Below are 230,686 nucleotides of genomic sequence, written 5' to 3' on the forward strand. Positions count from 1 at the left end.
AGGTTGCGCGCCATTGGCGCACCCATGTTGCCGAGACCGATAAAAGCGATTTTCATGTCCGGCTCCTTAACGCAAGTTGATGGTGGTGTTCACACCGTCATTGACGCTGTTGTCATCGAACCAGCGACTGGTGACAGTCTTGGTTTGAGTGTAGAACTGCACCACTTGCTTGCCATACGGGCCGAGGTCGCCGAGTTTGGAACCACGGGAACCGGTGAAGCTGAAGAACGGCACCGGCACCGGAATCGGGATGTTGATGCCGACCTGGCCGACGTCGATTTCGCTCTGGAATTTACGCGCCGCCGCACCGCTCTGGGTGAACAACCCCGTGCCGTTGCCGAACGGGTTGGCGTTGACCAGCGCGATGGCCTCGTCGAGGGTATCGACTTCCAGTACCACCAGTACCGGGCCGAAGATTTCCTGGGTGTAGATCTGCATCTCGGGCGTCACGCCGGAGAACAGGGTCGGGCCGACAAAGTTGCCTTTCTCGAAGCCGGGAACTGTAATCTCACGACCGTCCAGTTCCAGCTTGGCGCCTTCCTTGATGCCGCTCTCGATCAAATCCAGAATCCGCGCCTTGGCCTTTTTGGAAATCACTGGACCAACATCAGTGCCCGGCTCACTGCCCGCATTCACTTTGAGTTTCTGCGCCAGCGCCTTCAGGTCTGGCAGCCATTGCTTGGCCGCGCCCACCAGCACCACGACGGATGTGGCCATGCAGCGTTGCCCGGCCGCACCGAAACCGGCACCGACCAGTGCATTGAGCGCTTGTTCGCGGTTGGCATCCGGCAGCACAACAGCGTGGTTCTTCGCGCCCATCATCGATTGCACGCGCTTGCCGTGTTTGCCGGCCAGGTCGTAGACGTGAGTACCGACGGCAGTCGAACCAACGAAGGACACTGCCTTGATGTCTTTATGGGTGCAGAGCGCATCCACCACGTCTTTACCGCCATGAACGACGTTGAGCACGCCCGCCGGCACGCCGGCTTCGATCGCCAGCTCCACCAGCAGCATGGTCGACATCGGGTCCTGTTCGGACGGCTTGAGAACGAAGGTGTTGCCGCAGGCGATGGCCATCGGGAACATCCACAACGGAATCATCGCCGGGAAGTTGAACGGGGTGATGCCGGCGCACACGCCGATCGGCTGGCGCAGGGTGTAGGTATCGACGCCGCCGGCGACGTTCTCGGCGAATTCGCCCATTTGCAGGCTGCCGATGGAGCAGGCGTGCTCGACCACTTCCAGGCCACGGAAGATATCGCCTTCAGCGTCGGCGATGGTTTTGCCCTGTTCGTTGCTGAGCACCACGGCGATGCGCTTGGAGTGCTCGCGAATCAGGGCCTGGAGCTTGAGCATGATGCGCATCCGCGCGCCGATCGGCGTCAGCTTCCAGGTCTGGAAGGCGCGGTGGGCGGCGCTGATCGCGGCGTCCACTTCCTGCGCGGTGGCGAACGGAACCTTGGCCAGCACTTGCTGGGTGGCCGGGTTGATGATGTCGTGCCATTCGGTGGTCTGGGACTCGACCCACTCGCCGTCGATCAACAGCTTGACCTTTTGAACGGTAGTGTCGTTTGGCGTGAGCGATGCGTTCATGCTGGTCTCCTGGACGTTGTTGTTATCTAGAGAAGTATCGGGGGAGCCAAGGCGAAAAAACCGCCTTGCGATAAGACATGTGTCGCGAATTGGTTGTCGGACTGTTTTTGGAGTATAGATGTGCAAACTTCTAATAAGAACGCACATAAAAGCCGGTCCATCATGCAAAAAAACATCACGTCCTTAGGTTCGCTGAACTGGGATGACCTCAAGTTTTTTCTCGAAGTCGCCCGCACGCGCAAGGCCAGCACTGCGGCCAAGCGCCTGGCGGTGGACTACACCACCGTGTCGCGGCGCATCAGTTCGCTGGAAGCGGCGCTGGGCACACTGCTGTTCGAAAAATCCCGGACCAGCGGCTTCGTCCTGACCGCCGAAGGTCAGCGCCTGCTCGGGTATGCCGAGTCGATCGAAAGCACCCTGCACATGGCCTGCGAGCAGGTCTCCGGGTCTGGCGTAGCGTTATCCGGCCATGTGCGCATGGGCTGCACCGAAGGTTTCGGCAGCTTTTTCATCACCCCGCAGCTTAGCCATTTCGTCGACGCCTACCCGGCGATCTCGGTCGACATCCTGCCGCTGCCGCACTTCATCAGCCTGTCCAAGCGCGAGGCCGACATCGTTATCGCCCTGGAGCGACCGGAGCACGGTCCGTATGTCTGCTGCAAGCTCTGCGACTACCGATTGCAGCTCTATGCGACCCAGGACTATCTGGACAAGCACCCGCCGATCCGCCGCCCGGCAGACCTGGGTAAACATTCGTTCATCAGTTATGTCGACGATCTGGCGTTCAGCTCGGAGCTGTTGTACCTGGCCAACGTGCTGCCGGGCGCCAGCGCCAACCTGCGCAGCACCAGCGTGATCGCGCAATTCGTCGCGGCACAGCAAGGACGGTCGCTGGCGATTCTGCCGTGCTTCCTGGCCGCCCAGGATTCGCGCTTGCTGGCGGTGTTGCCGCAAGAGATCACCATTACCCGACAGTTCTGGATGTACTGCCGCGAGGACCTGCGCAAGCTCAAGCGGATTACCCTGTTGTGGGATTACATCCGCGCGGTGACTGAGCAGAATCAGGGCCTGTTGATGGGAGAGAGCCGGGACATGTTGTTTGCCGATTAGTCGGCGTTCGCACCGTGTCCCCGCTCCCTTTCAATCACCCGCCAAGGGCGGCTCTTCCAGCTCCAGCATCAACCCGCTCAAGCGCTTGACCTTGCGCCGCACCGCTTCTTCGAATACCCCGGCGCGCGGTTCGATCAAGGTGAACCAGTGCTTGGCCCGGGTAATGCCGGTATAGATCAGCTCTTTAGTGAGGACCGGGTTGAGGGCGTCCGGCAGGATCAACGCCGTATGGGCAAACTCAGAACCCTGGGACTTGTGCACGGTCATGGCGTACACGGTTTCGACATCATTGAGCCGGCTCGGCAAAACAAAGCGCACGCCGCCCTGTCCGTCATTGCGCGGGAACGCCACACGCAGCACGTGCTTCCCGGCGTCGGGACCATCACGTTCCGGCAACTTGAGCGCGATGCCGATATCGCCGTTCATCAGGCCCAGGCCATAGTCGTTACGGGTCATGAGCACCGGGCGGCCTTCGTACCATTGGTGGTCACTGTCAATCAGCCGCGCCTTGAGCAGTGCGGCGGTGACCCGTTGATTCAAGCCCTCCACGCCCCAGGGTCCCTTGCGCACGGCGCACAACAACTGGAACGCGTCGAAGGCTTGCAGCACGCCACGCGCCCAGTCGACCCAGGATTGATCATGCAGCGGTCGGTCGAGCGCTGGCCGCTGGCTGCGCAGCAAGGTCAGGTAATGCCGATACCCTTGCGGCCCGTCGCCATGCCCCTCGAGCAGCAGGCGTTCCAGCGCTCGATCCTGCTCCCCCTTGAGCGACAGGCTAAACACGTCGTCGTGACTGCGCATTGCAAGGAGCTTGCGCGCTTGCTCAGGGTGCTGCTGGTTGACCCAACGCGCCAGTTGTCCAATGCCGCTGCCCTCACCGAACCGCCGTGAGTGGCGCAGCATCACCACTTGCTGGGCGAGTGGATGAGTTCCTTCGATGTCTTCGTGCAAACCGCTGGCGTCCAGACGTTCGCCACTGACCGACTCCAGCCACTGCCGGGTCTGCGGGCTGTACCAACCGGCCTCGGCATCGCGGCACAGATCACCGAGCACGGCACCGGCCTCCACCGACGCCAGCTGGTCCTTGTCCCCCAGCAGCACCAGTCGGGCATGGGCCGGCATCGCGTCGAGCAGGTTGGCCATCATTTCCAGGTCGATCATCGAGGCTTCGTCCACCACCAGCACATCCAGCGGCAGGCGATTGCCCGCGTGATGCCGGAAATGGCGGGTACCGGGACGGCTGCCGAGCAGGCGGTGCACGGTGGTGACGTCCGAGGGAATTTTGTCCCGTATCGTTTCGGCGACTTCCAGGGTGCGAACCTGGGCACTGATGGACTCGGTCAGCCGCGCGGCGGCTTTGCCGGTGGGGGCGGCGAGACGGATGCGCAAGGGTTTGCCTGCCTCCACCGCCGGCGCCTGCAGCAGGGCCAGCAAGCGCACGACGGTCGTGGTTTTGCCGGTGCCCGGGCCACCGGTGACAATGCTGAAGGCACTGCGGGTCGCCAGGGCGCAGGCGAGTTTCTGCCAGTCGATCACTTCGCCGGGCCGGGCGGGGCCGAACAGGCCGGTCAGGCGTTGGGACAAGTCTTCCGGGGTGGTTTCGTGTTCCGCCAGGCGTTGTCGCAGCGAGTGATCGATACGCCGTTCGTAAGCCCAGTAGCGACGCAAGTACAGGCGTTTGCCCGATAGCACCAATGGCCGCTGCTGCGCTGCTTCACGACAGTCGACTGCCAACGCGACCAGATTGGAGGCGGCCAGCACCTTGCACCAGTGAGCGCCGTCCAGCGCCTGGAGCAATTGCGACGGCAACACCATCGCGTCACTGTGCAGATCCCCTTCGGGCGGCAACGACAGGGCGAAGTCCGGCTCTTTGAGGGTCTCGAACAGATCCAGGCAGACATGCCCGTGGCCCAGCTGGTGGCTGGTCAGTGCCGCGGCCAGCAGCACCAGGGGATCATCATCGGGCGCGAGTTCATGCAGAAAGGCGACGAAGGCCTTGTCCAGCGCCCGCAACCAGCCGCGCTCGACCCAGCGCGTGAGCAACAGCAACAGGTCATCGGCGCGACTCAAGGGGGCAAGGTCCGCCAGGCTGTCGGCGGCCAATGGCGTGGGCAGCAAATCGGCGAAGGTGCGACTCATAGCAATTCTCCCTGTACCCAGGCCGCTTCTGCCTTGGGCTCTGGCTTGCCCTGGAACATCCGGTCCAGGCGCTCGATCAGTTCTTTTGGCGGACGGGTGAAGTACACGCCCTGGCTGGGTGCGCGCGTTCCCCGCAGGAACAGGTACAGCGCACCGCCGACATGCCGGTCGTAATCGTAATCGGCAAGCCGCGCCTTGAGCTGACGGTGCAGGGCCAGCAGGTACAGCACGTATTGCAGGTCGTAACGGTTGTCGAGGATCGACTGCTCCATGGCCTGCCCGGTGTAGGCCGTGTCATCGACACCCAGCCAGTTGGATTTGTAGTCGGCGACGTAGTAACGGCCGTCGTGCTCGAATGTCAGGTCGATGAAGCCCTTGAACATGCCGTTGAGCATTACCGGTTCGGCCGCCACCCGCGCCGCGCCGTTGTGGGTGTATTGGCGCACGAGTTCATCGAGCTTGAGCACATCGACCTTGTGGCTGGCGAACCAGAATTCCATCTCGACGCGGTATTGGCTCAGTTGGCCGAGAACCACCGGCGACTGTCCGGCACCGACAGGCAGCGGCGATTTGAGCAGATGCTGCAGCCAGTCACTCAGGGCAGTGATCCAGCCTTCCCAGCCGCGCCGGTTACAGCGCCGGGCAATGGCGTCTTCCACCGCTTGCGGCGTGGCGGCAAAACTTTCGTCGCCGGCCCACTCCAGCAAGCCATGCAGAAACGTACCGGGGCCTGGGCCACGGGGGAATCGATGGATGTCCGCGCCGCCGGCCACCACGTCTCGCGGTGCATGCGGATCGAGGCGTTCGTCGTCGAAGAGTTTTTGCGCTTGAGGACTTTCGGGAGCTTCGTCACTGCCCTCGCTCAGTCTCTCGCCAATGCGCAAGGCACTGTAAGAAGCGATCCACCAGTTTTCACTGGCCTTGCGCCGGGGGATCCGCGCAGCGAGCAGTGCCGCTTCGTTGTGTGGCGGATGGTAATGCTCGGCGCTCGCTTCAGGCATGTCACCGAAGCTCAATGCCGGGCAATCCTGCTGCAGGTCTTGCAGCCAACGCTTCAACCCGGCCGACTCAGCCAATGGCGCCCCGCCCCCCAGCAGATAACCCAAGGCCGACAGGTGCAGCACCGAGCTGTGGTTATTGCCGCGCTTGAGGTCGGTCACCCCGAGCCAGCAAGCATGTTGCGCCCGGGTCAGGGCCACATAGAGCAGCCGCAGATCCTCGGCCAGGCGCTCGTCATCGGCCAGGGCAATCAACTCGGCCGTCGGCTTCAAGGTCACTTGGGCCTTGCCGCTGGCGTCGTGGTAATGCAATGGCAGACGGCTGCCATCCACCGGCTTCGCCGAACAAATGAACGGCAGGAACACCAAGGGGTACTCAAGTCCCTTGGACTTGTGAATGGTCACCACCTTGACCAATTGCTCATCGCTCTCCAGGCGCAAAATCTGCTCTTCGCCCGCCTGCCCGGACAACGCCAGGTGCTCGGACAGATGCCGGATCAGCGCCTGCTCGCCATCAAGTTCGGCAGCGGCCTGTTGCAGCAACTCGGACAGGTGCAGCAGGTTGGTCAACACGCGCTCGCCATCGCTGCGCGCGATCAGTGCCTGGGGCAAGCGGAAGTCATGCAGCAAGCGCCGCAGCATGGGCAATACGCCCTGCTTGCGCCACAGCTCGCGATAACCGCGGAACTGCATGACCCGGGCTTCCCAGGCCAGTTCGTCCTGATTCAACCGCTCAAGTTCAGCCAGCGACAGGTTCAGCGTGATGCACGCCAGCGCCGCCCGCAGTGGACGCTCGACATCCGGCTCGGCGCACGCCTTGAGCCAGGTCAATACATCGTGGGCTTCCTGGGCGGCGAACACCGAATCCTTGTCCGACAGGTAAACGCTGCGCACGCCCCGGGCCGAGAGTTCGGCGCGCACGGCCTGGGCTTCCTTGCCGTCGCGCACCAGGATCGCGATATCCGCCGGCAACAGGCCCCGAAAGTCTTTGCCGTCCTGGATGAAGCCGGCGCGCCCTTGTTGCCCGCCGTTGAGCAACGCCGTGATTTCACTGGCGCACGCGGCGGCCAGTTGTTGCCGGTACACCACGCCGGAGAGGGGCTGTTCGGCAGACAGGTGCCAGACATTCAGAGCGGGGACAGCCCGGCCTTCAATGTGCAGCACTTCTTTGCGGCCCTGGGAGGCGACGGGCAGGAACGGCACCGGGTTCTCGCCGTTCTGTTCACGAAACAGGAAAGCGCCCCGCCCGGCCTCGCGCGACTCGGCACGCTCGAACACATGGTTCACCGCACTGACCATGCCATGGCTGGAGCGGAAGTTGGTGCCCAGGGTATGCAGGCGGCCAGCGGTGGCCTGGCGGGCGCGCAAGTAGGTATAGATGTCGGCACCACGGAAGGCATAGATCGCCTGCTTCGGGTCGCCGATCAGGAACAGGCCGCTTTCGGGGTTGTTGTCTTCAATGCGATAGATGCTTTCGAAGATCCGGTATTGCACCGGGTCGGTGTCCTGGAATTCGTCGATCAGCGCCACCGGAAACTGCTCGCGGATCAAGGTGGCCAGGCGCTCGCCGCCCTCGGCTTGCAAGGCGGCATCGAGGCGCAGCAGCATGTCATCGAAGCCCATCTCCGCGCGCCGGCGTTTCTCTTCTTCGAACCGCGCACCCACCCATTGGGCCGCATGTTGCAGGACCGCCGCATCGGGCGTCGGCAATCCATCGAGGCTGAGCTTGAGGCCGGGCATCGCCTCCAGGCCGGGATGACGGGGCGCCTCACCCTTCCAGGCTTCAGCCATGCCATCGGGCGTCAGGCGCATGAAGCCGGTGCCGATATCCAGTTGTTCGAGGGATTCGTCTTCGGCCCAGGCTTTTATTTTTTCGAACCAGGGTTCGAAGTAACGCGCCTGCATCTTGCGCCCGTCGACGCTCTTGCTCGCAACACCTTGGTGACACAGAGCAAGCAGCTCATCCGCCCACTGGCGCCAGGGCATCTTGAGTTCGAGCAAGGCGGCCCGTCGTTCCACCAGGCATTGCGCGATCAGCTCGGCGGGCGCTTTACCCGCGACATTGTCGCGCTCGCTGGCAAACAGCCCACGTACTCGCGGCAACAAGGCCGCCGGGCCGCCCCAGTTGCTGCGAACCCAATTCAGCGCATCGCCTTGCATCGGGTAGCAGAACATTCGCCAGTAATCGCGCAGGACCTCACCGAGCAAATCGCTGTGATCGGTTTCCAGGGTCTGGGTGAACAGGCTGCCACTGTCGAACGCGTGTTCGCGCAACATGCGCTGGCACCAACTGTGGATGGTCGAAACGGCGGCTTCGTCCATCCACTGGGCGGCGATATCCAGGCGGTTTGCGCAGCCGGACCACTGCTCGGGCAGGTACTGATCGCGCAGCTCGGCAATCAGCGCGTCCGGTGCCGGGGTTTCCTCGCGGAAGAACCTCGCAGCCTCGGCCAGACGCGTGCGAATACGTTCGCGCAATTCTTTGGTGGCCGCATCGGTGAAGGTCACGACGAGGATTTGCGGGGGTAACAGCTCTCGTCCGAACCCGCTCGGTTCGCCACCGTGGCCCAGGACCAGGCGCAGGTAGAGGGCGGAAATGGTGAAGGTCTTGCCGGTCCCGGCGCTGGCTTCGATCAGTTGGCTGCCACGCAGCGGGAAGGCCAGGGCCAGCGGTGTTTTCGTGGTCATGAGCGCGCTTCCTCGGCGGTCAGTGAACGCCAGGGCGCTTCAAGCAGTGGCCGATACAAGGCGTCGCACCAATCGGGGAACGTCTCGTCGGCCATCAGCACGTCGTAGTCGGCGAACTGACGAGCCAGCGCCGGGCTTTCACGGCGCTCGCCATCGGTGGTCAGGCCATCGCCTTCATAGGCCTTGCGCGCAGCGGCCTGGGCCTTGACCGGATCGGCCTGGCCCAGCCAGGCGAAGGCTGTTTTCACCGCGATCGGCAGCGGTTGGCGCATACCGGTCTGCCAGGCCAGCAACAGGTTGCCCAGAATCTGCGAGGCGGTACCCTGCTCCATTGGAGCGAGCAGCAGACTGTCGTCACTGGCCACCAACGCCGTGGTCAGCGCCATGCCACTGGCGCAGGCCACCAGGTGATTGACCCATGGCCGCGTCAGGCGATGCCATTTGCGCGACTTGATCGAACCGATGCTGTTGGGGATCGTCGTGACTGACAGCAAACCACCGTCGGCACGCTGATGCAGGCCGCTGAGCCAACCTTCCAGGCGCAGGCCTTGCAATTCCAGACTCACCGGCAGCGCGCTGGTGAGCGGTGTAGGCCATAACGCCAGCAGTTGCCGGTAGCGCTGCAGCAGATCCGGCAAAGGCTCGATCAATTCTCGCTGCAGGCATTCGCCAAAACCGGCCATGGGCAGCAACCCGCTGTGCTGCAGACGCCTGGCCTGCGTCTCCAGCGCCTGATCCGTGTGCTCCGGTTGTCCCAGCGCCGCGTCGAGCAGCCTGTCGCTGAGGCTGTAGCGTTGCAGTGCGTCGAGTACAAAGGGCTCTTCATCGGCCAAGGGTACGTCTGCCGCTTCGAAGAACACCTTCAGGCGCTGACTAAAGAAATGTCGGACAGGACTGCGCAGGAAATCCTGCAATTGACCGAGGCTCAGTGGCTCTTCCTGAAGGTAGGCGTCGAGGACTTCGATCTCGGTCTCGGGCTCGCTCGCTTGATGCAGCACCTGCCATTCGTTGGCGTAGCTGAACAGCTCATCGCCTTCATGGAAATAACGGGCGCTGAAGGGTTGCAACGGGTGCTCCTGAGTCATGGCCTCAAGCAAGTCTTCGTCCGCTGCGTGCAATCGCCAGCCGCTGGCCAGATGGTCGCGCAGCTGGCCAATCAGCACCGATGCCGGCCGCTCGCTGTTGTCCCGAATGCTGCGCCCGACCCAGCTGATATACAGCTGGTCACGCGCCGACAGCAGCGCCTCCAGCAGCAGGTAGCGGTCATCTTCGCGCCGGGAGCGATCGCCGGGGCGGTAATCGCTGCCCATCAGGTCGAAGTCCAGGGGCGGTTGCGCCCGTGGGTAATCGCCGTCGTTCATGCCCAACAGGCAGACCAGCTTGAACGGGATCGCGCGCATGGGCATCAAGGTGCAGAAATTGACCGCACCGGCCAGGAACCGCTGGGACAAGCGCCCTTGATCCAGCCCGGCCAGCCAGGCTTCACGGACGACGGTCAGGGGTAACTCGTCGCGCAAGCCAACTGATTCGCAGGTCTCGAGCCAGGTTTCACGCAGCGCTTCGAGCTGGGACAGCAGGTAGTCGTCATGCTCGTTGCTCGCCAGGAAGAACAACTGCACCAGCGCTTGCAAGCGCGCGCCCCACTGCTTGGGAGGAGCAGGCCGAGAGAGTTCCTGGTGGGCGATCTCCAGCGCATCCAGCAACGCGACCAACGGCCCGATGAGCGCGGCATCCAGACCACCGATTTCATCGTAGGGCTCGATGCCCTCGCAGGCACCGGCGCTGCCCACGGCATAACCGAGCAGCATCCGACGCAGGCCGAAACGCCAACTGTTCTGCTCCAGTTCCGCTGGCAGACCGAGACCCGCACGCTGCTCGGCGTTCATGCCCCAGCGAATGCCCGCGCCTTCGATCCAGCGGTGCAGGGTTGGCAGGTCACGCTCCTCCACCGCGAAGCGTGCGCGCAGTGCCGGAACATCCAGCAGATCGAGGATTTCGCTCACCGGGAAACGGCTGTCAGGCAGTTTGAGCAAGTGTTCTACAGCGATCAGTAGCGGATCACGGCCGCGTTGGCCCTGGTCTGCCAGCGTGAAAGGAATGAAGCGCGGGTCATGGCGATCAAGCTGGCCAAATACCGCACGAATATGCGGGGCGTAGCTGTCGATATCCGGGACCATCACGATCACGTCGCGCGGCCTCAACTGCGGGTTGGCACTGAAGCGCGCGAGCAATTGATCGTGGAGGATTTCCACTTCGCGCTGAGCGCTGTGGGCAATGTGAAAACGGATCGACTCGTCCTTCGCCAGATCGATCGCGGGCCAGCGCTCACGAGTCTCGTTCAGGGGACGTAATTCAAGAATGTCGTCCTGCAGTTGGTTGAGCATGTTCTGCGGTTGGCTGTCGCTGAACAGGTCAATGCGCCCATCGCGGAAGGCCGAACGATAGCTGTTGGGATCATCATAACTGTCGAGCAGATTGATGTAGTCCCGCCCCTGCTTGCCCCATGCCGCCAGTAGCGGGTGGGCATGCTGATGCAGGGTTTGCGGATCGAGCACCACCGGCATGCCGCTCTTGCGTGCCTGCCGCTTGTATTGATGCCGCAACAGGTCTTTATCGGCGACGATGTCTGCCCAATGGTGACGACAAGGGTTATGTACGCACAGCAAGACCTGACTGAAACGAGACAGTCCCGCCAGGGCTTCCAGGGCTTGAGCCGGCAGCGAGGAAATCCCGAAAACGATCACCCGGGAAGGCAATCCGCTGGGGGCCACTTCGAGGTTGTTGATGCGTTCGATGAACCGCTGGTGGACCCCGGCACGGCTTTGCGCCATGCCTTGCTCCCCCACATCCAGCAACAGTGCCCGCCATAATTCTGCCTGCCAGCAGTTGGCCGGGGTCAGGGGTTTGGTTTCGCCTCTGCCATTGCGTAATTGATGGCGGCCTTCGGCCCAGTCTTCGAGCCAGTCGGCCCGGTACACCTGGTATTGGTCGAACAGATCCGCCAGTCGCTCGGCCAGTTGGTAGCGTTTGCGTAGATCGGTGTCATTGGCCAGGAAGCGTTGCAGGGGCTCGAAGTGCGGTTGGTTGATCAACTGCGGAAGCAGGCGCATCAGGCGCCAGGTCAGCGGGGCTTTATCGAGCAGGGATTTGACCGGAATCTCGTCACGGCCAAGGACCATGCGATAAAGCTGCCACATGAAACTGCCCGGTAACTGCACGTCGATGGCGGCGGCGATGCCACAGCCACCCATGTCGTCATCTTCCGGGTCTTCGGCCAGTGCCAGCTTCAGCCATTGGGCAATGCCGTTGCTCTGTACCAGGGCGATTTCATTTTCCAGGGGCGCCAGCGGGTAGCGTCGCATCCAGCTGACTACAAGGCTGCGCAACTCATCCAGGCGGTTGCCGTGAACCACCATGAAACCAGCACTGAGGGATGTCGCATCCGGCATAAAGGCTTCCTTGGGGAAAGCAAAATCGAGGAATGGACTTTAGCATTGAAGGCGACGTGTGTAGGAGCGAGCTTGCTCCTACAGGATTTCGCTTTATTCCAGGCAAAACAAAACCCCTACCTGCATACGCAGATAGGGGTTTCGGAATTTAATCTTGACGATGACCTACTCTCACATGGGGAAACCCCACACTACCATCGGCGATGCATCGTTTCACTGCTGAGTTCGGGATGGGATCAGGTGGTTCCAATGCTCTATGGTCGTCAAGAAATTCGGGTACTGAGTCGTGACCTGATGGCCTCGCTTCAGCAAATTGGGTATGTAATAGATTTGTGTGTTGCTGGCGAACTTTCGGTTCATTGCGTCTTCACACACCGCAATCTGGTGCTCTTACGAGCAAGCAAATTGCTTGGGTGTTATATGGTCAAGCCTCACGGGCAATTAGTATTGGTTAGCTCAACGCCTCACAGCGCTTACACACCCAACCTATCAACGTCGTAGTCTTCGACGGCCCTTCAGGGGACTCAAGGTCCCAGTGAGATCTCATCTTGAGGCTAGTTTCCCGCTTAGATGCTTTCAGCGGTTATCTATTCCGAACATAGCTACCCGGCAATGCCACTGGCGTGACAACCGGAACACCAGAGGTTCGTCCACTCCGGTCCTCTCGTACTAGGAGCAGCCCCTCTCAAATCTCAAACGTCCACGGCAGATAGGGACCGAACTGTCTCACGACGTTCTAAACCCAGCTCGCGTACCACTTTAAATGGCGAACAGCCATACCCTTGGGACCGGCTTCAGCCCCAGGATGTGATGAGCCGACATCGAGGTGCCAAACACCGCCGTCGATATGAACTCTTGGGCGGTATCAGCCTGTTATCCCCGGAGTACCTTTTATCCGTTGAGCGATGGCCCTTCCATACAGAACCACCGGATCACTAAGACCTACTTTCGTACCTGCTCGACGTGTCTGTCTCGCAGTCAAGCGCGCTTTTGCCTTTATACTCTACGACCGATTTCCGACCGGTCTGAGCGCACCTTCGTACTCCTCCGTTACTCTTTAGGAGGAGACCGCCCCAGTCAAACTACCCACCATACACTGTCCTCGATCCGGATAACGGACCTGAGTTAGAACCTCAAAGTTGCCAGGGTGGTATTTCAAGGTTGGCTCCACGCGAACTGGCGTCCACGCTTCAAAGCCTCCCACCTATCCTACACAAGCAAATTCAAAGTCCAGTGCAAAGCTATAGTAAAGGTTCACGGGGTCTTTCCGTCTAGCCGCGGATACACTGCATCTTCACAGCGATTTCAATTTCACTGAGTCTCGGGTGGAGACAGCGCCGCCATCGTTACGCCATTCGTGCAGGTCGGAACTTACCCGACAAGGAATTTCGCTACCTTAGGACCGTTATAGTTACGGCCGCCGTTTACCGGGGCTTCGATCAAGAGCTTCGCGTTAGCTAACCCCATCAATTAACCTTCCGGCACCGGGCAGGCGTCACACCCTATACGTCCACTTTCGTGTTTGCAGAGTGCTGTGTTTTTAATAAACAGTCGCAGCGGCCTGGTATCTTCGACCGGCATGGGCTTACGCAGTAAATGCTTCACCCTCACCGGCGCACCTTCTCCCGAAGTTACGGTGCCATTTTGCCTAGTTCCTTCACCCGAGTTCTCTCAAGCGCCTTGGTATTCTCTACCCAACCACCTGTGTCGGTTTGGGGTACGGTTCCTGGTTACCTGAAGCTTAGAAGCTTTTCTTGGAAGCATGGCATCAACCACTTCGTGTTCTAAAAGAACACTCGTCATCAGCTCTCGGCCTTAGAATCCCGGATTTACCTAAGATTCCAGCCTACCACCTTAAACTTGGACAACCAACGCCAAGCTGGCCTAGCCTTCTCCGTCCCTCCATCGCAATAACCAGAAGTACAGGAATATTAACCTGTTTTCCATCGACTACGCTTTTCAGCCTCGCCTTAGGGACCGACTAACCCTGCGTCGATTAACGTTGCGCAGGAAACCTTGGTCTTTCGGCGTGGGTGTTTTTCACACCCATTGTCGTTACTCATGTCAGCATTCGCACTTCTGATACCTCCAGCAAGCTTCTCAACTCACCTTCACAGGCTTACAGAACGCTCCTCTACCGCATCACCTAAGTGATACCCGTAGCTTCGGTGTATGGTTTGAGCCCCGTTACATCTTCCGCGCAGGCCGACTCGACTAGTGAGCTATTACGCTTTCTTTAAAGGGTGGCTGCTTCTAAGCCAACCTCCTAGCTGTCTAAGCCTTCCCACATCGTTTCCCACTTAACCATAACTTTGGGACCTTAGCTGACGGTCTGGGTTGTTTCCCTTTTCACGACGGACGTTAGCACCCGCCGTGTGTCTCCCATGCTCGGCACTTGTAGGTATTCGGAGTTTGCATCGGTTTGGTAAGTCGGGATGACCCCCTAGCCGAAACAGTGCTCTACCCCCTACAGTGATACATGAGGCGCTACCTAAATAGCTTTCGAGGAGAACCAGCTATCTCCGAGCTTGATTAGCCTTTCACTCCGATCCACAGGTCATCCGCTAACTTTTCAACGGTAGTCGGTTCGGTCCTCCAGTTAGTGTTACCCAACCTTCAACCTGCCCATGGATAGATCGCCCGGTTTCGGGTCTATTCCCAGCGACTAGACGCCCTATTAAGACTCGCTTTCGCTACGCCTCCCCTATTCGGTTAAGCTCGCCACTGAAAATAAGTCGCTGACCCATTATACAAAAGGTACGCAGTCACCTAACAAAGTAGGCTCCCACTGCTTGTACGCATACGGTTTCAGGATCTATTTCACTCCCCTCTCCGGGGTTCTTTTCGCCTTTCCCTCACGGTACTAGTTCACTATCGGTCAGTCAGTAGTATTTAGCCTTGGAGGATGGTCCCCCCATATTCAGACAAAGTTTCTCGTGCTCCGTCCTACTCGATTTCATGACTAAGAGATTTTCGCGTACAGGGCTATCACCCACTATGGCCGCACTTTCCAGAGCGTTCCGCTAATCTCAAAGCCACTTAAGGGCTAGTCCCCGTTCGCTCGCCACTACTAAGGGAATCTCGGTTGATTTCTTTTCCTCAGGGTACTTAGATGTTTCAGTTCCCCTGGTTCGCTTCTTAAGCCTATGTATTCAGCTTAAGATACCTAACTTATGTTAGGTGGGTTCCCCCATTCAGACATCTCCGGATCAAAGTCTGTTTGCCGACTCCCCGAAGCTTTTCGCAGGCTACCACGTCTTTCATCGCCTCTGACTGCCAAGGCATCCACCGTATGCGCTTCTTCACTTGACCATATAACCCCAAGCAATCTGGTTATACTGTGAAGACGACATTCGCCGAAAATTCGCATGCATTGCTCAATTAAGAGCTACTCACAAATTTTACCTTAGCTTGATCCAACACCAGTGAAAGTGTTGTTCAGTCTATCTTTCTATCACATACCCAAATTTTTAAAGAACGATTAATCAAAGACTAGAAATCAACATTTAGCCTTCATACGAAGGAAATGCTCATTTCTAAGCTTTCAACAAACAGAAGCAGTAGTGGTGGAGCCAAACGGGATCGAACCGTTGACCTCCTGCGTGCAAGGCAGGCGCTCTCCAGCTGAGCTATGGCCCCGTATTTATCTACAGGCGTTTCCCACACAAGCAAAATGGTGGGTCTGGGCAGATTCGAACTGCCGACCTCACCCTTATCAGGGGTGCGCTCTAACCAACTGAGCTACAGACCCAATTTCGAGCTGTTCCGGCCGACCTCACCCTGCTCTTTACCACAAAGCATGGGGTGCGCTCTAACCAACCAAGCTACAACCCAATTTCGGGCTGCTTTTATCGTCTTTTCAATGAATCAAGCAATTCGTGTGGGAACTTATGGAGCAGCTGATGTCGTCGATTAAGGAGGTGATCCAGCCGCAGGTTCCCCTACGGCTACCTTGTTACGACTTCACCCCAGTCATGAATCACACCGTGGTAACCGTCCTCCCGAAGGTTAGACTAGCTACTTCTGGTGCAACCCACTCCCATGGTGTGACGGGCGGTGTGTACAAGGCCCGGGAACGTATTCACCGCGACATTCTGATTCGCGATTACTAGCGATTCCGACTTCACGCAGTCGAGTTGCAGACTGCGATCCGGACTACGATCGGTTTTCTGGGATTAGCTCCACCTCGCGGCTTGGCAACCCTCTGTACCGACCATTGTAGCACGTGTGTAGCCCAGGCCGTAAGGGCCATGATGACTTGACGTCATCCCCACCTTCCTCCGGTTTGTCACCGGCAGTCTCCTTAGAGTGCCCACCATTACGTGCTGGTAACTAAGGACAAGGGTTGCGCTCGTTACGGGACTTAACCCAACATCTCACGACACGAGCTGACGACAGCCATGCAGCACCTGTCTCAATGTTCCCGAAGGCACCAATCCATCTCTGGAAAGTTCATTGGATGTCAAGGCCTGGTAAGGTTCTTCGCGTTGCTTCGAATTAAACCACATGCTCCACCGCTTGTGCGGGCCCCCGTCAATTCATTTGAGTTTTAACCTTGCGGCCGTACTCCCCAGGCGGTCAACTTAATGCGTTAGCTGCGCCACTAAGAGCTCAAGGCTCCCAACGGCTAGTTGACATCGTTTACGGCGTGGACTACCAGGGTATCTAATCCTGTTTGCTCCCCACGCTTTCGCACCTCAGTGTCAGTATCAGTCCAGGTGGTCGCCTTCGCCACTGGTGTTCCTTCCTATATCTACGCATTTCACCGCTACACAGGAAATTCCACCACCCTCTACCATACTCTAGCTTGTCAGTTTTGAATGCAGTTCCCAGGTTGAGCCCGGGGATTTCACATCCAACTTAACAAACCACCTACGCGCGCTTTACGCCCAGTAATTCCGATTAACGCTTGCACCCTCTGTATTACCGCGGCTGCTGGCACAGAGTTAGCCGGTGCTTATTCTGTCGGTAACGTCAAAACAGATACGTATTAGGTAACTGCCCTTCCTCCCAACTTAAAGTGCTTTACAATCCGAAGACCTTCTTCACACACGCGGCATGGCTGGATCAGGCTTTCGCCCATTGTCCAATATTCCCCACTGCTGCCTCCCGTAGGAGTCTGGACCGTGTCTCAGTTCCAGTGTGACTGATCATCCTCTCAGACCAGTTACGGATCGTCGCCTTGGTGAGCCATTACCTCACCAACTAGCTAATCCGACCTAGGCTCATCTGATAGCGCAAGGCCCGAAGGTCCCCTGCTTTCTCCCGTAGGACGTATGCGGTATTAGCGTCCGTTTCCGAGCGTTATCCCCCACTACCAGGCAGATTCCTAGGCATTACTCACCCGTCCGCCGCTCGCCACCAGGTACAAGTACCCGTGCTGCCGCTCGACTTGCATGTGTTAGGCCTGCCGCCAGCGTTCAATCTGAGCCATGATCAAACTCTTCAGTTCAAACATCTTTGGGTTTTTAAGAAACCCTAAACTTGGCTCAGCAATCGTTGGTTACATCTTTGATTTCTCGCGGAGTAACTTGTGATGCTGATAATCTTGTTGACTATCAGTCTGACTCCACAAGCACCCACACGAATTGCTTGATTCAGTTGTTAAAGAGCGGTTGGTTAAGATCTTTCGTCTCAACCGAGGCGCGCATTCTACGCTTTCCTCTGCTGCTGTCAAGCGGTTATTTTCAGAAGTTTTCAAAGTTTCCTTTGTAACTTCAACCACTTGGCGCTTCCGATCTCTCGTTAGCGGGAGGCGAATTCTACAGCGTTAGTCGCTGCTGTCAACACCTCTTTTTCTCCGCTTTCGACCGAGAAGATCGAACCGTTAAAAGAGCCAAACAACACCGCTCTTTCAACTCCTTCTGGGCTTCGATGATCTGAAGCAACTCGTTGTCGAAAACTGCGTAACTCTTTGTTTACCAAGGAGTTTTCCGTTTCGACTGCGCCGGAAGTGGGGCGAATTATAGACTTCCAGAATCTGCCGTCAACACCTAATTTAACAATTCTGTCATATAAGGAAAAAAACCCCGGAAACACGAAGGCCGGCCCCCCTTCAATAGAGGGTGCCGGCCTTATTCCCTTCTACTTACAAGCTAGGGAATGCGAATTGCGACGCCTCATGGCTCGCCCGTTGCGGCCAGCGCTGGGTAATGGCCTTGCGACGGGTGTAGAAACGCACGCCATCCGGACCATACGCATGCAAGTCGCCGAACAGCGAGCGCTTCCAGCCACCAAAGCTGTGATACGCCACCGGCACCGGCAAGGGTACGTTGACCCCGACCATACCGACTTCGATCTCATCGCAGAACAGCCGCGCCGCTTCCCCGTCACGGGTAAAGATGCAGGTGCCGTTGCCATACTCGTGATCGTTGATCAGTTGCATGGCCTCTTCCAGGCTGTTGACACGAACCACGCACAGCACCGGACCAAAGATCTCTTCTTTATAGATGCGCATTTCTGGCGTGACATTGTCGAACAGGCAGCCACCCAGGAAGAAGCCTTCCTCGTGACCGGCCACGCTCAGGCCACGACCGTCGACGACCAGCGATGCACCGGCCGAAACGCCGTCTTCTATATAGCCACTGACTTTGTCACGGGCCTGGCCGGAAACCAGAGGGCCCATGTCCAGACCACAGGACGTACCGGCACCGATCTTCAGCGCCTTGATCTGCGGCGTCAGTTTGGCCACCAACGCATCCGCCACCTGGTCACCGACGCACACCGCCACCGAGATCGCCATGCAACGCTCACCGCAGGAACCGTAAGCCGCGCCCATCAGTGCGCTGACGGCGTTATCCAGATCCGCATCCGGCATCAACACCGCGTGGTTCTTCGCCCCGCCCAGCGCCTGCACGCGTTTGCCGCGCTTGGTGCCTTCGGCGTAGATGTATTCGGCAATCGGTGTCGAGCCCACGAAGCTCAGCGCTTTGACTTCCGGCGCTTCGATCAGCGCATCCACCGCCGCCTTGTCGCCGTGCACTACGCTCAGCACGCCTTTAGGCAAACCGGCTTCCAGCAACAGCTGGGCGATCAGCAGCGTCGAGCTTGGATCACGCTCGGACGGTTTGAGAATGAAGCAGTTGCCGCAGACGATTGCCAGCGGATACATCCACAGCGGCACCATGGCCGGGAAGTTGAACGGCGTAATACCGGCCACCACGCCCAACGGCTGGAAGTCCGACCAGGCATCGATGTTCGGGCCGACGTTGCGGCTGTATTCACCCTTGAGGATTTCCGGCGCCGCGCAAGCGAACTCGACGTTCTCGATACCGCGCTTCAGTTCACCGGCAGCATCTTCCAGGGTCTTGCCATGCTCTTCACTGATCAGTTGTGCGATACGCGCTTCGTTCTGTTCCAGCAGTTGCTTGAAACGGAACATCACCTGCGCACGTTTGGCCGGCGGGGTATTACGCCAGGTCGGGAACGCGGCCTTGGCCGAGTCGATGGCTTTCTGAATGGTTTCACGGCTGGCCAACGGCAGCTTGTGAATGGCCTGGCCGGTGGACGGGTTGAACACGTCGGCGGTGCGACCATCTTCGGTGACCAGTTCGCCGTTGATCAAATGCGGAATAAGGCTCATGCGGGGCTCCAGAAAAGTTGTCCACAGGCGCCCATTGAAGGACGCCTATATATAGAGGCTATTTGTAGGAGCGAGCTTGCTCCGGGCGGCGTTCCGACGAAGGACGTCAACGATAATGGGGCTGCCTGGATGAACGCGGTGCCCTCATATCCATCGCGAGCCAGCTCGCTCCTACAAGTTTTTTTCAAATCAGTCGATTTTGTTCAGCACTTCGCCGACCGCGTCGAACAGACGATCAAGGTCTTGCGGCTTGCTGTTGAAGGTTGGGCCGAACTGCAGGGTGTCGCCGCCGAAGCGCACGTAGAACCCGGCTTTCCACAGCGCCATGCCCGCTTCGAAGGGACGCACGATGGCGTCGCCGTCACGCGGTGCGATCTGGATCGCACCAGCCAGGCCATAGTTACGAATGTCGATAATGTTCTTCGAACCCTTGAGGCCGTGCAGCGCATTTTCGAAATGCGGTGCGACTTCGGCCACGCTCTGCACCAGGTTTTCCTTTTGCAGCAGGTCGAGTGCCGCCAGGCCTGCGGCGCAAGCCACCGGGTGCGCGGAATAGGTATAGCCGTGCGGGAATTCCACCGCGTACTCCGGCGTCGCCTGGTTCATGAAGGTCTGGTAGATTTCGGAGCTGGCAATCACCGCGCCCATCGGGATCGCGCCGTTGGTGACTTGCTTGGCGATGCACATCAGGTCCGGGGTCACGCCGAAGCTGTCAGCGCCGAACATCGAACCGGTCCGACCGAAACCGGTGATCACTTCGTCGAACACCAACAGGATGTTGTGTTGATCGCAGATCTCGCGCAGACGCTTGAGGTAGCCCTGCGGGGGAACCAGTACGCCAGCGGAACCGGCCATTGGCTCGACGAACACTGCAGCGATGTTCGAAGCGTCATGCAACTCGATCAACTTGAGCAGTTCATCGGCCAGGGCGATACCGCCCTCTTTCGGCATGCCACGGGAATAGGCATTGCTCGCCAGCAGGGTGTGCGGCAGGTGATCGACGTCCATCATCGCCTGACCGAACATTTTGCGGTTGCCGTTCACGCCGCCGAGGCTGGTGCCGGCGATGTTCACACCGTGGTAACCACGGGCACGACCGATCATTTTGGTCTTGGTCGACTGACCTTTCAGGCGCCAGTAAGCACGGACCATCTTCACCGCGGTGTCAGCGCACTCGGAACCCGAGTCGGTGAAGAACACGTGATTCAGGTTGCCCGGCGTCAGGTCGGTGATTTTCTCGGCCAGCTGAAACGACAGCGGGTGCCCGTACTGGAAGCCTGGCGAGTAGTCGAGGGTGCCCAGCTGCTTGGCGACCGCTTCCTGGATTTCCTTGCGAGTGTGCCCTGCGCCGCAGGTCCACAGACCGGACAGCGAATCGTAGACCCGGCGGCCTTTGTCATCGATCAGCCAACTACCCTCGGCACCGACGATCAGTCGCGGGTCGCGCTGGAAGTTACGGTTGGCGGTGTAAGGCATCCAGTGGGCATCCAGCTTGAGCTGGCTGGCCAGGGAAGACGGGGCGTTTTCGGGCAAGTTCATCAGCAAAACCTCGCAGGGCAATAAGCGGCATAGAGATCAAAAGCGTTCTTGCAGCTAAATTGCCACGGGGATAAAGTCTGTGAAATCCAACTTTTGTAACGTTCAGTCAGCCCTCCACTAAACTTTGAGTCATTAGCGCATGAGCAGTCGTCGTCCCGACCCGCTGGCACAAGTCAGCGACTTTGATATCCGCCTGCTGCGGATTTTTCGCAGCGTGGTGGAATGCGGCGGTTTTTCCGCGGCGGAATCGGTACTGGGGATCGGCCGCTCGGCGATCAGCCAGCAGATGAGCGACCTGGAGCAGCGCCTCGGCCTGCGTCTGTGCCAACGCGGGCGTGCCGGGTTTTCCCTGACCGAAGAAGGTCGCGAGGTTTACCAGTCGGCGTTGCAACTGTTAAGTGCCCTGGAAAGTTTCCGCACCGAAGTCAACGGCCTGCACCAACACTTGCGCGGCGAGCTGACTATCGGCCTGACCGACAATCTGGTCACCCTCCCCCACATGCGCATCACCCACGCCTTGGCGCAACTGAAGGAACGGGGCCCCGATGTGCAGATTCAGATCCGCATGATTGCGCCCAACGAAGTCGAACAAGGCGTACTCGACGGTCGCTTGCATGTCGGCGTCGTGCCTCAGGCCAGCGCGCTGTCGGGTCTGGAATATCAACCGCTCTACAGCGAACGTTCGCTGCTGTATTGCGCGGTCGGTCATCCGTTGTTTTATGTCGACGACAAACAACTGGACGACGAGCGTCTCAATAGTCAGGACGCCATCGCGCCGACCTTCCGTCTGCCGGCCGAGATCCAGGCCCATTACCAGGCGCTCAACTGCACTGCCAGCGCGTCCGACCGCGAAGGCATGGCCTTCCTGATCCTGACCGGACGTTACATCGGATATTTGCCGGACCACTACGCCAGCCTATGGGTACAACAAGGTCGCTTGCGTGCGCTGAAACCGACAGCGCGGTTCTACGACCTGAGCCTGGCGTCGGTCACCCGCAAGGGTCGCCGCCCGCATCTGGTGCTGGAGAGTTTTCTGGAGAGCCTGGCGGCGACGCGTTAAAGCGTCCCGGGCATTTATCGCACCCGGGACTTGTCTGGAGCCTGTGGGTGCGCTATCAACGCATACCCTGCACCCACCCACCTGTTCGGAAGTGCCTATGACCTTTGAAGTCCCAGCCCACGGCGGCAAACCCGCCAGCCGCATTCGCCAGAAGAATGAAGAGACCATCATCAAAGCTGCCGAAGACGAGTTTGCCCGTCACGGGTTCAAAGGCACGAGCATGAATACCATCGCCCTGAATGCCGGGCTGCCCAAAGCGAACCTGCATTACTACTTCACCAACAAACTCGGTCTGTACGTGGCGGTGCTGAGCAACATCATCGAACTGTGGGACAGCACCTTCAACACCCTGACGGCCGAGGACGATCCGGCTGACGCGCTGACGCGGTATATCCGCGCCAAGATGGAGTTCTCCCGTCGGCAACCTCAAGCGTCGCGGATCTTCGCCATGGAAGTCATCAGCGGTGGCGAATGCCTGACCGAATATTTCAACCAGGATTACCGTGCCTGGTTCCAGGGTCGGGCGGGCGTATTCCAGGCGTGGATCGACGCCGGTAAAATGGACCCGGTCGACCCGGTGCACCTGATCTTTCTGTTGTGGGGTAGCACCCAGCATTACGCAGACTTCGCCACCCAGATCTGCCGTGTCACCGGGCGCACCAAACTGACCAAACAAGACATGGACGATGCCGGCAACAACCTGATCCGCATCATCCTCAAAGGCTGCGGCCTCACACCTGCCATTTGAGTCCCCAATGCCTTTCACACTCAGCGGTTTTTGCGAATACCGCGAAGAGATTCGCAAAAGCCGCTTCATCACCCTTGCCGCGCCGATCAGCAGCCCGGCTGACGCCCAGGCATTCATCGAGCAGCACAGCGATTTGAATGCGACGCACAACTGTTGGGCGTGGAAGCTGGGCGATCAATACCGCAGCACCGACGATGGCGAACCTGGCGGCACCGCCGGGCGGCCGATTCTGGCGGCGATCGAAGCCCAGGATTGCGATCAGGTCGCGGTGCTGGTGATCCGTTGGTACGGCGGTATTCAACTGGGTACTGGCGGTCTCGCCCGGGCGTACGGCGGTGGCGCCAACAAGTGCCTGCAGGCGGCGCCTAAAGTGGAGTTGATCAGCCGCGTTGCGCTGAGTTGTGCTTGTGCATTTGCCGAGTTGGCATTGGTAAAGCTTCGGGTAGCCGAAGCAGGCGGTTTGATCGTGGAGGAGCACTTCACGGCCAACGGGGTCGAGTTGCAACTGGCCGTTGGTGAGGCCCGGATCGGCACCCTGCAATCGCAACTGGCTGACCTGAGCCGCGGGCGCATTCTGTTGCAGCACTAATCGCACCAACAACGTTCACTGCCCGCCCGTCACAGCGATGTACTTGCCCACATCTGCTGTGCACCCGCCTGTGGATAACCTGAGCACATCCGGCTGTAACCCTTCTGTCATGCGGCTTTGCGGCCTTTGTGCACTTTTCGTACAATGCGCCATCAAAAAAACAAAATTCTCATAAAAACAATCAGTTAGCCCTGTTTATCACCTTTAGTAAAAAGCCGCCGCATGCTTATGCCCGAGCCTGGAGCTTGCGCACAAATACTGTGGAGCAATCTGTGGATAACCAGTTTATTACTGTCGCCGCACCACATCCGGCATGGGCTGGTTGCGGCTGCTCGTTTTTTGACCAGAGTGCCTGGACAAAGCCGGAGCCTGAGCAAGGGTTTTGCCCTCATGTAGTGCCTGGCCAGGGATCGACATAGTGCAAGGTGCCTCTCACAGCACCTTGCTGTGCACGACGTTTCGGTTTTAACTCGACGCGTTGCGCCAGGAGTTGCAGCAACGCATCGGGCAGCATTGTCCTTTGAATCCGTGATCTTCATTTATCAAGGAACCACTCATGTCTACGGCAAAAACCGCCCTCATCATCGGTGCCTCCCGGGGCTTGGGCCTCGGCCTGGTGAAAACCCTGCTGGCGGATGGCTGGCAAGTCACCGCCACCGTACGCAACCCCCAGAACGCCGAAGCCTTGCAGGCGTTGGGCGCGGTGCGGATCGAAAAACTCGACATGGACGATCAGCAGGCGGTGATCGCCCTGAACCAACGACTCAAGGGCGAAGTGTTCGACCTGTTGTTCGTCAATGCCGGGGTCAAGGGGCCGGAGGTTCAAACACCGGGTGGCGCGACGCTGGCCGAAGTCGGTCAATTGTTCTTCACCAACGCCGTGGCCCCGATCAATCTGGCCCAGCGCTTCGCCGGGCAGATCCGTCCAGAGACCGGCGTGCTGGCATTCATGAGTTCGGTGCTGGGCAGCGTGACCATGCCCGATGCGCCGGAACTGGCGCTGTACAAGGCCAGCAAGGCGGCGCTGAACTCCATGACCAACAGCTTCGTGACGCAGTTGGGCGAGCAGACACTCACGGTGTTGTCGCTGCATCCGGGTTGGGTGAAAACCGATATGGGCGGTGAAGGTGCGGATATCGATGTGGAAACCAGCACGCGCGGTCTGATTGACCAGGTCAACGCGTACACCGGCAAGGGCGGGCATCATTTTGTGAATTACAGGGGTGAAACGATTCCCTGGTAACCACCGCGGTCGACATGTAGGAGCTAGCTTGCTCGCGATGGTGGGTCAACTGCATTGCTGTCAACTGACACACCATCGCAAGCAAGCTAGCTCCTACAGGGGGTTTGCGTCGTCTGGTCGGTGTGGGCTTGCCCGCAGCGCCGTTTTGTTCGAAACTGCGCACCTCGTCCCCGCGGCGACCCTGGATCAGCAGACAGGGCATCACTGAGCTGGCAACCCTGAACCCAATTTTCAGAGGAGCCGGCCACTATGCCTGCGACCCGTACCTGGTTAAAAACCCCCCTCGCGACCTTCACCGCCAATGACCTCGATGCCCGTGGCGGCCTGGTGCTGCAAGACGGTCTGATCGTCGAAGTGCTCGCTGCTGGCCAGCAACCTTCCACCCCCTGTGGACAAGTGTTCGACGCCCGCGAGCATGTGATCCTGCCGGGGCTGATCAACACCCATCATCACTTCTATCAAACCTTGACCCGCGCCTGGGCGCCGGTGGTCAACCAGCCGTTGTTCCCGTGGCTGAAAACCCTGTATCCGGTCTGGGCACGCCTCACCCCTGAAAAACTCGCCCTCGCCACCAAAGTCGCGCTGGCCGAGCTGCTGCTGTCCGGCTGCACCACCGCTGCCGATCACCATTACCTGTTTCCGCAAGGCCTGGAAAATGCGATCGACGTGCAAGTCGAGAGCGTTCGCGAACTGGGCATGCGCGCCATGCTCACTCGCGGCTCCATGAGCCTCGGCGAAAAGGACGGCGGCCTGCCACCGCAGCAGACTGTGCAGGAAGGCGAAGTGATCCTGGCCGACAGCCAACGCCTGATCGCCGAGTACCACGAGCGTGGCAATGGCGCACAGATCCAGATCGCGCTGGCGCCCTGCTCGCCGTTTTCGGTGACGCCGCAAATCATGTCGGCCAGTGCCGAGCTGGCCAATAAACTCGACGTGCGCCTGCACACTCACCTGGCGGAAACCCTCGACGAAGAAGACTTCTGCCTGCAGCGTTTCGGCCTGCGCACCGTGGATTACCTGGACAGCGTCGGCTGGCTCGGCCCGCGCACCTGGCTGGCCCACGGTATCCATTTCAACCCGGATGAAATCGCCCGTCTCGGCGCGGCGGGCACCGGGATTTGCCATTGCCCGAGTTCGAACATGCGCCTGGCCTCCGGCATCTGCCCAACACTGGACCTGACCGCTGCCGGCGCCTTGCTTGGCCTGGGCGTGGACGGCTCGGCCTCCAACGATGCCTCGAACATGATGCTCGAAACCCGTCAGGCGCTGTACATCCAGCGGTTGCGTTACGGCGCGGAAAAGATCACCCCGCAGTTGGTGTTGGGATGGGCCACCAAGGGCTCGGCGCAATTGCTCGGGCGCACGGACATCGGTGAACTGGCGGTGGGCAAGCAGGCGGATCTGGCGCTGTTCAAGCTCGATGAACTGCGCTTCTCCGGCAGTCATGATCCGGTCTCGGCGTTGTTGCTGTGCGGCGCGGATCGGGCGGATCGGGTGATGGTGGGTGGCAAGTGGCGGGTGATTGATGGGCAGGTTGAAGGGTTGGATCTGAAAGGTTTAATCGCCGATCACAGTCAGGCGGCCCGGCAGTTGATTGCGGGCGTCTGACACAACACCAAAAAAACTGTGGGAGCGGCGGTGCGACGATTCGACTTGCCCGCGATGGCGGTCTGTCAGCCAACAGATATATCGAATGTAAGGGCCTCATCGCGGGCAAGTCGAATCGTCGCACCGCCGCTCCCACAAGGTTTTGTGTGTTCTTAGAGACCGAGCAGCGACAACATGATGAAGGTCGCAAACAACACGAAGTGGGTCATCCCTTCGATGGCATTGGTTTCGCCATCGTTGAGGTTGATTGCGCTGACGATCAGCGTGAGGAAGATCATCACGGTCTGCACCGGAGTCATCGCCATCTGGAATGGCTGGCCGGTGTAGAGCGCCATCGCTTCCATTACCGGCACCGTCAGGATCACCGTCGACAGCGACGCGCCCATGGCGATGTTGACCACCGACTGCATGCGGTTGGCCAGCGCGGCGCGCAACGCCGTCAGAATTTCCGGGGCAGCGGAAATCGCCGCCACCAGGATCGCCGTCATCACCGGCGGTGCACCCGAACCTTCCAGACCCAGGTCGAGGGTCTTGGACATCACTTCGGCCAGGGCACCGATCACCACCACGCCGAACACCAAGGTCCCGATGCTCAATGCCAGATTGATCGGCTCCGGTTCTGCGGTCGGTTCCTTCTTGCGACGTTTTTCCGGGTAGCTGTAGCTGAAGAAATAGCTGTGCGGCCCGACCTGCATGCGCAGGAACAGGGTGTAGAGCACGACCATCGCGCCGATAGTGAAGGCCGAATAGAGTTTCCAGTTCGCCTCGGGAATGAACTCCGGCACCACCATGGACACGCCCATGGCGGTGAGGATCATCACGCTGTAGCTGCGGGCCGAATCATCGTTGTAGGACTGTTCGCCATGCTTGATCCCGCCCATCAACGCGGCCAGGCCGAGGATGCCATTGATGTCGAGCATCACCGTTTTGTATACACAGTAATCGGTGTCAAATTCAAAGTATGAGTACAGAAAGATCCCACAGGCAACACCCACATCAGAGGAGCTAAAGTTCACATTTAACCAACTGCGATCCATGTAGCTGAAACTACACCCCTAGCGTCTGACATATAGTTAAAACTTCACCCCTAGCGTCTAACATTCATTCAAAAATTTGACAACACCCAATCAGGACAGTAGATTAACCAGCAACCAAAAATCAAAATCTAAAGCAGCTAACTTTGTTAGCTCGAATCATTTCGAGCCCTCAAAAACTCATGACTACTTACACCTACAATTACAACAGCCAGATAAAATTCACTCATCCGGCACCACGATCAGGCAAAGGGCGTAGAGATTCGAGCGTATTAGTCTCGAAGTACATGAGCGAGTCTAATATTCACTTGCTTTGCAGTTCGATCATAAATATGTGCCATACAGCAGCACTTGACACATTCAGTGGAAATCTAAAACCATTGAAGCAGGTGATGCTGTTTTCTGAAGAAACAAAACAAGACTTGCCGGCCAAGCTCTCAGAGGAGTGGCAAGTATTCATCGTTGATCATTTTGCCTTTTCAGCAAAAAGAATAAACGTTGACATCTCCTTTGAAACTTGGAAAGAAGACTGGAAGAGATCAACAAGATTTTATGAGCAACTGATAATTGATAAAGTGATTTGTCACAACATCATAATACCAATTGCCAGTGGAAAATCGGAAGTCATTAAAGCGGGAGAAGAAAATACGCCGCCTCTTGGTGCAGGTAGTTTAATCTCACCCACCCCAGCTTGCTCGTTATCTGAATGGCCAAAAAAATGCTTCATTAGCACCGAGCTAAATAAAACCGACGAAGAGTTTCTAGGCGACATCTTACGCGAGCTTAATTTAATAAACGACACCGTTTACAACGCCTGCCAGAAGTACTGGAACAATGTTATTAGCGCCCACGATATAGGGCGCGAACTTATCAAGAACATTCCAACTTGCAAAATATCGCTTATCATAAACTCTGCTAACCCAGCACAGGAAGCAAAGGAAATATCAAAACTTCCTTTAAGAGAGCGTACAGCTTGGTTTCTCGCAGTTGTTGATTATTACTTTACAAAAACAAAATTACTCAATGCCATATCATTCGAATCGATGAGTAAAATACCTCTATTGAAAGCAATGACGACCACTGCCAAAAAAAAGGACATAATAAATGGCTTGAACGAAATACTCGGCAACTACTGCTTTCATGAGACCTCATCAAATGAAAAAATATGCCGAGCCTTAGGCATGTTATCAGCTCGAGACTGTGCCGCCGCTGCATGCATAATCATAAAGGACAACCCCTGCTTCCCATCTATGGGACTGCAGTCGGCAAATTTACTTACGGTGGGAAATAAGCCATACCTACACTTAACTTCCGACGAGAAGCAGTTGATATTTGGAGTTGATAAACCTCGGGCCAGATCTAGAAAAATATCAATCCTTAACGGGCAAAGCGCAATAATTTTCAAACAGCTCGTTGAATCTACTAAAAAAGGCCGTGAAAAAATAAAGAACAGCCCAAACTCGAGTGCCTACCGATACTTATTTATAACTGTTACGAGATATGGAGCCATGAGCCCCGGAAATATCGACAAGATAATCACTGGCGACATAGGCTTAAATCTATATGACACGATAAAAAATGATCTTGTAAACGTAAACTTAAACAAAGACACCTTCAACCTTTCAAGCATACGCGTAACTCAAGGAATTATTGAATTTTTAAACACAGGAAGCATCAACGCGGTAGCGAAAGTATTGGGAAATTCGGCACAAACAGTGCTAGGCAGCTACATACCCGATTGGTTGTTTGTACGACACGGAATTAAAAGCGTACGAATATTCCAACAAAAAATTGTTATAGTTTCAAGCGCCAATAAACCATGGCTCTTAGAGATAAGTGATTTTGAGAGCGAAAAAGATCTTCTAAAATTCATTGCAAAAATGTTAACCGAAGCTACTGGCCAAGATGCTATGACTGCAGACATGCACAGAAAACTATCTGGTTGCGTTCCTCATTCAGAAATTATGTTCACACCTCTAATAGAACGTAATCTACGAATCAATCTATGCCCTGAAAGCTTAGGAAATTTATACGCCTATGCAGAACACTCTAGTAAAAATCTTGATAACAACCAACGCAACTTAACTGACGAGGCAACTGGTTTGACACCCCAGTCTCTCATTTGCCTTGCGGAATTGATTTCTGACGCAGCTGAAAATAAGTATGTAGGCGAAGTAGAGAGCGCCATTCAATCATCGATAAAGGGGAAATCTCTTTTGGAGTTTTCCTTAACGCATAAAAAGGCGCTAAAGATTGCGGAGCAACGGGTTAGCAACATTAAAGTTGCAAACATTTACAGTCTACGGGAAATCTGAATGGCCACGAGAAACGCCAAACGTGTTTTGAACACCGAGAAACACGTAGCATTATTAATAGAGAGATCTAGAAAAATCCTTGAGCAAAAAAGCATCGTTTATCGCTCATCGTGGCTACTCGAAGGTGGTATCGGTAGTAACAAGTGGGTGACCGCATCAGGCACAAATGAGAAAACAACGGTTATCGATTTCGAATATATACTGCCTGACGGAACCTTTCTGACGGATGATGAAAATAGAGCGATCCTGGAACCGTTACAAAAATTAGCATTTGAATTGCGGAGCGGCCTACTCCCTGTAAATATCGCACCAAAACTGTGGCAAAAAAAAATAAAATGGATGATTAATCTTGCGCACCTCACCATGCTATACGAAGAAGAATTTAAGCCAAAAACACATGGCTTTAGCTTAATCACCGAGAACAACATAAAAATAGTTTTTAAAGATTTAAGCATCGGCAGTTGGGCCTGCGCACTAAAATTTTCCGACCGAGTTATAGATTTTATTCATATGAAAATATATGGAAGCCCAGCACCTGAATATCTCTATGAGAATATTTATAACCTACCAGAAAACTTCATTAGAGACACATGTGACTGGCTTGAAAAAAGCGGAAACTACACTAAAACAAGAAGCCAAGGAATTGGTAAGTCTATTGTGATTGGTACATTTTCCAGAAAATTTCTTTGCAGCTTCTTAGGGACTCACTGGAGTGCTTTCAAAAGCATCCCGTTTCGTTTATTCCTAAGGCAATTTGAGCCAAGAATATCTAATGATTTTTTGCTGGTGGACGCAGCGCGCCCAAACTCTGAATGCTTTTCACATAAAACACTGACATTGGAAGATGCATCTAGACACAAGGTAGATATAAAGTCTTTCAAAGAACATATATATGCTTTCCAAACCTTTCTTTTAGGCAATACCTTCAATCCACAATCATTTCCAAAAATTGAAATCCAGGCAAAGCCCTTGATACATAAATTTTCCGCAAATCTGGCTCCTAGTGGTCACACGCTGAAAATCCCTTACACGATAGGAATGCTGTATCTGGAAAAAGCAATCGAGTGGATTATGCGTTACGGCGATGCAATCGTCGACGCAGCCATAATGTTTGCTGAAGAGATTGAGCACGCTAAAAAATCTAATGGTGGGCCTATACCTACAAATGCTATCGAAAAAAATATTGAACCCTATTTCGAGATACTGATATCACGATTTTATACCAGATCATTCGATGACACTCCCGCCGAACTTATCACCTCAGCGCTAAACATTACCCGTTTCAATGCTAAAACAAAAAGAAACACTGGAGATGGCCAGAGATGCTTCACCACAGTCATGCAGGCTTTTATAGGCGCATGCGTTGTTGTAATCGCACTTATGAAACCAATGCGCGAACAAGAGGTTAGTAAACTTAAACGAAACGCTTTAACTATCAACACCTATAGCAAAACTTCAGAAAAAGATAGCAATCTACAACTCCGGACGCATTCCTTAGGTTTTAATGAGGTAGAGGCACAGTCTAGATTCAGCGATAGCGGGGCGTTTCTAACTCATATAAATCAAAAATCTGGCAGCCACGGTCATAATTCTCTTGTACGCAGACCAATTCCTTACGTCGCAACCTTAGCTATTCAAAAACTTCAGCGATTAGGTGATCGTTTATCGGCCATCTTCAATGACTCTTCCAGCCATGGAAAGGATCTATTTTACTTCCCAAACATCTCCTCTTTCAGCAAACCCACTGGAAAAACAACTTCTGCAAGAATTGACCGATGCATAAATTATTTTGGCGACATGATAAGTGTGCCATTAGACGAATACGGTCGGCGCTGGTACCCCACGATTCATGAACTTAGAAAATTTTTTGTCATGACTGTATATTATCATGAGCAGTTGAATGTCCGAGACGCCCTCCAATATCATATGGCACACACTTCCAAAGAGCATCTCGATGATTACTTGGCAGGTGAAACTTACGATGACGAAATTAATAAATATCAAGTCCAGTCGATCGATGAGAGGCTACTAGATTACGAACTAGGAAGAATTCCTTCAGACGGTAACTCCGGGATATCCAAACTGTATAACTCTGTACTTAAACACTTCAAAGTCTCTAAGCTTGGAGCAAGCCGTCAAACTGAGTACTTACCGTTCATTGAGTCATTGCTAGCTAACAATGATATTCAGTTAACCAGCTATATGATTCGGCTCGAAAGCTACCCTGGTGAAGTCTTTGAAACTGCTATTGCTATAAGATATGGTGGAAAATCGGATGCGCAATTCAACAATTGAAAACCTTGGCAGAAGATTTGATTGGCTTAATCAATTAATACACTCAAACGCTACCGCATCAAAATCTGCAATTTTAGCACTTAAAAACATGCGAACTTTTTGCGCACTTGCGGTACCTGGCGTATTTGAAGAAATCGCATACAATACATTGAAGGCTTGCGCACAGGACGCAGGAATCCCTAGAGCATTGGCACCAGCCATCACCGATCACTGGCTGTTATTGAAAAAGTTACGAGGAGATGCATATGAACAATTATCCCCAACCCCTATATCAAAAAAAATCGACAATAGCACCACAGTTGAGCAGGAGAATTCAGCCTTACTTCACGCGCACATTTGCGCAATCGCGTACATAGAACTACTTCGTTTTTTGAACGACCTAATAAACAAAGACCCCACACTTTCTGAATCTACCTCACTTAACATTGCGAGAAAAATTGCTGAATCTAGCGAAAAATTCGATGCTATAAGTTCCCCTTTTGTCTCTACCCATAAAAACTTTTCTGTTATCCAAGGCGGTATGCCATGAACATCCCCCTTTATCGCACACTTCAAAACGCTGTATTACCGGCTAATAGTGACATCACCCCCACACATGCTCCGAAAGCAAAAACCAAGGAAAAGAAAAACTTCAAAGTCATGCCTACCTTAACACTTATGGTCTGGCCCAATGGTAAACCTTGCACTCTCATCAACTTGTGGCTGATGGAAAAGGAGGCATATGCTACTGGGGGTTCTTGCGCCACGCTAGCATCTCAACTTACACACCTTCTTAGATTTTGTTATTCGGAAAATCTAACTTTTGATGACTTATCAGATCTCTTGATAAAAAAGTGGATCAACAAACTTGAAAAAGATATCAAGCCAGCTCACCCCTCTGAGCCAACGGATAAATCAACTGAAAACTCCCGAGGCACTAACCAAGTCGGTCATATTGGTAGCAGAGCCATTGAATTCCTAACCTGGTACCAAGAGTCATTTCGGAACCACAAGACAAATTTGATAGGTGAAACTGGTAGTGGCGCACCAATTACGGTTAAAAGAAAATTTAATAAACACACTGGAACATACCACAACTCTCACGCATCGATACCGAAGCTTGGAGCGACTATTGGCGATAAGCATGCGATGCCCGAAAGCTATATTTCTCTTATTGAAGACGAGATTTTCAAAAAGCTTGAAACATCACTTAGCTCAGAAAATTCTCGCTTCAATAAAAACGAAACATGCCCAATTTTAAAAGCAACTCGCCTGTACTTATATAGCCGCCGCGTCTTTTTTAACTGGATGCTTGATAGAACCGGCTGCCGCCCTTCGGAAATAGTTGAAATGTCATTGGCAAAAAACTCTAACACCTCAAAGACGTTAAAATTGCTGATACCCACCAAAAAGAAGAGAAGCAAAATCCCTCCGATTAGAAACTTCCCAATTTCGCTTATAGACTCTATTGATTTCAACCAATATCTTGATGCACGCAAAGATTATGTAACGACTCTTTTAAATGCAAAAATAATAACCTGCGATCCTGGCACAATGATGCTCGGCGAAAAGGGTATCCCGATCAGGACTGCGTCGTTACTTGCTGACTTTCGGAGACTAGCTCATGCTGCTGGACTGTCTGAGGTCAAAATTTGCGCTTCGATGTACAGGCATAGATTCATCACCCGCCAAATCATGTTTGCGATGGAAAAATATCGAGCGAATAAAGTTTCAGTTCGTGATTTATGGTCACCAACTTACCAGATTAAAATTTGCGAAGAAATAATAAAGCTCACAGGCCATGCAAACGTGAATTCTCTAACGCCATACTATGACGAAACATACAAGATTTTTTCAAAAGCATTTGATACTGCGAGCGATGATTATAATTTTGTTGAAGTAGATTCAATTCGATATAGAATTGGTGCACTTGCTTATCAAGCCAGACTAGAGGGAGATAGTCTCTTCCCTGCTGCACTGAAAGAATTTCAAAGTATATGGCAGGACAAGTTTGATCACACAAAAAACAGGCCAATATAATAAGTTCATAAAAACACTACAACTGCGGCCGGCCTTCGCCCTCGAACAGTTGCACGCTAAATCGTGAATTAAATAAACAAGCTCGCTGGGGCCCTATGTCGGTTGATGAGCCACACTAAATAACGCAAAGGAAGTCTAATCATGAACGACAACTACGTTGCTCAGGCCAAAGCCTATCTTACTGCGATTGGGGTACACCAGCTTTCGGAAGGTGTATGGGTATTCACGGATGTTCACACTGCCAGCCAAGCCTACATTCATCACTCACTACAACCAGTCGCCCTTGCTGTTTACGCGGCAGTTAACCCCACGTTCGCTGCTGGCCGATTTCCCAACTGGGCGTTGGTCGATATGGTGGATAAAGTGCCTTGTAAAGACGGTACTGAGCTTACGGCGCTGGCGATGGTTTGCGGAGCTTCCATCCCCATGTTATCCAATGCATCAGAGCGCGGAAATATTTTTGGGCAAGCAGTGTGGGGCATCGTTGAGGCTTACTCGCTTGAGGGTTGTTTTGAGCACGTCGAACGCGCCTACGGTAGTGAAGGCAGCCATTACAACTTGCGGCCTCGCGGCTTCGATTGGGCAGGCGATGAAAGCCTATCCCCGAATGCTTGAAGGCAATGCGTAAAAATTATCGCGCAATGTCGCCGCTGCAACAGATCATGGTTTTAACGATCATGCACTTGTACAACCAGGGTAAAGACAAGACGTATCTGACTGGGGCCTGTCCGACGAAAATTCCTGCCGCCGAGGCAATGGATATCCTTCGCCGAAATGGGTCGGCGCTCTCAACCTGGGGTCACCTGGTTACTCATTACGCGGGCTGGTAAGTAATGGTTGTATGAGAACACACCCACCCCAAGGCCGGCGGCAGTAGGATGGCATGTCATCTGACTCCCAAGAGTTGATCTCGCTTTAATGCCATTCGCCTCCTCCATGAGCTTTCATAGCGAGGCCCGACTGGGTGATGGTTTTGATAAGGCTTCTAGTTGAAAGGCCATGGTTTGGGCGTGCCCCTGGTCGGGGACGGCTGTCGTAGACCAACCCTACGCGCAAGGCGCTAGTCTTGGCCCTTGCGGGCTTCCATCCGCACGCCTCCGCGCTCCGCTTGCCTGCCCCCTCGCCTACTGAGGTCTGAACGTCATAACGTTCCATTCAGAATATTGAAGGATTAACTTAGTCGTCGGTCAGAAGCGGCCATACTGGTCGATGGAGATGGACTGATAAATTCGGTCATCAGAGACCAGTTATCACAGACCATATGGTGGACAATGAAATCAGTCACATCGAGCGCTGAAAAAGCTGTACTAGGGAAAGCATTTATTCGGGCTGGCGAAGGCCTGGGACTTGATGACACTGCACTATCAACTGTGTTGGACAAGCAGGTTTCCACGGTGCTGCTTCTACGGGACGGACATGAGTTGCTTCAACCCAGCACAGATGCGTGGAGCCGGGCCTTGCTTTTGGTTGAGTTGTATCAGTCATTGCTCGCGATCATAGGGAACGAGCAAGATGCGAGAAGTTGGCTAAGCAGCAAGAATCGTGGTCTGTGTGGTCGACCTCGCGATCTCATCACCTGCCGAGTGGGACTCGAGAAAGTTGTCCAGTATCTGGCTGCTACTCGCGCACTCATTTAACATATCCAGCACATCACTGAAAATGCTGCATGGAACACGAAATCGGGAGTGCGGCATGAAGCGGTTAGATCGATTGATTGGACTCGTTTGTCGAGACAACAGATCAGGCCGCGAGCAAGCCGGAGATCGGGCGTTCATAGCTGCCCCTCAACAATCTGAAATCTCTGCGCGTGACACGATGGTGGCATATCTATCGAAGCCGTTGAGATAAGTGAGCAAGCGATAGCCAGCCGTCATGCGCTCAAGCGTTTCGTGCAATGACCATTTGCGATTGATTTGGCGTACTGAGCCGAGCCGTCGGCTCGAAGGAACGATAGCAGGACAGCATTGCATCGTGCTCAACTACTGCCCTGTGAATCACACAAGCACTCCCATCTCTAATCAACCGATAGACGAGCTCCAGACCCGAGAAGACGAGATAACGATAGGTAGCGAAATCATCCTAGCCTTTTACGATACGGTATCCACTCATAGCCTGTTTCGAGTCGACCGGAAACGAATATCGGGGGGTTTATCTCCCGCCCTCCATCAGGAACATCCCTGGCCTGTTCAGCGTGCAACGAACCACGATTTCGACATAGGACACTGGCAATTTTGTGTACGCCGACCGGAATTTGCTGAGCTTCCCTTGGCCGAAGCAACCACCGGAATTTGGTGTACGGCCCGATTTAGATGGCCTGCAGCCGACCGGAAACGAATATCGAGGGTTTTATCTCCCCCCTCCATCAGCAGCATCACTGGCACCGTTCGGTATGCAATCGGCCTCGGGCACCGGAATCCTGTGTACGCCGAGCGGAATTTGCTGAGCGCTTCCTGGCCGAAGCAACCACCGGAATTTCGTGAGCGGCCCGGTTTACGTGGCCCGCAGCCCGTCAGAATCGAATATCAAGGGTTTTATCTCCCACCCTCCACCAGCAGCATCACTGGCACCGTTCGGTGTGCAATCGACCTAGGGCACCGGAATCCTGTGTACGCCCACCGGAATTTGCTGAGCGCTTCCTGGCCGAATTAACCACCGGAATTTCGTGAGCGGCCCGGTTTACGTGGCCCGCAGCCGGCCAGAATCGAATATCGAGGGTTTTATCTCCCACCCTCCATCGGCAGCAGCACTGGCTCCGTTCGGTGTGCAATCAGCCTAGGGCACCGGATTCCTGTGTACGCCGACCGGAATTTGCTGAGCGTTTCCTGGCCGAAGCAACCACCGGAATTTCATGAGCGGCCCGGTTTACGTGTCCCGCAGCCGGCCCAAATCGAATATCGACCCAAACTCATCGGTGATGGCGGATGATGAATGAAACACTATCCTTTTACAGAAATCTCAGATGACCGCTGATCAATGGCTTATTCTGCCCCTGCCCGATTTGATTCCTCCGTCGATACTGTCGAAAGCAGACGTGCTTGTAACGAAAACAGCTTTCCTTGCCGGCCTGCTCGCACCTGAAATTGCAGCATGCTTGAGCAGACAACTGAAGGTCTCCGACGCTGAGTACTCGAGGATCATCGACGGGCACAACACTGAGCTGGAGGTGCTGGAAGACGCAACCAACTTGGCTAGCACACAGTCCACGTTGGGGGAAATCACCGAGCTTCGTCGACGTCTCATTGCGGCGCTAGCCCACCCCTATCACCTTGTACAAACTCAACCGCTATCTGACGGTAATGGGGCCGTGGCGAGGCAGATCGTTCATACGCATTTCGCTCAGATCGGATTACATCCGCAGCTGTGGTCGTTATCTCGCGGTATAGCTCGTAGACAGGAGGAGTATCACGCTGCGCTGGGCATAACTGGTGGCACGCAAGAGAGACAACTTGCTAGTGGATTCCAGCGAACAGACAAAGCCTCTCTCACCTTCATTGAGTTCATGCTTGATGTCTGCCATGAAGAAGTGGACTACATGACTACCGCTCTGAGTCGTCACCAGCTTCGTGAGTCTGTTGCCCATGCGTACAGAACAAACTCGCGATTGACGGAAGCAGGCGTCAGCCTAAAAACGATGGCGGCGCTCCTAGCGCTGCTGATACAAGGCGCACTACCTCGCAGCGAATTCGTAACCTTTACGGGTCTTCCGCCCGAAATAGCGAGCGACCAGCTCAACCGGCTGCTTAACCTCGGTATCGTGGTGAGCCCGCCATCGAACCTCCAAAGGCTGGAGGTAGGCTTACCGGCCTGGTTTGCCCTTCCCGATTGTCATTTAGCATGAACTTGACGGTAAGCCGGGCTGATAGCCCGGAGGAGCGACACCGGTCATAGCCTCAACTAGGATTGCCGGGGTTATCCTAACGTTCAAACAAGCCCCATGAATTTTAGTACCGCCAGGGGCACGCAGCTCGAGCTGCTCACGCTAGTAGTTTCCAGAACATCCAAGGGCTCACCTCCTGCGGCTTCCATCAAACTGTTAGCTAGCCAAACCGCGTCAAGCATGCTGAACGAATAGCACATAAAATCGAATACAAGCTCCACTCCACCTTCATCAACTGTATAGACGCCCACTTGCTCAGTTGCATCATTGGTATCTGTTGGGAGCTCGACAAAATAGACCGTACATTCGGATCCATGACAACTGAATTTCCCGTCAGCGGTGTAACTCCAATCTCCGGATACTCTTTTATGATATTTGCGCTCAAACATACTGTCCCGCGCGGCAGGCGTGGGTACAAATCCGGCCAGATTTCCCACCGTAATCAGGACAGCATCGTAAAGACAGCGCGCGACCTCTTCAGCTACGGGACTAGCAAACCTAATCGATACGATATCTAAATTGATATCAACACTGTTAACTCCCTGGCAGCTTGATACTTGGCATGGATATTTTTCGTTGTATTCACGATCTCGCCAGCATGTGAGATCGCGAGTCGCAAGGAATACTTCTGACTGCCCGTCATGCTTGCCCACAAAACACCGCCATTATCTATGTTCTTAAAATCTAATCGGACGGGTTACGGGCAGACTTTAACGTCGAAGAGAAATAATTTTCCGTAACAACGATTTATGTTAATTACGATTGCAACATTGCGTTTCCCGATGGCCGCGTGGTCGGGCGGCCCAAAAGCCCATGAACTTAAGACCTTTATCTCAGTTAGGAGCTCATCGAGCGTAGGCGGGTTCGAGCAATGAAGATGCATGACGAATTGATGCATCGAGGCCAACGGTTTGCTCACTGCCCTGTAATTTCTGTTCCCGCACCCAATGCATAGGATCCATTGCTCGGTGTAACGTTACCAAACGCCAAGTAAGGTCTCCCATGCCATGAGCATTGAAGCAAAGCTCCTTCATCTCCAAGCCATCCAAAATCTCCTCGCGCCATACCGCTACCTCTATTGCGTAGACCTTGAGGCAACCTGTGACGAGGTTGGTGAGTCGGAATCACCAAGGTCGCTCGCAGTCCTCCCTGATCAGATGGAAACGATTGAGATTGGCCTGGTGGTAATCGATTTGGAAACGCTTGAAGTCGTCGATGTGTTCCAGCGTTTCGTTCGACCGCAGATCAATCCTGTCCTCACCGACTTCTGCAAAAAGCTCACATCCATCCAACAAGCGGACGTGGACAGTGCGGGAACCTATGTGGAAGTTGGCCAGGAGCTAGGAGCGTTTATTGCACGATATCCAAACGCTGGTTGGGCGTCGTGGGGTGACTATGATGCGAGGCAGCTTGAGCGAGACGCAGGGTTTGCTGCGTGCCCTTCCCTACTCGAAGGCTTGCCCCATTTCAACGCCAGGAAATGGCATGCAGGGTTATATGACAATCGACCGAAATCACTTAAGCAAACTGTAGAGTCTTTGGGCTTGGTTTGGAGGGGTACCTATCACCGTGGAATAGACGACGCGAGAAATGTGGCTTCCATCGTGAAAGAAATACTTGCTAATTGATGAGCCGGGCCCATTGGCCCGAAGAATCGACCTCCCCGTTGACGTCATTTCATAACGCAGCTTAGCTATGGGCAAGCGATGACTCGAGCGTAAAATGATTTGAACACAACCTCCCCTCTCACCGCCCACGAGGTCTGCAATGTGCTGACGGACGTCGCGCTCGGCAAACGCATCATGACGCGAAGCTCCACACAGTCCTGGAGCGAGATTTATCACGGTCTCATGCCCGTGGAAATTGATTGCTGGCAGCTCACCCTCTTCAATGACTGTGACACCCTGGACTACTGCGAGTACTGCGAGTACTGCAGGTCACCTGATGGTCGAGTCGGGACACTTGAACTCTGGCAGCGCGACGGAGCTGAAGCTGTCGACCTATCGAGTACCTGGGAGCGTGGAGGGCTCGAACGTTTGCTCGCTGCCCTAGTTGCTAGGACAAATTTTTACATGTCCGGTCGACCTATAAGATCAACTACAGCGTTCGCTTCGATCCAGGGCCTCGAACCGGCGAGGTAATCGATTCCTTCGCAACGCTGCCCTCGCCTTCGAATAGGGTTCGAAGGCTGACAAGTTAACGTTAGCCCTTTGCCCCTTCCTCCAATGCAATCGTGTCTAGAGAAATATCAACTTAGAAGGGTTGGGTTAAGCGAAATCGAGAATATTCAGCCATGCGATGCCGGACAGCTCGCGTCAATTCTCAGCGTTGAACCATAAGTATTTGTCGAATACACGTTCTTTGAACCAGTGCGACGCAGTGACTGACGCAATTTCTTCTGCACTATTTTCGAATGCCATCGAAAATTCATGTACTTTCACCAGCGACAAACATGCTTCATCTATTTGTAAGCGATGGTCAGAAAATGCTGCGAGCCACTGCCTGCGATACCCTTCGTAATCGTTGGCGGGTACTTTGTACCCGTTCCAATCCAGCCATTTTTTTGCTCTGGAATCAAAAATCACCACCGGACTCTTGTAGCGCAACCAAAGAAATTTCGATGCAGCGGAAATCGCATTTTTTCCGTATCGCCTTTTAAATGCAAGAGCAAGTTGATTTACTCTTTCGCACACGTTGCCTTCGGTTAGTTTCCCGCTCCCTAGCTTAACCAAATCAAGCGCCCCTTGCAGCCGGGCTTCAGCTTCATCAATAGGGAAGTTTCGGGTAACTTTGTAATATTTTGCTGCACGATGAAACGCATAAAGACTGTCGTCCTTATTAATAGAAAATATGCGCTCTGAAAGTGGTTTATCCCAGTAATGCCAGTCATTCAGATACATTAATGCAAAATACTTGAAATTATCCACTGCGTTTCTCTCATGACTCTATATTACCCTTCGAGAATGGTGGCTGTGGCCTTAGCCCATCATACGTAGGATTCTGAACAGCATTGCTGTTGTCACAGGTAGATGCGCCCGCAAACATCCCTAGAGTGCTCTTAAAATCCAAGCGGCTCCTGCCTACGCCCTACCTTGACCTCTGGCTTCACCATAACACACCCAAGGATAGCAAATTGCCACCCTGCCGATCATTGTGATCAGCATCTCCAAAGCGTTTTTGAACCAAATACTCGGGCTGGCGAGCCCATCCATATCCTTACTGCTCCAAGGTCAATCTCGAAAAGCTCATAGGCAGCGTTAAGAACTCCAATAAGCGTAGACAAGCGGTCACTTTCTCTAGCGGAAAGCACTCCGCCCACCTTGCCAATGGCGTGGCTGTTACCGACACACTGAACAAGCTCATGACAAGATATATCGGGAATAACTGGACTTTGGACAACCGTTTAGAACAATGACGAAACAAACTCAGCAACCGGTTCCGGTAAAAGGTCTTGAGGGTGATCCCCTCCTAGAGTAGCCAGCCCGCTGCTGCCCTTGATAATCCCAGAACTGATGACGTCACCGGTTTGAACCCGTATGACGTCGACTTTGACTTCTACTTTTTCAGAGATCATCGACCATTCTGTCGCTCGATCCTCCCAGTGCAGGATGGTCGGGAAGATCAATATGTCTTGATCTGCGCGTTGAGCTTGGGCGACGGCGTCCTCAAAGTTTTCAGCCAAACCGCCAATGCGAACCAGGCGGGACTTGGCACTCATGGCGTTGTAAATAAGCTTCGTAGTATTACGACCAGAGCCGCTGTAGACGTTATCACCGTATTCGCCATCAGCAGGCGTCGTGACGAAGACCCGGTCGTTTGCAGTAATACGTGCTGAGCCATTTTGTTGTGGTGACCAGCGGTGTGAGTCTGCGCAACCAGAAAGCACAGCGATCAAGGTGAGGGTCAGGGGAACGCGCATCAACACATCCTTGTAAGGGCCTGCATGCATTTAGAGATCAAGGGAATATAACAAAGCGCCCTGTACCCAGTGAGGAAACTTACGCGCAGCCAGCAAATGCTTGCGAGTCTCCGATTGCTGACGTCCATCAGCTATGCCTCCCCAACGCAAAGATATGAGTCAATTCCCTCTATCAGAGACTGAAGCTTCTGCCTGAGTAGCGGAAGCTCTGACGCAGTTAAGGCATGCGGCCTCTCTGCCATGCCAAGGAACGCCGCCAGGGCAAGGTCAGAATGCTTGACCAACGCCACCAAATGCTCCCCCCTCGGCCCGCTGCTTCCTGCCAACCAGTTCTTTACCGTCCTTTCATTCGCGTTAGTCCAACGCATCAACGTTTTGGTCGCCTGGTGCGTGGCTCCAAGCTCCATATGCAGAGCTTTGGCGATTCCGACCGCGTACTGCTTCTGAGCCAGAAAAGAATTGCCCGTTTTCGTGAACATTTTTCCCTCCCCGGTCTTCTACCTTCTTTAGAGCCACTTTCAAAAAAAACGAAGTAACTGATCACGGCTTCCGGCCTCGCCTTCAGCGGCTGCCCGATCAGGTTGAGGACTTGCCGATGCAAACTCTCATTGGCGCGAGTACCTATAACAATGGTTCAAGCGCGGCCATGGCGGCGGCTTATGTGCGGATGTCCACCGAGCATCAGCAATACTCGACAGAAAACCAGCTCGATACCATCCGCCTTTATGCCGCCACCCACGCCCTAGACATCACTAAGGTTTACACAGACGCAGGTAAAAGTGGCCTGCGCCTGGAAGGTCGAGATGCTCTCAAACAGCTCTTTTCCGATGTCGAGAAAGGGCTCGCCGACTACTCGACAGTCCTGGTCTACGACGTCAGCCGCTGGGGTCGCTTCCAGGATCCAGACGTCAGTGCTAGCTATGAGGTTCGCTGCCGGCAAGCGGGCGTATCCGTTCAATATTGTGCGGAGCAATTCACCAACGACGGCTCACCGGTCTCCAACATCGTCAAAAGCGTGAAGCGCATGATGGCTGGCGAGTACAGCCGCGAATTGTCGGTGAAAGTGTTTGCTGGGCAATCTCGTCTCATCGAACTGGGGTATCGCCAAGGAGGCCCTGCTGGCTACGGTCTGAGACGTCAGTTAGTCGATGGCAATGGCACGCCTAAAAATGAGCTGAGCTTTGGCGAGCACAAAAGTATCCAAACAGACCGGGTAATTTTAGTGCCAGGCCCGAAACATGAGATCGAGATGGTTCGACACATCTATCGGCTTTTCGTTGAGGAGGGTCGAAGCGAGCGCGAAATTGCTGATTGGTTGAATGCTCAAGGAATACTCAATGACCGCTCCGGGACGTGGTCTCGGGGTACCGTGCACCAGGTGCTGATCAACGAAAAATACATTGGCAACAACGTCTGGAACCATACCTCCTTCAAGTTGAAGCAAACGTATACGCAGAACCCTCCTGAAGAATGGATTCGAGCGGATGGAGCCTTCCTTCCCATTGTCAGCGTCATCCTATTCAAAGCTGCTCAGTCAATCATAGAAACGCGTTCCTACCGCATGCCTGATGAGGAAATGCTCCATGTACTGAAGACGATCTATAAGCGCAGAGGATATTTATCGGGACTTGTGATTGACGAGTCTGAGGGCTGCCCTTCAAGTAGCGCTTATCAGCACCGGTTCGGGAGCTTGCTTCGCTGTTACTCGCTGATCGGGTATTCCCCCGCACGGGACTACCAGTACATCGAAGCCAATAAACGTCTTCGGCAAATGCATCCGTTGCTCCTTCAGCAAACGACTCAGAAGATTGAGGAGGTAGGTGGAAAGGTCTCGGTAGACCCGCGCACTGATCTCATGCTGGTAAACCAGGAAGTGACCATCTCTCTTGTACTCAGCCGTTGTCAGGTATCACCCACGGGTAACAAGCGATGGAACATCCGTTTCGATTATGGCTTGAGCCCGGATCTAACCGTTGCGGTTCGCATGAAGGAGCAAGAAGAAGCTGCACTGGACTACTACATCCTGCCCACCATCGAGATTGAAAAACCAACGCTGCGACTGGCGGAAAGCAACCAGGCCAACCTCGAGATTTACCGGTTCGACGACTTGGAGATTCTTTCTGATCTGTCACGCCGCAGTGATTTAAGGAGGGTCGCATGACGGCTATCGAGACTCATCGCAGAGCTCTGATGCACGTTGCGGAAGAGACGACCATTAGGCTCATTCCCATCGAAGATATTCGGGTGCTCAATCCTCGAGCGCGTAACAAGCAGGTCTTTGCCAGGCTGGTGGAGAACATATCGGCGTTAGGTCTCAAACGCCCCATTACCGTCGCTCCTACGACAGGCGGCACCGAGTCCTATGAAATTGTTTGTGGCCAAGGTCGCTTCGAAGCGTTGCAAGCGTTGGGGGAGAAAAAAATTCCCTGCATCGTGGTAAGCGCAAGCGAAGCGGATCGATATCTGATCGGTTTGGTTGAAAACCTAGCACGCCGAAAACATTCGAATCGTGAGCTTTTGATGTCAATCCAAATCCTTTCAGATCGTGGATATACCTGCCAGCAGATCGCCGAAAAAACCTGTCTGGATGCAGGCTATATACACGGAATCCTTGTGCTTTTGCGCCAGGGAGAAGAGCGCCTGATCGCTGCGGTGGAGAAAGGTTGGTTATCGATAAAATTGGCCATGGAAATTGCTCGCTCTAAGGATGTTGATCTCCAGCAGGCCATGATTGAAGCCTACGAAAGCGGCGTACTGAAAGGCGAACAACTGATGAGGGTGCGCCGCCTCGTTGATAAACGAAAAACCTTCGGCAAGCGCTATGGCCAGCAAGCGCCTCGTACGGAGAAGCCGACACCTCAGAAGCTTCTACACGCCTATCAAGTAGAGGTTCGGCGCCAGAAGGTCATGATTAAAAAGTCGGACATCAACGAACAACGGCTGCTGATCATCGTCACCGCCATGCGCAAATTGCTAACCGATGACTATTTCAGGACGCTGCTTCGTAACGAAGAAATTCCGGACATGCCCAAACCACTGGCTGACCGGATATTGGGAGAGACGCCGTGAATACAGAGGTCAAGCAGGCATTCGAGCAGCGTGTCATTGCGATTCCCCTCGAGCGAATCCTACCCTCGCGTAAGGTCGACCAACTGACACCCGGAAGTAAAAAGTACGCCAGCATTTTGAGCTCAATAAAAGAGCTCGGAGTTGTTGAGCCGTTGGTGGTTCACCCCAAACCTGTGGTCGCCGATGGAGTGACTTTGTTCATGCTGTTGGATGGGCATTTTCGCTTAGAGGCACTCAAGGCATTGGGGGCAACTGAGGCGCTATGCCTGATTTCGACCGACGATGAGGGCTTTACTTACAACCGGCAAATCAACCGACTGACACCGATCCAAGAACATAAAATGATCATTTCCGCTCTGAAAAAAGGCATCGCAGCTTCTCGCATTGCGGCGGTGCTTGGGATCAATGTGGAGAGAGTTCATGAGAGAGAAAATTTGCTGAAAGGCATCGCGCCTGAGGTCGCGGAGATGCTGAAGGTTCGCATGGTATCGCAGGACGTGTTCCGTGCCCTTCGACTGATGAAGCCCATCCGCCAGATTGAAACAGTTGAAATGATGATCTCGGCCAACTGCTTTACGAGAAATTATGCACGAATGGTCTTGGCGGCGTCGCGACCGGAGATGCTGGTTGAGAAGAAGAAAAAACTAAGTGACGTCAGTGCCGTTGACATAGCCCGCATGGAGCGGGAGATGGAGAACCTTCAGCATGATTACAAACAGGTTGAGGACACACTGGGTGAGACAATGCTGGTCTTGGTTGTGGCCAAGGGTTATCTCGTGCGTATCCTTCGAAACGATGCTATTGCCGGCTATCTCACTCGCTACTATGCGGAATTGCTTGAGGAGCTGATGTCTATCATGGAAGCCGTAACCTCCGATGCCAGGCAGTTAGAACGAGAGTAACAACCTCCCTGTTCTCCGCCAAGTTGCTTGGCGCAAAATCAACAGGAAAATGCCTGGAGTACCGAGCGCATAGGCAAAATGACTACTGCGAGGACTGCAGTTCGACGCAGGGTTGTGTCGGGTCTCTTGAAAGCCGTCAGCGCTATGGCACTTCCGTGGGCGCGTGAGCAGCAGAGCTTCTTCTCGATAACCTCTGCTCGACATTCCTTGTAACCAAGAAATGCAAAGCCCTAAACACACTGAGGCGCCGTCCCTCCCAAGGGAAAAGCACCATGCGCTGTCATAAATTGTCTCAGCTCAGTCCTGAACAGCGGTTGAAATCATGGAGTCATGCCGGTACTTGTAGGGCACCACTCTTTAGCAGGGAACGCCTCCATGCAGCCACGATTCAAAGTCATCAAGACCACCAAACTGGACGATGGCAGTAAGCAATATAGGGTTGTAGATCTCGTGGAGGGAGGCTCAGCTAGCAAGCATGGCGTATTCGAAGTCAGGGCCGATGCAGAGGCTGTTTGCTCACTATTGAACGCCGAGCATCTACGGGAGAGGAGCGTACGTTACGGCACCGCTTGACCCCGCTGATCTGCTGGGGGCCAGAATGCCTAATGTCGAGTAACCGCCTGGCATTGGTCAACGTCTAGAGGATCGGAATGGATCCTCACTCTGACAGGACGGTTTGTAACCGCTCCAGGTTAACCCGCTGGCACTCACGCTCAGCTTCCTCTCGGGTCTGATAGGTTGGCTTCAGCCGCAGCTTTCCCTCATTGTCATAGAGGTTGAAGCCTATCGGTGCGGTCTGGCAGTAGTAACGCGATCCGTTACGCATCGATCCCGTTTCCGTTGGGATTGCAGGCACAACAACAAATCTTGAAATCATCTTCACGCCCTCTCCAAGCTACCCACAGTATTAGAGGCCATAGGCCATCACGGCAAGCATTCTTCGGCAGTTTCTGATGAGAAGCGAGCGGCATAGGAACGGTTCGCAATTTCGATGTCTCCGGAACGTGAAATGCCAAGGAAACCAGAGAACTAAACCGTACGAGTTTCCGGCATTGCCACTCCCTTTCGCCCCAGTTCCTTTACGCCATACATGGCCTGATCCGCAGCCTTGAGCAATGTATCGAGGCTTTGACCATGGGTAGGACAAAGCGAAACCCCGATACTGCATGAGAGCGTCAGCTCTCCCACCGTCGTTTCGACCGACTGGGAGATAGCTGCCAGCATTCGCTCAGCTCTGATTTCAGCGCATTCTTTCTGGGTGATATTGGTGATCAACACGACAAATTCATCCCCGCCGTAGCGTGCGACGGTGTCACACGAACGAGTGGCCTGAAGCATGCGATTGGCGACCGCCCAGAGAACCTGATCGCCGACCTCATGGCCGTATTTGTCATTGATTTTCTTGAAGTGATCCAGGTCGATCAACATCACGGCAAACGGAATACCATTCTCTTTCCAATCGGATAAGGCCTGATCAAAACGATCGGCAAAGAGGTAGCGATTAGGCAGCTGGGTAAGCACATCATGGCTTGCGAGATAGGCCGAACGTTCGTGTTCGAGCTCTGCTCTTTCTATCGCCTTGAAATGCCGAATCAATACCACCGGCATCAGCACGAGCGTTCCTGCCAGAACCGCAAGGATGATCAACGTTTCCCCAGTCAAAACGTCGCCTAAGCGCAACTGACGCTCAAACGATAAGGTCATCGGTTGTGAAACACTCTTGATCTCAACCCGGTCAGTCAGTAATGGCAAGAATAAGCGATCCAGGAAACCGGCTTGCGCGGCCTGCGTTGAAAACACGTTACTTTCAGTCCCTGCAGCGGTTTTCAGGACAGCGCTGATGTGTACGAGGGGATCCACGTTCGCATTATTCACTGCATCCAATAGCGAGCCCGTCTTGATCAATAGCAAAGACACCATCGTGCTTCCAAAAAAATTGGGGCGGGTGTTCTCTCGTGCCTGTTCAGGCCGAATGACCGACTGCATCAAAATGTAAGCGTTGCCACCCTCATACATTGAGAAAACAGGTGATACGACGGGCTTCTGATTATTTTGGGTTCGAGCCAGCGCATAGGAAAGATAGGCGACGGTTTCCAGCCTGACGCCATAGATTGAACTGGATTCCGGGAGTAACGGGTACATGAATAGCACAGGCCAAGTCTCGGTGAGATAGGCCTGGTGTTGGGCAGGTTGTTGAGTGAGGCTCGGAAAATCCTTGAGTTCAAAGTCAGGCCGCCAGGTGCGGCGCAGAAGATTTTCAAAGGCAGCCTGCTCAGCAATAGGTACCGCCCTCGCCGCCTCGAGCATATAAATATGTGGATAAGCTGATAAAACGGCTGCCGCATAACGGGCTGCAGCATCCGTATCGCTCTGATCGACGGCCTGTAGAAACGCAGAAAAACCCGCCAACACGGCTTCATTGGTATCAAGCCGATTGTGCACAATGCCGGTAATATTCCGCACGTACTCAGAAAAACGCGTTTCTCTGCGTTGAGTCTCGGACTTCAAGAGTAACAAGGCCGAAAACCCAACCAGGCCAACGGCCAAAATAATGAATCCAATCAAGGAGCTGCGCCGCGTAGTCAACATCATCCTGATTTTCCAATGCGCAGATTGCGTAGTCCCTTGGCCAGCCTCTTAAAAAACAGGCGGGAGCTTGGGGCCTGGACGAAGCCTATATGTGCGGTGAGACAATAAATTCACATAGATTGGTCATCATGGTCAGACGATAGACCACACAGCGTGTTTTGACGTCGATTAGTGCTGGACGGCCTGCCGGCAGCGCATTGTCAGCCACGATTGATGCTGGAAGAACATGAGACGCTGTCCCTACGCTCTTGCAACAGTGGTCTCATGGCTCCGGAGTGAGCAGATTGATTCGAGGCTGGCGCCCGATACTGTCGACTCAAGGCACCAGGAGGGCTTGATGAATCTCGATAGAAGGAATCGCGACTTCAATACGCCGGCTATCAAGCCAATCTCTTGTTTTGCTGACATCGAAAATCTGGCCCTCCTCCATCAAGGTCAAGATGAGCTCATCAGAAATTCGGTAGCGTCCGCAATCCGGACAATTTCTCTCTTCCCATGGGCCATGACACTGAATGCGCTCTGCAGCACCGACACAAATAAGACAATTTATCGCGACCACCAATTTGTAGTTGTACCCGATCCGTCTTGGGCCGCTTGCGACGGAGATTCTCATAGGCACTTAACCGCGAGCGCTAATGAGGCTGGGTGTCTGGTCGACTGGGAAAATCGAGCGAAAGTTCGGAGCGATGACGCTTTCGGTGCAAGTAGGTCGTATTTACCGATCCTGCCGAAAACACTGGCAGGAAGCGGCAGCGCTCTTGGCTCTTGGCTCTTGGCTCTTGGCTCATCGCCCTTGTTCTTCATCAGGGCCGACATTGACCCCAGAGGCGGTCAAGAAGAACCTGGCATTTCCTACCAGCTTCTTCGATACACAAAAAATTCACATAGACAGGGCATCATGACCAGGATCGATCACCAACACGGTGCATTTCGACATTGGATGCCTGCTAATAGCGCATTTAACTACCTTTTTCTGATGGTCGAAATGATGCCCTGAACCTATGACTCCTAAACGAGCAGAAATGCCAAGAGCCTGAACTCGCCAAGTTTAGCCATCAGCTCCTTGTCTGTGCCGATCTGCCAGCGGCGTTGGCAATGAGAGGTTGCTGGTCGGCATCGTCTTAAATTTATTGCAGTTGTGAGGCAATTTTTCGAAGCCAATCCAGCCTGCCCATCCGGATCTTGAACGTAATCACCAACGTCTCAGCGAAGCACGAAGCTCGAGCTGCGCCGCGTTGGATATTCTTGATTGTCCTTATTTGGACACGAAAGCTTTCAGCCTATATCAGGAGAAGCGTCGACATGCGGATCTGAAATATGAAAATGCCATCATGCATTCGAGATTACTCATGACGCGATACAACCCCCCGCCTCAGACACTCCAATAACGTACGGGCATCGATTTTGCTTGAGCAGTCATGGACGCCTGATTGAACAGAAGATGGGATTGTTATGTATAAAATTAGTACAGGCTATGCCCGCGTGCTGGTGAACACACTTTCGGAACATGGATTGGATGTCGAACGTCTGTGCCAGGAGGCTGGGCTTGATATAAAGCTCACAGCTATACCTGGATCTTTCTGTGAACGAAGCACTCTCTACCATCTTTGGGATCTGGCAGCTCAAGCTACCGGCGATCCAGACATCGGTTTGAAATCGGCCAAGCACTTCCACCCAGGCCAGTTTCAGGTCGTCGGCTACAGCATGATGTCCAGTTCGAACCTGAAACAGGCATTCGAACGTCTGCTTCATTTCAGCCCATTGATCGGTACAGGTTTCACCCTTTTTGTTGTCCAGGAAGAACAGCATTACCGCCTGGTTACGCTCGATCATCATCAGCGCGACTCCATTAAGCCCCGCCAATACACTGATGCCAGCCTTGGAACACTGCTTGGCGCCTATCGTTGGCTGAGCGGTGGCACATCGGTAAAACCGTTGAGTGTGGAATTCAGCTATCCCCAACCGAAAGACATCCTTGAGCATCAACATCTGTTTGGTTGCGAGCTGCGTTTCGGGGCAGCCTCTGACAGCATCCTATTCGACGGTGAGGAGCTACTGCGCCCGTTGACCACGGCCAACGAAGCGTTGGCCAAGCTACATTACAGCTATGCCAATGCTCAGCTCGACCTGTTGAATGACTCCACCATGGTGTGCATGACTCGTGCACTGATCACCAAACGCCTGAGTCTGGAACAAAGCCAGGTACCGTGTAATATGGAATCGATTGCGGCTGCGCTGAGCATCAGCAAACGAACACTGCAACGGGCACTGGAGAGAGCGGGTACGCAATTCACGGATATCCTGAACTATGTGCGTCAGCAATTAGCTGACTTCTACCTGCGTCATTCCCATTTCAATTTGCAGCATGTGACTCACCTACTCGGCTTTCATGATCACAGCAGTTTCCACAAGGCTTGCCTGCGCTGGTTCGGCATGACGCCCGGTGAGTATCGATTGATTCAATCATCGAATAAAGCCACGGAAACCAAGATTCTCCGAGTCCGCTAGGGTAGGCGTTATACCTTGATTTTTAATGTCGGAATTCGCATTTGGCGGCAATGGATTATCCCTGATGTCCCGTCTGCCCTAGGACTCAGGCATGGCCACCTTCATTCGGAAAAGCTCGGCGCGGCACAGCACGGACGACTACGTCCGTTCCATCATTCGGGCGGCCATCCAGGTAACCTTGTCTTATCGTTGCGGGCAGTGACGTCCAGTTCCGCCAGCATCCGTCTAAAAGCCCTCATCCGCGTCGAGCAAAGCTTCCGCTGAACAGTTAGAGCTTCACGCATTGCAGAAACCTCCAGAGCATAGGCGTGGGCTAGTTCACGCTCCTTTCTGCACTGGTACGCAATCGAGCCCTTGGACGACGTGGAAGATTTGCCATCCGCTGATGGAAGTGAATCGCTGGTGGTCATGATGATTTCAGTATGGGATGGCTGGTATCTATCCAGACATGAATCTTTAGAACGATTCTCAACCCCAATGACAGGCGGTCACGATCATCTCAGAATCAGTCATCTGGGGTGGCATGCTGGGCAACAGCAACGACGCACCCTCTCCTCAACCGTAACCAGCCAACCGTTGACTTGAGACATCAAAACGAATTGTTTTCAGGGTCGGGCATCTCGAAATTGGGCATAGACTCAGAGTCTTACTTTACAAATGTCGGCACGTTGGGCCCGGCTAAGGAATCGATGAGTGAACGTCAACTGGGAAGGGATATTGCCGATTCAAGGAGAGATTATCGTCATCGAAGACGACCCGACGTTGCGTTCGCTGATGGTGGATATCGTGGTGGAGATAGGCGCAAAAGCAGTAGCGTTCGACTCTGCTGATGACGCGTTAACCTATCTGCTGGAAGGGCATGATCAGTGCCGGCTGGTGATAGCAGACCAAAGTGTTCCGGGGCAAATCCAAGGTATCGAATTCATCGAGATGGTAAGGGGTCGATGGCCGTACATCGGTGCAATTCTGACGTCAGGGTATCTGATAGATCCCACAACAGTACCTCCATCAACCATCTATCTACACAAGCCCTGGTCACTGGACGACCTGGTCATCGCTGTGGCGTCCCTCCTGCAGCCTGATCAACCCATCCGGAAAATTTGAATCGACGTAGCCTGCGGGTTCTGATGCTGCAACTCAACCATTCACCGTCGCGCCCATGCACAGAACATTTTGGCGAGCCGCCATTTCAATTCTGAGTTCACTGATCAAATTCGAAATCGCCCGACTGGAGGTGAGCTCCGATGCCAAAACCCCGGGGACAAACAGTTCGACACGGCCCGAGGAAGGCTCAATCATCTTGATCAAAAGCGCCCCTTTTGGGTTCACGGTGCAGGTACAGGAGCGTGGTAATAAACCGCTCTCAATGATATGTCGGAGCTCAAGAGCGGAGATCATGACGTTCCTTCGAATGGGGAATTTGAACTCATTCTTGTCTAGGAAACCCAGTAGTCAAGGAAGGCGCGGAAGCAAATTCACGACCAAATGTTTCGCCTGCTCTGGCGTTGAGGTGACGTAGCCGATCCTTCAATTTTTTACTGCTAAACTTGGCTTTTTCATGGAGGAAAATCGATGCCAAATTCAGACCTACTTCCATCGTTGCTTTTCAAGATCAATCAAAACCAGCTCGCCCTTGAGGCCGCTATCATGGAGTTGGCCAATTGGGTCGACCAGCGTGGATCTTCGGATGTCGCCGATAACGTCCGTGGTGCTCTAGACACAATCAGCAAGAATGAGCAGTTCATCAACCTGAGCCTTGCGGTGCTCATGGCACCTGAGTGATCTGCCAATAGTACGGTTGGGCTTTCAGCAAGCTGACCTCCGAAAAGGCCGCGCCACTCACGTCGACGGGCAGCCATCGGCCGATTCTGTTGAAAAAGTCGATCCTTCCAGACCGCCCACGGACTGACTGCTGAAAACGCCTTTTTTGCGCACAGCTACGCGAAATCTGAGCCCGGAATGCTCTGCTCAAAGTAAGGATTTCAATCTCAAGCGCGTACTTTTCTGCCGTGGAAATTATGGCCGACTTTTTCAACAGAATCGGCCAGAAGCGGTCTCTCGACAACCGCACACACAGCGTCAAGAATGAGCAGGGCTTTCAGCGCCCAACGTCCTTCACAGCGTTAAATTTGCGCATATTTATTGGCTTACGGCCATTAACTATAATAAATATTTCCAATGATTCTAAAGTGTCAGTATAGGCGAGCTAATATTAAGTCAACACGACTTCAAATAATTATTAATCGTCCTAGGCAAAGTCACTATTAGAAGGCTGGTGATAAATTCTAATATTCTGATGAATATATTGGAATCGGGCACTGATGCGGACGCAATTAATGCCTCCGTGTTATTCTCTTCACAAAATAATACTTTGTAACGTTTTTTTATCGAACATGAAGACCAAGAAAGTTCCACTGTTTTCCAAATGCATGGAGGATCTTTCAATCATGTACGAAAGGACTATGACCAAGCTGGGCGCCCTTGCCGTTACCGCATTTTTCCTCGGCGCAGGCAGCTGCGTCGCCGGGGATGATGTAGAAAACAGGCTCAGGGCTGTCGTGGACGCGGCTATCCGGCCGGTGATGCAAAAGTATGCCATTCCTGGCATGGCGGTGGCGGTAACACTCCATGGGAAGCAGTATTACTTTAACTACGGCGTCATTTCCATGGAAGAAGGGAAGCCGAAGGTTACCGAGAAGACGATTTTCGAGATCGGCTCAATTAGTAAAATCTTCACGGCGACCCTCGCATCCTACGCGCAGGAAATCGGAAAGCTCTCCCTGTCTGATCCCGCAAGCCAATACCTGCCTTCGCTGCGTGGCAGCAGTTTCGACAACATTAGCCTGCTCGATCTTGGAACCTACACGCCCGGTGGTCTGCCGCTGCAGTTTCCGGGCGATGTGGACAGTCACGAAAAGATGATCGGTTATTACAAAAACTGGCAACCGAACTATGCCGCCGGAACAATGAGGCTCTACTCGAACCCGAGCATCGGTCTGCTCGGCCTTCTGACCGCCGAGAGCATGGGGGAGCCTTTCGAAGATCTACTGGAAAAGAAGCTGTTTCCCATGCTCGGCCTGAAGCAAAGTTACGTCAGAGTCCCTCAAGCGCAAATGAGTCATTACGCGTACGGCTATAGCCCAGAGGGAGTACCGTCCAGGATGGTGCCGGGTGTTCTATATGCCGAAGGTTATGGCGTGACATCCAGCTCAGCGGACATGATTCGTTTCGTCGAGGCAAACATGCAGGAGGTGGATCTGGATGAGGCTCTGCAACGTGCCATCACTGCAACGCATACAGGCTACTACAAGGTCGCAGAAATGACGCAGGGCTTGGGATGGGAGTTCTACCCATATCCAATAGAGCTCGACCGCTTGCTCGCAGGCAACTCGTACCCGATGATCCTTGAGCCCCATGAAATTACCCGGCTCAACCCTCCGCTGCCACCGCAGGGAAACGTGCTCATCAACAAGCCAGGCAGGACGGACGGTTTCGGCGCTTACGTGGCCTTTGTTCCAGCCAAGAGCATGGGCATCGTGACGCTGGCGAACAAGGACTATCCCCTCCCTGCGAAGGTGGAAGCCGCCCATGAAATATTGACGGCCCTGGACACTCGGACTGGGTCGAGTGCACGTCATTGAGCGCTTGAAACTCTACGCACCTTAGCGAGGTAGCCTGGATAAGTCTGCAATGAAAAAAATAATCCTCAGCGCACGCTTCATCGCATCCAGAACATCGTTGATGCTGATGATTCTCGGCTTGCTGACTGCATGCGCCGGTAACACTACGTCGTCCAATGTCATTGCACCGGGCGAGGAAAAGACAACCACGACCCGCACACTGGATGCGGGCGCCGCCCTACTCCAGTCACGCCCACCCATCGATGCACTCAATGCCTACCTGGATGGATTCCATTTCTACAATGGCCACCCTGAGGTTCAAATGGAAGCTCACCACTATTGCTCCATCCTGAATGAAGAAGTAATCCAATGCGTGATCTACGATGGCAATCGAAAGGACGCGAAGCTCATGGGGGTGGAATACATCATCAGTGAACAGCTGTTTGCCAAACTGCCCGACGCTGAAAAAGCGCTGTGGCACAGTCATGTTCATGAGGTGAAGTCCGGCCAATTGGTTGCCCCCGGCATTCCGGACATTGCAGAACATGCGCTTATGGAAAAGCTCATCCATACCTATGGCAAGACCTGGCATACGTGGCACACCGATCTCAACAAAGATCTACCGCTGGGGGTTCCGCAACTGATGATGGGATTCACCGCTGATGGCCAGATCGAGCAGCGACTGGTGACCGATCGGGACAGAAGACTTGGCGTCGATAGCACCCAGAAAAAGAAAGCTCGGGCCGACATCCCTGCACCAGCTATTGACCCAGGTGCTGACGCCTGGCGCAGTGGAAAGGTCATCCAAATCGAAGATCCGACCGGCCGTCCGCATCAGCATTGAATCATCAGGATGACTGGCTAGCCTTTGGATTTTCGTGGGTCAGCACTACGAGGAAAAGTTCTTTCTTCCTGAATAGTCCCGTCCTCTTTGTGAATCTTCAGCGACGCAGTTTTGCCCTGAAGGAACTCACCCGCCAGCGCGGTGATTTCAGCCTTGGTCGAGGCCGTCTTCGACGCCCTTTGCGCGCCTTCCTTTGTCAGTGCCCAGAGCTTGTCGGTCTTGGTGATGTGATAGTTGTCCATCCGATCTCCCAGCGCGCTGCGCGCATTTGCAATGTGTTGATCGGTTGACCTCAACGCTATCAGCGAGTTTGAAAAGCCACACTCAAATACCTGAAGGGACGCCTATCTGCCTTTCAGTCATCTCGATGGAACAATGAAGACAGCCCATCCTCTATCTCAACACCAGCGAACCCGAGGATGTCACCATGATCGACTCATTGACCGGTATGAAGCCTGGCGAGCGTTACGCCGTCGAAAGCCTGGAACGCACACGAAATTTTCCGGGATTCTTCCTCGACGGAAAATATTATCTGGGCCCCGAATTAATGACTGCCGTCGGGTGGCTGGAAGGTCAGCGATTTTTGTACGACGAACATGATCCTGTAGGCGAACCGGTATTTCCAGATCGAGTCGCCGGTACCATTGAAGACCTGACATTGACCTTGATCGATGGCGCACGTTTGAAGCTGAACAAGATGCGATACAACGCCCAAGTGGATTTACCCTCATCAGAGGTTAGAGACCGTCCTGAGGTGTACCGCAGAGACCCGACAAGCGCCCTCTACAACAAACTGGTGGTCATCACCGGGGCATCAAGCGGCATAGGTCGCGCAGCAGCTCATGCATTCGCCAGTAAGGGCGCCCGCCTGGTACTGGGGGCACGTGACGAAGCCGCGCTCGCTGAAGTCGTCGAAGAATGTGCCGCGCGCGGTGCCACAGCCTTGGCAGTCTGCACAGATGTCACTCACAGCGAACAGATGCGGGATCTGGCGGATCAAGCTGCCGCGTTTGGCGATGGACGCATCGACATCTGGATTAACAATGCGGGCGTCGGAGCGGTTGGCAGGTTCGAGGAAACACCGCTTGAAGCACACGAGCAAGTGCTGCAAACGGATCTGATCGGATACCTGCGCGGCGCCTATGTGGCATGGCCTTACTTCAAGGCGCAAAAACGCGGCACGTTGATCAACACCTGTCGCTAGGGAGCTGGGTCGCACAACCCTATGCCGCTGCTTACTCTGCCAGTAAATACGGTTTGCGCGATTTGAGTGAAGCGTTGCGCGGGGAGCTGATCGGCTACCCCGATATCCATGTGTGCGACATCTATCCGGCTGTCATGGACACACCGGGATTTCGTGATGCAGGTAACTTCACCGGTCATGCGCTCAAGCCACCGCCGCCCCTTTATGATCCGCATCTCGTCGCCCAAGCGATGGTTGCCTGTGCGTTACGTCCAAGACCCAGCACCACGGTGGGAGGTGCGGCCACGATGGCCCGTCTGGCACATTTCCTGGTTCCGGGGTTCAGGCTCGTGTCAGGATGGCTGACTCGCTTGGGTGTAGAACATGGCCCACAGTCTGAATCGTCATCAGGGAATCTGTTTGCGCCGCCAGGAGGTAATCGCCGTATTGAAGGTGGCTGGCGTACAACCGGGCACAGACCATCGATTCTGGTGCCTGCAGGCGTGGCATTGTTGTTTGGCGGATGCGTCTACAAGCTTAAAGGACGGCGAGACCGTTCCCGATAGCAACTTCAATTACTCGATTGGTGGAGTTTGCTGTTGCATTGCTGAACACAAAGGGCCCTCTCGGGCCCTTTGTACTCAAACCAAAATCATTTGGTCAGCCAGGCCGCGAAGGTATCGGAGCCGCGTCCGGCTTACCAGACACTTTGCTACGGCGCCCTCTTCCATGGAGAAATCACGATGTCGAACGCAGACCTACTCCCTTCCCTGCTCTTCAAGATCAATCAAAACCAGCTCGCACTTGAGGCTGCCATTATGGAGCTGACACTCTGGGTCGAGCAGCGTGGATCAGCAGAGGTCGCTGGTAATGTTCGTGGTGCTTTGGACACAATCAGCAAGAACGAAGAGTTCATCAACCTAACGCTCGCCGTGCTTATGGCCCCCGAGTGAGTAGCTCACGAGCTTGGTAGACTAGCCGGGCCCAGTTGGCCCGAAAGAGCGACTAGCCGCCCTCCTCTTATGCAGCCTGGCGACGCATGGTCAGGATGGCTGCTCCGAAGCAGATGAACGTCGACCCCACCACCCGGCTGACCCACCGGGACAGGTCGGGCCGGGTCAGTACGCCCTTGGCTCGAGAGGCAAGCGCCGCATACAGGCTCAGCGACGCCACCGACAACGCCATGAAGATCGAGGTGAGGATCAGAAACTGCGGCAGCAACGTCGCGCTCTGGTCGATGAATTGCGGGAACAGCGCAGTGAAGAACATCGTTGCCTTAGGGTTGGTCACCGCCGTCAGGAAAGCAGACTTGTACAGTTTTAAGCGAGTAGGCCTGCTCTTCTTTGAGCTATCCTGCATACCGGGCTCTTTTTGAACAACTGCCTTACCCCCAAGTAAACCAGATAGCCCGCACCGATGATCTTTACCGCATTAAACAGCCATTCAGAGCTGGCAAGCAACGCCCCCAACCCCAGCATGGCTGCGGCAGATAGGCAGAACAGGCCACAAGCATTACCAAGGGACGACCACACTGCGCTGCGTTGCCCATGGGCCAGGCTGTTGTTGATTGCCATCAAGGTGGCAGGCCCTGGACTAGCAATGGCAATTGCAGCAACCAGTGTAAAGGCAAGAACCGAGTGAAACTCCATTTTCAATGCTCATAGTGGGTGTTGTTGCATGGTACAGGAGGTGATGAGCCTGTAAGCCAACTTCATCCGGCGGACATGGCACTTTTCATCTTTGTATTGCGGATGCAACTACCTGAATTGCAGGCTCAGAAACGTTGTTGTTCACTGTTGGCCGAGGCGGCCATGCCTTCAGATCAAGATCAAGATCCTTGAACAGGCTTGAGTCGAAGATCGGAGTCTTGATGCCTGCTTTGCGTTGCTGATCATAATCGCTCAGCAAGCGCATGCCGACCTTGAACAACAGCGCGAGGGCGATCAGATTCACGAGGGCCAGCAACGTCATGGTGATATCGGCAAAGGCGAAAACCGTGTCCAGATTCTGGACAGCCCCCCAGAGGATCAGCAACAAGACTAAACCACGATAGACAATGACGGCACTGCGCTTGTCACCGAGCAAAAAGCGCAAATTGTTCTCACCCAGATAGTAGTTGTATAGGATCGAAGTGAAGACAAACAGAGCCAACGCCACACTGATGAAAGTACGTCCCCAGTCTCCAACCACTGCTGCCAGTGCATTCTGTGTGAGTACCAAGCCATCACCTTCGAAACCGGGCGTGTAAAATCCCGACAGCAGAATCAGCAGCGCTGTGCAGGTACAGATCACAAAGGTGTCAAGGAAAACACTGAAAGCTTGAACTACCCCTTGAGCAGCCGGGTGGTCGACTTTCGCCACTGCGGCTACGTTCGGAGCACTGCCCAGTCCTGCCTCGTTGGCAAACACGCCACGCTTGACGCCCATGACAATGGCACTGCCGACTAGGCCGGCGAATGCCTGATCCAGACCGAAGGCGCTTTTAAAGATGGTCATCAACATGCCAGGGACATGATCAAATTGAAGCACAATCACATATACGGTAACGCCAATGTAGGCCAAGGTCTTTACTGGCACCAACAAGTCAGAAACGGCAGCGATACGTTTGATTCCGCCGATGAAAACCAAGCCAAGTAATACAGCAATCACCACACCTGAGTAGGTAGTAGAGAAACCGAACGCATTATTCAGCGAGTGAGTCACTGCATGAGATTGCAGCCCATTGAATGCAAAACCGAAGGTTACCAGTAGCAACAAGGCCATGATTTTTCCAAGCCAGGCTTGTTTCAATCCGTACTGGATGTAATACGACGGCCCACCGCGAAACTGCCCCTTGGAATCGCACCGTTTGTACAGTTGCCCCAAACTACATTCAAAGAAGCTGGTGGACATACCCACCAGCGCGGTCACCCACATCCAGAACACCGCACCAGGCCCGCCCAGCGTCACCGCCAATCCGACACCGGCTATATTTCCCGCGCCCACGCGACCCGCCAGGCTGAGCATTAACGCTTGGAATGAGCTGATCTGGCCCGCACTCTTCTGAACGCTATCGCGAAAAACACTGAACATATGTAGGAAATGGCGGAACTGCACAAAGCGCGAACGGATGGTGAAGTAGCCACCTAGGCCCACGATGAGCACGATCAGGAGCTTTCCAGAAAGAAAGCTGTTAATGACTTCAAGCATGATTTGAACCTCTTGTTGTTATAGATTTCAAGCGTGCACGCACCCTTACAAGCCACTGCAAGGGGCACGTGAAATAGCTGAACTTGCTTTTTGAATCGCAACCGCCAAGCCTGTCAGGCTCCCGCGAAGTATCAGGGAGCGCTCAAGACGACCAGACTTATCCGGATTGGCTGCTGATCAGGAAATCAGCGATTTGGCTCCACATCGCGATCGGGTTGGAATACATAGGAAAGTGTCCGCAGGCGGGAATTTGGGCCAGGCGTACCCCCTGAGCCTGGATATGCGGAAGATAGGACAGTGACGCGTTCTGCTCGCCGTACATGAACATTCTCGGGCACTTCAATCCAAGAAATTTACCCATCAGATCGGCGTTGTCGGACAGATCGACCATCGACTCGAAAATCCCTCGTACTGCCCCAGCACGCACCTTGTGTCTCAAGCTCGCTGAATACAATGCGCTGGCGTATGCCGGGGCGTGCCTGGCACGTTCGATGAAGGCCGCGAAAAATGCCTCGGGATCATTACTCGGATAGTCGACGATCTGACGGCTGAGGAAGCAGTCTTCCGGAGCAATATTGCCCTCTATATCGACAAAACTAATTATCCGCTCCGGGAACTGATGGGCCAGCATCAGAGCAGTCAACCCGCCCATGGAGTGACCGACCAGATGGAAGCGCTCGACTTCGAAATGCTCCAGCACCTGTAGTGCTACCTGCATCAAAAATGGGATGGAAACCTTGGAAAGGTCACTGCACTGGCTTTCCCCGCATCCGGGGGCGTCGTAGGCGATGAAAGGATGACCGACGAACTCCGCTTGCAGCGCGATATCGGCATAGTCCTCTTTGGTCGAACCAAAACCATGCAGGAATACAATCGGTGCCAAATCGCCATTCCTGTGAATGGCGGCGACGTTCAGCTGGACACCCTCTACCGTCAGAGGGAGTTGCGTGTGAGTGAACGTTTCTGATGAGGACACGTTAATAGCTCCTTGAACGAAAAGGATTGCCGCCACATGAGAGTCGCTGGCAGTCAGATATGCAATTTCAAGGGATTCGTGCGTTCTGTAAAATCCTGATTGTGGAAGGCTTTGATACGCTAAACCTATCACTAAACTTTCGCGTTCCCAATCTACTCACGCCTTCGCCCGAAAACGCGCAACGACTTCTTCTACTAGCGGATTGGGCCGATCTGCATTCCAGGCAACCGCCGTGGTTACGACATTTAGCTTCTGGCTCAAAGCTCGAAATACGACATTGTTGGGTGCCAGTTTTTTTAGTGAGGCTGGTACCAATGCGATGCCTTGGCCATAGCTTACAAAGGCAATCTGCGAAGCGACTGAACGCACTTCATGCAACACGCGAGGGGAAAAACCGCTCGCTCGGCAGGTGGCGATCAGATTGTCGAAATACACTGGGCTGACCTTTCGGGCAAACATCACCAAAGGTTCGTTGGACAAACTGGATAGGCTGATTCGCGTGCGTGAAGCTAAGGCATGATCGCTCGGTAAGGCCACCACCAGGCGATCTTCCAGAAGCGGCAGTGAATCGACCGACCCGCCGAGATCACCGTCCAGTCGGGCGAATGCCAGGTCGATATCTCCGGCTTCAAGTGCTGGAACAGCCTCGACGCTGTCGATTTCCCGCACGGATACCGTCAAGTGCGGGTAATCGTTTTTCAATTGCTCGATCAGGCCCGGTAAAACGTCGAACATCGCTGTGGATATTGCGCCAATAGTCAACATCCCCGACTGGCCCGCCACTGCTTCTTCCACCGCCAACTCCAATCGTTCGAGTTGCTCAGCGAATTTGCGCACTGCAGGCAAAATTGCCGCACCCACGGGAGTTAGTTTCGCTCCACGTCGAGATCGCTCGAACAGCGTGACCTTCAGCGCTTGCTCCAGCACCTGAATCTGTTCGCTCAAGGGGGGTTGAGACATGCCTAGGCGCTTGGCAGCACGCCCAAAGTTCTGCTCTTCGGCAACGGCAAGGAACAGCCAGAGATGACGGATCAGACGGAAATTGATCATGATTAATCCATAGGTTTAACGTATCTGATACTTCTGTAATTAGTAATATACCTATCAAATTGTCTAACTGACACTGGAAGCCTCCGCCACTAAAGGGGCTCCCCCATGACCAATAATAGTTTGCTGGATCGCTTGGCAACGCTAGATACCAATACGGTATCCGACGCGCTCGACTTCCTCGGCCTGCCGGGTGCCACTGTCGGGCTGCGTCCGCTGTGGAACTGCCCGAAGATCGTCGGTCGCGCCAGTACCGTTCTGCTCGCACCTAAATCTAACAACGCCCCCACTGTGCACCTGATTACCCCCGTGGTTGAACAGATCGACACCGACGATCGTGTTCTGGTGATTGCTGGTGGTATCGAAGGCATCTCCTGTTGGGGCGACATTCTCGCCAACGCGTCGGCATGCAAACAGGTACGCGGCACGGTCATCGACGGTTTCAGTCGTGACATCGAAGGCAGCGAATCGATTGGCTACCCGGTTTTTGGCCGTGGGGTCACCATGATCAGCGCGCGCAACCGAGTGGTTCAGATTGACTCCGCCGTGACGATCAACGTCGCCGGCGTCAAGGTCAGTGAAGACGACTACGTCATCGCCGATCAATGCGGAACCGTGTTCGTGCCCCAAGCTTACATCGAGAAGGTTGTAGATCTTGGCGAGCGTATTGCCCGCCGCCAGGACGGCATGGTTGAAGCTGTTCGCAGCGGACGCTCAGTGGCCGAAGTCATGCATGACACCCAGTTCGAAGCTATTCACGTGGAGCGCTCCCGATGAACATCGATGATCAAGAACTGATTGCCCTGTTCGAGGGGCTCGACACTCCTGGGGTCTCTGATGCTATGGACAAGCTTGGCCTGCTGGGTCAATGCCTCGGTATAGCGCCGCTCGACAACTACCGCAAGGTCATCGTCGGCCCAGCGTTCACCGTGCAGTACGTCTCGGCGAGCGTGCCACCCGGCACCGTAGGAGACTTCATCGAAGACGTAGCCGTGGGCGATGTGGTGGTTATCGACAATGGCGGCCGCACTGACTGCACGGTCTGGGGCGACATCATGACCCAGTACGCCGGTAGCCGAAAAATCGCCGCCACGGTCATCGATGGTGTGTGCCGTGACGTTAACAAAGCTCTGGGCGACGGCTATCCGATTTTTAGCAAGGGCCGTTTCATGCGTACAGGTAAAGACCGAGTACAGGTTCAGTCGGTCAACCAGCCGGTGTCGATTGGCACTGTACGGGTCTGCGCCCGAGACATTGTTGTTGCTGACGCCAATGGCGTGGTGATAGTGCCGCGCGACCGGGCCGCTGAAGTGGCCGCCTGTGCCCGCCAAATCGAAGCTGTTGAAGCCGACATTCGCACGATGATTGGTCAAGGAAAAACCCTTAAAGATGCCCGCGACGCACTGGGCTACCACGGCCTGCAGAGGAAAATCTGATGACTACGCTCACCCTCCCCTTGAATTTCCACGAACGGGCAAAAGTGTTGGGCAGCTCAACACTGTATGAAGCCTCACATCTCCCATGCGCGGTGGACAGTGCAATTCGCCCAGTCTGGGACGGTGCTTTTATCGCCGCACCGGCCTACCCGCTGGAGTGTTCACCAGGTGACAATCTCTCTTTGCACCTGGCGATGGAGCGCGTACCTCGTGGCAGCGTGCTGGTCGTCGGCACCGGTAATTTTATTGCCGGCTACTGGGGCGAAGTGCTCACCGTGGCAGCCGAGGCAGCTGGAGTGGTCGGTTTGATAATTGATGGTGGCGTTCGTGATATTGCGGCCTTGAAAAAGCGACAGTTTCCCGTGTTCGCCCGAGGTATTTCACTCAAAGGCACCGTCAAGGCGAGCGCTCCATCTGTCGGACAAGCTTTCAATTTCGCCGGAGCCGTGGTGGCTCCGGGCGATCTGGTGGTAGCTGACGATGATGGCGTCATCATCATTCCCATTGCGGATGCGCCCCGTACCTTTGCTGAAGGGGAAGCCCGAGCTAGCAAGGAAGCCGAGATGATGCAGGCATTGACCGAAGGCCGATCGACTCTTGAACTGATGAACCTGACTGAGTGGAGAAACCGCGCATGACCGCCGATATCCAGCGGCTCAATCAGCGACTGGCGGATGCACAACCTTCCGCAACATACAGAATCATCGATCGGGTGGCTGAGCGCCGGGCGCAAGGTGCAAAAATCATTTCACTCTGCGCCGGCGAGCCTGACTTTGATACACCTAAACATGTGCGTGAAGCGGCGATTCAAGCTATTGAAAACGGCCATACTCGCTACACTCAAGTCGCCGGCGCGCGTTCACTGCGAGAAGCGGTAGCCGCTAAATTCCGTCGCGAGAACGGCCTGGATGTCACTTGGCAAGACACCCTCGTCTGTAACGGTGGCAAGCAGGTGATCTATAACGCCTTGGCCGCGACCCTCAACGAAGGTGACCAGGTCATCGTGCCGGCACCGTACTGGGTCAGCTACCCGGAAATGGTTCAACTGTGCGGCGGTGAAGCGCGGATCGTGACGTGCGATGCTGGCACTGGCTTTAAATTGACACCCGCAGCACTGGCCGAGGCGATCAACCCGCAGACCCGATGGCTGATCCTCAATTCGCCGTCTAACCCGACAGGCGCGGTGTACTTCCGGGATGAGTTGCACGCCCTGGCCGAGATCTTGTTGGCACATCCCCACGTGCTGATTCTGGCTGATGACATCTACGAACATCTGATCTTCGATGATCAAGTGTTCCTGACCCTGGCTCAAGTTGAACCGAGACTGGCGCCGCGAACCTTGACCATGAACGGTGTTTCCAAGGCGTATGCCATGACCGGCTGGCGCATCGGCTTTGCGACAGGGCCGCGCTGGCTGTTGGAAGCGATGGAAAAACTGCAGGGGCAACAAACCTCTGGCGCCAGCTCAATCTCACAGCAGGCCGCACTTGCCGCGCTGGAAGGGCCAAAGGATTTCATCCTGGAAAGCCGTGCTGTTTTCCAAAAACGTCGCGATTTGATGGTGGCGCTATTGAACGACACGCCGGGCCTTGAATGCGTCAGTCCAGCAGGTGCGTTTTACGCGTTTGCTTCCTGTGCAGGGCTCATCGGACGAACATCACCATCTGGTCGCGTGTTGCAAACCGATGAGGATGTTGCCCACGCGTTGCTCGATGAAGCGAATGTAGCCGTGGTGCAGGGCAGCGCCTTTGGGCTTGGCCCCTACATACGCATTGCCTACGCCCTGGATGACGCTTCATTGCGCCAGGCTTGTGAGGCCATCCGTGCGTTCTGCACTTCCCTTCGCTAATCCGTTAATGAATGAAGGAACGAAACCTTACCGAGGTCGGGTTTCGTTTTGCCTATGGTCAGGTGTCGACGAAAATCCAAATAACTTTTGATTCTGAATCTCTGGCCCAAGCGGCGGGGTATAGTAAAGCAGGCAACTGCAAGTAATTGCAGGCGTGTATTGAGGAATCTACGGAGTGTCCGGCTCATTACAGTGCCATGCTTAGCCGGGCTTCACGGGCTCGAAGGAGCGATAGCAACAATCACCTAAACTGCCTTCCCGGAGTGAAGTGTGCGATGAAGCTAAGTCAGGACTACCCTCTCCAGTCGGTGAATTAGATCAAGGACAGCGCTAGCTCTAACCCTTGTCCCTAAAAAACTTAACGTCGCGTTCCAGATCGGCTGACCACTACAGCCTATTGAATCTCACGCAATAACGCCCTGCCCCAATCCGGCAATCAAATCAAACACGGCCTTCGTTTCCACCCTCGTCCTCATCATATCCAGGGGACGCTTCGACCAAGCCCACGAACGTGCGTGCTCATCAATTCCGTTGCAGCGGCAACGTCGTTTTCAAACAGGAAAAGGGCCTGTTCAAACACAGCTATCAATGCGACGAGGTGGTCGCGTTCTACGGTGTTAAAACGCCCTGCTTTCGCCCTACGCGTCAACGTTGTGGGCGGCACACAAATAGCCTCGAAGATATCCGCTCGCTGCATTTGGAGAACGCTCGCTATCCGCCCGAGGAATTCGAAAGGTAGGCCTTCGCGAACTAGGTCATGAAGCCTGATGCCACGTGAAGGCAGCCCAATGGTCATCCAAATACTCGGTGGGGTCTGGGGCCCTGGTTGGTATTCCTTGATCGATGGCATCACTTTCACCTCCTTCTGAAAAACCTACAACTAAGCCGGGCCAGCTGGCCCGAACCAGCGACTTCAACATTGCCCTCTCCATCGGCAGCCATGGAGTGATGCGTAGCTTACTGCTCTACAGTTTTTCCCCTCCGCACCAATGCTGCATCGCGTGGATGGCTCGGTGTAACCTGAACAGACTCCAAGTAAGGTTTCCCCTGCCATGAGCATTGAAGCAAACTTTCATCATCTCCAATCTATCCAAAACCTCCTCGCTCCATACCGCTACCTCTATTGTGTAGACCTGGAGGCACCTGTGATGAGCTGTAGGATTCGGAACCGCTAAGGTTGCTAGCAGTCACCCCTGATCAGATGGAAACGATCGAAATTGGCTTGGTGGTGATCGATTTGGAAACGCTTGAGATCATCGATGAATTCCAGCGCTTCGTTCGGCCTCAGATCAATCCTACACTTTCCGATTTCTGCACGAAGCTTACGTCCATTCAACAAGCAAACGTGGACGGTGCCCGCACTTATCGAGAGGTTGGCGAAGAGCTACGACCGTTCGCTACGCGTTATCCAAATGCAGCCTGGATGTCATGGGGTGACTATGATGCAAGACAGCTTGAGCGTGATGCTGGCTTAGCTGGGTGCCCTTCCCTCCTCGATGGCTTGCCACATTTCAATGCCAGGAAATGGCATGCAGGCTTGTATGACAATCGACCGAAATCACTTAAGCAAACAGTAGAGTCGATGGATATAGTTTGGCAAGGTACTTATCACCGAGGGATAGACGATGCCAGGAACGTTGCATCCATCATCAAGGAGATGCTCGGTTGATTAGGTGAGCCGGGGCCATTGGCCCGAATTAGCGATCCCTCCATTTACGTCACCCCGCAGCATAGCTATGGGCAAGCGATGACTCGAAACCGAAATGAATTGAACACAACCTCCCCTCTCACCGCCCACGAGGTCTGCCTGGTACTGATGGACGTCGCGCTCGGCAAACGCATCATGATTCGAAGCTCCATCCAATCATGGAATGAGATCTATCACGGCCTCATGCCTGTGGAGATTGATGGCTGGCAGCTCACACTCTTCAACGACTGTGACACCCTGGACTACTACAAATACTCCAGGTCACCTGATGGTATCTGCTCGACGGCCTGCGTATCGAGACGCATCAACCTGGACGCATTGATTGTGGCGGGTCAGCAGATTTGTACGGTACTGGGGCGTCCGACCCGTTCGCGCGTGGCGAAGGCTAGCAGCGCACAGTGAGGCCTGCGGGTGTTACCGCGTTGCCGAAAACGTGGGCAAAAGCGTGTAACACGGAAACAAGTTGTCAGGCTTTGGCCGACTGGAAAACCCTACAATTCATCAATTCATCAATTCATCAATTCATCAATTCATTGATTCATTGATTTTAAAGGATTTTAAAGGATTTTAAAGAATTTTAAAGGATTTTAAAAAGTTGGCACGGAGCCTGCTTTCTCTATTGCATAACAAGAACAAATAAAGCGGCAAACCTAATAAAAACAAGACGTAACGACTCTGACATAACAAAAACAACACGGCAGAGACGCAGCGAACAGATTTTTTTGGAGAAGATGTGCTTTACAGGGTGCTTTTCGGAGTAACCCACAGCCGGGCAGAGAATAATAAAACTACCCTCAGGTAGCTCCCGAACTGGTTGGATCGCTTAGCGAAAAAGCAGATCAGCGCTCAAAAAAATACGTTTGCTCTTGATCCCGGATGGGGATCGACAAAAACAGTGGTAAAGGGAAACGGTTTCCAAAAACAAAAACAGACCGACCCTCAAAAATAAAAAAGAGCACGCGCAACGACAAATTAAAGGGGAGCCTCGGCTCCCCTTTGTGCTGTCTGGCATTTGTGTTTTCCACCGACTAACCCTGTATTCCACCCCCTATCCCTGTGGGAGCGAGCCTGCTCGCGAAAGCGGTAGCACATACCCCTGTCGCACCTTCGTCACATCCCCCAAGCACAATGAAGCCAGTCAAACGGATTCGGCTACGTGCATCAAGAGCCGGGCCACCGGGCCGGGCTTTTTATTTCCGGTTTGCATTCCGGAAGGCGCCATCTACGCTAAATTCAGCTGAAGGATCAGCGCCCAGTGTGAAAAAGCAGCCCGCCCCGTGCGGGCTTTTTTCGTCCTGATTCTGCGCTCCCCCGACTAACTACCCCGAATGTAATGGTCAACTAATTCCGGACAGCTCGAGAGGTATTGTCGACGCCCACTTCGTTCGAAGGCACCAGAAGGCTCCGAAATTTCTCCGCCGCCACTGCTGTTTTGTCAAGCGCCTTCGCCCCATCTCAGGCGTTCACGACTTCACACCTCCGAGAGCGTAGGCATTTGATATGAGCGCAGCGGTATCGAGCTCAGATAGCGCGCCCATTCCTCGAAATTTCGACAATTGGTGGAGGATTGCCGCTAGCGCCTCGCTCTCATTCTCTGCAAAACGTCTGCATAGTATCGTGATCAAGTGGATGGCCTGTTCGCTATCTGTAATCGCGCGTGGATCAAAACGTTCCGCGATGCTACAAGCCAGTAATCCATATCCAGGGTGTTCCTTGCAAAGCGTCACTAAGCTGTCGAACTGACCAGCATGCGCCGCACCGACACGGCCCTCTGCCATTTTCTTATCCGACGTCGCCATATCCATCCGTGCGTCTGCTCTATTGATTAAAGGCTTTGAAGTACCGGTTTGTAGAATAGCGTCTGGAGAAGGTTGGTGCAGCAATCGGGCGGCGTCATGGCGCGACCTTTGATTTGGCGATTCGTGCACGCCTTCAAACCCTCCACACAAGTGCCAACCGGAGGGCGGTGAGCCATGTCGCATTACCTCCCAGCGCTCAGCATCGTTCCCAATAGTTGACTACGATTGTGCGCGGATGCCCGACAGAGGCAGCCAGAAACAAGCCATTCGCCGTTGCAAGTCCCGTACGGATACGCGCCTCTTCACCGATGAAATCCCGGTGGAACTTTCAAGCGCGGCCGACCCCATACAAAAGGCCCTCAAAATGATCGGATGAGCAGCTCTGCGCATTGCGGCACAGCTCCGCAGTGGCAATTGACAGGAGATCCAAATGCTTCTGCTCACGGACATGCAGCGCGCGTACCTCAGGAAAATACGAGCCCTCAGCGAAGACCATCAGGGCAACGAAGTCTTTGCTGGCCTGACGCTCGAGGAATCCATGCGATTTTTTGAGCGAGTCGCTCTTGGGGCAGGAGCATCGGACGCAGGAAGACGTCGATGAGTATCTCTCCCTTGTCCAAAAGCACGAAAATACCCGGGCTCAACTTCTAAGCGCAGAGGTAGAGGCTCAGCAGAACAGATCGGAGCGCCATTAAGTTTGACGGCTCAATATTTGAGATCCAGCACTCAGCGGAAGATCGGCCTCGTCCAAGTCGATCCCGTACGGCGTATTTTTTTCCTACAGCAGCACCGCCTGCCCGATACTCCGTTACACAAATAATTCACATAGGCAGGTCATCATCGTCAGGGCGATCACCACATGGTGCGTTTTTGACATTCGATGTCTCCTTCGCGACCTGCCAGCAGCGCAATTTCAGCTACGATTGCTGGTAGAAGAAAGGGGGCACTGACCCTATGACTTCCAACAGAGCAATACTGCCTAAGGGCCTGAGCTCTATTTCAGTGATCAGCTCGTCGCGAGAGCCGATTTGCCCAACGACATCGCCATAGGAAGGTTTGCTGGCAAGCATTGCCGCGAAATATTCTAGCGGTGTGGTGACGTTTCTGACCCGAGCCGGCCTGCCAACGCGACATAGCAGGTAGAGCCAAAAAAAAATAAAAACAGATTAATCAAAAGGGTTCTGTAATGAACGACACGCGGAAGTCTCATCAACCCATAGCCTGTCTCAACCTAGCTCTTGAGCGTAACAGCCAGCTTTTCAGCGAAGCGCAAAGCTTGAGCTGCGCCGCGCTTGATATTCTTGATCGGCCCTACCTGGATACGAGCGCTTTCAGCCAGTACCAGGAAAAGCGACGGCATGCCGACCTTAAATATGATCACGCCATCGAGCACCTGCGATCGCTCATGACGCAATACCACCCTCCCCGGCGCACCCAACATTTCCGATAACACACGGCTGTCAATCTCGCTTGGGCAATTATGGGCGGTTGATTGAATAGGGAGAGGGCTAGCCATGTATAAATTGAGTACAGGTTATGCCAGCGTGGCACTGAATACGCTTGCGGCGCAGGAACTGGATGTCGATCATCTTTGCCACGAGGCTGGGCTTGATATAGCGCGCGAAGCTTTACCGGGATCATTCGTTGAGCGAAGCACTATTTACCGCCTGTGGGATATGGCGGCTCAGGCTTCCAGCGATCCAAACATTGGCCTGAAGGCCTATGAGACCTTCCATCCGGGCGCTTTTCAGATCATCGGCTATACCATGATGTCCAGCGCGAACTTGCGGAAGGCGCTCGAACGTCTAGTGCATTTTAGCCCGTTGATCGGCACTGGTTTCACCCTCTTCATTGTCCAGGAACAGCAACACTACCGCCTCACTGCGCTCGATCATCATCAGAGCGGTTCGATCAAGCCCCGGCAATACACCGATGCCAGCCTCGCAACGCTGCTGAGTTTTTGTCGCTGGCTGAGCGGTAGCAACTCGCCGCAACCGCTGAGTGTGGAATTTAGCTATCCCCAACCGGAAGACATCCACGAGCATCTACGGTTGTTTGGCTGCGAGCTGCGTTTCGGGGCGTCTCATGACAGCATCCTGTTTGATAGCGAGGAGTTGCTGCGACCATTGCGGATGGCCAACGAGGCGTTGGCCCAGATTCATGAAAGCTACGCCAACGCTCAGCTTGAACTGTTGACTGACTCCACCATGGTCTGCAGGATTCGTGCGCTGATCACCGAACGCTTGAGTCAGCCGCAACGGCGGGGCCGATGTGATATGGAATCGATTGCGGCGGCCTTGCACCTAAGCAAACGAACATTGCAACGGACGTTGGAGAAGGCAGGCACGCAGTTTAAGGATGTTCTGAACTATGTACGTCAGCAATTGGCCGACTTTTATCTGCGTCATTCACATTTCACAATGCAGCAAGTGACTTACCTGTTGGGCTTTCACGACCACAGCAGTTTTCACAAGGCTTGCCTGCGCTGGTTCGGCATGACGCCCGGTCAGTATCGAGCCTGTCAAGCATCGCTCGAGGCCAAGGAAAACAAGATTCTTATAGCCCATTAAGGGAGGTGTTATGCCGTGAGGTGAGCGCCTCGGTGCTCATCTTGGTTTACGCCAGGCGAAGTCAATCCCAGGCCACTCTTTGTATTATTCACATCTGGATTTCGTACACATGCGTGTAGGCGCTGCGTCTGCGCGCATATCCAATCGAGTACATGCCTCAGACCGTGTCTACCAATCTCAGCTTAATCGTGACAACGATCACCAGGAATTTGATGAGGTACTTGCTTCTTTTAAACCAGGATAATCATCGAGCCCCGTCCCAGCGTCAACGTTCGTCTGTTCGGGAACGGGACTATGAAACACCCCGGCTTCAGCATCAGCACGCATCTGTTCTAGTTCTTTGATGAAGGCCTTGTCTTGAACCGTGGGCTTCGAGATGTATCGCTTACGCTCAGGTTCGCGTTGAGCGGCATACGTCGTTAACGCATCAGGATCGTGCTGCAGCTTTTCATTTACTTGAGATTCCAGCATCGCACGAAGCGAATCTTTATCTGGGCGATTTAGCAATTTATTACTCCAGTGCCAATAAATCAGAGGCAATAGGTTATGTCATTTGCCGGTTGATGAAATCAAAATTTTAGTTTGCTTCAGTGAGTGCGCCAGAGATCGGTAGCTCCCACCCACGGGATCGAAGTCTCACACAGAATTTCGCCCGCTCGCAGAATTTATCAGATTGGGCGCCAATCGACCGAGTTGCGTCTCCCGTTCTGAATGGACGATTTGAAGCCTTACCCTGTTGTGCCGCTGGCACTCATATTCGGCCTCTGCCCGGGTCTGATAGGTGGTCTGCAACCGCAGCTTTTTCTCGTTGTCGTAGAGGTTAAAACCTACGGTCGCGTTTTTACAGTAAGAGCGCGATCCGTTGCGCATGGATTCCGTATCCGTGGGTAACGCAGGAACAACACCGAATCTGAAAGCCATCTCACATCCTCTTCGAGTTCACCGTCGAGCCACTCTAACTACTAACTATTAGCGGCTACGGGCCGCTAGAGCAAGGAACGTTTCTGCGAATCCGATGAATAGCTAGAGCTAGCGCAATAGCCCTCGAAGGTACATGAGCGCGCTATCGCATAGGCAGAACAACTTTCTAAATTATCCTTGCTAGTTCCGCTCATCGCATATGCGCGCTTTCCCTGATGTCCCTGCCGTTGCCACCTTTTCTTTCGGAAACCTCGGCGCTGCATGGGCGAGTTTTACGCTCCATCATTCGGGCGGCCATCCAGGTAAGCTTGTCTGATCGTTGCGGGTGGTGACGTCCAATTCCGCAAGCATCAGTCTAAAAGCCCTCATGCGTGTCGAGCAAAGCTTCCGCTGAACAGTTAGATCTTCACGCATTGCAGAAACCTCCAGAGCATAGGCGTGGGCTAATTCACGCTCCTTTCTGCACTGGTACGCAATCGAACCCCTGGACGACGTGGAGGATTGGCCATCCGCTGATGGAAGTGGATCGCTGGTAGTCATGATGATTCCAGTATGGGATGGCTGGTATCTAACCAGACATAAATCCGTAGAACGATTCTCAACTCTAATGACAGGCGGTCACGGTCATCTCAGAATCAGTCATCTGGGGTGGCATGCTGGGCAACAGCAACGACGCACCCTCTCCTCAACCGTAACCAGCCAACCGTTGACTTGAGACATCAAAACGAATTGTTTTCAGGGTCGGGCATCTCGAAATTGGGCATAGACTCAGAGTCTTACTTTACAAATGTCGGCACGTTGGGCCCGGCTAAGGAATCGATGAGTGAACGTCAACTGGGAAGGGATATTGCCGATTCAAGGAGAGATTATCGTCATCGAAGACGACCCGACGTTGCGTTCGCTGATGGTGGATATCGTGGTGGAGATAGGCGCAAAAGCAGTAGCGTTCGACTCTGCTGATGACGCGTTAACCTATCTGCTGGAAGGGCATGATCAGTGCCGGCTGGTGATAGCAGACCAAAGTGTTCCGGGGCAAATCCAAGGTATCGAATTCATCGAGATGGTAAGGGGTCGATGGCCGTACATCGGTGCAATTCTGACGTCAGGGTATCTGATAGATCCCACAACAGTACCTCCATCAACCATCTATCTACACAAGCCCTGGTCACTGGACGACCTGGTCATCGCTGTGGCGTCCCTCCTGCAGCCTGATCATCCCATCCGGAAAATTTGAATCGACGTAGCCTGCGGGTTCTGATGCTGCAACTCAACCATTCACCGTCGCGCTCATGCACAGAGCGTTTTGACGAGCCGCCATTTCAATTCTGAGTTCGCTGATCAAATTAGAGATCACCCGACTGGATGTGAGCTCCGATGCCAAAACCCCGGGGACAAACAGTTCGACACGGCCCGAGGAAGGCTCAATCATCTTGATCACAAGCGCCCCTTTGGGGTTCACGCTGCAGGTGCAGGAGCGAGGTAATAAACCGCTCTCAATGATATGTCGAAGCTCAAGAGCGGAAATCATATGGTTCCATCGAATGGGAAATTTGAACTCAGTCTTGTCTAAGAACCCAGTAGTCAAGGAGCGCGACGGAGTAAATTCACGACCAATAGTTTCTCCTCCACAGACCTTGTGCCTACGCGGCTGACCCATCATTTCTAATACTGCTAGGCTTGCATTTTTCATGGAGAAACCACGATGCCAAATTCAGATTTGCTCCCTTCCCTGCTGTTTAAAATCAATCAAAACCAATTGGCTCTTGAGGCTGCCATTTTGGAATTGACGCTGTGGGTTGAGCAGCGTGGCTCCGCTGAAGTTGCCGGCAATGTACGCGGCGCTCTGGATACGATTAGCAAAAATGAGGAGTTCATCAATTTGAGTCTTGCAGTGCTGATGGCCCCTGAATGACCTCGCCAAAATGCTATTAGCGGCGTCGTTCAGGCTATACAGCGCCAAGGAACTCATGAGTTTTGAGACGAGTTGCCGAGGTTATCTATCGTCATCGTGGCCGAAGAGTTTGGGATCAAGCACCAATTCAGTCGGACGCATTCGCAGGCGTCCCCGGCAGCGCCCAGAGCCGTCGCTTGTACAGCCATCTGGCGTAGTAGAAGGATCCTTTCTTCCACCCCCCTTAATGTGTCCCACAGTCCGGAAATGGAGGAAAGTAAAGCAAGCTGAGCAGCCGCAACGAGCGACTGAGGACAAGCTGTTCAAGATCTGGTGGAACCCACCTGGCCGGCGCATGCCTAATCGTTGAATCTAAAAAGTAGAGAGATAGTCACATGCATATTTCAGAGGCGTACCAGGTCATGGAAGCTCTATCTACCAATGATGCGAACCTTAAAATTCACGAGGGGTGGAAGCTCCTCAGCGTAGTGGTGACTACTCACCCAAATGGGCAGCTTCATCCGTGCTACATACTTGGCAAGTCGAAAGATGTGCATGACGAACCGCCATCAGATTAATTTTCGACAGGCACGGTGAGCAATTTTTTGAAACCCTAAAGCTCGCGCCTCAAGCGAGCTTTTTCGCGGATCAACATCTATGCATCCCTTCGTATCCCTGACGATTCTGTTCAGCGAATGAGACTCACGGCAATGGCACGGATGGGTCGTTGATTGGCGAGCTTATGGCCAACACATTCGAATACCCTAAGACGCGAACGCCAGCCATTGCCATGCAATAGACCGTCTGCCCTTTGTGTTGAACTCAAATGTCATGCGTTTCGTCTAGCGCATAAGGGCAGAAACCTAGGCCCACATTCGGTACGTTGCAAGGAAATCGCCATGACGACTATCACCGCACGCTTGAATTACATGCGTGACACTCTCCTGGGCCCTATCGCGAAAAGCGTTGAATGCAATGTCGTCATTACGCCTATCACGCCGGGGGCATTTCAGGTGCAGGTGCTATCCCCGGTGCCAGATGACTTACACAAGGCACATTCCCTGACCATTTTCATTTCTTCAGCAAAGCACTTAACCGGCACGGTCGCTCACACGCGCCCCTTGGAAAATGGTGATTTGGAATTGCAGATCGACGTATGACAATCCATCTCTATGCTGATGGCTATTTCCGAGCGAAATGCCAACATCACCGCAAGACTTCACCCCGCTTACGCTTTCGTTCAGTATCTACGATGTGAACGCTACGGATCGAGTCCCCACATTCATGGCTGGCCGCAATCGGTAGCAGCCCGTTGTCACAGATAGCAATTGACCCAACGCGGCCCATATCGATTCAGTATTTAAAATCGAGGCGCGCGCATAGAGCCACGAGGCTCTGAGTCAAGCAGCATTGACTGCGCCGGATCGGGTGTATTTGAGGTAATGCTTGGATGGGTGGACTTTGCCTCCTGTCTGGAAGCCATTTTTCTAACCTCGTTGATATCGACAGGACTCAGCGTTGTGTAAGCGCCCCCGACGCGGAAAGTTGCGGGGATGCCCTCCTTATAAAACTCAAGGCGTTTTTCGTTGCCTACTGCGAACCATCCATCAGCGCGCAAGGCCTTTTCTAGTGCCTCGCGCTCTTTCGGTTGAAATTCCAAGCGAATGGATCGGTAGGTAAGTTTCTCCAGTGCCACACCCGCGATCTTGGCGCCTCCCATAGGATCTGCTTCGCTGGAAAAGTTATCTGTGACATCCAGTGTTATTTCCGCGCTACTGGCCGTTGCGCCAAAAATGTCCATTGGCTTGCTGCGCGTGCACGACAAGTAGTTAAAGAAATCAACGCACTCTGTAAATCCCTGTGCTTTCCCCAGCGTTTGGGTGCCGGGGACAAAGAGCCCCGAAATCTGGACGGTGGTCAGGCGTTCAGCAGATTGGGCAGTACCTGCTACCAGTAGGAGAAAGATCGCTGCAAGCTTGTTCATAACACGGCTCCCGCACATTTGTTGAGTTTGAAATGAGTCATGGATCGCCTGCCCCAATCTCTAGTGCTCTACTCGCCTTACCGTGCTGGTAATTTCCTCACGAGGGGATGTTAGCTGTTGAAGTTATCTACCGTGATTACGTGACACATTTGTTCAGAATCCTCACCGCCACTACGCAGTACCGATCCGTCTGTTAGCACCCGCGCTGCGCACGATTACTTTGAGGAACTCGATGGAAGGCCCTGGCCGAAGTACTACCGAAGCATGTATCACTGACTGATCCTCAAGCCCGCTGGACAGCTGCTTCGGGAGGCCCAGCGTTCTTCGTCTATTCCGCGAATTATCTAATCGATAGCGAACACGACGTCATCGTGGATGTGGAACCCCCCCGTTCATCGAACGGCCAAGATAGTGTGCCAAGACCATGATCGACCAGGGAGAGAGCAATTCAACTTCAAGCCGGAGCGCTATATCGGCGATACCGCTTACGGTACCGCTCCGATGCTGGTGGATGGGGGAGGTAAAAGACATCGAACCGCGTGTGCCTGTGTGGGACAAACCGAGCGCAACAACGACAGATTAGCGATCAACGATTTTCGCTGGATACAAAAGGCTGAGGAATTGCTGCCCGACCGGCAACGCATTGCGCAGCGAATGGCGAGCCTCCAAGAAAGAGCATTTGCATGTCACCACGTCAACGCGATCACCTCCTGAGCCACTCTGGCCGCCGCTATGCAGAACCTGAGACGACCAAATTCACACCTGCCGCCGCCGTGGGATAGGTTCTCCAGACAGAAAACGGACAGTAGCCAACCTTTACAAATCTTGAGCTACAATTTGAAGCCATGATGGTGGCATTTTGATTCGTTTTTCATCGGCTTTAGCTCGACGGATATTCGGGCATGGAGCCACAAAAAAGGAGCACCGCCATGCAGGAGCATCTGATGCCTGTCCCGTTCTACGAGGACACGGTAGTTCTGGTTGGTCAAGGTACTGATCCGTTTGTAGCTATGGAGCCGATCGTCACAAATATCGGACTGGACTGGAAAACGCAGTTCCGAAAATCGGGGGGAAGATTTCGCTCAGCTATGGTTGAAATGACCACCACTGGAAGTGATGGCCAGCAATACAGGATGACCTGCCTCCCCCTTCGTAAGCTTCCAGCGTGGCTCTACGCAATCAGCCCGAACAATGTAAAACCCGAATTTCGCGCAAAGATCGTTCGTTACCAAGAAGAATGCGATGACGTATTGTGGGACTACTGGACGAAGAGCAGTACTTCTCGTTCTGAAACGCCAAATGCTGCTCACTTAATAGCCCTCTCATGCCATCGGGTTGCACTGCTCAAAGAATTGAGTGGTACCAGCGATAACGCCATCCGCACTGCGATCCATGAGCAGCTTGCGCTTGTTTCACACCAGTTAGGATTGTCAGTCCCCGACCTAACCAGTATCGGGATTAGGACACCGGCACCCGCTGACATATTGATCGAGTTTTGGAGTGCGCTAGCACTCCTAGATCGCAAGGGTGTGCGCTACAACCACTGCACCCCATCGAAGGCTTTTCTTTACTTGCAGCTTCCCCACCTCGCACAACTGTTCAAAAAACATAACATTTCGATCAAGTTCACACGCGAACTACGACAGGCGATGAAAGAATCCAAGCAACCACGTTATGTGAGTAACACTACCCAACACAGCGCAATGGAGCATATATCATTGAAATGCTGGGTATTCGAGTGGCCCCTTCGCCGTGAGCGGGAGGTTTTTGATCCTCTTCAGAAAAATCCCGTTCGGCGTAAAACAGCCTGACTTAATGCTCAGTAGCCTAAGGACGCAACGACCGCAAGCTCCAACACGCGCAACGAGCAAGCCGATCTCGAAGCCCGCCATTGATCGGGCTTTTTTGCCTTTGGCATAAACGGCCAAAGCTATGATGAGCCAGTCCTCAGATTTCACGTAATAGCGTGCAAAACAGCGTTTCCCCAGTCAATGATCAGCCAGTTTGGGCAGACCCACGGCAGTGGCTGCGATCCACCTAAATGCTCAACATTAAAAATTAAGCGATAAAGACTTTCTCGCCCATGGGTAACGCCTGCGGATCATCGTCCTGCGAGAGATCTACCAGGTTTAAGTAGGGTTGTTACGGCCAGTATCAGATTATCGATAGACCAGGGCTTGTGAAGGTAAGTCGTTCCAGCGGGTATCTCCGAGGAATTCAGGTCGCAACCGGATGTAAGAATTGCCCCGGTCGAGGGCCATCGAAGCTTCATCATCTCAATAAAGTCTGCGCCTTGAATTTGACCGGGTAGGCCATGATCCGCGATCAACAATGGACAACCGCCATTCGATCCCGACATGTACTTCAAAGCCTCATCGGCAGTTGAGAACTCCAGCGAACGCAGACCCAGCTCGGTCAAAATCTCCCCGACTAACATGCGCAAAGTTGGGTCGTCTTCCACGACGATTACCCATCCTGTCAGGGGTGAGAGTTTTTCCCATTGGGTTTTTTTCATGCGCCGGCTCCTCGTCTCGGCTCATTTCCATGCCAGGCAGATAGATTTTTCAGTGTAGGCGTTATTTTTTGATTGAGGCTACGAACCCGAGTCATCTTGATGCCCTAATTCGTCACGTGCGGTGTGAGGACGAATGGCAGCTTGCGGAGGATGGTTTGGAAACACTCTTAGGCGACTTACTCCAATCGCTATTGCCCGGTGGCGCAAGGTTGAGCGTTGAACTGCTGCACATACGGTTCATACACGACACCTATCGGTTCGGGGTGGCTTGAGGGCATAAACGGTGAAGTTCCCTGCATCGCGAATCCCGGTGTGACCACTACAGTCGGATAGATATCGCACACACCCAACCAAGAAATGCTCTACCCATGGATGCCAAACACCGTCCTTCCCATCACGACGACAGCTACCCACGTTGCCATGAGTCCAACCAAGAACCAAATAAACTCGCTGCTGTTCATGGTGCCTGTTCTCGTTGCTCTCGCTTCGCTCACTCTGTGTGAACTGGCTGCTAGGCGCTGGATTGCGACAAGGTGAGTGACGATCACCTGTACTTTCATATCGTCCCGCTACGCATTGCCTACATCCATTGGCCGTTCGTACCAACGAGTAAGCCGACTGTCACGGCAGCAATGGACTTTACTTTCCCACAATGGGTCTTCACAGTTGACCCGCGCATAATGCGTTCATTCAATTTCTGCGCGCCGCTACCCCATAGCAACCATCTTCATGAGCTAAATCTTTCAGCCTCCAAATCGATCTGATCTCCTCGGAGAAAATCGATGGTTACCCCGGCAGAAAATCCTTTGAATTTTCCATGAGACAGCCACTCCTTTGTCTATGAGCATAGGGAGGGGGCCTCATGAATACCGATCTTTACATCATCGAGTACAAGCTTCACGGGGAGTCCAAGTCCTTCATCATCAGAACGAAGATAAGAAGCAACGCCGATGCGTGGCATTGGGCAAGTTGTGATGCTGGAGTGGCACCTATACCGAAACCTGGACGACCGCCGCTCAAAGTCGTCACCAAGCCTCAAGCTGAAAAGTACGGGCTCAGTGACGTGAGATGGCGTGAATCGGCAATCTTGGATTGGACAGAGGTGACAACATGATCACCCACATGCTCAAAGCCATTGGTAAGACCCCCATTCAGCCTCATCACCGAGCGAGCTGTCACTGCGGTGCCGTTGTTCTCGAGATCCATTTACCAGCAGGTCTGCCTCAACCACATCGCTGTGATTGCTCGTTCTGCAAACGCAAGGGAGCGATAGTTGCTGCGGTGCCAGCGACGGATTTGAAGGTGATTCGCGGCCAAGCTGTGTTACGCAAATATCAGTTCGGAAGGCAGGTCGCCGAACATTTCTTTTGCGGGATCTGCGGCATTTATACCCATCACCGACGCAGTACCAATCCGAACGAATTTGGCTTCAATATCGGCTGCATGGAAGGCGTGAACCCCTATGATTTGGGGAGCGTTCCGGTAGCGGATGGTGGCAAGTGGGAGGAACCTATGGGCCAGTCTCGTTAGCGAAAATTTTCTTCTCTAATTCACCTCTTACTAATGTGAAAACCAAAAGCTTCCCAACGACGAGGGCATTTTGTCAGAAAGAATTTCAAAGGCTCACCGTGGTCTACATGGCACCACACCCAGAGCTCGCAATCATGAAATTCTCAAAATTCTGCCAAGCACTCTCCAACCGGGCTGGCAGTTCAAAGACGTTCCTCACCGCTATTTGTCTCATCGTCGTGTGGGCAGTGACGGGGCCGTATTTTCATTTCAACGATACGTGGCAACTGATCATCAATACGTCGACGACGATCATCACGTTCCTGATGGTTTTCCTGATCCAGAATACCCAGAACCGAGACAACGACATTTTGCATCTGAAAATCGATGAGCTGATTCGAGCAACCAAGCAAGCACAAAACGCAACGTTGGCCTTGGACAAGATGGGCACCAGGGAGCTTAGAAAACTGCGGAAGCAGTACAGCGTTATGGGTGAAACCGGTGAGATCAGTTTTGACGATTCCGGGGACAATGCCCCGATGCCCAAGTAGGTTGCCTGGATCACCCGGGAGGCCGTTGCCCCCATCAATTTGAACGCACGCTCTCAAGCGCTTTCTATCAACGTATGTGGGTACCGGAACCCGCGCGGTCGTCGCTCGCCATCAACGCCTGAAACCTGTTTGTAAGAAGGATCTGCAATGAAAAAAAATTATCCTCAGCGCACGTTTTTCATCGCATCCAGACCATCGTTGCTGCTGACGATCCTCGGCCTGTTGACTGCATGTGCCGGTAACACTACGTCGTCCAATGTCGTTGCACCGGGCGAAGAAAAAACACCCACGACCCGCACCCTGAATGCGGGTGCCGCCCTACTCCAGTCACGCCCACCCATCGATGCACTCAATGCCTACCTGGATGGCTTCCATTTCTACAATGGCCACCCTGAGGTTCAAATGGAGGCTCACCACTATTGCTCCATCCTCAATGAAGAAGTAATCCAGTGCGTGATCTACGATGGCAATCGCAAGGACGCGAAGCTCATGGGGGTGGAATACATCATCAGTGAACAGCTGTTTGCCAAACTGCCCGACGCTGAAAAAGCGCTGTGGCACAGTCATGTTCATGAGGTGAAGTCCGGCCAATTGGTTGCCCCCGGCATTCCGGACATTGCAGAACATGCGCTTATGGAAAAGCTCATCCATACCTATGGCAAGACCTGGCATACGTGGCACACCGATCTCAACAAAGATCTACCGCTGGGGGTTCCGCAACTGATGATGGGATTCACCGCTGATGGCCAGATCGAGCAGCGACTGGTGACCGATCGGGACAGAAGACTTGGCGTCGATAGCACCCAGAAAAAGAAAGCTCGGGCCGACATCCCTGCACCAGCTATTGACCCAGGTGCTGACGCCTGGCGCAGTGGAAAGGTCATCCAAATCGAAGATCCGACCGGCCGTCCGCATCAGCATTGAATCATCAGGATGACTGGCTAGCCTTTGGATTTTCGTGGGTCAGCACTACGAGGAAAAGTTCTTTCTTCCTGAATAGTCCCGTCCTCTTTGTGAATCTTCAGCGACGCAGTTTTGCCCTGAAGGAACTCACCCGCCAGCGCGGTGATTTCAGCCTTGGTCGAGGCCGTCTTCGACGCCCTTTGCGCGCCTTCCTTTGTCAGTGCCCAGAGCTTGTCGGTCTTGGTGATGTGATAGTTGTCCATCCGATCTCCCAGCGCGCTGCGCGCATTTGCAATGTGGTGATCGGTTGACCTCTACACTCATAATGAGTTTGAAAAACTCCTCGCTAGCATGCCTAGGAATCAAAAATCCTTCGGTTTTTTAGGCGTAATCATGGTTACTCTAAAATCAAAAGCTAGCCGCGACTGCGTCGCAAACAAACGATCCCCCTGTGGGAAAAGCCACCTTCCGCTCTTCCCATCCATCACCTAAAGATTTCTAGACGGGCAAGGCAGAAGCAAAAGCTACGGCGATGCAATCGAGTCGATTGCCCCAAAGCGTCTGGAAATCTGAAAAAAACCGTGCGGATGAAGATCCCTGCTTTTTTTTGGTATCAAATATAATAACTCCGTTTTCTTTTTTTTATTTCAAGGGGGGTTCGCAAAATATATTTTTTTACAGACCGTCCCTGCGCTGTTTTGCTCGCCCTTGGTGAACGTGAAAATGCCAGAGGGGTACCGGAATGCGCATGATCTGGTCAGAGGAGTAGTAGCGCAGAGTGGTGCCATAAATTGACTACTACGCTCTCTCTTTCCATGAAGGAATCACTACGTCGTAAGCAGACCCTGCCTTGGCCATTTTCAGTATGAACCAGCATCAATTGGCTCACGAACCGCGATCATGGAGTTCACGCTTTGGGTCGAGCAGCGCGACTCGGGTGAGGTTGGAGGCAATGTACGCGGTGAGCTGGCAACGATCAGCAAGAACGAAGAGCTCATTAACTCCTCGGCACAGCCTTTGAAACGGCAACAGACTCAAAACCTCCGACGACGCCGGTATCAGTTTATTGAACACGGGCTGAACGCCGGCTTTCCCGTCCCGGATAAGACACGGGCTCGGCGTGCACCGGCCCAGTCAGCAACGTCTCCACCTGATCAGCCAGCAGCCGCTGTCCGGCCAGCCGAGACATGACGCGCTCGACAATGTCCATTCGTGCCACGGCAGCATCACGCAGACTTTGCATTGACTGCAGGGCCTCATCGGACTGCACCAAGCCGTTGCGCGCTGACACGCTAAGATGATCGATTCCACCGCGGGCGTCTTCGGCGGTACGCTCCAAGGTTTGGGCAATCTGATGGATCTGTGCACTGGACTCGGCGACACGCTTGGAAAGGTTACGCACTTCATCGGCCACGACGGCAAAGCCGCGACCATTCTCGCCCGCACGAGCGGCTTCGATAGCGGCATTGAGGGCCAGCAGGTTGGTTTGCCGGGCGATGTCCTGGATGCTACCGACCAATCCTCTGATTTGCACGGATTGGCCGCCCAGTTCGTCGAACGCTTGAGCCAGTTTCTCCATGGACTGATCGAGCTCGCGGAAGAGAGTGGCTGAAGTCTGGATGCTTTGCGCACTGGCATCAACCTTACCACCCGCATCGCGGGCCAATTGGTTAGCAAAATGCATGTCTTTTTCGGTCTCAACGATTGCCAGGCTCAACTCGCTCACATTATTGCGAAGAAGTGGATGAAGCGTTGGCGGCTCATACTCAGACTTACAGTGGGATTCGACAGGAGTCTCTACTGGCAGCAATTTGGTTTCTACCGGCACTTCGACACGTACCTCAACCCTCTCCACCCTTTCGAAGTGATAGAGCCAGCCTGCCGCGACCAGCGCTGGCAGGATGACAGCTAAACAGGCATAAAAGTGCTCGGGATAAAAACCTGTGGCAAGGCAGGATAGTGCCGCGCCGCCTTGCACCAGAGCCGCCAGGCGAGTGCGCTTCTTCAGTCTCAGCATCATGATTCCCTGGCCCGCATGCCTGTAAGGCGTGTGGGACTCGATTCGTTATTTTTATAGGTACAACCCGCTGCACGGTCAGGACGGGACGGGGCGAGCCGGCGTAGATAAATGCACCCGGGCCTGGAAAAAAGGCGCAATGGCTATTCATGCTAGCGGGAGGTTAAAGGCAGGTGCTATCTGATTTGTGCAGACCTTTATCCGTTTTTTCAAGACAGAATGTCCACTTTGATGTTGATCTTTGCCGTGTGTCCCGTGTGCACGACAACATCGGGACGGCCGCGATCAATTTTTCCAGCCACTGGAGATTACGGGTGGCTGGATTACCTATCGTGCTTTGATCGAGAATCAGGCATCACCAAGGTGGGCAGCGACCATCCAAGAAGACTATGCAGCCGGGCCACCTCATACGTTTGGCTGCAAGAAAAGCGTCCGGAGAGCCTAATGTGCTCCGCCTGCTCAAGACTGACATCGAGCGAACACCGGCACAGATCGTTTACCCGCCCAACAAACAGCTTTGATCGGCGCGCTGGACATAAACCGCGGCCAGCTGCACTAGCACGCTATCGGTTCACAAACCCGTGATTGTCTCTTTTAAAAACTGGCAAAACCACAACTGAGCGGTGTTGTCGCCACTGTGCTCATGCCAATGCAAGCTGACTTCAAATTCAGGCACAGTGAAAGGCAGATCCAAGGTTTTCAGATCGTTCTTTTGGGCATAAACCTTGGCTACTCGCTCTGGCAAAGTCACCAACAGATCACTTGAAGAAATGATTTCCGGCAACACACTAAAATGTGGAACACGAAGGCTGACAGTTCGCTCCACACTGGCCTCCCGCAAACGATCTTCAACGAAATGGTGACCTGTTCCGGCAGAGACCACGACATGTCGCTCATTCAGGAATTGCTCCATCGAAAGAGACTCCCCGATCCTGGGATGCGAGCTTCGTAGCATGCAGACATAGCGTTCAACGAACATCAACTCGCATTTGGCCTGAACCGGTAAATAGCTGCGGTTACACACCGCTGCATCGATCTTCCCTGTCCTCAGCCACTCGTCCATACGATCAATTTCAACCTGAATGACCTCAAGCTCAACCAGCGGCGCCCTCACCTGCAGTCCTCTCAACACATGCGGCAAGAAAAAAACCTCCCCCAAATCGGACAGCGCCAATCGGAACCGGCGCGTTGACAGTTCGGGGTCGAATTTTCGCGTGAGAGCAACCGCACGCTCGATATCAGTTAGCGAAGTTCTGAACGAGCCGTAAAGCTGGGAGGCGAGTACCGTAGGCTGCATGCCATCACGTGTACGCTTGAATAAAGGATCCCCCCACTGGTCGCGCAGACGTGCGAGCGCATAGCTGACAGAAGGCTGCGTGATATGCAGCCGTCCGGCGGCACCGCTGACGCTACCCGTTTCGTAGATGGTGACAAAGACTCTTACGAGATTTAAATCGATCATAATAATATAGACATGGCTTATTTTGATTTCAAAAATATATCTATTTGATCTATCAAGCAACTGTCCATAACGTGGCATCTGAAGGGGCAAGAGAGAGACACCGCTTTGCTCCCCACAGAAAACAACAACAAGAGTACATGCCATGCAACGCATCAACGCTGTCGACATCCTCGACACCGCGAAGCTTAACCGCTTCCACCTCTTACTCGTGTTCTGGTGCTCCTTCATCATGCTGTTCGATGGATACGACCTCGTCATCTACGGCTCGGTGTTGCCCCATTTGATGACCGAATGGAACCTTACTGCCTCACAGGCCGGCATGCTCGGCTCAAGCTCCATGCTGGGCATGATGTTCGGTGCCATCATTCTGGGTACTACGGCGGATCGATTTGGGAGACGCCCAATCATATTGTTCTGCGTCGCGCTGTTCAGCGTGGCCGCTTTCATTAACGCTTTCGCTTTTGATGCCACTACGTTTGGCATTTGTCGATTTTTGACCGGCGTTGGTTTGGGTGGCGTGGTTCCAAACCTGGTGACAATTCTTAAGGAGATGGCACCCACCCAGTACCGCAATCGTCTGATCAACCTGATGCTCAGCTTCTTTGCAGTAGGTGGTCTGTTGTCGGCACTCGCTGGCATGTACCTGATCCCGTTGTTGGGATGGCACTCGCCGTTCTACATCGCAGGACTTTCATTGATTTCTCTGCCGCTGCTCTACAAGACGTTGCCTGAATCGGTTGCCTATCTCGTTCACCGAAACCGTCACGAAGAGGTGGGCAAGCTGCTACAGGAGATCAATCCCAATCACAAACATTCGAAGCAAATTCGCTACGAAATCGAAACGGTCGCCAACACCGCTGGTACTTCTATGGCTTCACTTTTCAGCGATGCGCGTGCTGTTTCAACCGTCATGATGTGGATCGCTTTCGGAATGTGCATGTTGATGGTCTACGGCCTAAATACCTGGCTGCCGAAACTCATGAATAGCGGCGGATACCCGCTGGGGTCAAGCATTGCCTTTTTGCTGGTGATGAACATCGGAGCGCTCATCGGGCAGCTTGCCAGTGGCTTTGTTGCCGACCGCTGGGGCTGCAAGCCGACCTTGCTGGTGTTCTTTGCACTCTCGGCTGTGTCTATCTCACTATTGGGCGTGCGTCCCGGCCCGGTCACGCTGTATCTGATTCTACTGGTTGCCGGCGGCGCCACAGTGGGTTGTCTATCGGTAGTCCACACACTCGCCGCGGATATCTACCCCGCAAATGCACGATCAACTGGCGTAAGCATGGCAGCTGCCGTTGGTCGTTGCGGTGCCGTCGCTGGCCCTTTGCTGGGTGGTTACCTGTTCAGCCTTAGCCTTCCCTTCGAGCAAAATTTCCTTCTGTTCGGCCTACCAGGTGTCGTGGCCGTAGTCGCGGTGCTGCTGATCTCACAGCGACACTCAAACCAAGTCAGCGAAGACACGCGATTGAAGCAAGGCGTTTAAACCTCTCACATAACCCGTTCAGGTTCGTTGCTCGCCTGCAATGGGGCTTTAGCGTGGCCGCTGCGCCACGCTTTTTTTTCAGCAGATCGGACTGTAGCTGCATTTGCGGCTAGGCCAACTGCGCCCCAAAACTCATACACAATAATAATTCGGATTGGGCTCAATGAAGAATAGTCGTCGGATCTGTTGGGCTGCGTCAGGCCTGGCAGCAGTATTTTCAACCTCAGGTCACGCGGATGTGTTTAAGGACAGTCATCTCTCCCTGGGTCTACGCAACTTTTACGTAGATCGTGACTTCAAGCAGTCCGACGCGCCCAAATCGCGGGTAGGCAGCTGGAGCCAGGGCTTCGACCTACAGTTCAAATCAGGCTACTCGGAAGGCCCCGTGCAATTCGGACTGGACGCATCTGGTCAGTATGCCTATCGCTTAGACGGTGGTGGGGGCCGCGGCCCAGACACGGTACTCCCTTACGACAACAGCAAGAGCGAGCAGGCACATGATTACGGCCGCGCCGGTATGACGGCCAAGATCAAGGCGTCTAACACGGAAATCCGGATCGGTGAGCACAGACCAACGTTGCCGGTGGCCTACACCGACGACTCGCGGCAGCTGGTCACTACCTATGAAGGCGCTACCATCGAATCCAAGGAGTGGTCGAAGCTGACCCTCAACGCTGGCCGCTTCTGGAAAATCGCGACACGTGAATCGTCGAACCAAGAAGATATCTACCTTTTTGGGGATTCGCCCGCGCAGAGTAGTGATGGTCTGAATTTCGCAGGCGCCCGTTATGACTTTACGCCTGCGCTCAATACGACCTATTACTTCGCTCAGCTCGAAGATATCTACCGACAGCACTACGCAGCTGCGGCATATACCTGGGATATTGGAGACGGATACAGCCTCAAGTCAGACTTGCGGTACTACAACACTCAAGACGAGGGCGCGAAGCTGTCGGGTGATTTCGATAACCGCTCAATTGGCGTCATGACTGCACTGCGCAAGGGTGCTCACACCTTCACCCTGGCTTACCAGCGCATGAGTGGCGACGATGCCTTCCCGCTACTCAACGGTTACGCGCCCCAACCTTTCCTGGTGAACTGGTCAACCATTGCGTTTTACAAGGCCGGAGAGCGCTCCTGGCAGGCGCGCTACGACTATGACTTCGTTGCTATGGGGCTGCCTGGGTTGAAGTTCATGACGCGCTACCTGCGCGGTACGGATATTGATCGAGGCCAAGGCTTAGCGGACAACGTTGAAAGCGAAACCAACTTCACTATGTCGTATGTCATTCAAAGCGGCCCACTACAGGGGGTGGCGTTTGAGGGACGTAACATCAAAGTCAAAACACGATACGGCGCAGACTTCGATGAGAACCGCCTGATCACAAGTTACACCTGGAAATTCTGGTAACCCGCACGGCGACAGCACAGCCGTTGCTGAAGCTAGTCGCCGACGCCTTAGCGTAAAGAGATGCGATCATGGGAATCGAACTGTTGAGTGACCGTAGCAAGGTCTTTGATAAAGCTGATCCCCACATGGTTTCTGCCTATGTGAAGATGCATGTTGGACACCACGAGATATCCCTATCCCAGCCTGGCAACCACGCGATGCTCAGCCACCGTCGACTCGCCGATCTAGACCTCTGCCATATCAGCTATGGGAGCTTGACCAGGGTAACTTCTACATCCCTTCGAGATAAATACCACCTGCAGATCATGCTGCGTGGTGCCTGCCTGCAACGGGAAACGAACCGGCAACGTATGCTCCTTGCCGGCGACCTGGTGGTAATAAATCCCCACGACCCAATCGATCTAACCTACTCCAAGGATTGCGAGAAATTCATCCTCAAGATTCCGGTGGCGTTGCTGGATCTAGTCTGCAACGAGCAACACTGGTCTTCTCCCAGAGAGGGACTGCGTTTCGGTAGCCAAGTCTACAAGCTTGAAGAGATTCAAGGGTTCGCACAGTTGTTAAGCCTTGTCTGTCGTGAGGTAGAAATGGAGGACAATCTGTTGCCGGTAGAGAGGCACTATGTCCAAATCATCGCTCGCAAAGTGCTCACCTGCTTAGCGACAAATTTAGACTTCCAAAGCATAGATAGCCACAAACCCTCGCTTCAGCGGGTCATGAACCACATCGAAATGAACCTGAAAGAAGAGATAAGCGCTCAGGCTTTAGCCCATTTGGCAAACATGAGCTTGCGCGGCCTGTACCTATTGTTCGATCAGCAGGTCGGGGTAACGCCACGACGGTACATCGTGAGGAGAAAACTAGAGCGGATCCGGGCAGCATTACTCGACCCCGACTACCGAGTGCGTAACGTGACAGAACTGGCAATGGATTATGGCCTAACGCACTTGGGCAGGTTTTCGGCTGAGTACAAGGAGCAGTTTGCAGAGCTACCTTCCCAGACCCTCAAGCGAAGATCCCAGGCTTAGTAGAGAGGAATGCCCCGGGCCACAAATTCGGGCCCAGGGCGTCAGCATTCAAATTAAGTAACGCTCAATTTCTTTCTCCCGCCAGATGATACCTACGCCCGGCAAGTCAGGTATCACTGCATTACCATCCACGAATTCGAGCGTCGGTTCAATTACGCTACCGGCGAGATCCAGACGCTCCAACCAATGCGCAGTAGGGGATGCTGCTAGTAGGTGCGCACTTATTTCCTGGAAGAGGTGGCTGGACATTGGCAAGCCGAATTGCTGTGCCAGTGCACTCGCTCGCAGCCAGCCAGTGACACCGCCAATCTTCATGGCATCCGGCATAGCCAACCGGCAAGCACCAGCATTCAGCGCCTTGAACATATCCTCAGGGCCAAGCCAATTTTCCCCCATCTGAACAGGCACATCCAATGCACTTTGAATGCGCTGATGGCCTACATAGTCGTACTGCAGCGTTGGCTCCTCGATCCAAGCAACGCCCAGTTCCTGCAGAGCCCGGCCACGTTTTATCGCGGATGGGACGTCCAGACTCTGGTTATAGTCAACCATGATGTCGAAATCGTCGCCCACGGCGTTGCGAATACTACGAACCACTGCAAGATCCTGGGTGAGCGTTGGATAACCGATTTTGGTCTTCACCGCGCGAAAACCAGCTTCCGCTGCGGTAACTGCACGTTGGGTTGCCAACTTCTCGCCATCCAGGCTGTGACTGTCGTATGTAGGTACCGGACGCGGGGTAGCACCGAGCATTTTCACCAAAGGCATCTTGTGAGCTTTTGCCAAAGCATCCCATGCAGCCATATCGATGCCAGCGGCCGCCATGCGGATCAGCCCCGTGTAGCCAGCAAGGCAAAAGCGTTTGGCCAACATGGTTTCGAGGTCTAAGGGTGCCAGTGGTTGATTCACGATCAACTGCGCCATGTCATCCAACAATTGCTTGAGTGACTTCAGCGCCACCGGAGTATAGGCAAACAGATAAGCGTGTCCGACTACTCCAGCGCTAGTTGCAAGGTCTATCAGAACTAACGGAGCTGTTCCCACCGTTCCGACAGCGGTGTGAACTGGATACGACAGCGCCACGTTGATGGCGCGAGTACGCAGATTTGTAATCAGGATGTCGCTCATACGTGTGATCCTTTGACGCGAGATGACTTGATGGAAAGAGGTCGAGCACCTCCATCGTTTTGAAGAAATTCCGGAGAGAGCGATGCGATAGAAGGGCAGCCGATCTGCGCTAGGGTGCGATCGATATCTGCCTTCAGCAGTCCCAATACCTCGTCGACACCGACCTCCCCACGTGCTGCCAAGCCGTACAGCGTGGCGCGTCCAAGCAACACTGCTTCCGCCCCCAAAGCCAGAGCTTTAACGATATCGGAGCCTCGACGAAATCCACTGTCGATCAACACTGGTTTGCCGGTCATAGAAACTGAATCAGCCAATGACTCCATGGGCGATACTGCGCAATCGAGTTGGCGGCCCCCATGATTGGAAAGAATCACTCCGTCAGCGCCTTCAGCGATGCAACGCTGTGCATCCTCGGCGCTCAACAGCCCCTTAACTAAGAGCTTGTGAGGCCACAGATCTCGCAGCCAGCGCAACGCTCGCCAATCGAAGCTTGAATCCATCTGCCGGCTCATCAATGCGGCTTGCATCTCAAGGCTTGATGTCTGACTGCTGACGAAATTGGCCAATTGGGGCATTCCGTGGCGAAGAAGATCGAATGACCAACGTGGGTGCAGACAGCCGTCGATTATGACTTTAGGGGTGTAGCTCATCGGCATTTTGAATCTGTTGCGAAGATCCCGTTCGCGGTAACCATTGACGGCGACGTCGGTGGTCAGAACCAATGTGGTGTAACCGGCGTGCAATGCCTTGAGAACCATACCTTGGGCTACTTCGCGATGGATCACATAGAGCTGGAACCACAGCTCACCATCACACTGGCGTGCGAGATCTTCGATCGAAATGTTGGAGGCAGTAGAAAGGACGAACGGAATGCCGGCTTTGGTCGCGGATTTCGCTAAGGCCAGGTCTCCATTTGGCCAGAGTGCCCCGTTCAGGCCAGTCGGCCCGATGAGCAACGGCATAGCCTGACGCTTTCCAAGTATTTCAGTCCGCAAGTCGCGGCGGCTGACGTCTACCAACCGCTGGGGTTTGAACCGCCACTGCTGGAAAACGGAACGGTTGTGCTCAAGACCATGCTCATCTTCAGCACCTCCTTCAAGGTAATCGAACACCGTTTTGGGCAGGCGCTTTTGGGCCAGCCGGCGATAGTCCTCGACACTGAACAAATTTTGTTGAGTCATAATCTGGCACTCACTTAGCAGGGCTAGTGGTGCTGACCTCAATCAGCACCGGCTCCTTGGAAGCCAAAGCTTCGGTAAGAGCACCCTGCAGTTCCTGCACTGTCCCGGCCTTCAACGCGTGGACACCATAACCTTTGGCAAGCGAGCAGAAATCAATGCCTGGCACGTCCAGCCCCGGAACATTTTCCGCTTCGAGCACTCCGGCAAACCAGCGCAAAGCACCATAGGTGCCGTTGTTCATGATCACAAAGATGGCGGGAATGTTGTATTGAGCCGCAGTCCACAGCGCGCTGATGCTGTAGTTGGCCGAGCCATCACCGATGACCGCGATGACTTGCCTGCCTGGTTCGGCCAATTGCACCCCAACAGCCGCTGGCATAGCGAAACCGAGTCCACCAGCGGCACAGAAGTAGTAACTACCGGGGTTACGCATATTGAGGCGTTGCCACATCAATGCGGTGGTCGAGGTCGATTCGTTGAGGTAAATGGCATCTGCCGGAGCCATCTCATTGAGCGTGTCGAATACAGTTTCTGGACGGAGTGCTCCCTCGCCCTGCTCCACCGTCTCTGTCTCAGCGATCGAGGCTGGCAGCGGATGGTTTCTGTCGCGGACTCGGGCGGCCAGTGCTGAGGCCATGACCCCAATATCGGCGACGATCGCATCACCCATCGGGGCCCGCGCGGCTTCAAGTGGATCGCATGTTACAGAGACCAGGCGCGTCCCTGGCATCAGGTACTGGCCTGGATCGTACTGGTGGTAACGGAATACTGGAGCACCGAGTACCAACACCAGATCGTGACCTTCCAGCAGTTGGGAAACTGCTGCGATACCAGCAGGCAGCAACCCCCTGAAGCATGGATGACGCGTAGGGAATGGGCAGCGTGGTGCGGAAGGAGCGACCCATACAGGCGCTTTGAGACGTTCAGCCAGGGTTACGCAGTCGGCGTTTGCATTGGCGGCATCCACGTCCGGCCCAAGGACAATCACCGGATTAGAAGCACTGCTCAGAGCGCTGGCAAGTCTTTCCAGCTCCTCATCATTCACACGTACGGCAGAGCTGACGTTGCGATGAAAAAGGTGATGAGACTGCGGATCCGCCTCCTTATCCCAATCATCGTATGGAACGGAAAGATAGACCGGGCCACGCGGTGCCATGCTAGCCATATGAATGGCTCTGCTGACCGCATGAGGTACCTCAGCTGCACTGGCTGGCTCGTAGCTCCATTTGACTAGCGGTCTGGGAAGGTTGGTTGCGTCGACATTCGTCAGCAGCGCCTCGACCCCGATCATCGCTCGGGTTTGCTGACCTGCCGTAACGATCAGTGGCGAATGTGAGTTCCATGCGTTGCTCAAAGCTCCCATCGCATTGCCGGTGCCTGCCGCAGAGTGCAGGTTGATGAAGGCTGGCTTGCGGCTAGCTTGCGCATACCCATCAGCAATGCCAACTACAACTGCTTCCTGAAGGGCGAGGACGTATCGAAAATCCTGAGGGAAGTCTTTAAGGAAGGGCAATTCATTCGAACCAGGGTTGCCGAAGACCGTATCAATGCCCTGTTGGCGAAGTAACTCATAAGTCGTGCTGTGTACCGAGGCCATGGCGATTTATCTCTTACCAAAAGATGAATCTCAAGATAAAATCGGCCAGCAAATAGATCAAATAGATAAAACATAAAACAATTTATAGACCCAATCTATATTATTGCGAGTGCCAAAGCTAGCGCGTTATAGCGCCACCCTTACGGAGGTATCGATGGAGGAAGATCTTTGCGGGCTTGATCGGGATCCTGGCGCCGGGATCATCAGGTTGCTTGCCGAGCTACAAGAAAAACCTGATGCCATGGTCAAGCTCGCTGAAAAAACCACCCTCAACTGGCGCGTTGAATATGGATAGGCCATTGGCATCCTCAAATTTGAGGAGACCATTTGTCTCGGACTCACATTACCGTTGCCCGAATAACAGCGTCGCCAATGAAGATGAGATATAGACATGCGCTATTTCGAATGGACTACAAGCCAGAACATCAAGACTGGCCAAATCCCGCAGGAATTACCCGATGACCTGTGCGAGTTGACGCTTCACGAAGCGTCCGCGCTTATCCGCTATCGATTGATCAGCAGTCGCGCGCTAGTGGAAACCTGGTTGGATCGCATCAATTGCAATCCGCAGTTCAATGCGTTTATCAGCATCGATGCACCTGCTGCGTTGCAGAAAGCAGATGAATACGATCGGCACCTCGAAAATGGCGGTAAACACCTTCCTCTCGGGGGTGTACCTATTGCCGTAAAAGACAACATCCACGTTGTTGGCTTCACCAATACCGCTGGTACGCCAGCGTTGGCTGGCTTCTTTCCGCAAACGAATGCTCCAGTCGTAGCTTCATTGCTCGAGGCTGGAGCCATCGTAATCGGCAAAACAAATATGCATGAGCTGGCCTTCGGAACATCAGGCTACAACACCGCTTTTCATGTGCCTAATGTAACCGGTATCCGAAATGCTTTTGACCACAGTCGCATTGCCGGAGGTTCATCCTCAGGCAGCGGCAGTGCTGTAGGAGCCCGCCTGATACCTGCCGCGTTGGGTACGGACACCGGCGGCTCTATCAGGCAGCCCAGCTCACTAAATGGCTGCGTAGGCTTCCGTCCGACGGTGGGCCGATACAGCTGTGAGGGGATCACCCCCATATCACCGACGCGCGACACACCCGGGCCTATGACCCGTTCAGTACAAGACGTGATCTTGATGGACTCGATCATTACAGGAGCATCCCCGGCGCAGCCTCCGGCGACCGAGACAATAAGACTCGGCATTCTCAAGGAGTTCTGGGACGAGGTGAGCGACCCGGTACTACAAATCACTCATACAGCGTTAAAGAAAATCCAAGCGACCGGCGTTCAGGTTGTTTGGGTTTCGTTACCCGATATCTTCGAGCTCAATGGCGCAGTCAGCATGCCGATCGCGTTGTATGAATGCCGATCAGCACTCGCTGAATACCTGCTGACTAACGACACAGGGTTGGACATTGAAGATGTGGCAGCAGCTATCAGTAGCCCCGATGTCAGAGAAATTTTCGAGCGCTTCGTACTTCCAGGCCGTCTCGAAGAACACGGCGGAAAACCTGTCGATTTGGAGCAGGCCTACATCACCGCGATTGAGCAAGGTCGCCCTCTTTTGATCGAGAAGATCCACTCTCTCTTCGAAGAACATCAATTACACGCACTGGTGCATCCCACCACGCCTGACCTCGCAATCAAAAGCGAGCCACAAGCCACTCGTTTTGAAGCGTTCGCTCGGATGATTCGCAATGCAGATCCCGCCAGCAATGCGGGAATGCCAAGCATCAGTCTGCCAGCTGGCTTATCAATAAATGAAGGTTTACCGATAGGCATTGAGTTTGATGGATTACCGGGAAGTGATAGCCAGCTTCTAGCCATTGCTTCTGTCATGGAGGACGTCCTGGGACGCGAAAGCTCACCTTTGCAGAAAAATACCTGCTGAGGGTGACCATGCTGCCTCTTAGCATGCCGAAAGATAGCATCGGCATTTTCCTCGTAACGATTAATCAGCATCACGCTGTGATTAGTCGCTACCAACCGTTCGAGTCTGGCGATCACCATCAGAAAGAGAGAGGTTTACCAATGAGTTATCTTTCCCCCGCGGAAATTGATGTGCTGTTTGCGGCACAAAAAGCCTTCTTTGCGTCACGTGCTACCTATGACATTCCTTATCGAAAACATGCCCTTGAAAGACTCAAGGGCGCGATCATTGATAATAGAGAACTACTGTACGCGGCATTAGCGGCGGATTTGGGTAAAACCCGTGAAGTGGTGGATCTCGCTGAGATCGGTGAAGTGTTGCATGAAGTCGATTTCGCCTTAGCCCATCTAGACGAATGGGCAACACCGCAATCAGTTCCAACGCCAGACCTCATTGCCCCTTCCGAGTGCTATGTGGTGCAGGAACCCTACGGCGTCACCTACATCATTGGCCCGTTCAACTACCCGGTCAATCTCACCCTGACACCATTGGTAGGCGCTATCGTGGGTGGTAACACGTGCATTGTGAAACCCTCCGAAACCACTCCGGAAACCTCAGCTGTAATTGAAAAGATTATTTCCGAGACTTTTGCTCCCGAATACATAACCGTAGTTCAAGGCGGCAGAGTGGAAAACAGCCATCTTTTAAGCCTGCCATTCGACTTCATTTTTTTCACTGGTAGCCCCAACGTTGGCAAGGTAGTCATGAAAGCTGCAGCCGAGCACCTCACACCGGTAGTGTTGGAGCTGGGTGGTAAGTGCCCGTTAATCGTGCTCCCAGACGCAGACCTAGATCTTGTCGTCTCACAAGTGATGTTCGGCAAGTTCATAAATAGCGGCCAAACATGCATCGCGCCGGACTACCTATATGTGCACAGCAGCATCAAGGAAGCACTTCTAGCCAAGCTGGTCGAACAGGTTAAACAAGCGCTGCCCGACCTTGACTCGACCGGCAAACTGATCACAGCCCAACAAGTCATTCGTCTCCAGGCGATCCTTGCCCAAAGCCAGGGCCATGTACTGGTCGGTGGCCTGGCCGATGCAGAGAAGCGACTTTTCAGCGCAACCATAGTGGATCAAGTGCAATGGGATGACGCGCTGATGGCTGATGAACTGTTCGGCCCAATCCTGCCGGTATTGACCTTTGACTCGGTCGATACCGCTGTTGAGCTGGTCAATCGGTATCACCCCAAACCATTAGCGGTCTACGTGTTTACCGCTAACAAGGAAATTGCGATACCCATCATCAACCACATCCAGTCCGGCGATGCCCAGGTCAACGGTGTGATGCTGCACGCCTTTTCGCCCTATCTGCCATTCGGTGGCATAGGGGCTTCCGGCATGGGCGAATACCACGGCCATTACAGTTTTTTGGCTTTCACCCATAAAAAATCGGTGCGTATCGTGGGCTGAGCGCTTCTGTCGTCCACTGTTTAAAATGGCCGCTGCTTTTGCAGAGCGGCCATCTTGTATTGCAGACCTTGCTTACGTCTCATGCTGCGCCAACTTGAACCAGTGGCGTAGAAAAGGGCCCTTGAGGGCCGCTTTGTACTCAAACCAAGATCACTTGTCAGCCAAGACTCAACAGCGTCGAAATCACAATGTCTGACGAAAGCTCCTCGGCGCACTAGGTACCCGCCCCATCAATGCCTCTTGAGCATCTCCTGAATCTCATGAGTGGCATCGCGGGTACGCCGAGCCAAGTTCTTCACCTCGTCAGCGACCACTGAGAAGCCGCGCCCCACTTCGCCGGCCCGGGCCGCTTCGATGGCCGCATTGAGGGCCAGCAGGTTTGTTTGCTCGGCGATTGCCTTGATTACACCAACCACTTGAGCGATCTGCTCGTACGTGGCCTGAATGGCTGCTAGCTCCCGATCACGCGCTGCTTCTGCCTGCTTTTCATCACTGATATCACGCACTGCTCCGATTACCCGTCGGAGCACTCCCTGCTCGTTACGCAGACAACGGCCGCGTTCGCGAAACCAAATGTCTCCACGAATCTTGTGGCGCATACGGTACTCGACCACATACGCCAAGTGGCTGTCGCGGCTACGCATCAGCTCATCAAAATTACGCATGACATGCTTGATATCATCGGGATGGGCAATGCGGTTGTAGCTGTCCCAACCATCCGGAAGCTCCTGGCGGCTGTAGCCCAGAAGAGCGAGGAACTGGTCAGTCCAGCGCATCTGACTTTGCGGATGCTCCGGGTCGCCGTTGACGACCAGCAGCTCCCAGCAACCTTCGGTGAGGTTCTGTCGGGTCAGCTCCCAGACTTGATGCTCCTGCTCCCACTCAACCAAACGTGCCTGTTGGCTTGCCAACCGCTGCTCAGCATCCGCCAGTAATTGCTGCAGGCGAAACTGCTCACCGTTGCTTTGCTCCAACTGAAAGCCTAAGACAGTCACTTGCTCGGCGCTACCGCGTTCGATTTGGGCGGCCTGCGTTGACTTGCATCGCGTTAAATACTGCCTCAGTTGTTCGAATGCCTGACGCAATTGCGGCTGTTTGGACAGGACGGTGATGGCGCCCAGATCCACGGGCTGCCCTCCCAGCAGCGCGCCAATCAACGCCGAAAGTTCAGTCGCCCGTTTCGTGTCTGCATTGGAAAACCACATGGCACTCCCTCCCGAGTGCGCTGCCCACTGGCAGCGCACCACTGTACTTAGAAAGATTTGCTGACAGCTGCCACCAGGGTGGCTGAGCAGACATCATCGAAGCCCATGTAACTGGCGCATTCGGCCTTGGACAAGTCGGTGTCGATATAGCTCAGCGACCAGTTCAGGGCGAAGGCCTTTTTGCTCAGCTTGACCTCCCACTCTCGGTAGCTGTCGCGGGCGCTGCCGTTGCTGGAAACCCACACCGGATCCTTGTAGTCGGCCAGACCGTAGCGTAGGTCTAGGCCAATCTCGTAGGGCAACACTTTGGCGTAGCCGAGGTAGCTGTAGAGCATGCTCTGGTCACCCGCGATATCGTCGGAGTAGTAGGCGCCCAGGCGCAGGTCATAGAGGTTGAGCTTGGCGAAGTACTCGCTGTAGTTGAGGCCGCTCTGCTTCGGGTAGTTGTAGTCGAAGTACCCCACGTCCAAGGCGATGTTATCGGTGGCCTGCCAGAAGTAGCCGGCGTAATAGTCCAGCTCCTGACGGGTCTTGCTGCCATTGCCGAAATCCACGTTGGAACTCCACGCCCCGACATACAGCCCAATGGAGTGCGTGAGGGTGGCCGAGCCTTGTACGGCCGGGTCGCCCTGGGTCTGCGAAATGCCCCGCGAACGGTAGTCGCTAAACAGGCCGGCTTCCAGCGCCAGACTGAAATCATCATTGAGGGTAATGGCCTGGGTCACCGTCCAAGGCGCCAGGACGATGCTGACCACGCCGAGTGTCATCATGCGTTTCATCGGTGTCTCCGTTGTTATTTTTGTTGTAAATGGCATGTGTCCGGCGCGGCACTGTATCCCCCTGCGACGCGCTGGTATTTCTCCTTCCGAAGAAGGTTGGCTGCCGGCAAACACGCAGCCGCGAACAACTACCCGCAATGCCGGTCAAGTCGAACTATGCGGACTGAAACTGGGCGGCTGAGCCGACGGTACTCAAGGCGGCGCTTGCGAGTGAGCGCCGTTACTTTTCATAGCCAGCGCTTGTCACGGGTAAAGCCGATCGCCAGCCAGCGGTTAGGGCCTTCGCTTCCGATGGCGGCGGCGATTTCTGCGCGTACGTCGTCAAGATCGCTAACCGGCCAGTGGTTCATCGCCGCTGGCAGGAGGATATGGATCTCGACAAACAGTCCCCGGCCGATCCGGCTGACACAGTGGGAAAAACTCTCGAAGCCGTAGCGCTGGCTCATCCCTGCCATCAGTCCGGCGATCTCACCGTCCAGCTTGGTCGGGGTGATGCGCAGGATCTGCTTCGCCGCCCTCCACACCGTGCGGCACGGTGCCGGAATCAGTCCCAGGGTCAGCAACGCCAGGATCAGCGGATCGATGTAAGGCGTTAGTGCCTCATATTGGCTGCCTTGCAGCAGGTAGCCGGTACTGAATGCGAGCAGCAACGCCAGGCTGATGGAGGTCGACATCAGCCAGCTGTGCAGATCGATCTGGATCAGTTCGGAACGCAGCCGTCGATTGCAACGGCGCAAGTAGCCGTACATCAGCCCGGAGCCCAGCGCCGTCACCAACGCATAGACAATTACTTCGTCAAAAGCCAGCTCCTGTCCGCCACGCATCAACCCGTCAATCGAGTTGACCAGGGCATAGACACAAAGAATCACCAGTACGCTGCCATAGAGCGCCAGCACCATTGGCTCGATATGCCAGTAACCCCGCTGGAAGCGCCGCCCGGGTTGTTTGAGCAACAAGCGTGACACCAGCAAGGAAAGCCCAGCCATTCCCGAGTCAATGGCGTTGAACAACCCGTCGAATACAATCGACTGCGAGCCTGCATAAAGGCCGAAGGCGATCCCCGTACTGGCTAGCAGCAAGGTGGCCACGATCGTCACCTGCAAGGCCCTTTGTTCAGTGGCCATTTTTTACGTGCTCCTATTGCGGGTTGTGCACACGGCCGCGCCGTTTACAGGTCGAGGGTCAGGGTGGGGGTCAGTGCACGCGAAACGCAGAGCATCATCACGTTGCCGCGCGCACGCTCGCCCTCGGTTAGCAACGAGTCACGATGATCCGGAATGCCGTCCAGCACCCGGGTCTCGCACATGCCGCAGATTCCCTGCTCACAGGAAGAGGCGATCTGATGCCCGGCGGCCCGTAGAGCGCCCATGATCGAGCAGTCGGGCGGCACTTCAACCTCGGCGCCACTGCGCGCAAGAATCACCTTGAGGGTTTCTCCCGTTCCAGCGCCGGGTACCGGCACCACGGGTGCGAAACGCTCCAAGTGCAATCGCTCGCTCAGACCGGCTTCGGCGAAGCGCGCACTCAAGGCATCGAGCAGCACTGCTGGGCCGCAGCTGTAGATGTGCTGGCCAGCAGCGGCAGCGACGACAATGGCGTCAAGGTCGAGCAGTCCGACCTCGTCGGTCGGCAGGATCTCTACCCGACCCTGACCCAGCGCTTGCAGCTCCGAGACAAAAGCCATGGAGCGGCGCGCGCGGCCGCCATATAGCAACTGCCACTGCGCGCCAACGCGTTGAGCCACCCGAGCCATGGACAGAATCGGAGTGATGCCGATACCCCCGGCAACGAACAGATACGACTGGTCGGGCTGCAGGGCAAAGGCATTGCGCGGGCCACGGATGGCCAGTTTCTGGCCAACCCGCAGCCGGCCGTGGACTTCCTGCGAGCCGCCGCGCCCTTTGCTTTCCAGCAGCACGCCGATACGCAGGCGATGGCGATCCAGAGGATCGCCGCACAGCGAGTACTGGCGCACTAGGCCTGAGGGCAGCAACAGGTCAATATGCGCGCCCGGAGTCCATTCCGGTAATGGCGCACCGTCGGTGGCCTGCAGTTCAAGGGACATCACGCCTTCGGCCTCCAGCCGCATGCAGGTGATCAGTACCTCGAACTGCGCTCCCTGGGCACTCACGACGACACCCGTTGCTCGTCAACCAAGCGTACCGGCATCTGGTGAGCGCGCTCGATGAATTCGCGGAAGGCCCGGCGGTAGTTCAGGGTGTACAAATCCGAAGGCACCGAGTGCTCGACGACCGTCGCGTCCCAGTCGATCTCGCGTGGGGTGATGGTTGCCGCCACCGGCAGATCCTCGTGGTAGAGCAGCTCTTCGACACGCAGGCATTCCTGCAGATCGCCGCCCTTGTAATCGCGGTCATTTGCCACAGCCCAGAAAATCTTCACGTGGTCATAGGCTTCAGGGCACGGGAAGCCAGCGACTACGCGCTTGCCCAGACGTTCGTAGTCGTAGTTGATCGCGACCAGCCCTGGCGCGACGATGTGGTAGCCCATCATGCAGTCGCCGTCGTTGGCCCACTCGCCCTCGCAGGCCTGCAGCGGCCGATCCATCCAGATGTCCAGGCCATCGCGGCGCACATTGAGCGGTTCAACGGCCGGTTTCACATGGCCCATCATGCCGCGGTGGATGTAGGCAAAATGCGCGACGTCGCCGAAGTTCTCGATGGCCACTGCCACGCCCGTGGGGGAATCCAAAGGCTCGGCGGCCAGCCATTCCAGGTTCATTTCGCGCCATTCGGGCAGGTCATAAAGTTCGAACAGTGGCTCTTCCAGGGTCGCCCAGACATGCCCGTAACGCTCTTCACAGGCGTAAGTATGGACGGCAGCCCCGTTAGGGATCTTGCACTGATCCTCAAGCGATGGAACGTGGCTGCACTTGCCGGTGTGCCCGGAGTACTGCCAGCCGTGGTAAGGACAGGCGATGCTCTCGCCATGCACTTCCCCAAGTGACAGATCTGCGCCCCGGTGCGGGCAGCGCGCCGCTTGCACCACGGCCTTACCGGACTCGGTGCGATACACCACCAGTTTCTCGCCAAGCAGGGTGGCCGACTGCGGTTTTTCAAGATCCATTGAACGAGCGACCGGGAACCATTGGTGGCGCATGGCCTGTTCCGCGCGCTGACGTTGAGTAATTTGGATAGTCATGGGTTTTTCCTCACAGGTTTTCTTATTGTTTAGATGCCAACCAACAGCGCGCCGCCGTTCACCGGCAGCACTTGGCCGGCGATAAACGCAGCCTCGTCGGAGGCGAGAAATGCGACGGCAGCGGCGATTTCTTCCGGATGTACCAGGCGCCCCAGTGGGATGTTGGCTTTCTCCGGCTCGATGTACTCGTCCGGCACCATGCGGGTGAGGATGGCGCCAGGGGTGATGGCATTGACCAGGATGCCTTCGCTGACGAACTCCTTGGACAGGGTCTTCATCAGGCCGAGCTGGGCGGCCTTGCTGACCATGTAGGCGTAGGAGTGGCCGTCCGGCACCTGGCCCCATTGCGAGTTAATGAATATCACCCGCGGCGCGCGGCTCTGGCGCAGGTACGGCAGGGCCGCGCGGGTCAGGTACAGCGGCGCGTGCACATTGATCGCCAGCAGGCGGTTGAAATTGGCATCGTCCGTCTGCTCAAGGCCCGTCATGGAATAGATCAGCCCAGCGTTGTGCACCAGAATGTCGAGGCCGCCCAGTTGCTCGGCGACGTGCGCCACGCAGCGCTCTGCCAGGGCACGGTCGGTGATGTCGACGCCTAAGGCGATGGCGCGGCCGCCCTCCTCGACGATATCCGCAGCGGTGGCGCGGGCAACGTCTTCATCGATATCGACGATCGCCACCGCTGCACCACGGGCTGCCAGCAGGCGCGCATGGGCACGCCCGGCACCACGGCCGGCGCCTGTGATCAGAGCGATCCGGCCGCTGAGCTTCTGTGCCTCGGGCGACAAGTTCAGCACCGACTCGGGAGCCTGGCAGGCCAAGCTCTTCTGGGAATTAGACATGGTTGTGCTCCTGAATCAGACGGTCTTGTGCGGCTGGGTGATGTAGAACATGTTGCCGTCTGGGTCGAACATCGGACGGTAGCGGTAGTGGGTACCGTTGGGGTGCTGCCACTCAATGGGCTTGGCCGTCACCCACTGGACTTTGCCGTCGAGGTAAGCGATGGCGTCGTCCAGGTTCTCCACCTCGAAGGCGAAGGAATCGAAGCCCTGCTTGTCTTCCAGGTTTACAGCCGTGCGGCGCTCAACCGGCGTCGAGTCGGTGGTGTGGAAGAGGTACAGGGTCACGTTGCCCATTTCGATGGCGGCCCAACGCTCTTCGGCCACGTAGGGCAGGAAGAAGCCCAGGCCGAGGGTGCCGTGGTAGAAATCCACCAAGCGCTGCACGTCGTTGGTGAGGATGTCCATGTTGTCGAGGCGTTTGAGCTTGAGCATGGGGTGTCTCCTTTTTGTTCTATGGGTTGAATGTGTTCAGTCGTGAGCCAACCACTGCGGGTGACCACAAGGGCCGCCAGGCAGAGCCGTCAGGGTGCCGCTGGCGACGTCGATAACGAGACTGACCAAGGTGGCGTACTGACCGGCGATTGGCTGGCCAGGGATCGGATGGCAGCAAACCGCACTGATGCTGCCCAAATGGCTGTTCATCGCCGCGAGCACGTGCTGCGGGGTCAAGTCCTGACGGTTAACCAGGCGGCGGGTCAGCAGGTCGTAGCGCACCAGGGTGTCGGGGAACGCGCGGGGTTCGGTGTCGCCTTCACGGGCGGGGCTTGAGAGAAAGTGGTTGGTGTGCACCAGCAGACCGGTGGCATCCGGGAATACCAACCCCGGGCCACCGGGGTGCAGTTCGACCGAGACTGCCGCGCTGGAGTTGTCCACTGCAGCGATCAGGGTGAGCGAGCTTGAAGCTGATACCTTGGCCGAACCCAGCAGTTGCAGGGCCTGGTTGATGTCGTTGCAACTGTCCAGCATCCAGCGCGAGGCCACATGCACCGGCACGCCAATCTCTTTACCGTCGCGCTCGTGGTGCAAGATGTTGAAGTGCACACCCAGGCCACGACTGTTGACGCCGGCCTTGCCGAGAATGCCGAACTCGGTGACCGTGGTGGTCAGGCTCCCGTCGGCATGGGGAATTTCCCAAGTCAGCCACAGGTCGGCGAATTCGGCGTACCAATCCCAAGTCTGTACCGCTACCGGTTTGCCGCTGAACGGTTCGATGCGGACTACGGTGGAACACTCGCCACGCAATTGCGCGCCCAGGTAGGCGAGAATTTCGGTGCGTGCATTGATGGCGCCAAGATAGGCCACTTCGACGCCGGAGCCCTCCGCCATACCGAGCAGCTCTTGATACAGCGGCGGCGCGAAGGCCTCAATCTGCGCCAGGGCTTGAGCTCCTAGCGCACGCAAGTCGAATGGGCGGGTAGCGACGCGGTCGAATAAAGCCTGATAGGTCTCCACGCTGGTGTGAATCTTTTGCGCATGTTGCTGGCCGAACTCACGGCCGCGTGCCGTCGGCTCAGTATGCGTAGAGCGAAAAACGAAGGTCATTTCAACAACTCCAATTGCGGTGCTACTTGACGGGCGACGTCATCCAGGCGGGCGAACCAAACGTCGCCGTCGCCGACCATGCGCTCGACAAAACGCTCCAGTTGTTCGAAGCGCGCGGCACGGCCGATTACTTCTGGATGCATGGTGAAGCTGGTGTGGCGGCCATCTCGGCGGGCCGACTCGTACTCCGCCAACCAACTGTCGAACAGCGCACGTGGCGCGGTGAAGTTGCCGCCGTTATCGATGCCCCAGCCGAACATCGGATAGTCATCCAGCGACCAGTGCACCGGCAGCTCGAGAATTGATGCGCCGTTCCAAGTTTCAAAGTAGGGACGGTCGTCGCCCATGCAGCTGGAGTCGTAGATGAACCCGTTGGCAAGCACCAGCTCGAAGGTCTCCGGAGTCAGTTCCCAGGACGAAGAGCGATAACCGACCGGCTTCGGCGCTCCGGCCCGGGCCAGCGCTTCCAACCCCTGGTACATCTCATCGGCCTGCTGCTCAGCGCTGACCTTGTCGCTGCGCAAGTGCATATGGCCATGGTGACCAATCTCGTGGCCTTCCCTGAGCAGCATTTCCACTAGATGCGGGTGCTGCTCGGCGGTGTAACCAGGCACGAAAAAGGTCGCCGGAATCTTGTGCCTGCGCAGCAGTTCGAGAATCCGAGGCACGCCACGGGTCACCCCAAACCGCCCTTCGGACAGACTGGTCAGGCGACGTGCGAATGTCGGGCTTTCGCCGAGAAAACCAGCCTCCGCATCGACGTCGAAGGTCAAGGAAACGCCTGTTGATTTGGGCGCTGGCCACCGTAGTTTTGGGTTCTGGGTGTTCATCGATTTGACTCGCAATAAAGTTGAAATCAGTCGTGATTTTGCTTATCGCAGGCGCACATCTGCCCGTGGGCTAGGGACTGCGCGGGTAGCACAGCCAGAGCTCGACAACTCCGATAAGGTTTTTTTGCGTGTTAGATAACGGTCAGCTTGGCGGAGATCCACACCACCGCGACCGCCGCGATTAGCGCCAGGTAAGGCAGGATGCCGGCCCTGGCATGGGGAAGTTCGATATCGCGACGCATCGACTCAGGAAACTGACCCTTGTCCTGAATGTAGTGGCGATAGATAAACACCGGGATGATCAGCAGCGTGGCAACCAGGCCATTGCGCAACGTGTTCTCGCCGAGAAAGTTGGCGCCGGCACCGACGAACACCAGGTCGACAAAACCGCACAGCGCACCTAATCCCAACAACCAGCCGGAGCACTTGTAAGCGCGAGGCCAGTCGGCGCGATCGAGCCGGTGAATCCAGCCGGATTGCAGGTTGAGAAAGACGAAGATCATGTAGCAGACGTTGGAGATCGCCAGCACCGACATGTAGTTCGACATCAGCAGCAGAACCAGGTTGAACACCAAATCCGTCCACATTGCGCGTGTCGGCGCGCCGTGCTCGTTGACGTGGGACAGATACTTGGGCAACCAGCCGTCCACAGAAGCCTGATAAAGGGTGCGCGAGGAACCCATCATCGAGGTCATCACCAGCAGCAGGATCGACAGCATCATCATCACGATGATCACGTTAAACACCACCGCGCCGCCACCCACAAACTTGGCCATCGCCGCGCCCACCCCGGAGCCGTCGACAATGCTTGGCGCGAGCATGCCGGAAAGGCCCAGCTCACCTTGGAAGGCCAATGGCACAGTAATGAACATGAACAGGCACAACAGACCGGAGGCAAAAATTGCCTTGAACGTGTCCTTCTGCGGATCCTTGAACTCGCGGGTATAGCAGACGGCGGTTTCGAAGGCGAAGGTCGACCAGCAAGCGAGAAACATAGCGCCCATCGCCAAGCTGATACCCGCCGCGTTCCAACTGCCCATGATTGCAGCACCGGATGCATCGTGGCTCAGTGGCAGCAACGGCAGGAAATTACTCGACGGCATATCGCCGGTGATCATCGGTACCAGCGACACCACCAGCAAGGGGGCGAGCGAGGCGATACCGAGGATGCGTTGCATTTTCGCGGCGGCCGCCGCGCCACTGTGTTGCATCTTGAAGGTGATCAGCAGGAACAGCGTCGCCAGGATAAAGGTGGCGTTGATTCGTAGCGTCAGGCCCGCCGTGATAAAGCCAAGGTCTAACAAAGTGATCTGCCAGGTGTTGATTACCGAGTCGGCGGGGAACAAGCAACTGAGCATATAGCCCGCCGCCAGGCTGGTGCCCAGCGCCAGCATCGGCGACCAGGCGAGCCAGTTGCACCACACGGAAACAGGCGCGACAAACTTGCTGTAACGCACCCAGCCCAACGCGCCGTAGACCGAGGCCCCGCCGGATTTGTGTGGATAGAGGCCGGAAATTTCGGCGTAGGTGAAGCACTGCGCGAAGCCGATCAGCATCGCGATTACCCATATAAACCAAGCTGGCTGACCGATAAAGGCGGCAACCCCTCCGATGGTGAAAAGCACACTAACCGGAACCCCACTGGTGACCCAGAACGCATCTTTCCAGGTCAGGCTGCGTTTGAGCTCATGGTTCTGGTCAGACACAGGGGCCACCTTTGCGGTACTGCCGAGTACCGCGTCTAGCCTAGCGCCGGAATTGGATTGCTGCATGGCGTGTCACCTCTTGTTTTTTTATAGATGCACAACACAGCGCTTACTGGTCACGGAAGCCATTGCAATGCGCATGTGAGACATAAATAACCATCAAATCGCGCAACGCGCAACAAAAATCTATTTTTATAACGCAATGCGCAGAAGGTAAACGACAGACGGAAAGCGGCCTTCACGCCAAAACATTGGTTTAGAGCGGCGCTAGGCAAGTTTGAGAAGTGCGAGCGGCAGAAGGCGCTTGTGCGCGCCTAGATCTGATAGGGGTGCGCAGAAAAAACGTAAAAAATCTGTGTTTTGCGCATTCTGACTAACTCACCGGTCTGGTCGGTGAGTTTTGGGGGAGAAACGGAGGGGGAAGACTCTGGCGCAGGGAGGTAACGATCAGCTATCCCTTTCAGCCTCTGGCAGGGTGAACCGAATCTTGTGCACCTTCACCTCCTGCATGGTGCGTACGTCACGAACACCAGGCAGGCTGCGCACGCGCTGCTGCAGCGCCCAGAGGCTATCGTCATCGCTACAGAGCACCTGCACACAAATATCCGCGGTGCCCATGGTCGTCGACAGATAGCTGACCTGCGGCCAGCGGCCCAAGGTATCGACCGCCCGCTCATGATCCTGCGGCTCCACGTTGACGAACAGTAACGCCAGCTTGGCATGCCCCAGCTTGGACGGGTCGGTGAACGCCAGGATCTGCAGGATACCCTGGTCTTGCAGGCGCTTGACCCGCACACGGATGGTGGCCTCGGGCACCGAGAGGTTGCGCGCGACTTCGCGATAGGCTCGGCGGCCATCTTCTTGAAGCTCACGAACGATTCCGAAGTCCAGCGGATCGAGGGTCGATATAGACATGGTCAAGGCTTCCATCGGTGGACGCAGGGGTGCGCGGCTCTGCAGACGACGAGCAGCCCTCAGGTTAAAAACGGCTCAAAGGCTAGCAGATTAAGGTGCGGGTTATTAGGGGCCGATCGCGAATCCCAGGCGATGCCTACGCCAACCACACACGTACAAAATGAGTATCGCGTACAAAAACAAGCAACAAACCACATCATGAGCAAATTATAGTGCATTTTTATGTTGATTGCGCAAAAAATACCGGGTAGTTTTTACGCAAACAACAATCAGGCATTACCACGCGGGATACTCTGCGCGCTAAAAGCACCAAAAGAGGCTCACCATGCAATTCGCCCACGAAACTGAAGCCCAAGCATTTCTGACAAACAATCCCGATATCGAGCTTTTCGAACTGTTCATCCTTGATGCCAACGGCGTGCCCCGCGGAAAGCTGCTTCATCGCGAAGAACTGCTGGCCGTCTACCGCAGCGGCCGACCACTCCCCAGCACCATCTTGGGTCTGACCCTGGGCGGCGACGACGTGGAGAACAGCGGGCTGGTCTGGGATGTGGGTGATATCGACTGCCGCGCCTACCCGCTGGCCGATAGCCTGGTGCGCCTGCCATGGCGCAAGGTACCGACCGCCGCCGTGCAGGTCAGCATGCACCCGCAAGAAGGCCTGCCGGCCACTGTGGCGGATCCTCGCCACCTGCTGATGCGAGTTATAGAAGCACTGGAGGCTGACGGCTTGCACCCGGTAATGGCCTGTGAACTGGAGTTCTACCTGCTCGATGCCCGCAACGACGCCAACGGTCGCCCGCAACCCGCTCTAGACGCAGATGGCGGCCGACCTAGACAAACTCAGGTCTATGGTCTGCGTGAACTGGAGCAAATCGAGCCGTTTCTTGGCGATCTCTACGCCGCCTGCAAGGCCCAGGGCATTCCGGTGCGCACGGCGATTTCCGAATACGCCCCCGGCCAGGTGGAAATCACCCTGGAGCACGGCCCTGCTCTGCAAGCCATGGATCAGGCTGTGCGGTATAAGCGTCTGGTCAAGGGCATTGCCCATGCCCATGGTATGCGCGCCTGCTTTATGGCCAAACCCTTTGATGACCTTGCCGGAACCGGTATGCACATGCATGTCAGCCTGGCCGATGCCGCAGGCAACAACCTGTTCGCCAGCGAAGACAAGGCCGGCACGCCACTCCTGCGTCAGGCGGTGGGCGGCATGCTCGAATCACTGCTCGATTCGCTCTTGCTGTTCTGCCCAAATGCAAACTCCTATCGCCGCTTCCAAGCTAATAGCTACGCACCGCTGGCGCCTACCTGGGGTGTCGACAACCGCACCGTCTCGCTGCGAGTGCCAGGTGGCCCGGCCTATACCCGCCATGTGGAACACCGCATCTGTGGCGCCGATGCCAACCCATATCTGGCGGCGGCGGCCATCCTTGCCGGCTGCCATCGCGGCATCCAGCAACGCCTCGACCCCGGCGCACCGGTAGAAGGCAATGGCTACGCCCAGGCTACCACCCTGCTACCCACTGACTGGCTCAGTTCAATCAGTGCCCTCGAACGCTCAAGCTGGGCGCGCGATGCCTTAGGTCAGGATTTCCTCAAGGTGTACTTGGCGGTCAAGCAAGCGGAATACCGTCAATTCATGGCTGAGGTCGGCGAGCAAGACTGGCGCTGGTACCTGACCCAGGCTTGAAATTGCAACGACCGGTTACACAGACCAAGCGCCGCCCGAGTCGCGGCGCAGCACACAGGAGCCAAGCCATGACCGCCTTGAATAAAGCCGTCATCCCTGCCGCTGAGCGGACGCAGTCCTACTACAGCGCAACCCTCAAGCAAGAGACCGACTACCCCACCTTGCAGGGTGAAGTGAGTGTTGACGTCGTCATCATCGGCGGTGGTTTTACTGGCGTTGCCAGTGCCGTTGAACTGGCCGAGCGCGGCCTCAAAGTCGCCCTGATCGAGACCCACAAGATCGGCTGGGGGGCCAGCGGCCGCAATGGCGGTCAAGTTACCAGCAGCCTGTCCGGCGACGAGGCGATGCGCAAGCAAATGCGCAAGTCGCTCGGAACGGAAGTGGACAACTTTATCTGGCGCCTGCGCTGGCGTGGCCAGGAAATTATCGAGGCTAGGGTCGCCAGGTACGGCATCGACTGCGACCTTAAGCACGGCCATCTGCACGCGGCAATGAAATCCGCCCATATGGAAGAGCTGCGCAGCTTCCATGACGAGGCCCAGCGTCGCGGGCTGGGCGACAGCGTCACCCTGCTCGATCGCGCCGGAGTACGCGCCCACTTGGCCAGCGACCAATACTTGGGCGCATTGAAGAACACCCGCAACCTGCACCTGCACCCACTCAACCTGTGCATCGGTGAGGCACGTGCGGCAGAAAGCCTCGGCGTGCTGATCTTCGAGCACTCCGAAGTGCTGAAGATCATCCACGGTGACCGCCCGAGCGTCGTCACTGCACAGGGCCGGGTCAACGCCAAACAGGTGATGCTGGCCGGTGACGTCTACCACAAGCTGGAACCCAAACAGCTCAAGGGCAAGATTTTCCCGGCGATGGGCGGCATTGTGACGACCGCGCCTTTGGGCGACCTGGCCCGACAGCTCAACCCGCAGGATCTGGCAGTCTACGACTGTCGTTTTGTCCTCGATTATTACCGAATGACCGCCGACGGCCGGCTGCTGTTCGGTGGAGGCGCCAACTACTCCGGACGCGACTCGCGGGACATCGCCGGCGAACTTCGCCCTTGTATCGAACGTACTTTCCCGCAGCTCAAGGGTGTGGATATCGAGTTCCAGTGGAGCTGTGCCATGGGCATCGTGGTCAATCGTATCCCCCAGCTCGGCAAGCTGTCAGACAATGTCTGGTACTGCCAGGGCTATTCGGGGCACGGTATCGCCACCAGCCACATCATGGGCGAGATCATGGCCGAAGCGATCACCGGCAGCCTTCGCCACTTCGATACCTTCGCCGCCTGCAAGCATATCAAGGTGCCGCTCGGCGACATCTTCGGCAACCCGATGCTGGCGGCAGGCATGTGGTACTACCAGATGCTGGAAAAGCTGCGCTGAGACCGCCCCTGCCTGTCCGACCCGCTGGCCCATGTGTACTGCGGTTCGGCCATTCAATCTAAGAGATCAACAATGTCCCGCATCCCCGTAGTCGCGGTCAGCGCTTGCACTAAACAGTTAGGCCTGCACCCCTTCCATATCGTCGGCGACAAGTATGTCAGGGCGGTAGTCCAGGGCGCTGGCGCCCTGCCGTTGGTGGTGCCGGCACTGGCCGAGTTGATTGATATTCATACCCTCCTCGCGAACGTCGACGGTCTGTTGCTCACCGGCTCGCCCACCAATATCGAACCCCACTATTACCAAGGCCAGCCCAGTAAGCCCGGCACCCCGCACGACCCGGCCCGTGACGCCAGCAACCTACCGCTGATCAACGCGGCATTGCATGCCGGCGTGCCGCTGTTGGCGATCTGTCGTGGCTTTCAGGAGCTCAATGTGGCACTGGGTGGCAGTCTGTACCAATGCGTACACGAGGTCGGTCGCTATGCCGATCATCGCGAGCCCACCGACCAGCCGGTGGAGGTGCAATACGCCGCGCGTCAGGCTCTGTTGGTGCAGCCCGGTGGTCTGCTTGAGGCCATGGGCCTGGCGGGCCGGATACAGGTCAACTCGATCCACGGCCAGGGCATCGACCGCCTGGCCGAACGCCTGCGCATCGAGGCCCTGGCGCCGGACGGACTGATCGAGGCGGTGACGGTGATAGATGCCGAGGCCTTCGCCCTCGGCGTGCAGTTTCACCCCGAATGGCAGGTGCGCAGCCACCCCGACTACCTGGCGATCTTCCAGGCCTTCGGCGCCGCCTGCCGCCAGCGCGCAGTGCAACGTTAAAACCAATCCATCCCGATTTCAGGAGTACGCAACATGCCCCTTTCCCTTGCAGTCTGGGAACAGCGCGCCAAATCCATGTCGATCGAAACCCGTGCCTTCATCAACGGTCAGTACACCGCTGCTGTATCTGGTGAAACCTTCAATTGCATCAGCCCGATCGATGGCCGCCTTCTGGGCAAGGTAGTCAGCTGTGACTTGGCCGACGCCGAGTTGGCAGTTGGGAATGCTCGCGCTACCTTCGAATCCGGTGTGTGGTCACATCTGGCGCCAATCAAACGTAAGGAAGTGATGATCCGCTTCGCTGACCTGATCCAAACCCACGGCGAAGAACTCGCCTTGCTGGAAACCCTGGACATGGGCAAACCCATCGGCGACTCGCTGAGCGTCGATATTCCGGGCGCTTCGCGGGCGATCCGCTGGAACGGCGAAGCCATCGACAAGATTTACGACGAAGTGGCCGCCACCAGCCACGACCAACTGGGCTTGATTACCCGTGAACCGATCGGCGTCGTCGCGGCCATCGTGCCGTGGAACTTCCCGCTGCTGATGACCTGTTGGAAACTAGGCCCGGCGCTGGCCAGTGGTAACTCGGTGATCCTCAAGCCGTCCGAAAAGTCGCCACTGACCGCCCTGCGTCTGGCTCAATTGGCGATCGAGGCCGGCATTCCAGCCGGTGTGTTCAATGTGCTGCCCGGATTCGGTCATACCGCCGGCAAGGCCCTAGCCCTGCACATGGACGTCGACACTTTGGTATTCACTGGCTCCACCCGGATCGCCAAGCAACTGATGATCTACGCCGGTGAATCCAACATGAAACGCGTCTGGCTGGAAGCCGGCGGGAAGAGCCCGAACATCGTCTTCGCCGACGCTCCCGACCTGCAGGCCGCCGCCGAAGCTGCAGCCAGCGCTATCGCCTTCAACCAGGGCGAAGTCTGTACCGCCGGCTCACGCCTGCTAGTGGAACATTCGATCAAGGACAAATTCCTGCCGCTGGTGGTAGAGGCGCTCAAAGCCTGGAAGCCGGGCAATCCACTAGATCCGGCAACCAACGTCGGCGCCCTAGTGGATACCCAGCATCTGAGCTCCGTGTTGGGTTACATACAAACTGGCCAAGCCGAGGGTGCCAAATTGGTGGCCGGCGGCAAGCGCACTTTGGAAGAGACGGGTGGCGTTTATGTCGAACCGACCATCTTCGACGGAGTTAGCAATACGATGAAGATCGCGCGGGAAGAAATCTTCGGCCCAGTACTTTCGGTCATCGCGTTCGACGACGTCGAAGAGGCCGTGCACATAGCCAACGACAGTGTCTACGGACTTGCGGCGGCGGTTTGGACTAGCAACCTGTCAAGGGCGCACCGGGTCGCGAAGGCTCTGCGTGCGGGTAGTGTCTGGATAAACCAATACGATGGTGGCGACATGACCGCACCTTTTGGGGGCTTCAAGCAGTCGGGCAACGGTCGCGATAAGTCGCTCCACGCCTTCGACAAGTACACCGAGCTCAAAGCCACGTGGATCAAGCTCTGACGCCCACACGACCCAAGCTCGCAATTCCGGAATAATGAACAACCACTATAAGTCGGCGTGCCGCCCGATGGCACGTCAGCGGGCCTACGCTTAAAAACGCACTTTAAGTATTAACAGCATCAGTCTATCTTTTCCTATAAAAAAGGCCCTCGCAGGGCCCTTTTGTACTCAAACCAACATCACTTTGTCAGCCAGGACTCCACGGTGTCAGAACCGTATTTCGCTTTCCATTCCTTCAGCGTCCGGTGGTTGCCGCCTTTGGTTTCTACGACTTCGCCGGTCTCTGGATTTTTGTAGACCTTCACTTGGCGAGGCTTGCGAGTGCTGCTCTTCGACTCCGCAGCGGGTGCGTGACGACCAGCCTTTGGATCAAGTAGGTTGACGATGTCTCTCAAGCTGAAGCCGTACTTCGCCAACAGGGCACGAAGCTTTGTTTCGAACTCGATTTCTTGCTTCAAGCCGGCGTCACCTTTTAAGGTTTCAAGCGCTTGGAGCTGCTCGGCCAGGTGCTTTTCAAGCTGACGAAATTCTGCAAGTTTGGACATGGTTAACCTCGTAAACGATTGCTTATGTGAGATTGGGTGAACCAAATAATCAGTCCGTTCACCCCTTAAGAGTTGGGGTAAGAATATCTCACAAAGCATCGAACGTGCACCTCAGTGTAAGTTCGCGCGACCCGCTACTATTTATCAACGAGGACATCGGGCGTTGGGAGAAAGCGTCCACCCGATGTACGTCGACGACAATTACTTCGTAGGCTTAACCCGCCTCGCTGATACAGACCACTTTGGGCTGCGTCATATCCTCATACGCAAACCGAACACCTTCGCGCCCAAGACTTCCGTACTTAAAACCACCGAAAGGCATGGCATCGAAACGATAATCGGAAGAATCATTGATCATCACACCACCCGCTTCGATTTGACGCGCTAGTTTCAAAGCCTTGGAAATATCACGTGTGAAGAGACCAGCATGCAAGCTGTACTCCGTTGCGTTGGCCAGAGCAACAGCGTCATCCAGATGGTCAAAAGGCTCCAGAATAACCACCGGAGCGAAGACTTCCTGCTGCCAAATCGTACTGCTATGCCTCACACGCTCAAGCACGGTCGGCGCATAGCTTCCCACTTGCCGATGGTGCCCACATAGAAGGACGGCACCTTCGGCCAGTGCTTCATTTACCAATTGTTCGGTACGACGGGCCGATTGTTCCGTAATCATCGGGCCTACATCCGTTGCTCGCTGGTCAGGATCGCCCACCACCAATGCGCGCGTTTGGCTGACAAAACGCTCACGGAAATCCTCATAAATTGAGCTATGTATAAGGATGCGTTGCGTGCCGATGCAATTCTGCCCTGCCGCCCAAAAGGCACCCGACACACAGGACTCCACGGTCGGTTCGATATCACAATCTTCAAGCACAAGAACCGGGGCATTTCCTCCCAGATCCATTGCTAGCTTCTTCAACCCAGCACTACGAGCAATGGCCTCACCCGTGGCAAAACCACCCGTAAAGGAAATCATCCGAACTTCGCGAACCTCCACCAACGCTTTACCCAAGTCGACACCACCTGTAGCCGGGGTAATCACAGAGGGTGGAAGACCCGCTTCCACCAAGCACTCAACGAGCTTGAGTGCAGACAGCGGCGCGAGTTCCGAGGGTTTCAAAATCACGGCATTGCCACCGGCGATTGCCGGGCCGAGTTTATGGGCGACCAAATTCAGCGGATCGTTATAGGGCGTGATTGCGACGATAAGTCCCAAGGGTTCCCGCGTGAACCAACCTTGACGCGATTCCGATCCTTCATAAGCCCCAAATGGAATCACTTCCCCGGCGTTACGACGCGCCTCTTCCGCAGATAGCTTCAACGTGTTCACGCAACGCTTCACTTCCTTCTCTGCTTGTCGCAGCGTTTTTCCCGCCTCTGCAACGATCAGCTTGGCGAATGCATCAGACTCAAGCTCCACACACCGGGCGGCGTCCTCAAGAATGCGCGCGCGAAGGTGACGAGGCATTGCCGCACTCTCGCGCACGCCGATTCGCGCACGCTCCAGCAAGCCAGGAACTGCGGCTGCATCGAGGCAAGGTACGCTCCCTACCAAACGACCATCGAATGGACTGAACACACCAATCTGTTTGGCTTCAACAAGCTGGATACTGGCCATGCTGGATACGCTCATGACTATCTCCTGTTATTTACTGTGGGCGGTGTGGATGGCAACGATGTCCGACAGCAATGCGAAGGCCGTCTCGATACGCCCCGCTCCCGGGCCCGATACGGTGACAGCGCCCAGTAGTCCAGTATTGAACGACACGGCATTCGTGGCGCCGGCAATACCTGCCAGAGGGTGCGAGTTCGGCAGCAGCCGGGCCTCGACACTCGCTCGAACCGAGCCATCGGTTTCACGTTCGGCTGAGCCAATCAGTTTCCAGCTCGCGCCATTTGCACTTGCCTGAGCAATATCTTCCGCGCTGATATTGCTGATACCCGAACACGCTACATCACTGACATTCAATCGTGCATTGAGCAGTTCATTGGCCAGGATCACCACCTTGAGGCGTACGTCAAACCCTTCCACATCGGCGGTTGGATCTGCCTCGGCGTAGCCGAGCTGTTGCGCTTGTACGACGGCATCGTTGAACGCCAAGCCGTCTTTCATTTGGGTGAGCACGTAGTTGGAAGTGCCGTTCAGGATGCCTTCGAAGCCTTGTACGTTGGCACCCGCCAAGGCCTGCTTGGCGAGACGAATCACAGGGGTGCCACTCATCACCGCCCCCTCGTATTCGAAAGCCACCTGGTTGCGACGGGCCAACGCCTTGAGCTCGGCACCGTGCAGCGCAATAGGCCCCTTATTGGTGGTCACTACATGAATGCCACTTTCCAAGGCCCAGCGGCAAAAGGTAGTTGCGGGCTCGCCATCCACCGGGTTGGTGAAAGTGGCCTCAGCGATAATGTCTGCACCGGAATGCTTGATCACGGTTTCGTTGAAGGCCTCAGCATTGCCGCCGGGCAGTTGAGCGAGTGCACCTTTCTCAATCGGCAGCGCGACCAACTGCTGTGCATCCAGACCATCTTTAGCAACGATGGAGCCGAGGAACAGATCCGTGACACCGACAATTTTAATAGTGAAGCCCAGAGACTCTTTCCACTCGGCATTACGATCGGCGACCAATTGGGCGAAGCCACGGTTCACGCCACCAAACCCTACCAAGGCAATTTTGTACTCAGTCATAAAAGCTGTTCCTTTATTGATGTTGTTCGATAGGAACATCCTAAGAGCCGGGCTTTGGCAGTTGAATATGGCAGTTTGCTGTATTAGTTGGGCGTTTTGCCCAAGCACGATCTTTTAAAACACCGCAGAAAGGACGAACGATGTCACGGTGTTTTCCACCCCTGACATGGCCGCGATTTCCTTCCACACGAGATGGACACGTTCAGGTGTGGCGGCATTCACGCGCAGCATTAAATCGAACTCACCACTGAGTACTTCACATTGCACGACTTCGGGAATGGAGCGCAGCGCAGCCAGTACTTCTTCGCCACGCATGCGGTCGTAGCGGTAGACGAAGATCACCGCGCTGATAAGCGACGTAGGCCGCCGGGACTCACCGAGAAGTACCGTATAGCCCTGGATCGCACCGTCGCGCTCAAGACGCTCGATGCGCTGGCGCACAGCATTGCGCGACAAGTTGATCTTGGCACCCAGTTCGATATGGGCTATTCGCGCATTAGCGGTAAGTTCGGCCAGTATGCGCTCGTCCAGCGGATCCAGAATGCGCTTCATGAAAGCCTCTGCTCCGCCACACGAAGAGACTGGCACAGCCCCTCCAGATCGTCCTTGGCCAGGTAAGGTGGTTGCGCGCGCACCTCGACAGTGCTCGGAACGTTTGCTTGCCACACGCCCAGCTCTGCCAACAGCGCCGCCGACTTGGCCGGCGCAATTTGCCCGAAGGTGACCATTGGCGCCCCCAGACTGCGTCGATGAAGCCGGCCGGCCAGTACTCCGACAGCGGTGTGAGGATCGATGGCCGAGCCTGTCTCTCGGAATAGTTCGACCACCTCATCGCGCACCTGGGATTCGTCTACCGCATAGGAATCGAAGAGTACTCGGGCACGCAGCCATTGCTGATTGCCGATGCTCATTTCTCCGCAACTTTCAAAATGCTCCATCAGCGCTTTTGTTGAGCAGCCATCGTGCTCGTAAATCTCCCAAATAAACCGCTCCAGGTTGGAATACAACGAGAAGTCCATCCCCGGCGACACTGTTCGATCGGTCACCCGGGTGAAGTAGCGATTGCAATGAAAAAACTGGTGCAGGGCATCATTGCTGTTGGTGGAAATGATCACCTGATTGATGGGTAATCCCATTTTCTGCGCAATATAGCCTGCGTAGATCTCGGCCGAGCTGGCAGCTGGAACACTGAAGCCAACGGGACGCGAGCCACCGCCCAGTTGCAAGGCCGCGTGGAAGTAAAAAACAATCTGGGCAAGGACGCCGATCCAATTGGTCGAGTTGAAACAGACTGGCATCACTCCGTCCAACGGCCACTCACGCAAGAGTCGGGAGACCAGTGTCTGACAATCATCGAAATTTCCGTCAACCGCAAACAGCTGAACCCGCTGCGGGTCGGCTGCCTGCAAGGCACTGAGTTGCTCAGGCGCAAGCCCGTCGCGCGGATAAAGTATCGCCATGCGGGCGGCCGGGCAGTTAGCAAAGGCTTCAAGCGCAGCTAGTCCGGTATCACCATTAGTTGCACCGACCACCAACGCTTCTTTACCAACCTCCCCCAGAAAATGCTCGACCAGGCGCGCCTGCAATTGCGCGGCGAAATCTTTGGAAGAACGGGTCGGGCCATGAAACAGCTGGAGTATCCACTCGTTATGCCCGATCTGCTCAAGCGGTGTAATAGCGCGGTGCTTGAATTGTTGATAGCTGTCACTGAGCAAGCCACGCAGGATGCTTTCGTCCATTGACGAGCCAACAAAGGGCGAGATTATCCGCCATACCAACTCATCAAACGGCAGCCATGACCAGCTGGTAATTTGTTTCTCAGTGAATACTGGCAAACTGGTCGGGACATACAGGCCTCCATTTTCGGCGAGCCCCGACAGAACCACACTGCGAAAATCCGCCCGCATGTTACCGCCACGTGTGCTTACATAATCCATGACCACTCCCCAATCGGTATTACAGAAGGCGATGGGCTTGAGCCACCAGCCAGGTAGAAAAATTTGCGGCATCTGGCGATAGCGCTTCGGCCTGTTCGTGTACCAGATAAAAAGATTCGCTAGCCTCAATTCGGTGACTGAATGGCGCAACCAATTGCCCACTGTTAAGCAAATCCTCGACCACGGAAGAGCGTGCCAGCGCAACGCCCTGCCCCAATTCGGCCATGCGGATCGTGGAGATCAGCGTGTCAAACTGAAGGCCACGGGAATAGTCGACGTCGTCTGCTCCTACTCGCTTCAACCAGTAACCCCAACCTTCTTCGTAACCCAACACGTGAAGCAGGGAATGGTTCATCAAGTCGCGAGGCTCATGTATGGGTGAGTTGGCCATGAGCGTCGGGGAGCAAACAGGCTGAAGGATGTCCCAGGTCAATCGCTGAGCGTGCAAGCCCGACCACTCACCGCATCCCCAGCGAATCTCCAAGTCGTCCTCGCCATCCGGTTCTTTCACCCAGATATTGCTGATATATCGAATATCGATCTGCGGATACTCTCGACAAAAATCCGCGAGCCGTGGGGCCAACCAGTAGTGAAGAAAGGAAAGGCTGCCACGCACCTTCAAATGTCTTCGATTGTGCTGGCCGAAAATCTCGTTTGTGCCGACTGCAAGGCGACTGATCGCGTCTTGTACGACAGGCAGGTACGACTGTCCTTCCTCGGTCAAGCCAAGCCCTCGAGGCAAGCGCTTGAACAGCGCCACCCCGAGGTGACTTTCCAACTGACGGATCTGCTGACTCACAGCCCCTTGAGTCAAATGGAGTTCTTCTGCCGCGTGGGTAAAGTTCAAATAACGCGCCGATACTTCGAATGCCCTCAACCAATTCAAGGGTGGTAGTGATTTTTGACTCATCGGCGCAACCTCATCAGGGCTTTATCTTCGCTCAATCATTGCCTGATAACTTCACGCGGTGCCAGAGGAATGAACAGCGGCGGCTAAAGCCAACCGCTCTGCCCTCTTGTTGCGAGTGATCCAGTAAACGAAATAACACCACGCGATAAAGGGAAGGCCGAAGTAAAGCGCCACTCTCTGCTCAGGATCAAAAGCGATACCCACACAGGCCAGCAGACAACACAAAATCGCACCGATAGGCACCCACGGATAGCCACGCACACGGAAATGCAGGTCTTCAACTCGTCCGCCATTGGCGACGTATTGACGACGGAACGCGATCTGGCTAGCAGCAATGCTCATCCACACAACTACGACCGCCAGCCCGGAAATGGACACCAAAGCTAAGTAAACCGTATCAGGGGCAAGCACACTGCTGAGCAGAGAAGCCACTGCACCTGCCATACTAAGAACGATGGCGTTCACCGGTGTGCCCCGACTGGAGAGCCTGGCGTAGCGCTTAGGCATATGTCCTTGATCGCTCAATGTCCACAGCATGCGCGATGCTGCATACAGCCCCGAGTTAGCGGCGGAAATCAGTGCCGTGAGAATGACGAAGTTCATGATGTCGGCAGAGTATGGGATGCCAATCAGCTCAAATACCATGACGAACGGGCTTTCCACGAGACCCGCTTGCTCTCGTGGGAGTAACGTCGCAAGGACGAAAATTGTCCCCACAAAAAACAGTGCCAAACGTACCACTGTCGTACGGATTGCCTTGGGCACGCTAGTTTGTGGATCTTGCGCTTCACCTGCCGCAATCCCGATCAGCTCAGTTCCGGAAAATGCAAAGGACACAGCCAGGAGAGTCATTGCAATGGGTAAGAACCCGGTGGGGAAAAGCCCCTCACGTGTGAAGTTGGATAATCCCGCACCTGGCAAATTCTGTATCTGAAAAAGACCGAGAATTGCCGCTCCGCCAATCACGATGAACGTGATAACGGTCAGAACCTTAATCAGCGAAAGCCAAAATTCAGTCTCCGCAAACAACCGAACAGAAACAACATTGCTTGAGAAAACGGCAATGGCAAACAGTGCACTCCAAATCCACACCGGGGTGTCAGGAAACCACCGAACCATCAGTATGCCCGCAGCAGTAAATTCAGAACCGATGGCGACCGCCCAAGTGAGCCAGTAAAGCCAAGCCACTGTATAGCCGGTGCCCGGGCCCAGGTATCGCGTCGCGTAACTACTGAACGATCCGGTTTCTGGCATCTGTACAGCCAACTCACCGAGACAGACCATGACCAAATACACCATCACTGCACCGATGATGTAAGCGATCACTGCACCGAGCGGCCCTGCCTGATTAACCGTGTAACCGGAGGTCAGGAATAAGCCCGTGCCGATCACACCGCCCAACGCCAACATAACGATGTGGCGGGTTTGCATTTCTTTTTTGAAATGCGAATTTGGATCGGGCTGCTTTTCTTCTATCTGAGTGGACATAGTTGTATTCTCATGAAATGGGCGGACAAACGCCTTGTAACTGACTTTTTGGCAGTACAATTTTTTTGTCGCTAGATTTTATTATTTTCATTCTTCATGAAGGGCTTTAGATGGATATCGAAAGTCCTGCCCGTCGTCAGGCTCCTACCTCAATGAAACGTTGGGCACTGTCAGCGTGAAGGCTTGCATCACCTTGTTTACTTCGCACTAAAGCGAAGGCTTGTTTTAGGTCAGCCAATAAATCTGCTGCTTCTTCAATACCTACGGACACTCGAACCAAGCCTTCGGAAATCCCAAGTGCCTGGCGCTCTTCCAAGGTGTTTTCCACGTGACTGGTCGTCCGTGCCGGCCCGTAGATGGTTTCCACAGCGCCCAGGTTACCCGCCCGATGCGCATACTTGAGCAGCGGGAGCAGACGAGTCACTGTGTCCATGCCTCCTTTCAGCACGAAACTGACGATGGCTCCGAATCCGTTCATTTGCGAACGGGCGATGTCATGACCTGGATGTTGAGGCAACCCCGGATAGTTCACAGACTCGACCAGCGGTTCGGTACAGAGGTACTCGGCCAAAAGTTGCGCGCTCACCTGTTGCTGGCGAAGACGCAGAGCCAGAGTCTTGATGCCTCGGATGATTAGATACGCTGAAAAAGGATCCAGCGAGGCACCATTGATTTCACGGTAATGGCGAACTTGAGACATCAAATGCTCGGCGCCGCAAACCACACCACCGAGTACATCACCATGACCGGACAGGAATTTGGTCGCGCTGTGCACAACCACATCAACGCCTAAAGCGAGCGGATTCTGATTTAGAGGCGTCGCGAAGGTATTGTCCGCAATGACCAAAGCGCCCACTCGCTTCGCAGCTGCCACAAGGCGTCGAATATCAACGATTTTCAGAGTCGGGTTCGTAGGAGTTTCCAGGTACAGAACGTTGCAGCCTTTAGCGATCTCCTGCTCGAGAGTCACAGTGGCGAGCGTATCGCAAAGGGTTACCTCTACACCCATGCGTGGAAGAAACTCCTCAAAAATCTTATTCGTACCACCGTAGCTGTCACGTGTAGATACCACACGCTGCCCATAGGAAAGGAAGGTGTGTAGTACACCGCTGATTGCGGCCATTCCGGTACTGAAAGCTACAGCCGACTCTGCGTTTTCGAGCTCACAGAGTTTATCTTCTAAGACAGAGACAGTGGGATTGCTCATCCGGCTGTAAATGAAGCCGGGTTCCTTTCCCAATGCCACGTCATACCACTTATCGATATCGTCATAGCCATAGGCGGCACTGACCACGATGGGTGTCTGGGTCGCATTGTAGGGATGTTGAACTTGCTCTCCTCCCCATACCACTCGAGTTCCCATCCCAACCTCGGAAGGATGGACGGCGTCTTTTTTATTTTCCATAAGATTGTCTCGTATCAAGGGAAACACAACCGTGTTCCAAGTGGTCTTCAGAGGACTATAAGGAAGGCTCGTGCTGGTGAAAAATCATGATATCTGGGAGTAAGGGCTGCTTTTTTTAATGGCTGGATGGAGTTAAGCGGCCGTCAAGCCGTTACCACCTAAGAGAATCCCTCACCAAAATACAGCTGTGCGATGCCACGAGCTTGGGTGTGCCGTACTTAGGCCTCATGGAGATGCAGAGATGAATCCAATGACTCCTGACGGTCGATACTTTGTAGTCAAAGGGCAGCTGTGGCGCTGCAGCAACCCCTCGCTCAATGAAGATGTGCGGCAGCGCTTGGTCAATGATTTGATGTCCGCGCGTCGTGAGGTAAAGGCAGCGAAAGCCTCTGGCGATCCTGGGCAGTTGTCGGCGGCAAGGGCCCACGTCCAGGTGGCTAAAGTAGCGCTCGGAGAGCGAGGGCCTGTTTGGTGGAACGACGGCAGTCCTGACTTCAATAGGTATCAGGTCGCCAATACACCCTATGCAGAGTGGTTCCGCTCCCTGAGCACCAATCGCTGACCAGCACCTATAGCTTCGCCAAAAATCCATGACCACCACAAGCGGTGCAGTCCTCCTGAAGCTCGAATCGATCAAGGCATACCGGGCAGATACGAAACTTCGCCAGGTCAATCAATGGGCGAAGCTTTTCGAACGAGCGCAAGTCTCGGCTTTCTTTGGCCACGAGAGCGGTATCTATCAAGCCACGGTAGGAATCTGGATCATCCACTGGCTCGCGGAAAATTCCTTCGATAGTGCGCCCGGTTTCGACGAGCTCGTACCGTTGCCCGTCAGGCAACGTCAGCGTCAATCCTTTGATTTCCGCAATCATTCCGGATGGGCTAAAGACTAGATTCGCACCATCCGCACTTCGGTAAATCTTGCCGTCGTACGTTGCGATATTGGCCTCAGCGAGAGTGCTCACGTAGTAGAAAATTGATCGCCTGATCACGCCCAGTAATTCTGAACTGCCATGTTTCACAACGTCGTACGCCGATGCACCGCAGTATCGTATTGGAGCGTCAATCAACTCTTCTACAGCGTGCCAATAGGCGGCATTCGCCATTTCGTTCATGTCGAAGCACTGGAGATCATCGATAAGCCCCTCGGACGCCAGCGTGGCGGACATTTCGCGGAGCGTTTGCCGGTGTGCCTCTGGGTTCTCCATTCGGAAATCATGGTCGTCGAGGGTTGAGCGCCATTGCTGAAGCCGGAGCGCCTTGGCCTGATCGAAATTCATGGATTGGATTCACTGCATAGATACTGGTTTTATGTACAGTATTATAGGCGATCATCTCAAGCTAGTTTTAGCCGACGAGCCGCAGATCGATGTCATGGTGCCCGCAATACAACCGATAGCTGAACATTCCACCGGTAAAGAGACTTCTATGCTTATCTCGCGAATCCAGTAGGAAACAAGGTCGCTGTTTTCTTTGAGGTTGAGAGGCGCCTTGACCGGTTATGAAAGACAAATTCCATGCTCCGCGATAGCGCGACCTCAGAGGTGCACGCTATCGATGGGCGAGTCCTTTGGTTACCTCCCGTTGCAATGTCTCGGCATCCCTCTTTGGTTTTTGCTTTAACGCCGGAGGTGGAATTTTTTCCGTGTGCGTCAGGTCGTTCGCCCCCCTGGAGTCATCTGTGATGACGAATCACTTTCTGATTGTTCGGCAGTGAACCAGTGCTCAAGGTCTTGTCCTTGTGGTTTGCCTTGTTTTTCCCAAAGCAGATACGCAGCTTCTCGTATTTTTTGCTCGTCCATTTCAACGTCCTTCCAATTCTATGGAGTCCATCAAGGGACGAAATGGAAGAAAATTGCATCGCCTCTTGGTCTGTCGTTCATGGTTAAGAATAGTTGTTATAACAAGTACCGTTAGCTCGGTTCATCGTGCATTCCTTGATCGATATGCCTCAATCTAGTCTCAGCGCCCGCAGGGTGCGACTATCCATTCCGGTATTGGCAAGGAAGGTCATGATGAGGCGATCAATACTGGGGCTTCAATCTCTTCGAATTCTGCGAGAGCGCTACTGAGCTCTAAGTTTGCACGTTCGACAAGCTCGGCTGGCAGTTCCCTCTGTACAGATACACCCAGATCTTTAAACTCAGCGGCTTGTTTTATCAAATTCCCTTTACCGATGTACAATTGACCGAAGGCTTTGTCGTAACTGTCACGAGCTCTATTCAATTGACTGCCCACTCCTTGCATACTGGTCAGAAAACCATTGAGCTTGTTGTAAAACTTCTCAGCTCGATTGGCTAACTCGGCGGTGTGCTTATTCTGATCTTCGAACCGCCACAGCTGGCGCACGATGTTAAGACTCGTCAACAGGGTGGTGGGGGTGGCGACTAGCACGTTACGCTCGATAGCCCGTTGGAACAGGGTCTCGTCATATTTTAGGGCCTCAACGTAGGCGGATTCGATCGGAATAAACATAATCACCACCTCAGGTGAATTCAGGCCAGGCAACTTGAAATAATCTCGGTTGGACAGCTCATTGACGCGGTCACTGACTGCCTTGGTATGGGCCGCCAAAGCTTGACCACGTTCCAAATCGTTATCGGCGTTTACATACTGAGTGTAGGACACCAATGAGGTCTTAGCGTCGATGATCAAGTGCTGCTTTTGTGGCAGGTAGACAATCGCATCGGGACGTTGTCGTCCCTCTTCTGTCGTGAAACTGACTTCCCGCTTGTAGTCGATATCAAGTCGAAGGCCCGAGTTGTCGAGTACGTTCTCCAACATCAGCTCACCCCAGTTCCCCTGAACCTTCTTTTGGCCTTGCAGGGCGGTGGTCAGTTTGTCCGCCTGATCAGTGATCTCCTTGTTGAGTGCTTGAAGGTTCTTCAACTCGGTTCTGAGTTCCACGCGCTGCTCCGCATCTTTAGCGTGGATATCCTCCACCTTCGCCTTAAAGCCTTTCATTTCGGTATGAAGTGGATTGAGCAAGTTGGTGATGCTTTCATGATTCAACTCTTTAAACGCTTTGCCCTTGCGCTCCAGAACCTCATTTGCGAGGCGTTCGAACTCTTTTGTTAAGTCCTCCCGATTCTCCTGCATTAGCTTCAACTGCGCGTCAAAGTGTTGCTGCCTTTCAGTCAAGGAGGTTTTTAGCTGGCCATGAGTGTTGTCCAGCTCCGAATATTTATCTTGTGTGATCTTTAATTCGTTCTTTGACTGCTCCCACCACGTTTTGTAGCTGGTTAACGCCTCCTGCTTTTCTTCCAGTTGCGTCTGCGATTTCTTTAGAGTTTCGCGAATTTCTGCCAGTTGAGCAGCAGTTTGCTTTTGCGCTGCGTCGGCGGTAGCCAACTTTTCATCCAACTGAGCGATGCGCAGATCTCTCTCTTCGATACGCTCCTTGAAGGTCGTACCGTTGATGACAAGTTGCTCTTGCAACTTGTTCGCCGCTTCCTGTGCTGTAGCTCCGATCTCACGGGCCTGTTTCTCTGTCTGACGCAGGGTCTCGAGCTCGGCTTTCTGGGCAACCCATTCACGTTCAAATCGTACTTGAACGACCTGCTTCTCCTCCAACTGGGTCTGGGCTTTCTTTAGAGTTTCGCGAATCTCTGCCAGTTGAGCAGCAGTTTGCTTTTGCGCTGCGTCGGCGGTCGTCAGCTTTTCATCCAACTGAGTGATGCGCAGATCTCTCTCTTCGATACGCGCCTTGGTGGTCGTACCGTTGATGACAAGTTGCTCCTGCAACTTGTTCGCCGCTTCCTGTGCCGTAGCTCCGACTTCACGGGCCTGTTTCTCTGTCTGACGCAGGGTCTCGAGCTCGGCTTTCTGGGCAACCCATTCACGTTCAAAACGTACTTGAACGACCTGCTTCTCCTCCAACTGGGTCTGGGCTTGTTTAAGTGCCTCGCGACTTTCGGACAGCAGCTTCGCCGAATTGGTTTGTTGCGATTCTGCGATAACTTGCTTTTGATCCAGTCCTGAGATGCGCTGATCCTTTTCTTCGAGGCGTTCTTTAAAAGCGGTATTGTTACTGGCTATCTGGTCTTGCAGCTTGGCGGCCGCTTCTTGTGCTTTCGAGCTTGACTCTCTGGCCGCTTGTTCCGATTTTCGCAAGCGATCTATCTCAGCTTGCTGGGCGACAATATCCCCCTCTAGGCGGCCAATCCGATCCTTGCCACTATCTCGTTCCGTTTCCAACCGTCCATAAGCGATATCCAGTGCTGCTTTCTCTACAGAGAGGGTGCTTAATATCGCCTGTTGCTCCGATAATGCTGCCTGAACAAGCGTCAGATTGGCCTGTGTCACTACCAGATCGTTCTGCAGTTGTTGACTATAGCGCTGGCCACGCCAGCTTGCGATTACCCAGGCCACGATGAAGGCCAGCAACGGCGATATTATGAGAATCACCAAATTTTCCAAATCCATTCTCCTTCGTCCAAGTAGTGACTATTTAGCGTGAATGAGGTCTCAGGTCTTAGCGTAGCTGACCCAGGACGAAAAATGCCTTCTACAAGATGCTGAAAGACGTCGCTCTTCACCCTAGCCAGGTTTCTTCATTTTTGACCAATGCACATCGACATCAAGAGGAACCCAAAAACATCCATACCGACGTATTCCAACCCCAGGATTCAGCATTTACTCAATTCTTCACCGCGCATTTCATAGTTCGGGGACTTCCGGAGAAGATATCCGGACTAGACTCTCCCACGCTGCAGCCCTGCCATACTGTTCGGCATGACCAGGGAAACTTTTCACTTCTACATGGAGTGGAACGATTTCAGGCTCAACAACGGTGGCAATGTGCGCAAGGGGCGATGCTCAAGCACATGATCTAGGCGTTCGGGATTACCGCACACGGAGGTCAAGCTTAGGCTGCTCAACGGGGAGTCGGTAAGCTTCGAGCAGGTGATCTTCGAGGGCGACCGACTGGCGGGTCTGCCAAGTTCGAAGCGCCGGACATCAGCCCGCAGTTAAAGATTCGGGCGCAACCTTTAAGGGTGCTGCGCTTCGTCGCTGATGCGAACCTGGGCTGGTACCCAGCTTGCTGCGTATGAACGGTTTCGACAGCCTCCTCACCAATGGCTTCGACATGACGATATCGCTGCGCAGCAAGGACGTTTCGTGCTAACCCGCAACCGTGAACTGCTCAAGCGGCGGATCATCACCCACGGCTGTTACATGAATGCCCTGAAACCGTCGTTGCAGCTGCGTGAATTGTGTGCGGATTGACCAAGTGCGTAGCGTGCAACCATTCATCCTGTACCTTCTTACACCCTGTTGCTGCACATGATCAGCCCGGAATGGCCCGGCTATGCGTTAGCGCTCCTTAGTCGCACTTCCAGCACTGCGACGCCTGCCCACGGATTTACCGGGGGGGGTGGGCTCAGATTTAAGATTCAGCTCTCGGAGCCTCCGGTTGAATGAGGAGATGAGTGTGTTTTTGCTTTCGCCGGAGAGGAAATCTAATACTCCAGCGTTAGAGCGCTCCAACCGCGTTGGCAGTGGATTCGCTGTTCACCCCAATGCACTCCAAGGCAACGACTGCTCATGATACTGACGGTTGAAGTAAATGAGCCTTTGCGCCCGTTCGCTTTCGAAAATTGAGATCGCCTCACACCCCATGATCTGCATCCAGGATGCTGATCTGGACGTAGCTCCCCCAGCACTTTTTGAGATTGGGATTCAGTACGCACGCGCATCAATGGTTGCCGGAGGCTCGGAAGGAGTCTTAAGAATTTTAAATCTTCAGCGTAGTGGCGCTTTGGTAGCCTTATGACTATGTTGCTATTACGAAGGAGGGGTTGGGGATGCAGCCAGGCGATAAGGTCAGATTGATAGCCAATCCAACGCGGATCGGCATTTTGGGCAACGAATTCGATGGCCCGCCGCATCGGCGCCGCGTCCTGATTACTTATCTAGATGGAAAAGAAGATTTCGTCCTGCCTTTAACGCTGGAAAAAATGGAGGCAAGGAAGGCAAGCCCCTACGATTGCATCATCAATGGGAAATTCAGTAGTGGTGAAGACCTGCGAGGGGCGATCACCTTCCACCGACTGAGCGGCAAGCTTGCAAATCTGATTTACAGCCTCAATACCACTAACACCCAATTTTTACCCTACCAGTTCAAGCCCGTCTTGCAGTTTTTAGATTCACCCTGCAATGGCATTCTGATCGCAGATGAAGTGGGCCTTGGTAAGACTATCGAGGCGGGTCTGATTTGGACGGAGCTGCGTGCTCGACTCGATGCTAAACGGCTGCTAATAGTTTGTCCGGCAATGTTGCGAGAAAAGTGGCGCGACGAACTGACCAACCGCTTTGGGGTGCAGGCCGACATAGTGGACGCCGGTGAATTACTGAAACGGCTCAAAACGGCTAAGGAGCGGCCACATGAAAGCTTTGCCCTAATCTCCAGTATGCAAGGGCTGCGCCCGCCACGCAGCTACGATGACGATCTAAATCCCGGTCTAAGCTCAGCCGCCAAACTTGCACGATTCCTGACCGATGCGGAGGTAGATGATCCGTTGATCGACATGGTAATCGTCGATGAGGCTCACTACCTCCGAAACCGTGGTACCCAGACAAATCTCCTGGGACGTTTGCTGCGGCCGGTGGCATCGAGCCTAGTTATGCTTTCGGCCACTCCCATCCAACTTCGCAGTGCCGATCTGTTCAACCTGTTGCAATTGATCGACGAGGATGCTTTTCCCTACGAGGGCAGTTTCCGTTACAGCCTCGAAGCCAACGCACCGCTCGTACATCTGCGTGATCAAATTCTTGCCAGGCCCGTGACGTCGACCGAATTCAGGGAGGGCATCGACAAAGCGCTGGCCGCTCGGTTTTTGAGGAACAACGAACAGCTTCTATTCCTTGCCCAGCACACTCCCACCGAGCAGCAGTTAAACGACCCAAAGGGCCGATCCGAATTAGCTGATCGCCTAGATCGCATCAACCCATTGAGTAAAGTCGTTACCCGCACCCTAAAACGTGACGTGCAGGACGGCCGCGTTATCCGCGTGCCTCATGCGATCCGGGCGACGATGAGTTGTAGCGAAAACTTATTCTATGAACAGGTCACTGCTGCAGTGCGCGAGTATTGTTCGAGACGTGACGCTCCGCCAGGCTTCATGGTGACCATCCCCCAGCGCCAGATGTCGAGCTGCATGGCCGCCGCGTGCCGAGCTTGGCAGAAGAGAGGCGCTGATATGGGTCAGGACGAGCGCGACGAACTGATCTATGAACTGCTGGGAGATAGTGTTGAAAATGAACCGGAGCGGGAACCGCCGCTGGGATCTCTGTTGACTGCCTTGGTTGGAATTGCGAAGGAAGTCGGCAACTATGAGACTCTGAAACGCGACGATAGTAAATATGCGGAATTGCTGAAAGCCTTGCGTCACTATTGGGCTGAAAACCCAGGCAAGAAGGTCATCCTGTTTGCTTTCTATCGGCATACCCTCAAGTATCTTGCCGAGCGATTGCAGGAGGAAGGCGTCGAATCCGTGTTGGTATACGGCGGCATAGATAAGTCTGAAGCACTGGCGCGGTTCCGCGATCCCAGCGGCCCGAGCATCCTTCTATCATCTGAAGTGGCTTCGGAAGGGGTGGATCTGCAGTTCTCCAGCTTGGTCATCAATTATGACCTGCCGTGGAACCCGATGCGGATCGAGCAGCGGATTGGTCGTATCGACCGAATAGGTCAGGAGGCTAAGCGCATTTTCATCTGGAACTTCATGTACTCGGAGACCATCGACGAGCGCGTGCACGACCGGCTATTGGCGCGTTTGAATATCTTCACCCACGCCCTTGGCAGCATGGAGGGTGTGTTGGGTGAGCCCATCAAAGACCTGACCCAGTACCTGCTCACGCACAATTTGTCGCCCGAAGAGGAAATACGGCGAATCAATCAGGCTTCTCTCGCCATCGAGAATATGAATCGACAGCAGGCGGAGTTGGAAGCCGAGGCCACTCACTTAATCGCTCACGGCGACTTCATTCAAAACAAGGTTAGGGCCGCTCACGAGCTAGGTCGGTATATCCGAGGCGAGGATCTGTTGAGCTACGTTCGGGACTACTTCAATGAAGCTTATCCAGGAACTCGCTTAGCGGCGACCGACCGTGACGCCATGGAGTTTGTGGTTGACCTCTCAGTAAATGCAAAGATCGAGTTCAACTACTTCATTGAGACAAATCGTCTACAAGGCCGCACGCAGCTCACAGGCTCAAGACCCAAGCCACTTCTTTTTGAGAACCGGCAAGGCGACCTCTCGCATGCTTTCGAGCGCGTCACCCAAGATCACCCTCTGATCCGATTCGTCACCGAGCAGCTCTCTAAGTCTGGTCGTACGGCAGCCCGATTCCCGGTTTCAGCCATCGAGCTTCCCACCTTCAAAATTCCGGGATTTAAGTCAGGTGTTTACATTTTCTCTGTCCATCGCTGGCAGATAACGGGAACCCGCGACACTGAGCGGTTGGAATACATCGCCATGGGGCTCGCTGGCGGCAAGTTTATCGACAGCGAGAAATCTGAGCACTTGGTGAACACCGCAGCGATTGAGGGCCGCCAATGGCTAGGTGCAGCAAACGAGTTGGATACCGTAGAGGCAGGCGCAGTCTTCTCCGACTGCCTTGATGAATCGAATAGCCGCTTTGTTGCATTTCGTGATGCACAGGGCCGGGAAGACCGCGATAGGTTGGCAATGATGAAGATCGCCCTGCGCACCCACCTCGACAAGCAGGCTGAACGCCTGATTTTGACGATTCAAAACTACCGCAAATCGGGAATGGAACGTCGTATCCGTCTGATCCCCGCTGTAGAAGGAAAACTAAAAAAGCTCCGTAACCGGATCGACGAACGGATTGCCGAGCTTGAAATGAAGAGTGGTGGCGTTGCTAACGAAGACTTTGTAAGTGGTGGAGTTATCCGTTTGTTATAGCATTCGAGGAATTGAATTATGCGCGTCACATTGGCTGAGCATGTCAAAGAAGCGTTTGCAAAGGTAGGCGAGGAAATTCCCATCGTCAGCCCGCCCAAGCCACCTCCGAAGTCTCACCCAAAGCATAAGCGTAACGTTTCGGATAGTGAAAAACGGCGGCCCAGAAATTCGTCTGAGTCCTCGACCGCTTCGCCGGCTACGTCGAAGACTCCTGGCAAGGCGCCCTCCCCTAGCAAAGCAAGTAGCCAAGACAAGAAAAAGAAGCCGCCGCGCCCCTCTAAGTCCAAGGCAGTAATTCCGCGTCGGAGAGAACCCGCTCCCGACCAGCCCCTCGATTATAATGTTTGGAGACAGGGGGTCTCTGGTCAGAAGGCGTCCCCCCTGCCTCCGATGCCAGCCACCACTCCCGCCGGATGCTACCAAGTGTCTATGCAGTCATCCTCAAAACCTGTCTGGGGTAATGGTGTAGACACCAAGGCGCCTCCGCTGCTGACCTACGAACTAACTGGTCAGGACGTGCAGTGCTGGCCGCAAGGAAAGTCTACTCCAACAGCCGAACGGGATCTGGTACTAGGGCTCGACTTCGGCACCTCGACCGTCAAGGCAGTGTTTGGCGACAGCTCCTTAGGTCGTGATGGATTATCGTTCGCCGTCCCCTTCCGCAAAGATATTGGCTTGGCGAGCTACCTGTTGCCTTGCCGGTTGTATCAGCATAATGACGTTTTCTCGCTCAACCGAGGCGGCAAGGTGTACTCCGACCTGAAGCTTGAGCTGCTCACGAACGCCGAATCTGTGGAGTGCCAGCAGAGGGTGGTCGCCTTTATTGCCCTCGTCATCCGGCAGGCACGAGCGTGGCTATTCACGCAACATGCCTCAGTGTACCAATCCAGCAAAATCATCTGGCGGCTGTCAGTTGGTCTGCCTTCAGAAAGCCACTTTAGCAGTCGGGAAGCGACCCTGTTTGAGCTACTGGGGACAGCCGCGTGGATTTTGGCCGGCAGCAAAACTAAAACCTTCGACACTCCTAATGTCGCATCTGCCTTGAAACGAGCCCGCGAGTTGCAGGAGGGTCAAGCTCCCATCAGCCATGAGGATGTAGAAGTTTCGGTCGTCCCTGAGATTGCCGCTCAAATCTATGGCTACGTCGCATCAGAGCAGTTTGACCGGGATGCGCCGAACGATTTCATGATGGTTGATGTAGGTGCAGGCACAGTCGATGTATCTCTCTTCCACGTGAAACCTGGGCGCGGCCGCAAATGGGACTTTGAATTTTACACCACGGTAGTTGAGCCATATGGGACGATCAATCTTCATCGCCACCGCTTGGACTGGTGGGCGTCGGCTATACAGAAAGACTACTCCGAGCTTGGTGACTTAATATCTGCCATTGCTGACGGCAAGAAGGTGAGCGACATCCAAGCAGGGTTGCCGGGGCGTCTGGAAGACTATTTCACTGACACGAAGATCTCGTTTACAAAACCTGCCGACCATGTGGATGCCATTTTTTATCAGAAGGTCTTTAGCCAAGTTTGTCACTATGGATATTGGCAAGCGTTCAATGGGCATCTGACTCGAGACGATTTAAAAAATCTTCCTGTGTACCTGTGCGGCGGTGGTAGCCGGCACACCCTGTACCAGAAATTGAAACAGGCGAACGACCATCCTAGTTTCTGCTCGTGGATGAAGCTCGATTTCCGCGTGCTCAACATACCTTCCAATCTCGATGCGCCTAGCCTGAGCCACCAAGAATTCGACAGATTATCCGTGGCGTACGGCTTAAGTTTTTTGGAAGTTGGCAAGGTTGTGAAGGCCATACCACATCCCAAGAAGCTCCCTGATAGCTCAGAGCCGTGGCGGGACAACTACATTGACAAGTAACTCGGGCATACTGGACTGATGCCGCCCTTGAGTTTTAACGCGGAATGCGCCAGCGATAGGAGCAGGGGCGTTAGCCCTTTGCCTTTTTTCAAGGATTAGCACGATGCGCGGGAAGCGTCGGATACCATCCGAATATCTCTGATTACCCAGTTGCGGAAACACGTATGCATAGCACGTAGGCTTGCTCGACTGCCCAAGAAATAGCAACCGAACAATGGTGCGATGCCGCCGTTCTAGAAACAATTCTGCTGAATAAAACTGTCAGCCAGGCTGGCTATTATATTGGACGACCTTGGTTTAGTACGTCCTGCTGAGATCGTGTGTAGTTTATGACAATGTGTTAATCCCTCTTTACACAACGCCACCTGAGAAAAGGATTTATTTAGAAAAAATCCTAATAGTATTAATAGCAAAGATCCATATGCCACATCTGATTGTCGACGTAAGACGGGATAGTTCGAGTGTCTTACAACCGACCCGTTTGTCGCCTTCCTCCAATCTATTTCAGATTCTACCTTTACACCGCTTCTATTTCTGCTAGACATCCTAGTACCACGAATGACTAAACAAAGCTTGACAACCTGCCATACGGGGGGCGCGACATGGCTAATATTGTTATCTGCTGCGACGGAACGTGGAATACTCCGAGTCAAATGGATAAAGGAGTTCCAGCCCCAACGAATGTTGCCAGAATATTCAATTCCATCAGCGAGCTAGATTCATCCGGAATTGCGCAAGAGAAATACTACCATCCTGGTGTAGGTACTAACGGGTCTTGGTGGGATAAAGTTTTAGGCGGCGGGGCTGGTAGTGGACTAGACAAAAACATCATGAGCGCATACCAAAAACTATGTTATGGCTATTCCTCTAAAGACCACATATACCTTTTTGGTTTTAGCCGAGGAGCATATACCGTCCGCAGTTTATGCGGCTTAATTTCGCGCTGCGGCTTGTTAAAGATTAAGGACTTACCCGATTCTGAAGTATGGATAAGAATTGAACATTTACTTAGAAATGGGTATAGACGCAGAATAGAGACTCGTGTTGACTGGGATTTAATGGGATGGAGCTTCCATAACAATGATGGAGAAGACATAAAAATACGATTTATAGGTGTTTGGGATACAGTAGGAGCGTTAGGTATTCCCGACGATATGGCATTTCTGAACCTATTAGATAACCGGAACGATTATACCTTCCACGACACCTCCCTCAGCAAATCTGTGCAGACTGCGCGTCACGCTGTAGCAATGGACGAATTACGTGCAACTTTCCAACCTACCCTGTGGACTGATTTCGCATCTAAGCAAGACGTAATACAACTCTGGTTTCCAGGTGTGCATTCTGATGTTGGTGGTGGCTACCGCGAAAGTGGTTTGTCCGACGGAGCGCTGAATTGGATGATTATCGAGGCCAGAAGGGAAGGGCTTGATTTCGTTGATACGATGACCGATCAAATCAAACCAAGCCACCATGACACTATGCACGATTCATGTAGCGGTGTATTTTCCATCTTACCCACTCAGCCTCGCAGCATTCCGCTTCTTTCCGAGACAAAACAATTTCATGACTCTGCGATATTGAGGCAAAAAGCACCGCCTATTACTCAATGCCCCTATCGACATGTTCTTGACCTCCACCCTGCTGCGTTCGCCGCTTTGGACGTCTTCGCTCGTCATCAATGGAATGAAACGGGGTTGTGGTTAGAAGCGGGCGTGGCTTACACGTTTAGCGCTTCTGGGGAGTGGATGGACGCCTCGGTTACCTGCGGCCCCAATGGCACACGAGACGGGAATTTTCAACCGGCCGAAGTCGTACACCTTTTGGCAAGTGCTTTGGGAGAAATAGAAAACTGGTTCAAGTCACTATCTGCTAATAAGTCTGCAGATTTTCGATTCACTAAGCGACACGAAGGGTTTGAGTGGTTTAGCTTGATCGGTGCTATTGCTAATACCTGTGGTGTTGATGAGAAAGGACACTTGATATCACCCGAAACATTTCTGATCGGTGAGGGCCGTTCATACACACCTAAGCGCTCAGGATATTTCTACGCGTATGCTAACGATGCTTGGAATTGCTACGGCAACAACAGGGGCCATATTGCATTGAAGATTGAGAGAAAATGAGCAACAACGGAAGAGCCGAAGTGCAACGCCAGACAAACCAGACACTTACTAAAACTTTAAGCAACGCCACCTAACTTGAAAAAAACGTTTTGCTGCGTGAAAACAACAAAACTCACGACCAGAGAGCATAAACGATCGATACATTTACTTATCCAATAAATCGTGAGGAACAGGAGTCGCACATATGGCTTATAAAGAAGACTTTATTAATGTCGATAATTGTTCAGCAGTAGACGTAAGTACACGACTCAATAATGCTTCAGGAAAAGTATTCCTCACACTCATGCGTGAGAAAGGCATTGATATTATTATTCGCTATTATGCAAGCTCGGCCAGACCAAAAACAATTACTCCTGAAGAAGCAAAATTCCTTTCCAAGGAGGGTTTTGGGATCTTGCCGGTCTTCCAAGACAGCAGCCGAAGTATCAAAGACTATTCGCAGCTAAAAGGTTCGGCGAATGCTAAAAGCGCAATGGATTTCGCCAAGCTCGTGGGCCAACCAAAGGGCAAAGGCAGCACGATCCTGTTCGCCGTTGACGCGGACTTTACTTCAGAACAAATTGATGGCCCAATTCTCGATTATTTCCAGGCGATAAAGGACGAGATCGGTAGTGCCTTTTATATAGGGGCCTATGGCAGCGGAGCCGTACTTTCGAAACTTCTGGCAGAGCGTTTAATCACGCTTCCGTGGATATCGATGTCTCGCCTTTTCTTGGGAACTGAGCAGTTCTTCTATTCTAATCGTTGGCATATGCGTCAGGTACCTCCAGAGGCGAAGCATTTAGCCTCCGGTATCGGATATGACCAAAACGTCGTCAGAGTTCCTCGAAAGGAGCTTGGTGCTTTCCTGGTCGATGAGGCGGGACGAGGATTTCTTGCTTGGGACGATGAAATGGACGCGACACTCGGTGGCCATTCTGAATCATCAATCATGGAAAATTACGCTGGCGCTGATCTATTGGTCGCGACCGAAGGATTGCGACTACGAAGCGAACCCTCTGGCAGCATCATTCGTGATTTGACTATAGGGGAGAAGGTAACCGATCTCGGTGCCGCCACTGAAGAGGGTTGGCGCAAGGTAAAAGTCGGATCTAAGGAAGGAGTCGTATTTAGTAAATACCTACGTAAACCGAGTCGCCCGGAAGTTGAGGCTCTTCTGCGTGCGGCTCTCGATGAGTGGGAGCGTTTTGAAAAGGGATATGCCAACGAAAAAACGGATCCTTATTATAGATATGTCCGAGAAATGTGGGCCGCGATTGGAGAACCATATGACGGACGCAGTCGTTACCCTAATGGTTCGGACGTTCCTTGGTCTGCAGCGTTCATTTCATGGATTGTAAAAAAGGCCGGCCCTGCTTACTCTAATTTTCATTTTGCAGCAAGCCATTCGATATTTGTAAACAACGCTATCAAAGCACGTATTACGAGCCGTATGGACAAGCCGTTCTGGGGATATCGCATCACCGAGACGCAACCGGCTATCGGCGACATCATCCACCGCAATCGAGGGTCAGGAGTGTTCACATATTCCTATGCCGAAAATCACTCCAGTTATGATAGTCACTCGGATATTGTAGTGGAAGTTACACCCGACGTCGCTCGAGTAATCGGCGGCAATATAAGTGGCACGGTGACAATGGATGGCGATCTACAAGAATATAAGCTTAATACAAAAGGATTCATTATGGAGGGGCAGCGCGTAATCACTGTTCTCAAAAACCGTGCGGGCCTTGTTTCCTGAGCGATTATCATTTGCCAACGAATGTTGAGAGGTGCCGATCATGCTTGGACTACATCTTGACAAGATTGTAAGCACTCTTACAAAGACCGCCGCAGCCACCTTAGTTTTACTGGTGAGCGGAGAATTGTTCGCTGCAGAACAAAGAGATCCACAAAATATCGATTATGCTATCCCTCAAGTCGACGACGGGGCAACCACATGGAAGCTCACCGAAAGTAACAGTATTAGCAATAAAACTGACGACGACTTAAGTTGGCCTAAGGCAGATAAAGATAAAGATGAAGATGAAAATCTACCTCAATGGAAGCTAATTTTGAATCAGACACCAGGGCAAAAACCAATCCCTATCTATACCGAGCCCGGCATGACACCGATCACTTTCGGGTCACGCCCAGATTTTTCCAAGATGCTTCGGTTACAAAATGAGTTCAAGGTACAAGTTATGAAGAGCAGTAGAGTCAGCCCTTCACCTGAAACCTACAAGTCATTGCAAGAAAAATTCCTGCAAGACAACTACATTCATGGAGAGCAGTACATTCTTCCTGACGATTTGGTTGTTACCAACCTGCAATCTCAAAGCTTCAGTGACCTCGTCAAGCGAAAAAAAGATCAGATGATGACACTTCCATCGTATGAAGATGAGAGATACAAGGACACTTATAAAAATCAACTTAAAGGTGTGAAATTTAAAAATGGCCCGGCAGATTGTAAGCCTGGAATCGATGAAGGAGATGCAGCAAATTGTTTCGCCGGGATAGACAGAGAAACGGTAAACGTTTTTCCGGAAACACTTCCGACTATGACTTATCTTGCAGCCCTCAGCAATGTAACCTCAATCGTCAATGAGGAAAGGAAGCACATATGTGACATATCGGTCTACAAAAAAGGTTGGTGGGTAACGGCTAGTCACTGTATTAGCGAAAATGTTACTGCCAGTTCAGGTGTAATTCAAACAGATACGAAAGGTGTAATTATTGGAAACAGGATAGTCCCTCTTAGAGGAAAAGCATTTGTTGGGTGCGGGATCGCGTGTGATATTGTTATAATCGAGATGGACACACCAGATGATGCGGTTTATCCGTTTCTTATAGGGGCAGATACTCAAGTTGGTGCCGCAGAAAGCATTCTTGTGCCTGGAATGCCAACTGGCGAGTCTCTTGCAGATATATTGAAAGGCCCCACGGATTTCGAAAGGCCTGATCCCAAAGAAGTAAGAGCAAAATACAACCGACTTGTCGGTTGGAGTCCCTATGGCGCGGGCTATTGTAAGGTTCTTAAGCAGTACCCAAATGGCTGCATCATTCATGGATGCAATAGCGTTATAGGCTTTTCTGGCGCTCCAATGTACAGCTATGACGTCAAGTTAGACAAAGTTAAGCTTGTTGGAATTCACTCAGGAACAGACAATTCCTTCAACGGATGCGAGCTTCAAAAGGATAATCAAAACCAAAAACTTGCTACCAACTATGCCAGGCTGATAAGCACAAGTGGAGCGAAGAAATGAAAACTACAGCCATGGTGTCGGTAGCGATTTTAGTGGGCTGTTCGAACACAACCACCGACGACGTGTTCAATACAGGAAAGGTAAACTATAACGAAGTTAATAGTAAAAATTCAGTCACAAGAGCTGAAACCAGGGTGTTCGTAAAGTATGGGTCACAATGTGATTATCGAAGCATAAACCCTGAAGGCAGCGTCGTTGTACTCGCAATTGCATCGTTCGTCGTAAATCAAGCTACTGAGTATTTTTCCCAATACATGACGGACAAAGCTAACTATCTGAAAGGCGATGTTAGTTTATACGGCAAATCCTTGATAATTCTAAGCAAAGACAACTATTGGCCCACCGACAAAAACCTAACACTAGCTCAAAAAGCTCGTACGGCAAGATCAGAAGCGCTTCAAAACTCATACGAAGAGTTTATGTTATCACAGCAGAAGAAACCAGGCGAGAATGAGAGTACCTACCAAGATCGAGCAAAAAAATACGCTACCGAGAAGGCAGATATCATCGGAAAAGCCGCAGAGAAGTCGGCAAATGTTGAATTGAAGAACTCTGCTAACGACTTGTGCATCCTTTTGGTGGCTGGCAAATACAAGCCAGGCGTTGCCAAGGCAGAATCCGACAAGCTGCTAAACGTATTTGCTACGGAAAACGAAGCTTTCGCCTCGAGAATTACTAATTACTCTTCACCATTACCAATGGTCGACGAACAAATTACTCCCAGACCCTTTGACGAGTTGACTGAAGATCCATCGATGGTGCTTGAGATGCACGTCGTCGCTACTGAGAAAGCCGACAACGTTTTGTATACGGTCATTCCCACCAATCTTTTTTACCCCTATCCACTTCACAAGGGAACTGCCAATGGGCTGGAGCGTAAGCTCCTCATCAAGACCAAGCTAGGTGTACACGAGCCTACGATTACGATGGATCACCTGAAGAGTGGCGCCGTATATGGAGCCCACCAGCTTTCCAGAAATTATGTCCAGTTCGAAGAAGAGAAAACAAAACGATTCCAGGAAGTTACACTTACGGTCACGGAGGGCCCTGACAAGATGCCGACCGCCAAAGCCCTCGAAGCAGCAGCTGATAGTAAAGACAAGGTCAACACCTACCTGATCGAGAAGCTGACGGAGAAGATTATGCCGGTAAAGAATGACAGTTCGGGTAGCTAACAACACTCAACGACAAGCCCCTCGAAAAAAACCGCTGGTGTTAAAGCATCCAGGCTATCTCTATTAATTTCCCAATGACGTTTGTGCGCTGTATGGAAACAACTTGGTCAGCCTACGTGTCAGCTACACGGGTGCGCAAGATTCCCTAGGTCTGATTTTGTTAATTGTCATTTATACACGACGAATCCGGAGCCATTTAGTGAAAGATGCCAGCATACATCGCAACTTTAGACTGTACTCCGGAGCCAAGAACTTTCTCACTGGCTTGACCCTTTTGTTGATCGTTGAAGCAAATGCCTCGACCTCGACTGAGCTTTTGTCAATCGACAAAGCCGAACTAATAAAAAAGATAAATTCCAACGAGGAAATCGTAAATCGTAGAATTGATGCGGACGCTCTTAGATCTGCAATATTTGAAATTGCCAGCGCGCCCAACACTATCGAAAGCGTGAATAATGAAAATCTAAAAACCCCTGTAAAAGTTTCCATTAAAGGCTCAGTTATTGAAAGAAATCTATACTTAGCTACCCCAAATTGCTCTGATGAGAAAATCTGTGGAGAAATCAAAGACTTCTATACGCTCTTCCGCCCACTGGAACTATTATTTGACAATGTCATATTTGATGGGACAAACGATGAAACAGCCTTCACAACCCAAAATAAATCGACAGTTTTTGTAGGCAAGGACAAAACCTCCATGACATTAAAAATAAACTCGAGCCAATTTCACGGAAAAGTTGAGCTAGATGACGTTTATTTAAAGCCTGGATCATCATTCAAACACAATACTTTTCATAATGACGTTACATTTTTCAACTCGAAATTTTGCGACAAATGTAATATCTTTGGCGCCGCAAAAACAACCAACGAGCCTCAAGTCACCATAAAAAACAACAACTTCAATAAAGCAGTATTAATAATTAATTCTGAGTTCGATGTCCATACTGACATGTCCAAGAACACATTCAAGAGTGATTTGGTTTTAAGTCATTCATATATTCGCTCAACTCTTTCACTAAATAGCAACACCTTCCAAGGCACAGCTCGTTTCAACATGATAAACCCACCCGCCATCCCTTACCCTTGGTCTTGGGTTAATTACGAAAGAGAATTAAGCACAATACCGATCGGATCAACACTTGAACTTAGATCATCAAGCTTTTCCGAAACCCCAATTTTTCAAAAAGTTTTAATTGACAAAATCATCTTCAAGACACTACCCGTAGAGTCAATCACCAGTCCACATTTAAATGAGTCATTCCAACACCTAATTGCCGGGAAGAAAACTGAATTATCCGACGGGCTAACATTTATACAATCGGCGTGCAATATTTGCGATTTATCCAACATCATTGTAAAAGGTGTGGTTGAGTTTCGCCACTTTGCTGCAGGGAACATCTTAAATCTCACAGCTTCAACTTTCAATGACACGATATATCTACGAGGAATCATAACATCCAAAATCATGATTTCAGATGCAAAATTTAACTCTAGGATTTTTGCTGACTGGCAAGCGATATTTCCAGTAATAATAGATACTTGCTCACGTGACTGTACCGAGCAATACCTCATGCTTATAGACAACTTCAAGCAGTTTGACAATCTTGAGGCCATCAACGAACTTCAGTATGAAATAGCAGCGAAAGATCAGAGCTTATCACCTTTCAGCGGTCTGATTTGGGGGTGGGGTCATAGACCCAGCAGAGCCTTTTTTTTCGGCCTACTACTATTTTTTATATACACCTCATTATATCTACCCCAAGTTCCATCATCGACAAAACGTCGCCCGGTAGAAGATTATGTATATAGAATCTCAATAGCGGCAAAATTTAGCTACAACTGCGCCACCAAAATCTCCTTCGCCTGGCTGAACACCAGCAATTACAAGTTCAGGATCATAGCATGCAGCGAATCAATTGTTCTGAAAATAATTTTTGTACTATTTATCATTTCAATCGCAAAAAGCAACCCACTAATAAGTTCAATTATAGGTAAAATTCTTTAACATCCCTGACGATGTACGACTCTTACTTTAAATTCAACCGCTTGCAACCGATCAATACTACGAAAATAGCATCCTGCCGAAAAACCCGACTAAGCCAACCAACGGAGTTTGCTTTTCTTCTCCCCGCATTGTCTTAACTGCAGCCAACTCTTCGACCAGCAGTTTGTTGAAAATCGGTCAAGTCTACCATCTGTGATGCATGGCCTTTGCCTGAGAACTCGATCAACCTTGTCCCCAGAATCAACTGGACGCTTGCTTGCCAACGACATCGTAATTATTGCGATTATCTGGAACTGCTTGAGCGATACTAAGGGGGCGGCTGACCAGCTTCTGTAGAATGGACGTGAAGGTGGTTATCAGGGATGGATATGGACAACCGATGAGCTCATTTCCGGAGAAGGCTTACTAGGCCTTCCTTAGGACTAAAGTGGTGAGTTTCAAGAGACGATCTCATCGTGTTTCTAATATGTGCCCTAGTGCGATTCTGACTGGATGCGTCTCACTGATGACATTTTTGGTGCGGGCTACCGGCAATACACAGTCCAAAGCTGATCAACGCGCGTCGTGAAGCTTTGGCTCATCATCTCTCTACGCATCCCCCAGTCCGGATCGGTCGGCACACTCGCCAGGCGCATCGTGCCCCTGCCCCACCGCCCATTGATGGCATCGAGAACACCCATCACTTTGTCGGTGGCTACCGGTTGAGAGATCGAAAAGAGATCTTCCGTGTACTCGCCTTTTTGGCATAGGTTGACTAGAAGCACCTCGGCTTTGCTGTATTTGAAACCAGATAGGAAACTCGATACACCCTTCCACGGCAGTTTTTGTCATCAACCGGACATCGTCGGTTGGGTACGGCAATCCGACCAAGACTCATTTGGTCGCTCCTTCGCGTTAGCGGCTTGCCGTGCAAGCTGGAGTGTTCCACTCAGGAAAAATTCTATGAGCCGCTTGAATTGGAGTGTTTGCTTAAGGGCAAGTCTGGGTATCGCGATTGAGGGGGCAAGACCATGCAAACTCAGGAAGGATTCCGCTCAGCAAACGCGAGCCTTTGATGATTATCGAGGGTTTCATCTCCCACGCCATGTCACGCGCCGGATCGGTTCGCGGCAGCGAATATAAGCGGTTTCATCTCCGGCTCCGCTGACCATTCCTCCCAGCAAACGCGGGCCTTTGATGATTTCTGACGGGCATCAGTTCGGAACTCTACACACCGGGGGCATGGCACTCCCCATAACGGAGAGCGCTATGAACTGTTGCTTCTTCAAAATTCCCTGACCTGGCGCAGCAATAGATAATTTGTTTACGCACGATTTGCAGGTTGGCCATGAGTTCGTGAGGGTTGAGCCCTGACCGCTTTTCGCTGTGCCGGTGGTATTACTGCAGTCGCTTCTCCGCGTCAGCGGCTAGGCCGTTTGGGTAGGGCTGACTTCAATCAGAAAGCGGCTTTAGCTCAGTACGTCTATCGAGGCATTGCTCGAGGCAAGGGGCAAAGATGAAGGCTATATCCATGGCCTGGTGGATGCTGGGCATCTGTCGACGAGAGACGTCGACCGAGATTATCTAGTTCTGAGCATTGTCTAACGGCGACGTGAGTTTCTGCAGAAATTGCTGGATCACTACGGATACGGAGCCCAGCCTACTTATTGATGAACGCTGAGGTCTGATGTCCATGGTTCGACAGTATCAGCCTGCAGTGATCTAACAATCGACCCATTGTAACGTTGCTGAATTTACCCCTCAGCAACGCTCACCTGATCGAAGCAAATCGCAAAAGCTACGCCGACCAAAGCCTCGTAGGAAACTGCCAAGGACGTAGTTGCCATTTTGAGTTTCAAGAAGCCAGTAACCTCCCTCTTTCCATGCTCTCTGAATTTTCCCTGTTCGAATGAGGCCGCCATCTGCTGGGCGAAAAGCGTCACCTTGCTCAACGTGATCAAAGGACACGCCATGGCACGCGTCATTTGCGATGAAGGCATCGCTGATGAACGCAGTGACCGGTACCGAATATTTTCGAATGCTCGCTCGCCCGAGTCGACACAGCTGAAAGTCACTCAGCTCCTTACTATACAATTCGACTTCAATGATTTCAGTCATTCAACCAATGCTCCAAACGACTTAAAAATGAATTACCGCTTACCCGGCCGACATCGAAAAAGCAGCCTCCAAAGTCGCCTCTTTTCGCTGGCCTGGGCCCCAGAGGAGGTAGACGGTATTCTTGGTTTCAAACATACAGCCGTAGATGAATGACAGTCCGAAATTACTGCGCACCCACATTTTGGGTTGAAAGCGACACCTGCTATCCAAGACGACTTCGTGAGCGTACAAGGTCGCTGGTAACAGTCCGAGTATCGTCAATTTTTCCTTTTCCTCGGGTGTCACAGTGAGGTCGATCAAGATCCACTGCCGCACCACACAAAACGCTTTGCTAGGAAACAACTTCCCAGCCAGGGAAATCAAGTCTTCTTGGGTGCCATTCCAACCCGAAGCCTCCCCGTCGGTTCCGTAGAGTAGCTGAGCGATTTCATCCAGGGTCACCATAGTGGTATCTCAGGTTGTTTTAGGTTGTGGAACGCTTGTATAGGTCTCCCCCGCCATGGTAACGAATTCGTAGATTGGTGGTTCTTGGTCAGAACTTTGCAATCTGATTTCGGAAAGCGGTTCCATTAGACGTTCATTTTGCCCATTCATCCACGTTGGGGAAATTAGATATACTTTGGTTACAGCAAGAAATTCGGAATCTCCCGAACTGCAAATAGTTTGAACTGATGCCGCGTCACAAACGAGGCGCACGTTTGGCCCCAATGTCCCGTCGAAGAACCCTACCCCCTCTATTAAGAACGAATATTGGCTGTGACTAAGGTCAACTGACTTCCACAGCAGGAGACTCTCATCAGGCATTTTAAATCTGCCTTGCAGTTGACTTTCGCTTGTTCTAAACACTACACACTCCTGGATAACAGACTTTGTTGGCGCACCGTTGACCTTTAAATCGTCAGCACTAGATCCGATACAAATCCTGTGTCTTCAAACGGGTAGCCACGCGGATTGGATGCATGTGGAATGCCGTTAATGGATTTGTGATAGCCGACATGCGTGTGACCGTGAACCCATAGGTCTATATCGAATTCTGCAAATTCTTTCCAATCATTGACGTAAGCTGCAGCTAGATGCCCCATTTCATATTTAATCCCGGGGGCACACTCAGGTGATGGCGCATGATGCGTTACGACTACTGTCTTCCCTTGATACTTTGTGGACAATTGCGATAGCAACCATTGTTTCGCAAAATGCGACTTCTGCTGGAGGTCTATTGGCCTTATCCGGTGATATTGATTTCCTGTTCTAATTTGTTTGTAGTCATTCATGGAAAGCTGAGCGGCAAGCATCGCACTGGTGGCGTTGTCTGTTGAGTAAAAATCAGTCCAACCCGTAGTGCCAAGAAACCGTACTCCATTGATGACGACTTGCTCGTTTTCTAGAACATGTACGTGAGGAAGCGCCTTCTCACGCATTTTTTGGAGTGTGCGATCAAGATGGCCTTTGTAGTATTCGTGGTTTCCGCCGACGTAGATTACGGGGCAGTGGAAGGTTTTGTTGGCCCATTCCACACCGCGAGTTCCTGTATCAATGTCACCGGCTAAAATCACCACATCAACGTCTAAGCACGGTGGATTGAATAGAGAAAATTCGTTATGAATATCTGATAGAGCTTGAATCCTCATTTCTTCCCTTCAGACGGATATGTCTGTCAATTTATAGACATTGTTAGTACGTTGCCTCACCTGCAGCCCACTGCACATCGCGCTCTCAGTGAGTGTGAATGTCGTGAACCGCAAATTAGCTACGTACAATATATAGGGTGGCAGCTAATCAATCAACATGGCCTGATCCTCATTTTTGAGGGTCTTCAATGTCGCTGAGTCAGGCATTCGCGAAAGCGCTACGGGCTGCGCGTAGGGCCAAGGAGCTTCGCCAGGATGATCTCGCTAATGTAACCAGCCGAAGTTACTTAGCCTTGCTGGAGAGCGGTCGCTCTGGTGTGACGCTGGAGAAGCTTGACCAGATTGCTACAGCCTTGAGAGTTGATCCTTTAGCGATATTCGCTATGGCAATTTGCAGCCGGAACGACGAGCCAATGGATGTAACGCTCTCGCGCCTGATCTCCGAAATTCAGTACCTTACCGAAGTCGGCGCTATCGATGAGCTACGAGAGGAAACGGCCACCCCAAGGCTGTCTCCTACAGAGAAAGGCCTAATAATGACCGCCAAAGTCCACTCATTACGCGAGGAAGGACTTACCCAGAAAGAGATCGCTGATGAATTAGGTATCTCTACGGCTACCGTTCATAAGCACTGGCACAGAAGAATCGAGTGATTTTTATCAGCTTTCCTTAGCAGCTCAGGTACCTTCCGTCTCGTTGGACGTGACAGCACGACAGAGAGCCCATGGCGCTCTCAAGCTGAGCACAATTACCTCCACGAACAAAACTCGCGCTGTTGGCCCCGTGGAAGATCTCTGGACTGCCAGAGGGCACTGAGCAATCCTCGCATTCGGTTTGTGGGGAAAGAATTGAAGAAGCGGCCTCCGGGGGAAACCTCGCAATGAATGCCGAGACAGTAAGAGAGTTGAAGGCTTCAGGATTGAGTCAGGCGGAGGTCGCACAGAGGCTTGGGCTGGCTAGTTCAACGGTGCATCGGTACTGGCAGCAAACTACGTAACGCATTTGCAGGAGCAAGGCTTGGGTAGCTTCTGAAAGCCCTCTATAGCACGTTGGAGATCATGCAACGTGAACGGTCAGCGCACCTGCTAGTGTATTGCTTGATCGGAAATGGTCGAGAAGATTTTAACCAGCGCAACTGCCGTCATACCAACCAAAGCGCCAATTACACAGTGAACTCCCCAAGTCACAGCTAGCTCCCAATCTCTCGCACTCTCTACGAGACCATCCACAAAATGCGTGAGAGGCTCGATGCCGTCTGTTACGAACGCACCGCCGACCAAGAACATCGCAATAGTCCCGATCCAGGACAATGACTTCATCAGTATGGGGGCAGCGGAAAGAAGCACTCCGCCTAACCTTCTGACAATTGTTCCCCATGCTCCTTGCGCGTTTGATTTTTCAAGAGCAAGCCCTGCATCATCCATCCTGACAATACCCGCGACTAAGCCATACACACCAATCGTCATCACGATAGCGATGATGATCAATGTCAGGATCTGCTGCAGTAGAGATGCATCGGCGACGATATTCAGCGTTATGACAATGATTTCAGCACTGAGGATGAAATCAGTACGAATTGCCCCACTGACCTTTCTCTTCTCAAACGCAGCTATCTCTTCAGGGGTTTTCGGCTTCGTGGGCTTTTTTGTTCCTCTCCCATCCTTACGATCACGAGTGAGCTTCTCTTTTATAGCCTCGAATCCTTCGTAGCAAAGGTACGCGCCACCGGCCATCAGCAACCAATGAACAGCTCCTGGCAGCACAGCATTCAGAATCAGAGCACAAGGAACAAGGATGGCTTTGTTCCTCATCGACCCTTTGAAAACAGCCCATACCACCGGTAGCTCGCGATCAGCCTTCATCCCAATGACCTGCTCAGCATTCACCGCTAAGTCATCACTAAGAACACTCGCTGACTTTTTCGCAGCGACCTTACTCATAAGGGAGATGTCATCGAGCAGAGTGGCGATGTCGTCCAATAGTGCGAACAGGCTGCTGCCGGCCATCAAGTCCTCCTTCTGTTTCCAAACTCCTTCCCCAGGCTGTCGTTTTGGGAAAGGCACTTTTGTGTAATGAACGACCATGGAGATGTGACAGGGTACGTTACTAGACAATCAAGGCAACAAGCTGTTCACGGATAGTCAGACGTGTCTTTGTCTAGACCTACCCGGTTTTGACACCACCTTTTGACACCTTCTCTCGCTAGAATGAAACACGAATCCTCACCTACTTCATGCAATATTTTCAGAAGCATTTGGCGCTGCTAGCCCCTAATTCATTAGGCATATCGAGAAAATAACGCCATGCAATCCGCATGAGCCGACCTACCTTTTGACACCACGATGGCGACTGTCTACAAAATCACCGCCGAATAAATCGTATCGCGCACCAGGGTCGGCGACGCTTCATTGCTCATCATGATCGCCAGGATCACCACTTCCACCAGTACTGCGGCCAGGGTCAGGATCATCGTGCCGTAGGGATCACCGACTTTTTCGGCAAGCAGCTCGGCGTGATGGGCGACGCGCATGGAGGCGATGACAATGAAAGCGACCAGCACCAGTCCGGCGGTCAGCGCAATGGGCTGGCCGCTGTGCAACATCCAGTGCTCCAGCGGATAGGCGACGAAGGCGGCGATCAGGGCCAGCAGCAGAAACTTTTCTTGCTTGAGGAGTGTGAGCATTGCGGGCCTTTTTGCCGGGTGAGGCGAAATCAGTGGGGTGAGCTACTGACTGCGGGGCGACGCTAACGTTTCGTTACACCTTAGCGCACCCGTGACAGGCAACCGCGCCGGGCCCTGCACTTTTGTTGGCCTTTCGGGCCTCTTCGCGGGCATGCCCGCTCCCACAGGGACTGCGCTATTGTTGTGGGTGGGAGCCTGTCTGCGATGGCTATCACGCTGCGCCTACCGACGGGCACAGCCGGCGGTGCAATGAACCGCCCGGTCAGGTTTTGCCAATTGTTTCCACGAGCATCTGTAGAATGCTCGCCATCTGCACCTGATGAGAAAAGACTATGTACGACTGGCTGAACGCCCTGCCCAAGGCAGAACTGCACCTGCACCTGGAAGGCTCGCTGGAGCCTGAGCTGCTGTTCGCCCTGGCAGAACGCAACAAGATCGCCCTGCCGTGGAGCGATGTCGAAACCCTGCGCAAGGCGTACGCCTTCAACAATCTGCAAGAGTTTCTCGACCTGTATTACCAGGGCGCCGATGTGTTGCGCACCTCCCAGGATTTCTACGACCTGACCTGGGCCTATCTGTTGCGGTGCAAGGCGCAGAACGTGATTCACACCGAACCGTTCTTCGACCCACAGACCCACACCGACCGTGGCGTACCGTTCGAGGTAGTGCTCAACGGCATCGCCAGCGCGCTCAAGGACGGCGAGCAGCAACTGGGCATCACCAGCGGTTTGATCCTGAGCTTCCTGCGCCACTTGAGCGAAGAGCAAGCAGAGAAAACCCTCGACCAGGCGCTGCCGTTCCGTGATGCGTTTGTTGCCGTTGGCCTGGACAGCTCGGAAATGGGTCACCCACCGAGCAAGTTCCAGCGCGTGTTCGATCGCGCCCGCCACGAAGGTTTCCTGACCGTCGCCCACGCCGGTGAAGAAGGTCCGCCGGAGTACATCTGGGAGGCCCTGGACCTGCTGAAGATTCAGCGCATCGACCACGGTGTGCGCGCCATCGAAGACGAACGATTGATGCAGCGGATCATCGACGAACAGATTCCGTTGACCGTGTGTCCGTTGTCGAACACCAAACTGTGCGTGTTCGACCACATGTCCCAACACAACATTCTCGACATGTTGGAACGCGGAGTGAAAGTGACAGTGAACTCGGATGACCCGGCGTACTTTGGCGGGTATGTGACCGAGAACTTCCATGCGCTGTATACCGATCTGGGCATGACCCAGGATCAGGCCAGACGGTTGGCGCAGAACAGCCTGGATGCGCGCCTGGTCAAACCATAAGCATCACCGCAACCCCCTGTGCGGCGATCCGACTTGCCAGTGAAGAGGCCATCACAGTCGACTTTGATGTCGCCTGACACGCCGCCTTCGCCAGCAAGCCGGCTCCTACAGCCCCCCCGCCGCTCGCGCCTACGGCACCACTTGCAACTCGGTCTCCTTGGCAAAACGATGTATTTCCCGCTGCCCAGCGGCGGTGATCTGCACGGCTGGCGAATCATTGGACACACTCATCCAGCCAGACTGCATGAACAGTTGCAGCAACGCCGCGCCCAGTGAACCGCCCATGTGCGGACGTCTTTCGCTCCAGTCGGGACAAGCACAGGCGGCTCTGCTGGTGCTGTTCGCCAGCGCCTGGACGAACACTCCGCGATTCGCCAGTTGCGTGGCGCCCTTGTGAGTGATCGACACCCGCTGATCGAACTGCTCGATCCAGCCCGCATCCAGCAGACGCTGGTAGAGGTCGGCGGCCAGAGTGCCGCCCAGATGATCGTTGCACAACCTGGCGCGCAACAAGGGTGAAGGCACTGCCTGAGTCCTGGAGGGAAGTGTATGGCGTTTGAAAATATCCGGGATGTCCCGTGGTGTGCTGGCAATCGTCGCACTGGCCAATGCTTCTATCGCAGCAGCGACTTCGGGTGCGGCAAGCCGGAAGAACCGCTTGCGGCCGCGGATTTCGACTTTCAACAGACCACCGGCGGACAGACGCCCCAGGTGTGCACTGGCCGAAGACGGTGACACGCCGGCCAGCAACGCCAGGTCTTCGGATTGTCGCGCCGTGCCATCCATCAAAGCCCACATCATTGCGCTGCGCTTAGGGTCAGCCAGCAACGTGGCGATCTGGCTGATGCAAGGTGCATGTTCCATGTATTCACTCCCTGTTGAATCGTTTCGTCTACTGCTCAATGGCATAGTATAAGCGTGTTGACCGCTGGATCCTGCCCGGCATAACCCAACGGTGGTGATAGTTCCTGAGGGAAATTTCGCTATTTTCCTGCGACTAATGACCTTCGCCCGACAACGTCGGAAACGGACTGCACGACTTGGCGCAACGGCTGACGGGCATTTCCCGCAATAGGTTCATCGGCTTGCTCAATTACACGCACAATCATCCCCTCTTCCGGAGTCAAAAATGTCCCAGCCGTTCACCGCCATTGCCACCCTGATCGCTAAAGCCGGCCAGCAGGACGTCCTCGAACAGCACTTGCGCGCGCTGCTGGAGCCCACCCGTGCCGAGGCCGGTTGCGGGCAATACGACCTGCATCAGGACCTCGCCAATCCGCTGGCCTTCTACATGATCGAGAAGTGGAGCAGTGATGAAGCGCTGCAAGCACATGATGCCAGCGCGCATATCCAGAGTTTCCGTGCCAGGGCGAGCGATTTCCTCGAACACTTTGAACTCAAGCGCCTGCGTAATCTGGCCTGACCTTTATTACTGTCCCGGAGTCCCCATGAAAGCCATTGCCTACTACGCCTCACTGCCGATCAGCGACGAGCAATCCCTGCAAGAAATCGAACTGCCGGAACCGGTTGCCGGACCACGTGACCTGTTGGTGGAAGTCAAAGCCATCTCGGTCAACCCGGTCGACACCAAAGTACGCCAGAACGTCCAGCCTGAAAGTGGCACGGCGAAAGTGCTGGGCTGGGACGTGGCGGGTGTGGTCAAGGCCGTCGGCAGTGAAGTGACCTTGTTCAAGGCTGGCGACAAGGTGTTCTATGCCGGATCCATCGCTCGCGCTGGCGGCAACAGTGAGCTGCATGTGGTGGATGAGCGGATCGTCGGCCACATGCCCGCTTCCCTGGGTTTCGCCGAAGCCGCCGCCCTGCCGTTGACTGCCATTACTGCCTGGGAACTGCTGTTCGAGCGCTTGCAAGTGCACGAAGGCCAAACCGATGAAGGCCAGAGCCTGTTGATTGTCGGAGCGGCCGGTGGAGTGGGTTCGATCCTGACTCAACTGGCGAGCCAACTCACCGGGCTGAAAGTCATCGGCACCGCCTCCCGCCCGCAAACCCGAAGCTGGGTCAGCGAACTGGGGGCCGACCTGGTAATTGACCACAGTCAGCCGTTGAGCGAAGAACTCAAACGTGCCGGCATCGGGCATGTCACCCATGTGGCCAGCCTGACCCAGACGGATCATCACCTGGATCAACTGGTCGAGGCGCTGGCGCCACAAGGCAAACTGGCGCTGATCGATGATCCGAAGGCCCTCGACGTGACCAAGCTCAAGCGCAAGAGCCTGTCGCTGCACTGGGAGTTCATGTACACACGTTCATTGTTCGAGACCCCGGACATGATCAAGCAACATGAATTGCTCAATCGCGTCGCGCAGCTGATCGACGCCGGCACGCTGAAAACCACGGTCGGCGAGCATTTCGGCACCATCAACGCGGCCAATCTGCGTCGTGCCCACGAATTGCTGGAGAGCGGTAAATCCAGGGGCAAGATTGTGCTTGAGGGGTTCTAGACATTTAACAACCTGAGAGGCGAAAGATCGCCGGCTGTACCCGCGTCTACAGGATGGGTGTGCTACCGAAATATTCGGATACACATCGATCGATGCAGGAGCGGCCGCAAGCCGCGATCTATCGCGCTCAAACCGCCAGTCAGAGAGTTGACCGCTGTCACAATTGCAACCGCATTCGGGTCTACAATCGTGGCCACTGCACAGCAATCTTTTACATTAAGGAGGTCAGCAATGAAGATCCTGATAAAAGAATTGGCAAAATCCCAGTGGCAGGTCCGCCTGGACCAGCATACCGTGACCTTCCGCAGCGAAGCCGAAGCTCGCGCCTTCACCCGAACCCTTGAAGCGCGCCTGCACGCCCCTCATCAGTTTCCCGACCAGCAGCGCGCGGCTGGTTGAGCCATCCTCAGACCTGGGCTTGAACCAGTGCCCGGGCATTTTGCAGACGTCGGGTGAGCATCGCCACGCTCACCACCAGAATTCCGCACAGGCTGATGACCAAGGCCATCGGCACGGCGCTGCCATCGTGTAAAACAGCCACCAGCGCCGCAGCGCCGGCGGCGACGCTGAATTGCAGGCAACCAAGCATCGCCGACGCACTGCCGGCCCGGGCGCCCTGCCCGTTCATGGCACAGGCCGAGGCGTTGGGCAGGATGCAACCCAGGCTGGAGATGCAGATAAACAGTGGGATCAGCAGTGGCCACAACTGCTCGGTGTGCATCGAAGTGACGGCCAGCAGCGCCAGGCCGGCACCGACGTAGATCCAGACTGTGCGGGTCAGCAGAAACGCCGGGCCACGCTTGGCCAGCATGCGCGCATTGACCTGCGCCACCAGGATGAATCCCGCCGCATTGGCACCGAACAGCCAGCCGAAATGCTCGGGCGGCACGCCGTAGAGCTTGATAAACACAAAGGGGGAACCGGCAATGTAGGCAAACATCCCGGCGATAGCGATGCCGCCTGTCAGGGCGTGGCCGAGAAACACCGGGTCCGCCAACAGCCGACCGTACTGACGCAGCGCCCCGGACAACGGTTGGCGTGGCACATGGGCGGGCATGCTTTCCGGTAGGCCGAGGGCGACCGCCAGTCCCACCAGTGCACTGAAAAAGGTCAGCACGAGAAAAATCGACTGCCAGCCTGTGGTGTTGACCAACAACCCACCCAGCATGGGCGCCAGAATGGGGGCCAGCCCCATCACCAGCATCAATTGCGAAAAGACCTTCGCCGAACCTACCGCATCGCATTTATCGCTGACCACTGCGCGGGCGATCACCATCCCCGCGCAACCACCCAGGGCCTGGATGAAACGCGCACCGATCAGCCATTCCAGGTTCGGCGCAAACGCGCAGGCCAGGGAGGCTGCGGTGAACAAGCCGACCCCGGTCAGCAAGGGAATGCGTCGCCCGAAGCGATCAGCCACCGGGCCATAGGCCAGTTGACCGATAGACAAGCCGAGAAAATAAGCCGCCAGTGTCATTTGAACGTGCTGTTCATCGGTGCCGAACGCGAGCGCCATCGCCGGGAAGGCCGGCAAATAGAAATCGATCGCCAGCGGGCCGAAGGCACTGAGGGCGCCAAGTATCAAAATGCTACGAAAGTTCATCAGGCATCCAGTGGGACAGGTCGGCAGCCCGACAGTCTAGCCGTGCATGGACCCGTTGAACATTCTGTTAGGTCGCTAACTATTAAATATCACTCGATGAATGCCATTACCCCTGTTGCGCTTGATCTCAGGCGACTTTCGCTTCGTAGCCTTCTGCGCTAATCAGTACGATTACCTGATCCGCCGTCAACGCACTCTCCACCCCAACCTCTTTCGCCGCCAGATCGATCCGTACGCTAGCCGCCGGATCCTTCGATTGCAGTGCTTGAGTGATGGCTTTGACACAGTGACCGCAGGACATGCCTTGAACGTTGAACACTTGCATGGGAGAACTCCTTGAGTGGATGGCGAGCAGTCTGGAGCTTGCCACCATGGCAAGGTCAAGTACCGCAGCAAACTGCCGGACTGGCAATCGGCGCCGCGCTCGGCCAAGCTGCGTCCACCAGTGATTCGACTTCAGGAGATTCAGCCATGCGCTGGTCAGCTCTCAGCCTGTTTGGCTTCATCAGCCTGTTCGCCGCGACACCTTCGGTACACGCCGCCGGGGAGGACTATGGTGTGCTGATCATTTCCCGCGAGCGCCTGGAAGTCGCGACCTCTTGCGAGATCGGCGTGTACATCCACGATCAATTGTCAGCGCGGCTGTTCCAGGAACAGAGCACCTCGTTCAATCTGCCGCCGGGCACTGTGTCCCTGCGCCTGAAACTGCTGCCGGGACAGGCCCCGGGTTGCAATCCCGGGATGCTGGCGCCGGGCTCGCAGAACGTCACGCTCAAGGCTGGGGATGTGTTGAAGTTCCGGATTGCGATGACGCAGGAAGGGATGTACCTCAAGCCTGCGGCCCTCGATTATTGAGTCGACTGCAAAAAGATCGTCCGAACGCTCTTTTGATCTGAATCATGGCGCTTGACCTTGCCCGCATGGCAAGGTTGATCCTGTAGGCATCTTCTACAGGGAGCGCAACCGATGTCCGAAACCACTACGTTCGACCTGCCGATTGCCGGCATGACCTGCGCCAGTTGCGCCGGGCGCGTCGAGCGCGCCTTGAGCAAAGTCATCGGCGCCAGTGCCGTCAGCGTCAACCTCGCCACCGAACAGGCCCGGGTCCAGGCGCCCAGCGACAGCCTGCCGGCGTTGATGGACGCCGTGCAGCAAGCCGGCTACAGCGTGCCGCAGCAAACCCTGGAGTTGAGCATCGACGGCATGACCTGCGCCTCCTGTATCGGCCGGGTCGAACGTGCGCTGGCGAAGGTGCCGGGGGTCAAGAGTGTCAGCGTCAACCTGGCCAACGAACGCGCCCACCTCGAGTTGCTCGGCCAGGTCGATCCGCAGACCTTGATCGCCGCTGTGACCAAGGCGGGTTACGGCGCCAGCATCCGGGAAGTCGAACACCCGCTTGCCGACCATCAGCAACAGCGCCTGCACCGCGAGCGTTGGGCCTTGATCATGGCGATCGTCCTCGCCTTGCCGCTGGTGTTGCCAATGGTGCTGCAACCCTTCGGCGTGCACTGGATGCTCCCGGCCTGGGTGCAATTCGCGCTGGCGACGCCCGTGCAATTCGTCTTCGGTGCGCGTTTTTATATCGCCGCGTGGAAAGCCGTGCGTGCCGGTGCCGGCAACATGGATCTGCTGGTGGCCTTGGGCACCAGTGCCGGTTATGGCTTGAGTCTCTACGAATGGGCCACCGCTGCCGGGCGAATGCCGCACCTGTACTTCGAAGCCTCCGCAGTAGTCATTGCGCTGGTGTTGCTGGGCAAATACCTGGAAAGTCGCGCAAAACGCCAGACCGCCAGCGCCATCCGCGCCCTCGAAGCCTTGCGCCCGGAACGAGCGATTCAAGTGATCGATGGCCGTGAGCAGGACGTTGCCATCAGCGCCCTGCGTCTCAATGACCTGGTGATGGTCAAACCCGGCGAGCGTTTCCCGGTGGACGGTGAAGTCGTCGAAGGCCAGAGCCACGCCGACGAAGCGCTGATCAGCGGCGAAAGCCTGCCGGTGCCGAAACAACCCGGCGACAAGGTCACCGGCGGCGCAATCAATGGCGAAGGCCGGTTACTGGTTCGCACCCAGGCCTTGGGCGCGGAAACCGTACTGGCGCGGATCATCCGCCTGGTGGAAGACGCGCAAGCGGCCAAGGCGCCGATCCAGAAACTGGTGGATAAAGTCAGCCAGGTGTTCGTCCCGACGGTGCTGCTGATCGCGTTGGCCACCCTGATCGGTTGGTGGCTGTACGGAGCGCCGATGGAAACGGCGCTGATCAACGCCGTTGCGGTGTTGGTGATTGCCTGCCCTTGCGCACTCGGGCTGGCCACGCCGACGGCAATCATGGCCGGTACCGGAGTGGCGGCGCGCTACGGGATTCTGATCAAGGACGCCGAAGCGCTGGAGCGGGCCCATGAAGTCAGCGCCGTGGTGTTCGACAAGACCGGCACCCTGACCTCCGGCACACCGCGCATCGCCCATTTGAGTGCGATCGACGCTGACGAAGCCGCTCTGCTGCAAAGGGCCGGCGCCCTGCAGCGCGGCAGTGAACATCCGCTGGCCAAGGCCGTGCTGGACGCTTGCGCCGAACGTGGTTTGAATGTGGCCGATGTCAGTGACAGCCAGTCCCTGACCGGGCGCGGCATTGCCGGCACGCTCGAAGGTCGGCGGCTGGCGCTGGGTAATCGGCGCCTGCTGGAAGAGAGCGGTTTGAGCGCCGGTACATTGGCGGATAGCGCAACCGCATGGGAAACCGAAGGCCGGACCCTGTCCTGGCTGATCGAGCAAAGCCCCGAGCCGAAAGTGCTGGGCCTATTCGCTTTCGGTGACACCCTCAAGGCCGGCGCGCTACAAGCGGTGCAACAACTCGCCGCAAGCAACATCAGCAGCCACCTGTTGACCGGCGACAATCGCGGCAGTGCCAAAGTGGTCGCCGAGGCGCTCGGCATTCAAGATGTCCACGCCGAAGTGCTGCCGGCCGACAAAGCCGCCACCGTCGCCACACTCAAGAAAACCGGGGTCGTGGCAATGGTCGGCGACGGCATCAACGATGCCCCGGCCCTGGCCGCTGCCGACATCGGCATCGCCATGGGCGGTGGCACCGACGTGGCCATGCACGCCGCCGGAATCACCTTGATGCGCGGTGACCCACGGCTGGTGCCGGCGGCGCTGGACATCAGCCGCAAGACCTACGCGAAGATCCGGCAGAACCTGTTCTGGGCCTTCGTCTATAACCTGATCGGTATTCCGCTGGCAGCAGCAGGTTTGCTCAACCCGGTGCTCGCCGGCGCGGCCATGGCGTTGTCGAGCGTCAGCGTGGTGAGCAATGCGCTACTGTTGAAAACCTGGAAACCCAAGGATCTGGAGGACACCCCATGAACATTGGCCAAGCGGCCCGCCAGAGCGGCCTGAGCGCGAAGATGATCCGTTATTACGAGTCCATCGGCCTGCTCAAGGCCGCCCATCGTACCGACAGTGGCTATCGGGTTTACGGCGACGACGACCTGCACACCCTGGCGTTCATCAAGCGTTCTCGCGACCTGGGATTTTCACTGGAAGAGGTCGGCAAATTGCTGACCCTCTGGCAGGACCGCCAACGCGCCAGCGCCGACGTCAAGGCGCTGGCCCGTCAGCATATCGAGGAATTGGACCGCAAGATCCTCGAGCTGGGCCAATTGCGCGACACGCTGCAGGACCTGGTCGAGCACTGCCAGGGTGATCACCGTCCCGATTGCCCGATTCTCAAAAATCTTGAGTCGGGTTGTTGTGCCGTGTCCGCTCGCGTCTGAATGCCAGGTCATTGATCATCGCGGTTCCAAAAAAGGGCACCTATGAAAAACCCGGCCGAAGCCGGGTTTTTTATTGACCTGTCACTGCATCCAGGGCGGAGGCGGCTCTTCGGTCTTGCCAGGTGGCGCGTCGTCTGCGGCGCGTACCGCCTGCTTGCGTTCTTCATCGAGGCGTGCGGCCTCGATTTCGCGCATGATGCCGCCAACGTCGGCCAACTCTTCCGGCTCGTCGAACTCACCGGTCAAAACGCTGGCCGGGTGCAAGGTGCCGGCTTCGTACAGCGCCCACATTTCCTTGGCGTACCGGGTCTTCTTCAACTCCGGCGCATATCGTCCGAAGTACGACGCCATGTTGCCCACGTCCCGTTCCAGCATGCTGAACGCGTGGTTGTTACCCGCCGCATCCACCGCCTGCGGCAAGTCGATGATCACCGGACCGGTCGGGGTCAGCAACACGTTGAATTCCGACAAGTCACCGTGCACCAGACCGGTACACAACATCAGCACGATCTGCGAAATCAGGAACGCGTGGTATTCACGCGCCTGGTCCGGCTCCAGCACAACGTCGTTCAGACGCGGCGCCGCATCGCCATATTCGTCGGCTACCAGTTCCATCAGCAGCACGCCTTCCAGGAAGTCGTAAGGCTTGGGCACCCGGACGCCCGCGCCGGCCAGACGGAACAACGCCGCCACTTCGGCATTCTGCCAGGCGTCTTCGGTTTCTTTCTTGCCGAACTTGGAGCCCTTGGCCATCGCCCGGGCCTGACGGCTGTTGCGTACCTTGCGACCTTCCTGATACTCGGCCGCCTGACGAAAACTGCGTTTGTTCGCCTCCTTGTAGACCTTCGCGCAACGTAACTCGTTACCGCAGCGCACCACGTAAACAGCTGCTTCTTTACCACTCATGAGTGGGCGCAGCACCTCGTCGACCAGACCGTCCTCGATCAGGGGTTCAATGCGTTTTGGAGTCTTCATCAGCTTTTATTGTGGGTCCTTTATTACCAAACACGCGAAAGTCATTCGTTATACGGCAATCCACCCATTCCGGGGAGGGGTTGCCGACCTATGAACACTGCGAACGCACACAATGTGCCGAAAAAACCGGCAAACCCGACCGCCGTTTATCGCCCGCTCAGGATCATAACCCGCTGATCCATTTGCCCTATAGACAACACCACAACTTCGGCAGATTATTTTCCCCGCAAAAACCCTCATTCAAGAGATCTGTTCATGAGCAAAAAGCCATCGAAAAATGGCCCGAACAAGGCCAAATCCATTATTGCCCAGCCACTGTTCCGCAGCCGTCGGGAACGAGCCGGCAAAGGCAAAGGCAGCTACCGCCGCGAAGCCTTCCAGTCTGACAACTGGGAGGCTTCTTACTTTCTGGCGGCCTGAAAGGCAAGCAATCGCTCAACATGTTAAGGTCTGCACCTGATTCGTACTCCCTGGACCTGTGCATGCCCCTTTGTCTTTCCCGTCGTTGGCACTTTCGCCATCTGATAGCTGCCTCCAGCCTCATTTTGCTAGTCGCCTGTGCGGAAAAACCGACCGCCGCCGACGCCCAACCGCTTCAGACCCTCCCCGTCGCGACAGCCCCTGCGGTGATCCCGCCCGTGGTGCCGACCGGTGACAACCTCGACATCCAGCCGACCCAGACCTTCGCCGAATGGCAGGCGGGTTTTCGCCGGGATGCGCTGGCTGCCGGCATCCGCGCCGACCTGTTCGACCGCGCCTTTGCCAATGTGAGCCTGGACAGCAGCGTGATCCGCGCCGACCGCAGCCAACCGGAATTTTCCCGCCCGGTGTGGGAATACCTCGATGGCGCCCTTTCGCCACTGCGGGTACGCAAAGGCCAGGCGCTGGTCAGCCAATATGCCGACATCCTGCAAAGCATCGAGCAGCGCTACGGCGTCGATCGCCAGGCACTGGTTTCGGTGTGGGGCATGGAGAGTAACTTCGGTCAGTTCCAGGGCAGCAAGTCGGTGATCAACTCCCTGGCGACCCTGGCCTATGAAGGCCGGCGCCCCGGATTTGCCCACGCGCAATTGATTGCTGCACTGCAGATTCTGCAACAGGGTGATATCGAACCGGAGGCGATGCTCGGTTCCTGGGCCGGGGCCATGGGCCAGACCCAGTTCATCCCCACCACCTACAACACCCACGCCGTCGACTTCGACGGTGACGGCCGGCGCGACATCTGGGGCAGTTCTGCCGATGCCCTGGCCTCGACGGCGCACTACCTGCAGAGTTCGGGCTGGCAGAAAGGCCAGCCGTGGGGCTTCGAAGTACAACTGCCCGGTAGCTTCAACTACGTGCTGGCCGACGGCACGATTCGCAAGAGCGTGGCCGAATGGCAGCAACTGGGGGTCACGCTACCCAATGGCGCCCAGGTTCCGCCAGGCTCCGAACAACTGTCTGCGGCCCTGCTGCTGCCGGCCGGTTATCGCGGCCCGGCGTTCCTGGTCCTGGACAACTTCCGTGCGATCCTCAAGTACAACAACTCGTCGTCCTACGCGTTGGCCGTCAGCCTGTTGTCCGAACGTTTCAACGGCGCTGGCCTGATCAACGGCGCCTGGCCGAAAGATGATATGCCGCTCAGCCGTACCGAGCGCATTGAACTGCAAAGCCTGCTGAGTGCGCAGAATTACGATGCAGGCACCGCCGACGGGATAATCGGTGCGAACACGCGCAAGGCGATCCGCAGTGCACAGCAGTCGTTTGGCTGGCCGGCGGATGGGTATCCGACGCACAAGTTGCTCGAAGGGCTGCGTAACCGATAGACAACCGTATGGCGAATGCCGCCTTCGTCGGAACGCCGCCCGGAGCAAGCCCGCTCCGGGCGGCGTTCCGACGAAGGCGGACTATCAGGCGACTAACATCTACCGCTTGACCACCACATCCTGCTCCAACAACAGTTCTTTCTCCCCTGCATCCAGCCGCACCAACGCCCCCATCGGCAACGTCAGGTTCGGATTGCAATGCCCGCTGCGCCACCCGGACAACACCGGTATCCGCAACGGCGCGAAGGTCTGCTTGAGCAAGCGCTCCAGCGCCGGGCCATCAACTCCCGCGATATCCCCCACCAGAACCCCGCGCAGCTTGTGCAGCGTGCCGGCCAGACGCAGATGGGTCAGTAGCCGGTCTATGCGATACAGCGGCTCGTTGATGTCCTCGATGAACAGGATGACGCCCTCGGCATCCATTTCATAAGGGGTGCCCATAGTCGCGGCGATGATCGACAGGTTGCCTCCCAGCAAACGCCCATGGGCGATGCCAGGCTCAATAGTGGTCAACGGATAAGCCACTGGATGCGTCAGCACACTACCCGCCTTCATCTGCCCCTTGAGCATATTGAAAAACGACGACTCGGTTGGCTTTTGCTTTTCGCTCAACAGATCCGCGTTGAGCATCGGCCCATGAAAGGTCACGAAGCCTGCATAACGGCTGATCGCCAGGTGCAGCGCGGTGATGTCGCTGTAGCCGATGAACGGTTTGGCGTTGCAGCGCAACAGGTCGAAGTCGATGCGATCAAGCAATCGTGGCGTTCCGTAACCGCCACGAAGACAGATGATCGCATCGACCTCGCTGTCGGCGAATGCGGCGTGCAGGTCAGTGAGCCGCACTTCGTCGCTACCGGCCAGGTAGCCGTCCCGCTCGTACACGCCGGGATACACCCGCAACGAATAACCGCGAGCGCGCATCCAGGCGATGGCTTTTTCGGTGTCCAGCGTTGCGGGTCCGGCGGGTGCGATGACACCGATCAACCCCTGCGACGGCAAGGCCGGAACAGGCGCGTGAGGACAAAGCGTGTGGGTGGGTCTAACAGTCATCCATGAATCTCCCTGTGTGAAAGCGATAGGCACACAGTAGTCAGGAACGGGGACAAACAGAAGAGGGCCTGTTGCCCCGCAGGTTGCAGGAAAAAACTGTAATTGCTGTAGTCCGGGCAAAAAAACGCCCGCAAGATGGAAAATCCTTGCGGGCTCTTTTTCACATCCGGATCAGGACGACATCAGCTCGGCCTTGACCAGCTTCGCCTGCTCATCGGCGTGGTACGAGGAACGTACCAGCGGGCCGGAGGCGACGTTCTTGAAGCCCATCTTGTAACCTTCCTCGGCGAACCAGGCGAAGGTGTCCGGGTGTACGAAACGCTGGACCGGCAAGTGGCTGCGGGACGGCTGCAGGTACTGGCCCAGGGTCAGCATGTCGATGTCGTGCTCGCGCATGCGTTTCATGACTTCGATGACTTCTTCGTCGGTTTCACCCAGGCCCAGCATCAGGCCGGACTTGGTCGGAATGTGCGGCATCATCTGCTTGAAGCGTTGCAGCAGGGTCAGCGACCACTGGTAATCCGATCCCGGACGCGCGGCCTTGTACAGGCGCGGCACGGTCTCCAGGTTGTGGTTGAACACATCCGGCGGCTCGGCGGCGGTGATTTCCAGTGCGACGTCCATGCGGCCACGGTAATCCGGGACCAGGGTTTCGAGCTGTACGTTTGGCGACAGCTTGCGGATCTCGCGGATGCAGTCGGCAAAGTGCTGGGCGCCGCCGTCACGCAGGTCGTCGCGGTCTACCGAAGTGATCACCACGTACTTGAGTTTCAGGTCGGCAATGGCAATGGCCAGGCTTTCCGGCTCGTTGACGTCCAGTGGTTTCGGACGACCATGGCCAACGTCGCAGAACGGGCAGCGACGGGTGCAGATGTCACCCATGATCATGAAGGTCGCGGTGCCGCCGGAGAAGCACTCGCCCAGGTTCGGGCAGGACGCTTCTTCGCATACGCTGTGCAGCTTGTGCTTGCGCAGCAGCGCCTTGATGCGATCGACTTCCGGCGAAACCGGGATGCGCACGCGAATCCAGTCGGGTTTCTTCGGCAATTCGGTGGTCGGAATGATCTTCACCGGGATACGTGCAACCTTCTCGGCGCCGCGCAGCTTGACGCCGGCTTCTACCTTGGCACGCGGGGCCGGACGCTCGGTAACATCCAGCGTCGGGATCATGGTTTGCACTGCATCAGTAGTCATATCAGTCGATTCCGCCCGTTAGGGTCGTCTGCTCAGCATAGTCGAGGTGTTTGACGAGCTGCGCGCGCAGCCGGGCACTTACCTCGGCAAATTCAATCGATCCTGCGTGATCGCTCAGCTGGGTCATCGCCAGCCCGGCGTAGCCGCAGGGATTAATCCGTCGAAACGGTTCCAGGTTCATATCCACGTTCAGGGCCAGGCCATGAAAGGAGCAACCATGGCGGATCCGCAGACCCAGAGAAGCGATTTTCGCCCCGTCGACGTACACGCCCGGGGCATCCGGCTTGGCCGCGGCCGTGACGCCGTAGCTGGCCAGCAACTCGATCAGGCACTGCTCCATGCGGCTGACCAGGTCTCGCACGCCGAAACCCAGCTTGCGCACATCGAGCAACAGGTAAGCCACCAATTGGCCGGGGCCATGGTAAGTCACCTGACCACCGCGATCGACCTGCACCACCGGGATATCCCCCGGCACTAACAAGTGCTCGGCCTTGCCGGCCTGGCCCTGGGTGAACACCGGCAGGTGCTCGACCAGCCAGATCTCGTCGGCGGCGTCACTGCCGCGTTCGTTGGTAAAGCGTTGCATGGCATGCCAGACCGGCTCGTAAGCCATCTGGCCAAGCTCGCGAAAGCCCAGCGTGCCAGACATCACAGCACCATGTGCACGAAACCGGTGGCCCGCAACTCGCTGTTGATGTCGTACAGCTGTTCCTGACCGGTGGCGATGATGTGCAGCTGGATGGTCGTGTACTTACCGTTGGTGCTCTGGCGTTCGGCCAGGGTCTCGTGATCAACGGTGGCGTGCTTCTCAAGGATCGCAATGATCTTGTCCTTGAACCCCACACCAGTGTCGCCGATCACCTTGATCGGGTAATCCGCGCAGGGGAATTCAATCTTTGGCGCCTTTACTTCGGTGTCTGTCATGGCGTAACGGCCTCGTAAGCCGTGGCAACGGACATGGCCCCGCTCCGGATCGGGGCGGGGCCATGCAAGTCCACACTAATTCAGTTGAACAAGCCGTAGAAGAATAGACGGATGCTATCCCACATGCGGCGGAAGATACCACCCTCGTCAACCGCGTCGAGGGCGATCAGGTCGGCGCTGTGCACCACCTTCTCGTCCAGCTTCACTTCGACTTTACCGATCACGTCGCCCTTGGCGATTGGCGCCATCAGTTGCGGGTTCATGGTCATGCTGGCGGCGAGCTTTTTCAGCTGGCCCTTCGGCAGGGTCAGGGTCAGGTCCTGGGCCAGGCCGGCCTTGACTTGATTGGTGGTGCCTTTCCAGACAGGTGCCTGAGCCAGCTCGGCGCCTTTCTGGTAGAAGGTCTGGGTTTCGAAGAAGCGGAAACCGTAGGTCAGCAGCTTCTGGGTTTCGGAGGCACGCGCCACGTCGCTGTTGGTGCCGAACACCACGGCGATCAGGCGCATGCCATCACGGACGGCCGAGGACACCATGCAATAGCCGGCTTCGTCGGTGTGGCCGGTTTTCAGGCCGTCGACGGTCTTGTCGCGCCACAGCAGCAGGTTGCGGTTAGGTTGCTTGATCCCGTTCCAGAAGAACTCTTTCTGCGAGTAGATCGCATAGTGAGCCGGATCTTCGTGGATGATCGCGCGAGCCAGCACGGCCATGTCATGAGCCGACGAGTAATGCTCCGGGTTCGGCAGACCGGTCGGGTTCATGAAGTGGGAGTTGGTCAGGCCAAGATCGGCACCGGTTTTGTTCATCATGTCGGCGAACGCGTCTTCGCTGCCGGCGATGTGCTCGGCGAGCGCAACACTGGCGTCGTTACCCGACTGGATGATGATGCCGTGCAGCAGGTCGCTGACGGTGACTTGCGAGCCAACCTTGATGAACATCCGCGAACCGCCGGTACGCCAGGCGTTTTCGCTGACGGTTACCGGATCGTTTTCGCCAATCTGGCCACGACGGATTTCCAGGGTCGCCAGGTACGCGGTCATCAGCTTGGTCAGGCTGGCCGGAGGCAGACGCTGGTCACCGTTGTTCTCCACCAGCACGTTGCCGCTGCTGGCATCCATGAGCACGTAGGATTTGGCGGCCAGTTGTGGTGGCGACGGCATCATCTCGACCGCGAACGCGGCAGGCGAGAGGAGCAGCGGTACTAGCAGGCACAGTCGTTTGGCAAAGGTGGTGATGTTCATCCGTCTCTCGAAATCGCTAATGGAAACTGCCCAAGGGCAAAACTAATCAGATGACCTTCTAACGGGCCATCGCGTGTTCAGTTGTTCACTCAGAACCCTTGCCGGGCTTTTGTTCTAAAACGAGCCAACAACCAGGTTCACCCCCCAAGACCGCAAGCGAACCCTCAATCAAGTACTACGTATTACTCGGCGGTGACCAGGCTCGGCGAACCGAGATTGGCCAGGCGCACGCTGTTCTGCACTTGCTGGATTTCACCCGGCGAGCCGATCGGCCCCAGGCGAACCCGATGCAGCGTCTGTTGATTGCGCACGATCGAGCTGATGAACACCGGAGCGCTCACCATCCCGCTGAGCTTCGATCTCAGGAGTTCTGCAGCGTCCGGGTTGGCGAACGCGCCCACCTGCAGATACTGGCCAGAGGCTTGTGCAGAAGCGTTTTTTTTTGCATCGATCGGCACAGGAACGACCGCCGCGGCGTGTTGCTGCGGCGGTGGCGTCCATTGTTCAACGGTGCCGGCCGAAGCCGTGATCACCGGGGCGTTATTTTGCGCGATTTTCGGCTCGTTAAGCATCAACGGTGCCGGACGCCCTTTGGCGGCCCACCATTGCTGCGGATCGATGCCTTCGACCTTGACCCGCGCCGTACCGGATTCGGCATAACCGAGCTTCTTGGCGGCGGCATATGACAAGTCGATGATCCGGTCAGAGTAGAACGGCCCACGGTCGTTGACCCGCAAGACGACGGTCTTGTTGTTGTCCAGGTTGGTCACCCGAACGTAACTGGGCAGCGGCAAGGTCTTGTGCGCGGCACTCATGCCGTACAGGTCATAGACCTCGCCATTGGCGGTGTTCTGGCCGTGAAATTTGGTGCCGTACCAGGACGCCGTGCCCGACGCGACGTAGGACCTGGATTCTTGCTGCGGGAAATAAGTCTTGCCCAGCACGGTATACGGGTTGGCTTTATAAGGACCCGTGTGCAGGGTCGGTGTCGCATCAGGGATGCGCGATACGTCGACGTCCCACCAAGGCGCACCGTCTTTGTGCGCGCGGTTGATGTCCAGGCCTGGCGTTGCACGCACGACGGCCGGAGAAGACTTTGTTGGCGTCGGCGAGCGGCTGGTCGAACAACTGGCGACCAGCACCGTCAACGCGGCGAATGCCATCAGCTTCAGGGGTTTATTCATAGGCAATGCCCGCATTACTTGACGCCCCGTGCTTGGACCAGCTGTTCAGACAGTTGATGTACGGCCATGGCGTACATCACGCTGCGGTTATAACGCGTGATCGCGTAAAAATTCGTCAGGCCCATCCAGTATTCAGGACCCTTGTCACCTTCCAGGCGGAATGCCGTGACCGGCATATCATCGCGCAGCGCATCATGACTTGACCACCCCAGCGCTCGCAACTCCCCCACGGTTTTAGTCGGTTCGATACCGGTGGTCAAACCCAGATCCACCTGATCGCCACGCACATCGGCGCGGCTGACCACGGGTTCACCGCCTACCCAGCCATGACGTTTGAAGTAACTGGCGACGCTGCCGATGGCATCGTCCGGGTTGTTCCAGATATTGATGTGGCCATCACCGTCGAAGTCCACCGCATAGGCGCGAAAGCTGCTCGGCATGAACTGCGGCAGCCCCATCGCCCCGGCGTAGGAACCCTTGAGGGTCAATGGATCGACCTGCTCTTCACGGGCCAGCAGCAGGAACTCGCGCAATTCCTTGCGGAAAAATTCGGCTCGGGGAGGATAGTCGAAACCCAGGGTCGACAAGGCATCGACGACCCGGAAATTTCCGGTATTGCGTCCGAAAAAGGTTTCAACGCCAATGATTGACACAATCACTTGCGCCGGCACGCCGTATTCCTGTTCCGCGCGAGCCAATATCGCCTCGTGCTGACGCCAGAAGTCCACACCACGGGCGATGCGCGCATCGGTGATGAACATCGGGCGGTACTCGCTCCACTGCTTGACCCGCTCGGCGGGTTTCGAGATCGCGTCGAGGATCGACTGCTTGCGCTCGGCTTCGCGGAACACGCCCATCAGCTGTTCACCGGCAAAACCGTAGTCGCGGGTCATTTCACCGACGAATTCGGCCACTTGGGGTGAGCCTTCGTAATCGCCGGCCAACGCGTCCTGCGCTGTGCCAAGGATGCTTACCAGGCCGACCCATGGCGCGTATCGAGTCGCCCAGCCACGCATTACTTGCATTGAAATCTTCACCTTATTCAAACTTGTGCGATCCACTTACGATGGGTATGGATCGACATCAAAACCCCAAACGCTGACAGCAGCGTCACCAGCGAAGTTCCTCCGTAGCTAATGAACGGCAACGGCACCCCCACGACCGGCAACAGGCCACTGACCATACCGATGTTGACGAAAACGTAAACAAAAAACGTCATGGTCAGGCTGCCCGCGAGCAATTTGCCGAACAATGTCTGGGCCTGGGCGGTAATGACCAGCCCGCGACCGATCAACAACAGGTAGATCAGCAGCAGTGCGCAGATGCCCACCAGGCCGAACTCTTCACCCATGACGGCAATAATGAAGTCGGTGTGGCTTTCCGGCAGGAAATCCAGGTGCGACTGGGTGCCTAGCAGCCAGCCCTTGCCGAACACGCCGCCGGAACCGATGGCGGCCTTGGACTGGATGATGTTCCAGCCGGTGCCCAGGGGATCGCTCTCCGGGTCGAGAAACGTCAGCACTCGCTGCTTCTGGTAATCGTGCATGACGAAGTACCACATGGCGATCGACACCGGCACGGCGGCGGCGAGCACGCTGAGGATCCAGCGCCAGCGCAGGCCGCCCATGAACAACACGAAAGCACCACCCGCCAGGATCAGCAACGAAGTGCCGAGGTCGGGCTGACGCACGATCAGGATGAAGGGCAAGCCGATCAGAAACAAACTGACGCCCACGTGTTTGAGCTGGGGCGGCAAGGTGCGCTTGGACAGGTACCAGGCGATGGTCGCCGGCATCAGGATCTTCATGAACTCCGAAGGCTGGAAGCGGATCACCCCGGGAATATTGATCCAGCGCGTGGCGCCCATGGCGTTGTGGCCCATCACGTCCACCACCACCAGCAACAGCACGCCGATCACATAACCGACCGGCACCCAACGGGCCATGAAGCGCGGCTCGAACTGGGCAATGACGACCATCGACACCAGGCCGATACCAAACGAAGTGGCTTGCTTGGCCAGCAGGTCCCAGCTCTTGCCGCTGGCCGAATACAGCACGAACAGGCTGCCGGCGGCGAGGGTCAGCAACAGGATCAGCAGCGGGCCGTCGATGTGCATGCGTTGCAACAGCGTCGCTCGACGACGCATCACATCCTCGCTGGAGAGAATGCGATCGAAATTACTGTTCACGGGCCGTAGCCTCCGCGCTGATTGGGCTGGCGTATTCGGCTTTCAACCGACCGTTCTGGTCCAGGAGCCAGGCGTCCATGATTTGACGCACCACGGGTGCAGCAACGCCGGAACCGGACTCGCCGTTCTCGACCATCACCGACACCACGATCTTCGGGTTGTCGGCCGGTGCGAAACCAACGAACAAGGCGTGGTCACGATGGCGTTCCTGGACCTTGGAACGGTCGTATTTTTCGCCCTGCTTGATCGCGACCACCTGGGCCGTACCACTTTTACCCGCGATGCGGTATTGCGCACCGATCGCCGCTTTGCGCGCGGTACCCCGGGCGCCGTGCATGACCTGCTGCATGCCATGATTGACCTTGGCCCAGTCGGACGGATCGCGCAGGATGATGTCCGGCATCGGGTTCTCGTCCTTGGGCCGCTCGCCCTCGACGGTCTTGGCCAGATGCGGCCGGTTCCAGACACCCTTGTTGGCCACCAGCGCAGTGGCCTGGGCGAGTTGCAGCGGGGTCGACTGCATGTAGCCCTGGCCGATCCCCAAAATCAGGGTTTCACCCGGGAACCAGGCCTGACGGCGGGTCGCGCGCTTCCATTCCCGAGTCGGCATCAGCCCCGCCGACTCTTCGAACATGTCCAGCGAGACCTTCTGGCCAATGCCGAACTTGCCCATGTACGCCGACAGCCGATCGATCCCCAGTTTGTGGGCCAGGTCGTAGAAGTAGGTGTCGTTGGAACGCATGATTGCCGTGTCCAGATCGACGAAGCCATCACCGGAACGGTTCCAGTTACGGTATTTGTGATCGTAGTTGGGCAACTGGTAAAAGCCGGGGTCATACACCCGACTCGAGGCGGTCACGACGCCGGCATCCAGGCCGGCAATCGCCACAGCAGGCTTGATGGTCGAACCCGGCGGGTACAAGCCACGCAGGACCCGGTTGAACAGCGGCCGGTCGATGGAATCACGCAGCTCGGCATAAGCCTTGAAGCTGATGCCGGTGACGAACAGGTTCGGGTCGAAACTCGGCGCACTGACCATCGCCAGGACTTCACCGGTTTTCGGGTCCAGCGCCACCACCGCGCCGCGACGACCGCCCAGTGCTGCTTCGGCCGCTTCCTGCAATTTGATGTCCAGGCTCAGCACGATGTCCTTGCCGGGAATCGGATCGGTGCGCTTGAGCACGCGTAATACGCGCCCCCGGGCGTTGGTCTCGACCTCTTCGTAACCCACCTGACCGTGCAATTCAGGCTCATAGAACCGCTCGATGCCGGTCTTGCCGATGTGGTGGGTGCCGCTGTAGTTGACCGGATCGAGGGATTTCAACTCCTTCTCGTTGATCCGCCCCATGTAACCCACGGAATGCGCAAAATGCGGGCCCTGCGGGTAGTGGCGAACCAACTGCGCGACCACTTCCACCCCGGGCAGGCGGAACTGATTGACCGCTATGCGGGCGATCTGTTCTTCGGTCAGCTCGAACAGGATCGGCACCGGCTCGAACGGCCGGCGCCCCTGTCGCATGCGTTTCTCGAAGATCACCCGGTCCTCGGGCGTCAGCCCCAGCACCTCGACGATCACATCGAGCACTTGCTGCCAGTCGCCGGAGCGCTCGCGGGTCATGCTCAGGCTGAAGCTTGGCCGGTTATCGGCCACCACCACGCCGTTACGGTCGAAGATCAGCCCACGAGTCGGCGGAATCGGCTGCACATGGACGCGGTTGTTTTCCGACAGGGTCGAGTGGTACTCGTACTGGATCACCTGGAGGAAATACAGCCGCGCGATCAACACACAGATCAGCGCCACCACCGCAATTGCCCCGAACACGACGCGGCCACGCACCAGACGGGCGTCTTTTTCGTGGTCCTTGAGGCGGATCGGCTGGGGCATGAGGGCAGAACTACTTGTGGTAAGGGTGGCCGGACAAGACTGTCCAGGCACGATACAGCTGTTCGCCGATCAGAATGCGCACCAGCGGGTGCGGCAACGTCAACGGCGAGAGCGACCAGCGCTGATCGGCCCGGGCACAGACTTCCGGCGCCAGCCCTTCGGGGCCGCCGACCATGAAATTCACCGTGCGCGAGTCCAGCCGCCAGCGATCGAGTTCGACCGCCAGTTGCTCGGTGCTCCAGGGCTTGCCGTGGACTTCGAGGGTGACAATCCGCTCGTTCGGCCCGACCTTGGCCAGCATGGCTTCGCCTTCCTGACGGATGAAGCGCGCCACGTCGGCGTTCTTGCCACGGGTGTTGAGCGGTATTTCCACCAGTTCCAGCGCCAGCTCGGACGGAAGACGCTTGGCATATTCATGCCAGCCTTCTTCCACCCACTTGGGCATGCGTGAACCGACGGCGATCAGTCGCAGTCGCACAGCGGTCCCTTATTGCTGGTCTTTGTTGAGCTTGACGAAGTGCTCATGGGTGTTTTCCGGGCTGTGGTGAGCCGCGTTCAGAGCACGGCTCTGTTCTGCACCGGACCACAGACGCTCAAGGTCGTAAAACTGACGCGCCGAGGCGGTCATCATGTGGACGATGACATCATCCATGTCCAGCAGCACCCAGTCGCTGTCGCCCTTGCCTTCTTCACCTAGCGGCTTGACGCCCAAGGCTTTGACGGCTTCGCGTACTTTGTCCAGCATCGCGCCGATCTGGCGGTTGGAGGTACCGGTGGCGATGATCATGAAGTCCGTGATGCTTTGCTTTTCACGAACGTCGATGACCTGGATGTCCTGGCCCTTCACATCTTCCAGGGCTGCTACGGCCACCTTGACCAGTTCTTCGCCACGCAGCTCCGGCCCGGTTGGAGCCTCTACTGGCAGCGGAGCGCTCTTGAACGTGCCTTTGCGCTTTACTTTGGTTTGGGCTTTGTCAGTCATATAAAACTCGTTTTGCTCGTATGTTCAGGCGCTTCAATACACGTTGTTGCTACGTGCCTTGAGGCACTCCTATTCAGTTCGACGCACGGTAAAGTCCGTGCGCATCGATGTAGGCCAGGACCGCGTCGGGCACCAGGAAACGTACCGACTTACCGCTGGCCAGCAGTTGACGGATCTGGGTGGCGGATACCGCAAGCGGTGTCTGCCAGACGAATGCAATCTGTCCGCTCGGCCCTTTGAGGGCCAGCGGGTCGCTCACCGAGCGCGCTGCCAGCAGGTTGCGCAAGGCATCCGGCGGTTCGCTGTCGGCATCCGGGCGTTGCAGCACCAGGATGTGGCAATACTGGAGCAACTCTTCCCAGCGGTGCCAAGTGGGCAGGCCGCAAAATGCGTCCCAGCCCAAAAGTAGAAAAACCTGGTCATGCGCGGCCAGTTCGCCACGCATCAGCTCCAGGGTATCAATGGTGTAGGACGGTTTGTCCCGCTGCAATTCGCGGGCATCCACCACCAACGGCGCCACACCGGCCACCGCGCACTCGACCATCGCCAGACGGTCTATCGCCGACACCTGCGGCGTACCGCGATGAGGCGGCCTGGCACTGGGTGTCAGGCGCAGCTCATCGAGCGCCAGCGATTCGGCGACTTCCAGCGCACCGCGCAAATGGCCGATGTGCACTGGGTCGAAGGTCCCGCCCAGCATGCCGATGCGCCGAGGCGCAGGGTCGCGGGTGGTCACCGGGGCCGACGGATTGAGGTCGCCCAAGTCAGACCGACGCCTGGCCGCGCAACTGACCATCCCCGACCACGATGTACTTCTCGCAGGTCAGTCCTTCGAGACCCACCGGGCCACGGGCGTGCAGCTTATCAGTAGAAATGCCGATCTCGGCACCCAATCCGTATTCGAAGCCATCGGCGAAGCACGTCGGGGTGTTGATCATCACCGACGACGAATCGACTTCAGCGACGAAACGCCGGGTGTCTGCCAGGTTTTCGCTGACAATCGAATCGGTGTGATGCGAGCCGTGCTTGTTAATGTGCTCAATGGCTTGACCCAGTCCCTCGACCACGCGGATCGAGAGGATCGGTGCCAGGTATTCGGTACTCCAGTCTTCTTCCGTTGCAGCAACCGCCTCGATGATCGCCCGGGTTCGTTCGCAGCCACGCAGCTCGACGCCTTTTTCGCGGAACTGTGCAGCCATGGCCGGCAGAAAATCCTTGGCTACCGTTTGATCCACCAACAGCGTTTCCATCGCGCCGCAGATGCCATAACGGTACGTCTTGGCGTTGAAGGCGATGCGCTGGGCTTTCGCCAGGTCCGCATGGGCGCTGACATAGACGTGGCAGATGCCGTCCAGGTGCTTGATCACCGGCACGCGCGCATCGCGGCTGATCCGTTCGATCAGACCACGGCCGCCACGGGGAACGATGACGTCGACGTATTCAGGCAGGGTGATCAGCGCGCCAACGGCGGCGCGATCGGTGGTTTCGACCACTTGCACCACCGCCGCCGGCAGCTCGGCCTCGGCCAGGCCGCGCTGGATGCAGGCGGCAATGGCACGGTTGGAGTTAATCGCCTCGGAGCCACCGCGCAGGATGGTCGCGTTACCGGACTTCAGGCACAGGCTGGCGGCATCGATGGTCACGTTCGGCCGCGACTCGTAGATGATCCCGATCACACCCAGGGGCACACGCATCTTGCCCACCTGAATCCCGGAGGGGCGATAACTCATGTCGCGGATCGCCCCGACCGGATCCGGCAGCGCGGCAACCTGACGCAAACCGACGATCATGCCGTCAATGCGTTCCGGGGTCAGCGCCAGCCGCTCCAGCAGGGCCGGTTCAAGACCGTTGGCGCGGCCAGCCGCCAAATCCAGCTCGTTGGCAGCTATCAGCTCGGCGCGAGCAGCGTCCAACGCCTGGGCAGCAGCCTCCAATGCGCGGTTTTTTTGCGCAGTGCTGGCACGGCCGATGACGCGGGAAGCTTCGCGGGCAGCGCGACCCAAACGGGTCATGTAGTCAAGAACGGACTCAGTCATGGTCTGGAGTGGTCTTTGATAAGGTCTTGGTAAAGAGTAAAGCGGCAGATTATAGCTGTCGCGTCCCGGGACTAACAGCGGTGACAGGCGGATGGTCGAAATCGAGGGCAATTTGCCGACGTTCAGCCGTGATTAAGCTGCAAATTGTTATCATCACGACTCAATCAGCCCTGATAAACACCGTTCATCATGACCAATCTGACTGTTCGTGCTTCCGAAACGAGCCTGCCCACGGCACTCCCGGACGCATTTTTCGACCGGGACGCCCAAACGCTGGCCAGGGAATTACTGGGCAAAGTGATCCGGCATCGGGTCGGTGAACTATGGCTGAGCGCTCGAATCATCGAGACCGAAGCCTATTACTTCGAAGAAAAAGGCAGTCATGCCTCCCTTGGCTACACAGAAAAGCGTAAGGCTTTGTTTCTGGATGGCGGTCACATCTACATGTATTACGCCCGTGGCGGCGATTCACTGAACTTCAGTGCCCAAGGTCCCGGCAATGCGGTATTGATCAAATCCGGCTATCCCTGGGTCGATGAATTGAGCGGACCGGCGAGCCTGGCGCAAATGCTGCTGAACAATCCGGACGCCCAGGGCCGCCCTCGCCCCTCGCAAAAGCTCTGTGCCGGGCAGACATTGCTCTGCAAGGCGCTGGGCCTGAAGGTGCCGACCTGGGACGCCAAGCGCTTCGACCATGAAGTGCTGCTGGTGGAAGATATCGGGGCTGCACCCGCCCACATCATTCAAACCACGCGCCTGGGCATCCCCCATGGACGTGACGAACACCTGATGTATCGCTTCGTCGATGCCGCGTATGCCGCTTATTGCACGCGCAATCCGCTGCGACGAGGGCAACTCGAAGGCCGCGATTACTTTTTGCTGTAAACACAATCGATAAGTTGGGAGTTGTCTTTATGGGCCCATGGCTCGATAGCGTAACCGGATGGTTGACGGCCAACCCGCAATGGCTGGCCGCTGCGGTTTTCATCGTGGCCTTCGTGGAATGCCTGGCAATTGCCGGGTTGATCGTGCCTGGCACGGTATTGCTGTTTGCCGTGGCGGTGCTGGCCGGCAGCGGCGCGCTGTCGCTGAGTGAAACATTGTTGCTGGGGTTCGTCGCCGGCGTGCTGGGTGACATTGTTTCCTACTTCGTGGGGCGACATTTCCACCAGAACATCCGGCGCCTGCCCGGGTTGCGCCATCACCCGGAATGGATCGCCGGGGCGGAGGCTTACTTCCAGCGCTACGGCATCGCCAGTCTGCTGGTCGGACGCTTTATTGGTCCGTTGCGGCCCATGCTGCCGATGGTCGCCGGGATGTTCGACATGCCGTTTCCGCGCTTCGCTGCCGTCAGCCTGCTGGCCGCCGCAGGCTGGAGCGTCGCCTACCTGCTACCGGGATGGGCGACCGGCGCGGCGATCCGCCTGCCGTTACCGGAAGGTTTCTGGCTGCAGGCGGGTATTGTCGCCGGCAGTGTGGCAGTGATGGTCGGCTTGAGTGCGACCAGCAGCCTGCGCCGCCATCGCCGGGCGACGACCTGGATCAGTGGCATGAGCCTGCTGATCCTGATCGGCCTGTTCATCGGCTATCCGCACTTGACCGCCCTGGATCAGGGCGTGATGACCTTGGTGCAGGAGCACCGCAGTGCGACGCTGGATGAAGTTGCCGTGACCTTCACACTGATCGGAGAGTTCCGTTACATGCTGATTTTCAGCACGCTGCTGACGGGATTGCTGCTTCTGGCTCGACAATGGCGACAGGCGCTTTTCGCCGGTGCCACACTGCTGATCACCGCGATGGCCAACACCGGAATCAAGCACTTTTTAGCTCGTCTGCGCCCGGAAGTACTCACCGACCCGCTGACCAGCTACAGCATGCCCAGCGGCCATGCCTCCGGCTCATTCGCGCTGTTCCTGACCATCGCCATCCTGGCCGGTCGCGAACAACCACCGCGCATGCGCCTTACCTGGCTACTACTGGGCTGCCTGCCGGCACTGACCATTTCCTTGTCGCGGGTGTACCTGGGGGCTCATTGGCCCAGCGACATTCTCGCCGGGGCGATGCTGGCGAGCTGTGTCTGCGCAGCCGTCCTGTGGCTGAGCCAGCGAGAGACGCCGCTGCCTGCCATGCAGTGGAAAATCTGGTGGCTGATTTTACCTGCAATGGTGGCGGCCTTCAGCTTCTTCGCGTTGCGGCATTTCTCCCATGCCATGTTACGGTACGCCTACTGATCGCTCTAATTGAAATGAAGAAGCCTGAGATGTTGCCGGACTTCTTCACTTCTCCGCCCCTATAAACATATTCAGTCTAACTTATATGTCCTGCCAAAACAGTTGGAACAACAGTCTCTATCAACACACTAAAAAACACTCACAATAAAACTCAACAAGACAATACAGTAATATCCCGACAATAAAACCACCCATCCGCCGCTTGATATTTCTACTGAAGCCTTCGATCCTAAAACCGCATAGACCAAGCTGCTTAATTGCGCACCGATTGCTCAACACCCTATCTGCCTTGGGCCTGATAGACCCCAACATTAACCCAAGGTATTAAACGGTATGCATTGGAAATACGTGCCAAATCAAAAACGACACACAACTTGTAAACCTTTCACAACTATTCCTTCAGGGTCAGCAGGATGCCGAACCCTTAGACAACGTCACATCAAATGGAATTGAAAATGTCTGAACCTAAAACAAACATCCCATATAGCTTTTCCAAGAGCGGTGTTCAAGTAATGAATATCGATGCCTCGACCAATAGTCATTCTCCGACCCCCTCACTGCCGTCGCGCCCCATCAAAGCCGTTCCCGACTCACCCAATCTTACGCTCAACGGCCTCGACCTACACTTGGGAGCATTGCGAATCGGCCAGTTCGATATCAGTCGAGAAGAATTACGCGCCTTGGGTGCCACGGTAGATGGAGCACCCATCAGCCCGGACAACTCAAATATACAATCGCCCGACCAGCGCTTTTTAGACGCACTCAGTTTTGATCCAGCCGAAGTCGAGGCCCGGATACGGTTGGTGAAAAACGCGGACAGCTCCATTGTAGCCGGCATGCTTTTCGATCTTGCCAGTATACGTACTGTCGGCGCCCCGCCTGTTCTCAACAACGCTGATATCTTGCCCCCCCACAGCGCCATGTACCAATACGACAAACTGCTGGTGTCAGCGCAAAAAATTGATATTCACCGTGTTCAATCCGACTTACGTATGCCCAAATGGCTCGACAATCTCAAAGGCCAGGGCGTGGGCGTCGCAGGTACGGGTTTACAAGCGTACGGCCTCTACAGCGGGCTAGTAGGTATTACAGAAGCCATCAAGACAGGCGACGGGACCGGAGTAGCAATAAATATCGGAGGTATCGCCACTGAACTGACGTCGCTGGCGATTGAGGTTAAATTGACGAAGGTGGGTCAGAACATGCTCCTGAATGGCTCGAAGGTCTTCAGGCAGTTCTCCGGAACTACCGTAGGCATCCACCTGGGCCGAAGCGCAGGGCTATTGGCCAGCATTTTTACGCTCCCGTTCGATATCTTAAGTGCAGTTCAATCCTTCAATGCGGCCGCCAGTGCCAAGGGCAAAGAGGCGCAGGACCATTACGTAATGGGCGGTGTCGCAGTAACAAGCGCAGGCCTCTCCCTAGCACTAGGCCTGGCAGCGGCGGCCGGTTACGGAGCCGCTGCCGGGCCCATCGGAATCGCGGCGGCGGCTGTACTCATAATGGGCGCCCAAATTTACCAGGCCGTGCGCCTGGTCGACAACATAGATGATTACATTGAGCTGAGTGCTGGTGAAAGCTTACTAACAGGCTTTCTCGCGTTTACCGGAAATGACGCTCCCAGCGGCGTCATGGATCGTTTCAACAGTGCGATAGCGGTAGATAGACATGTCAAACAAACTGGGACTTATAATAAATCGCTTTTGGAGGGACCGTACAAACATAATTTCGAACTTATCGTGGAAGGAAATTTCAAGGTTGAGCTGCGACCTGGCAAACCAAAGCGCAGACTACCGACCCTTCTTCAAGCCATGAATAGCAAATCATTGTTGTTTTTTTTATTTCCGCAATATGATGTCGCCAATGAAGCGACCATTATAGATGACAGAGACGTTTACGACATAAGGGAAGGAGTGCCCGATGTGCCGGGGGTGACAAGAGGTGAAAAAGGCCCAGGCAAAGGTAACCTGTTAAAATTGGGCAATGGCGACGATATCGCTTTAGGGGAGAGGGGGAAACCTAACTATTTTACTTATGGGGAGGGTACAAAATACCTGACCGGGGGGGAGGAGCGCGACCATTTCCAGTTCAATGCTGCCGCTACCACGCTTGATAAGGTAAGCATCCATTCTATCAGTTCGCTGGACGGCGGCAGCGGCAACGACTCGCTGATCTTCCAGGGACGGCATCCCCACCGCGATACCCGGCATGCCGGCTACAACATTGATCTCAATGCCGGCCAGATTGATCTCAGAAGCCAAAAGCCAGACGTGGCGCCAGTGCCGTTCGCACAGGTGACATCCATCGAGAATGTGAGCACCCTGTCGGGCGGCACAAGCCATGTGACAGGAACCGAAACGGCAAATATTATCGCGGCCAATGGGAATGACACCATCCACGCCGGTGCCGGCGATGACTCAATTACGGTGGCAGGCACTATATCCCGGATAGATGGAGGCACGGGTGTCGACCATTACAAAATCCTGGAAAGTGTCCACCAGGTCTCGATTATTGAAGATGGGCAAGATAACTCCATAATAGAATTGGATTGGACGCTCGAATGCATTCAGAGCTGGCGAATCGTAGACTGTTCCTTGATCATAGATTCTCAGAGCGGTGTGGATGGAGAGTTACACCCTCGCACTATCATCGTGCAGAACGTTTACCAACAAGTCGGAGCGAATCGACAGTTACAAAACTCTAAACTACTCGCAACGACCAAGGATGGGTTTCAAATAAGTCCTGTGCTACCAACGCTATTAACCATCGGAGGGGCTGTCTATATTAAAGCGCAAACGATCGTTCCCGGCACCGTGCCCTCCCCCGCTATTGTCAATGCCGGCAAGGTATATGAAGCGAGTTTAAATTCACATCACGTCTATATATCAAAAGGTGAGCTGCCAATTACCTTAGTCAAAGACATCGGTTCCGCTTTACCGCCCTGCACTGTATACCTGGACTATGAAAGCACTGAAATCCAGGAAGTCACCGGGCATTATCACGCCGTGGAGGGCACAGACCCTAAGCGTTCCCCATACGTGTATCTTACCGATTTTGCGATCACGATAAAACTACCGGACAAAAGCATCACATTCGCGGAAATCGCCAGCGCGCGCGGTCGATATGACACCAAACAAATCAGCACTATCAAACCAGTTTGGCTTAGTAGCAGAAACGTATTCATTATCACAAACGACCAAAAATCCTTTCGATTATCGGCTACTGCCTTCAACGACAACACTTATGAACATAAAATCGGGATCAACACATTCAAAAGTAACGATTACCTTGTACCTCGATCAGGTCTGTATATATTTAACAGTCCTGGCATCCCGGTAGAAATACCACTGCGACCTATCCCGCAGCGTATCAATATCCCCTCTGGGCCTCATACACGCATCTACCAGTTGCTCGGCCAAGCATCGAAATACGAAACTCATCTAACAGACAATGCCCGCCTCCACCTATCCACACCTGATGCACTCACCAAAAAATCAGACGCATCTACATGGACATTGTATACCTCACAGATGGAAACCCCTGTTACTTATGATGATATCCTCCTGAAAGGCAACATATTGCACGTCGGCAACGTAATTGTCGAATTACCGCCTGACAACGATACCACAGTACCGATGGACTCAATTGGCGTTGCGACAACACGCGGAACCATTTACGAAGTCAATCGGATTTTTGACCAAATGGTACTTTTTCTAATTGATGCATCGTACTATTTCGATCTCAATGCGATATTGGAGGTGATCCGTAAACACAAAGACAGTGGAGAGCTGGCGCATGAGATCAAATTTGAAAACCTTCGCCACATGCAAATAGCTGGTAATGTATATTACAATTCGACGAATGATTTTTGGGGCATCGAAACGAATCGGGCTTACCGCTTCAAGCCTGAAGACCTTGTTATCGAGAAATTTTAGACTACGGTAAATATTGCATACAACCCACTCTTCGACGAGTGGGTTGTAGACGGTGTATTACCCACAATAAAATACCGCTTAACATATATAGCCTGACGCGGACGGCTTCCGTCTCATCGTTGGGACCGAATGATTCTGATACCTTATTTGCGCGCATGCTGCATAGCTGCGGCGCGACCGCATCTACGCAGAATATCTGCGCTACCAATAATCGAAGTTACATATTTCCCCACCACTTTCAAAGCCGCACCTTTCACGACCTTGAAAATCAATTACATTAAAACCTCTTGACTACGAACCACGCGCAGTCAACATACCATCAATGTCACATTTAACACATCGCTTCATCCTAATTACCGACAACACCATTAGACACGCCAACATATTTATCAACTTTAATTTATATGCGAGTTACCATGAGCCCCAAAACACCCAGCAAACCACCGGTGACAAAACCGCCCAAACCGGGTTCAACGAACGAGCCATCCATAAGGCCCGAGTCGGACACCTCAATACTCGCCCCTCATAGAGTATGGCCTGCCGACGCCATAGTTCCATTGACCTCCGACATGGGTCCTGCTGTACGCCCGGACGTTGATCTGCCCATCCATCCTTCCATTGAAATTACCGACTTGCCGACCCGAACGATTACCAGTTCTTTGCAGAGCGATACATCATTGAGCAAATACTGGTTCTCGGCGAAATTTCTGCGTGGCATGCAAGCACCAAATGATGACGGCTTTCGCTACATCGTCGGACGCAAATTTGTCGATGTAGACGATGGAGGCGTTGTGCGTACCGCTCATGTCGACTTTGATGAAACGCTCGGTGTCTATCGAATGAAGTTACTGACGGAGCAACTTCCGAGCGGCCCGGCCGTGTATAAAAACGAAGCAAGTCTCACTTGGCGCCTGCCCCCGCAGATCAGTGAAAAAGCAGTTGCCCGCCATGACCTCCAGACAGGCAGTGACTCCACGACAAAGCGGCCCGCACCGTCATCGAGCGAGCCGCCCGAAACAACGGTTGTACCTAAACGACCGCGCTCTTCCGACACGCCAACTTACGTCAATCAAAGTCTTTACACCGCGTCGATGCGCTCACCGGATGCCCAGGGTTATCACGAACTCACGCCAAGGTGGGGGTCTAATCAATCCGACATAAGATTTGCGTTCCAGGATCGTCACGGAAACTGGATTCAGGTCGACCCCCCTACAGGAGGATTCGGCTCGCAACCCACTCACCTGACACACTGGACCGACCAGGAGATCTGGGAGCTCTACGGGATTCAGGGTCGGGAAATCGAGCGTTTCCGTAGCGAAGCACAGGCCTTGGGCAAGCCGCCGCACTGGGTCGAGCCCAATGTAACGGACGACCCGGTCGTCAACCTGGTGGGAGATTCACTGCACTGGTTGCACCCGACCCTGACCTCGAACGAACGCCAGGCGCTCCTGCAGTCCTACAACCTGCTGCCGAGCCAACTGTCTCGCCTGCAACAACACTTGCAGACTGAACTGACATTGCCGCCATGGGTACAAGCGCACAAACGCATGACTGAAGACGTTGGCAATCCCCTCTACCTCGATCAATTTAGCCGAGACGCCATCAATGAGCTGAATCTCAAGCGTGATGCCCGGCATGAAGGGTATGACCCCGAGACCAGCCTGACACCCCAACTGCGCGAAGCGCTGCTGGTTAAGCTGGGTTATCGGCGCAACAAGAACAACTGCCTGTATCGAACGGACATACCGGCCCTGTTCAGGGGCGACGAGCGCACCCCGTTCGAACTGGCGAACGACAACACCATGCTACCCCGCTACGCCCACAGTCCCGGCGCCACCACCGATAAGCCGATCAGCGCCACCTTCAGCCTCAAGGAAGGCCTGATGTATGCCTCGGCCCCAGATCCCGAGTACCTGCGATTCAACTCACAACTCAATAAATACCCTGGAAAAAACACAAACGATTCGGACAGCGACGCCAGTGATGCAAGCGACTCGGACAGCAGCGAATCTTCCGAGTGGTCGGATACAGGAAGCCCGGTCCCCTGGGACCATGAACGCCATTACCAACCCACCAGAACGCGGCAGACGGAAATGTTTCTGTATGCGCTGGATACCCGCACACTGGAAGTGGTCCCGCATGAAGAAAACCATAATTTCAACTCGGCGGCCCGCGACACGCCGCCCACCTGGTTTCCCGACGATGACTACGAAGGATTGATTTCGGTGACCAAAAAAGGACTGGAAGCAGGCCGGGTCTGGCTGTTGAACTCAGCCCTGACAAAGGGCGCGAATGTAAAAGACATCGCTCAGCAAGCAGGAAGTCGCGGCGACAAAATCGAAGCCTCTACGCACGCGGGTCACGCCAACAAACATGAATACGACCAATTGATCGATGACGTGGAGGCCGCGGGTAAACCGATGCTCAGGCTGTCTGGCAACAAAAACGAATTTGCGTATGACGTCATATGGCCTTGAAATACCAACCCCCGCGCCGGTAGGAAAATCGGTGCTCATAACGCTCATTATTTAAAGGATTAAACAATGGCCAAACTAATTGAACCCGCCATGGAAGTTTCAACCCACCGTCCGTTACAAGTAACGGCGATCAGTCAATCGGCTAACAGTCATGCGCCGGCCGCCGGCCAGATTGATACGTCTCCCGGTGCGCCACCCTTGACACCTGTACCAACGGAAGTGTTGGAGCCTGCGCACCCAAGCCAGGTTTCCCGTCGCCCACTCGCATTCCTCGATGAACATTTCGGACCATTGCGCTTTGGCAATTCCAGCATCACTCGCGTAGAACTGAAGGCCATGGGCGCGAGGGTGCATGGTGGCGCCATCAGCACGGCAAACACGAACATGAGGGCCCCCGACCAGACGTTTATCGATGGGCTGAGTTTCGACCCTGCGATGGTGGGGAACCGTGTCAAATCCGCAACAAAAACGCCACACAGTGGCAACGTGGCCACTCTGTTCTTTGAAATATCTATCAGCCGCTCGGTCGACGCCCCCCCGCTATTCGCCGCCTCCGCCCCGCTTACGCTCGACAGCCCGATAGATCGCCTCAACAAGCTGGGCCAGTCGGCGCAAAAACTGGATATTCATGCCATACAGTCCGATAGCCTGCTCAAGGCCAAGGCCAAAAGCTATGCGCACCGCGGCGTAGCCACGGTAGGCGTTGGAATGCAGGCCTTCGGAATCTATAGTGGCTTCAAAGGGGCCTTTGAAGCCCTCGACGCTGGCGACACGGGCGAAGCAGTGTTTAACGGCGTTTCGATCGGCGCTGAATTCGGTTCACTGATCATTGAACGAGGCTTGACCAAGGGTGGCGTCGCGATGCTCGAGAGCGGCTCGGTGATACTCAAACGGTTTTCCGCCACGTCAGTCGGTACCGTATTCAGTCGGGGTGGCGGGTTATTTGCCAGCGCGATCACCTTGCCCTTTGACATTGTCAGTGCCGTCAATGCCTTTAATGCGGCCGCCGCCTCGCAAGGCAAGGTAGCCCAGGATCATTATGTAAGTGGCGGCGTGAGCGTGGCGAGTGCAGGCATTAGCCTTGCGCTGGGCGTGGCGGCGCTGGCCGGTTTCGGCACCGTCGCCGGCCCTGTTGGTCTCGCTGCAGCTGCCATCCTCATCCTCGGAGCGGAAATCTACCGGGCCGCCCGGGTCGTGGACGACATTGACGATTATGTTGAATTGAATTTCGACGAACGGTTGCACGCCGGATGGCTCGCTTTTGTAGGCAAGGAACAGGACAAGGAGATACTGGATCGTTTCAAGATTAACAAGACGTTCAGCGATCACACCTTACAGTTAGAACTTTCGGCAAAACACTTGCTTGAAGGTACTCATAAGGAAGAGCTGGAATACATCGTGAACGGCAGTTTCGACGTCACGTTGAAGACCATCCAAATCTGGTACCACCAATGGGATGAAAAGGCCGGGGAACAACCGTATAAACTCGATACAGAGCCGACTATCGTTGAGACCGACGACATTATCCTTGCTCGTGACGGGCTTGCGTCAGACCTCAAAGGCAGCGTCAAAGGCACCCCAGGCGAAAACAAGAGCATTTATTGGCGGCTCGGTGACGGCGATGATCAGGTCTATGCCCCCAAGGACAAGCCCAATATTTTCATCTATCGGGAGGGTACAAAGAAACTGGTGGGTGGTGACAAGAATGACAGTTTTTACTTCGAAACAACCGAAGCGGAACTGAACCGGCCACAGCAGCCGATACGAACCAGTGTTCTTGACGGATTTGAGGGGTCCGACACGCTGGCCTTCGAGGGATCCCGTCCCCGCGCTGATACACGTCATGTCGGTTACGACGTCAATCTGCAGACCGGCAAGGTTGCCTTGCGTCATGAGGACCGTGCAAAAGACGACATCCTGGTCGCGGAGTTCACCTCCATCGAAAACGTCTCGACCTTGCGAAAGGGTACAAATCGAGTCACCGGGGACGACAATGCCAATCAGATCTCGGCCAACGGTTACGACCACATCGATGCCGGGCCAGGTGATGACACGATCGCGATCCGCGGGTGGCACTCTCGGGTTGATGGCGGCCCAGGAACGGATCGCTACTACATTGCGGACACCACGGCTCAAGTGACCATTGTCGAAGATGGCGAACAAGCAAGCCTGATCGAATTCGGCTGGCCACTTGAGCGCATTCAACGGTTGCAGATCGTCGGTACTTCGCTGGTGATCACTTCGTTGCGCAACGAGAATGGCGAACTCCCCGACCACGTGTTGACCATCGAGCATGTCTACGAACATGTCGAAGGTATGCGTCAGGTGAAAAACAATAGGCTGCAGCTCAAAACTCAGGACAATTACTGGCTGGAGCTCACCTTGCTCCCTCTCCCCTCTGACTCACTCGCTTACGATGTAGATTACGTCGAGACTGGCGGACAGCCCGCGCCGGCTCCCTACATCACCAACAGCGGAGTCGTGGTACTCGCGGAGCGGGAGCCGAGGCATACCTTTGTTTCGCGCGCTGGCGGCAGCGTCGATTTGGTCGCCAACCCCTACGCATCTGAAATTCCCGCGGTGGTTTATCTGGATTACAAAACCGAAGAAATAGTTTCAATTCAAGCAAGTTATACCGTCGAAGTGATCATGGGTCCCTCGGGATATACCAACCTGAATTACTCGCAATTCAATATATGGATTCGGCTGCCGTCCTCGAAACTCGTTAACATCTCAAACTTCTTTCACGAAAAACGAGGGAGAAGAACAGGAACCTCTTTTAATAACAACATTCGGATCAATGGCTTTTACCAAGCGAATGTTGTACTGGTCATGCAGGATGGCGAATCCTATCAAATACACCCCCCGCGCCTGAACTTTAAAAACGACGCAGCCTCCCCAGGCCGCAAACTGTGTAGCGCTCGGGAATGTTTGCATCCTCGGCGCGGGCGCTATAGGTTTAGACAACCGCAATATATCAAGCCCTTTACGCTCTCCACCACCCCCCAGCAGGTTACATTCCCGGCACCTCCCCATACCGGCATCTATGTAATGAAAGGCCAGGCCTCGAGCTACGACGTGTATCCCGTCAGTAATACACTGCTCAGCCTGTACACACCGGGTGCGATCGAGCAAACCTCTAACGCATCGACCTGGACCCTCTTCAGTACAGAACTGACAGAAACAGTTACCCGCAATGAAATACGGCTGACTTCCGACAACCTGCAAGTCGGTAGCGCGGTGATCCAGTTGCCGAGTCTGGACCACCCGGGACCGGTGGAATCCATCAGCGTGGCGACGTCATCCGGAAATATCTATTCCGTCGAACTTTTATTTGAAGTGCTGCAACTCTACCTGATCAACGCACATGGCTACGCCAGCGTCGATGCCTTGCTGGCTGACCTTCGAGCGCACCAGCAACGAGAGGAATTGGCCACGAAAATTGCTGTTAAAAACATTGGCTTCTCGCCACGAATTGACGGGACGGTGTATTACAACTCAACCAATGATTATTGGGGCGTCGATACGGATCCTGACTACCGCATTGCCCCCCAGACGCTCTTTATAGAACCGATCGAGACTGTTTAATCAATCTGAACATTGCAAACCCGACGTGACGTTCATCGTCACGCCGGCGCTAGCCTCATTCAGCCGAAGGAATGGCTGACTCATTAAAGATGGAGTGACCCCTTATGCGTCAAAAACCCGGACCCCGCCCCACAACGCCATCGATCGATGCACCGGGAACCTCAACGCCCCGACCGAGAACCCCGGACGGATCGTTCGACGATTCAGTTTTCGTTCCGGGCAATCGATTCTGGCCCGCGGGTTCAAGTGAATCATCCTCTACTGCGAAGCTGGCCCAAGACACTGCGCTCGATAACACAGCTCCCAAGATGCCGACTGCGGTGGATACCGTCCTCCCATCTCCCGCCCCGCCCGGTCGTGATAAGACGCCGCCGCTGGCGCCCTATGTGCAACAGGCCTCCAGCCGGTTGCCTGCGCCCGATGAGAACGGACTGCGGATTTTCAAGAATAGACACTTTGTCGACGTCGAGGTTGAGGGGGGCAACGGTCTACAGACGGTGATGGTCGAATTCGATACAAGACTTGATACCTACCGCGCGAAGTCACCTCACGAGCAAGGCGCATTCGGGCCACCGCTTTATCGAAGCGCCGCAGGTGGTGTCTGGAGCTTGAGCAAACCCTCCACCTACTTCGACAGCAACCGATACACCGTCGCCCATCTACCGGATGCCCAAGGATATTATGGCGTCAGCCTCCGCAGCTCGCCTTTTAACACCCCAGAGAGCGGTTTCGCCTTCAGGGATGAACAGCACCGATGGGTTCGCGTAGATCCCGCCCAAGCCAGGGGCGATACGTCTGGACCGCTGAACCTGACGCAATGGACCGATGGCGATATCTGGAAACTGTACCGGATTCACGGCCCGGAAATTCTGGTTTTCCGGGCGGAAGTGCAAAAAACCGGCAAAGTGCCGCTATGGGTCAAGCGATTCGAAGAACCTGCCGACCACCTCTATGTAACCGATTCACTGAAATGGGTCTATCCGCAGCATTCCTTCGCCGAGCGCGCGAAACTCCTGCGCAGCTACAACCTGAGCGAGAACCAACAGACACGGTTGCGCCAGGATCTGGAAAGCGGGCAAATGCCTGAGTGGGCGGAACAACACAAGCTTTTGACCCAAAACAAAGGCGACGATCAAAGATTTAAACTGATCGCTGAAGAGTTGGAACCGTTCATCCTCAGGTTGCGAAATGAAGGCGATTATTATGACAACCGCCTCAACCCACGGGAAAGATATACCGAAGAATTCTTTGACGAGTACCTGCAATACGCTGGCTATCAGCGCAATCTGCACGGTGCTTTATACCGAACGGATATTCCATCGATGTTCAGGGGGGACCATCGTACACCTCTAGAGTTGGCCCGAGACAGGCGCATGATCCACCTTAAAGGCAACGCAACCGGTTCGACCACAAGACGAGGATTCAGCGTAACGTTCAGCCTGGGTAACGCCATCGGGTACAAAGAACATTTGGGCGGTTATGAACACCCACTGGAGTACAACTCTCAAGCCAACCTCTACCCCGCCAGGGGTTCGGATTCCGATAGCACCGTTACAGAAGGAAATCGTGATGGCTCCGAGTCGGACTCCGACAGTTCCTTTGTGTTTGACGACGCAAAAGACTATCCGGCCCTTCGGCGAAACCAACGACAGGGTTTCATCTATGCCATTGACACTCGCGGCATCGAGGTCGTACCCGGCTGGGAAAACGTCCGACTTAATCGAACTGGAATACAGTTTGACCCGGATGACCTGGAAGGCCGCATATCAATGCCCACCCGAGGCATCAGCGCAGAGAGGCTCTGGCTGGTGAATTCTGAATTGAGTCGGGCCGCCAGGGTCGACGATATATACGGACAAGCCGGTGCCGACGCTGACGCTATCGAGAGAGCAACCTGGGCAGGAGACAACATGGTCGTATCCTATCGCAAAGAGGTGATTCCGGGCGAGGGCGATGGGATTTTCCATATACCGATAACTCGCTATGATCAGCTGATCGATGAGGTCGCCGCCTCGGGCAAACCGGTACTGGAACTTCCCAAAGACGTTGAGGTATTTGCCAACGACATCGTCTGGCCAGTTCCCGAGCATTACAGAACCTGATAACAAAAAACCGATCCCCTCCTCCCTCGTGCTGCCCATAAAAAATGACGCCAGGGATCTGTCCCGGTGTCATTGTGGGTCATCGATGGGCGGCGGGTACTTCACTGTTCACGGGACGAACATACTGCCAGACCATCGAAATCGATAAGCAACAAAAAGCGCCAGCGCCTCAGGCAAACAACTCCCCTTGCAACTCATCCAGCAGCGCCTGAATCGCATCCAGCCGCTGCTGTGGATCATCGAGTTGCAGCAGATCTATCTTGTCCAACTCGGCGAACGGCAGCAGATACGCCAACTGATTGGCCAGCGATTGTTGCCCGGTCGCTTCGTTGCCCATGTTCAGTGCTTCGACCATCGGGTGTTCCGCCAGGGCCTTGAGCAGTGCGACCAGGTCGGCGTCCTCGTCCTGAAGCGGTTGCTCGGGCTCGTCTTCCAGCCATTCGACCTCGGCGACAATCAACTGATCACGCTGCACTTCAGTGCGCACAACGTGAAAACGCCGCCCGCCATGCACCCGAATGCCCAGCAGGCCATTGTCCTGCTGCTTGAAGTCGGTGATCAGCGCCTCGCACCCGACCAGCGCATAGCCCGCCGGAGCGATGCCGACTTCTTCGCCCTCGAGGATGCAAACCACGCCGAAGCCGCCGCCCTGTTTCATGCAGCGACCAATCATGTCCAGGTAACGCGCCTCGAAAATCTGCAAGTCGAGGATGCAGCCCGGAAACAACACCGTGTTCAGCGGAAAAAGCGGCAAGCTCATAGACATTTCCTTACACCACCATCGACACCGCCAACGGCAGGAATACCGCCGTGGCCACGCCCATCAGACTCATCGCCAGCGCCGCGAAGGCGCCGCACTCTTCACTTTCCTGCATCGCCACCGCCGTACCGACCGCATGGGCGGTCATGCCCAGGGCCATGCCGCGGGCTTCAGGACTGTGGACACCGAACCGGGTCAAAAGACTCGGTCCGAAGATCGCCCCGATCACCCCGGTGATCAACACGAACACTGCGGCCAGCGCCGCGACGCCACCGATCTGTTCGGCGACCAGCATGGCAATCGGCGACGTCACCGACTTCGGCGCCATGGTCATCAGGATCATGTGTTCGGCACCAAACCACCAGCCCAGCAATACGCCCATGCCCGTGGCAACCACGCCGCCTATCACCAGCGTAGTAAATATCGGCCAGAACAACTGACGAATCCGCCGCAGATTGAGGTACAGCGGCACCGCCAACGCGACCGTCGCGGGGCCGAGCAAGATGCTGAGAATCTCGGTGCTCTTGCGGTACTCAGCGTAGGTCAGGCCGCACCCTACCAGCACGCCGATCACCAGCAGCATGGAAACCAGCACCGGCTGCAGAAAGATCCAGCGGGTTTTCTCGAACGCCGCCAGCACCAGTTGATAGGCGCCCAGGGTGATGCCAATGCCGAACAACGGATGATGAATTACCGACGCCCAGGCCCCGTGCCAGTCGAAGATCATTGGTCGTCCTCGTGAGACGCGTGACGCTTGATCATGCGCTGCATCAAGACACCGGCAAACGCCAGGGACAACACCAGCGACAACACCAGCGCGCCGACGATGGCCCAGAAATCCGCCGCGATGTCGGCGGCGTACACCATCACGCCCACGGCCGGCGGCACCAGCAGCAACGGCAGGTAACGCAGCAGGCTGCTGGCCGCCAGATTCAGCGGCTCACCCACCTGGCCCCGGCTGATCAAAAACACCAGCAACAGCAGCAGGCCGATGATCGGCCCCGGTAGCACCGGCAGAAACAAATGGTTGATGGCGGTGCCGAGCAATTGGAACAGCACCAGCCAGGTCAAACCTCGTAACAACATCCTTCATCTCCCGCAAAACCCGTCACCCGCAGTGACGGGTCGAACATTATAAGCATGCCGACGCTATGGATCGGCATTCGCAAATAGCATGGACAGTTGACCGGAGCCATTTGCCATGTTGATCTAAAGTGGTAATCCGGGAGGTCAAATCCCCCCACCTCAAAACTATAAAACCGATGAACCCAAGGAGAGTCTCAATGCCCTATGTTCCCGTTGCAGAGCTCAAAGATTATGTCGGCAAGGAACTTGGACGTTCCGAATGGCTCACCATCGATCAGGCGCGTATCAACCTGTTCGCCGAAGCCACAGGGGACTATCAGTTCATCCATGTCGACCCGGTCAAAGCCGCGCAAACGCCATTTGGCAGCACCATTGCACACGGTTTCCTGTCACTGTCGTTGATCCCCAAACTGATGGAAGACATCCTCGTCATGCCTGAAGGCTTGAAGATGGTGGTCAACTACGGCCTCGACAGCGTGCGTTTCATTCAGCCGGTCAAGGTCGATTCGAAAGTGCGACTCAAGGTCGAACTGACTGAAGTCATTGAGAAGAAACCTGGCCAATGGCTGCTCAAGGCCACCGCCACTCTGGAAATCGAAGGCTCGGATAAACCGGCGTATATCGCTGAACCCTTGTCCCTCTGCTTCGTGTAAACCATCCCGGAAGCGAAGCAGCTCAGGCTGTTTCGCGCCCTCTGCTTTCTCCTGGCTATATAAGGGCACAGAGCTGCGGCATACTCGGTCGCCTAATTGCCCGGATCCCGCTATGCGCCCACTAGCACTCCTTGCCTTGACCCTGTTGCTCACCGCTTGCGGCGATGGCGAATCACTGTTGCCTCCCGACGCCCGCCTGCCGGACGGTGGCCGCTATCGCGGCGATCTGGTCAATGGCTTGCTGCAAGGCCAGGGCCGAGTCGACTATCCGAACGGCAGCTGGTATGCCGGCGGGTTCGACCAGGGCCAATGGCATGGCTTGGGCGAATGGCACGGCAGTAACGGCGAAGTCTATCGCGGGTCCTTCAATCAAGGGCTGTTCGACGGCAAGGGACAACTGACTACCAGTGGCAGCAGTTATACCGGCGGCTTCAAGGCCGGGCGCCGGGATGGCGAAGGCACCCTCAAAGAAAACGGCATGACCTATCGCGGGGAATTCAAAGCCGATCAATACTCGGGGCTCGGGCGTCTGGAGCTAGAGGACGGCAGCTCGTATCAGGGCCAGTTCGCCCATGGCAAACCCAATGGCGAAGGCCAGCGTGGCGACGCCAGCGGCAATCAGTTCACCGGCCACTTCGTCGACGGTCAGCTGGAAGGCAACGGGACATTCAACAGCGCCGATGGCGACATCTACGTCGGCGGTTTCAAGAACAATCAACTGCACGGCAAGGGCCGCTACGAGAACGCCGACGGCGATGTCTGGCTCGGCCTGTTCAAGGAAGGCTCGCTCAACGGCAAGGGCGAGATGATCGGCGCCGATGGCAGCCATTATATCGGCCAGTTCAACGATTGGCGCTTTACCGGCCAAGGCCGATTAAACCTGCCCGATGGCAGCTTCTATATCGGTCAGTTCGACGTCGACAATTACAACGGTCACGGCACGCTGGTGCTGACCGATGGCACGGTGCAGAACGGTACATGGATTAACGGCCAGCGCGTGCGCGATGCCGACGGCAAGTTACTGCCCGACCCGCTCGAGCTCGGCTTGCTGGCCCAGGGCCGCCTGCTCGCCGACGCACTGGCCAACGTACCGGCCTCGACCCCGGCGATCGAGCTGTACACCCTGACCCTGGGTGGCGACGGCAAGCAAAGCGTGTTCCTGCGCGAGTCCGATTACGTCAGTAACATGCTTACCAGCCGTTTCGGCGCCTTTGGCCAGATCCGCCTGGTCAACCATCGCGACCACCTTGCCGACCGACCGATGGCCACCCGGGAAAACCTGCGCCGCGCCGCCCTCACGCTGGCCGAGCGCAGCGGCCCGGAAGATTTGATTTTCCTTTACCTGACCAGCCACGGCACCAGTGAACATGAACTGGTGCTCGACCAGCCGCGTATGGAACTGTCCGATCTGCCGGCCGACGAACTCGCTGCTGTCCTGGCACCGCTGAAGAATCGCGACAAGATCATCGTGATTTCATCCTGCTACTCCGGCGGCTTCATCCCGGCCCTGAAAGACGAACGCACCCTGGTCATGACGGCCTCGCGGGCCGACCGGGTGTCCTTCGGCTGCTCTGAACAAGCCAACTTCACTTATTTTGGCGATGCCTTGTTCGCTCAGGCGCTGAACCAGACCGACGACCTGGAACACGCCTTCAAGCTGGCCAGTGCCACCGTGGCCGAGCGCGAACTGGCAGACAGCTTCGAAGCCTCCGAGCCACAGATCTGGGCGCCAAAAACCGTGCTATCCCACTGGCAACTGCTGCGCAAACAGCAAGCACGAAAGGCATTGCAAAGTGCCTCTATCCCCGGCAAGGATGCAAAGAGCAACTAAGCTGAATAGTATCAAGGGGGAAACACTATGTACTTGACGCCTCAGCACGTATTGCTTGCCGGAGCTACCGGTTTGACCGGTGAACATCTTCTCGACCGTTTGCTCAATGAGCCCACGATTACGCGAGTATTGGCGCCATCACGCCGGCCATTGGCCGAGCACCCTCATCTGGAAAATCCGGTCGGCGATCCCGCGGCGTTTCTGCCGCAATTGAACGGCCGCGTCGACATCGCCTACTGCTGCCTCGGCACCACGATCAAGCAGGCCGGCTCGGAACAGGCGTTTCGTGCGGTGGATCTGGACATGGTGGTGGCGTTCGCCAAGCGTGCACGGGAGATGGGGGCGCGGCACCTGATCGTCATCAGTGCCTTGGGGGCCGATCGCAGATCCCCGATTTTCTACAACCGGGTCAAAGGCGAGATGGAATACGCATTGCGCGCGCAGGACTGGCCGCAGCTGACCATTTGCCGACCATCGTTGCTACTGGGCGAACGCATCGAACCGCGTATGGCCGAGCAGTTCGTTGGGCCCTTGTCCCGCTTGATCCCCGGCAAATATCGCGGCATCGAAGCCTGTCAACTGGCTCGCGCCATGTGGCGACTGGCGCTGGAAGAGCAGGATGGATTGCGGATTGTCGAGTCGGATGAGTTGCGCAAGCTAGGCAAGTAGTCATGTGGCGTCTGAAATGACGCCTTCGCTTGTAGGAGCGAGGCTTGCCCGCGAAGGGCGCGACGCCGATCCAAAGCCGAACGCTACAACCCGCCAGTCGCCTGAAAACTGACTCCTATCACTGTCAACAGCGACAACGGCAACAACAATGTATCAAGCAAGGCGCTGGCCGGCAGGTCGATGCCTGGGTAGGCCGGCGCTTCTGCGCCAAAACGGTCCATGGCGCAGCAACCGCCATTCATGGCATACAAATCCAGTCGAGTCCCCGAATACACCACCGGCGCCCCCGGTTTGGCGGCATCCAGCGTGCGCACCGTGGCGCAGCCCGCCAGTTGCAACGCCAGCACCATCACCAGCAGCTTATTCATCGCTGCTCAGATGGTGCTCGCCCCAACGCGGCAGCATGTCCTGGGGAATGTTCAACAGGTTGAGAATCCGCGCCACGACGAAGTCGATCAGGTCATCGATCGTTTGCGGCTGATGATAGAAGCCCGGCGATGCCGGCAGAATCGTCACGCCCATGTTCGACAACTTGAGCATGTGCTCCAGATGAATGCTCGAATACGGCGCCTCGCGCGGCACCAGGATCAACTGGCGACGCTCCTTCAACGTGACGTCGGCGGCACGCTCGATCAGGTTGTTGCAGGCCCCCGTCGCAATGGCCGACAAGGTCCCGGTGGAACACGGCACCACCACCATCGCCGCCGGCGCGCCGGAGCCCGAGGCCACCGGCGACATCCAGTCTTCCTTGCCGTACACCCGAATCTGCCCGGCGGCCGCGCCGGTGTATTCGGTGAGGAAGGCCTGCATCATTTGCGTCTTGGGAGGCAACGTAACGTCGGTCTCGGTGGCCATCACCAGTTGCGCCGCCTTGGAGATCAGGAAGTGCACCTCGCGGTCTTCGCGAATCAGACAGTCCAGCAGGCGTAAACCATACTGGGCGCCCGAAGCGCCGGTCATCGCCAGCGTGATGCGTTCCGGGCCATTGTTCATTGCAGCGCCTCGGCGAGTTTGCCGTGCAGGCCGCCGAAGCCGCCGTTGCTCATGATCACCACGTGGGTGCCGGGCTGGGCCTGGCTCTTCACGCGCTCGATGATACCTTCCAGCGAATCGCTGACGATCGACGGCACGGTGCACAACGCGGCGGTTGCGCCCAGGTCCCAGCCAAGGTTGGCCGGCGCGTACCAAATCACCTGGTCGGCATCGACCACGCTTTCCGGCAAACCATCGCGGTGAGCGCCGAGCTTCATCGAGTTGGAGCGCGGCTCGATGATCGCGATCAGTGGCGCGTCGCCGATGCGCTTGCGCAGGCCGTCGAGGGTGGTGGCGATGGCGGTCGGGTGATGAGCGAAGTCATCGTAAATGGTGATGCCACGCACCTGCGCGACGATCTCCATCCGGCGTTTCACGCTTTTGAAGGCACTCAATGCGGCGATGGCCATGGACGGTACAACGCCGACGTGACGCGCCGCAGCCAAAGTAGCAAGGGCGTTGGCAACGTTGTGCTGGCCGGTCATGTCCCACTCGACCACGCCTTGGGCGACGCCCTCGAACATCACTTCGAATGCAGAACCATCTTCGCTGAGCAACTTGACCTGCCACTGCCCACCAGCTCCGGTGGTTTGTACCGGAGTCCAGCAGCCCATTTCAATGACGCGCTGCAAGGCAGGCTCGGTGGTTGGATGAATCACCAGGCCTTCGCTCGGGATGGTCCGCACCAAATGGTGGAACTGCCGCTCGATGGCCGGGAGATCGGGGAAGATGTCGGCGTGATCGTATTCCAGGTTGTTCAGGATCGCGGTACGCGGGCGGTAGTGGACGAACTTGGAACGCTTGTCGAAGAAGGCGCTATCGTATTCGTCGGCTTCGATGACGAAGAAGGGCGTGTCACCCAGACGCGCCGACACCGAGAAGTTCTGCGGCACGCCGCCAATCAGGAAGCCCGGGCTCATGCCCGCATGTTCCAGCACCCAGGCGAGCATGCTGCTGGTGGTGGTCTTGCCGTGAGTACCGGCAACGGCCAGCACCCAGCGGCCTTGCAGGACGTGATCCGCCAGCCATTGCGGGCCGGAGACGTAGGGCAGGCCTTTGTTCAGCACGTATTCGACGGCAGGGTTGCCCCGGGACATGGCGTTGCCGACCACCACCAGGTCCGGTGCCGGATCGAGCTGCGCCGGGTCGTAGCCTTGGGTCAACTCAATGCCCTGCGCCTCGAGCTGAGTGCTCATCGGCGGATAGACGTTGGCATCGGAGCCCGTCACGTGGTGGCCCAGCTCTTTGGCCAGAACCGCCATCGAACCCATGAAAGTACCGCAGATACCAAGAATATGAATGTGCATAGTCGACCTCGTAAAACATGGCCGCAGGTTAGCCCAGGATAGGTAAATTCGCACCTTGTGTTTCAGACTGGACCGCCACAGCCCTGTAGGAGCGTGGCTTGCCCGCGAAGCTTTTGGCGGCATCGAGGCCCCCTTCGCGGGCAAGCCACGCTCCTACAGGGGGTCGGCGCATTTACCGGGCGATGCCGTGTTTACGCAGCTTTCTATAGAGGGTATTGCGGCTCACACCCAGCTGTTCAGCCGTGTGGGTCATATGCCACCGTGTCTGCTCCAGCGCATTGAGCAGCGCCAGCCGCTCGGCATCATCCAGCGGAAACTCGGATGGCGCTTCGACGGCCGTCACCTGCGCCGGCCGAGCCTGACGAATCATTGCTGGCAAATCCTCCAAGCCGATTCGCCCGCCGTCACACAACGCCGCCAACGTACGCAGTACATTGCGCAACTGCCGCACATTCCCCGGCCAGGCAAAATCCAGCAACGCCTGCCGTGCCGGCGCGTCGATGATCACCGTCTCACCGCCCCCCTCTTCGGCCAGCAAAAAATCGAGCAATTGGGACTTGTCGCTGCGCTCGCGCAACGCCGGCAGTGCCACTTCCAGCCCGTTCAGCCGGTAATACAGATCTTCGCGGAAGCTGCCGTCCTGCACCCGTTCCAACAGATTGCGGTGAGTGGCACTGATGATTCGGACATTGACCGACTCCGGTTCGCCGCCAATCGGTACCACTTGACGATCTTCCAGCACCCTTAACAGCCGGGTCTGCAACGCCAACGGCATGTCGCCGATTTCATCGAGAAACAGGGTACCGCCATCGGCCTGCTGCAACTTGCCGCGCATGCCCTCCTTGCGCGCCCCGGTGAAACTGCCGCCGCGGTAGCCAAACAGCTCGCTCTCGATCAGGCTTTCGGGAATGGCCGCGCAGTTGAGCGCGACGAAGGCTTTATCGGCCCGTTGACTGGCGTGGTGCACGGCCTTGGCGAAGGCCTCCTTGCCCGACCCGGTTTCGCCATTGATCAGCAATGGCACGTCACGCTCGAAGACTCGCAGGGACTTGCGAAAATCGTCCTGCAGCGCCGTGTCGCCCAGACAGATCCCGGACAGCCGGGGACGCTCGGCCACCGTCGGACTGCGCACCAGCGGCACCGGAATGCTGCGCGGCTGCCCTCGGAGCAAGGCAAACAGACTCCGCCCGTCACGGGTGCGCAGCGGCCAACTGGCGCTGGCGTTGACGCTCGCACGGCCGAGCAGTTCGTCCAGGGAGCAATCGAAAAACGCCTCGACCGGTTTGCCCAGTAATCCACCGCGGATATGCCCCAACAGGTTCAGCGCGCTCTGGTTGACAGCGCTGATGCGCCCTTCCCCGTCGAACGCCAGCAGTCCTTCGCTGAACAAGCCGACCGATTCGGCCTGAAGATGAAAACGCAGCAACCATTGATTGTCGAAATACCGCAGGAAATAGCAGCTCTCGATCATCTTCGCCGACAGGTTGACCAGGGCCATGGTGTGGAACTGGCTCTGCCGCGAGACTTCGTGGCGCGCCGAGGACACGTCGAGCACCGCCAGCAGTTCGCCATGAGGGTCGAATACCGGACTTGCCGAGCAGGTCAGGCCCGTATGGCGACCGCGAAAGTGTTCGTCCTGGTGGATGGTCAGCGACTGACGTTCCACCAGGCACGTGCCGATACCATTGGTGCCTTCACAGGCTTCGCTCCAGTCGGCGCCCAGCCAAAGCCCGGCGCGTTCGAAAATCTTCCGCTCGGCGGGCGCGGTGATGCAATTGAGAATGACCCCGCGGGCGTCGGTGAGCAGCACTGCGTGTCCAGCGCCGGAGAGCTGCTGATGCAGGCTGGACATTTCGTTGCCGGCAATATGCAACACCTGCTGCAAGCGTTCGCGACTTTCCAGGAGACGCCCATGTTCCAGCACCGTCGGGGCCATGGTCAGGGCCGGGTCGAGGTGGTAGTCCTCAAGACAGCGCAGCCAGGAGCGGGCAATGGAGGGATCGCTGCCGGGCCCCTGCAGGTGGGATTTCCCCTGAGTAACGGTCAAGACCTGCTGGGCATGACGACTCAAATGGTTGTCGTGCATCTCTTATTGTTCTCCCCGAGCGGTTTACAGCGCAACCGAGCATCCTCCAGCCGAGCTTGCATTGCAATGCTGGCAAGACCATACGGTCACAAGCTGTGCCATAAACGGCACAAAGTGTCACAAGGACTGTACCGGAAGCATCACAGGCTGCGCCCGCCTGTCCGACAAAAATCGCGCAAGGCCTTGATTTACCTGAGCTGCAGCGCAGTGGCCCGACCTTTGCTCTACGCTTATAACAGGCGCACATGCGCGCTCCCTTATAAGTACAAAAGCCAAGGAGAACTATCATGCGTTACGCTCACCCCGGTACTGAAGGCGCTATCGTTTCGTTCAAGAGCAAATACGGTAACTACATCGGCGGCGAGTTCGTCGCGCCTGTCAAAGGTCAGTACTTCACCAATACCTCGCCAGTGAATGGCCAACCCATTGCCGAATTCCCGCGCTCCAGCGCCGAAGACATCGAAAAAGCCCTGGACGCTGCCCACGCCGCTGCCGATGCCTGGGGCGCCACGTCCGTCCAGGCGCGCTCGCTGGTGCTGCTGAAAATCGCCGACCGCATCGAACAGAACCTGGAACTCCTGGCAATCACCGAGTCCTGGGACAACGGCAAAGCCGTGCGCGAAACCCTTAACGCCGACATCCCGCTGGCCGCCGACCACTTCCGCTACTACGCCGGTTGCATCCGTGCGCAGGAAGGCAGCGCCGCCGAGATCGATGGCAACACCGTGGCCTATCACATCCATGAACCGCTGGGCGTGGTCGGGCAGATCATTCCGTGGAACTTCCCGATCCTGATGGCCGCCTGGAAACTCGCCCCGGCCCTGGCCGCCGGCAACTGCGTGGTGCTCAAGCCTGCCGAGCAAACCCCGCTGGGCATTACCGTGCTGATGGAACTGATCGGCGACCTGCTGCCGCCTGGCGTGTTCAACGTGGTGCAAGGCTTCGGCAAAGAAGCCGGTGAAGCCCTGGCCACCAGCAAGCGCATCGCCAAGATCGCCTTCACCGGCTCGACCCCGGTTGGCTCGCACATCATGAAATGCGCGGCTGAAAACATCATTCCGTCCACCGTGGAGCTGGGTGGCAAATCGCCGAACATCTTCTTCGAAGACATCATGCAGGCCGAACCGTCCTTCATCGAAAAAGCCGCCGAAGGCCTGGTGCTGGCGTTCTTCAACCAGGGCGAAGTCTGCACCTGCCCTTCCCGCGCCCTGGTGCAGGAGTCGATCTACGACGAGTTCATGAAAGTGGTCATGAACAAAGTCCTGCAAATCAAACGCGGCGACCCGCTGGACACCGACACCATGGTCGGCGCCCAGGCGTCCGAGCAGCAATTCGACAAGATCCTGTCGTACCTGGAAATCGCCAAGGGCGAAGGCGCCGAGCTGTTGACCGGCGGCAAGGTGGAAAAACTCGAGGGCAATCTGGCGACCGGGTACTACATCCAGCCGACCCTGCTCAAGGGCACCAACAAAATGCGCGTGTTCCAGGAAGAGATCTTTGGCCCGGTGGTGAGCATCACCACCTTCAAGGACGAAGCCGAAGCCCTGGCCATCGCCAACGACACCGAGTTCGGCCTCGGTGCCGGCCTGTGGACCCGCGACATCAACCGCGCCTACCGTATGGGCCGCGCGATCAAGGCCGGTCGTGTGTGGACCAACTGCTACCACCTGTACCCGGCGCATGCCGCGTTCGGTGGCTACAAGAAGTCCGGCGTCGGCCGTGAAACCCACAAGATGATGCTCGACCATTATCAGCAGACCAAAAACCTGCTGGTGAGCTACGACATCAACCCGCTGGGCTTCTTCTAACCGGCAGGAACACCGCAAAACCCTTGTAGGAGCGAGCTTGCTCCGGGCGGCGTTCCGACGATGGACGTGAACGAAGACGGGGGCCGCCTGGATGTACGCGGCGCCCTCTCGTCCTTCGCGAGCAGGTTCGCTCCTACACGGGTCTATCAGGCCTTCGCGCCAACCCGGCCATCGCGCCGGTCAAAAGAATAAGAACAGGTGAACCCTATGCCTAGCGATCAAGCCAGCGTGCAGCCGGCTACCTCCTCTGTCGACTTTGAAAAAGTCGGCTCCGATTATTTCCAGCAACGCGAACTGAAAAAAGGTGCAGCAGGCTGGGTCCTGCTGGTCGGCCTCGGCGTGGCCTACGTCATCTCCGGCGACTACGCCGGGTGGAACTTCGGCCTGGCCCAGGGTGGCTGGGGCGGCATGTTTCTCGCCACGCTGCTGATGGCGACCATGTACCTGTGCATGTGCTTTTCCCTGGCTGAACTGTCTTCCATGATCCCGACCGCAGGCGGAGGCTACGGGTTTGCCCGCAGTGCGTTCGGCCCTTGGGGCGGGTTCTTGACCGGCACCGCGATCCTGATCGAATACGCCATCGCACCAGCGGCGATCGCGGTGTTTATCGGCGCCTATTGCGAATCCCTGTTCGGCATCGGCGGCTGGATGATCTACCTGGCGTTCTACATCATCTTTATTGCCATCCATATTTTCGGCGTCGGTGAAGCCCTGAAACTGATGTTCGGCATCACCGCCGTCGCAGCCCTGGCATTGGGGGTGTTTCTGGTGAGCATGGTGCCGCACTTCAGCGTCGCCAACCTGCTGGACATCCCGGTCACCGATGCCAAGGGCGCCAGCAGTTTCCTGCCTTTCGGCTATGTCGGCGTCTGGGCAGCCATTCCCTATGCCATCTGGTTCTTCCTGGCAGTCGAAGGCGTGCCACTGGCGGCAGAAGAAACCAAAAACCCGAAGCGCGACCTGCCCCGCGGGCTGATTGGCGCCATGCTGGTACTGGTTAGCTTCGCCCTGCTGATTCTGGTGATCGGCCCAGGCGGTGCAGGTGCCCAGGCCCTGGTGACCTCGGGCAACCCATTGGTCGAAGCACTGAGCAAAGCCTATGGCGGCTCGACCTGGATGGGCCATTTCGTCAATCTGGTGGGCCTGGCCGGGCTGATCGCCAGTTTCTTCTCCATTATCTACGCCTACTCGCGGCAGATTTTCGCGCTGTCCCGCGCCGGCTACCTGCCGCGCAAACTGTCGCAAACCAACAAGAGCAAGGCCCCCGTACTGGCGTTGATCATTCCTGGCATCATCGGGTTCGGGCTGTCGCTGACCGGTCAGGGTGACCTGCTAATCCTGGTGGCGGTGTTCGGTGCGACCATTTCCTACGTCTTGATGATGGCGGCGCACATCACGCTGCGCATTCGGCGCCCCAAAATGGATCGTCCATACCGCACGCCAGGCGGTATCTTCACCTCGGGCGTCGCGCTGGTGCTGGCTTGCATCGCCGTGGTGGCGGGCTTCCTGGTGGATCCGCGCGTGGTGATTGGCGCTGCGATCATCTATGGAGTGTTAATTGCTTACTTCGCGTTCTACAGCCGGCATCATTTGGTAGCAGGCACGCCCGAAGAAGAATTCGCGGCCATTCAGAACGCCGAAAAAGCGCTGCACTAACGGCCGCAAATTACGGCGCAGCCACCCATCTGCGCCGTCATGGAGAATCTTTATGGCTAGTTTTGCTCACACTGTCGGTGGCCACACCTACCGCTTCGACGGCCTCAAGGAAGTCATGGCCAAGGCCAGTCCGGCGCGCTCCGGGGACTTTCTGGCGGGTGTCGCGGCACTCAACGATGGTGAACGGGTGGCCGCGCAAATGGCGCTGGCGAATATCCCGCTCTCCCACTTCCTGCAGGAAGTACTGGTTCCCTACGAATCCGATGAAGTCACCCGGCTGATCATCGACACCCACGACAAACAGGCGTTCGCGGTAGTCAGCCACCTCACCGTCGGCGGTTTTCGCGACTGGCTGCTCAGCGATGCCGCCGACGAACACAGCCTGCGCGCCCTTGCCCCCGGCCTGACTCCGGAAATGGCCGCCGCCGTGTCGAAAATCATGCGCGTGCAGGATCTGGTGCTGGTGGCGCAGAAAATCCGCGTGGTCACCCGATTCCGCGGCACGCTGGGCCTGCGAGGCCGGTTATCCACACGCCTGCAACCGAACCACCCTACCGACGAACCCGCCGGCATCGCCGCGAGCATTCTCGACGGCCTGCTGTACGGCAATGGCGATGCGATGATCGGCATCAACCCGGCCACTGACAGCATCACCTCCATCTGCGCCATGCTGGAAATGCTCGATGCCATCATCCAACGCTATGAGATACCCACTCAAGCCTGCGTGCTGACCCACGTCACCACCTCGATCGAAGCCATCAATCGCGGTGTGCCGCTGGACCTGGTCTTCCAGTCGATCGCCGGAACCGAGGCGGCCAACGCCAGCTTCGGCATCAACCTCAACGTCTTGCAGGAAGGCTACGACGCCGGGCTGAGCCTGAACCGCGGCACCCTGGGCCAGAACCTGATGTATTTCGAGACCGGCCAGGGCAGCGCCCTGTCGGCCAATGCCCACCACGGCATCGATCAGCAGACCTGTGAGACGCGCGCCTACGCCGTCGCACGCCATTTCAAACCGTTCCTGGTGAACACCGTCGTCGGCTTCATCGGCCCGGAATACCTCTACAACGGTAAACAAATCATCCGCGCCGGCCTCGAAGACCACTTCTGCGGCAAGCTCCTGGGCGTACCGATGGGCTGCGACATCTGCTACACCAACCACGCCGAAGCCGATCAGGATGACATGGACACCCTGCTGACCCTGTTGGGTGTGGCCGGGATCAATTTCATCATGGGCATCCCCGGTTCCGACGACATCATGCTCAACTACCAGACCACGTCGTTCCACGATGCACTCTACGCTCGCCAGACCCTGGGGCTGAAACCGGCGCCGGAGTTCGAAAAATGGCTGGCAAACATGGGTATCTTCACCCAGGCGGACGGCAAGATTCTCTTCGGCGACAACCTGCCGCCGGCCTTCCGCCAGGCCATGGCGCAACTGGGATGAGTGTCGTAATGGATAAACCACCTGTTGATCAGCAAAACCCGTTACTGGAGCTACGCCGCCTGACGCCCGCGCGGATTGCCTTGGGTCGCACCGGCACCAGCATGCCAACCACAGCACAGCTGGATTTCCAATACGCCCACGCCCAGGCCCGGGATGCGGTGCACTTGCCGTTCGACCATGCCGCGCTCGGTACGCAACTGGCGGCACGCGGACGTGAAAGCCTGTTGCTGCACAGCGCGGCAACGGACCGAAACAGTTACTTGCAGCGCCCCGACCTGGGGCGAAAATTGAGTGATGCGTCGGCGCAGAGCCTGCGCGAATACGCTGCGGCCAAACCCGGCGGCGTCGATCTGGTCATCGTCGTCGCCGATGGCTTGTCGGCCCTGGCCGTTCATCGCCACACCGTGCCATTTCTGACACGGATGGAAGAACAGATCGAAGCTGAGGGCTGGTCGGTGTCACCCGTGGTGCTGGTCGAGCAAGGCCGGGTGGCCGTGGCCGACGAGATCGGTGAGTTGTTGGGGGCCAAGATGGTCGTCATCCTGATCGGCGAACGCCCTGGCCTGAGTTCGCCCGACAGCCTCGGATTGTATTTCACCTACAATCCAAAGATCGGCCTGACGGATGCTTATCGCAATTGCATCTCCAACGTGCGACTTGAGGGCCTGAGTTACGGCATGGCGGCACATCGATTGTTTTATTTGATGCGCGAAGCCTGCCGGCGCCAGTTGTCGGGGGTCAATCTCAAGGACGAGGCCCAGGTTCATACGTTGGAGTCAGAAGCAGGAACGGACATGAAAGGTAATTTCCTACTGAGTCCGCCGGATGCCTGAACCGTTTCTGCATTGCATTTCCATTCCGGTTTGAGGCAGGATCGAAGCACGGCCGCCAGGGGTTTCCCATCGCCGTCATCGCGTAAGACAGCCACTTGAAGACGAGACCTACCATGCGGATTATTCAAGCGACCCTCGAACACCTGGACCTGTTGACCCCCTTATTCGTCAAATATCGCGAGTTTTATGGCTCGCTGGCGTATCCGGACTCGTCCCGGGCGTTCCTCGAAAAACGCCTGCGTCGCAAGGAATCGGTGATCTATCTGGCCCTGGCCGATGACGATAGCAACCGACTGCTGGGTTTCTGTCAGTTGTACCCAAGCTTTTCGTCGCTGTCGCTCAAGCGCGTGTGGATTCTCAACGACATCTACGTCACCGAAGATGCCCGCCGTCAGCTGGTAGCCGACAATCTGATTCGTACGGCGAAGAAAATGGCCAAGGAAACCAATGCCGTGCGCATGCGTGTGTCCACCAGCAGCAACAACGAAGTGGCGCAGAAAACCTACGAATCCATAGGGTTCAAGGAAGACACCGAGTTCAAGAACTACGTGTTGCCGATCAGCGACGAACTCTGATCCACACCAGATGACCGTGTAGGTGCTGGCTTGTCGGATCGCCGCACCGCAGCGAAGACGCCCTGACAGCCAACCTGTTTCTGCGGATGTACCTCGATCCCCTGCAGGAGCAGCCGGTCGACGCTCGCGATGTTCGTCAACGATAACGCTGCAAGCCTGATACTCCGCAGCGTTCTCGGATGCATCGTCGGAACGCCGCCCGGAGCAAGCTTGCTCCCGCAAAAAAAATACCGCATCCCCCGCCCGTCTTTCGCGAAATCCCCCGCTACAAACTCGACGCGCTTTTCACCCCTCTGCCCGTATAATGCTGACCTTTCCGGCTTGTAAGAAAAACTACTCCCGTTTGTAGGCTTTCGCGAAGTCATCCGCACAGGCCTGCCGAGTCGGGCCGATACCACAGGTGCCCTCCATGGATTTCAACCCGCTCGACCTTATCCTGCATCTCGACGTTTACCTCGACTTGCTGGTGAATAACTACGGGCCATGGATCTACGCCATCCTGTTTCTGGTGATCTTCTGCGAGACCGGCCTGGTGGTGATGCCATTCCTGCCGGGCGACTCCCTGCTGTTCATCGCTGGCGCGGTCGCGGCCGGGGGCGGCATGGATCCGGTGCTGCTGGGCGGCTTGCTGATGTTGGCGGCGATCCTCGGCGACAGTACCAACTACGTGATCGGACGAACGGCGGGAGAAAAGCTGTTCAGTAACCCGAACTCGAAGATCTTCCGTCGCGATTACCTGCAACAAACCCATGACTTCTATGACAAGCACGGCGGCAAAACCGTGACTCTGGCGCGCTTCCTGCCAATCATCCGCACCTTTGCGCCGTTCGTCGCCGGTGTGGCGAAAATGCCTTACCCGCGTTTCTTTGGCTTCAGCGTCCTCGGCACCATCCTGTGGGTCGGTGGCCTGGTCACCCTCGGTTACTTCTTCGGCAACGTACCCTTCATCAAGCAAAACCTGTCGCTGCTGGTGGTCGGCATCATCCTGCTGTCGCTGGTACCGATGATCATCGGCGTCGTCCGCAGCCGCTTCGGCAACGCCGCGTCCAAAGCCCACCCGCGCTGACCCGGCATGTGGTCACTGAGCGCCTGGCGTCGCCGGCGCATACTGGGCAAGCACCCGATTGCCGATGACATGTGGCAGCGGGTGCGCCATCACCTGAGTTTTCTCGATGGCATCAGCGCCGCCGAAGACCAATGGCTGCGCGAAGCCTGCGTGCTGTTTCTCGACGACAAACACCTCACCGCCCTGCCCGGCGTCGAACTTCACCAGGAGCAACACCTGCTGCTTGCCGCCCAGGCGCAACTGCCGTTGATGCATCTGGGCGACCTGAACTGGTATCAAGGCTTCCACGAAATCGTCCTGTACCCCGACGACTTCCTCAGCCCCCAACGCCATCGTGACGCCAGCGGCGTCGAACACGAGTGGGACGGCGAACACAGCGGCGAGGCCTGGCAACAAGGCCCGGTCATCCTCGCCTGGCCTGGCGTCATGGCCAGCGGCGGCTGGGAAGGCTACAACCTGGTGATCCACGAACTCGCGCACAAACTCGACATGCTCAACGGCGACGCCAACGGCCTGCCGCCGCTGCACGCCGACATGCGCGTCAGCGACTGGGCCAGGGTCATGCAAGCGGCCTACGACGACCTCGACGGCCAACTGGAGCGCAACCCCGACGCCGAAACCGCCATCGACCCGTACGCAGCGGAAAACGCCGCCGAATTTTTCGCGGTCACCAGCGAATACTTCTTCAGCGCCCCGGACTTGCTGCACGAGGCGTATCCTGAGGTTTATGAACAGCTGAAGCTGTTTTACCGGCAGGACCCGCTCGCCCGGTTGCGGCAACTTCTGGCCGAGAACCCGGTCTATCAGGCACACGACTAAGGTCTCTACGACCTCTAGTACATAGCAACGGTGGCGGAATATGCCTATAATCGCCGCCACTTTTTGGTCAATCCGGCCAAGTGTTTTTGGTCAACTAACGGGGGCACCGCCCAATGAGCTACAGCAAGATTCCGGCTGGCAAAGACCTGCCGAACGACATCTACGTCGCGATCGAGATCCCGGCCAACCACGCGCCGATCAAGTACGAAATCGACAAAGACAGCGATTGCCTGTTCGTTGACCGTTTCATGGCCACCCCGATGTTCTACCCGGCCAACTACGGTTTCATCCCGAACACCCTGGCCGACGACGGCGACCCCCTCGACGTGCTGGTCGTGACCCCTTACCCGGTTGCTCCAGGCTCGGTGATCCGCGCCCGTCCGGTCGGCATCCTGCACATGACCGACGACGGCGGCGGCGATGCCAAAGTCATCGCAGTCCCACACGACAAGCTGTCCCAGCTGTACGTCGACGTGAAGGAATACACCGATCTGCCTCCTCTGCTGCTGGAACAGATCAAGCACTTCTTCGAGAACTACAAAGACCTCGAAAAAGGCAAATGGGTGAAGATCGAAGGCTGGGGCGACGCAGAAGCCGCTCGCACCGAGATCATGAAGTCGGTTGCGGCCTACAAAGGCTAAAGCCAGCTGGCAGCGTTTAGCTGCAAGCTGCAAAAAAACCCCGGTTGATCCGGGGTTTTTTGTGGGCGCCTGAAAAACCCTGTTTAAACGTACCGTATAAAAATCCGCAAGCATGGGTTTTATTGTTTAATTTTCCCCAAACACGTCTTACATCCAGTCTAAATTTCCCGCGCAATTTGAACAGTTCGTTTATTCAAAGCCCCACCCGGCGCCAGTAGACTCGCGTTTATGAAAAAGAACACTAGCGGTCCACGGTTTAAAGCGCTCCTCGAAGCGGCGAACATTACGACGACAGGATTCGCCGAATTCCTGGACACGGCGCCGCAAAACGTCCACAACTGGTACGCCCGAGGTGTACCCGCCCACTGCATGGAAGAAGTCGCCAGAAAACTGTCCGTGAACAGTCAGTGGCTGAAAACCGGCGAAGGCCCGAAAGACCCCAAGGAACTGCGTCTGCTCGACGAGTCCGGCAATACCTTCGACGCCCAGGCTATCCGCGGCACCTACAGAGTCATCGAGCCGACCGATGTCGAACTGCCCTTCTATAAAGAAATAGCCATCACGCCCGGCCCCCACAAAACCCAAATCATAAAAGACCACAGCCAATCCATTCGCCTGCCTCGCAGCGATCTCGACTCCCTGGAAATCAACCACGCCGACGCCATCTGCGCGCGCATGATCGGCAACAGCATGGCCGAAAAGATTGAAGACGGCTCCCTCCTCGCCATCGACCGCGGGCTCACGCAAATCATCGATGGCGAGATTTACGCCATCGAGCATGACGGCATGTTGCGGATCAAATACCTGCATCGGATTCCCGGCAACGCGCTACGCATGCGCAGCCACAACAGCGCCGAATACCCGGATGAGATCTTCAGGGCCGCGCAAATCGAAGAGCAGAACATCAGGGTATTGGGCTGGGTATTCTGGTGGTCAACCCTGAACAAACGCAGGCCGCCGGTGCCGTTCCTGTAATGCCGCGGCCCTCCCTGCGCCATCACACAGGCCCTGGAGCTGGCTTGTCGGACCGCCGCTCCGCAGCGAAAGCGGCGGAACATTCACCCTCGAAATCCACGTCTACCCCATGGCCCAAGACATACCCGACAGCTCTACCCCACACACCAAGCTGGGAATTCCCCAAAAAAATCAGTATGCTACGCCCCACATTTGCGCATCGACCCTTCCCAAGGCCCAGATCGCAACGACCCGGCAGATCACTTTCTCGCCGAGTCCCACAGCCGGACGCAAGATCCGGGTGTACGTTTTGAAGGCTGTTGCGGTTTACCAAAAATAAACCAAGCCAGTCCCCGAGAAGCCGGCCACAAGCCGGCTTTTTAATTGTCCGAAATAATCCTACCCCATCCGAGAATCCACCTGATAGCCTTGCTATTCCGTGCGTTTCAGGCATTCCCCTGTCCGATGGCGTTCAACGCCATTTGACCTCATCCGACGATCAAGTGGGGGGACAGGTGGGGGGACAAATGGGGCGACAGGGGAAATCCAATGGGTAAGCTGAATCCGAAACAAGTCGAAAACCTGACCGAACCAGGCACCTATGAAGATGGCGACGGGCTACGGTTGGTCGTCAAACCCACCGGGCGTAAATCCTGGCTACTTCGCTTCCAACTGGCAGGCCGGCGCAGGGAGATGGGTTTGGGCTCATTCCCTGAAGTGAGCCTCAAGAAAGCCAGGCTTGAAGCCAGCGCCAAGCGCAGTCAATTAAGCAATGGTGTAGATCCTCTAGCCGCTCGTGATATCGAACGTGCTGCTCAACGCGAAGCCCAACGCACCAGCGAGGCAAAACAGCTGAAGTTCGAGACGCTCGCGGAAGAATACTGCGAGGCCCACGGAGGCGCCTGGTCGGAGAAGTGGCGCAAAGGCTGGCTGCGGAAGCTGGAGCTGTATGCGTTTGCCCAAATTGGCAAACTGTCCGCCGAGGAAATCAGCACGCCTCAGGTGCTCAAGGTGCTGCAACCCATATGGGCCACCAAGACCAGAACTGCCGACGAGGTACGTGGGCAGATTGAGCAGGTTCTGGACGCCGCCAAGGCACGCAACCTGCGAGAGGGCGAGAACCCTGCTCGCTGGCGTGGTCACTTAGACAATCTGTTGAGTCGTGCTGAAAAGAAGAAGGCTAGGAAGCGCGAGCACTTTGAAGCTTTGCGGTGGCAAGACGTGCCATCGTTGATAGCCAAACTCAAAGCGGACAACACACAAGCATCCTTTGCCGCTCAACTGCTGATCATGACCAGCGCACGTGCCCACATGGTGAGGTTTGCACGCTGGGATGAGTTCGATCTTGAGGCTGGCACTTGGTGCCTGCCTGATGAGCGAATGAAGATGCGGGTTGCATTCGTAATCCCGCTCGCTGACGAAGTCGTAAAGCTGGTGCAGAGCATTCCGCGAGCTGGGGGAACCTCTTATCTATTCCCAGGCCAGGGCAAGACAGGGGTCATGCACGCAAACGCCATACGGACACTTCTACACGGGATGGAGTACGACCATGTCACACGACACGGCTTTCGATCCTCATTTCGAGACTGGGCAGGAGAATGCACTCACTACCCGCGTGAGGTTTGCGAAATGGCGCTGGCCCATGATGAGCGTGACCAGACTGAAGGGGCTTACTCTCGCTCCGATTTTTTAGAGAAACGTCGATCACTGATGATTGATTGGGCTAGGTTTGTTTGCTCGGCGACGGCCCCTGCGAACTGATCTTAGGGACACTCCAAACAACTTGCACTGAGCTCACTTCACGCTCAGACGTCAGCCGCTTCCAGCTTTTTCCGGGAAAAAAAGGTCGGTGAACCCGATCAGATCAACTTTCCAGCCGATTTCATTTACTCGAAGTCGGAAAAGCTTATCCGGCTCATGTGGTACTCAGGCCAGGTGGCGAACGTGCATTTCAGCAACGTTAAGGATTTGTTCACAGTTTCCATAGCGTACTCTTCGTTTCAATGCTGAACGGCAAGATAAACAAAAACGATGAAGGATGCTAAATTGCCACTATCAGGATATTCAAAATTTTCCAACGGCAACAGGCAAAGGAGTAGCTTGCCCGCATGTCACTAGTATTTGCTGACCGCTTAAACCAGCCAGGAACTCATGCGTTTGTGGTCGGCGTGAGCGCCTATGAACACTTACCAAAAGGCTCTGAATCTGCCTCGTCTGATTTCGGCATGGGCCAGCTCAACGCTGCCGCACGGTCGGCCTCTGAGTTCGCCGCTTGGTTACTTAATGAATATCACAATCCTGCAGCGCCGCTTCGTAGCCTACGCACATTGCTTTCACCTTCGTTGCCCAACGAGCACATTCATCCGGATATTCAGTCGCTACTAGGGGGGAACAGTGCCGCTACCTTGCAAAACTTTAAGGACCAGTTCAAAGAATTCCACAATGACCTGATAGGTAACGAGTCTAATATTGCGATCGTTTATGTCTCCGGTCATGGAGTGCAGCTAACCTCGGAGGGAGCAATTCTCTTACTCAACGACTTTGGAGGAGATGTCGACTCTGGCCTCGAAGGCTCAGTTGACATTTTCAATCTAAGGCAAGCATTACGTTTCGACACTTCAGCACACACACAATTTTGGTTCGTCGACACTTGCAGACAACGCCCGGAGATTGCAGAGTTTTATGAGAAAATGGAAGGCGCATACAAGAAAAGCATCCGCCGCTCCAGTATAAGAAAAAACTCCTCACTGTTCCTTTCTTGTTCTACCGGCACGCAAGCATATGCCAATAAATCTGGCCTTACCTTCTTTTGTGATGCGCTTCTACATGGATTAAGATCAGCACAAGCTGCAGACTCTGACGGAGAGCACGGATCACTTTGGCGCGTCTCTGCTCCTAGCCTATCAAGCTACTTAGATAAGGCAGTTCCAGAGTTTGCCCTTGAAAAGGGTCGCCATCAATACGTCGAGTGCCAAGGATGCTCGTCTCCAGCAGTTTTACATGTTTACAAGACAACGCCTAACGTCCAATTACATATTGATGTCGGACCCGAAGCAGATCGTCCTAACCATACGGAATTCAACCTTAAACAATCAGGTAAACACTGGGTTGAGAATTATTCCAACTGGCCACTAGACACTGAAATTCCGGCAGGCCTTTATTCTGCTAACTGGAAATGCTGTCACTCCGTCGATGCTTACGCCAGCGAATATAACTTTAAACCACCGATGCGCCGTGTGGAACTGAAAAAATGAAGCCTTTTGATCACTCACCGCAGCCCACGGGCAGTTTAACTGTAACCATAGCCTCGAGATTAAACCGAGGTGGTAGAAAGACAGAAATCAGCATTCGCGACCATAGTCTCGCGCTTTTATCTTGCAATACTCTTCGTGAATTTGACCTTAAGCCTGGCATCTATGAAGTCAGTGCATTAAACGATGCTGGTGAAAAGTCAGAGCACATCGTCAGAATTCACCCCAACAAAACAACCTCGCTCAAACTAAATTTCAAGTTAGCTGAAAGCATAGACAGTCATCTGAAAGACGAAGACTTTCGGACACTTCAGAATAACGAAATTATTTCTTTAAAAAGTACACAATTTTCTCTACACGGCGCTAGTGCTGGATTAGAGATAAATGAACTTGAAAATCAGATGATAGTGCGCCATACAGGAGAGATGCTCGAGGTTTCAACTATCACCGTGCTTTGTAATGACGAGTTTCATAGATTCAGTCTGCCGTTAAGTAATGGGACACACCATCGCTCAGTCTTCTGCCACCTACTTGCCGACACCCTGAAAGACTTTGGCATACCTCGCGTGCGACTTTCTCAAGGGCGCACCGTAGCATCAGCCATGGAGCGTCTATATGAAAGCAACCGATTACGCAACGCAGCTGAAATTGCTAAAGACTCGCTAAAGTACCTCACATCGCAAGTCGAGGATCCGACAGGGATATTAATTGGAGCACTAGCTTTATTTAAGGCCGATCGCCTGAAAGATGATGTTGAATGGCTAGAATCATTTAATGATAAGTATCCATGGCTACCTGATGGGAAGATTTTGTTAGCCTGCCTGATGAGCGACGAATACCCTGATAGCTCGATGAAACTAGCGCTTGCGGCTAGCGAACAGACTATACTTTACAGGGACACATTCTCCATGCTAATTAATTTTCTACGACAATGGCCAGACAAAGAATCGTTACAACGCAATACTGCGCTTGAATACCTAGGACGGATTTCACCATATATAAATTGGCGATCTACCTACTTATGTCTTTCACTACCACAAAAAAGTTCAGGAAATAATGCTGATGTTTGAAATACGGATGCTTCCTGCCAGCGAAGGTGACGCATTGTGGATTGTCTGGGGCGACGAAAAAAAGCCTTACCAAATGCTTGTGGATATGGGGACAATTCAAACCGGAAACCTACTTTACAAAGAAATAAAAGCACTCAAACCGGAAAATAGAAATTTCGAGCTCGCAGTCGTAACACATATTGATAGTGACCATATCGGAGGCATGCTGAGTTGCTTCGTGCGACGACCTCCCTTGGCAGGTTTGGAAATTAAGGATGTGTGGTTCAATGGCTTTGACCATCTAGAGCTCACAACCCAAGTCCTCGATACTGAATCATTGGGGGCCAACCAGGGAGACGAACTGACTCAATGGCTACGCGATAGCGGACACTGGAATGTAGCTTTCAAAAAAGGAGCGGTTGTAGCGCCAAAGTGTAGCCCGTTCCCTATTTTCGAGTTATCGGGCGGCATGAAAGTCACCGTACTCGGTCCATCACGGGAGCGACTTGACCAACTCAAACCAGAATGGAAAAAACAACTAGCTAGGGCTCTGTTAAGAACTCGTCCAGCTGCACCAGACGACGGAGTCGAAGCTATGGGTAGCCACAACGCTCCCCGAACGCGGCACCGCCTTAGAGATCTTGCTAACATGCCGGAACGTCCGGACCCAAGTATTCCTAACGCTAGCAGCATCGTGTTGATGTTGGAATACTCTGGCCGCAGAGTTATCTTGACAGGAGATGCGTGGGCTGATGACCTGGAACGAGCAATTCGCAAATTGAGTCCAGAGGGCTGCCTAGAGGTAGATGCTTTCAAAGTTCCCCACCATGCTAGCAGATTCAACATAACTGAAAGCCTGATTAAATCATTACGATGCAAGACTTGGCTAATATCAACTAATGGCTCAGGACATCATCACCCTGACGATCAAGCCATTGCAAAAATAATTTATCATAGTTCAATTCAACCGGCAGAGTTAAATTTCAATGTCCGCAGCCCCTGGAATGAAGACTGGCTTTCAACTGATCGCCAACAAAGCCTCAACTACATCGCGAAACATGGCGACAAAGCACTAGGCCTATCCCTCCCACTGCCAGCCAATGTCAGTTTCAAATTATGCTAATTCGAGGTAATTATGTGACCAGGGCTGAAAGTTCTTCTACTCCAACTCGGACCACCCTGAAATTAAGTTCTGCCTTTACCAGAAAACACAAACCAAACAAATATCATCTATGCTTGGACATTTTTAAAAGATAGGTATCCCTAGGAACGCCTTTGGCCCTTAGTGCAAACTTAATAAAATTCTCAGCATTCGGTACAACTTTTCCAAACCGATTAGAAACAATGAAGCCATCAAGCTTTTCACAGAGCTTTTCAGCTGTATCCACCTGAGTCTTCCACCCTTCGCTTGGAGAGTCGCTGAGCAAACCAACCAAATACTCGCTCACCATTTCTCTAATGCGCTTGTTGGCTCGTCCACCGCTAGATGGCCCTTTTATAGTAATTTCAGCGTGCCTAGTGAAATCTTGATATCCATCAACAAACCCTAGATGATAAGATGCATAGGTAAGCAAAGTTAACGCTTTATTTTCATCCTCTAATTTTAGCGCCTTCAGTGAAGATAGATAATAAAGACTAGCAAAGAAAAATCCAACCATAAAGGTATCAGCATGCTCAACAGCTTCACCGGCATTCCAGTAGCATGATGCTATTTCATCCGACCCAATGTCCTGGGCATCAATAATTTTCTCTACACGCTTTCTGAATCCAGAATAAAGCTCATCCGGCCAGAACTCTTTAAACACCCCACGTAAAACCCTGCCCACCTTTATCGAAATACGCTCTGCATCTAGAGTGGAAATCTCTTGCGGAAGCAATGGTAGGAAAAGCATCTTCACGTAACATCCTGATAGTTAAATCTTGGTATATTTCACTTCCAATCTTACCACACAATTGCTGCTTCACACCAAGTAGCTTAGAAATGCTAAGGACAACTGCCAATTCTCAAAACTACCAAGAACGAGCGCGCGGGCCGTTTAATTCAATATGCCGAGCCCTTCCACTTCTAGAAAAATCAATTTTACCCTGATTACGCAGTACGGACAACGCTCTATCTAAACGCTCCTTTTCTCTGAGCTTGTTTGGACCGCGCTGTAAAACTTCATTCTTAAAAACATAATCAAAGCCCTTACTTCGATAACGATCAAGCCAGATATTTAATTGCACGGCATCAATTTCTTCCTGCATTGGTATCGCAAAGATACGTTTAAACTCATCTGAACACCAAAGACATAGTTCAACTGCAAACTCCAACGTCTGTAATGACACGTCCCCATCAAAACCCTCAAATAGATGAAATAGCGCAGCCACCCTGGAAATATTGTCGACTAATTTTGAGGCGTGATCACCAAATCCTTCGAACCTCCCATCCTTATTGATACCTGATTCAATAGCGTTAAAAATATCCAACCAGCGCTCACTTGCCTCAGGAGAGAACTGGACTGTCTGACGCTTCGGGCTATCGATGCTATCTAGCAAAGTCGCATTCTGCCTGATAATTATTTTGAGGCGCTCGGAAAAGACAGTGCAATGCTCCCAGGACGTTGTTCCATTCTTAATAAGCCTTGAACCTTGGGTTGACAATGGATAGCAGACTAAAAAACGAGCCCAAAGCCCAGACCCTCGAGTTTTTTCACCTAGACGTTTTATATAATCTTTAAACGCACTTTCTTGCGCCATTATGGAAACCGTTAGGCGCGCCTCATTAAGTTCGTAGCTTTCTGTAGTTCTACGATCAACAGTAATTGAATCGCCGCTCCAGATAGAATTTTGCTTTGGCAGGTCATTCAGCGCGCGCCCATTTAACACCCCACCACCTTCACTAGAAATCAAACCGGCCGTCGGTAGATTTTGATGAAGCCCCAGAAACAAAGCCTCAGGCGTAGAGTCATCATACAAAATCTTAAACTGCTTAGGCTTAGCTGGCCTGCTATTACCATGCTCATACAAAATACGCTCACTTTCTTGCGTGCATCTTCCATTGAGCACAAGTTTCCCTATTAATCTAAGAATAGCTTTGTTTTTCGCCTCCCATATCTTGCATTTAGTTACCCACTCATTAATCATCGTCTGATACACCACCCCATACTCTTCTTGCACCTCTCTTACTGGAGCTAAAAAGATGCTTTCAGCCGTTGATTTGCGCTCTCCAGAGTTTGCAATAGTCAAAAGCATTAACGAAACTGGAACGCATTGACCATTTGGCTTTCGCACATCAAAGAGCCCTTGGAGTGATACAGAAATAGCCGTCAGCGCACTGAAGAAGATCAGAGGTAATGGAGCCTGAATATTATTTTGAGCCTCATTAATTGCAGCGCCAAGGAGTGGCAAAGGTGCACATCTCGGGAAAGGACTACCGCACGGTGGCAAGTCTCTTTTGAGGCCGTAGTAGGACGTCATTAGCAATCCGCCCCGATAGCCACTAATGCTGCACCGACGCCTCTTTGACAGACGCTACTTTTAATTTCGGTGCGCATGCGCCCTCCCCAGCCAGCAGCAATCCTAGAATCAAGCCAGCTGCAGAGGTCAGATTCGATCCAGCCGACAGCCCCACACCTGCCGCCCCCACTCGAGAGCTTGATCGGATGTGGAAAAGAAGGATCATGCCTCGGTGAATTCAGATTCATCCAATCGTAGACAGTTGAGCGACTTACCCCCACCCGCTCTAAAACCAGTTTCAAACGCAGCACTCTGATAGCTGGTTTCCCACTTTGCTCCAAGCCGAATACGTTACCGGCTTTATTGTCAGTGATGCACATCTCTCCGCCCTCCAGCTAATTCATCGAAAGATTGCGATGCTAGGGACTTTGAGCAGCGGTGGCGCGCCGCCTGCTTACAGCCGAAAAATATTGCAAGCACTCGACTTGACAAAATAGAAACAAGTAGTTTTTTTTGCGAGTCAAACTCACAAAAATTACCGGCGCAAGCTGCTATTTTCGCTATTAGTAGCGGAAATAGCAGTTGTGAGAGCTGTCGATTAAAAAATTTTCAGTCATACATCACTGCAATGACATCTACCGATGGAGCTCAGAACCATGTCATTGCAATGTCCTCTGTGTAACTCCCCCAAGATCGCATCCTTACAAACAGCCATGAAGATTGGCGCAGCTGTTGGAACCGTCGGCGGAGCCGCTCGTGGTGCGAGCGCCGCCCTGGCAGTAGGCCAGGTGGGCGCCTCTGTCGGCGCTATTGCCGGCCCTCTTGGCATCACCCTCGGCACAGTTTCTGGTGCCATCCTCGGCGGGCTCGCTGGAGGTGCAGGCGGCTGTGCCCTCGGTGCTCAACTTGGCGAAAAACTCGATCGCCATGTGTTCGCCAACAACCTTTGTCTCGCCTGCAATCATCGCTTCAACCTACCAGCCTAATCCTCTTACAACATTCTTCGGTAAATGCTGCGCGTGCGCAGCATTTATGCCGGTACGCACCCAAAGGAATCACTCCCATGGCTCATCTCGTCGAACAAATGGCATACGTTGGCGCTACCCCTTGGCATGGTTTGGGTAACCGCCTGACGCAAAAACAACCGCTTGAGGTCTGGCAGCGAGAAGCCGGCATGAACTGGCAAATCCAGGACAGCCCAGTTCACTTCAAGGCCGACACTGTCGGCAACCTAGGCACAATTCACTCCTTTCCGGAACAAAAGGTTCTCTACCGCTCTGACACCAAGGCCCCCTTGTCGGTGGTTTCCAACCGCTACCAGGTCGTGCAGCCTCGTGAGGTACTGGAGTTCTACAGAGATCTGACTGAGGTCTCCGGCTATGAGCTGGAAACAGCAGGGATACTCAAAGGTGGCCGCAAGTTCTGGGCTCTGGCCAGAACCGGGCAGACAACCGTGCTGAAGGGGGACGATCAGGTGAATGGCTATCTTCTGTTAGCCACATCCTGTGACGGCACGCTGGCCACCACCGCGACCCCGACCACCGTGCGTGTAGTTTGCAACAACACCCTGACCATCTCCCTGAACGGCGCTACCCGTGCAATCAAGGTGCCGCACAATACGCGCTTTGATCCGCAGACCGTGAAGAAACAACTGGGCATCGCCGTCTCGCAATGGGATGAATTTATGTACCGCATGCGCGCACTGGCGGAGCGCAAGGTGCAGTGGCATGAGGCGATGGGCTTCTTCATGAATGTGCTGTGTGATGTGGCCCCCAATAGCAAGCTGCCGGAAGTGCTTCCGAATGAGCGAGCGCTGCGCAAAGTCCAAGGGCTGTACGAAGGCCAAGGTCGTGGAGCCACGCTTGCATCAGCTCAAGGAACTGCATGGGGCTTGCTCAACGCCGTGACGGAGTATGTCGATCACGAGCGACGCGCCAGGAGTACTGAGTACCGCATGGACTCTGCGTGGTTCGGGGCCGGGGCCGTCCTCAAAGACCGCGCACTGAATGCTGCACTGCAACTCGCCGCTTAGCCTCACTCACCTACTCAACGATTAAAACGCCTGGTCAGCTTCTGCTGGCCGGGCGTTTTTATACCGGATAGGAAAACATCATGGATAAGCAATCGCTGCAACACTCCTGCAGTAAACCCCGCCCCGCCTTGCGCCTTGTCGGTACCAAACAACTACCGCGTGAGAATTGGCTGGCCGTGCGTAAACAAGGCATCGGCAGCTCGGATGCAGCCGCCGCAGTAGGTCTTAACCCTTACAAATCCCAGCTGGAGCTGTGGCTGGAGAAAACTGGCCGTGATACCTCACTGCCCAAAATAGATCCCAATGACGAAGAAAGCCCTGCTTACTGGGGCAACATCTTGGAGCCGATTGTCGCGACTCATTACACCAAGCGTAGTGGGCGCCGGGTACGTCGCATCAATGCCGTGTTGCAGCATCCTGATCCTAAATTGCCCTGGATGCTGGCCAACATCGACCGCGAGGTCATCGGCGCCGACGATGTGCAGATCCTCGAATGCAAAACAGCCGGCATCAACGGCGCACGTCTCTGGAATGAGGGCGTGCCCGAATATGTGCAGCTGCAGGTCATGCACCAGCTGGCCGTGACAGGCAAGCAGTCGGCGGATGTGGCTGTACTGCTCGGCGGCCAGCATCTGGAGATCCACCGCATCGAACGAGACGAGTCGATGATTGCTCGGCTGATCGACCTGGAGCGGCTGTTCTGGGACTACGTGGTCAGTGACACCCCGCCACCGGCCGATGGTACAGACTCGGCCGAAGCGGCGTTGCGCTGCCTCTACCCCGAGGACAATGGTCAAACCCTGGACCTCTGCCAGCACACGGAACTGGCCAGCACCTTCCTGGAGCTCAAGGCTGTTCGCCAGAACATTGCTCAGCAAGAGACGCGTGAGGCGCAGCTCAAGCAAGTCCTGCAGCAAGCCATGGGGGCAGCCACCCGTGCGGAGTTTACCGAGGGCTATATCAGTTGGAAGAAGTCCAAGGACAGCATTGCTCTGAACGTCGAACAGATGCTCAAGGACAAACCCTACCTGCAAGCCCGCTATCCCAAGATCAAAACAGGCAGCCGCCGCTTCCTGATTGGCTAAACCGTTTCCCTCATCCAAGCCACCCGGACCGTTTACGTCCCGGTGGCTTTTCTATTTTCAGATCAAGGATAACCGCCATGCTCAAAGGTTTAGCCATCACCCCTCCGGTACTCGGGCGTATTTCCATCGGCAAGGTCGTCGAGAAAAACGGCAAGCGCCTGCCCGAGAAAGACGATCAATTCACCATCACCTCGCAAGTCCAAAACCGCGACGGTTGGTTAATGCACCCGCACAATGAGGAGCTGCGCAATGGCCAGGATGGCAAACTGCGCAGCATTCCGATCCGCTTGCTGTTCAACGAGCCGGACCTGAACTTTCGGGCTGACTACAGCCTGTTCGACCGCGCTACCGGCCGGCCGCTGTGCGTGGGCAATGGTGAAACATGCAAGCGTTTGACCAAGGACGGAATCCAGTCGTTGCCCTGTCCTTCACCGGATGGCTGTTCGCTGGCGCAAGGCGCAGCCTGCAAGCCCTACGGACGACTGAATGTTGCCATCGGGAATGAAGATCCACTGGGCAGCTTTGTCTTTCGCACCACGGGCTACAACAGCATTCGTACCCTGGCAGCACGTCTGCACTACCTACAAGCCATCTCCGGCGATCGATTAGCCTGCCTGCCGTTGGAACTGCGTCTGCGTGGTAAGTCCACGCGGCAGAGCCACGGTGCACCGATTTTCTACGTCGATATCACGGTGCGCAGCGGCCTGAGTCTAGAAGACGCCTTACTGGAAGCCAAGCAGCTCGACAAAACCCGGCAGGCCTCCGGCTTTAACCAAAGCGCTCTTGATCATGCGGCCCGGCAGGGCTTTAACAATGGGGCCTTTGAGGACAGCGAGGAGGACACCGGCGCCGTCGTCGAGGAGCTCTTCCCTGCCATTGAAGATCAGCCCAGCCATGTTGAGCCCCATTCCCAACTGGCTGCGCCTACCAAACCCTCACTCGCGCAAAAGCTGCAGTCGCAAGCCACGCGACACAAGGGCAGACCCACCGCCCAGTAACCGCATTTCTCAATCCCCCGTTCTCACGCATTCATATAGGAATACCCTCATGAAATATCACAAGCTTATAGCCAATGAAAGGACCGGGACCTATGTCATGGACTCACCGGTCACCGAGGCCGACATCCTGCAGATGGCGCAACAACTAGCGATGAGTCGGTTGTCGAAAGGTCGGGCACTGACTGAGCCGAAACAGGTCTTCAGCCACCTACAAACACTGCTGCAGTACCACGAGCATGAAGTCTTTGCGTTATTGCTGCTTGATACCAAGTACCGGGTGATTGGTTTCCGAGAGCTATCCGGAGGCACCCTAGACGGGGTCAGCGTATATCCACGGGAAGTGGTTAAGGTCGCCTTGGAGCACAACGCTGCCGCCGTGATCCTAGTACATAAGGTGCACAACAGCGACTCAGAGACCTGTCAAGCCGATCGCACATTGACCACCAACATCAAGAACGCACTAAACATGATTGGCACCCGAACATTGGATCATGTCGCAGTGGGATATGAGGGATGCAGATCGATGGCTGAGCAGGGGTACCTGTAACGCCTATGCTCACACCGTCCGATGGACTGCCCTTGGCTGATGCTAGGGCGGTCATCGGCACGATCCCCATCAGTTATTTTTTTAGCCATCGATCTGCAGTCCTAACCCCAGTGCCACCAACGTAGAAGCCCCAATCAGAACGCCCTGAGTTTGTCACTCGCTTATAGCACTGCGATGTCAGTGACCAGCCCCAACATCAGACGAGCTTTCTGGCAGAGTGTTTGGCTTTGGTCTTTCAATATAAGGGACGTCAAACATCGGTCTGGAACGCCACCCTTCTGGCTCGCGATCGATCAAAACCCAATATTTTGAAGCTCTCTTCGGCGCGGGAAGCGGGGTCTTTAACTTCATTCTTTCGAGGTAGCGCTCTTCAAACGCGGGTCTGTTCATCGCTTTAAACCCAATGTTCTCAACAGACGGACCGCGAACCAAATTGGCTGAACCACTCATGACCTCGCACACGCTCTCGGAAATACCGGCGAAGAATTTTGCATGGAAATCTTGCTTCCTGGCATCCATGGCGACAAGCCTGTTTTCCAAGCCAAATTTCTCTAGAAGGTTGACCGAAATTCCGTCCTCCTCCATGGCCTTCCTATAGGCCGTCCACGTCGCTCCACGCGTCAAGAAAATGGACTTCTCAGAGTCCAGTATGCCAAGCAGCCACTCCCATACGGCCAACTGTTTTTCTGAAGACATGAATGTCGTGCCCACGAACGGTGAGACGATCAGAATTTGCTCGGCAAGCAGATTCCAACGGATGATCAACTTTTCAAGCAAGTCCATTGCATCGTCCTTGGACACAATGCCATCCAACGTTTCCTCAAACTTTGCGCCGGAAACATCCGCAAGGAGAAAGTCGTTTTCCGATGTAGGTCCGGTGCCGGCGCCCATCAAAAGCCGCGCATAAAAGGTGGCCGTGTGCCTCCCTCCGCACGAACACTCCACGGGCACACGCACCACTGCATAGTCGTGGTGGGGACCACCCTTCAATAGATAGTTCTGCGCGACGTGGTAGGCTTTAACAACTGCCGAAATCTCGTTTCCCAAAGCTGTCTTGGCGAGCCTCTCTAAATCAGCCGAGCCCTTCGCGCATTGATAGAGCGGGGTTGCCGAGTAGTTGAACCGCCACACATTGAGGTTCAGATCAATGTTGTGTCGGAAAACGTCATGGGCAACTGTGCTCCGATCCCCAGCGAATGACTTTTCATGCCTTGCTTTGATTTGCTTGCAAAGCTTGCTGCCAGACTCTAGAGGATTGTTGAGCTCGATGACGAACGGTTGATTGCACCTAGGGCAATCAACCTCCCAATAGCCAGGGTCGTTTTCACCTTGAAATTTGATCTCGACGTAATGATGCGGCTCCCCGCAATGAGGACAATTTGCCGCATGCTCTGTTCTGTATGTGCCATCGTCTCGGCTTGATCTCATCTTGTCTCCTGGGCATTCGTCCTGAGCGCTATTCCATCAACCCGATAGAGCTCTCTTTTCACACTACCCTGCGGTGAATCCAGCTTCAGGCAGAACGAACTTCTGAACTACAGGGATAGCTAACCCCAAGGAAGTGAACGAGCCATCTCCGCTGAATCACCACAACAATCGAAATGGAATGCAGCGCTATCAAGTAAACGGGTGTCGGTATCCGGTTTTACTGGGGTAATTTCAAACGAAATGCAGGTGGCTCAACACTCATCTTCTTCATAATCGACTTCAACGATCTCAACCGCCAAGCTCTGGATGATCTCGATACCTTCAGGGCACTCCACCAACTCGAGCCCGTCGATGCTTGGAGTTGTGAAGCCGTAATCAGCCGTGACGCGCCATACGACAGCCCCAGCCTGGGTAGCCCCTGTGAACAAAGACGCATAGATTTCACCATCCTCCTTGAATTTTTGAGCCTCCAGCAGCTCAGATGAGGACTGAACAATCGAATCTGCCGGGATAGTTATCTTCTTGCCTGACAGTTCGTAAACTACATCCTGAGTCACTTCAATCATTGATGCCATGGTGCCCTCCTAGTAAAAGGGCACCACTGTAGTGGCAATCGGATAGCTAGGAAACAGGGCATTTGCTCAGAAGGGGGGAATACGCGTCAACTGATCGACGATATTTCCTACCTTAGACCCGGCTGGCTCCAAACCCATGCTGACCATCCCCATAGGCTTTAGTAGCAGACTTGCAGAGGTAGCTGGCTCTGTAGAACAACTCTTGCTGCCCCAGCTCATCATCTCTATGCAGGCGATAGTCAGGTTTATCTGGGATATGCACTAAGCCGTTACACTCATCGACTGATAGTCTCAGGGCACTAGCCCAGGATCCTACGAGACGATTGAAGATGTTATCCCTTCCTGGCTCAAAATTTCCAAGCGTAGTGAACGCATCTCGGTTGAGCAAGATGAGAACATGGTAGTGGGGCTTACCCAAGAGCCCGATCTCCCTCGCCCAAACATACCGTACTTTAGTGTCATGGATATACTTTCCCGACGAACCAGCCTTTAATCGATTGTGCTTGATCTTCGCCTTGAAGGATTCCAGGAAGCGGTCCATCACCCTGTTCGTATACAGGTAGTCAGGCAGATCTATAGCAGCGGGAAAGCGCAAATCAAATCTGAAAGCGAAAACACGCGGACAATCGTCCAACGCTCGCTGGATCACTCTATTAAGACTATATAGATAGTTTCGAACAAAAGGACCTTTACTCACTTGGATAGGCAAACCAAGGTAATGATCCTCACAGCAGAGCATGAGATTAGAATTTCCTGGATGACGCTTCATGAGTGAACTCCGATACGTTAAATACATATCGGAGTGAGGCTTAGTAATTTTTTACAACGGCTATAATACCAAGCTCATCTACCCTGTAGAGATAGATAAACAATACATGACCACACAACTAGAACCAAACAGCCAGATTTATCAATACTAATGAATAAATATCGCTTAAACAAGTTAGCGAACGACAATCGATTAACAGCGAGCTGCATAATGTAATAGGCAACAGCTTACTTCCTCACAACTGTAGCAGCGCAAGTACTACATGAGCATCAGCACATAGCACTACGCATGAACGCAATAGTTCTTATAAACATATTACCAATACCGAAAATATCACCCCCTACTGCAGCCAGGATTTTAATTAAAGAGCTCAGTACAGATCAAAATCACCAACCACCTCAACTCTGGAAAAAAAACACTGTGCTTCGAAATATCAGTTAGCCCTTACCAAGGAGAGTTTGAGTACTGCAGACCCAGACCACCCCACTGACACGCGAGTCGTTCCAATCATAAACCAGGAACTCCTGAGATAAGTCGCTCCCGAGACCTCCCGCATGAAGCAGCTTGAGATGGCGAGTACGATGAGACCGCCCCGTGTACAATGACAACCGCATCAATAATCACCCTTTTTACTCTGGCTAATATGACAGCCGCGAAAGAGAGCTAGCCATGAAGGTCACGCAGTTGTGTCTCCTAAATTTCAGGGGGGTCAAGGAACTTTCGGTTGACTTCACCCAGCGCACTACAGCTTTTGTCGGGGTCAACGGCGTGGGTAAATCCACGATACTGGATGCACTGGCCATTGCCTTGTCGCAGCTGATCTGGCGAATCAATGGGCACGCGCAGAAGGCACGTCCCATCGCTTTGGACGACATTTGCCACGGGACCGAATTCGCTCGCATTGAGGTAACGGCTGAGCTGAACGGTAATTCGTTGACCTGGGCCACGGTCACCAATCGCAAGAAGGGCGCGCATGGCGACCCACTCCGGAAAAGTGATCTTGACGCACTGAATGAGTCAGTCAAAGCGTTGAGCGAGCAGTGGGTCCATGCGGCGTCAGAGACCCAGGCATTCCACGACCGACCGTTAGCGGTTTACTACGACGTTAACCGCGCAGTTCTAGACGTGCCGATGCGTGTGCGCGAGAAGCTGCAACACAATGCGAGTGAGATTTACCAGGACGCACTGGACCACGGCGGTGCCGATTTCAAGCGGTTCTTCATTTGGTTCCGGAACTTCGAGGATGCCGAAAATGAGATGCGCACTGACGACCCGGCATTTCGTGACCGTGGGCTGGAGGCTGCTCGCAAGGCCATTTTGACGTTTACGGGATTTGACGGCGTGCGTGTGCGCCGCAAGCCCAAGATGCGTATGACGGTGAGCAAGGGAGGTGACGAGTTCAATGTGCTTCAGCTGTCAGATGGCGAGCGCAACATGCTGGCACTGGTGGGCGACATGGCTCGTAGGTTGAGCGTGCTCAACCCCAACCTCACCAACCCGAACGAGGGTGCTGGAGTGGTCATGATTGATGAACTTGACCTTCACTTGCACCCACGCTGGCAACGTGAAGCCGTAGCCAAGCTCGAAGCCACCTTTCCGAACTGCCAGTTCGTCATCACCACGCACTCACCTCAAGTGGTGGGGGAGCTCCGCCCTGAATCCGTCATGCTGCTACGCGGCGGCCACTTGCTTGGCCACGCTCCACGTGCGTTGGGGTTGAGCAGTGGCGAGGTATTAGAAGAGCTGATGGAGGGCGACGCCCGGAACACTGGTTTTAAATCCGAGATCGTTCAGGTTGAGCGTGCTATTGAGGATGAGCAGTACGACCAAGCTCGCCAAGCTTTAGCAGCTCTACGGGAGAGTTTCGGTATCTTGCCAGAGGTGCTACGTCTTGAGGAATCTCTAGAATGGTTTGACCCCACAGAGAAAGTCGACCCCATTTCGTCAGGACAGGAGGATGGCGAGTGAGGACAGTGTCGAAAGGGGCAGAATGCAACGTATTGAGAGCTTGGAAACGTAGCAATAGGACATCTCCGCAGAACATTCACTACGACTATCTCGACGGTGCAACAAGAGAGGCCATGCTTAGCCAATTGGTTAAGGAGCAGGCAGGGCTATGCGCTTACACCCTGAAGCAAATCGTTCATCGTGACGGCAAATGGCAAGCGCACATCGAGCATATCCTGCCGCGCTCACAACACGACGCTGACAGCTCGGTGAGCTGGACAAATTTACTGGCCTGCGTTCCGCAGCCTGGCGGTGCCTGTGAGTACGGAGCCGTTCGAAAAAGCGCATACGATCCTGCCCAAAATCCCTTTGTAAGCCCTACGATGAGAGGGCTGGCTGTGCATTTTCGATTTAGAGAAAACGGTGAGATCGAAGGATTGACGCCGGAGGCTGTCGATACATCGGCACCAGGCGTGTTGAATTTGAACCACATCGCTTTGGTGAACGATCGCGGGGCCAAGATCCTAAGTGCATTAGGGCGCAGGCCCAGCGCAGCAGCCGCCCGCCGCCGCGCTGAGGAACTACGCAAGCCAGATCGCTCAGGCAACATGGAGCCTTATTGCGAGGCTGTAGCGCAGGTGCTCGAGGTCTATGCGATTCGTTTAGAGAGGAAGGCAGCTCGTATAGGAGGAGCCAAACGAAGATGAGCCTAGGGATCATGCTCAAAGATGTACTGAATACGATTCAGGGTAAGGGGCCGGTGAATACACCTACCAATCTTCCTAAGGGAGAACAGTTGGCGTGAGCCATTATTTTGATCATGTAAGTCAAGAACTGCACAGCAAGATCGCCCAGGCTAAGGTGTATATCAGCCGGCACAATCCCACCACTGGCGCGCTGGCGGAAGCAGTGCTGCGCCAATTCCTCAACGATCACTTGCCTGGGGCGGTCGGCGTCGAGCAGGGCTTTATCATCGACAAGGAGGGCGGTCTTTCTAAGCAGTGCGATATTTTGATTTACGATTCCCACTGGTATGCCCCGTTCTATCGGGTAGGTGGTGTAGTTGTCGTGCCGGCGGAGGCGGTGATCGCCATCATCGAAGTGAAAACCTCGATCAATAAGGCGGCGTTACATGATGTGATCCGTTATTTCCAGAGCTTCGAAAGCCTGAGACTGGAAGCGAAGACCTACCTCTTCATGTTCAATGCCCCCACGCTAGGGACTGTAAGCCGGCACTTTCACACGTATCGGCATCAAGGTGACTATCAGGAGTTCGACCACGACACTTTCCACTTCCTCCCGGATGAAATCACCGGTTTGAATCACTCCTACCATCTCCAGAAGGGCTCGGTTATCCACGATCGCGATGCAATAGGGTATCTCTCGTACTTCTATCAGGATCATGAGGGTACTGAGATCAATGCGCTGGAGCGGTTCTTTCTGTCGGTGTACGCCACCGTCGAGCAGCACCTCACCCGACACCATCTATTTTCTCCATCACTGGCGCCGCGCGCGGCCTACCACAGCAGCAAGGCCTCCAACAGCATCTTTGCGATTGACCTGTTCCCCATGTAACGGAGCAAGGGCGTAGTGTCAGGGCCGGCTATGTGGATCGACGGGGCACACATAGCAACTCAGCCCGCTGCCGTCGTCGTGGGAGGTCCAAGCAGGAGCGTCGTCTCGACTGACCCAACGTAAGCGTAAGTCCAACTCACCTTGCGTAAGTCAGGCCGGCACCCCGTGATGCGGCAGCAATTGCTCAATTTCGCTAGCCAGCTGTGTTGGCAGCCGCCTCAGCACATCCTTGAGGTAGGCATACGAGCCCTGCCCATTTATGCGCGCCGACTGGGTCAGTGTTTCGCAGCCATAGTAGAGGGCAGTCACTGGTATGGGATGCCTCTCAGCAACTCATACCAATCTTGAATCCCCAAGGAAAAACCATGAGCATCATGCCCTTATTTTTTTCCTTCACAGTCATTCTGACGACGGCATCAAGCGCTGAAGTTGTCCCCCATCTGTCTATCAAATGATTGGCGAATCAGACCGATGACGTAGGGCAGCTCGTCCTTGCTAGCGAGGCCAATCTCAACGTCCCCATTTCCCCAGCGCCCAAGGTTAGTCACATCGAGGCACAAGCCTTTGGGATCATCGATCTCTTGGAAGGGCATGTTGAGCGACAGGCGCAGACGTTTGGCCTGCGGCACCACATCGACAAAGTTGGTTTCCGCTTTGAAGGCAATATAGAGCTTGAGTACTTCTTCGTTGACGCAAGGATCAAGCTCCAGAACGGCGGTACGCAAGCATTCAAAGAGTTCGCGCATAGGGCCAGCACCCAGGAAGGGATGTTCATCAATGCTGTACTGCTGGCCAGACTGAATCGTTGTCGGGCGGTAGGCGTCGAGAATATCAGCGCCTACAAACGGCACGCTCCAGACCTTTGTCGCCTCTATTGCTAAGCGATCAGCGCGAGACTTGATCGCCTCTTCATTCCATACCTGGATTTGTCCCAAGCCTTTGTTAAGCTTTAACGGACTCTGCGCAAAGCCGACAGGGTTGCCATCTCTGTCAGTCACTTGGTCACGTTTGTAGTTAAAAGGATGATCTCGATACTCGCTGTTATAGCCTGTAAGCGTGAGGTTACCCAAGGTATGCAGCCACGTCTGCTGAACCGTCTGCCAGTCTGGCCCCAACTCCGCTTGCCACTGCGTGGGCAATTCAGGATTCTGCGGCAAGATGTGCTCGATGGTGTAATCCTCCACCATCACGCGCTCCTTGCGGCCGTGGTTCTCCAGACGTCGTAACCAGTAGCTACGGCTACGGAAGTTGTAGAGATCACGCTGTTTGAGTTCTCGCTGAAGCTCTTCATCGGCCGGAAAGCGGCGATAGGACGGCAGAAGCAAGAAAGCGGCTTGAACGCTCTCCAAATACCGATCCTTCTTCAGAGTGCGCGATAGTCCAGCGAAAGTCTTGTTTAACGAATTGGTTGGGATGGAGCACACCGCACGACGGAAAACGTAGCTCTCGACCAACCGAACCACCTGATGTAGTTCTTCGACACTGAGCCGACCCTGCTTGTAGTCATGATAGACATCGAGCAGGAAAGGATAGGCCACGTCGACCTTAAGCTCCCGTAGGTCATGGAAGACCTGCTTGAGTAGAGGTTGTGACTCTGCGCCAAGCGCAATGGCGCAATAGTAGGTCGCATAGCCGTGGATATCCGCAACCAAGTCGGAAATGTTACCTAAGAGGGTACCCGCTGAACGAGCCCCATGAAAGACAGGACACCGTTTCCCCCTTACGATAAGGGATAGGCAAACGGTTATGTTTATGACTAACAGCAACGATAAGAGTGGGGAGCTTTTGGGCCAGGAGCGGCGGCGCCGCTGGAGCCCAGAGCAAAAGCTGGCCATGGTTCGCGAGAGCCTTGAGCCAGGACAAAGTGTGTCGGTCGTCGCTCGGCGCAACGGTATCAATGCCAATCAGCTGTTTCTGTGGCGCAAGCTGTATCAGGACGGCAGCCTGTCGGCGGTCAGTGCCGGCGAAGCCGTGGTGCCTGCCTCCGAGTTGAGCGATGCGCTCAAGCAGATCCGTGAACTGCAACGGATGCTGGGCAAGAAAACGATGGAAGCGGAAATCCTCAAAGAGGCCGTGGAGATCGCCCGGTCGCGAAAATGGATTGCGCACTCACCCTTGTTGCCGGGGGACGACCAGTGAAGCTGGTCAGCGAATGTCTCGGTGTGGCGCGCTCGCAATTAACGGTTCGAATCAAGCAATCGGTATCGCCCAAAATACGGCGAAGCAGGCCTGTGAACGACGCTGAGTTGGTGGCCGAAATCCAGCAACAGGTCAGTGAACTGCCCAGCTATGGCTACCGTCGAGTCTGGGGATTGCTGCGTCGCGCCCGTGAAACCCAGTTGCTACCCGCGATCAACGTGAAGCGGGTTTACCGGGTGATGCGTGATCACAACCTGCTGCTTGAACGCCGGATCAAACAACCCGGCGTGCCGCGTCGGCACGAAGGACGTATTGCGGTGCAAACCAGCGATACGCGTTGGTGCTCGGACGGCTTTGAGTTCCGCTGCGAGGACGGCGCCAAACTGAGCGTGACCTTCGCCCTGGACTGCTGTGATCGCGAAGCCATCGGGTGGGTCGCCAGCCCGACCGGGTACAGTGGCGATGATATCCGCGACTTGATGCTGGAAAGCGTGGAGAAGCGCTTCGGTGATCAACTGCCGACCACGCCGGTGCAATGGCTCAGCGATAACGGCTCGGCGTACACCGCCGAACAGACACGCCTGTTTGCTCGACAGATCGGTTTGCAGCCGGTGACCACCCCAGTTCGCAGCCCGCAGAGCAACGGCATGGCCGAGAGCTTCGTGAAAACGATCAAGCGTGACTACGTGGCGCACATGCCTAAGCCGGATCGAGAAACGGCGTTGCGTAACTTGGCAATTGCCTTCGAGCATTACAACGAGCAGCATCCGCACAGCGCCTTGAATTACCGTTCACCGAGGGAGTTCAGGCGCTTGGCGGCAGCATCAATTTAACGGGGAGTTGGTGTCCGGTTTTGTAGGGGCAAGTCCACCCGCATAGATTTTAAAAGCGACATACACCTCTCGGACATTAGGGATTTCTCCAGTTTTTGCTGTCAGATAGTGTCGCATGAACGCATCAAAATGCACCGTATAAGCTGCCTGCCCAAAGCCCTTCTCCATCGGACGCCAGTAACTCTTGTAGAGCTCTGTCTGCAGATTGGGCTCCAACCCCATGAGGATGTAGTTACGGATCAAATCAGCCTGACTGAGTTCCAGTCCGGTGGAATTCATGCTCTCGAAGATTAGCTGGGGGTTATCCTGGGCGCGATCCAACGAGACATCGACAATCACTAGTTTTGCCAGACCCTCACACACTGCGTCTAGCTCGTTGTGATGTTGCGTCAAGAGCTCCCGGAAAAGCTGGTAGTTCTCATAGACACGCGTACTGCTTTCGGCAGGCATGGGCGTGTCTTTAAGGATTGCGCGGAGCGTATCGTTGTCGGTTTCAGAAAGGATCAGCTTGAAGTGGCGCTCACCATCCTCATCAGGATTGAGTAGGTAGTAGTTGCGCAGCTTCCGGGGAGAAAAGGCCTCCAATAAATCCTCGAACGGATCTAATTTGTCAGGGGCGAGACCTTTAAGATAGCTGGCCAGAGCGGCAACCAGCAGCGTACTCGTGGTCAATCGCTGCTGCCCATCGATGACCAGCAGGGCTTCCTGACTGGTGACTGATGACAATGCACGCTCAATGTAGACAATGGAGCCGATGAAGTGCGCGTTAACCTTTTCATTACGTCCGGCCCGCAGTAGATCCGCCCATAGCTGACGGCACTGCGCTTCAGTCCAGGAGTAATTACGCTGGTAAATCGGAATAACAAACTGCGGCGACTTACGCAGAAACTTGAGTAAGTTGGCTTCGGTAGCTTTCATTATTTCACCAACTCCATCAACTTCCCAAACCCATCCACCACGTCGTACCTCACCTGCGCTGAGGTGATCTTGGCGAAGAACTTGCGAGCGCAGGCGATTTTGGAGGCTTCGATGGCACGCAGATCCATGCTGGACATTGAACCCTTGGTTTCGGCGACAAAGTAAACGTGCTTCACCTTGCCCTCTTGGAAGGCGATAGCCCAATCTGGGTTGTAGTTGCCTACCGGCGTGGGTATGAAGAAACTCTTCGGTAGCTTGGCGTAAACCACCACTTCAGTGCTTGCATCCAGCTCCTCGACGAATTTACGCTCGATGCTGGAGTCGGTGAACACGTAGTCATAGACGTGGTGCTTAGCTTCGAAGGCCTTGCTGAAATCGTCCTTGGGTTTCTCTGCAGTGAAGATGTTAGAGCTATGGGTTTCGTCCACCGGACTGTAAGCGATGTGCTCGACGATAGCTGTGGCCTTTTGCTCATTGATGAGCGTAGAGGCCTTAGCGATGAAGTCTTCCGGGTTGGTTTTGTACTGGCTGAAGACTGCCACGTTGATGTCTTTGAGGATGCTGGCAATGGTACTGCGTGTTAGCTGGGTGTCCTCAGCCAGATTGCCAATCAGATCGTATTTCACCGCCGAATGAACGGAGTGGTTGTACTTTTCGGTCGAGCTTTCGGCGATCTTAAAGGCCGAGCCACTCTTCATATCGTCGAAGCTGGCATTCTCCAACTGGCTGCCGCGCTCGATAACGTACTGCATCGGTTTAACCCGTAACTCAGCATCCAACGCTGCCACGCACTTGCCCACCAGCTCATTGCTTTCAAAATGAACGGTGTAAGCGGCTTTACGGTTGATTTTGTTCCACAGCGCTTGAAATTCCTTCTTCTCGAAGTTCGAATTAAGGGGATTGATCTTGGCTTTGCGGTCATCACCAATCTCCGGCATTTGCGCCGCACTGAAGACGCTATCGATCAGCTGAAATACCTGAGTTGCATAGGGCTGCAGTTCAACCGGCAACTCTGCCAGTTGTTCTTGTTTTTTGGCCTCATGGTAGGTCAAGGTGATCTGATCGTTGTCGTCGGTGTAGTCGTTTTTCAGCAGGTACTTGTAAATCTGCTTGGCCAGTTGCGCAGAGACCTCAACGTCGCCAGTTGGGGTTTGTAAAATTTTTCCTTTGAAGTAATTCTCGGTGGCCTCACGCGGCCGTGCCGACAAAGACTCACTGATGTCCTTCTGCAGTGCACCAACGAAGTCCTTGTAGCTTTCGCTGGCCACCACCGTCAGCTCATTAATTTGGTGCACGGTGGCCGGATCATCCATACGGTCACCCTGTTGGTTGACGGACAGGCGCATTCCACGACCCACCTCTTGGCGCCGCGAGATACTGTTATCGCTGTGCTTTAAGGTACAAATAACGAAGACGTTGGGGTTATCCCAGCCTTCGCGCAAAGCCGAGTGGGAGAAGATAAATCGCACCGGTTCGTCGAATGACAACAGGCGTTCTTTATCCTTAAGGATCAAGTCGTAGGCATCCACGTCGTCGGTCTCAGTAGCTTTTTTCCCCACTGTGGGATCGACTAGGCGCTTGCTCTTCTTGTCGATAGAGAAGTAGCCATTATGGGTCTGGCGAACCTGAATACCCTTGAGATAGCGGTTGTAGGGAGTGTCTTCCAGCGTCATCACGTCGGTGAGGTAGGCGTTGTACTCTTCCTCGAAGATCTGCGCGTACTCGCCAGGCGATTCGCCGGTTGCGTCGTACTGGCGGTATTTTGCCACCTCATCAATGAAGAACAGCGACAGCACCTTGATGCCCTTACTAAATAGCATCATCTCCTTCTGAAAGTGTGCTTTGACCGACTCGCGGATTTGGATGCGCCGCATGGCGGCCTCATCCACGTTGCCCACGGCCTCTCCGGCAACTAGCTCCACCCCGTTGGTAAAGCTCAGTGTATCGATACGGGCGTCAATCTCAGCAACCACGAAGCCTTTGTACTGATCCAGTCCACCAGATAGATCGTACAGATTGTCGTTGCGGCCGAGTTTGCGCATTACTCGTTTGATACCACTGCTTTGCTTGATTTCCATCTCAACTCGCGCCACAGGCGATTTGGTCGAGACTTCAATGTCCTGTAAAAATAGATAAGCGTTGGTACCGGTCAGGCCTTTAACAGTGATGCCGCGCACGCTGATCTTCTTCACCAGCTTTTGATTGTAGGCATCCAGCGCATCAAGGCGGTGGATTTTGTTGTACTCCGTTTTGTGAGTGGCCGAGTAGCGCACGATCATCAACGGATTAAACTCGCTGAAGGAAGCCAGCGTCTTGGCTCCCTCCATCTTCTGCGGCTCATCGAGAAACAGAATCGGCCGGTTAGCCTTGATCACATCAATGGGGCGGCGCGATTGAAAGTCATCCAGCTCTTCATAGATCCGCCGCTGATCTGCACCACGGGCTGCGAACGCCTGGACGTTGATAACCATGACGTTAATGCCGCCATCCGAAGAGAAGCTTTCCAGGTTGTGCAGCTGCTTGGAGTTGTAGATGAAGAAGCGCGCCTTCTTGTCGTAGCTCTCTAAAAAGTGCTCGGCCGTGATCTGCAGCGACTTATAGACACCTTCACGAATGGCAATACTCGGCACTACAACGATAAACTTGCTCCAGCCATAACGTTTGTTCAGCTCGAACATGCTCTTGATGTAGCAATAGGTCTTACCAGTGCCTGTCTCCATCTCCACATCGAGATTGATGGTGCAGCCCGTATGTTTATCTCTAGCCTGCACCGCCGATAACGGCAAGTTCTGACGGCGTTG

General features: G+C 55.0%; 190 protein-coding genes, 2 tRNA genes, 3 rRNA genes and 12 pseudogenes (2 of these 207 running past the window's edge). 107 read left to right on the plus strand and 100 right to left on the minus strand.

Annotated elements, in window-relative coordinates:
* Positions 1-56, minus strand: the 5' end (the start) of a protein-coding gene (gene mmsB / locus PMA3_RS25875; RefSeq protein WP_064679847.1) for a 3-hydroxyisobutyrate dehydrogenase. The gene continues 832 nt to the left of window position 1, outside the view; 56 of the gene's 888 nt are visible here — the first part of the coding sequence; it begins with the start codon at positions 54-56; its stop codon lies beyond the left edge, outside the window.
* A 10-nt stretch (positions 57-66) separates the two neighbouring features.
* Complete coding sequence (locus PMA3_RS25880; RefSeq protein ID WP_064679848.1) at positions 67-1,593, minus strand: CoA-acylating methylmalonate-semialdehyde dehydrogenase; 1,527 nt, start codon at positions 1,591-1,593, stop codon at positions 67-69.
* Positions 1,594-1,755: 162 nt separating this feature from the next.
* Here PMA3_RS25880 and PMA3_RS25885 point away from each other — a divergent pair, with 162 nt between their 5' ends.
* A complete protein-coding gene (locus tag PMA3_RS25885) occupies positions 1,756-2,703 on the plus strand; it encodes a LysR family transcriptional regulator (protein ID WP_064679849.1) in 948 nt (315 codons plus the stop codon).
* Between the two features lie 30 nt (positions 2,704-2,733).
* Here PMA3_RS25885 and recD read toward each other — a convergent pair whose 3' ends face one another.
* The 10 genes from recD to aptA all read right to left on the minus strand — a co-directional run bounded on the left by recD (position 2,734) and on the right by aptA (position 21,098).
* Positions 2,734-4,842, minus strand: a complete 2,109-nt coding sequence (recD, locus tag PMA3_RS25890; protein ID WP_064679850.1) for an exodeoxyribonuclease V subunit alpha — start codon at positions 4,840-4,842, stop codon at positions 2,734-2,736.
* Entirely contained in the window at positions 4,839-8,528 is a 3,690-nt protein-coding gene (recB, locus tag PMA3_RS25895; RefSeq protein ID WP_064679851.1) for an exodeoxyribonuclease V subunit beta, read from the minus strand. Before recB ends, recD begins: the two co-directional genes overlap by 4 nt.
* Positions 8,525-11,977, minus strand: a complete 3,453-nt coding sequence (gene recC, locus PMA3_RS25900; protein WP_064679852.1) for an exodeoxyribonuclease V subunit gamma — start codon at positions 11,975-11,977, stop codon at positions 8,525-8,527. The genes recB and recC overlap by 4 nt, the downstream gene beginning before the upstream one ends.
* Positions 11,978-12,129: 152 nt before the next feature.
* Positions 12,130-12,245 (minus strand): 5S ribosomal RNA (gene rrf / locus PMA3_RS25905).
* A gap of 152 nt (positions 12,246-12,397) precedes the next feature.
* Positions 12,398-15,289: ribosomal RNA gene (locus PMA3_RS25910) — 23S ribosomal RNA — on the minus strand.
* Between the two features lie 252 nt (positions 15,290-15,541).
* Positions 15,542-15,616: transfer RNA gene (locus tag PMA3_RS25915), tRNA-Ala, on the minus strand.
* Positions 15,617-15,651: 35 nt separating this feature from the next.
* Positions 15,652-15,728: transfer RNA gene (locus PMA3_RS25920), tRNA-Ile, on the minus strand.
* A 162-nt stretch (positions 15,729-15,890) separates the two neighbouring features.
* Positions 15,891-17,429 (minus strand): 16S ribosomal RNA (locus PMA3_RS25925).
* The 16S, 23S and 5S rRNA genes sit together here with 2 tRNA genes alongside, the layout of an rRNA operon.
* Positions 17,430-18,065: 636 nt before the next feature.
* Positions 18,066-19,559, minus strand: coding sequence for a CoA-acylating methylmalonate-semialdehyde dehydrogenase (locus PMA3_RS25930; protein ID WP_064679853.1), 1,494 nt, complete (start codon positions 19,557-19,559; stop codon positions 18,066-18,068).
* Positions 19,560-19,748: 189 nt separating this feature from the next.
* The gene (aptA, locus tag PMA3_RS25935; protein ID WP_064679854.1) at positions 19,749-21,098 is read right to left on the minus strand and encodes an omega-aminotransferase AptA; all 1,350 of its coding nucleotides are present in this window, start codon (positions 21,096-21,098) and stop codon (positions 19,749-19,751) included.
* Positions 21,099-21,237: 139 nt separating this feature from the next.
* On the opposite strand from aptA, the gene PMA3_RS25940 reads away from it, so the two are divergent.
* From PMA3_RS25940 to PMA3_RS25960, 5 genes are all read left to right on the plus strand, one after another.
* Complete coding sequence (locus tag PMA3_RS25940; RefSeq protein WP_064679855.1) at positions 21,238-22,158, plus strand: LysR family transcriptional regulator; 921 nt, start codon at positions 21,238-21,240, stop codon at positions 22,156-22,158.
* A gap of 97 nt (positions 22,159-22,255) precedes the next feature.
* Positions 22,256-22,906, plus strand: coding sequence for a TetR/AcrR family transcriptional regulator (locus tag PMA3_RS25945; RefSeq protein ID WP_064679856.1), 651 nt, complete (start codon positions 22,256-22,258; stop codon positions 22,904-22,906).
* Positions 22,907-22,913: 7 nt separating this feature from the next.
* Positions 22,914-23,495 carry an IMPACT family protein gene (locus PMA3_RS25950; RefSeq protein ID WP_064679857.1) on the plus strand — a complete coding sequence of 194 codons (582 nt, stop codon included), beginning with the start codon at positions 22,914-22,916 and terminating at the stop codon, positions 23,493-23,495.
* 556 nt (positions 23,496-24,051) lie between these two features.
* Positions 24,052-24,738 (plus strand): SDR family oxidoreductase, encoded by a 687-nt coding sequence (locus PMA3_RS25955; protein WP_064679858.1) that lies wholly within the window; start codon positions 24,052-24,054, stop codon positions 24,736-24,738.
* A gap of 249 nt (positions 24,739-24,987) precedes the next feature.
* On the plus strand, positions 24,988-26,346 hold the full coding sequence (locus tag PMA3_RS25960; protein ID WP_064679859.1) for an 8-oxoguanine deaminase: 1,359 nt from the start codon (positions 24,988-24,990) through the stop codon (positions 26,344-26,346).
* Between the two features lie 152 nt (positions 26,347-26,498).
* Here PMA3_RS25960 and PMA3_RS25965 read toward each other — a convergent pair.
* Positions 26,499-27,281: pseudogene (locus PMA3_RS25965) on the minus strand (calcium:cation antiporter); the annotation flags it as partial.
* Between the two features lie 386 nt (positions 27,282-27,667).
* On the opposite strand from PMA3_RS25965, the gene PMA3_RS25970 reads away from it, so the two are divergent.
* The 7 genes from PMA3_RS25970 (at position 27,668) to PMA3_RS25990 (ending at position 37,847) form a co-directional block, all read left to right on the plus strand.
* On the plus strand, positions 27,668-29,695 hold the full coding sequence (locus PMA3_RS25970) for a hypothetical protein (protein WP_152032286.1): 2,028 nt from the start codon (positions 27,668-27,670) through the stop codon (positions 29,693-29,695).
* Positions 29,696-31,990, plus strand: coding sequence for a hypothetical protein (locus tag PMA3_RS25975; protein WP_064679861.1), 2,295 nt, complete (start codon positions 29,696-29,698; stop codon positions 31,988-31,990).
* Positions 31,971-32,519, plus strand: coding sequence for a hypothetical protein (locus PMA3_RS32580; protein WP_152032287.1), 549 nt, complete (start codon positions 31,971-31,973; stop codon positions 32,517-32,519). The genes PMA3_RS25975 and PMA3_RS32580 overlap by 20 nt, the downstream gene beginning before the upstream one ends.
* The gene (locus PMA3_RS32355; protein ID WP_109413301.1) at positions 32,516-34,009 is read left to right on the plus strand and encodes a site-specific integrase; all 1,494 of its coding nucleotides are present in this window, start codon (positions 32,516-32,518) and stop codon (positions 34,007-34,009) included. Before PMA3_RS32580 ends, PMA3_RS32355 begins: the two co-directional genes overlap by 4 nt.
* Before the next feature lie 141 nt (positions 34,010-34,150).
* Positions 34,151-34,624: a hypothetical protein gene (locus PMA3_RS25980; protein ID WP_237140664.1), complete on the plus strand. Its 474-nt coding sequence runs from the start codon at positions 34,151-34,153 to the stop codon at positions 34,622-34,624.
* Positions 34,625-35,280: 656 nt separating this feature from the next.
* Entirely contained in the window at positions 35,281-35,646 is a 366-nt protein-coding gene (locus tag PMA3_RS33740; protein ID WP_064679862.1) for an MbcA/ParS/Xre antitoxin family protein, read from the plus strand.
* A 1,322-nt stretch (positions 35,647-36,968) separates the two neighbouring features.
* A complete protein-coding gene (locus PMA3_RS25990) occupies positions 36,969-37,847 on the plus strand; it encodes a Fic family protein (RefSeq protein WP_064679863.1) in 879 nt (292 codons plus the stop codon).
* An 83-nt stretch (positions 37,848-37,930) separates the two neighbouring features.
* On the opposite strand, the gene PMA3_RS25995 is transcribed toward PMA3_RS25990, so the two are convergent.
* A complete protein-coding gene (locus tag PMA3_RS25995) occupies positions 37,931-38,539 on the minus strand; it encodes a hypothetical protein (RefSeq protein ID WP_064679864.1) in 609 nt (202 codons plus the stop codon).
* A gap of 354 nt (positions 38,540-38,893) precedes the next feature.
* Between PMA3_RS25995 and PMA3_RS26000 the strand changes: the two genes are divergently transcribed.
* Complete coding sequence (locus tag PMA3_RS26000; protein ID WP_064679865.1) at positions 38,894-39,514, plus strand: 3'-5' exonuclease; 621 nt, start codon at positions 38,894-38,896, stop codon at positions 39,512-39,514.
* A 99-nt stretch (positions 39,515-39,613) separates the two neighbouring features.
* Positions 39,614-40,027: a DUF7693 family protein gene (locus PMA3_RS33745; RefSeq protein ID WP_420848544.1), complete on the plus strand. Its 414-nt coding sequence runs from the start codon at positions 39,614-39,616 to the stop codon at positions 40,025-40,027.
* A gap of 174 nt (positions 40,028-40,201) precedes the next feature.
* Here the strand turns inward: PMA3_RS33745 and PMA3_RS26010 are convergent, their stop codons facing one another.
* Together PMA3_RS26010 and PMA3_RS26015 are read right to left on the minus strand one after the other, a co-directional pair.
* Complete coding sequence (locus tag PMA3_RS26010) at positions 40,202-40,813, minus strand: hypothetical protein (protein ID WP_064679866.1); 612 nt, start codon at positions 40,811-40,813, stop codon at positions 40,202-40,204.
* Between the two features lie 476 nt (positions 40,814-41,289).
* A complete protein-coding gene (locus PMA3_RS26015) occupies positions 41,290-41,805 on the minus strand; it encodes a DUF4823 domain-containing protein (RefSeq protein ID WP_064679867.1) in 516 nt (171 codons plus the stop codon).
* Between the two features lie 595 nt (positions 41,806-42,400).
* Between PMA3_RS26015 and PMA3_RS26025 the strand changes: the two genes are divergently transcribed.
* Genes PMA3_RS26025 through PMA3_RS26035 form a run of 3 tightly spaced genes read left to right on the plus strand, consistent with a single transcriptional unit; the run spans position 42,401 to position 45,776 of the window.
* Positions 42,401-43,966, plus strand: a complete 1,566-nt coding sequence (locus PMA3_RS26025) for a recombinase family protein (RefSeq protein ID WP_082930426.1) — start codon at positions 42,401-42,403, stop codon at positions 43,964-43,966.
* A 29-nt stretch (positions 43,967-43,995) separates the two neighbouring features.
* Positions 43,996-44,874 carry a ParB/RepB/Spo0J family partition protein gene (locus PMA3_RS26030; protein ID WP_102136482.1) on the plus strand — a complete coding sequence of 293 codons (879 nt, stop codon included), beginning with the start codon at positions 43,996-43,998 and terminating at the stop codon, positions 44,872-44,874.
* Positions 44,871-45,776 (plus strand): plasmid partitioning protein RepB C-terminal domain-containing protein, encoded by a 906-nt coding sequence (locus tag PMA3_RS26035; protein ID WP_064679870.1) that lies wholly within the window; start codon positions 44,871-44,873, stop codon positions 45,774-45,776. The genes PMA3_RS26030 and PMA3_RS26035 overlap by 4 nt, the downstream gene beginning before the upstream one ends.
* A 658-nt stretch (positions 45,777-46,434) precedes the next feature.
* Here PMA3_RS26035 and PMA3_RS26045 read toward each other — a convergent pair.
* Together PMA3_RS26045 and PMA3_RS26050 are read right to left on the minus strand one after the other, a co-directional pair.
* A complete protein-coding gene (locus PMA3_RS26045) occupies positions 46,435-46,653 on the minus strand; it encodes a hypothetical protein (protein ID WP_064679872.1) in 219 nt (72 codons plus the stop codon).
* 152 nt (positions 46,654-46,805) lie between these two features.
* Positions 46,806-48,365 carry a GGDEF domain-containing protein gene (locus PMA3_RS26050; protein WP_064680806.1) on the minus strand — a complete coding sequence of 520 codons (1,560 nt, stop codon included), beginning with the start codon at positions 48,363-48,365 and terminating at the stop codon, positions 46,806-46,808.
* Positions 48,366-48,702: 337 nt separating this feature from the next.
* Between PMA3_RS26050 and PMA3_RS32730 the strand changes: the two genes are divergently transcribed.
* From PMA3_RS32730 to PMA3_RS26065, 3 genes are all read left to right on the plus strand, one after another.
* Positions 48,703-49,362: a hypothetical protein gene (locus tag PMA3_RS32730; RefSeq protein WP_064679873.1), complete on the plus strand. Its 660-nt coding sequence runs from the start codon at positions 48,703-48,705 to the stop codon at positions 49,360-49,362.
* A 455-nt stretch (positions 49,363-49,817) separates the two neighbouring features.
* Positions 49,818-50,873, plus strand: coding sequence for an AraC family transcriptional regulator (locus tag PMA3_RS26060; protein ID WP_064679874.1), 1,056 nt, complete (start codon positions 49,818-49,820; stop codon positions 50,871-50,873).
* 693 nt (positions 50,874-51,566) lie between these two features.
* Positions 51,567-51,977, plus strand: coding sequence for a response regulator (locus tag PMA3_RS26065; RefSeq protein WP_064679875.1), 411 nt, complete (start codon positions 51,567-51,569; stop codon positions 51,975-51,977).
* A 33-nt stretch (positions 51,978-52,010) separates the two neighbouring features.
* Here PMA3_RS26065 and PMA3_RS26070 read toward each other — a convergent pair whose 3' ends face one another.
* Positions 52,011-52,271, minus strand: a complete 261-nt coding sequence (locus tag PMA3_RS26070) for a DUF1652 domain-containing protein (RefSeq protein ID WP_064679876.1) — start codon at positions 52,269-52,271, stop codon at positions 52,011-52,013.
* 174 nt (positions 52,272-52,445) lie between these two features.
* Here PMA3_RS26070 and PMA3_RS26075 point away from each other — a divergent pair, with 174 nt between their 5' ends.
* The 3 genes from PMA3_RS26075 (at position 52,446) to PMA3_RS26090 (ending at position 55,337) form a co-directional block, all read left to right on the plus strand.
* Complete coding sequence (locus PMA3_RS26075; protein ID WP_064679877.1) at positions 52,446-52,655, plus strand: hypothetical protein; 210 nt, start codon at positions 52,446-52,448, stop codon at positions 52,653-52,655.
* A gap of 665 nt (positions 52,656-53,320) precedes the next feature.
* On the plus strand, positions 53,321-54,514 hold the full coding sequence (gene ampC, locus PMA3_RS26085) for a class C beta-lactamase (protein ID WP_064680807.1): 1,194 nt from the start codon (positions 53,321-53,323) through the stop codon (positions 54,512-54,514).
* Positions 54,515-54,614: 100 nt separating this feature from the next.
* Positions 54,615-55,337 carry an OBAP family protein gene (locus tag PMA3_RS26090; RefSeq protein ID WP_064680808.1) on the plus strand — a complete coding sequence of 241 codons (723 nt, stop codon included), beginning with the start codon at positions 54,615-54,617 and terminating at the stop codon, positions 55,335-55,337.
* Between the two features lie 17 nt (positions 55,338-55,354).
* Here the strand turns inward: PMA3_RS26090 and PMA3_RS26095 are convergent, their stop codons facing one another.
* On the minus strand, positions 55,355-55,579 hold the full coding sequence (locus PMA3_RS26095; protein WP_064679878.1) for a DUF2188 domain-containing protein: 225 nt from the start codon (positions 55,577-55,579) through the stop codon (positions 55,355-55,357).
* Between the two features lie 185 nt (positions 55,580-55,764).
* Between PMA3_RS26095 and PMA3_RS33750 the strand changes: the two genes are divergently transcribed.
* The 3 genes from PMA3_RS33750 (at position 55,765) to PMA3_RS26105 (ending at position 57,473) form a co-directional block, all read left to right on the plus strand.
* Positions 55,765-56,541, plus strand: coding sequence for an SDR family NAD(P)-dependent oxidoreductase (locus PMA3_RS33750; RefSeq protein ID WP_420848545.1), 777 nt, complete (start codon positions 55,765-55,767; stop codon positions 56,539-56,541).
* Positions 56,542-56,603: 62 nt separating this feature from the next.
* A complete protein-coding gene (locus PMA3_RS33755) occupies positions 56,604-57,086 on the plus strand; it encodes a hypothetical protein (protein WP_420848546.1) in 483 nt (160 codons plus the stop codon).
* A 177-nt stretch (positions 57,087-57,263) separates the two neighbouring features.
* Positions 57,264-57,473, plus strand: coding sequence for a hypothetical protein (locus tag PMA3_RS26105; RefSeq protein WP_064679879.1), 210 nt, complete (start codon positions 57,264-57,266; stop codon positions 57,471-57,473).
* Between the two features lie 67 nt (positions 57,474-57,540).
* Here the strand turns inward: PMA3_RS26105 and PMA3_RS26110 are convergent.
* The 4 genes and pseudogenes from PMA3_RS26110 to PMA3_RS26125 form a co-directional block, all read right to left on the minus strand.
* Positions 57,541-58,169: pseudogene (locus tag PMA3_RS26110) on the minus strand (LysE family translocator).
* A gap of 85 nt (positions 58,170-58,254) precedes the next feature.
* On the minus strand, positions 58,255-59,709 hold the full coding sequence (locus PMA3_RS26115; RefSeq protein ID WP_064679880.1) for an alanine/glycine:cation symporter family protein: 1,455 nt from the start codon (positions 59,707-59,709) through the stop codon (positions 58,255-58,257).
* 157 nt (positions 59,710-59,866) lie between these two features.
* Positions 59,867-60,685: an alpha/beta fold hydrolase gene (locus PMA3_RS26120; RefSeq protein ID WP_064679881.1), complete on the minus strand. Its 819-nt coding sequence runs from the start codon at positions 60,683-60,685 to the stop codon at positions 59,867-59,869.
* Between the two features lie 156 nt (positions 60,686-60,841).
* A complete protein-coding gene (locus PMA3_RS26125) occupies positions 60,842-61,735 on the minus strand; it encodes a LysR family transcriptional regulator (protein ID WP_064679882.1) in 894 nt (297 codons plus the stop codon).
* 105 nt (positions 61,736-61,840) lie between these two features.
* Here PMA3_RS26125 and PMA3_RS26130 point away from each other — a divergent pair, with 105 nt between their 5' ends.
* The 5 genes and pseudogenes from PMA3_RS26130 to PMA3_RS33335 all read left to right on the plus strand — a co-directional run.
* Positions 61,841-62,509, plus strand: coding sequence for an RraA family protein (locus tag PMA3_RS26130; protein WP_064679883.1), 669 nt, complete (start codon positions 61,841-61,843; stop codon positions 62,507-62,509).
* Entirely contained in the window at positions 62,506-63,168 is a 663-nt protein-coding gene (locus PMA3_RS26135; RefSeq protein WP_064679884.1) for an RraA family protein, read from the plus strand. The genes PMA3_RS26130 and PMA3_RS26135 overlap by 4 nt, the downstream gene beginning before the upstream one ends.
* A complete protein-coding gene (locus tag PMA3_RS26140) occupies positions 63,168-63,806 on the plus strand; it encodes an RraA family protein (protein ID WP_064679885.1) in 639 nt (212 codons plus the stop codon). The genes PMA3_RS26135 and PMA3_RS26140 overlap by 1 nt, the downstream gene beginning before the upstream one ends.
* Complete coding sequence (locus tag PMA3_RS26145) at positions 63,803-65,017, plus strand: pyridoxal phosphate-dependent aminotransferase (RefSeq protein ID WP_064679886.1); 1,215 nt, start codon at positions 63,803-63,805, stop codon at positions 65,015-65,017. The genes PMA3_RS26140 and PMA3_RS26145 overlap by 4 nt, the downstream gene beginning before the upstream one ends.
* 53 nt (positions 65,018-65,070) lie before the next feature.
* Positions 65,071-65,163: pseudogene (locus PMA3_RS33335) on the plus strand (endonuclease); the annotation flags it as partial.
* Between the two features lie 329 nt (positions 65,164-65,492).
* On the opposite strand, the gene PMA3_RS26150 reads toward PMA3_RS33335, so the two are convergent.
* Complete coding sequence (locus PMA3_RS26150) at positions 65,493-65,867, minus strand: antitoxin Xre-like helix-turn-helix domain-containing protein (protein WP_420848547.1); 375 nt, start codon at positions 65,865-65,867, stop codon at positions 65,493-65,495.
* A 351-nt stretch (positions 65,868-66,218) separates the two neighbouring features.
* Here PMA3_RS26150 and PMA3_RS26155 point away from each other — a divergent pair, with 351 nt between their 5' ends.
* From PMA3_RS26155 to PMA3_RS32200, 3 genes and pseudogenes are all read left to right on the plus strand, one after another.
* Positions 66,219-66,686 (plus strand): 3'-5' exonuclease, encoded by a 468-nt coding sequence (locus PMA3_RS26155; RefSeq protein WP_237140666.1) that lies wholly within the window; start codon positions 66,219-66,221, stop codon positions 66,684-66,686.
* A 174-nt stretch (positions 66,687-66,860) separates the two neighbouring features.
* A pseudogene (locus tag PMA3_RS33760) lies at positions 66,861-66,938 on the plus strand (DUF7693 family protein); the annotation flags it as partial.
* A gap of 59 nt (positions 66,939-66,997) precedes the next feature.
* A pseudogene (locus PMA3_RS32200) lies at positions 66,998-67,127 on the plus strand (hydroxymethylglutaryl-CoA lyase); the annotation flags it as partial.
* Between the two features lie 1,061 nt (positions 67,128-68,188).
* On the opposite strand, the gene PMA3_RS26165 reads toward PMA3_RS32200, so the two are convergent.
* A complete protein-coding gene (locus PMA3_RS26165; RefSeq protein ID WP_064679887.1) occupies positions 68,189-68,530 on the minus strand; it encodes a hypothetical protein in 342 nt (113 codons plus the stop codon).
* A 424-nt stretch (positions 68,531-68,954) separates the two neighbouring features.
* Between PMA3_RS26165 and PMA3_RS32735 the strand changes: the two genes are divergently transcribed.
* Positions 68,955-69,125: a hypothetical protein gene (locus PMA3_RS32735; RefSeq protein WP_161491159.1), complete on the plus strand. Its 171-nt coding sequence runs from the start codon at positions 68,955-68,957 to the stop codon at positions 69,123-69,125.
* 630 nt (positions 69,126-69,755) lie between these two features.
* Here PMA3_RS32735 and PMA3_RS32585 read toward each other — a convergent pair.
* Complete coding sequence (locus tag PMA3_RS32585) at positions 69,756-69,938, minus strand: hypothetical protein (protein ID WP_152032288.1); 183 nt, start codon at positions 69,936-69,938, stop codon at positions 69,756-69,758.
* A 100-nt stretch (positions 69,939-70,038) separates the two neighbouring features.
* Here PMA3_RS32585 and PMA3_RS26170 point away from each other — a divergent pair, with 100 nt between their 5' ends.
* A complete protein-coding gene (locus tag PMA3_RS26170; protein WP_064679888.1) occupies positions 70,039-71,094 on the plus strand; it encodes an AraC family transcriptional regulator in 1,056 nt (351 codons plus the stop codon).
* A gap of 198 nt (positions 71,095-71,292) precedes the next feature.
* Here PMA3_RS26170 and PMA3_RS26175 read toward each other — a convergent pair whose 3' ends face one another.
* On the minus strand, positions 71,293-71,634 hold the full coding sequence (locus tag PMA3_RS26175; RefSeq protein ID WP_237140667.1) for a hypothetical protein: 342 nt from the start codon (positions 71,632-71,634) through the stop codon (positions 71,293-71,295).
* 1,204 nt (positions 71,635-72,838) lie between these two features.
* On the opposite strand from PMA3_RS26175, the gene PMA3_RS26180 reads away from it, so the two are divergent.
* Positions 72,839-73,249, plus strand: coding sequence for a response regulator (locus PMA3_RS26180; protein WP_064679890.1), 411 nt, complete (start codon positions 72,839-72,841; stop codon positions 73,247-73,249).
* 33 nt (positions 73,250-73,282) lie between these two features.
* Here PMA3_RS26180 and PMA3_RS33765 read toward each other — a convergent pair whose 3' ends face one another.
* Positions 73,283-73,705, minus strand: a complete 423-nt coding sequence (locus tag PMA3_RS33765; protein WP_420848548.1) for a DUF1652 domain-containing protein — start codon at positions 73,703-73,705, stop codon at positions 73,283-73,285.
* Between the two features lie 12 nt (positions 73,706-73,717).
* Between PMA3_RS33765 and PMA3_RS26190 the strand changes: the two genes are divergently transcribed.
* Positions 73,718-73,927 carry a hypothetical protein gene (locus tag PMA3_RS26190; RefSeq protein WP_064679892.1) on the plus strand — a complete coding sequence of 70 codons (210 nt, stop codon included), beginning with the start codon at positions 73,718-73,720 and terminating at the stop codon, positions 73,925-73,927.
* An 878-nt stretch (positions 73,928-74,805) separates the two neighbouring features.
* The gene (locus PMA3_RS26195) at positions 74,806-75,066 is read left to right on the plus strand and encodes a hypothetical protein (protein WP_064679893.1); all 261 of its coding nucleotides are present in this window, start codon (positions 74,806-74,808) and stop codon (positions 75,064-75,066) included.
* Between the two features lie 200 nt (positions 75,067-75,266).
* Here PMA3_RS26195 and PMA3_RS26200 read toward each other — a convergent pair whose 3' ends face one another.
* A complete protein-coding gene (locus PMA3_RS26200) occupies positions 75,267-75,890 on the minus strand; it encodes a hypothetical protein (RefSeq protein ID WP_064679894.1) in 624 nt (207 codons plus the stop codon).
* Between the two features lie 183 nt (positions 75,891-76,073).
* Between PMA3_RS26200 and PMA3_RS33340 the strand changes: the two are divergent.
* Positions 76,074-76,581, plus strand: a pseudogene (locus tag PMA3_RS33340) (IS5/IS1182 family transposase); the annotation flags it as partial.
* Positions 76,582-76,819: 238 nt separating this feature from the next.
* Positions 76,820-77,701 carry a phage antirepressor N-terminal domain-containing protein gene (locus PMA3_RS26205; RefSeq protein ID WP_064679895.1) on the plus strand — a complete coding sequence of 294 codons (882 nt, stop codon included), beginning with the start codon at positions 76,820-76,822 and terminating at the stop codon, positions 77,699-77,701.
* Between the two features lie 290 nt (positions 77,702-77,991).
* Here the strand turns inward: PMA3_RS26205 and PMA3_RS26210 are convergent, their stop codons facing one another.
* Entirely contained in the window at positions 77,992-78,405 is a 414-nt protein-coding gene (locus PMA3_RS26210) for a response regulator (RefSeq protein WP_064679896.1), read from the minus strand.
* A gap of 862 nt (positions 78,406-79,267) precedes the next feature.
* Between PMA3_RS26210 and PMA3_RS26220 the strand changes: the two genes are divergently transcribed.
* The 4 genes from PMA3_RS26220 to PMA3_RS26235 all read left to right on the plus strand — a co-directional run bounded on the left by PMA3_RS26220 (position 79,268) and on the right by PMA3_RS26235 (position 81,389).
* Positions 79,268-79,519 carry a DUF6555 family protein gene (locus PMA3_RS26220; protein WP_064679898.1) on the plus strand — a complete coding sequence of 84 codons (252 nt, stop codon included), beginning with the start codon at positions 79,268-79,270 and terminating at the stop codon, positions 79,517-79,519.
* Positions 79,520-79,527: 8 nt separating this feature from the next.
* A complete protein-coding gene (locus PMA3_RS26225) occupies positions 79,528-79,935 on the plus strand; it encodes a GFA family protein (RefSeq protein WP_064680810.1) in 408 nt (135 codons plus the stop codon).
* A 134-nt stretch (positions 79,936-80,069) separates the two neighbouring features.
* The gene (locus PMA3_RS26230; RefSeq protein WP_064680811.1) at positions 80,070-80,465 is read left to right on the plus strand and encodes a low affinity iron permease family protein; all 396 of its coding nucleotides are present in this window, start codon (positions 80,070-80,072) and stop codon (positions 80,463-80,465) included.
* Positions 80,466-80,612: 147 nt separating this feature from the next.
* Complete coding sequence (locus tag PMA3_RS26235; RefSeq protein ID WP_064679899.1) at positions 80,613-81,389, plus strand: OBAP family protein; 777 nt, start codon at positions 80,613-80,615, stop codon at positions 81,387-81,389.
* Positions 81,390-81,406: 17 nt separating this feature from the next.
* Here PMA3_RS26235 and PMA3_RS26240 read toward each other — a convergent pair whose 3' ends face one another.
* The 3 genes from PMA3_RS26240 to PMA3_RS26250 all read right to left on the minus strand — a co-directional run bounded on the left by PMA3_RS26240 (position 81,407) and on the right by PMA3_RS26250 (position 84,853).
* Positions 81,407-81,631: a DUF2188 domain-containing protein gene (locus PMA3_RS26240; RefSeq protein WP_064679878.1), complete on the minus strand. Its 225-nt coding sequence runs from the start codon at positions 81,629-81,631 to the stop codon at positions 81,407-81,409.
* Between the two features lie 800 nt (positions 81,632-82,431).
* Entirely contained in the window at positions 82,432-83,388 is a 957-nt protein-coding gene (locus PMA3_RS26245) for a methyl-accepting chemotaxis protein (protein ID WP_237140668.1), read from the minus strand.
* A 568-nt stretch (positions 83,389-83,956) separates the two neighbouring features.
* On the minus strand, positions 83,957-84,853 hold the full coding sequence (locus PMA3_RS26250) for a LysR family transcriptional regulator (RefSeq protein WP_420848709.1): 897 nt from the start codon (positions 84,851-84,853) through the stop codon (positions 83,957-83,959).
* 136 nt (positions 84,854-84,989) lie between these two features.
* Here PMA3_RS26250 and PMA3_RS26255 point away from each other — a divergent pair, with 136 nt between their 5' ends.
* The 3 genes from PMA3_RS26255 to PMA3_RS26265 all read left to right on the plus strand — a co-directional run bounded on the left by PMA3_RS26255 (position 84,990) and on the right by PMA3_RS26265 (position 88,769).
* On the plus strand, positions 84,990-86,330 hold the full coding sequence (locus tag PMA3_RS26255) for an MFS transporter (RefSeq protein ID WP_064679901.1): 1,341 nt from the start codon (positions 84,990-84,992) through the stop codon (positions 86,328-86,330).
* Between the two features lie 163 nt (positions 86,331-86,493).
* Entirely contained in the window at positions 86,494-87,741 is a 1,248-nt protein-coding gene (locus PMA3_RS26260; protein ID WP_064679902.1) for an OprD family porin, read from the plus strand.
* Between the two features lie 68 nt (positions 87,742-87,809).
* Entirely contained in the window at positions 87,810-88,769 is a 960-nt protein-coding gene (locus PMA3_RS26265; RefSeq protein ID WP_064679903.1) for an AraC family transcriptional regulator, read from the plus strand.
* A 48-nt stretch (positions 88,770-88,817) separates the two neighbouring features.
* Here the strand turns inward: PMA3_RS26265 and PMA3_RS26270 are convergent, their stop codons facing one another.
* Genes PMA3_RS26270 through mdlC form a run of 3 tightly spaced genes read right to left on the minus strand, consistent with a single transcriptional unit; the run spans position 88,818 to position 92,675 of the window.
* Positions 88,818-89,897, minus strand: a complete 1,080-nt coding sequence (locus tag PMA3_RS26270) for an enolase C-terminal domain-like protein (protein ID WP_064679904.1) — start codon at positions 89,895-89,897, stop codon at positions 88,818-88,820.
* Positions 89,894-91,078, minus strand: coding sequence for an alpha-hydroxy-acid oxidizing protein (locus PMA3_RS26275; RefSeq protein WP_064679905.1), 1,185 nt, complete (start codon positions 91,076-91,078; stop codon positions 89,894-89,896). Before PMA3_RS26275 ends, PMA3_RS26270 begins: the two co-directional genes overlap by 4 nt.
* Before the next feature lie 10 nt (positions 91,079-91,088).
* On the minus strand, positions 91,089-92,675 hold the full coding sequence (gene mdlC / locus PMA3_RS26280) for a benzoylformate decarboxylase (protein ID WP_064679906.1): 1,587 nt from the start codon (positions 92,673-92,675) through the stop codon (positions 91,089-91,091).
* Positions 92,676-92,829: 154 nt separating this feature from the next.
* On the opposite strand from mdlC, the gene PMA3_RS32740 reads away from it, so the two are divergent.
* From PMA3_RS32740 to mdlD, 3 genes are all read left to right on the plus strand, one after another.
* Entirely contained in the window at positions 92,830-92,970 is a 141-nt protein-coding gene (locus tag PMA3_RS32740) for a hypothetical protein (protein ID WP_161491160.1), read from the plus strand.
* Positions 92,971-93,066: 96 nt separating this feature from the next.
* On the plus strand, positions 93,067-94,575 hold the full coding sequence (iaaH, locus tag PMA3_RS26285; RefSeq protein ID WP_064679907.1) for an indoleacetamide hydrolase: 1,509 nt from the start codon (positions 93,067-93,069) through the stop codon (positions 94,573-94,575).
* An 8-nt stretch (positions 94,576-94,583) separates the two neighbouring features.
* The gene (mdlD, locus tag PMA3_RS26290) at positions 94,584-96,026 is read left to right on the plus strand and encodes an NAD(P)-dependent benzaldehyde dehydrogenase MdlD (protein WP_237140669.1); all 1,443 of its coding nucleotides are present in this window, start codon (positions 94,584-94,586) and stop codon (positions 96,024-96,026) included.
* A gap of 242 nt (positions 96,027-96,268) precedes the next feature.
* On the opposite strand, the pseudogene PMA3_RS33770 reads toward mdlD, so the two are convergent.
* From PMA3_RS33770 to PMA3_RS26340, 12 genes and pseudogenes are all read right to left on the minus strand, one after another.
* Positions 96,269-96,478 (minus strand): annotated as a pseudogene (locus tag PMA3_RS33770) (methyl-accepting chemotaxis protein); the annotation flags it as partial.
* Positions 96,479-96,505: 27 nt separating this feature from the next.
* Positions 96,506-97,231: pseudogene (locus PMA3_RS33465) on the minus strand (PAS domain-containing protein); the annotation flags it as partial.
* A gap of 47 nt (positions 97,232-97,278) precedes the next feature.
* Entirely contained in the window at positions 97,279-98,010 is a 732-nt protein-coding gene (locus PMA3_RS26300; protein ID WP_064679909.1) for a TorF family putative porin, read from the minus strand.
* Positions 98,011-98,237: 227 nt separating this feature from the next.
* On the minus strand, positions 98,238-99,134 hold the full coding sequence (locus PMA3_RS26305) for a cation diffusion facilitator family transporter (protein WP_064679910.1): 897 nt from the start codon (positions 99,132-99,134) through the stop codon (positions 98,238-98,240).
* 44 nt (positions 99,135-99,178) lie between these two features.
* Positions 99,179-100,141, minus strand: coding sequence for a PDR/VanB family oxidoreductase (locus PMA3_RS26310; protein WP_202970121.1), 963 nt, complete (start codon positions 100,139-100,141; stop codon positions 99,179-99,181).
* On the minus strand, positions 100,138-101,169 hold the full coding sequence (locus PMA3_RS26315) for an aromatic ring-hydroxylating oxygenase subunit alpha (protein WP_064679911.1): 1,032 nt from the start codon (positions 101,167-101,169) through the stop codon (positions 100,138-100,140). Before PMA3_RS26315 ends, PMA3_RS26310 begins: the two co-directional genes overlap by 4 nt.
* A 29-nt stretch (positions 101,170-101,198) precedes the next feature.
* On the minus strand, positions 101,199-102,011 hold the full coding sequence (locus PMA3_RS26320; RefSeq protein WP_082930428.1) for an SDR family NAD(P)-dependent oxidoreductase: 813 nt from the start codon (positions 102,009-102,011) through the stop codon (positions 101,199-101,201).
* A 15-nt stretch (positions 102,012-102,026) separates the two neighbouring features.
* The gene (locus tag PMA3_RS32965; RefSeq protein ID WP_202970122.1) at positions 102,027-102,443 is read right to left on the minus strand and encodes a VOC family protein; all 417 of its coding nucleotides are present in this window, start codon (positions 102,441-102,443) and stop codon (positions 102,027-102,029) included.
* A 36-nt stretch (positions 102,444-102,479) separates the two neighbouring features.
* Complete coding sequence (locus tag PMA3_RS26325; protein ID WP_202970123.1) at positions 102,480-103,553, minus strand: C45 family autoproteolytic acyltransferase/hydrolase; 1,074 nt, start codon at positions 103,551-103,553, stop codon at positions 102,480-102,482.
* Complete coding sequence (locus PMA3_RS26330; protein WP_237140670.1) at positions 103,550-104,326, minus strand: polysaccharide deacetylase family protein; 777 nt, start codon at positions 104,324-104,326, stop codon at positions 103,550-103,552. Before PMA3_RS26330 ends, PMA3_RS26325 begins: the two co-directional genes overlap by 4 nt.
* Before the next feature lie 188 nt (positions 104,327-104,514).
* The gene (locus PMA3_RS26335; protein WP_237140671.1) at positions 104,515-106,089 is read right to left on the minus strand and encodes a trimethylamine N-oxide permease; all 1,575 of its coding nucleotides are present in this window, start codon (positions 106,087-106,089) and stop codon (positions 104,515-104,517) included.
* A gap of 447 nt (positions 106,090-106,536) precedes the next feature.
* Positions 106,537-107,004: an Lrp/AsnC family transcriptional regulator gene (locus tag PMA3_RS26340; RefSeq protein ID WP_064679913.1), complete on the minus strand. Its 468-nt coding sequence runs from the start codon at positions 107,002-107,004 to the stop codon at positions 106,537-106,539.
* Between the two features lie 325 nt (positions 107,005-107,329).
* On the opposite strand from PMA3_RS26340, the gene PMA3_RS26345 reads away from it, so the two are divergent.
* From PMA3_RS26345 to PMA3_RS26360, 4 genes are all read left to right on the plus strand, one after another.
* Complete coding sequence (locus PMA3_RS26345; RefSeq protein ID WP_064679914.1) at positions 107,330-108,694, plus strand: glutamine synthetase family protein; 1,365 nt, start codon at positions 107,330-107,332, stop codon at positions 108,692-108,694.
* 68 nt (positions 108,695-108,762) lie between these two features.
* The gene (locus PMA3_RS26350; protein WP_064679915.1) at positions 108,763-110,076 is read left to right on the plus strand and encodes an NAD(P)/FAD-dependent oxidoreductase; all 1,314 of its coding nucleotides are present in this window, start codon (positions 108,763-108,765) and stop codon (positions 110,074-110,076) included.
* Positions 110,077-110,148: 72 nt separating this feature from the next.
* Positions 110,149-110,901 carry a gamma-glutamyl-gamma-aminobutyrate hydrolase family protein gene (locus PMA3_RS26355; protein WP_064679916.1) on the plus strand — a complete coding sequence of 251 codons (753 nt, stop codon included), beginning with the start codon at positions 110,149-110,151 and terminating at the stop codon, positions 110,899-110,901.
* A 33-nt stretch (positions 110,902-110,934) separates the two neighbouring features.
* The gene (locus PMA3_RS26360; RefSeq protein WP_064679917.1) at positions 110,935-112,425 is read left to right on the plus strand and encodes an aldehyde dehydrogenase; all 1,491 of its coding nucleotides are present in this window, start codon (positions 110,935-110,937) and stop codon (positions 112,423-112,425) included.
* Between the two features lie 179 nt (positions 112,426-112,604).
* Here the strand turns inward: PMA3_RS26360 and PMA3_RS26365 are convergent, their stop codons facing one another.
* The 8 genes from PMA3_RS26365 to PMA3_RS26400 all read right to left on the minus strand — a co-directional run bounded on the left by PMA3_RS26365 (position 112,605) and on the right by PMA3_RS26400 (position 121,396).
* Positions 112,605-112,970 (minus strand): histone-like nucleoid-structuring protein, MvaT/MvaU family, encoded by a 366-nt coding sequence (locus tag PMA3_RS26365; protein WP_064679918.1) that lies wholly within the window; start codon positions 112,968-112,970, stop codon positions 112,605-112,607.
* A gap of 214 nt (positions 112,971-113,184) precedes the next feature.
* Complete coding sequence (locus PMA3_RS26370; protein ID WP_064679919.1) at positions 113,185-114,603, minus strand: aldehyde dehydrogenase family protein; 1,419 nt, start codon at positions 114,601-114,603, stop codon at positions 113,185-113,187.
* 12 nt (positions 114,604-114,615) lie between these two features.
* On the minus strand, positions 114,616-115,656 hold the full coding sequence (locus tag PMA3_RS26375; RefSeq protein WP_064679920.1) for a homoserine dehydrogenase: 1,041 nt from the start codon (positions 115,654-115,656) through the stop codon (positions 114,616-114,618).
* A gap of 114 nt (positions 115,657-115,770) precedes the next feature.
* Positions 115,771-116,208 (minus strand): Lrp/AsnC family transcriptional regulator, encoded by a 438-nt coding sequence (locus PMA3_RS26380; protein WP_020797502.1) that lies wholly within the window; start codon positions 116,206-116,208, stop codon positions 115,771-115,773.
* Entirely contained in the window at positions 116,205-117,593 is a 1,389-nt protein-coding gene (thrC, locus tag PMA3_RS26385) for a threonine synthase (RefSeq protein WP_064679921.1), read from the minus strand. The genes PMA3_RS26380 and thrC overlap by 4 nt, the downstream gene beginning before the upstream one ends.
* Positions 117,594-117,612: 19 nt before the next feature.
* Positions 117,613-118,503, minus strand: a complete 891-nt coding sequence (locus PMA3_RS26390; RefSeq protein WP_064679922.1) for a LysR substrate-binding domain-containing protein — start codon at positions 118,501-118,503, stop codon at positions 117,613-117,615.
* A 51-nt stretch (positions 118,504-118,554) separates the two neighbouring features.
* A complete protein-coding gene (locus PMA3_RS26395) occupies positions 118,555-119,991 on the minus strand; it encodes an amino acid permease (protein ID WP_064679923.1) in 1,437 nt (478 codons plus the stop codon).
* Between the two features lie 136 nt (positions 119,992-120,127).
* Complete coding sequence (locus PMA3_RS26400; protein ID WP_064679924.1) at positions 120,128-121,396, minus strand: cystathionine gamma-synthase family protein; 1,269 nt, start codon at positions 121,394-121,396, stop codon at positions 120,128-120,130.
* A 241-nt stretch (positions 121,397-121,637) separates the two neighbouring features.
* On the opposite strand from PMA3_RS26400, the gene PMA3_RS26405 reads away from it, so the two are divergent.
* Positions 121,638-121,958, plus strand: a complete 321-nt coding sequence (locus tag PMA3_RS26405) for a hypothetical protein (protein ID WP_064679925.1) — start codon at positions 121,638-121,640, stop codon at positions 121,956-121,958.
* Between the two features lie 7 nt (positions 121,959-121,965).
* On the opposite strand, the gene PMA3_RS26410 is transcribed toward PMA3_RS26405, so the two are convergent.
* The 3 genes from PMA3_RS26410 to PMA3_RS31230 all read right to left on the minus strand — a co-directional run bounded on the left by PMA3_RS26410 (position 121,966) and on the right by PMA3_RS31230 (position 125,815).
* Positions 121,966-122,676 (minus strand): hypothetical protein, encoded by a 711-nt coding sequence (locus tag PMA3_RS26410; RefSeq protein WP_064679926.1) that lies wholly within the window; start codon positions 122,674-122,676, stop codon positions 121,966-121,968.
* A 372-nt stretch (positions 122,677-123,048) separates the two neighbouring features.
* The gene (locus PMA3_RS31225) at positions 123,049-123,198 is read right to left on the minus strand and encodes a DUF2934 domain-containing protein (protein WP_082930430.1); all 150 of its coding nucleotides are present in this window, start codon (positions 123,196-123,198) and stop codon (positions 123,049-123,051) included.
* A gap of 208 nt (positions 123,199-123,406) precedes the next feature.
* On the minus strand, positions 123,407-125,815 hold the full coding sequence (locus PMA3_RS31230; protein WP_202970124.1) for a DNA recombination protein RmuC: 2,409 nt from the start codon (positions 125,813-125,815) through the stop codon (positions 123,407-123,409).
* Positions 125,816-126,130: 315 nt separating this feature from the next.
* Here PMA3_RS31230 and PMA3_RS31235 point away from each other — a divergent pair.
* The 8 genes and pseudogenes from PMA3_RS31235 to PMA3_RS26450 all read left to right on the plus strand — a co-directional run bounded on the left by PMA3_RS31235 (position 126,131) and on the right by PMA3_RS26450 (position 140,755).
* A pseudogene (locus PMA3_RS31235) lies at positions 126,131-126,789 on the plus strand (Mut7-C RNAse domain-containing protein).
* Positions 126,790-127,203: 414 nt separating this feature from the next.
* Positions 127,204-130,326 carry a helicase-related protein gene (locus tag PMA3_RS26420; RefSeq protein ID WP_064679927.1) on the plus strand — a complete coding sequence of 1,041 codons (3,123 nt, stop codon included), beginning with the start codon at positions 127,204-127,206 and terminating at the stop codon, positions 130,324-130,326.
* 423 nt (positions 130,327-130,749) lie between these two features.
* Positions 130,750-132,204 carry a hypothetical protein gene (locus PMA3_RS26425; protein ID WP_152032289.1) on the plus strand — a complete coding sequence of 485 codons (1,455 nt, stop codon included), beginning with the start codon at positions 130,750-130,752 and terminating at the stop codon, positions 132,202-132,204.
* 602 nt (positions 132,205-132,806) lie between these two features.
* Positions 132,807-134,330 (plus strand): DUF2235 domain-containing protein, encoded by a 1,524-nt coding sequence (locus tag PMA3_RS26430; protein ID WP_064679929.1) that lies wholly within the window; start codon positions 132,807-132,809, stop codon positions 134,328-134,330.
* A 184-nt stretch (positions 134,331-134,514) separates the two neighbouring features.
* On the plus strand, positions 134,515-136,071 hold the full coding sequence (locus PMA3_RS26435; protein ID WP_064679930.1) for a DUF2272 domain-containing protein: 1,557 nt from the start codon (positions 134,515-134,517) through the stop codon (positions 136,069-136,071).
* A gap of 40 nt (positions 136,072-136,111) precedes the next feature.
* The gene (locus PMA3_RS26440; RefSeq protein ID WP_064679931.1) at positions 136,112-137,575 is read left to right on the plus strand and encodes a hypothetical protein; all 1,464 of its coding nucleotides are present in this window, start codon (positions 136,112-136,114) and stop codon (positions 137,573-137,575) included.
* Entirely contained in the window at positions 137,572-138,750 is a 1,179-nt protein-coding gene (locus tag PMA3_RS26445; protein WP_064679932.1) for a hypothetical protein, read from the plus strand. The genes PMA3_RS26440 and PMA3_RS26445 overlap by 4 nt, the downstream gene beginning before the upstream one ends.
* Positions 138,751-138,949: 199 nt before the next feature.
* Complete coding sequence (locus PMA3_RS26450) at positions 138,950-140,755, plus strand: hypothetical protein (RefSeq protein ID WP_064679933.1); 1,806 nt, start codon at positions 138,950-138,952, stop codon at positions 140,753-140,755.
* A 524-nt stretch (positions 140,756-141,279) separates the two neighbouring features.
* Here PMA3_RS26450 and PMA3_RS26455 read toward each other — a convergent pair.
* The 4 genes and pseudogenes from PMA3_RS26455 to PMA3_RS26470 form a co-directional block, all read right to left on the minus strand.
* Positions 141,280-141,628, minus strand: a pseudogene (locus tag PMA3_RS26455) (DUF4113 domain-containing protein); the annotation flags it as partial.
* Between the two features lie 867 nt (positions 141,629-142,495).
* Positions 142,496-142,852, minus strand: coding sequence for a hypothetical protein (locus PMA3_RS31240; RefSeq protein ID WP_082930432.1), 357 nt, complete (start codon positions 142,850-142,852; stop codon positions 142,496-142,498).
* 39 nt (positions 142,853-142,891) lie between these two features.
* On the minus strand, positions 142,892-143,296 hold the full coding sequence (locus PMA3_RS26465) for a DUF6957 family protein (RefSeq protein WP_064679936.1): 405 nt from the start codon (positions 143,294-143,296) through the stop codon (positions 142,892-142,894).
* A gap of 446 nt (positions 143,297-143,742) precedes the next feature.
* Positions 143,743-144,480, minus strand: a complete 738-nt coding sequence (locus PMA3_RS26470; protein ID WP_064679937.1) for a metallophosphoesterase — start codon at positions 144,478-144,480, stop codon at positions 143,743-143,745.
* Between the two features lie 188 nt (positions 144,481-144,668).
* Between PMA3_RS26470 and PMA3_RS26475 the strand changes: the two genes are divergently transcribed.
* Together PMA3_RS26475 and PMA3_RS32360 are read left to right on the plus strand one after the other, a co-directional pair.
* Entirely contained in the window at positions 144,669-145,133 is a 465-nt protein-coding gene (locus tag PMA3_RS26475) for a helix-turn-helix domain-containing protein (protein WP_064679938.1), read from the plus strand.
* Between the two features lie 227 nt (positions 145,134-145,360).
* Complete coding sequence (locus tag PMA3_RS32360; protein ID WP_109413302.1) at positions 145,361-145,477, plus strand: helix-turn-helix domain-containing protein; 117 nt, start codon at positions 145,361-145,363, stop codon at positions 145,475-145,477.
* 88 nt (positions 145,478-145,565) lie between these two features.
* Here the strand turns inward: PMA3_RS32360 and PMA3_RS26480 are convergent, their stop codons facing one another.
* Entirely contained in the window at positions 145,566-146,486 is a 921-nt protein-coding gene (locus PMA3_RS26480; RefSeq protein WP_064679939.1) for a DUF808 domain-containing protein, read from the minus strand.
* A 350-nt stretch (positions 146,487-146,836) separates the two neighbouring features.
* Positions 146,837-147,163, minus strand: a pseudogene (locus PMA3_RS26485) (calcium:proton antiporter); the annotation flags it as partial.
* A gap of 332 nt (positions 147,164-147,495) precedes the next feature.
* On the opposite strand from PMA3_RS26485, the gene PMA3_RS26490 reads away from it, so the two are divergent.
* The gene (locus PMA3_RS26490) at positions 147,496-148,449 is read left to right on the plus strand and encodes an adenosine deaminase (protein WP_064679941.1); all 954 of its coding nucleotides are present in this window, start codon (positions 147,496-147,498) and stop codon (positions 148,447-148,449) included.
* Between the two features lie 129 nt (positions 148,450-148,578).
* Here PMA3_RS26490 and PMA3_RS26495 read toward each other — a convergent pair whose 3' ends face one another.
* Positions 148,579-149,313 (minus strand): ArsR/SmtB family transcription factor, encoded by a 735-nt coding sequence (locus tag PMA3_RS26495; RefSeq protein ID WP_064679942.1) that lies wholly within the window; start codon positions 149,311-149,313, stop codon positions 148,579-148,581.
* A gap of 265 nt (positions 149,314-149,578) precedes the next feature.
* Here PMA3_RS26495 and PMA3_RS26500 point away from each other — a divergent pair, with 265 nt between their 5' ends.
* From PMA3_RS26500 to PMA3_RS32875, 3 genes are all read left to right on the plus strand, one after another.
* Positions 149,579-149,872, plus strand: a complete 294-nt coding sequence (locus PMA3_RS26500) for a putative quinol monooxygenase (protein ID WP_064679943.1) — start codon at positions 149,579-149,581, stop codon at positions 149,870-149,872.
* A 25-nt stretch (positions 149,873-149,897) separates the two neighbouring features.
* On the plus strand, positions 149,898-150,911 hold the full coding sequence (locus tag PMA3_RS26505; RefSeq protein ID WP_064679944.1) for a zinc-binding alcohol dehydrogenase family protein: 1,014 nt from the start codon (positions 149,898-149,900) through the stop codon (positions 150,909-150,911).
* A 231-nt stretch (positions 150,912-151,142) separates the two neighbouring features.
* Positions 151,143-151,310, plus strand: a complete 168-nt coding sequence (locus PMA3_RS32875) for a hypothetical protein (RefSeq protein WP_167355124.1) — start codon at positions 151,143-151,145, stop codon at positions 151,308-151,310.
* 7 nt (positions 151,311-151,317) lie between these two features.
* Here the strand turns inward: PMA3_RS32875 and PMA3_RS26510 are convergent, their stop codons facing one another.
* Together PMA3_RS26510 and PMA3_RS26515 are read right to left on the minus strand one after the other, a co-directional pair.
* A complete protein-coding gene (locus PMA3_RS26510; RefSeq protein WP_064679945.1) occupies positions 151,318-152,514 on the minus strand; it encodes a multidrug effflux MFS transporter in 1,197 nt (398 codons plus the stop codon).
* Positions 152,515-152,641: 127 nt separating this feature from the next.
* Positions 152,642-152,839, minus strand: a complete 198-nt coding sequence (locus tag PMA3_RS26515) for a heavy-metal-associated domain-containing protein (protein WP_064679946.1) — start codon at positions 152,837-152,839, stop codon at positions 152,642-152,644.
* Between the two features lie 146 nt (positions 152,840-152,985).
* Here PMA3_RS26515 and PMA3_RS26520 point away from each other — a divergent pair, with 146 nt between their 5' ends.
* The 3 genes from PMA3_RS26520 (at position 152,986) to cueR (ending at position 156,284) form a co-directional block, all read left to right on the plus strand.
* Positions 152,986-153,369: a hypothetical protein gene (locus PMA3_RS26520; protein ID WP_064679947.1), complete on the plus strand. Its 384-nt coding sequence runs from the start codon at positions 152,986-152,988 to the stop codon at positions 153,367-153,369.
* A gap of 111 nt (positions 153,370-153,480) precedes the next feature.
* Positions 153,481-155,874, plus strand: coding sequence for a heavy metal translocating P-type ATPase (locus PMA3_RS26525; protein WP_064679948.1), 2,394 nt, complete (start codon positions 153,481-153,483; stop codon positions 155,872-155,874).
* Positions 155,871-156,284, plus strand: coding sequence for a Cu(I)-responsive transcriptional regulator (gene cueR / locus PMA3_RS26530; RefSeq protein WP_064679949.1), 414 nt, complete (start codon positions 155,871-155,873; stop codon positions 156,282-156,284). The genes PMA3_RS26525 and cueR overlap by 4 nt, the downstream gene beginning before the upstream one ends.
* An 81-nt stretch (positions 156,285-156,365) precedes the next feature.
* On the opposite strand, the gene PMA3_RS26535 is transcribed toward cueR, so the two are convergent.
* Positions 156,366-157,259 carry a PA4780 family RIO1-like protein kinase gene (locus PMA3_RS26535; protein ID WP_064679950.1) on the minus strand — a complete coding sequence of 298 codons (894 nt, stop codon included), beginning with the start codon at positions 157,257-157,259 and terminating at the stop codon, positions 156,366-156,368.
* A gap of 255 nt (positions 157,260-157,514) precedes the next feature.
* On the opposite strand from PMA3_RS26535, the gene arfA reads away from it, so the two are divergent.
* Positions 157,515-157,679 (plus strand): alternative ribosome rescue factor ArfA, encoded by a 165-nt coding sequence (gene arfA, locus PMA3_RS26540; protein WP_064679951.1) that lies wholly within the window; start codon positions 157,515-157,517, stop codon positions 157,677-157,679.
* A 62-nt stretch (positions 157,680-157,741) separates the two neighbouring features.
* Positions 157,742-159,064 (plus strand): lytic murein transglycosylase, encoded by a 1,323-nt coding sequence (locus PMA3_RS26545; RefSeq protein ID WP_064679952.1) that lies wholly within the window; start codon positions 157,742-157,744, stop codon positions 159,062-159,064.
* 99 nt (positions 159,065-159,163) lie between these two features.
* On the opposite strand, the gene PMA3_RS26550 is transcribed toward PMA3_RS26545, so the two are convergent.
* From PMA3_RS26550 to PMA3_RS26610, 13 genes are all read right to left on the minus strand, one after another.
* Positions 159,164-160,114, minus strand: a complete 951-nt coding sequence (locus PMA3_RS26550; protein WP_064679953.1) for a S66 peptidase family protein — start codon at positions 160,112-160,114, stop codon at positions 159,164-159,166.
* 171 nt (positions 160,115-160,285) lie between these two features.
* A complete protein-coding gene (lipA, locus tag PMA3_RS26555) occupies positions 160,286-161,308 on the minus strand; it encodes a lipoyl synthase (protein WP_007946663.1) in 1,023 nt (340 codons plus the stop codon).
* 1 nt (position 161,309) lies between these two features.
* Complete coding sequence (gene lipB / locus PMA3_RS26560; RefSeq protein WP_064679954.1) at positions 161,310-161,957, minus strand: lipoyl(octanoyl) transferase LipB; 648 nt, start codon at positions 161,955-161,957, stop codon at positions 161,310-161,312.
* Entirely contained in the window at positions 161,957-162,232 is a 276-nt protein-coding gene (locus PMA3_RS26565; RefSeq protein ID WP_064679955.1) for a DUF493 domain-containing protein, read from the minus strand. Before PMA3_RS26565 ends, lipB begins: the two co-directional genes overlap by 1 nt.
* Before the next feature lie 80 nt (positions 162,233-162,312).
* Positions 162,313-163,470, minus strand: coding sequence for a D-alanyl-D-alanine carboxypeptidase family protein (locus PMA3_RS26570; RefSeq protein ID WP_064679956.1), 1,158 nt, complete (start codon positions 163,468-163,470; stop codon positions 162,313-162,315).
* A 182-nt stretch (positions 163,471-163,652) separates the two neighbouring features.
* Entirely contained in the window at positions 163,653-164,669 is a 1,017-nt protein-coding gene (locus tag PMA3_RS26575) for a septal ring lytic transglycosylase RlpA family protein (RefSeq protein ID WP_064679957.1), read from the minus strand.
* The gene (gene mltB / locus PMA3_RS26580) at positions 164,669-165,679 is read right to left on the minus strand and encodes a lytic murein transglycosylase B (protein WP_064679958.1); all 1,011 of its coding nucleotides are present in this window, start codon (positions 165,677-165,679) and stop codon (positions 164,669-164,671) included. The genes PMA3_RS26575 and mltB overlap by 1 nt, the downstream gene beginning before the upstream one ends.
* Positions 165,680-165,696: 17 nt before the next feature.
* On the minus strand, positions 165,697-166,800 hold the full coding sequence (gene rodA / locus PMA3_RS26585; RefSeq protein WP_064680817.1) for a rod shape-determining protein RodA: 1,104 nt from the start codon (positions 166,798-166,800) through the stop codon (positions 165,697-165,699).
* 31 nt (positions 166,801-166,831) lie between these two features.
* Entirely contained in the window at positions 166,832-168,727 is a 1,896-nt protein-coding gene (mrdA, locus tag PMA3_RS26590; protein ID WP_064679959.1) for a penicillin-binding protein 2, read from the minus strand.
* 10 nt (positions 168,728-168,737) lie between these two features.
* Complete coding sequence (gene rlmH, locus PMA3_RS26595) at positions 168,738-169,205, minus strand: 23S rRNA (pseudouridine(1915)-N(3))-methyltransferase RlmH (protein ID WP_003185785.1); 468 nt, start codon at positions 169,203-169,205, stop codon at positions 168,738-168,740.
* Between the two features lie 9 nt (positions 169,206-169,214).
* Positions 169,215-169,709, minus strand: coding sequence for a ribosome silencing factor (rsfS, locus tag PMA3_RS26600; protein ID WP_064679960.1), 495 nt, complete (start codon positions 169,707-169,709; stop codon positions 169,215-169,217).
* Positions 169,710-169,782: 73 nt separating this feature from the next.
* Positions 169,783-170,409: a nicotinate-nucleotide adenylyltransferase gene (nadD, locus tag PMA3_RS26605; protein ID WP_167355137.1), complete on the minus strand. Its 627-nt coding sequence runs from the start codon at positions 170,407-170,409 to the stop codon at positions 169,783-169,785.
* 64 nt (positions 170,410-170,473) lie between these two features.
* Positions 170,474-171,745 carry a glutamate-5-semialdehyde dehydrogenase gene (locus tag PMA3_RS26610; RefSeq protein ID WP_064679962.1) on the minus strand — a complete coding sequence of 424 codons (1,272 nt, stop codon included), beginning with the start codon at positions 171,743-171,745 and terminating at the stop codon, positions 170,474-170,476.
* A gap of 189 nt (positions 171,746-171,934) precedes the next feature.
* Between PMA3_RS26610 and PMA3_RS26615 the strand changes: the two genes are divergently transcribed.
* From PMA3_RS26615 to PMA3_RS26640, 6 genes are all read left to right on the plus strand, one after another.
* Positions 171,935-172,630 (plus strand): DNA-3-methyladenine glycosylase, encoded by a 696-nt coding sequence (locus tag PMA3_RS26615; protein WP_064679963.1) that lies wholly within the window; start codon positions 171,935-171,937, stop codon positions 172,628-172,630.
* Between the two features lie 29 nt (positions 172,631-172,659).
* Positions 172,660-173,976: a bifunctional DedA family/phosphatase PAP2 family protein gene (locus PMA3_RS26620; protein WP_064679964.1), complete on the plus strand. Its 1,317-nt coding sequence runs from the start codon at positions 172,660-172,662 to the stop codon at positions 173,974-173,976.
* Between the two features lie 455 nt (positions 173,977-174,431).
* On the plus strand, positions 174,432-177,911 hold the full coding sequence (locus PMA3_RS26625; RefSeq protein WP_082930433.1) for a calcium-binding protein: 3,480 nt from the start codon (positions 174,432-174,434) through the stop codon (positions 177,909-177,911).
* A gap of 569 nt (positions 177,912-178,480) precedes the next feature.
* On the plus strand, positions 178,481-180,388 hold the full coding sequence (locus tag PMA3_RS26630) for a hypothetical protein (protein WP_237140672.1): 1,908 nt from the start codon (positions 178,481-178,483) through the stop codon (positions 180,386-180,388).
* 66 nt (positions 180,389-180,454) lie between these two features.
* Positions 180,455-183,976: a hypothetical protein gene (locus tag PMA3_RS26635; protein WP_064679966.1), complete on the plus strand. Its 3,522-nt coding sequence runs from the start codon at positions 180,455-180,457 to the stop codon at positions 183,974-183,976.
* Between the two features lie 104 nt (positions 183,977-184,080).
* A complete protein-coding gene (locus PMA3_RS26640; protein WP_064679967.1) occupies positions 184,081-186,078 on the plus strand; it encodes a hypothetical protein in 1,998 nt (665 codons plus the stop codon).
* Positions 186,079-186,247: 169 nt separating this feature from the next.
* On the opposite strand, the gene PMA3_RS26645 is transcribed toward PMA3_RS26640, so the two are convergent.
* The 3 genes from PMA3_RS26645 to PMA3_RS26655 are packed head-to-tail and all read right to left on the minus strand — an operon-like array spanning position 186,248 to position 187,924.
* Positions 186,248-186,838 carry an LON peptidase substrate-binding domain-containing protein gene (locus PMA3_RS26645; protein ID WP_064679968.1) on the minus strand — a complete coding sequence of 197 codons (591 nt, stop codon included), beginning with the start codon at positions 186,836-186,838 and terminating at the stop codon, positions 186,248-186,250.
* 10 nt (positions 186,839-186,848) lie between these two features.
* Complete coding sequence (locus tag PMA3_RS26650; protein ID WP_064679969.1) at positions 186,849-187,565, minus strand: LrgB family protein; 717 nt, start codon at positions 187,563-187,565, stop codon at positions 186,849-186,851.
* Positions 187,562-187,924: a CidA/LrgA family protein gene (locus tag PMA3_RS26655; protein WP_064679970.1), complete on the minus strand. Its 363-nt coding sequence runs from the start codon at positions 187,922-187,924 to the stop codon at positions 187,562-187,564. The genes PMA3_RS26650 and PMA3_RS26655 overlap by 4 nt, the downstream gene beginning before the upstream one ends.
* A 197-nt stretch (positions 187,925-188,121) precedes the next feature.
* On the opposite strand from PMA3_RS26655, the gene PMA3_RS26660 reads away from it, so the two are divergent.
* The 3 genes from PMA3_RS26660 (at position 188,122) to PMA3_RS26670 (ending at position 191,077) form a co-directional block, all read left to right on the plus strand.
* Positions 188,122-188,577 (plus strand): MaoC family dehydratase, encoded by a 456-nt coding sequence (locus PMA3_RS26660; RefSeq protein ID WP_064679971.1) that lies wholly within the window; start codon positions 188,122-188,124, stop codon positions 188,575-188,577.
* 112 nt (positions 188,578-188,689) lie between these two features.
* Entirely contained in the window at positions 188,690-190,408 is a 1,719-nt protein-coding gene (locus tag PMA3_RS26665) for a C13 family peptidase (RefSeq protein WP_064679972.1), read from the plus strand.
* Positions 190,409-190,435: 27 nt separating this feature from the next.
* Positions 190,436-191,077 carry an oxidoreductase gene (locus tag PMA3_RS26670; RefSeq protein WP_064679973.1) on the plus strand — a complete coding sequence of 214 codons (642 nt, stop codon included), beginning with the start codon at positions 190,436-190,438 and terminating at the stop codon, positions 191,075-191,077.
* An 83-nt stretch (positions 191,078-191,160) separates the two neighbouring features.
* Here PMA3_RS26670 and PMA3_RS26675 read toward each other — a convergent pair whose 3' ends face one another.
* The 4 genes from PMA3_RS26675 to PMA3_RS26690 form a co-directional block, all read right to left on the minus strand.
* Complete coding sequence (locus PMA3_RS26675; RefSeq protein ID WP_064679974.1) at positions 191,161-191,445, minus strand: YceK/YidQ family lipoprotein; 285 nt, start codon at positions 191,443-191,445, stop codon at positions 191,161-191,163.
* Positions 191,438-192,070 (minus strand): flavin prenyltransferase UbiX, encoded by a 633-nt coding sequence (gene ubiX, locus PMA3_RS26680; RefSeq protein ID WP_064679975.1) that lies wholly within the window; start codon positions 192,068-192,070, stop codon positions 191,438-191,440. The genes PMA3_RS26675 and ubiX overlap by 8 nt, the downstream gene beginning before the upstream one ends.
* Positions 192,067-193,416 carry a UDP-N-acetylmuramate:L-alanyl-gamma-D-glutamyl-meso-diaminopimelate ligase gene (gene mpl / locus PMA3_RS26685; RefSeq protein WP_064679976.1) on the minus strand — a complete coding sequence of 450 codons (1,350 nt, stop codon included), beginning with the start codon at positions 193,414-193,416 and terminating at the stop codon, positions 192,067-192,069. Before mpl ends, ubiX begins: the two co-directional genes overlap by 4 nt.
* 172 nt (positions 193,417-193,588) lie before the next feature.
* Positions 193,589-195,502, minus strand: coding sequence for a sigma-54-dependent Fis family transcriptional regulator (locus tag PMA3_RS26690; RefSeq protein WP_064679977.1), 1,914 nt, complete (start codon positions 195,500-195,502; stop codon positions 193,589-193,591).
* 287 nt (positions 195,503-195,789) lie between these two features.
* Here PMA3_RS26690 and exaC point away from each other — a divergent pair, with 287 nt between their 5' ends.
* The 13 genes from exaC (at position 195,790) to PMA3_RS32595 (ending at position 210,724) form a co-directional block, all read left to right on the plus strand.
* Complete coding sequence (gene exaC, locus PMA3_RS26695) at positions 195,790-197,310, plus strand: acetaldehyde dehydrogenase ExaC (RefSeq protein ID WP_064679978.1); 1,521 nt, start codon at positions 195,790-195,792, stop codon at positions 197,308-197,310.
* A 207-nt stretch (positions 197,311-197,517) separates the two neighbouring features.
* Positions 197,518-198,966: an ethanolamine permease gene (eat, locus tag PMA3_RS26700; RefSeq protein ID WP_064679979.1), complete on the plus strand. Its 1,449-nt coding sequence runs from the start codon at positions 197,518-197,520 to the stop codon at positions 198,964-198,966.
* A 52-nt stretch (positions 198,967-199,018) separates the two neighbouring features.
* Complete coding sequence (locus PMA3_RS26705; protein ID WP_064679980.1) at positions 199,019-200,413, plus strand: ethanolamine ammonia-lyase subunit EutB; 1,395 nt, start codon at positions 199,019-199,021, stop codon at positions 200,411-200,413.
* 8 nt (positions 200,414-200,421) lie between these two features.
* Positions 200,422-201,246 (plus strand): ethanolamine ammonia-lyase subunit EutC, encoded by an 825-nt coding sequence (eutC, locus tag PMA3_RS26710; RefSeq protein WP_064679981.1) that lies wholly within the window; start codon positions 200,422-200,424, stop codon positions 201,244-201,246.
* 113 nt (positions 201,247-201,359) lie between these two features.
* Positions 201,360-201,821 carry a GNAT family N-acetyltransferase gene (locus PMA3_RS26715; RefSeq protein ID WP_064679982.1) on the plus strand — a complete coding sequence of 154 codons (462 nt, stop codon included), beginning with the start codon at positions 201,360-201,362 and terminating at the stop codon, positions 201,819-201,821.
* A 409-nt stretch (positions 201,822-202,230) separates the two neighbouring features.
* Positions 202,231-202,887, plus strand: a complete 657-nt coding sequence (locus PMA3_RS26720; protein ID WP_064679983.1) for a DedA family protein — start codon at positions 202,231-202,233, stop codon at positions 202,885-202,887.
* Between the two features lie 6 nt (positions 202,888-202,893).
* The gene (locus tag PMA3_RS26725) at positions 202,894-203,706 is read left to right on the plus strand and encodes a M90 family metallopeptidase (protein ID WP_064679984.1); all 813 of its coding nucleotides are present in this window, start codon (positions 202,894-202,896) and stop codon (positions 203,704-203,706) included.
* A 113-nt stretch (positions 203,707-203,819) separates the two neighbouring features.
* On the plus strand, positions 203,820-204,347 hold the full coding sequence (gene ppa / locus PMA3_RS26730; protein ID WP_028620880.1) for an inorganic diphosphatase: 528 nt from the start codon (positions 203,820-203,822) through the stop codon (positions 204,345-204,347).
* Between the two features lie 228 nt (positions 204,348-204,575).
* Positions 204,576-205,322, plus strand: a complete 747-nt coding sequence (locus tag PMA3_RS26735) for a S24 family peptidase (RefSeq protein ID WP_064679985.1) — start codon at positions 204,576-204,578, stop codon at positions 205,320-205,322.
* Positions 205,323-205,850: 528 nt separating this feature from the next.
* A complete protein-coding gene (locus tag PMA3_RS26740; RefSeq protein WP_064679986.1) occupies positions 205,851-207,062 on the plus strand; it encodes a tyrosine-type recombinase/integrase in 1,212 nt (403 codons plus the stop codon).
* Between the two features lie 347 nt (positions 207,063-207,409).
* On the plus strand, positions 207,410-208,555 hold the full coding sequence (locus PMA3_RS32365; RefSeq protein ID WP_109413303.1) for a caspase family protein: 1,146 nt from the start codon (positions 207,410-207,412) through the stop codon (positions 208,553-208,555).
* Entirely contained in the window at positions 208,552-209,622 is a 1,071-nt protein-coding gene (locus PMA3_RS32590; protein WP_152032291.1) for a hypothetical protein, read from the plus strand. Before PMA3_RS32365 ends, PMA3_RS32590 begins: the two co-directional genes overlap by 4 nt.
* Positions 209,615-210,724 carry a ComEC/Rec2 family competence protein gene (locus PMA3_RS32595; RefSeq protein ID WP_152032292.1) on the plus strand — a complete coding sequence of 370 codons (1,110 nt, stop codon included), beginning with the start codon at positions 209,615-209,617 and terminating at the stop codon, positions 210,722-210,724. The genes PMA3_RS32590 and PMA3_RS32595 overlap by 8 nt, the downstream gene beginning before the upstream one ends.
* Positions 210,725-210,827: 103 nt before the next feature.
* On the opposite strand, the gene PMA3_RS26745 is transcribed toward PMA3_RS32595, so the two are convergent.
* From PMA3_RS26745 to PMA3_RS31245, 3 genes are all read right to left on the minus strand, one after another.
* Entirely contained in the window at positions 210,828-211,499 is a 672-nt protein-coding gene (locus PMA3_RS26745; protein ID WP_152032293.1) for a hypothetical protein, read from the minus strand.
* A 112-nt stretch (positions 211,500-211,611) separates the two neighbouring features.
* Positions 211,612-213,060, minus strand: a complete 1,449-nt coding sequence (locus PMA3_RS26750) for a YfjI family protein (protein ID WP_064679988.1) — start codon at positions 213,058-213,060, stop codon at positions 211,612-211,614.
* Positions 213,060-213,419, minus strand: coding sequence for a helix-turn-helix transcriptional regulator (locus tag PMA3_RS31245; RefSeq protein ID WP_082930434.1), 360 nt, complete (start codon positions 213,417-213,419; stop codon positions 213,060-213,062). Before PMA3_RS31245 ends, PMA3_RS26750 begins: the two co-directional genes overlap by 1 nt.
* A 276-nt stretch (positions 213,420-213,695) precedes the next feature.
* Here PMA3_RS31245 and PMA3_RS31250 point away from each other — a divergent pair, with 276 nt between their 5' ends.
* From PMA3_RS31250 to PMA3_RS26775, 5 genes are all read left to right on the plus strand, one after another.
* On the plus strand, positions 213,696-214,025 hold the full coding sequence (locus PMA3_RS31250; protein WP_082930435.1) for a hypothetical protein: 330 nt from the start codon (positions 213,696-213,698) through the stop codon (positions 214,023-214,025).
* A 77-nt stretch (positions 214,026-214,102) separates the two neighbouring features.
* Positions 214,103-215,071: a DUF932 domain-containing protein gene (locus PMA3_RS26760; protein ID WP_064679990.1), complete on the plus strand. Its 969-nt coding sequence runs from the start codon at positions 214,103-214,105 to the stop codon at positions 215,069-215,071.
* A gap of 80 nt (positions 215,072-215,151) precedes the next feature.
* Positions 215,152-216,156 carry a YqaJ viral recombinase family nuclease gene (locus PMA3_RS26765; protein WP_064679991.1) on the plus strand — a complete coding sequence of 335 codons (1,005 nt, stop codon included), beginning with the start codon at positions 215,152-215,154 and terminating at the stop codon, positions 216,154-216,156.
* Positions 216,157-216,233: 77 nt separating this feature from the next.
* The gene (locus PMA3_RS26770) at positions 216,234-217,154 is read left to right on the plus strand and encodes a recombination directionality factor (protein ID WP_064679992.1); all 921 of its coding nucleotides are present in this window, start codon (positions 216,234-216,236) and stop codon (positions 217,152-217,154) included.
* Positions 217,155-217,203: 49 nt separating this feature from the next.
* Complete coding sequence (locus PMA3_RS26775) at positions 217,204-217,701, plus strand: JAB domain-containing protein (RefSeq protein WP_064679993.1); 498 nt, start codon at positions 217,204-217,206, stop codon at positions 217,699-217,701.
* 177 nt (positions 217,702-217,878) lie between these two features.
* Here the strand turns inward: PMA3_RS26775 and PMA3_RS26780 are convergent, their stop codons facing one another.
* The 3 genes from PMA3_RS26780 to PMA3_RS26790 form a co-directional block, all read right to left on the minus strand.
* Complete coding sequence (locus tag PMA3_RS26780) at positions 217,879-219,129, minus strand: phospholipase D-like domain-containing protein (RefSeq protein WP_064679994.1); 1,251 nt, start codon at positions 219,127-219,129, stop codon at positions 217,879-217,881.
* A gap of 251 nt (positions 219,130-219,380) precedes the next feature.
* Positions 219,381-219,704 carry a hypothetical protein gene (locus PMA3_RS26785; protein ID WP_064679995.1) on the minus strand — a complete coding sequence of 108 codons (324 nt, stop codon included), beginning with the start codon at positions 219,702-219,704 and terminating at the stop codon, positions 219,381-219,383.
* 112 nt (positions 219,705-219,816) lie between these two features.
* Positions 219,817-220,473 carry an inovirus Gp2 family protein gene (locus tag PMA3_RS26790; RefSeq protein WP_064679996.1) on the minus strand — a complete coding sequence of 219 codons (657 nt, stop codon included), beginning with the start codon at positions 220,471-220,473 and terminating at the stop codon, positions 219,817-219,819.
* A 669-nt stretch (positions 220,474-221,142) separates the two neighbouring features.
* On the opposite strand from PMA3_RS26790, the gene PMA3_RS26795 reads away from it, so the two are divergent.
* The 3 genes from PMA3_RS26795 to PMA3_RS26805 all read left to right on the plus strand — a co-directional run bounded on the left by PMA3_RS26795 (position 221,143) and on the right by PMA3_RS26805 (position 223,995).
* Positions 221,143-222,441 carry an AAA family ATPase gene (locus tag PMA3_RS26795; protein WP_064679997.1) on the plus strand — a complete coding sequence of 433 codons (1,299 nt, stop codon included), beginning with the start codon at positions 221,143-221,145 and terminating at the stop codon, positions 222,439-222,441.
* Between the two features lie 113 nt (positions 222,442-222,554).
* On the plus strand, positions 222,555-223,127 hold the full coding sequence (locus PMA3_RS26800; protein ID WP_064679998.1) for a hypothetical protein: 573 nt from the start codon (positions 222,555-222,557) through the stop codon (positions 223,125-223,127).
* Between the two features lie 94 nt (positions 223,128-223,221).
* On the plus strand, positions 223,222-223,995 hold the full coding sequence (locus PMA3_RS26805) for a DUF6602 domain-containing protein (RefSeq protein ID WP_064679999.1): 774 nt from the start codon (positions 223,222-223,224) through the stop codon (positions 223,993-223,995).
* A gap of 150 nt (positions 223,996-224,145) precedes the next feature.
* Here the strand turns inward: PMA3_RS26805 and PMA3_RS31255 are convergent.
* Together PMA3_RS31255 and PMA3_RS26810 are read right to left on the minus strand one after the other, a co-directional pair.
* A pseudogene (locus PMA3_RS31255) lies at positions 224,146-224,277 on the minus strand (transposase domain-containing protein); the annotation flags it as partial.
* A 134-nt stretch (positions 224,278-224,411) separates the two neighbouring features.
* Positions 224,412-225,647 (minus strand): GmrSD restriction endonuclease domain-containing protein, encoded by a 1,236-nt coding sequence (locus tag PMA3_RS26810; RefSeq protein ID WP_237140673.1) that lies wholly within the window; start codon positions 225,645-225,647, stop codon positions 224,412-224,414.
* 100 nt (positions 225,648-225,747) lie between these two features.
* Between PMA3_RS26810 and PMA3_RS31260 the strand changes: the two genes are divergently transcribed.
* Positions 225,748-226,967, plus strand: a protein-coding gene (locus tag PMA3_RS31260; protein ID WP_420848550.1) for an IS3 family transposase whose coding sequence is annotated in 2 segments (ribosomal slippage) — positions 225,748-226,093 and positions 226,093-226,967 — 1,221 coding nt in all. Because the reading frame shifts where the segments join, the coding sequence is not laid out codon by codon here.
* Here PMA3_RS31260 and PMA3_RS26825 read toward each other — a convergent pair.
* Positions 226,959-227,885: a DUF262 domain-containing protein gene (locus PMA3_RS26825; RefSeq protein ID WP_237140674.1), complete on the minus strand. Its 927-nt coding sequence runs from the start codon at positions 227,883-227,885 to the stop codon at positions 226,959-226,961. The two genes, PMA3_RS31260 and PMA3_RS26825, sit on opposite strands and share 9 nt — an antisense overlap.
* Positions 227,885-230,686: the 3' portion of a type III restriction-modification system endonuclease gene (locus PMA3_RS26830; protein ID WP_064680001.1), read on the minus strand. The gene runs 252 nt beyond the window's last position; the window shows 2,802 of its 3,054 coding nt (coding positions 253-3,054); the start codon falls outside the window, past its right edge — the gene reads right to left on this strand; the stop codon is at positions 227,885-227,887. The genes PMA3_RS26825 and PMA3_RS26830 overlap by 1 nt, the downstream gene beginning before the upstream one ends.

The sequence above is a fragment of the Pseudomonas silesiensis genome, assembly GCF_001661075.1.
GTDB classification, from domain to species: Bacteria; Pseudomonadota; Gammaproteobacteria; order Pseudomonadales; family Pseudomonadaceae; genus Aquipseudomonas; species Aquipseudomonas silesiensis.

Bases quoted from the DNA above. Each gene is read 5' to 3' on its own strand.
- iaaH (WP_064679907.1), top strand. From the start codon at position 93,067: ATGCGCTATTTCGAATGGACTACAAGCCAGAACATCAAGACTGGCCAA.
- PMA3_RS26210 (WP_064679896.1), bottom strand. From the start codon at position 78,405: ATGAAAAAAACCCAATGGGAAAAACTCTCACCCCTGACAGGATGGGTA.
- PMA3_RS26155 (WP_237140666.1), top strand. From the start codon at position 66,219: ATGGAAACGATCGAAATTGGCTTGGTGGTGATCGATTTGGAAACGCTT.
- PMA3_RS25960 (WP_064679859.1), top strand. From the start codon at position 24,988: ATGCCTGCGACCCGTACCTGGTTAAAAACCCCCCTCGCGACCTTCACC.
- eutC (WP_064679981.1), top strand. From the start codon at position 200,422: ATGGATAAACCACCTGTTGATCAGCAAAACCCGTTACTGGAGCTACGC.
- PMA3_RS31245 (WP_082930434.1), bottom strand. From the start codon at position 213,419: ATGTGCATCACTGACAATAAAGCCGGTAACGTATTCGGCTTGGAGCAA.
- PMA3_RS26625 (WP_082930433.1), top strand. From the start codon at position 174,432: ATGTCTGAACCTAAAACAAACATCCCATATAGCTTTTCCAAGAGCGGT.
- PMA3_RS26690 (WP_064679977.1), bottom strand. From the start codon at position 195,502: ATGCACGACAACCATTTGAGTCGTCATGCCCAGCAGGTCTTGACCGTT.
- PMA3_RS26200 (WP_064679894.1), bottom strand. From the start codon at position 75,890: ATGAACAAGCTTGCAGCGATCTTTCTCCTACTGGTAGCAGGTACTGCC.
- PMA3_RS26190 (WP_064679892.1), top strand. From the start codon at position 73,718: ATGCCAAATTCAGATTTGCTCCCTTCCCTGCTGTTTAAAATCAATCAA.
- rsfS (WP_064679960.1), bottom strand. From the start codon at position 169,709: ATGACTGACAAAGCCCAAACCAAAGTAAAGCGCAAAGGCACGTTCAAG.
- rodA (WP_064680817.1), bottom strand. From the start codon at position 166,800: ATGCGTCGTCGAGCGACGCTGTTGCAACGCATGCACATCGACGGCCCG.
- PMA3_RS26195 (WP_064679893.1), top strand. From the start codon at position 74,806: ATGACGACTATCACCGCACGCTTGAATTACATGCGTGACACTCTCCTG.
- PMA3_RS25990 (WP_064679863.1), top strand. From the start codon at position 36,969: ATGACCGCTGATCAATGGCTTATTCTGCCCCTGCCCGATTTGATTCCT.
- PMA3_RS26030 (WP_102136482.1), top strand. From the start codon at position 43,996: ATGCACGTTGCGGAAGAGACGACCATTAGGCTCATTCCCATCGAAGAT.
- PMA3_RS26470 (WP_064679937.1), bottom strand. From the start codon at position 144,480: ATGAGGATTCAAGCTCTATCAGATATTCATAACGAATTTTCTCTATTC.
- PMA3_RS26115 (WP_064679880.1), bottom strand. From the start codon at position 59,709: ATGCTTGAAGTCATTAACAGCTTTCTTTCTGGAAAGCTCCTGATCGTG.
- PMA3_RS26060 (WP_064679874.1), top strand. From the start codon at position 49,818: ATGTATAAAATTAGTACAGGCTATGCCCGCGTGCTGGTGAACACACTT.
- ampC (WP_064680807.1), top strand. From the start codon at position 53,321: ATGTACGAAAGGACTATGACCAAGCTGGGCGCCCTTGCCGTTACCGCA.
- PMA3_RS33765 (WP_420848548.1), bottom strand. From the start codon at position 73,705: ATGAAAAATGCAAGCCTAGCAGTATTAGAAATGATGGGTCAGCCGCGT.
- PMA3_RS25885 (WP_064679849.1), top strand. From the start codon at position 1,756: ATGCAAAAAAACATCACGTCCTTAGGTTCGCTGAACTGGGATGACCTC.
- PMA3_RS26390 (WP_064679922.1), bottom strand. From the start codon at position 118,503: ATGAGTCAAAAATCACTACCACCCTTGAATTGGTTGAGGGCATTCGAA.
- PMA3_RS26520 (WP_064679947.1), top strand. From the start codon at position 152,986: ATGCGCTGGTCAGCTCTCAGCCTGTTTGGCTTCATCAGCCTGTTCGCC.
- PMA3_RS25975 (WP_064679861.1), top strand. From the start codon at position 29,696: ATGGCCACGAGAAACGCCAAACGTGTTTTGAACACCGAGAAACACGTA.
- PMA3_RS26665 (WP_064679972.1), top strand. From the start codon at position 188,690: ATGCGCCCACTAGCACTCCTTGCCTTGACCCTGTTGCTCACCGCTTGC.
- PMA3_RS26545 (WP_064679952.1), top strand. From the start codon at position 157,742: ATGCCCCTTTGTCTTTCCCGTCGTTGGCACTTTCGCCATCTGATAGCT.
- PMA3_RS26045 (WP_064679872.1), bottom strand. From the start codon at position 46,653: ATGATTTCAAGATTTGTTGTTGTGCCTGCAATCCCAACGGAAACGGGA.
- PMA3_RS26475 (WP_064679938.1), top strand. From the start codon at position 144,669: ATGTCGCTGAGTCAGGCATTCGCGAAAGCGCTACGGGCTGCGCGTAGG.
- ppa (WP_028620880.1), top strand. From the start codon at position 203,820: ATGAGCTACAGCAAGATTCCGGCTGGCAAAGACCTGCCGAACGACATC.
- PMA3_RS32580 (WP_152032287.1), top strand. From the start codon at position 31,971: ATGCGCAATTCAACAATTGAAAACCTTGGCAGAAGATTTGATTGGCTT.
- PMA3_RS25945 (WP_064679856.1), top strand. From the start codon at position 22,256: ATGACCTTTGAAGTCCCAGCCCACGGCGGCAAACCCGCCAGCCGCATT.
- PMA3_RS26740 (WP_064679986.1), top strand. From the start codon at position 205,851: ATGGGTAAGCTGAATCCGAAACAAGTCGAAAACCTGACCGAACCAGGC.
- mdlC (WP_064679906.1), bottom strand. From the start codon at position 92,675: ATGGCCTCGGTACACAGCACGACTTATGAGTTACTTCGCCAACAGGGC.
- PMA3_RS31250 (WP_082930435.1), top strand. From the start codon at position 213,696: ATGTCATTGCAATGTCCTCTGTGTAACTCCCCCAAGATCGCATCCTTA.
- PMA3_RS26675 (WP_064679974.1), bottom strand. From the start codon at position 191,445: ATGAATAAGCTGCTGGTGATGGTGCTGGCGTTGCAACTGGCGGGCTGC.
- PMA3_RS26090 (WP_064680808.1), top strand. From the start codon at position 54,615: ATGCTGATGATTCTCGGCTTGCTGACTGCATGCGCCGGTAACACTACG.
- PMA3_RS26135 (WP_064679884.1), top strand. From the start codon at position 62,506: ATGAACATCGATGATCAAGAACTGATTGCCCTGTTCGAGGGGCTCGAC.
- PMA3_RS26355 (WP_064679916.1), top strand. From the start codon at position 110,149: ATGTCCCGCATCCCCGTAGTCGCGGTCAGCGCTTGCACTAAACAGTTA.
- PMA3_RS26000 (WP_064679865.1), top strand. From the start codon at position 38,894: ATGAGCATTGAAGCAAAGCTCCTTCATCTCCAAGCCATCCAAAATCTC.
- PMA3_RS26105 (WP_064679879.1), top strand. From the start codon at position 57,264: ATGTCGAACGCAGACCTACTCCCTTCCCTGCTCTTCAAGATCAATCAA.
- PMA3_RS26260 (WP_064679902.1), top strand. From the start codon at position 86,494: ATGAAGAATAGTCGTCGGATCTGTTGGGCTGCGTCAGGCCTGGCAGCA.
- PMA3_RS26405 (WP_064679925.1), top strand. From the start codon at position 121,638: ATGAATCCAATGACTCCTGACGGTCGATACTTTGTAGTCAAAGGGCAG.
- PMA3_RS26380 (WP_020797502.1), bottom strand. From the start codon at position 116,208: ATGAAGCGCATTCTGGATCCGCTGGACGAGCGCATACTGGCCGAACTT.
- PMA3_RS25980 (WP_237140664.1), top strand. From the start codon at position 34,151: ATGAACGACAACTACGTTGCTCAGGCCAAAGCCTATCTTACTGCGATT.
- PMA3_RS25970 (WP_152032286.1), top strand. From the start codon at position 27,668: ATGAGCGAGTCTAATATTCACTTGCTTTGCAGTTCGATCATAAATATG.
- PMA3_RS26015 (WP_064679867.1), bottom strand. From the start codon at position 41,805: ATGCGCGTTCCCCTGACCCTCACCTTGATCGCTGTGCTTTCTGGTTGC.
- PMA3_RS26635 (WP_064679966.1), top strand. From the start codon at position 180,455: ATGGCCAAACTAATTGAACCCGCCATGGAAGTTTCAACCCACCGTCCG.
- cueR (WP_064679949.1), top strand. From the start codon at position 155,871: ATGAACATTGGCCAAGCGGCCCGCCAGAGCGGCCTGAGCGCGAAGATG.
- PMA3_RS31240 (WP_082930432.1), bottom strand. From the start codon at position 142,852: ATGACTGAAATCATTGAAGTCGAATTGTATAGTAAGGAGCTGAGTGAC.
- PMA3_RS26500 (WP_064679943.1), top strand. From the start codon at position 149,579: ATGTCCCAGCCGTTCACCGCCATTGCCACCCTGATCGCTAAAGCCGGC.
- PMA3_RS26300 (WP_064679909.1), bottom strand. From the start codon at position 98,010: ATGAAACGCATGATGACACTCGGCGTGGTCAGCATCGTCCTGGCGCCT.
- PMA3_RS26050 (WP_064680806.1), bottom strand. From the start codon at position 48,365: ATGTTGACTACGCGGCGCAGCTCCTTGATTGGATTCATTATTTTGGCC.
- recB (WP_064679851.1), bottom strand. From the start codon at position 8,528: ATGACCACGAAAACACCGCTGGCCCTGGCCTTCCCGCTGCGTGGCAGC.
- PMA3_RS26265 (WP_064679903.1), top strand. From the start codon at position 87,810: ATGGGAATCGAACTGTTGAGTGACCGTAGCAAGGTCTTTGATAAAGCT.
- PMA3_RS26420 (WP_064679927.1), top strand. From the start codon at position 127,204: ATGCAGCCAGGCGATAAGGTCAGATTGATAGCCAATCCAACGCGGATC.
- PMA3_RS26790 (WP_064679996.1), bottom strand. From the start codon at position 220,473: ATGAAGCGTCATCCAGGAAATTCTAATCTCATGCTCTGCTGTGAGGAT.
- PMA3_RS26570 (WP_064679956.1), bottom strand. From the start codon at position 163,470: ATGAACATCACCACCTTTGCCAAACGACTGTGCCTGCTAGTACCGCTG.
- exaC (WP_064679978.1), top strand. From the start codon at position 195,790: ATGCGTTACGCTCACCCCGGTACTGAAGGCGCTATCGTTTCGTTCAAG.
- eat (WP_064679979.1), top strand. From the start codon at position 197,518: ATGCCTAGCGATCAAGCCAGCGTGCAGCCGGCTACCTCCTCTGTCGAC.
- PMA3_RS26410 (WP_064679926.1), bottom strand. From the start codon at position 122,676: ATGAATTTCGATCAGGCCAAGGCGCTCCGGCTTCAGCAATGGCGCTCA.
- PMA3_RS26705 (WP_064679980.1), top strand. From the start codon at position 199,019: ATGGCTAGTTTTGCTCACACTGTCGGTGGCCACACCTACCGCTTCGAC.
- PMA3_RS26660 (WP_064679971.1), top strand. From the start codon at position 188,122: ATGCCCTATGTTCCCGTTGCAGAGCTCAAAGATTATGTCGGCAAGGAA.
- PMA3_RS26440 (WP_064679931.1), top strand. From the start codon at position 136,112: ATGCTTGGACTACATCTTGACAAGATTGTAAGCACTCTTACAAAGACC.
- PMA3_RS32740 (WP_161491160.1), top strand. From the start codon at position 92,830: ATGGAGGAAGATCTTTGCGGGCTTGATCGGGATCCTGGCGCCGGGATC.
- PMA3_RS26205 (WP_064679895.1), top strand. From the start codon at position 76,820: ATGCAGGAGCATCTGATGCCTGTCCCGTTCTACGAGGACACGGTAGTT.
- PMA3_RS26375 (WP_064679920.1), bottom strand. From the start codon at position 115,656: ATGACTGAGTACAAAATTGCCTTGGTAGGGTTTGGTGGCGTGAACCGT.
- PMA3_RS26565 (WP_064679955.1), bottom strand. From the start codon at position 162,232: ATGACAGACACCGAAGTAAAGGCGCCAAAGATTGAATTCCCCTGCGCG.
- PMA3_RS26535 (WP_064679950.1), bottom strand. From the start codon at position 157,259: ATGAAGACTCCAAAACGCATTGAACCCCTGATCGAGGACGGTCTGGTC.
- thrC (WP_064679921.1), bottom strand. From the start codon at position 117,593: ATGGATTATGTAAGCACACGTGGCGGTAACATGCGGGCGGATTTTCGC.
- PMA3_RS33740 (WP_064679862.1), top strand. From the start codon at position 35,281: ATGAAATCAGTCACATCGAGCGCTGAAAAAGCTGTACTAGGGAAAGCA.
- mdlD (WP_237140669.1), top strand. From the start codon at position 94,584: ATGCTGCCTCTTAGCATGCCGAAAGATAGCATCGGCATTTTCCTCGTA.
- PMA3_RS26235 (WP_064679899.1), top strand. From the start codon at position 80,613: ATGAAAAAAAATTATCCTCAGCGCACGTTTTTCATCGCATCCAGACCA.
- PMA3_RS26325 (WP_202970123.1), bottom strand. From the start codon at position 103,553: ATGACCTTCGTTTTTCGCTCTACGCATACTGAGCCGACGGCACGCGGC.
- PMA3_RS26655 (WP_064679970.1), bottom strand. From the start codon at position 187,924: ATGTTGTTACGAGGTTTGACCTGGCTGGTGCTGTTCCAATTGCTCGGC.
- PMA3_RS26490 (WP_064679941.1), top strand. From the start codon at position 147,496: ATGTACGACTGGCTGAACGCCCTGCCCAAGGCAGAACTGCACCTGCAC.
- PMA3_RS26515 (WP_064679946.1), bottom strand. From the start codon at position 152,839: ATGCAAGTGTTCAACGTTCAAGGCATGTCCTGCGGTCACTGTGTCAAA.
- PMA3_RS32355 (WP_109413301.1), top strand. From the start codon at position 32,516: ATGAACATCCCCCTTTATCGCACACTTCAAAACGCTGTATTACCGGCT.
- PMA3_RS26170 (WP_064679888.1), top strand. From the start codon at position 70,039: ATGTATAAATTGAGTACAGGTTATGCCAGCGTGGCACTGAATACGCTT.
- PMA3_RS26615 (WP_064679963.1), top strand. From the start codon at position 171,935: ATGACCAATCTGACTGTTCGTGCTTCCGAAACGAGCCTGCCCACGGCA.
- aptA (WP_064679854.1), bottom strand. From the start codon at position 21,098: ATGAACTTGCCCGAAAACGCCCCGTCTTCCCTGGCCAGCCAGCTCAAG.
- PMA3_RS26800 (WP_064679998.1), top strand. From the start codon at position 222,555: ATGCTTAGCCAATTGGTTAAGGAGCAGGCAGGGCTATGCGCTTACACC.
- PMA3_RS26145 (WP_064679886.1), top strand. From the start codon at position 63,803: ATGACCGCCGATATCCAGCGGCTCAATCAGCGACTGGCGGATGCACAA.
- PMA3_RS26725 (WP_064679984.1), top strand. From the start codon at position 202,894: ATGTGGTCACTGAGCGCCTGGCGTCGCCGGCGCATACTGGGCAAGCAC.
- PMA3_RS26620 (WP_064679964.1), top strand. From the start codon at position 172,660: ATGGGCCCATGGCTCGATAGCGTAACCGGATGGTTGACGGCCAACCCG.
- PMA3_RS26505 (WP_064679944.1), top strand. From the start codon at position 149,898: ATGAAAGCCATTGCCTACTACGCCTCACTGCCGATCAGCGACGAGCAA.
- PMA3_RS26525 (WP_064679948.1), top strand. From the start codon at position 153,481: ATGTCCGAAACCACTACGTTCGACCTGCCGATTGCCGGCATGACCTGC.
- PMA3_RS26130 (WP_064679883.1), top strand. From the start codon at position 61,841: ATGACCAATAATAGTTTGCTGGATCGCTTGGCAACGCTAGATACCAAT.
- PMA3_RS26340 (WP_064679913.1), bottom strand. From the start codon at position 107,004: ATGTCTATATCGACCCTCGATCCGCTGGACTTCGGAATCGTTCGTGAG.
- PMA3_RS26400 (WP_064679924.1), bottom strand. From the start codon at position 121,396: ATGGAAAATAAAAAAGACGCCGTCCATCCTTCCGAGGTTGGGATGGGA.
- PMA3_RS26125 (WP_064679882.1), bottom strand. From the start codon at position 61,735: ATGATCAATTTCCGTCTGATCCGTCATCTCTGGCTGTTCCTTGCCGTT.
- PMA3_RS26480 (WP_064679939.1), bottom strand. From the start codon at position 146,486: ATGGCCGGCAGCAGCCTGTTCGCACTATTGGACGACATCGCCACTCTG.
- PMA3_RS25955 (WP_064679858.1), top strand. From the start codon at position 24,052: ATGTCTACGGCAAAAACCGCCCTCATCATCGGTGCCTCCCGGGGCTTG.
- PMA3_RS31225 (WP_082930430.1), bottom strand. From the start codon at position 123,198: ATGGACGAGCAAAAAATACGAGAAGCTGCGTATCTGCTTTGGGAAAAA.
- PMA3_RS26165 (WP_064679887.1), bottom strand. From the start codon at position 68,530: ATGGATATGGCGACGTCGGATAAGAAAATGGCAGAGGGCCGTGTCGGT.
- PMA3_RS26630 (WP_237140672.1), top strand. From the start codon at position 178,481: ATGGGTCCTGCTGTACGCCCGGACGTTGATCTGCCCATCCATCCTTCC.
- PMA3_RS26825 (WP_237140674.1), bottom strand. From the start codon at position 227,885: ATGAAAGCTACCGAAGCCAACTTACTCAAGTTTCTGCGTAAGTCGCCG.
- PMA3_RS26765 (WP_064679991.1), top strand. From the start codon at position 215,152: ATGGATAAGCAATCGCTGCAACACTCCTGCAGTAAACCCCGCCCCGCC.
- PMA3_RS26220 (WP_064679898.1), top strand. From the start codon at position 79,268: ATGAATACCGATCTTTACATCATCGAGTACAAGCTTCACGGGGAGTCC.
- PMA3_RS26750 (WP_064679988.1), bottom strand. From the start codon at position 213,060: ATGACGTCCTACTACGGCCTCAAAAGAGACTTGCCACCGTGCGGTAGT.
- nadD (WP_167355137.1), bottom strand. From the start codon at position 170,409: ATGCTGGGCGGGACCTTCGACCCAGTGCACATCGGCCATTTGCGCGGT.
- recC (WP_064679852.1), bottom strand. From the start codon at position 11,977: ATGCCGGATGCGACATCCCTCAGTGCTGGTTTCATGGTGGTTCACGGC.
- PMA3_RS25940 (WP_064679855.1), top strand. From the start codon at position 21,238: ATGAGCAGTCGTCGTCCCGACCCGCTGGCACAAGTCAGCGACTTTGAT.
- PMA3_RS25930 (WP_064679853.1), bottom strand. From the start codon at position 19,559: ATGAGCCTTATTCCGCATTTGATCAACGGCGAACTGGTCACCGAAGAT.
- PMA3_RS26550 (WP_064679953.1), bottom strand. From the start codon at position 160,114: ATGACTGTTAGACCCACCCACACGCTTTGTCCTCACGCGCCTGTTCCG.
- PMA3_RS26575 (WP_064679957.1), bottom strand. From the start codon at position 164,669: ATGCGGGCATTGCCTATGAATAAACCCCTGAAGCTGATGGCATTCGCC.
- PMA3_RS26795 (WP_064679997.1), top strand. From the start codon at position 221,143: ATGAAGGTCACGCAGTTGTGTCTCCTAAATTTCAGGGGGGTCAAGGAA.
- lipA (WP_007946663.1), bottom strand. From the start codon at position 161,308: ATGACTACTGATGCAGTGCAAACCATGATCCCGACGCTGGATGTTACC.
- PMA3_RS26345 (WP_064679914.1), top strand. From the start codon at position 107,330: ATGCAATTCGCCCACGAAACTGAAGCCCAAGCATTTCTGACAAACAAT.
- mpl (WP_064679976.1), bottom strand. From the start codon at position 193,416: ATGCACATTCATATTCTTGGTATCTGCGGTACTTTCATGGGTTCGATG.
- PMA3_RS26370 (WP_064679919.1), bottom strand. From the start codon at position 114,603: ATGAGCGTATCCAGCATGGCCAGTATCCAGCTTGTTGAAGCCAAACAG.
- lipB (WP_064679954.1), bottom strand. From the start codon at position 161,957: ATGTCTGGCACGCTGGGCTTTCGCGAGCTTGGCCAGATGGCTTACGAG.
- PMA3_RS26775 (WP_064679993.1), top strand. From the start codon at position 217,204: ATGAAATATCACAAGCTTATAGCCAATGAAAGGACCGGGACCTATGTC.
- PMA3_RS32590 (WP_152032291.1), top strand. From the start codon at position 208,552: ATGAAGCCTTTTGATCACTCACCGCAGCCCACGGGCAGTTTAACTGTA.
- PMA3_RS26610 (WP_064679962.1), bottom strand. From the start codon at position 171,745: ATGACTGAGTCCGTTCTTGACTACATGACCCGTTTGGGTCGCGCTGCC.
- PMA3_RS33750 (WP_420848545.1), top strand. From the start codon at position 55,765: ATGATCGACTCATTGACCGGTATGAAGCCTGGCGAGCGTTACGCCGTC.
- PMA3_RS26365 (WP_064679918.1), bottom strand. From the start codon at position 112,970: ATGTCCAAACTTGCAGAATTTCGTCAGCTTGAAAAGCACCTGGCCGAG.
- PMA3_RS26495 (WP_064679942.1), bottom strand. From the start codon at position 149,313: ATGGAACATGCACCTTGCATCAGCCAGATCGCCACGTTGCTGGCTGAC.
- PMA3_RS26095 (WP_064679878.1), bottom strand. From the start codon at position 55,579: ATGGACAACTATCACATCACCAAGACCGACAAGCTCTGGGCACTGACA.
- PMA3_RS26430 (WP_064679929.1), top strand. From the start codon at position 132,807: ATGGCTAATATTGTTATCTGCTGCGACGGAACGTGGAATACTCCGAGT.
- PMA3_RS26315 (WP_064679911.1), bottom strand. From the start codon at position 101,169: ATGACTATCCAAATTACTCAACGTCAGCGCGCGGAACAGGCCATGCGC.
- PMA3_RS26445 (WP_064679932.1), top strand. From the start codon at position 137,572: ATGAAAACTACAGCCATGGTGTCGGTAGCGATTTTAGTGGGCTGTTCG.
- PMA3_RS26715 (WP_064679982.1), top strand. From the start codon at position 201,360: ATGCGGATTATTCAAGCGACCCTCGAACACCTGGACCTGTTGACCCCC.
- PMA3_RS26240 (WP_064679878.1), bottom strand. From the start codon at position 81,631: ATGGACAACTATCACATCACCAAGACCGACAAGCTCTGGGCACTGACA.
- PMA3_RS26785 (WP_064679995.1), bottom strand. From the start codon at position 219,704: ATGGCATCAATGATTGAAGTGACTCAGGATGTAGTTTACGAACTGTCA.
- PMA3_RS26465 (WP_064679936.1), bottom strand. From the start codon at position 143,296: ATGGTGACCCTGGATGAAATCGCTCAGCTACTCTACGGAACCGACGGG.
- PMA3_RS26150 (WP_420848547.1), bottom strand. From the start codon at position 65,867: ATGCCATCGATCAAGGAATACCAACCAGGGCCCCAGACCCCACCGAGT.
- PMA3_RS26645 (WP_064679968.1), bottom strand. From the start codon at position 186,838: ATGAGCTTGCCGCTTTTTCCGCTGAACACGGTGTTGTTTCCGGGCTGC.
- PMA3_RS26360 (WP_064679917.1), top strand. From the start codon at position 110,935: ATGCCCCTTTCCCTTGCAGTCTGGGAACAGCGCGCCAAATCCATGTCG.
- PMA3_RS26735 (WP_064679985.1), top strand. From the start codon at position 204,576: ATGAAAAAGAACACTAGCGGTCCACGGTTTAAAGCGCTCCTCGAAGCG.
- PMA3_RS32965 (WP_202970122.1), bottom strand. From the start codon at position 102,443: ATGCTCAAGCTCAAACGCCTCGACAACATGGACATCCTCACCAACGAC.
- PMA3_RS32365 (WP_109413303.1), top strand. From the start codon at position 207,410: ATGTCACTAGTATTTGCTGACCGCTTAAACCAGCCAGGAACTCATGCG.
- mltB (WP_064679958.1), bottom strand. From the start codon at position 165,679: ATGCAAGTAATGCGTGGCTGGGCGACTCGATACGCGCCATGGGTCGGC.
- PMA3_RS26245 (WP_237140668.1), bottom strand. From the start codon at position 83,388: ATGATGCTGAGACTGAAGAAGCGCACTCGCCTGGCGGCTCTGGTGCAA.
- recD (WP_064679850.1), bottom strand. From the start codon at position 4,842: ATGAGTCGCACCTTCGCCGATTTGCTGCCCACGCCATTGGCCGCCGAC.
- PMA3_RS26270 (WP_064679904.1), bottom strand. From the start codon at position 89,897: ATGAGCGACATCCTGATTACAAATCTGCGTACTCGCGCCATCAACGTG.
- PMA3_RS26435 (WP_064679930.1), top strand. From the start codon at position 134,515: ATGGCTTATAAAGAAGACTTTATTAATGTCGATAATTGTTCAGCAGTA.
- mrdA (WP_064679959.1), bottom strand. From the start codon at position 168,727: ATGCCCCAGCCGATCCGCCTCAAGGACCACGAAAAAGACGCCCGTCTG.
- PMA3_RS26225 (WP_064680810.1), top strand. From the start codon at position 79,528: ATGCTCAAAGCCATTGGTAAGACCCCCATTCAGCCTCATCACCGAGCG.
- PMA3_RS26395 (WP_064679923.1), bottom strand. From the start codon at position 119,991: ATGTCCACTCAGATAGAAGAAAAGCAGCCCGATCCAAATTCGCATTTC.
- PMA3_RS32730 (WP_064679873.1), top strand. From the start codon at position 48,703: ATGAATCTCGATAGAAGGAATCGCGACTTCAATACGCCGGCTATCAAG.
- PMA3_RS26510 (WP_064679945.1), bottom strand. From the start codon at position 152,514: ATGAACTTTCGTAGCATTTTGATACTTGGCGCCCTCAGTGCCTTCGGC.
- PMA3_RS32735 (WP_161491159.1), top strand. From the start codon at position 68,955: ATGCTTCTGCTCACGGACATGCAGCGCGCGTACCTCAGGAAAATACGA.
- PMA3_RS26770 (WP_064679992.1), top strand. From the start codon at position 216,234: ATGCTCAAAGGTTTAGCCATCACCCCTCCGGTACTCGGGCGTATTTCC.
- PMA3_RS32875 (WP_167355124.1), top strand. From the start codon at position 151,143: ATGAAGATCCTGATAAAAGAATTGGCAAAATCCCAGTGGCAGGTCCGC.
- PMA3_RS32360 (WP_109413302.1), top strand. From the start codon at position 145,361: ATGAATGCCGAGACAGTAAGAGAGTTGAAGGCTTCAGGATTGAGTCAG.
- PMA3_RS26275 (WP_064679905.1), bottom strand. From the start codon at position 91,078: ATGACTCAACAAAATTTGTTCAGTGTCGAGGACTATCGCCGGCTGGCC.
- arfA (WP_064679951.1), top strand. From the start codon at position 157,515: ATGAGCAAAAAGCCATCGAAAAATGGCCCGAACAAGGCCAAATCCATT.
- PMA3_RS26350 (WP_064679915.1), top strand. From the start codon at position 108,763: ATGACCGCCTTGAATAAAGCCGTCATCCCTGCCGCTGAGCGGACGCAG.
- PMA3_RS26780 (WP_064679994.1), bottom strand. From the start codon at position 219,129: ATGAGATCAAGCCGAGACGATGGCACATACAGAACAGAGCATGCGGCA.
- PMA3_RS25950 (WP_064679857.1), top strand. From the start codon at position 22,914: ATGCCTTTCACACTCAGCGGTTTTTGCGAATACCGCGAAGAGATTCGC.
- PMA3_RS26255 (WP_064679901.1), top strand. From the start codon at position 84,990: ATGCAACGCATCAACGCTGTCGACATCCTCGACACCGCGAAGCTTAAC.
- PMA3_RS26670 (WP_064679973.1), top strand. From the start codon at position 190,436: ATGTACTTGACGCCTCAGCACGTATTGCTTGCCGGAGCTACCGGTTTG.
- PMA3_RS26070 (WP_064679876.1), bottom strand. From the start codon at position 52,271: ATGATCTCCGCTCTTGAGCTCCGACATATCATTGAGAGCGGTTTATTA.
- ubiX (WP_064679975.1), bottom strand. From the start codon at position 192,070: ATGAACAATGGCCCGGAACGCATCACGCTGGCGATGACCGGCGCTTCG.
- PMA3_RS26650 (WP_064679969.1), bottom strand. From the start codon at position 187,565: ATGATCTTCGACTGGCACGGGGCCTGGGCGTCGGTAATTCATCATCCG.
- PMA3_RS25880 (WP_064679848.1), bottom strand. From the start codon at position 1,593: ATGAACGCATCGCTCACGCCAAACGACACTACCGTTCAAAAGGTCAAG.
- PMA3_RS26140 (WP_064679885.1), top strand. From the start codon at position 63,168: ATGACTACGCTCACCCTCCCCTTGAATTTCCACGAACGGGCAAAAGTG.
- PMA3_RS26305 (WP_064679910.1), bottom strand. From the start codon at position 99,134: ATGGCCACTGAACAAAGGGCCTTGCAGGTGACGATCGTGGCCACCTTG.
- PMA3_RS32595 (WP_152032292.1), top strand. From the start codon at position 209,615: ATGTTTGAAATACGGATGCTTCCTGCCAGCGAAGGTGACGCATTGTGG.
- PMA3_RS26075 (WP_064679877.1), top strand. From the start codon at position 52,446: ATGCCAAATTCAGACCTACTTCCATCGTTGCTTTTCAAGATCAATCAA.
- PMA3_RS26640 (WP_064679967.1), top strand. From the start codon at position 184,081: ATGCGTCAAAAACCCGGACCCCGCCCCACAACGCCATCGATCGATGCA.
- PMA3_RS26760 (WP_064679990.1), top strand. From the start codon at position 214,103: ATGGCTCATCTCGTCGAACAAATGGCATACGTTGGCGCTACCCCTTGG.
- PMA3_RS26230 (WP_064680811.1), top strand. From the start codon at position 80,070: ATGAAATTCTCAAAATTCTGCCAAGCACTCTCCAACCGGGCTGGCAGT.
- PMA3_RS26720 (WP_064679983.1), top strand. From the start codon at position 202,231: ATGGATTTCAACCCGCTCGACCTTATCCTGCATCTCGACGTTTACCTC.
- PMA3_RS26025 (WP_082930426.1), top strand. From the start codon at position 42,401: ATGCAAACTCTCATTGGCGCGAGTACCTATAACAATGGTTCAAGCGCG.
- PMA3_RS26320 (WP_082930428.1), bottom strand. From the start codon at position 102,011: ATGTCTAATTCCCAGAAGAGCTTGGCCTGCCAGGCTCCCGAGTCGGTG.